Raw genomic sequence first — 229108 nt, forward strand, 5'->3', positions numbered from 1 at the left:
CTGGTCGGTGTGCTCGGCCTCGCGATCGGGTCGTTCCTGAACGTCGTCGTGTACCGGGTGCCCGCGGGCATGTCCGTCGTCGCGCCCGCCAGCTCCTGCCCCGGGTGCGGTCACGAGATTCGAAACCGTGACAACGTGCCCGTGGTCTCCTGGCTCGTCCTGCGGGCCCGGTGCCGCGACTGCGGCGCGCCCATCTCGGCCCGGTACCCGCTCGTCGAAGCCGCAACGGGCCTCCTCTTCGTCGCGGTGACGCTACTTTCGGTACTCGCACCGTGGTCGCCGCTGGTGGCACCGGACGGCGTCCCCGGAACGATCCGCGCTGCGATCCTGCTCGTCGCACTCCTGTACCTGATGGCGATCAGCATCTCGTTGACGCTCATCGACCTCGACACCCACACGTTGCCGAACCGGATCGTGCTGCCGGCCTACATCGTGCTGCCCGTGCTCCTGCTGGCGGCGTCGGCGGTGTCCGGCGACTGGGGTGCCGCGCTCCGGGGGCTCATCGGCCTGGTCGTCCTCGGTGGCACCTACCTCGCGCTCGCGCTGGCCGTGCCCGGCGGGATGGGGCTCGGGGACGTCAAGCTCGCCGGCGTGCTTGGCCTCGTGCTCGCGTACCTCGGATGGGGACCCCTCGCAGTGGGTTCTTTCGCGGCGTTCCTGCTCGGAGGTACCTTCGCAGTCGTCCTCCTGGTCGTGCGCCGGGCGGGCCGTCGCAGCGGGATCCCGTTCGGCCCCTGGATGCTCGCGGGTGCCTGGCTCGGCATCGCCGTCGGTGCCCCCGCCTGGGACGGCTACCTGCGCCTCCTCGGACTCGCCTGACGCCTCGTCGCGCGCTGACCCACCAGACCGACCCGAAGACGGTCACGGAAGGACCACCCATGTCGAAGAGCATCGTGGGCGTCGACATCGGCGCCGCCGCGATCCGTGCTGTCGAGGTCCAGGACGCCGACAAGCCGAGGCCGACGATCCTGCGGTTCGCCGAGGTCCCCGTGCCCCCGGGCGCGACGAAGCAGGGGGAGGTGCTCGAGCCGAACACCGTCGCGGGCGCGCTCCGACAGCTCTGGTCACTCGGGCGCTTCCGTTCGAAGGACGTCGTGCTCGGCATGGGCAACCAGCGGGTGCTGTCGCGCGACCTGACGGTCCCGAAGGCCCCCATCGCGCAGATCCGCGAATCGTTGCCCTTCCAGGTGCAGGACATGCTCCCGGTGCCCGTGGGCGACGCCATCCTCGACTTCTACCCGACGAGCGAGGAGACGGGCGAGAACGGCCCCACAGTGAGCGGTCTCCTCGTCGCCGCGGTGAAGGACGCCGTGCTCGCCAACATCCGCGCGGTGCAGAACGCGGGCCTCAAGCCGGTCGGCGTCGACCTCATCCCGTTCGCCCTGGCACGCGTGCTGGCGCCGGCGAACCGGTCTGGCACGGTCGCCATCGTCGAGTGCGGCGGCAACACGACGACCGTCGTCATCGTCACCGACGGCGTCCCGAAGTTCGTCCGCATCGTGCCGACCGGCGGTGACGACATCACGCGGCTCCTCGCCGGTCGGCTGACGATCGACGAGGGAGCGGCCGAAGCCGTCAAGCGCCACCTCGGCATGGATCCGGAGCGGGCGCGGACGGGCGACGACGCGCTCGCGGTGGCGGCGGTCCGCGAGACGATGGGCGAACTGCTCTCCAGCCTCCGCAACACCGTCAACTACTTCGTCAACACACACCCCGCCGAACCCGTCGGCGAGATCCTGCTCTGCGGTGGTGCAGCTGCGTTGCCCGGCTTCGCCGCAGCGCTCTCGGAGTTCACCCGGACGCCCGTCCGGTTCGGGGCACCGTTCGCCAACGTCGCGCTCGCGAAGTCCATCCGGGTCGAAGACCTGCACGCACACGGGGCATCGATCGCGGTCGCATGGGGACTCGCCGCGGGAGGGAAGGCAGCATGAGCCAGACGACCAGGTCGAAGCCCTCGCGTGCTGGACGGAGTCGCCGCCGAGGAGCGGCGCCCGACCCCGCCCTGCGTGTCGCCGCGGAGACTGCCGAGCGCGTCAAGCGCCAGCGTCGCACCGCCCCCAACGAGATCGTCGTCGGGGGCCGCCCCAGCGTCGACCTCCTGCCCACCGAGGTCCTCGCCGACCGACGCAGTCGCCGTGTCGTCCGTCGGATGTGGGCCGGCGTCGTCCTCGTGGCGATCGTGGTCGGGATCGCGACCGCCGGCGCCAGCCTCCTGTCCAGCCAGGCCCACGACGACCTGACCCACGCGCAGGAGGAGACCCTGTCGCTCCTGCAGCAGCAGGCGAGCTACCGCGAGGTCCGGGACACGGAGGCAGGTACCGCGCTGCGTGAAGCCGCGCAGTCGGTCGGTGGGGCCACGGAGATCGCCTGGCAGCCGTACCTCGCTTCGCTGAAGGCGTCGCTCCCCGCGGGCGTCGAGATCACCGGCGTCGCGATCGACTCCGCCACGCCGCTGGAGACCTACGCGCAGGCCGACACCCCGCTCCAGGGGCAGCGTGTCGCGACCCTGACCATCGACGCGCAGAGTCCGACGCTGCCGTCCGTTCCGTCGTGGCTCGATGCCGTCAAGGGGCTCAAGGGCTTCGTCGACGCGACCGCGAACTCGGTCACGCTCGACCCGACGACCGGTACCTACACCGTGAACATGACGATCCACGTCGACCAGGCCGCCTTCGACGGCAAGTACCAGGACAAGGGCGAGTGAGATGACCCGCAACCGACTCAACATGCTCCTCGCCGTCGTGGCGATGGTCGTGGTGGCGCTCGCGGGGTTCTTCCTCGGTGTGCAGCCACATCTCGCACAGGCCGCGAGCGACCGCACCGACCAGGTGACGGTGGACGCGACGAACCGGACGACGGCGGCGGAGCTCGCACGGCTCAAGGAACGGGCAGAGTCCCTCCCGAAGCTCAAGGCGGAGCTCGCCGCACTCACCGCCTCGGTGCCCTCGAGCGCGAGCATGTCGTCCTTCTACGGCGCGGTCGACAGCGTGGCCGCGAAGGCGGGCGTGAAGGTGTCGGCGATCACGACCTCGGACGCCGTTGCCTACACCGCGCCTGCCGCCGCCACCGACGCGGCGGCCGAAGCCACCGATGGCGCGACCGCCGAACCGACCACCGGTGCGACCGACGGAGCGACGGCACCGCTGACCGATCCCGCGATCTCGGCCGCCAACTTCTCGGCCATCCCCGTCTCGGTGTCGGTCGACGGGTCGTTCGACCAGGCCCTGTCCTTCGTCGGGGGCCTGCAGGACGGCGCTCGACTCTTCCTCGTCACCACGGTGTCCTCCTCCGTCTCGCAGGACTCCACCGACCCAGCCGCGGCGGCTGCGACGACGACGTGGACGTTCGGTGGCTACGTGTACGTCCTGACCGCCGAGTCGGACACCGCCGCGAAGGGCTGACCCCGCCCCCACGGACCGGGGTCGGCCACGCCACGCCGACCCCACTTCCGCGACACCCGTCGTTGTGATTACGATGCACCAGACGCCGTGATCGCGGCTGTTCATCCCCGCTCGAACGGTCGGCTCGAACCGGCCGTTCCTCGTCGTGCCCGGAGTCGCGCGTGTTGGTCGGAATCGTGGAATTCCTCGGTTGGTTCGGTGCCGTAACCGTTCTAGCCGGTTACATCTTGTTCTCGACCGGCAAGATCCCGAACGGCCCGCTCTACCAGCTGTTCAACCTGGTCGGTGGCCTCGCGGTGGCGATCAACGTCGCCGCACACCACGCCGTGCCCTCGACGATCGTCAACGGGATCTGGGCGATCGTCGCCGTCGTCGTCCTGGTGAAGATGGGCCGAGCGCGTCGCGCGGCGAAGCGCGACGGATACGTGCCCACCGAGCCGCCGGTCCTGCACGCTGAACCGGCCGCGACCACCGGGGTCCTGCCGGTCATCGGCCCGGCGCTGCGTGACCACGAGCCGGAGGACACCGCCGAGGCGGACGCCGCCACGGGCCTCCAGTCCGACGACGCGACGGACGCGACGGACGAGAAGACGCCGGATGCTGCGCCCGCCCCCATGACGGAGACCGTCCCGATCATCACGGCGACGATCGCGCTCGCCCTGGTCGCCGCCGCGCAGGAGCAGTCCGACCGGGCGGACCGTCGCGAGCACGCAGACGACACGGGCCACGCCGAACCCGCTCGCTGACCAGCCGGACGGCGATACGATCGGCGCATGTCCCGGTGGTTGATCGCGACGATGACGTCCGTCCTCTTCATCGCGCTCGTGATCGCCGTCACGGGCTTCGAAGCCCTGCTCGCCGACGTCGAGGTCATCTCGCAGCCCGACGCCACCCCGTACCTCGGGCCCGCGATGGTGGTCGGCGCCGCGGTGGTGGTCTTCCTCGCGACCATGGCGGGTGCGCGTGACGGCAACCCCGGCGTGACGGCCCTGGTGGCCGCTGCGACGGTCTACCTGGTCATGCTCGGCGTCGGGGCCGTGGGCTACGCGCTCATCCGCTCGGACGCGACGGAGCTCCTCGTCTTCCCCGCGGGGTACGCCCTCGGGCCGTTCGTGGTCGGGTCCGTTGTGGTAGCGCTCCTGTCGGTGCTCGGCGGGATCACGATGGCCCGACACCAGGCGCGGACCGCCGGCGGCTCGGGCGGTGCAGCGACGCGTCCGGACGGCCCCGACGAGCGCTCCGGGCGCGACCGGACGAACGCGGGCGAGGAACCCGCCGGACGGTAGTGTTCGCAGGGCACGACGCACACGCAACGGGGGAACGATGAGCGACCAGCACGCGCAGGATCCGGACCAGCAGGGCGGCTGGGGCGCCGTCCCGCCGGTGGACTCGATCCGCGGCACCGACGGAACGCCCGCCGCAGGAGCCCCCGGGTTCCCCGGGATGTCCGGGCCGGTGTCGCAGCGTCCTCGCCGGAAGCTCCGCCGCGGTCAGCTCATCGGCATCGTCTCGGGCGGCACGGCGGTCGTCCTGCTGCTCGTCGCCGGGATCGTCGGGTACTCGATCGGTTCCTCCTCGCACTCTGCTGACCGTCCGGTGCGGGCGTTCCTCGACGACCTGACGGCCGGACGCGTGGCCGACGCCCTCGACGACGCGGGCATCGAGCGCGAGAAGACCGACGTGCTGCTCGGCGAAGCCGCCTACGCGAAGGCATCGGACAAGGTCACCGGCTACCGCGTCGCCGCGACGCGGACAGAGGGCGACACCGCGACGGTCCGCGCGTACCTGCGCCAGGGCGGGCAGGACGTCGCCGCGACCTTCACGCTGGACAAGACCGGGACGGACTGGGGCGTGTTCCCGGTCTGGGAGCTGCAGGCCCCGGAGCTCGGATCGGTCGACGTCGCCGTGCGGGGTCCGTCCGGTGCTGGGGTCACGGTCGCCGGCCGGGACGTGAAGACCGCGAAGGACGGCACGGTGAGCCTCCGCGCGCTGCCCGGGACCTACGACGTCGCCTTCGACGGTGACAAGTGGACCACGGCCAGCGGGGGATCGGCGAGCGTCAGCGGGTTCGGACGGTCGACCTCGAGCCCGGTGCAGATGACCACGACCCTGACCACCGCCGGGCAGCAGGCCGCCAAGCGAGCGGTGGACGCCTGGGTGGACGGCTGCATCGCCTCCACCGACGCCGCCCCCGCCGGGTGCAGCTTCTACGCGTACGGGCAGAACCCCGCTTACACGTACTCGAACCAGAAGTGGACACTCGAGACGCGGCCCACCGTCCGGGTCGGCAGCTGGACGACGAACGGCTGGTTGATCACGACGACGACGTTCGGACGGGCGAAGTACACGGCCGACATCTCGGGTGCCGGCGGCACCGGAACGGCGTCCGCGGGGCCGCTCAACGTGAACGCGAGCGGGTACGTCACCGGCTTCTCGAGCGACGGTGCCACGTTCCGCTCGGCGGTGGGCAACGGGTCTTCCGACACCGGCTCATGACGGTGTCGGTTCCCGGGGTGACCCGGATTGATTTCGTCCCGTTACGCGGGTAGTCTCTACCGGGTGTGCGCCCTCGGGCGCGCCCGAAAAGTCCGGCGAGCGGGATCGCCCAGCCGGACCACTCCGTCCCCCACTCGAACACCCGCCGTCCGGCGGTGCTCAGCGTGGGACGAGGAAGCCGGCGGAACGCGCCGGCCAGAGAGCACGAGCGAAGAACCAGGAGAACAGTTGCCTACTATTCAGCAGCTGGTTCGCAAGGGTCGTACGCCGAAGGTCACCAAGACCAAGGCGCCCGCCCTGAAGGCGAACCCCCAGCAGCGTGGTGTGTGCACCCGCGTCTACACCACCACCCCCAAGAAGCCGAACTCGGCACTGCGCAAGGTCGCTCGTGTCAAGCTCTCGAACGGCACCGAGGTCACGGCCTACATCCCCGGTGAGGGCCACAACCTCCAGGAGCACTCGATGGTGCTCGTCCGTGGCGGTCGTGTGAAGGACCTCCCGGGTGTGCGGTACAAGATCATCCGTGGCGCCCTGGACACCCAGGCAGTCAAGAACCGTAAGCAGGCTCGTAGCCGCTACGGCGCGAAGAAGGGTTGAGTTAGATGCCTCGTAAGGGTCCCGCCCCCAAGCGTCCCGTCGTCGCCGACCCGGTCTACGGTGCGCCGATCGTCAGCCAGCTCGTCAACAAGATCCTGCTCGACGGCAAGAAGGGCCTCGCCGAGCGCATCGTCTACGGTGCACTCGAGGGCGTTTCCGCCAAGAACCAGCAGGACGCCGTCGTGACGCTGAAGAAGGCGCTCGACAACGTCCGTCCGACCCTCGAGGTCCGCAGCCGCCGCGTCGGTGGCTCGACCTACCAGGTCCCGGTCGAGGTCAAGCCGCACCGCGCGAACACCCTCGCGCTCCGTTGGCTCACCTCGTACGCCAAGGCCCGTCGCGAGAAGACGATGACCGAGCGTCTCATGAACGAGATCCTCGACGCGTCGAACGGTCTCGGTGCCGCGGTCAAGCGCCGCGAGGACACGCACAAGATGGCCGAGTCGAACAAGGCCTTCGCCCACTACCGCTGGTAGTCCCGGCACCGTCCGGGCGCCGGTGGTCAAGAACCCCGGCGCCCGGACGGCCGCCAACCTCTCCTACAACTCTTCCGGAGGAACCCTGTGGCACAGGACGTGCTCACCGACCTGAACAAGGTCCGCAACATCGGCATCATGGCGCACATCGATGCCGGCAAGACCACGACGACCGAGCGCATCCTGTTCTACACGGGCATCACGCACAAGATCGGTGAGGTCCACGACGGCGCTGCCACGATGGACTGGATGGCGCAGGAGCAGGAGCGCGGCATCACGATCACGTCGGCCGCGACGACCTGCTTCTGGGACAACAACCAGATCAACATCATCGACACCCCCGGTCACGTGGACTTCACGGTCGAGGTGGAGCGCTCGCTCCGCGTCCTCGACGGTGCGGTCGCCGTCTTCGACGGCAAGGAGGGCGTCGAGCCCCAGTCCGAGACCGTCTGGCGTCAGGCCGACAAGTACGACGTCCCGCGCATCTGCTTCGTCAACAAGATGGACAAGCTGGGCGCCGACTTCTACTACACCGTCGACACCATCGTGAACCGCCTCGGCGCGGAACCCCTCGTGCTCCAGCTGCCGATCGGTTCCGAGAGCTCGTTCGAAGGCGTCGTCGACCTCGTCCAGATGCGTGCACTCACCTGGCGCGGCGACGCCAAGGGTGACGTCGCGATGGGCGCGAAGTACGAGATCGAAGAGATCCCGGCCGACCTGCAGGACCGTGCCGCCGAGTACCGCGAGAAGCTCATCGAGCGCGTGGCCGAGGCGGACGACGTCCTCATGGAGCGCTACCTCGAGGGCGACACCGACTTCTCGGTCGCCGAGATCAAGGCAGCCATCCGTGCCCTCACGGTGAGCAGCACGCTCTACCCGGTCCTCTGCGGTTCCGCGTTCAAGAACCGTGGTGTCCAGCCGATGCTCGACGCCGTCATCGACTACCTCCCGTCCCCGCTCGACGTGCCGCCGATGATCGGCCACGACGTCAAGGACGAGGAGAAGGAGATCATCCGCAAGCCCGACGCGTCCGAGCCGTTCTCGGCCCTCGCGTTCAAGGTCGCGGTGCACCCGTTCTTCGGTCGTCTGACCTACGTGCGCGTCTACTCCGGCTCGATCGAGTCCGGTGCCCAGGTCATCAACTCGACCAAGGGCAAGAAGGAGCGCATCGGCAAGATCTTCCAGATGCACTCCAACAAGGAGAACCCGGTCGCCAACGTGACCGCTGGCCACATCTACGCGGTCATCGGCCTCAAGGACACCACCACCGGTGACACCCTGTGCGACCCGACCAACCAGGTCGTCCTCGAGTCGATGACGTTCCCGGAGCCGGTCATCGAGGTCGCCATCGAGCCGAACACGAAGGCTGACCAGGAGAAGCTCTCCACGGCCATCCAGAAGCTCGCCGAAGAGGACCCGACGTTCCGCGTCGAGCTCAACGCCGAGACCGGTCAGACGACGATCAAGGGCATGGGCGAGCTCCACCTCGACATCCTCGTCGACCGCATGAAGCGTGAGTTCCACGTCGAGGCGAGCGTCGGCAAGCCCCAGGTGGCCTACCGCGAGACGCTCACCAAGATCGTCGAGCGCTACGACTACACCCACAAGAAGCAGACCGGTGGTTCCGGCCAGTTCGCGAAGGTGCAGATCGCGCTCGAGCCGATGGAGGTCACGAGCGAGAAGGTCTACGAGTTCGTCAACGCGACCTCCGGTGGCCGTGTCCCGCGCGAGTACATCCCGTCGGTCGACGCCGGTATCCAGGACGCCATGCAGGTCGGCATCCTGGCGGGCTACCCGACGGTCGGCGTGAAGGCCATCCTCAAGGACGGCGCGGCGCACGACGTCGACTCGTCCGAGATGGCGTTCAAGATCGCCGGCTCGATCGCCTACAAGGAAGCGGCTCGCAAGGCCGGTCCGGCGATCCTCGAGCCGATCATGGCCGTCGAGGTCCGTACTCCTGAGGAGTACATGGGCGACGTCATCGGTGACCTGAACTCCCGTCGTGGCCAGATCGCCTCGATGGAGGACGCCTCGGGCGTCAAGGTGGTCCGCGCGAGCGTGCCGCTGTCCGAGATGTTCGGCTACGTCGGCGACCTGCGGTCGAAGACCTCTGGTCGTGCGGTCTACTCGATGACCTTCGAGACCTACAGCCAGGTCCCGGCCAAGGTCGCCGAGGAGATCATCGCGAAGAACGCGGGGGAGTAGCGCTCAGCGCTTCTCCACAGGCGGGGGCGCCCGGCGACGGGCCCCTCGCCACCAAGTAAAGTACAGACACACACCGCGCACCAACGGTTCCGAGCCCATCCAGGGCCGGCCGGGGGTGACGCTCCCGAGTCCTGAGGAGGACCCACAGTGGCCAAGGCCAAGTTCGAGCGCACCAAGCCGCACGTCAACATCGGAACCATCGGTCACGTCGACCACGGCAAGACCACGCTCACGGCGGCGATCACCAAGGTTCTGCACGACCAGTACCCGGACCTCAACGAGGCCCGCGACTTCGCGCAGATCGACAACGCTCCCGAGGAGCGCCAGCGCGGCATCACGATCAACATCTCGCACGTCGAGTACCAGACCGAGAAGCGTCACTACGCGCACGTCGACGCCCCCGGTCACGCCGACTACGTGAAGAACATGATCACGGGTGCGGCACAGATGGACGGCGCGATCCTCGTGGTCGCCGCCACCGACGGCCCGATGCCCCAGACGCGTGAGCACGTGCTGCTCGCCCGCCAGGTCGGCGTCCCCTACATCGTCGTCGCACTGAACAAGTCCGACATGGTGGACGACGAGGAGATCCTGGAGCTCGTCGAGCTCGAGGTCCGCGAGCTCCTCGGCTCGCAGCAGTTCGACGAGGACGCCCCCGTCGTGCAGGTCTCGGCGCTCAAGGCGCTCGAGGGCGACGAGAAGTGGGTCAAGTCGGTCCAGGACCTCATGGCCCAGGTCGACGAGCACGTGCCGGACCCGGTGCGCGCCACCGACCAGCCGTTCCTGATGCCGATCGAGGACGTCTTCACGATCACCGGTCGTGGCACGGTCGTCACCGGTCGCGTCGAGCGTGGCACGCTCAACCTGAACGCCGAGGTCGAGATCGTCGGCATCCGCGCGACGCAGAAGACCACCGTCACGGGCATCGAGATGTTCCGCAAGCTGCTCGACCAGGCGGTCGCCGGTGACAACACCGGTCTGCTGATCCGTGGCCTCAAGCGCGAGGACGTGGAGCGCGGCCAGGTCGTCGTGAAGCCGGGTTCGGTCACGCCGCACACCGAGTTCCAGGCGAACGCGTACATCCTGACCAAGGACGAGGGTGGGCGTCACAACCCGTTCTACGCGAACTACCGCCCGCAGTTCTACTTCCGCACCACGGACGTCACCGGCGTCATCACGCTGCCCGAGGGCACCGAGATGGTCATGCCCGGTGACACCGTCGCCATGACGGTCGAGCTGATCCAGCCGATCGCCATGGAAGAGGGCCTCCGTTTCGCCATCCGTGAGGGTGGTCGTACGGTCGGTGCCGGTACGGTCGAGAAGATCATCAAGTAACTCCGGTTCCTTGCGACAGCGGGGTCGGGCCTTCGGGCCCGGCCCCGCTTCGTCGTGTCCGGCCCCTGGCGCGCGTACGGGGCGCCGGACAGGAGGACCGGGGCGGGGCCCGCCACGGGCCTCCAGTCCGCCCCGTGACCCGTCACAGGCGTCACGGAGTTGGCTCGACGTCGTGACACGCCTCCGCAGATCCGCGACCTCTGGTCGCGGCTACCACCGCGTCCGTTCCGGAAGCGGTTTCTCGTTCCGCGACCCCGACGGCAACACCGTGACGGACCCGGACGAACGCCGTCGGCTCGAGGAGTTCGTGATCCCGCCGGCGTGGGACGACGTCTGGATCTCCCCGTACGAGAACGGCCACATCCTGGCGACGGGCATGGACGGCGCGGGACGCCGCCAGTACATGTACCACCCGTCCTGGCGCGAACGGATGGACCGGATCAAGTACGACCGTGCGCTGGCACTGGCCGAGTCGTTGCCGGTCGCCCGCCGCGGGGTCACGCAGGACCTCCGTCGCCCCGAACCGGACCGCCGCCGTGCGCTGGCAGCAGCGTTCCGGATGCTCGACCAGGGGTCCCTCCGGGTCGGGTCCGAGCGGTACGCCACCGAGCACGGCAGTCGGGGACTGTCCACGCTGCTCTGTGCGCACGCACACGTGTCCGGCGACGACATCGAGCTCGACTTCCCCGGCAAGAGCGGGCAGGAGTGGTCGTCGTCGATCCACGACCACGACCTGGCGCGGGTGATCGCGGGCATGAAGCGTCGCGGGCCCAACGCGCGGTTGCTCTCGTTCCGTGAGCGCCGCGGAGCGGAGTGGGAGCCGCTCTCCGCCGAGGACATCAACGCCTACGTGAAGGAACGTGCGGGCGACGAGTTCACCGCGAAGGACTTCCGGACCCTGCACGGGACGGTCGCAGCCGCCGTCGACCTGGCGAAGACCGGACCGCAGTCGTCCCAGGCGAAGCGGAAGAAGGCCGTCTCGCACGCGGTGAAGGCCGCCAGCGACGAGCTCGGCAACACCCCGACGGTGTGCCGACAGAGCTACATCGACCCCCGGTTGCTCGACGCGTACGACCACGGGGAGACCATCGACCCGAACCGCCTGGCGTCCGCCGAGGCCGAGGTCCGGGCACTGCTCTACCGACAATGACCCGGGGGCCGTCCGGATGACGTAGCGTTGGTCGACGTGCCGGACCACCCCCACACGGCACGGAAGGACCCACAACAGTCGTGACCGACGAGTGCATCCACGGATTCCCCACCGAGCTCTGCGACATCTGCGCACCCCGGCAGCGCGAGGCGTCGGAGATCCCAGCCACCCCGGCCCCCCGCCGGACCCGCATCACCACCAACCTGCGCGTCGACCCGCCGGCCTCCGGCCCCGGGACGTCGCTCCGGTCGCCGACGTCGCTCCGTTCGTCGTCCGCCGACCTGCCCGAGGCACGTGAGTTCGCAGCGCTCCGCGCCCACCACGTGACCCACATCGACAACCTCGACGGCATCGTCGGTGCCGGGGCGATCCTGGCGTCCGACCAGGCCGAGCCGGTCGTGGACGTCAGTTCCGCCGAGACCCGTGCCGCCCGCGCCGAGGCCGAGGCCCCCGACGGCTCCTCGATCGCCGGCCACGTGCCGTTCACGCTGTCGCCCGACGCCACCCGCTGGGACGAGCTCCGCACGGGCGCCGACGGTGAGCGCTGGTCGGACGCCGCCCGCCGTACCAGGGCGATCGACTACGTCGTGCTCGTCGTGCCGGTATCGGCGTTCGGTGCCTCGGTGATCGTCGCCGACCAGGACGCCGACGCCGACGACGTCCGGTTCGCCGTCGGCCCGGACGCCGGCACGAACCTGATCCGCCGCACCGACTTCACCGACCCCGAGATGCACGGCCTCGAGCTGCTCGCCGGTCCGAGTGTGCCGTTCACGTCGGTCGCGGTCATCGGCGTGCCGAACGACAAGGCCCGGCAGACCGTCCGCGCCGTGCTCGCCGACCACGGCGGACACGCTCCGCGAGTGGCCGTCTTCCCGCCGTGGTTCGTGCCCCCGGTGACCGCCGAGTGACGGTCTCCTGACCCGTTTCGACGCACCCTCCGGACCCCGTCCGGAGGGTGCGTCGCGTTGCGGGGCCGAGCCGGGCCTCCAGGCCGTTCGATCCGCGTGGATCCGCGGAAGCGAGCCGGCGGGACACGCCCGGCAATTCGCGACACGCCCGGGTTGCACGTGGGGCGGGGCTATGCGAGACTTGTCCGGTTCCGAATTCCCCGTGGGTGTACGCCCACAGGATCACTGCTCTGGCAGTGCACAACCCCCTTGTTCAGCAGGGCTGGGTTGGGCCGCAGGCAGCAGAACACGACTCCCCGAGATGTGACGGACGCGGTGTACCACTGCTGCGCCCGGAGCGCGAGGCAGTCGATTGCCCACGCTGGACGGCCACGGTCGCCCGCGAGGTTGACAGGTGAACAGCGGTCATCCCCAGTGGATGCGGCCGGTTGGTTCAGGAAAACAGCACGGTCCGCAGGAATGCGGAACCGAGCGGCGTCAGGCGGCCAGAGGGTGCGCGGCGCAGAGAGGACAAGAGACACATGGCGGGACAGAAGATCCGCATCCGGCTCAAGTCGTATGACCACGAGGTCATCGACACGTCGGCCCGGAAGATCGTCGACACGGTGACCCGTGCCGGTGCAACCGTGGTCGGCCCGGTGCCGCTCCCCACCGAGAAGAACGTGATCGCAGTGATCCGTTCCCCTCACAAGTACAAGGACTCGCGCGAGCACTTCGAGAAGCGCACGCACAAGCGGGTCATCGACATCGTCGACCCGACGCCGAAGGCCGTGGACTCGCTCATGCGACTCGACCTGCCGGCAGACGTCAACATCGAGATCAAGCTGTAAGGGGGCTGACCAATGGCGAACTCAACCAAGACCGTCAAGGGCCTCCTCGGCAAGAAGCTCGGCATGACGCAGGTGTGGGACGAGAACAACAAGTTCATCCCCGTCACCGTGATCGAGGTCGGCCCGAACGTGGTCACCCAGATCCGCAACGCTGAGCGCGACGGCTACGAGGCGATCCAGATCGCCGCCGGCGCCATCGACCCGCGCAAGGTCAACAAGCCGGCCGCTGGCCACTTCGAGGCCGCTGGCGTGACCCCGCGTCGCACCCTCACCGAGATCCGTACCAACGACTCCGCTGAGTACACGCTCGGCCAGGAGCTCACCGTGGACGGCACGTTCACGGCGGGCCAGAAGGTCGACGTCGTCGGTACCTCCAAGGGCAAGGGCTTCGCCGGTGTCATGAAGCGTCACGGCTTCCACGGCGTCGGTGCCTCGCACGGTGCGCACCGCAACCACCGCAAGCCCGGCTCGATCGGTGCTTCCTCGACCCCGTCGCGCGTCTTCAAGGGCATGCGCATGGCTGGTCGTATGGGTGGCGACCGCGTGACCGTCCTCAACCTCACGGTGCACGCCGTCGACGCCGAGAAGGGTCTGCTGCTCGTCAAGGGCGCCGTCCCCGGTGCTCGTGGCCGCTCCGTCTTCGTCCGCACCGCCGTGAAGGGTAAGTGATCATGGCCACCACGACCGCAACCACGATCGACGTCCTCGACGCATCGGGTGCCAAGTCCGGCACCGTCGAGCTGCCCGCAGCTCTCTTCGACGTCGAGACCAACGTCCCGCTGATCCACCAGGTCGTCACCGCGCAGCTCGCAGCCGCGCGTCAGGGCACCCACAAGACCAAGAACCGCGGCGAAGTCCGCGGTGCCGGTCGCAAGCCGTTCAAGCAGAAGGGCACCGGCCGCGCCCGTCAGGGTTCCGTCCGTGCTCCGGAGCACACCGGCGGTGGCGTCGTCCACGGACCGACCCCGCGCGACTACTCGCAGCGCACCCCGAAGAAGATGATCGCCGCTGCTCTGCTCGGCTCGCTCTCGGACCGCGCCCGCGGTGGCCGCATCTCCGCTGTGGAGGGCTTCGTCGCGGCTGAACTGCCGTCGACCAAGACCGCCCGCACGCTCCTCGAGAAGGTCGCGCCCGTCAAGAACGTGCTCGTCGTGCTCGAGACGGACGACGAGCTGACGCTCAAGTCGATCCGCAACCTGTCGAACGTCCACGCGCTCTCGTACGGCCAGCTCAACGCCTACGACGTGCTGCGTTCGGACGCCGTCGTCTTCAGCAAGAGCGCCCTCGACGCCTTCATCGCGTCGAAGACCGCGAAGGAGATCACCGCATGAGCGGCTTCAACAAGGACCCGCGCGACGTCATCATCTCGCCGGTCGTCTCGGAGAAGAGCTACGCGCTCATCGACCAGGGCAAGTACACGTTCATCGTGGACCCCCGCTCGAACAAGACCGAGATCAAGCTCGCCATCGAGAAGATCTTCGACGTCAAGGTCGCGAGCATCAACACGCTGAACCGCCCGGGCAAGACCCGTCGCACCAAGTTCGGTCTCGGCAAGCGCAAGGACACCAAGCGCGCCATCGTGACGCTCAAGTCCGGTTCGATCGACATCTTCACGGCTGTCGGCTGAGGACCAGAGGGATAAATCATGGCTATTCGTAACTACAAGCCGACGACCCCCGGTCGTCGCGGCTCGTCGGTCGCAGACTTCGCTGAGATCACCCGTTCGACTCCGGAGAAGTCCCTGCTTCGTCCGCTGCCGAAGACCGGTGGTCGCAACAGCTCCGGCCGTATCACCACGCGTCACATCGGTGGTGGCCACAAGCGCCAGTACCGCGTGATCGACTTCCGTCGCTCCGACAAGGACGGCGTCGACGCCAAGGTCGCTCACATCGAGTACGACCCCAACCGCACTGCGCGCATCGCGCTCCTGCACTACGTGGACGGCACGAAGCGGTACATCATCGCGCCGAACAAGCTGAAGCAGGGCGACGTCATCGAGCAGGGCCCCGGCGCCGACATCAAGCCCGGCAACAACCTGCCGCTGCGCAACATCCCCGTGGGTACCGTCGTGCACGCCATCGAGCTCCGCCCCGGTGGCGGCGCCAAGATGGCCCGCTCCGCCGGCGCCTCGGTGCGTCTCGTCGCCAAGGACGGCCCCTACGCGCAGCTCCGTCTGCCGTCGGGCGAGGTCCGCAACGTCGACGCACGCTGCCGCGCCACCATCGGCGAGGTCGGCAACGCCGAGCAGTCGAACATCAACTGGGGCAAGGCCGGCCGCATGCGCTGGAAGGGCGTCCGCCCGACCGTCCGTGGTGTCGCCATGAACCCGGTCGACCACCCGCACGGTGGTGGTGAGGGCAAGACGTCCGGTGGTCGTCACCCGGTCAGCCCCTGGGGTCAGTCCGAGGGCCGTACGCGCAAGCCGAACAAGCCGAGCGACAAGCTCATCGTCCGTCGCCGTAACGCCGGCAAGAAGCGCAAGTAGGAGTTCAGAAGATGCCACGCAGTCTGAAGAAGGGCCCCTTCGTCGACGAGCACCTGCTCCGCAAGGTCGTCACGCAGAACGAGGCCAACACCAAGAACGTGATCCGTACGTGGTCGCGTCGGTCGATGATCGTCCCGAACATGCTCGGGCACACGATCGCCGTCCACGACGGCCGCAAGCACATCCCGGTGTTCGTCACCGAGTCGATGGTCGGTCACAAGCTCGGCGAGTTCGCGCCGACCCGCACCTTCCGTGGTCACGTGAAGGACGACAAGAAGGGCCGTCGCCGCTGAGGCGGCGACGCAGAGGAGGAACGAAATGGTGGAGTCGATCGCACGCGTGCGACACATCCGCGTCACGCCTCAGAAGGCCCGTCGCGTCATCGAGCTGATCCGCGGCAAGCAGGCCCACGAGGCCCTCGCCATCCTGAAGTTCGCCCCCCAGGGCGCTTCGGAGCCCGTGTACAAGCTGGTCGCCTCGGCGATCGCGAACGCACGGGTCAAGGCGGACTCGACGAACAGCTTCCTCGACGAGCGCGACCTCTACGTGAGCCGCGTCTTCGTCGACGAGGGCACGACCCTGAAGCGGTTCCAGCCGCGCGCCCAGGGCCGCGCCTTCCGCATCAACAAGCGCACCAGCCACATCACGGTCGTCCTCGCGACGCCCGACGAGGCCGAGGTTGCCGCGACGAGCAAGAAGGCGAGCAAGTAATGGGCCAGAAGGTCAACCCGTACGGCTTCCGTCTCGGGATCACGACGGACCACGTCTCGCACTGGTTCACCGACAGCAAGAAGGCCGGTCAGCGCTACGCCGACTACGTGGCCGAGGACATCAAGGTGCGCGAGTACCTGAAGAAGACCCTCGACCGCGCCGGTGTTGCACGCATCGAGCTCGAGCGCACCCGTGACCGTGTCCGCGTGGACATCCACACGGCTCGTCCGGGCATCGTCATCGGCCGCCGCGGCGCCGAGGCGGAGCGCGTTCGCGGTGAGCTCGAGAAGCTCACCAAGAAGCAGATCCAGCTGAACATCCTCGAGGTCAAGAACCCCGAGACCGAGGCCCAGCTCGTCGCGCAGGGCATCGCCGAGCAGCTCTCCGCTCGTGTCGCGTTCCGTCGCGCCATGCGCAAGGGCCTGCAGGGTGCACAGCGCGCCGGCGCCAAGGGTGTCCGCATCCAGGTGTCGGGCCGTCTCGGCGGCGCCGAGATGTCCCGTTCGGAGTTCTACCGCGAAGGCCGTGTGCCGCTGCACACCCTCCGCGCGAACATCGACTACGGCTTCTACGAGGCCCGGACCACGTTCGGCCGCATCGGCGTGAAGGTCTGGATCTACAAGGGCGACATCACGAACAAGGAGCTCGCTCGCGAGCAGGCGAACCAGCGTTCGTCGCGCCCCGAGCGTCGTGGCGGCCCGCGCGGTGAGCGCGGCGACCGTGGCGGCGACCGTCGTGGCGGCGACCGCGGTGACCGTCGCCCGCAGCAGGCCCCGCAGGACGCGCCGGCCGGCGCAGGAGTTGAGGCGTAACCATGCTTATTCCCCGTCGAGTCAAGCACCGCAAGCAGCACCACCCGAAGCGTTCGGGTCAGGCCACCGGTGGTACCAAGGTCAGCTTCGGCGACTACGGCATCCAGGCCCTCACCCCGGCGTACGTGACCAACCGTCAGATCGAGTCCGCTCGTATCGCCATGACGCGTCACATCAAGCGTGGTGGCAAGGTCTGGATCAACATCTACCCGGACCGTCCGCTGACCAAGAAGCCCGCCGAGACCCGCATGGGTTCCGGTAAGGGTTCGCCCGAGTGGTGGGTCGCGAACGTGAAGCCGGGCCGGGTGCTCTTCGAGCTCTCCGGCGTCAGCGAGGAGATCGCCCGTGAGGCGTTGACTCGTGCAATCCACAAGCTGCCCCTCAAGGCACGCATCATCAAGCGCGAGGAGGGCGACGCATAATGGCGATCGGTTCCAAGGAGCTCCGTCCGACGGAGCTCGACACGTTCGAGAACGAGCGTCTCGCTGACGAGCTGAAGAAGGCCAAGGAGGAACTCTTCAACCTCCGCTTCCAGTCGGCCACCGGCCAGCTGGAGAGCCACGGTCGTCTCCGTGCCGTCAAGCGCGACATCGCCCGCATCTACACCGTCCTCCGCGAGCGCGAGCTCGGCATCCGTGCCACTCCCGCGCCCGTCGAGACCGCCCCCAAGGCCAAGAAGACGACGAAGAAGGCTGACAAGCCGGCCGAGTCGACCGAGGCCGAGACCGCCGAGGAGAAGTAATGGCGAACGAAGAGAAGAACTCCGCCGCCCTCACTCGCGGCTACCGCAAGACGCGTCGCGGCTACGTGACGAGCGACAAGATGGACAAGACCATCGTGGTCGAGGTCGAGGACCGCGTGAAGCACGCGCTCTACGGCAAGATCATCCGTCGCACGTCCAAGGTGAAGGCCCACGACGAGCTCGGCACCGCTGGTGTCGGCGACCTCGTCGTGATCAGCGAGACCCGTCCCCTCAGCGCGTCCAAGCGCTGGCGCCTGGTCGAGATCCTCGAGAAGGCCAAGTAGGCCTCGGCCTGCTTCGGAATAGGAGACAGCAGTGATTCAGCAGGAATCCCGCCTGAAGGTCGCCGACAACACGGGTGCCAAGGAGATCTTGACCATCCGCGTGCTCGGTGGCTCGGGTCGTCGCTACGCCGGCCTCGGTGACGTCATCGTCGCCACGGTGAAGGACGCCATCCCCGGCGGCAACGTGAAGAAGGGTGACGTCGTCAAGGCGGTCATCGTTCGCACCAAGAAGGAGACCCGTCGTCAGGACGGCTCCTACATCAAGTTCGACGAGAACGCGGCAGTGATCCTCAAGGCCGACGGCGACCCGCGCGGTACGCGCATCTTCGGTCCGGTCGGTCGCGAGCTCCGTGACAAGAAGTTCATGAAGATCATCTCGCTCGCGCCGGAGGTGCTGTAAGCCATGGCGAACATCAAGAAGGGTGACCTCGTCCAGGTCATCACGGGCGCGACGCAGGAGCGTGGCGGCGACCGTGGCAAGCAGGGCAAGGTCATCGAGGTCCTCAAGGACAAGAACCGCGTCGTCGTCGAGGGCGTGAACTTCGTCACGAAGCACGTCCGCGTCGGTCAGACGCAGCGTGGTTCGAAGACCGGTGGCATCGAGCAGCACGAAGCCTCGATCCACGTCTCGAACGTCGCACTCGTCGACCCGAAGACGAAGAAGCCGACGCGTGTCGGTTTCCGCACCGAAGAGGTGGAGAAGGACGGCGTCAAGAAGACCGTCCGTGTCCGCTACGCGAAGAAGTCTGGTGAGAAGCTCTGATGACTGACACGACTGCTGCGCCCGCTGGCAAGATCCAGCCGCGCCTCAAGCAGAAGTACCTGGCCGAGATCAAGACGGCCCTCACCGAGCAGTTCGGTTACGCGAACGTCAACCAGGTCCCCGGCCTGGTCAAGGTCGTCGTGAACACCGGTGTCGGCGAGGCCGCTCGTGACTCGAAGATCATCGAGGGGGCCATCAAGGACCTCACGGCGATCACGGGTCAGAAGCCCCAGGTCAACATCGCCCGCAAGTCCATCGCACAGTTCAAGCTGCGCGAGGGTCAGGCCATCGGCGCGCACGTCACCCTCCGCGGTGACCGCGCGTGGGAGTTCCTCGACCGCCTGGTGACGCTCGCACTGCCCCGCATCCGCGACTTCCGCGGCCTCAGCGACAAGCAGTTCGACGGCAACGGCAACTACACGTTCGGTCTCACGGAGCAGTCCGTGTTCCACGAGATCGACCAGGACCGCATCGACCGTGTCCGCGGCTTCGACATCACTGTTGTGACCACCGCGAAGACGGACGACGAGGGACGCGCGCTGCTCCGCCAGCTCGGCTTCCCGTTCCGCTCCAACGAGCAGACGGTCTAAACTACTTCGGGCGGTGCGGGCCGGAGGATTCACGTCCTCCGGCCCGCACGCACGAACACACCGATCTCGGGGAACCGCCCCGGGATCACTCGATCGCTCAGGTCGGCATTCGTGGAACGGGTGTCGAAACCAGGTGAGAAATGGACGAACATCATGACGATGACCGATCCGGTCGCAGACATGCTGACCAGATTGCGGAACGCGAACTCCGCGCACCACGACGCAGTCGCGCTCCCGAGCTCCAAGCTCAAGAAGAACATCGCCGACATCCTCAAGCGTGAGGGCTACATCAGCGAGTGGAAGGTGGAGGACGCCCGAGTCGGGCAGACCCTCACCATCGACCTGAAGTACGGCCCCGAGCGCGAGCGTTCGATCGCCGGCATCAAGCGCGTCTCGAAGCCGGGCCTCCGGGTCTACGCGAAGTCGACGGAGATCCCCCAGGTCCTCGGTGGCCTCGGCGTGGCGATCCTCTCGACCTCCTCCGGCCTCCTGACCGACCGCGAAGCCGAGCAGAAGGGCGTGGGTGGGGAAGTCCTCGCCTACGTGTGGTGATCGACAATGTCACGAATCGGACGTCTCCCCATCGACATCCCCGCCGGCGTCACCGTCTCCGTTGACGGTCAGAACGTGGCGGTCAAGGGCCCGAAGGGCGAGCTCGCGCTCGTCATCGCGGAGCCCATCCAGGCCAAGGTCGAGGAGAACCAGGTCCTCGTCACCCGTCCGGACGACGAGCGCGAGTCGCGTTCGCTCCACGGACTGACCCGGACCCTCATCGCCAACAACATCATCGGCGTGACCCAGGGCTACACCAAGGGCCTCGAGGTCGTCGGCACCGGTTACCGTGTCGCGGCCAAGGGCTCGAACCTCGAGTTCGCGCTCGGGTACTCCCACTCGATCACGGTCGAGCCGCCGGCGGGCATCAGCTTCGCGGTGGAGGGCAACAACAAGGTCACCGTCGCCGGTATCGACAAGCAGGCTGTCGGCGAGGTCGCCGCGAACATCCGGAAGCTCCGGAAGCCCGAGCCCTACAAGGGCAAGGGTGTCCGTTACGCCGGCGAGAACGTGCGCCGCAAGGCCGGAAAGTCAGGTAAGTGATCATGGGACTCCTCAAGACACGAGGCAAGAGCAAGGCGGCCGCCAAGGCGCGTCGTCACAACCGTCTCCGCAAGAAGATCACCGGCACCGAGGCTCGTCCCCGTCTCGCCGTCACCCGCTCGTCGCGTCACGTGTTCGTGCAGGTCATCGACGACTCGAAGGGTCACACCCTCGCCAGCGCCTCAACGATGGAGGCAGACCTCCGCTCGTTCGACGGCGACAAGACCGCCAAGGCCCGTCGCGTCGGTGAGCTCCTCGCCGAGCGCGCGAAGTCGGCTGGCGTCGAGGCCGTGGTCTTCGACCGCGGTGGCAGCAAGTACGCCGGTCGCGTCGCCGCGATCGCCGATGGTGCCCGTGAAGGAGGGCTGAACCTGTGAGCGACAACGCGAACACCAACGAAGACGCCAAGACCGAGGCCGTCGAGGCCACGGAGACCGAGGCAGTCGAGACCACGGAGACCACCGAGGCGAGCACGGAGGCCACGGCCCCCGAGGCGACCACGGAGGGCGCCAAGACCGGCAAGGAGGCGGAGGCACCTGCCGTCGCCGAGCGTCCGGTCGAGACCGCCGCGGGCTCCGCGTCCAACAACCGCGACTCCGCTGACAACCGTGGCCGTCGTGGTGGCGGTCGTGACCGTCAGCAGGGCCGCGACCGCAACAACCGCGGTGGCGACAGCCAGTTCCTCGAGCGCGTGGTGACCATCAACCGCGTCTCGAAGGTCGTCAAGGGTGGTCGTCGCTTCAGCTTCACGGCGCTCGTCGTCGTCGGTGACGGCAACGGCCTCGTGGGCGTCGGCTACGGCAAGGCCAAGGAGGTCCCCACGGCGATCTCCAAGGGTGTCGAAGAGGCGAAGAAGAACTTCTTCCGCGTCCCCCGCGTCGGCAACACGATCCCGCACCCGGTGCAGGGTGAAGCCGCCGCTGGCGTCGTCCTCCTGCGTCCGGCCGGCCCCGGTACCGGTGTCATCGCCGGTGGTCCGGTCCGCGCCGTGCTCGAGTGCGCCGGCATCCACGACGTCCTGAGCAAGTCGCTCGGCTCGTCGAACACCATCAACATCGTGCACGCGACCGTCGAGGCTCTGAAGCAGCTCGAGGAGCCCCGCGCCGTCGCGAGCCGTCGTGGCCTCGACGTCGAGCGGGTCGTCCCGGCCCGTCTGCTCCAGGCCGAGGCCGCAGCCCTGCGTGCCGCGACCGAGAAGGCAGGTGCGTGATGGCGATGCTGAAGATCACGCAGATCAAGTCCGTTATCAGCGAGAAGCAGTACCAGCGCGACACCCTGCGCAGCCTGGGCCTCAAGCGCATCGGCCGTTCGGTCGAGCGTGAGGACAACTCCCAGAACCGCGGGTACATCGCGACGGTGGCGCACCTCGTGAAGGTCGAGGAGGTCGACGCATGAGCGACGAGAAGAACGAGCGCGTGCAGGTGCTGAAGCTGCACCACCTCCGTCCCGCAGAGGGCGCCAAGAAGGACCGCACCCGCGTGGGTCGCGGTGAGGGCTCGAAGGGCAAGACCGCTGGGCGTGGTACCAAGGGCACGAAGGCCCGTTACCAGGTCCGGGTCGGCTTCGAGGGTGGGCAGATGCCGCTGCACATGCGCACCCCGAAGCTCCGCGGGTTCAAGAACCCGTTCCGGGTCGAGTACCAGGTCGTGAACCTGGACAAGATCTCGGAGCTCTACCCCGATGGTGGCGACGTCACCGTTGCGGGCCTGGTCGCCAAGGGCGCCGTCCGTAAGAACGAGAAGGTCAAGGTTCTCGGTCAGGGTGACATCACCGTGAAGATCACGGTCACGGTCGACAAGGTCTCGGCGTCCGCCGCCGAGAAGATCGTGGCTGCTGGCGGCACCGTCTCCCAGTAACCCCCGTCGGCGGCCCGTGCGTTTGCGCACGGGCCGCCGTTACGGTTTCCTTGACAGTGGCCGGCATCCGTCGGCCAGGTCGGCCCTGCCGACCGAAACCGGTCCGGCCGCGATCGACGGCCCCGGTCCCACAAGTTCGGAGTCATCGTGTTCAGAGCGGTCGCGCGCATCATGCGCACCCCTGATCTTCGCAAGAAGATCGGCTTCACCCTCGCGATCATCGCGCTGTTCCGTCTCGGGTCGTACATCCCGGCACCGTTCGTCGACTACGCCGCCGTGCAGAGCTGTCTCGCCAGCGCGTCGTCCTCCGGCGGTCTCTACGACCTCATCAACCTCTTCTCCGGCGGCGCGCTGCTGAAGCTCTCGGTCTTCGCGCTCGGCATCATGCCGTACATCACGTCGTCGATCATCGTGCAGCTCCTGCGTGTGGTCATCCCGCACTTCGACACCCTCTACAAGGAGGGCCAGTCGGGCCAGGCGAAGCTGACGCAGTACACGCGCTACCTCACGATCGCACTCGGTGTCCTGCAGTCCACGACGCTGATCACGGTCGCTCGCTCCGGCGCCCTGTTCGGCACCAACGCCTCCGCGTCCTGCACCTCGATCATCTCGAACGACAGCTGGTACGCCATCATGCTGATGGTCGTCACGCTGACCGCCGGCACCGGCCTCATCATGTGGATGGGCGAGCTCGTCACCGAGCGCGGCATCGGCAACGGCATGTCGCTCCTGATCTTCACGTCGATCGCGGCGCAGTTCCCGTCGGCGCTCTGGGCGATCGAGCAGTCGCAGTCGTTCGAGCTCTTCCTGTTCGTGATCCTGGTCGGACTCGTGATCATGATGGCCGTCGTGTTCGTCGAGCAGTCACAGCGGCGGATCCCCGTGCAGTACGCCAAGCGCATGGTCGGGCGGCGGACGTACGGCGGCAACAACACCTACATCCCGATCAAGGTCAACATGGCCGGCGTCGTGCCCGTCATCTTCGCCTCGTCGCTGCTGTACCTGCCGGCCCTGATCGCGCAGTTCAACCAGCCCTCGGACGGCTCCGAGCCGGCCGCGTGGGTGACCTGGATCCAGAACAACCTGACCTCGGGTGACAACTGGTTCTACATGGTCCTGTACTTCCTGCTCATCGTCGGGTTCACGTACTTCTACGTGGCGATCACCTTCAACCCCGAAGAGGTCGCCGACAACATGAAGAAGTACGGCGGGTTCATCCCGGGCATCCGTGCCGGTCGTCCGACCGCCGAGTACCTCGACTACGTCCTCACCCGGGTGACGCTGCCCGGCTCGCTCTACCTCGGTCTCATCGCGCTCATCCCGCTGGCAGCACTGGCGCTGTTCGGCGCGAACCAGAACTTCCCGTTCGGTGGCGCGAGCATCCTCATCATCGTGGGTGTCGGTCTCGAGACCGTGAAGCAGATCGACTCGCAGCTGCAGCAGCGTCACTACGAAGGGCTTCTCCGTTGAGCGCACGTCTCATCATCGTCGGACCTCCCGGAGCCGGGAAGGGCACCCAGGCCGGCCGCATCGCTGACTCCCTCGGGATCCCCGCGATCTCGACCGGGGACATCTTCCGCAAGAACGTGGCAGAGGGCACCCCACTCGGCGTGCAGGCGAAGGCGATCATGGACGCCGGCGACTACGTGCCGGACTCCCTGACGAACGAGCTCGTGAAGTCCCGGCTGCAGGAGCCCGACGCCGAGCACGGGTTCCTGCTGGACGGGTACCCGCGCACGGTCGGTCAGGTCGAGTACCTCGACGCGCTGCTCGCTGAGCAGGGCACCCCGATCGACGCCGTCGTGCAGCTCGTCGCCGACCAGGACGAGCTCGTCGGCCGCCTGCTCAAGCGTGCCGAGGACCAGGGTCGCAGCGACGACAACGAGGAGACGATCCGTCGCCGTCAGCAGGTGTACGCCGAGCAGACGGCGCCCATCGTGGCGGCGTACGGCGAGCGTGGCCTGGTGGTCGACGTCGACGGCCTCGGCGCGATCGACGAGGTCGGCGACCGCATCCAGACGGCACTGGCGGGCCGCGGGCTCTCCGCGACCGTCTGACCAGCGTGGTGCGGTTCAAGAAGCCCTCGATCTACAAGACCCCGGACGAGCTCCGGGCGATGGTCCGGTCGGGCCTGCTGACCGCCGAGGCGCTCGACGCCGTCCGTGCAGCGATCCGCCCGGGCATCACGACCGGCGAACTCGACGCGATCGCCGAGCGCACCATCCGTGAGGGCGGCGGGATCCCGAACTTCCAGCTCGTGCCCGGCTACCGCCACACGCTGTGCGTGTCCGTGAACGACGAGATCGTGCACGGGATCCCCGGTGAGCGCGTGCTCGCGCCCGGCGACATCGTGTCGGTGGACGCCGGCGCCGAGGTCGACGGCTGGAACGGCGACAGCGCGTTCACGACGGTCGTGCCCGGTGGCGACGCCACGGTCACCGCAGCGCGGCAGACGCTCTGCGACACGACCGAGCGGTCGCTCTGGCACGGCATCGCCGCGCTCGCCCACGCGAAGAACCTGCACGAGGTGGGCTCCGCGGTGGAAGACGCGATCGACGAGACCGGCGCGTGGGGCATCGTCGAGGACTACACCGGTCACGGCATCGGCCGGTCGATGCACGAGGACCCGCCGGTCTTCAACTACCGCGTCCGTGGCGTCGGCCCTGCCGTCAAGCCGGGGCTGGTGGTCGCCATCGAACCGATGGTCACGGCCGGCACGATCGACAGCTCGACGGACGACGACGACTGGACCGTCCGCACGCTCGACGGCTCCGACGCCGCCCACTGGGAGCACAGCGTCGCGGTGCACGCGGCTGGGATCTGGGTGCTCACGGCCGCCGACGGCGGCGCTCGGGGCCTGGCCCCGCTGGGTGTGACGCCCGTCCCGATCCCGTAGGACGGGCCTCCAGTCCGGATCCGGTGCCGACGACCGGCGCACCTGCGCGACGCGCGCATCTGCGCGACGCGACGGCCGGGAGGCCCGGCTGACGTCCGACGCGTCGCCCACCTCGCGCGGACCCGCCCGACCAGTGCCGGACGGACCCCGTGGCGACGGGTCAGTTGCCGACGGAGCAGGTCTCCTCGGAGGCGCTCTGCCCGGTGATCGACGAGGGCAGCGGCGTCGCCGACGCGGTCGGCGTCCGAGTGGCGGTCGCGCTCGGCGTCGCTGACGGCGTGCCGGCGGTCGACGGGGTCCCGGACGAACCCGTGGTGCCGGACGACCCGGTGCCGGTCGAGGTCCCGCCGCCCGACGGCGACTCCTCGGACGCGCGACCGGTGCTCGAGTCGCTCAGCGAGGACCGGACGTCGTTCTGCAGCGCCACGTTCAGGGTGTGGGCCGTCTCCTGGTCGACGATCACCCGGGCGCTGTCGTCGGGGTCGTCGGCCACCGGGTACTGCACGAAGAGCATGTTGGCCGTGCTCATCCCCCGCAGCGCCGCGGCGAGCTTGACCAGGGTGCCGGTCTGGGCCAGGCCGTCGGACAGCGTCATGTTGGACAGGGCGGCACCGGCCAGCTTGTAGAGCGTGATCGGGTTCGAGAGCGTGCCGTCCGAGGTGACCTTGCGGAGGAGCGCCGACAGGAACACCTGCTGCGAGCTGATGCGGGCGAGGTCGCTGCCGTCGCCGACCCCGTGGCGGGTGCGCAGGAAGGCGAGGGCGTCCGAGCCCTCGAGGGAGTGCGAGCCCGTCGTGAGGTGCAGGCCGGTGAACGTGTCGTCGATCGGCTCGGCGACGCACACGTCCACGCCGCCGAGGGCGTTCGACATCTCGATCACGCCGTCGAAGGTGATGAGCCCGGCGTAGGGGATGCTCAGGCCGGTCAGGTTCTCGACCGTGTCCACGACGCAGGAGACACCGCCGTTGCCGAGCGCGGTGTTGAACATCGCCGAGGTGGACGCGGGGTAGGTCGTGCCGGTCGCGGGGTTGGTGCAGGCCGGGATCGGGACCATCAGGTCACGGGGGAAGCTGACCGCGGTGAGCTGCTGGTGGTCCGCCGAGATGTGGATGAGCATCGTGACGTCGTTGCGGGCGCCCTCGACGTCCTCGTCGGAGTCGAACTGGCCGACCCGGGTGTCGCTGCCGATGAGCAGGATGTTCGCCCCGCCCTTGATCGCCGAGATGTCCGCGGTCTTGGCGGTGTTCTGGTCGTCGGTGCTCAGTGCGACGGTCTGCGGGGCGGTGGCGAGCTGCGCCCCGGCGATCGCGGCGACGCTGGTGCCGCTGACGAGCAGGACGGCGACGGTGGCCGCGACGACGGTGACGAGCGTGCCCCAACCCCGACGACGGGCCTGCTTGCCGTGGCTGGCGAAGGGGCGTCGGGTGGCGTCGGGCACGTGTTCTCCGTTCGGTGGTCCGGCGCGAACTGCTGGTGCGGCGGACGTGGCTGCGGAGCCAAACTACGGTTCGCGCGCTGGTGCGCGCCCTGAGCGCGCCGTCAAACCACTGTGGAACGCTCAGCCACGGTTCCGGAAGCCCCAGACGTGGGGTGTTCCGCGTCCGCACTTGGCAATTGCGGGTTTACCACATAAGATCGATCTTTGGTGTGTCATGCCCTCTCGGGTGTGGCGACCGACCCGCAGACCGGTTCGGGGATCACACCTGTTCCACAACCAAGCGACAGTGAGGCTATGGCCAAGAAAGACGGCGTCATCGAGATCGAAGGCTCGGTGCTCGAAGCTCTGCCCAACGCGATGTTCCGCGTTGAGCTGACGAACGGACACAAGGTCCTCGCGCACATCTCCGGGAAGATGCGCCAGCACTACATCCGCATCCTCCCCGAGGACCGCGTGATCGTGGAGCTGAGCCCGTACGACCTGACCCGCGGCCGGATCGTCTACCGCTACAAGTGATCCGCGAGCTGGAAAGGAACGGCACGGCAATCCTGCCGAGCACGAAGCCAGCGAGCACGAGGAAAGAACCATGAAGGTCAACCCCAGCGTCAAGCCCATCTGCGAACACTGCCGTGTGATTCGCCGCAAGGGCCGCGTCATGGTGATCTGCAAGAGCAACCCGCGTCACAAGCAGCGCCAGGGCTAGTCCCGGGCGCGTGACCGGCACCGGTGTCCCTCGGACACCAGGCTGCTCGAGCACGACCCACAACTGAAGATCGACAACGCAGTACCAGAACCCGGTCGCACGACGGCTGGGGGACACCTCGGGGCGGAGGCCCGAGCACCGGTACTGCGCCACACCTCCATCGACAACAGGAGCAGCCATCACATGGCACGTCTAGCAGGCGTCGACATCCCGCGCGAGAAGCGCGTGGAGATCGCACTCACGTACATCTACGGCGTCGGCCGTACCCGCGCCGTCCAGGCACTGACGGAGACCGGTATCTCCGGTGACATCCGCGTCAAGGACCTGACCGACGACCAGCTCGTCGCCCTCCGTGACTTCATCGAGGGCAACTTCAAGGTCGAGGGTGACCTCCGCCGTGAGGTCGCCGCCGACATCCGCCGCAAGGTCGAGATCGGCAGCTACGAGGGTCTCCGCCACCGTCGTGGTCTCCCGGTGCGCGGTCAGCGCACCAAGACCAACGCTCGTACCCGCAAGGGCCCGAAGCGCACCGTGGCAGGCAAGAAGAAGGCTCGATAGGAGACCCCGATGGCTACCCCCAAGACTGCCGCGCGCAAGCCGCGCCGCAAGGAGAAGAAGAACGTCGCTGTGGGCCAGGCCCACATCAAGAGCACGTTCAACAACACGATCGTCAGCATCACCGACCCGTCGGGCGCCGTCCTCAGCTGGGCGTCCTCGGGTGCCGTGGGCTTCAAGGGTTCGCGCAAGTCGACGCCGTTCGCGGCGCAGCTCGCCGCCGAGTCCGCTGCACGTCAGGCGCAGGAGCACGGCGTCAAGAAGGTCGACGTCTTCGTGAAGGGCCCGGGTTCGGGTCGCGAGACCGCGATCCGCTCCCTCCAGGCCGCTGGCCTCGAGGTCGGCTCGATCAACGACGTCACGCCGCAGGCGCACAACGGGTGCCGCCCGCCCAAGCGCCGTCGCGTCTGACGCGAGGAGCAACCGGCCGCGCCCTGCTCGTCCCCTGACCGGATCCGTTCCGGCGAGGGCGGGCAGGGCCCGCGGCCATTCCTGGTCGTTCGATCGCGCACGTGTGTGCGCGTGATCACAACTCAACAGACCCGTCGGGGCCCATGCGGCCCCGTCGTACCGCCAAGTGTCATATAGCGGACACTTCGCCGAAAGGAATCCCACAGTGCTCATTGCACAGCGCCCCACCCTGACCGAGGAGCCGATCTCCGAGCACCGCTCGCGCTTCGTCATCGAGCCGCTCGAGCCGGGCTTCGGTTACACCCTCGGCAACTCGCTGCGCCGCACGCTCCTCTCCTCGATCCCCGGCGCGGCTGTCACCAGCATCCGCATCGACGGCGTCCTCCACGAGTTCAGCACCGTTCCCGGTGTCAAGGAAGACGTCACCGAGATCATCCTCAACATCAAGAGCCTGGTCGTCTCCAGCGAGCACGACGAGCCCATCACGGCGTACCTGCGCAAGCAGGGTGCCGGTCAGGTCACCGCAGCGGACATCTCCGCTCCGGCCGGCGTCGAGATCCACAACCCGGAACTCGTCATCGCGACCCTGAACGACACCGCGCGCTTCGAGCTCGAGCTCACGATCGAGCGTGGCCGTGGCTACGTCTCGGCGACGCAGAACCGTTCCGAGTTCAGCGAAGCCGGTCAGATCCCGATCGACTCGATCTACTCGCCGGTCCTCAAGGTCACCTACCGCGTCGAGGCGACGCGTGCCGGTGAGCGCACGGACTTCGACCGTCTGGTCGTCGACGTCGAGGCGAAGCCGGCCATCACGCCGCGCGACGCCATCGCGTCGGCTGGTCGCACGCTGGTCGAGCTGTTCGGGCTCGCTCGCGAGCTCAACACGGCGGCCGAGGGCATCGAGATCGGCCCCGCGCCGGTCGACGCCGTGCTCTCGAACGAACTGCAGACCCCGATCGAGGACCTCGACCTGTCGGTCCGCAGCTACAACTGCCTGAAGCGGGAGGGCATCAACACGGTGTCCGAGCTCGTCGCCCTGTCGGAGACGCAGCTCATGAACATCCGCAACTTCGGTCAGAAGTCGGTGGACGAGGTCAAGGACAAGCTCACCGAGCTCGGCCTGTCCCTCAAGGACACCGTCCCCGGATTCGACGGCGCCCACTTCTACAGCGGGTACGACGAGGACGAGTCCAACAACTGACCTCGCGCTCACGCGCAAGCGCGCTGACACCGCGCGCACCACTTTCACCACTGGAGAACTGACATGCCGAAGCCCACCAAGGGCCCCCGCCTCGGTGGCGGTCCCGCCCACGAGCGCCTGCTCCTGAGCAACCTCGCCAACGCCCTCTTCACGCACGGTCGCATCACGACCACCGAGACGAAGGCCAAGCGCCTCCGTCCGGTCGCCGAGCGTCTCATCACGTTCGCGAAGCGCGGCGACCTGCACGCGCGTCGTCGTGTGATCAGCATCCTGCGCGACAAGTCCGTCGTGCACACGCTGTTCACCGAGATCGCTCCCCAGGTCGAGGACCGCCAGGGCGGTTACACCCGCATCACGAAGCTCGGCTTCCGCAAGGGCGACAACGCCCCGCTGGCGTCGATCGAGCTCGTCCTCGAGCCCGTCTCGAGCACGCCCGCTCCGGTCAAGCGCAACTCGGCTCCGGCCGCTGCTGCCGCCCCGGTCGACGAGCCCGCCGCTGACGAGACCACCGAGGAGGCCCCGGTCGAGGAGACCGAGACCACCGAGGAGTCCGCACCGGTCGAGACCGAGTCCGAGACCGAGGCTGCTGCCGAGGTCGAGGCCGACGCCGCCGAGAAGTCGGACGACGCCGACACCAAGTAGTCCGGTGCCCTCCGGGGCGCTGCACCACCACGAGGAAGCCCCCGCGACCCAGGTCGCGGGGGCTTCCTCGCGTTCGAGGCTGGTCACGGGCACGGACGGCTCGGCGTAACGTCCCCGGCCGGGTGCGAGGGAAGGAAGTCATGGCGTTCCAGCACGTTGCGGGTCTGGGGACGAGGGTCTGGCGGTGGAGCCGGACCTCGGGCACGCAGCCGCGCCTGCTGCACGCCGGCAAGGCCGCCGCCGCTGCGGTGATCGCCTGGTTCGTGGCGCAGCACATCCCGGGCGTCGCGGCCGAGTACCCGTACTACGCACCGCTCGGCGCCGTCGTCGCGATGCAGACCACGGTGTTCGCGGGCATCCGGAGTGGCGTGCAGACCCTGGTCGGGATCGCGCTCGGCATCCTCATCGCCGCGTTCACGATGTGGGTCGGCGACCCCGGCTTCCTCGCGATCGCGCTCGCGGTCGGCGTCGGGGTGCTGGTCGGCGGGTTCCGCGTGCTGGGGGAGGGCAGCTCGTGGGTGTCCACCGCGGCGCTCTTCGTCCTGCTCGTCGGCGGCGCGCACGCCGAGGGCTACTCGCTCGGGTACCTCGTGCAGATGGCCGTGGGGGTCGTCGTCGGCCTGCTGGTCAACTTCCTGGTGTTCCCGCCGCTGCACTTCTGGGACGCCGAACACCGCATCGATGCGGTGAACGGCGTGCTGGCGGACCACCTCGACGGGCTGGCAGCCGTGCTCGAGGAGGGCAAGCGCGACGAGAAGGCGTGGGACCACCAGCAGGACCGCCTCGACCGCGCGATCGCGGACGTGCGGTCGCGGGTGGCGATCGCGCACGAGAGCCGCCGGCTCAACCCCCGTGGTGCACTACGCGGGTCGCGAGCGCGGCTCCAGAAGGACGGCGGACGCTTCCGGGCCCTGGAGCGGGTCGCCTGGTACACGACCGACCTCACCGAGCTCGTGGCACGCTCCGGCCCGGTGTCCGAGGGCGTCGGGCGTCCCGACCCGGCGTTCGCCACCCCGATCGCCGAGGCCCTGCGGAAGATCGCCAGCACGATCCGCGGGGACTCCCCGGAGGACCAGGCCGAAGAAGCCATCGCTCGACTCGTGGCAGCGCTCGACGCCTCGCGTGAGAACCCCTCCCACGTCGCGGTCACCTCGGCCGCGCTCGTCGCCCTGCGCGGGATCGTCGAGTCCGAGCGACGCGCCACCGACGACCTCGACACCCGGACGGGTCCGTCGGCGTTCGGTCGTCCGCGGGGCTGAGCGGGCGCGGGCGGTCGCCGTCCGGCAGATCCAGCGCGGGCCGGGAGGCACGGATCACCCCCGGTACGGTGGTCACGTGGACGAGACGGTCGGCTTCCAGGACCCCGACAGCACGGGCGACGTGCGGCTGCGGTTGGACATCGCCTACGACGGGGCGGCGTTCTCCGGGTGGGCCCGGCAGCCGGGGCTCCGGACCGTGCAGGGCGCGCTCGAGACCGCACTCGCCACCGTCTTCACCCGCTGGGGCGAACCGCCGCTGCTCACCGTCGCCGGACGCACCGACGCCGGGGTGCACGCCACGGGGCAGGTCGCACACCTGGACCTGTCGGCGGAGCAGTGGGCAGCGCTCACCGCCAAGCGCGGGACGGGCCGCTCACCGCTCGACGGGCTGCTCAAGCGGGTCAACGGCATCGCGGCACCCGAGGGGGACGTCGTCGTCACCGGTGCCTCGGTGGCGCCCGCCGGGTTCGACGCGCGGTTCTCCCCGCTCTGGCGCCGGTACGAGTACCGGATCGCGGACGCGGACGCCCCGCGCGATCCACGTCGTCGTGGGCACACGGTCTGGCACGCGGCGCGGCTCGATCCGGCAGCGATGGAGCGCGGTGCGCTGACGTTGCTCGGGCTGCACGACTTCGCGACGTTCTGCAAGCCGCGCGAGGGGGCGACGACCATCCGGACGTTACAGCAGTTCCGCTGGGACCGCGAGCCGGACGGTGTGCTGGTGGCGCGCCTCCAGGCTGACGCCTTCTGCCACTCGATGGTGCGGGCGATGGTCGGCGCGACCATCGCCGTGGGCGAGGGCCGTTTCGGCCCGGACCGCCTCGAGGAACTGCGCGTCGCCGAGGAGCGCACGAGCGCCTTCAAGACGGCGCCGGCGAAGGGACTGACGCTGACCGAGGTGGGGTACCCGGCGGACGCGGAGCTCGCGGAGCGGGCGGAGCAGACCCGGGCCCGACGGTCGGTGGACGGTACCGTCGAGGGATGAGCCCGCGCGAACCCCGTTCCGTCGTGTCCGTCGCCCCCGGAGTCGTCTTCGTCGAGGGCCCGGTGTCCAACTGGGTGGTGCTGGCGGAGGAGGACGGCGTCGCGCTGATCGACGCCGGGTACCCGGCCGACACCGACCTCGTGCTCGACACCGTGCGCGCCGCCGGACACGACCCCGCCGACCTGCGTCGCGTCTACGTGACGCACGGACACGTCGACCACGTCGGCGGCATCCCCGGGATCCTCGAGCGGCACCCCGACGTCGAGGTGCTCGCCCACGCCGACGAGCTCGCCAACGTGCGCGGACCGGAACGGCAGCAGGTCACGCCGGCGGAGATCGGCGGCCGGCTCGCCAGCCCCCGCGTGCTCGCCTGGCTGGCGCGGGCCATCCGATCCGACGCCCTGCGACCCACCACCGTGCCGTCCGCTCGCGCGTTCACCGGTGCGGACTTCGCAGGTCGGGCGATCTCGCCGTTCCCGGCCGTCGGCCACACCGACGGCTCGACCGCGTACCTGCTGCCCGCGGCGGATGCGATCGTCACCGGCGACGCGGTCGTCAGCCGACACGACACCCAGCCGGGGTCGTGGGCCCCGCGCCCGCGGATGATCACACCGTTCTTCACCGCCGACCAGGACCGCGCGCTCGAGTCGGCACGGGCGCTGCCGTTCCCGGCCCTCGTGCTGCCGGGACACGGACCGGCCGTCCGACGGGTGGGCGGGACCTGGATGCCGATCGGCTGATGCCGCGCGATCGGCTGATGTTGCCGAACGCAATCATTTACCTCGACGCAACCTGAATGTCCCCGCAGGTCGGTAGCGTGCGGGCATGGCCAACACCCTCGGGCGCACTCTGCTGTGCGCCACGGCGGCCGCGACGCTCCTCGCGGCCCCACTCGTCACCGTCACCGCAGCGACCGCGAACCCCGAGGGGACCGGCCTCGTCATCGAGGAGGCCTACCTGAAGGCGGGGAGCAGGGGCGCGTTCTACAACGAGAAGTTCGTCGAGATCGGCAACCCGACCGACGCCGCCGTGTCGCTCGACGGGTGGTCGTTGCAGTACCGGTCCGCCACGGGCACCGGCACGTTCTCGGCCAGTGCGCTCCAGGGCACCGTGCCGGCGAAGGGCACCTTCCTGGTGTCGATGGCGGGCAACGGCGGGGCCAGCCCGGCTGGCGAGGACCTGCCCGCAGCCGACGACACCGCGACGCTCAACCCGTCGGGCACCACCGGCACGCTCGTGCTGTCCGACGCCACCGCACCCCTGGCGCTCGCCGCCGGACCCGTCGCCACCGGCGCCGACGGCGTGGTCGACCTGCTCGGCTACGGCGCTTCGAACACGTTCGAGTCGACCGTGCGCACCGTGACCGGAGACAACTCCGTGCCGAACGGCCTGGTCCGCCAGGGCACCACGGACACCGACGTCAACGGTGCGGACTTCTCGGTCACGACCACGCTCACCCCGCGGAACGCCGCGGGCGAGACGACGGCACCGACCGAGCCCACGGAACCGACCGACCCGGGTGACGGCGGGACCCCCACGCCCGGCACCCCCGCCGAGACGGTGACCATCGCCCAGCTGCAGGGCACCACGGACACCTCGCCGTACGCCGGCAAGAACGTCACGACCGACGGCGTCGTCACCGCGGTCTACGGCACCGGCGGCTTCAACGGCTACACGATCCAGACCCCGGGCACCGGCGGCGCGATCGACCTCGGCGCACACACCGCGTCCGACGCCGTGTTCGTCTTCTCGTCCGCCACCGCCGGGCTGGTGCACGAGGGCGACCACGTGCGGGTCACCGGCGCCGTGTCCGAGTACTTCGGCCTGACCGAGCTCACGGTGTCCGGGGCCTCGTCGCTGCAGCAGCTCGACGACAGCGTCGCGGCACCGCAGCCGGCCGCGATCGCGTTCCCGTCGTCCGACGTCCAGCGCGAGTCGCTCGAGAGCATGCTCGTCGCTCCTCAGGGGGCGTACACGGTCGCCGACAACTACACGACGAACCAGTACGGCGAGGTCGTGCTCGCCAGCGGCACGAAGCGTCTGATCCAGCCGACCGAGGTCGGCCGCCCGGGCAGCGCCGCGGCGAAGGCCGTCGAGGCCGACAACGCGGCGCGCAAGGTCACGCTCGACGACGGTGCGAGCACCAACTTCCTGACCCAGGCGAACCAGGGCATCCCGGTGTCGTGGCTCACCCAGGGCCCGGTCACCGTCGGGGCCGCCGCCACCTTCACCGAGCCGGTCGTCCTGGACTACCGCAACAACGGGTGGAAGTTCCAGCCGACCGCGCCGATCACGGGTGCGACCCCGGCCGCCGAGCTGCCTGCGTCGTTCTCGAAGGTGCGCCAGCCGGCACCGCAGGACGTCGGCGGTGACCTGAAGCTCGCCGGCTTCAACGTCCTCAACTACTTCCCGACCACGGGCGACGAGCTCACCGGCTGCAAGTACTACACGGACCGTGCCGGGGACCCCGTCACGGTGAACTCGGGCTGCGACGCCCGCGGTGCCGCCGAGCAGGAGGACTTCCTGCGTCAGCAGGTCAAGATCGTCAAGGCGATCAACGGCCTGGACGCCGACGTCGTCTCGCTCGAGGAGATCGAGAACTCCGTCCGCTTCGGTCAGGACCGTGACGCCGCCGTGGCCACCCTGGTCGATGCGCTCAACGCCGCCACCGGCCAGGACACCTGGGCCTACGCGAAGTCCCCGGCTGTCGTGCCTGCGAGCGAGGACGTCATCCGCCTCGCCCTGATCTACAAGAAGGACCGCGTCGAGCCCGTCGGCGAGTCGACGATCCTGCTCGACGACGCGTTCACGAACGCCCGCCAGCCCGTCGCGGACGCGTTCCGCCCGGTCGGCGGCACCGCGGACGACGACTTCCTGGTGATCGCGAACCACTTCAAGTCCAAGGGCTCCGGCACCGGCGAGAACGCCGACCAGGGCGACGGGCAGGGTGCGTCGAACGCCGACCGCGTCGAGCAGGCGAAGGCCCTGGTGACGTTCTCCACCGACATGCAGGAGCAGTACGGCACCGACAAGGTGTTCATGCTCGGCGACTTCAACGCCTACAGCAAGGAGGACCCGGTGGTGGTCCTCGACGAGGCCGGATACACCGACCTCGGCCCGGCGCTCGACAGCAGCGAGTACTCGTACGTGTTCTCCGGCCTGAGCGGCTCGCTCGACCACGTGTTCGCGTCGGAGGCCGCGCTCGAGACGGTCACCGGCGTGGACATCTGGAACATCAACTCGGTCGAGTCGGTGGGTCTGGAGTACAGCCGTTACAACTACAACGCCACGAACCTGTACAACGACGACGTGTACCGGGCGAGCGACCACGACCCGATCCTGGTCGGGTTCGACCTCGACGCCGCGGGCGCCGACCCGGGCACGGACCCGACGCCGGTGCCGGTGCCGACGCCGACCCCGACCCCGACGCCGGTGCCGACCCCGGTGCCGCCGGTCGACGGGATCACCCCGCCGGTTGCTCCGGTGGCGCCGTCGGAGTCGCTGCTGACGGAGGCGAACCGTGGTGGGGTGTCGGCTCCGGCGTCGGCTCGTGCGGGGGAGACGATCACGGTGACGGTCGGCACGCAGTCCGCGGGGCAGAGCGTCAACGTGTGGTTGTTCTCGGAGCCGACGTTGATCGGGACCGCGGTGGTGGCTGCTGACGGGACGGTTCGGGTGACGATCCCGTCGGACACGGTGGCTGGTGTGCACCGGTTGGCGGTGACGGCTGCGGACGGGTCATTGATCGGGTGGACCCCGATCACGATCACCACGGACGGGCAGCTCGCGTTCACGGGTGCCGCGGGGCTCGGTGCCGGTGCGTTGGTGGCGTTCCTGCTGCTCGCGGCGGGTGCGGGTGTGCTGGTCGTGCGTCGCCGACGTCGGGCGGTGGCTGCGGAGTAGTCCCCACGCCCCACGGGGGCACTTCGTGAGCAGGAGTGGTCGGGTTCGCACAGCGGACCCGACCGTTTCTGCTCACCATGCGCGGTGGGCGCGACCGCGCGACGGACGGGAGGCGCGGTGCGGGGCCGCCCCGCGCCTCCAGGCCGGCAGCGGGACGCGTTTGACCGACGTACCCCGCGTCGGCTAGGCTCTCACCTTGGTCTGTGCGCCCCGCGCGCGGACAGTCAGATGAGCCCTCCAACCGAGGTGTTCCCCGTGCTTCTGCTCGCGGAACTCCCGACCGGAGTGGGATTCACGGACTCCTCACCTCGACACGAAAGCAGCACTCCTGTGACTCGCACGTTTTCACCGAAGCCGGCAGACGTCCAGCACGACTGGATCGTCATCGACGCCACCGACGTCGTCCTCGGCCGTCTCGCCACCCACGCCGCGGCGCTCCTGCGCGGCAAGCACAAGGCCACCTTCGCCCAGCACATGGACATGGGTGACTTCGTCATCATCGTGAACGCCGACAAGGTCGCCCTGACCGGTTCGAAGCTCGCGAAGAAGGTCTACTACCGTCACTCGGGTTACCCGGGCGGCCTGACGGCGACCTCCTACCCGGAGATGCTCGAGAAGCACCCCACCCGCGCCGTCGAGAAGGCGATCCGCGGCATGCTGCCGAAGAACACCCTCGGCCGCGAGCAGCTCAAGAAGCTGAAGGTCTACGCCGGCGCGGAGCACCCGCACGCCGCGCAGCAGCCCAAGCCGTACATCTTCGACCAGGTCGCACAGTAGTTCCGGCCACGACGACTTCAAGGACACAGAAAACTCATGGCTCAGATCGCTGATTCCCTCGACCAGACCCCGGAGAGCTTCACCACGGAGAGCGCACCCGCCGCTGCCGAGGCTGCTCCCCGTCAGATCCTCAACGTCTCCGGCGGTGCCGTCGGGCGCCGCAAGGAGGCCATCGCGCGCGTCCGGCTCGTCCCGGGCTCCGGCACGTTCGTCGTGAACGGCCGCACGCTCGAGGACTACTTCCCGAACAAGCTGCACCAGCAGCTCATCAACGACCCCTTCAAGGTGCTCGAGCTCCTCGGCTCGTACGACGTCGTCGCCCGCATCACCGGTGGCGGCCCCTCGGGTCAGGCCGGCGCGCTCCGCCTCGCCATCGCCCGCACCCTGAACGAGATCGACCGCGAGAACAACCGCGCGACCCTCAAGAAGGCCGGCTTCCTCACCCGTGACGCCCGCGTCATCGAGCGCAAGAAGGCCGGTCTCAAGAAGGCCCGCAAGGCGTCGCAGTTCTCGAAGCGCTAGTCGTCACCGGCTGAAGATCGCCATGCCGCGTCTGTTCGGTACCGACGGGGTTCGTGGTCTCGCCAACGGCGAGCTGACGGCCGCGCTCGCACTGGGTCTTGCCCAGGCGAGCGCGGCCGTCCTCACACACGGACACCATGCCGACGCCCGCCGGGCGTCGGGTCGACCGCGCCCGCGCGCGGTCCTCGCGCGTGACCCGCGCGTCTCCGGCGAGTTCCTCGGTGCCGCCGTCGCGGCCGGGCTCGCCTCGGCCGGCGTCGACGTGCTCGACGCCGGGGTCATCCCCACCCCCGCCGCGGCGTTCCTCGTCGCGGACATCGACGCCGACTTCGGCGTGATGATCTCCGCATCGCACAACCCCGCTCCCGACAACGGGATCAAGTTCTTCGCCACGGGTGGCCGCAAGCTGCCGGACGAGGTCGAGGACCGCATCGAAGCGGCCATGCACGACCACTCCGCACCCACCCCCACCGGCATCGACGTCGGGCGCATCTCGCGGTTCGCCGACGCCGAGGACCGCTACGTGGTGCACCTGCTCGGCACGTTGCCGCACCGGCTCGACGGCATCCACGTGGTGCTCGACTGCGCCAACGGTGCCGCCGCCGGTGTCTCGCCCGAGGTCTTCGTCAACGCGGGGGCCCGTGTGACGCTCATCGGCGCCGATCCCGACGGCTGGAACATCAACGACGGCGTCGGTTCGACGCACATCGACAACCTCGCCCGCGCGGTGCTCGAGCACGGTGCCGACGTCGGCATCGCGCACGACGGTGACGCGGACCGTTGCCTGGCGGTCGACGCCGCGGGCAACGCGATCGACGGTGACCAGATCATGGCGATCCTCGCGCTGTCCCTGCAGGAGCGCGGCCGCCTGAAGGACGACACCCTCGTCGCGACGGTCATGTCGAACCTCGGGCTGAAGCGCGCCATGGCCGACGCGGGCATCACCGTGATCGAGGCCGGAGTGGGCGACCGCTACGTGCTCGAGAAGATGACCGAGGGCGACTACTCCATCGGTGGCGAGCAGTCCGGCCACATCATCTTCAACGAGTTCGCCACCACGGGCGACGGCATCCTGACCGGGCTGCACCTGGTGGCCGAGATGGCGCGGACGGGGAAGTCGCTGCAGGAGCTCGCGTCGTGCATGACCGTGTTCCCGCAGGTGCTGCTCAACGTGCGGGGCGTCGATCGTCACGGGCTCGCCGACCAGGGCGTGCAGGACGCCATCGCCGCCGCGAGCGAGGCGCTCGGGGACAGCGGCCGTGTGCTGCTCCGTCCGTCGGGCACCGAGCCGGTCGTGCGCGTCATGGTCGAGGCTGCCTCGCAGGACGATGCCCAGCGCATCGCCGAGGAGCTCGCCGCCGTCGTGCAGGACCGCCTGGCGCTCGACGCCGCGTAGGGGTTCCCTCCGCAAGACACCGGTGTTCGCCGGTTGAACACGCGCAGACCGCGGTTCAGCTCGGGAACACCGGTGTTTTGCGCTGCCCGCCGCCTGCGCTTAGATCTTGCGGAGCAGGACCGAGTTCACCTTGTGGTTCGCGCCCTTCTTCAACACCAGGGTGGCGCGGGAGCGCGTGGGCAGCACGTTCTCGATCAGGTTCGGCTCGTTGATCGCCCGCCAGACCTCGGTCGCCGTCCGTACCGCGTCCTCACGCGAGAGCGAGGCGAACCGGTGGAAGAACGAGTCGGGGCTCGAGAACGCCTCTTCCTGCAGCGCGAGGAACCGGTCGACGTACCAGGACTCGATGTCCTTCGTCTTCGCGTCCACGTAGATCGTGAAGTCGAACAGGTCGGACAGCGCGAGCCGCCCGTGCACCGGGGGCGCCAGCACGTTGAGGCCCTCGACGATGAGCACGTCGGGCTGCCGGACGACGATCTCGGCATCGGGCACGATGTCGTAGACCAGGTGCGAGTAGTACGGCGCGCGGACCTCGGTCGCCCCGCTCTTCACCTGGCTCACGAAGCGCAGCAGGGAGCGGCGGTCGTACGACTCCGGGAAGCCCTTCCGGTCCATGATCCCGCGTCGCTCCAGCTCGGCGTTCGGGTACAGGAAGCCGTCGGTCGTCACGAGCTCGACCCGAGGGGTGTCCGGCCAGCGCTTCGTCAGCTCCCGCAGCAGACGGGCGACCGTGGACTTGCCGACCGCGACGGAGCCCGCGACGCCGATGACGAACGGCGTGCGTCCGGCGCGCTCCCCGAGGAACCGGCTCGTCTCGGCGTGCAGGTTGCGCGCACCGGCGGCGTAGAGCGTGAGCAGGCGGGACAGGGGCAGGTAGACCTCCTGCACCTCCTGCATGTCCAGCCGGTCGCCGAGACCGCGCAGCTGCACGATCTCGGTCTCGGTGAGCGACAGGTGCTCCTTCGGGGCGAGCTGGGACCACTCGTCACGCGGGATCTCCACGAACGGGGTCGGGTGCGCGACGGCGGTCTCCGAGAACGGCATGGGATCGAGCGTACAGACGGGAGGCCCGGGGCACGTGAGCCGACCGGCTCACGTGCCCCGGGCCTCCCGTCCAGTGCTCGGTGCGCGCCCGCAGGACGCGACGCGTCAGGCGGGCAGGGCCGCCTCGATGGCGGCGACGACCTCGGGGGCGTCCGGCTTCGTGGTGGGACGGAAGCGCGTGACGGTGCCGTCGGGGGCGACGAGGAACTTCTCGAAGTTCCACGCGACCCGGCCGGCCTTGCCGTCGGCGTCCGGGGTCTCCTTGAGGGCCTGGTAGAGCGGGTGCGCGCTCTTGCCGTTGACCTTGACCTTCTCGGACATCGGGAACGTCACACCCCACGTGGTGGAGCAGTACTCGTCGATCGCCTCGGACGAGCCGAGTTCCTGCAGGAACTGGTTGCTCGGGAAGCCCAGCACCGTGAACCCGCGGGGGCCGTACTGCTTCTGCAGGGCCTCGAGCTGCTCGTACTGCGGGGCGAGGCCGCACCGGGAGGCGACGTTCACGACCAGTACGGCCTTGTCGGCGTATGCGCCGAACGTGGTGTCCTCGCCGTGCAGCGTGGTGATGGCGATGTCGTCGAAGCGTCCCATGGCCGAAACGTTATCCCCACCCCCGGGACTTCGCAGGGTGGGCGTCCAGGCAGACCGTAGGATCGGTTCCATGTGTGGAATCGTCGGCTACGTCGGCAGCAACAGCAGCCAGGACGTCCTCCTCGGTGGCCTCCGTCGCCTCGAGTACCGCGGCTACGACTCGGCGGGCATCGCCGTCGTCGACCCAGCCGGAGACCTCGTGTCGGCCAAGAAGGCCGGCAAGCTCCAGGCCCTGGTCGACGAGCTCGAGTCGTCGCCGATCCCGGACGGCGCGACCGGCATCGGGCACACCCGCTGGGCGACCCACGGTGGCCCGACCGACGGCAACGCCCACCCGCACCTGGCCGACGGCGACAAGCTCGCCCTCATCCACAACGGCATCATCGAGAACTTCTCCGAGCTCCGCGCCGAACTGCAGGCCGAGGGCATCGAGTTCCGCAGCGAGACCGACTCCGAGGTCGCCGCGCACCTGGTCGGACGCGCCTTCCGCGAGACCGGTGACCTGACGGCCGCCATGCAGCAGGCCGTGCAGCGACTCGAGGGGGCCTTCACGCTCCTCGTCGTGCACGCCGACCAGCCCGGCGTCGTCGTCGGTGCCCGTCGCAACTCGCCCCTGGTGGTCGGGCTCGGTGACGGCGAGAACTTCATGGGCTCGGACGTCGCCGCGTTCGTCGCCTACACGCAGCGCGCGCTGTCGATCGGGCAGGACGAGATCGCCACGATCCGCCCCGACGGCGTCGACGTCATCCACTTCGACGGCACCCCGGCCACGCCGAGCGAGTTCGAGGTCAACTGGGACGCCTCAGCCGCCGACAAGGGCGGCTGGAGCTCGTTCATGGCGAAGGAGATCAGCGAGGAGCCCGAGGCCGTCGCGAAGACGATCCTCGGTCGCGTCCACGACGGCGCCGTCACCCTGACCGACCTCGACCCGATCGCCGACCGCCTGGCGACCGTCGACCGCGTCATCGTGATCGCCTGCGGCACCGCCGCCTACGCCGGCATCCTCGGCAAGTACGCCATCGAGCAGTGGGCGCGTGTGCCGGTCGAGGTCGAGCTCGCGCACGAGTTCCGGTACCGCGACCCGGTGCTGAACGAGCGCACCCTGGTCGTCTCGATCAGCCAGTCCGGCGAGACCATGGACACGCTGATGGCCGTCAAGTACGCCCGCGAGCAGGGCGCGCAGGTCCTGTCGATCTGCAACACCCAGGGCGCCACGATCCCGCGTGAGTCCGACGCCGTGATCTACACGCACGCCGGACCCGAGGTCGCCGTGGCGTCGACCAAGGCCTTCATCGCCCAGGGCGTCGCGCTCTACCTGCTCGGGCTGCACCTGGCGACGCTGCGCGGCACGCTCACCACCGAGCAGATCGCCGAGCAGGTCGCCGAGCTCGAGGGGCTCGCGCCGAAGCTGCAGCAGACCATCGAGGACGCCGCCGGCATCAAGGACCTGGCCCGCTGGATGGCGGACACCCGGAGCGTGCTGTTCCTCGGTCGCCACGTCGGCTACCCGATCGCACTCGAGGGCGCCCTCAAGCTCAAGGAGCTCGCGTACATCCACGCCGAGGGCTTCGCCGCCGGTGAGCTCAAGCACGGCCCGATCGCGCTGATCGAGCCGGGCCAGATCGTCTTCGTCATCGTGCCGTCGCCGCGCGACCCCCGATCGCTGCACCCGAAGGTCGTCTCGAACATCCAGGAGATCCGCGCCCGCGGCGCCCGGGTGATCGCGATCGCCGAAGAAGGCGACGCCGCGGTGCTGCCCTTCGCCGACGAGGTCCTGCGGATCCCGCTCGCGACCCCGCTGTTCGAGCCGCTGCTCGCCGTGGCACCGCTGCACATGTTCGGCATGGAGCTCGCCGCCGCCAAGGGCCTCGACGTCGACCAGCCACGCAACCTCGCGAAGTCGGTCACCGTCGAGTAGTCGCGACGGTGATCATCGGGATCGGGGTCGACGTGGTCGACCTGGAGCGGTTCGAACGGGTGCTGGAGCGCACACCGGCGATGCGGGCGCGGCTGTTCACGCCGTCCGAGCAGGTCCGTGACGGCGAACCCCGGCCGATCGCGTCCCTCGCCGCACGGTTCGCGGCGAAGGAAGCCCTGATCAAGGCCTTCGGGTCGAGTGCCGGGCTGAGCTGGCAGGACCTCGAAGTCGTGTCCGACGACCAGCGGAACCCGTCGCTCACCCTGCACAAGGGCGCCCGGCAGGTGGCGCACGCGCGTGGCGTGACGAGCGTGCACCTGTCGCTCTCGCATGATGGAGGGATCGCGACCGCGTTCGTGGTCCTGGAAGGAACAGACGTGGTCCTGGAAGGAACGGTCCCGTGAGCGCGTTCACCGGCATCACGGTCGATCGCGGAGCCCTGATCGAGAACTACGCGACCATCGCCGACCGGGTCGCCCCGGCCGGGGTCATCGCGGTGGTCAAGGCGAACGCGTACGGCCACGGGGCCCTCGACGCCGCGCAGGCCTTCGTGGACGCCGGTGCCGAGTGGCTCGGGGTCGCCGACATCGACGAGGCCGTCGCGCTCCGTCAGGGCGGCATCGACGAGGGGGTCCGGATCCTCGCGTGGCTGCACGCCCCCGACGAGGACTTCCGCCGCGCGGCGCAGTTCGACGTCACGCCAGCGGTGTCGAGCGTCGAGCAGCTCTCCGCAGCAGCCGACTCCGACGTCCGCGCCGTGCACCTGTGCGTCGACACCGGCCTGAGCCGCAACGGTGCGGTCGAGTCCGAGTGGGCCGAGCTCTTCGCGACCGCCGGCGCCCTGGCCCGCGGCGGCAACCGCACCCGGGTCGAGGGGCTCATGTCCCACCTGTCGAACGCGTCGCGCACCGACGACCTCGACCAGGACGCCGCGCTGCAGCGGGCGCTGGACGGCCTCGCCGCGAACGGCATCGTGCCGGACGTGGTGCACCTCGCCGCGAGTGCCGCGAGCATCGCCGTGCCGGAGACCCGCCACGACCTGTCCCGCGTCGGACTCGCCCTGTACGGGCTGAGCCCCTTCGACGGTCGTACCTCGGCCGACCTGGGGCTGCGCCCGGCGATGCGGGTCACCGCCGCCGTGCTCCGCACCGTGCCGGTCGCCGCGGGCGACGGCGTCTCCTACGGCTACACCTGGCGCGCCGAGACGGACACCCGTCTCGCCGTGATCGGCCTCGGCTACGCGGACGGCTTCGACCGCGACTTCGGCAACCGGGTCTCGGTGCGGATCGGCGACCGGACGTTCCCGGTGGTCGGACGCGTCGCGATGAACGCCATGCACGTCGACATCGGCGACGCCGACGTGCAGGTCGGCGACGAGGCGGTGCTGTGGGGCGACCCCGCGAACGGCGACCCCGCCGTCGAGGACTGGGCCGACGCCATCGGCACGATCAACTACGAGGTGGTCGCCCGGATCGGCCGCAGCGTGGAACGGAGGACGACGTGAGCTCCGCACCGCTGCGTCAGGCGCGCATCGACCTCGACGCCTACCGTGCCAACCTCGACCGTGTCCGTGAGTGGATGGACCCGGTCGCCGTGATGGCGATCATGAAGGCCGACGCGTACGGGCACGGCCTCGAGCCGATCGCGCTCGCCGCCGTCGACGCCGGCATCCGCTGGATCGGTGTGCTGACGGTGCCCGCGGCCCTGCGCCTGCGCTCGATCGGCGTCGGCGAGGACGTCCACCTGTTCACCTGGCAGCACGACCCCGATCTGGACTTCCGTGACGCCATCGACTCGGCCGTCGACCTCGGCGTCTCGAACGTCGCCGAGCTGCAGCGCATCGTCGACGCCGTCGACCAGCGACCGGCCCGGGTGCACCTCGGCGTCGACTCCGGCCTGCACCGCGACGGCGCGACCCCGGCGGACTGGCCGGCGCTCGTCGAGCTCGCCCGGGACGCCCAGCGGAACGGCCGCATCGAGGTGGTCGCCGCGTACACGCACCTGGCCGAGGCGTCCGACCACGAGGACAGCGCCGCGGTCGCCGTGTTCGACGCCGCGATCGAGATCGCCGAGGACCTGGGGCTCGACGTCCCGATGGAGCACGTCGCCGCGTCGCTCGCGGGGTTGGAGCGCAAGGAGTTCCGCAAGGACATGGTCCGGATGGGCGCGAACCTGTTCGGCATCCCCGGAGCCGACGGCGTCTCGGCGGCCGACCTCGGACTCGAGCCGGTGATGACCCTGACCGCGTCGGTCGCGAAGACGAAGCGCGTCCCCGTCGACACCGGCGTCTCCTACGACTACACGTACCGCACCGCGACCGAGACGACCCTGGCCCTCGTGCCCGTCGGCTACGCCGACGGGGTCCCGCGTCTGGCGCAGGGGCGCATCGAGGTCGCGATCCGCGGCAAGCGCTACCCGATCGCCGGCCGCGTCGCGATGGACCAGTTCCTGGTGGACGTCGGCGAGGACGACGTGCAGACCGGCGACACCGTCGTGCTGTTCGGCACCGGCGAGCACGACGAGATGACCGTGCTCGAGTGGGGCGCGGCGCTCGAGACCATCGGCGAGGAGATCGTCTGCCGGATCGGCAGCCGTGTGCCCCGGTTCTACGAGGGCCACGACATCGAGGGACGGGTCGGGGAGTACCTGCGGGGCGAGCGGCCGTGACCGGGTCGCCGCACGTCCTGCTCGACACCTCCGTCGACGCCACCGAGGCGATGGGGGAGCTCGGGGCCCGGTTGGCCGCGGTGCTGCGCGCCGGGGACCTCGTCGTGCTGACCGGACCACTCGGTGCCGGCAAGACGACCCTGACGCGCGGGCTCGGCGCCGCACTCGGTGCACGCGGCCAGGTGTCCAGCCCGACCTTCGTCCTCGCCCGGACGCACCCGACGACCGCCGGACCCGACCTGGTGCACGTCGACGCCTACCGCCTGTCCGACCCGGTCGAGCTCGACGACCTCGACCTCGACTGGGACGCCGCGATCGTCGTCGTCGAGTGGGGCCGCGGCATGGTCGACGGCATCAGCGACAGCGTGCTCGACGTCGAGATCACGCGTGCCACCGGTGCCGATGACGCGGCCGCTCACGACACGGACCCGGACGACGTCCCCGACGAGCCCCGTCGTGTCGTCGTCACCGCCACCGGCCCGCGCTGGGCCGACGCCGTCCTCTGACCAAGGCACTCCGCGCTTGAGCGGCGCCGAGCCCATCTCGCAGAGATCAGCCGAGCGCGGGTGCTTGAGTGCTCACAGACTCGAAACTCTTCGGCCTGCACTGGTTATGGAGCGCGATCACACAGTTCGACTCTACGTCTCCACTCGGCGCCAGAGCATGGTGCGAACTTGCAGGCGTTGCTCGGCAAATGCGTTAGCCTCGACAGCAGCCGCCAGCGCGCGGCGAGGGGAGATTCTGGGGTGTCAGCGTCATCGAGTGCTAGTGGTTCTCCTGCTGTGCAGGGACCGCCCAGCGATGATCTCCTCTTCTCCGTTCCCGGACTGCAAGTGTTGCCGGCTGCTGCGCGAGAGACGTTTGACGCTGCAATTCAAAGCTATGCGACGCAGCTTTTTGACGAAGCTAGCCGAAATGAAACCCAGTACCGCTCAGCTACATCTGCTGTGCCGCAATACACCAGTATCCACATTTCTGACGCCGAGCGAGTTGTGCGTTCCCGAGGAGCTGCAACTCGCAATCGATCGAAGTGGTGGGTCGTGATCCGGCTATTACAATACGTGGCTGCATTCTTTGTCGGTCAAGAGCTCAGCGCAGCGGCGGCCGGACAGGGCTGGGGTCACTGGGTTGCTTTCGGAGTCCTGCTCACAGCGGGAATATCGCTAACGCTTCTTTCGGAAATCATTGATTACTTGGAGCGCAAAAGGTGACCGTCGAGCCTAACACTGACTCCCGCGAATTGACGCCGTCGGCCGAGAAAGAGCTTAATGCCTACCTGCAGGAAGCACGGGAGGCTATAGTTCGAAGGGCATGGGAGCAAAGCGCTGAGGGTGTGATCGGAGCGCGAGGCATCCGGGATGCGCGCAGATGGCATGAGGCGCAAGTAGCTGACATGGTTGTATTCCAGCCACGTGAACGACGCCCGAGTAGACGCTCGCGCGCGATCAATTGGTTCCGAATCCAAGCGCTCGGATTCGCCATCGCGGTGCTTGGTCTAATTCTTGCGGGATTTGCGCTCTGGTGGGAGCTTTATGGAGGTGGCCGTGGCGAAGCCGGCCGAAGTGTCTTTGTTTCTCTTTCGGCATCCGCTGGCACTCTTTTTGTGTTTGGCTTGAGTGTCGCCCTAATATCTCGCCTGGGTGACTCTGATGTTGAGCGGCGGACCATCTCGATCGCGCGCTTTATCGATGAATGGCAGGCAATTGAGCGGCTAGTTCTCGCATTGGCGATTGATACTTCCCAAGATCCAAATGCTGAGCGGATGACCCTAGGTGCGAATCTGCTGGCACTGCAGAATGATGGTGTGATTGACGCACCCGTGGCCGCCGAACTTCGTGCCCTGATCGGTGTCCGAAACGACGCAGTGCACGGGAGATCTAATTCGGTGAGTACTTTATCGATCAAACGCGCCAAAGCGGCACGTAAGCTCCTCGAGGATCTTGATCAAAAGGCAAGGCGCTGAGGGGGAGCTTGTCCGACTGAATACACCCAGTGCGTGATCAACTCACTTGCATGCGCCTACGATGGACGGGTGCTGCTCGCGATCGACACCTCCGCCGGGACCTCCGTCGCCGTCGTCGACCCGGCCACCGGCCAGGCCCTCGCGACCCGCGACACCGAGGACAGCCGCCGGCATGCCGAGGTGATCGGCCCGTTCCTCGCCGAGACCCTCGCCGAGGCCGGCATCACCGGTGCCGACGTCACCGGCGTCGTCGCCGGCATGGGCCCCGGCCCCTTCACCGGCCTGCGCGTCGGCATTGCCGCCGCCCGCACCTTCGCCGCAGCCCGCGGCGTCCCCGTCCTGCCCCTCGTCAGCCACGACGCCGTCGCCCTCGACCAGCGCGACTCGGGGATCGCCGGGCCGTTCGTCGTCCTCACGGACGCCCGCCGCCGCGAGGTCTACTGGAGCGCCTACGACGCCGACGGCGTCCGCGTGGCCGGCCCCGGACTCGCCAAGCCCGCCGATCTCGACGACGCGATCCGCGCCTCCCGGCCCGAAGCGGTGGGCTGGGACCGCGTGACGGTCGCGTCCATCCCGGCCTGGAGGCTCGGCTCGCTCGCCGCGGACCGGCTCGCGTCCGGTGCGGCGTTCGACCAGGACACGCCCCTGTACCTGCGCGACCCCGACGTCACGGTGCCGGGTGCGCCGAAGCGGGTGAAGCAGTGACCCTGCCGGACGGGCTCCGCCTGCGGCGAGCACACCCGCAGGACCTCGACGACATCATGTGGCTCGAGCACGTCTCGTTCCCGACGGACGCCTGGTCGGCGTCGCAGATGTCCGGCGAGCTGTACTCACCGCACGGGTACTACGTCGTGATCGAGACGGTCGACGACACCTCTGCCCCGCTGGTCGTCGGGTACGCCGGGCTCTCGTCGCTCGCGGGGAACCCGGTGGCCGACGTGCAGACCATCGCCGTCGCCGCGGACCAGCGCGGCAAGGGGCTCGGGAGGGTCCTGTTCACGGAGCTGCTCGACGAGGCGCGGCGCCGCGGTGTGCGCGAGGTGTTCCTCGAGGTGCGCGCGGACAACCCCGTGGCGCAGGCGATGTACACGGCGTTCGGGTTCGAGCACATCGCGACCCGACCGCGCTACTACCAACCGGACGGCGTCGACGCGTGGGTGATGCGGGCAGAGCTGCCCGCCCCGGACGCCGAGCGGTCGTCGGGCGTCGGACCCATCGGACAGGAGGCCCTCGGTGAGCGCGACTGAACCACTGGTGCTCGGCATCGAGACGAGTTGCGACGAGACCGGCATCGGCATCGTGCGGGGGAGCACCCTGCTCGCGAACGTGATCGCCTCGAGCATGGACGAGCACGCGCGCTACGGCGGGGTCGTGCCCGAGGTCGCCGCACGGGCCCACCTGGAGGCGATGACCCCGACGCTGCACGAGGCGCTCGACCGTGCCGGCGTCACCCTCGACGAACTCGACGCCGTCGCGGTGACCGCCGGGCCGGGCCTGGCGGGAGCGCTCATGGTCGGAGTGGGGGCCGCGAAGGCGCTCGCCGTGGCCACCGGCAAGCCCCTGTACGGCGTGAACCACCTGGTCGGGCACGTCGGCGCCGACGTGCTGCGCGAGGACGGCAGCGAGATCGAGCTGCCGACGATCGCGCTGCTGGTCTCCGGCGGTCACACGTCACTGCTGCTGGTCCGGGACCTCGTCGGCGACGTCGAACTGCTCGGCGAGACGATCGACGACGCGGCGGGCGAGGCGTTCGACAAGGTCGCGCGGCTGCTCGGACTGCCCTACCCCGGCGGCCCGCAGATCGACCGAGCCGCGGCCGACGGCGACCCCACTGCCATCCGGTTCCCCCGGGGACTGACGCTGCCGAAGGACATGGCCGCGCACCGGTACGACTTCTCGTTCTCGGGGCTCAAGACCGCCGTCGCACGGTGGGTCGAGCGCTGCCGCGACGAGGGCCGCGAGGTACCGGTGGCCGACGTCGCCGCGAGCTTCCGCGAGGCCGTCGTCGACGTCCTGCTGACCAAGGCCCTGAACGCGTGCCGCGACACCGGGGTCGACCGGCTGCTGCTCGGCGGTGGGGTCGTCGCGAACGCCCGACTGCGACAGGTCGCCGAGGAGCGCTGCGCGGCCGCTGGCGTGCGGCTCCGGATCCCGCCGTTCGACCTGTGCACCGACAACGGCGCGATGATCGCCGCCGTCGGCGCCCGACTCGTGGCCGAGGGGCATGCGCCGAGCGACCTCGGCATCGCTGCGGACTCGACCCTGCCAGTGACGACGGTCCAGGTCTGACCAGCTCTGATCACGTCCGACCTGCCGCAACCGGTCGGTCGTCGGGAGCCTGTGGGAGGATTCACACGGGCGTCGGAGAGACCGGACGCCCGAGAGGGGTGGACGGTGTCCGATCAGAACGAGTGGCCGAAGCCGGGCGAGACGCCGAACGGCCCGGCGAACGGACAGCCCGACGGGTCGCCGGCCCCGGACGCCCCGCAGGCCCCTGACGCCCCGCAGGCGCCGTCGGCCCCGGAAGCGCCCCAGAACCCGTACGGCCAGCAGCAGGACCCGTACGCGGCCCCGCAGCAGCAGAGCCCGTACGGTCATCCGCGGCAGCAGAACCCGTACGGCCAGCCGCAGCAGCCCCAGAACCCCTACGGCCAGCAGCAGCAGTCGAACCCGTACGGCCAGCCGCAGAACCCGTACTCGGCCCCGCAGCCCCAGTCGAACCCGTACGCGCAGCAGCAGGACCCGTACGCGGCCCCGCAGCAGCAGAACGCCTACGGTGCCCCGCAGAACCCGTACGGCCAGCAGCAGAACCCGTACGCGCAGCCGCAGCAGCAGCCCTACGCGTCGAACCCGTACGCGTACCAGCCCTACGCGCAGCGCCCGAAGACGAACGTCCTGTCGATCCTGTCGATCGTCTTCGCCTTCGGCGGCATCATCATCTGGCCGATCATCATCCTGACGAGCCCGGCGGGCGCGATCATGGGCCACATCGCCCTCGGCAAGATCAAGCAGACCGGCGAGGGTGGCCGCGGCCTCGCGCTCGCCGGCATCATCGGTGGCTGGATCCTGACGGGCCTGTTCATCCTGATCGTCGCCCTGGTGTGGATCTCGATCGCGAACGCGTCAGACTACTCGGACTACTCCGACTACAGCTCGAACTCCGGCGCCTTCGTCAGCTGACGCAACCCCCGCGCAACGGGCAGCACGATCGGCCCCCGGCCGTCAGCCGACCGTGTCGGTGAGCCGCTCGCACAGGATCGCCGCGTGGCGTCCCTCCAGGCGGGTCAGCACGAGCGTGACGCGACCCGATCCGCGCAACCGCAGCCGTTTGCGGAACTGCGCCGGGTCGACGTCGACGCCGCGCTTCTTGATCTCGACGGTGCCGATGCCGTCGGCGGCGAGCCGCGCGGCCAGTCGCTTGACGTCGAGCGGCATCGTGTCGAGCACCCGGAAGCCCTGCGCGAAGGGGGTCGAGGCAGCGCGGTCGGACGTGACGTAGGCGATGCCGTCGGACAGCATGTGCCCGTCGAGGCCCCGTGCCAGGTCACCGATCAGCCGTGCGCGGATCACGGCACCGTCGGGCTCGTAGAGGTAGGCGCCGAGCGGTCCGACCTCGGCGTCGTCGGCGTCGGCCGCTCCGGTCATCTCGGCGATGCCGTGTGCGCCGATGACGGTGGCGGCGCGCCGGATCCCTGGGCGGGCGAGGGGGCCGAACCACAGGGCGAGCTCCACGACCTCGCGGTCGACGGAGGTCCACTGCGCCTCGGCGGTGTCCGGGATCAGGTCGCGGTCGATGCCCGGTCCGAGCTTCACGCCGGTCGGCGTCGTCGTCGCCGCAGCGAACACGGTGTCGAGCGAGGGCGACCAGTCGTCGGGGTCGGCGAGCCGGCGGGTGTCCGAGTGGCCGGAGGTGCGTCGTGCGGGGTCCATCCACACGCCGTCCACCGACGACAAGTCGAAGGACGCGGCATCACCGAGCTCCACCCGCGCGTTCGGCCAGACCGCCAGGTTGTGGGTCGCGACGGCCGCGGTCACCTCGTCGCGATCGACGGCGGTGACGTCGAGGTCGAGCGCCGCCATCGCCATCGCGTCCCCGCCGATGCCGCAGCCGAGGTCGGCGACACGGGTCAGCCCGGCCGCGGTGAACCGCCCGGCGTGCTGGGCCGCGACCTGCAGCCGGGTGGCCTGCTCGAGTCCCGCCTCGGTGAAGAGCATGCGGGAGGCGAAGTCGCCGAACTTGCCGCGGGCCTTCAGCCGCAGCTTCGCCTGGGTCAGCACCGCGGCGACCAGTCGGGGATCGTGGCCCTCGGCGCGCAGCCGGGACACCACGCGGACGATCTCGCCGCCGTCGGAGACGCCCGGGGTACGGTCGAGCAGGGCCATCCCGTCGGGGGTCAGCAGTGCGGTGAGTTCGGCGGCGTCCATGCGTCGATCCTCGCAGGTGCTGCGTGTTCTCCGGATGTGCTGGCACTCGGATTGACCGAGTGCCAGAGGCCCCCTAGAGTTGGCGTTGGCACTCTCCTGTGCGAAGTGCCAACCCGGTTTTCATCTGTACCGAGTCCGTACCGAGAAAGAAGAGGTCACCGTGGCCGTCAGCATCAAGCCGCTCGAGGATCGCATCGTCATCCGCCAGGTCGAGGCGGAGCAGACCACCGCTTCCGGTCTGGTCATCCCCGACACCGCGAAGGAGAAGCCCCAGGAGGGCGAGGTCGTCGCCGTGGGTCCGGGTCGCATCGACGACAACGGCAACCGCGTCCCGCTCGACGTCGCCGTGGGTGACAAGGTCATCTACTCCAAGTACGGCGGAACCGAGGTCAAGTACTCGGGCGAGGACCTGCTGGTCCTGTCGGCCCGCGACGTCCTCGCGGTCATCGTTCACTGAGTCGAGTACTCACCTCGGACGCCCCGTCCGGCCTTCGGGCCGACGGGGCGTCCGTGCGTCCGGGGGCGGTCACCCCGGTGCTCCGGTCCTGACCAGCCCGTCATCAGCCCGCCTGGAGGCCCGGTGCGCGTCCCACGGGTCGGCGGTCGTTCCTAGGATGGTTCCGTGAGTGAACCGAGTCCGGCGCGACCCGTCCGCAGCGAGGCATCCGTCGGCGTGGTGCAGGCCATCGTGGCCTACGGGCTCTGGGGGCTGATGCCCCTGCTCTTCGCGGCCATGGCCCCCGCGGCGGCGTTCGAGATCGTGTCGTGGCGGATCGTCTTCGGCCTGGTGTTCTGCGCGGTGGCGATCGCGGTGACCCGGTCGTGGCTCCGCACCCGCACCCTGATGGCCCAGCGCCGTGTGATGCTCGTGATGGGACTCGCCGCCGTCCTGATCCTGGTCAACTGGACCGTCTACGTCCTCGCGACGACCACCGGCCACACCGTCGAGGCGGCGCTCGGCTACTTCATCAACCCGCTCGTCACGATCGCGCTCGGCGTCGTGGTCCTGCGCGAACGCCTGCGTCCGGCGCAGTGGGCAGCCGTCGGGCTGAGCGTCGTGGCGGTCGTCGTCATCGCGATCGGCTACGGGCAGATGCCGTGGATCTCGCTGGCCCTGGCGTTCTCGTTCGGACTGTACGGCCTGGTGAAGAAGCGGGTCGGCGGCACCGTGGACGCCCTGAGCGGCCTGACGATCGAGACCGTGTGGCTGCTGCCGATCGCGGTCGTGGCGCTGGCGGTGCTCGGTGTGACCGGGCTCGGTGGCGGCGTGACGTTCACGAGCGAGGGCTGGGGGCACGCGGTCATCACCGTGCTGACCGGGCCGGCGACGGCGGTGCCGCTGCTGCTCTTCGCGTCGTCGGCACGGCGGGTGAGCCTGTCGACGCTCGGGCTGACCCAGTACCTGGCGCCCGTGATGCAGCTGCTCGTCGGGGTGCTGGTGCAGCACGAGGAGATGTCCGCCGGGCGCTGGTTCGGCTTCGGCATCGTGTGGCTCGCGCTCGTGGTGCTGACGGCGGACTCGTTCGCCGCCGCGCGGGCGTCCCGTCGCCGGGCGCTCGCACCCACCCAGGTCGAGCCGGTCTGACGGACGCACCACGGGCCTCCAGTCCGCCGACGCGAAAGCGACAGTCCCCCACGGAAGTTCCGTGGGGGACTGTCGCTTTCGCGAGCGGTGCTGGGCTGAGCCCTACTTCTTCACCGCACCCTGGATGGCGCTCTGGTAGACGGGCTTGTTGTCGGCGTCGAACTTGTAGATGCCGATGTAGGCGGCCGACGGGTCGTTGTTCTCGTCGAACGGACCGATGCCGGACGGGCCGGTGTAGTGGATGTCCTTGCCGTCGTCCAGGAGCGTCTTGCACTCCTTGAAGGTCGCGCACTCGGTGCCGCCGTCAGCACCCGACACCGCAGCCATGTTGGCCTGGATCGTGCCGGAGTCGGTGCCCTTGCCCTTCACCGCGGCGAGGGCTGCGAGGACGGTGGCGTCGTAGGACTCCGCCGCGTACGAGTAGTCGGCGAGCGTCTTGCCCGACGAGTCCTTGTAGAACGCAGCGAGCTGCTTCTTGAAGTCGTCCTTCGGCGAGGCGCCCGGGATGGTGCCCTGGGCGCCGGTCAGGGTGCCCTTGTCGAAGTCCTTCGAGTAGTCCGCCGTGTTGCCGTCGGACATGTAGATCTTCGCCTCGTTGCCCTGCGAGACGAGCTCCGGGATGATCGACTTCGTCTCGTCGAAGGCGAGGACGACGATCGCGTCGGGCTTCGCGGCCAGCGCCGCGGTCACCTCGGACGAGAACGTGGTCTGGCCGGGCGGGAACTCCTGGCCCTCACCCTTGCCGCCGTAGACGACCTGGCCGCCCGACGCCTCGACCGCAGCCTGCACCGAGTTGCGGAGGCCGGTGCCGTACGTGTCGTTGAAGACCAGGAAGGCGACCTTCGCGTTGCCGTCACCGGTCACGAGCTGGCCGAGCGCGGAACCCTGCACCGAGTCCGGCGGTGCGGTCCGGTAGTAGTACGACGAGTAGCCGGAGAGGTCGGTCGCGGTGTTCGCGGGCGAGATCTCGACGATGCAGTTGCTCGTCAGCTGGTCGATGACGTTCAGCGTGACGGACGAGGACTCGGCGCCGATCGCGACCGGGACCTTCGCGTTGACGAGCTTGGTCGCGGCGGAGCTCGACACGGTCATGTCGTTGCTGTCACCGGAGTCGGTCGCCGGGTCGATCGTGACGTCCTTGTCGAGGACACCGCCCGCGGCGTTGATGTCCTTGACGGCCAGGCCGACACCGGACTCGGCCGGCGGGTTGAGGTAGGCCAGCGAACCGGTCAGGGGCAGGATCGTGCCGATCTTCAGCGCGTCCGTACCGGGGGTGTCCGGGGCCTTGCAGCTGGCGGCGGGATCCTTCTTCGCATCGCTCGACGCCGAGCTCGAGGGGGAAGCACTGCCGGTGGTGGAACACGCGGCGAGGAGGACGGCTGCTGCGCCCGCCAACGCCAGTGCCGCGGTGGCACGGGTGGTTCTGATCATCCGTGGAGCCCTTTCTCTGCGCGGAGGCTGTGCCGCTTCGGGTGAATGCGACGCCTCCACTGGATGTCGAGAAACGTAGGGTCCATGTGTTTCGCCCGTGTGACGGGGCGGTACGCAAAGGTGTTTCGTTACCGAGCCGTGACGTTCCTGTGCGCAGGGACAGGGATCGGCGCAGGAGCGTCGGTGCCGGGTGGTGACCCGACCTGCGCCAGGCGGATGGTCCGGCAGGGCGCCCGGGAGGCCCGGCGTACGTTCCGCCGCATGAGCGACTTCCATCCCACCAAAGCCATCGTCACCGGCTCCGAATCCGGGATCGGCCGTGCGACCGCCGTCGCGCTCGCCGAAGCCGGCATGGACGTCGGCATCACCTACCTGTCCGAACCCGACCGTGCCGAGGAGACCGCGGAGGAGGTCCGGAAGACCGGCCGTCAGGCCTTCGTCGAGCAGATCGACGTCTCCGACCTCGCCGGCGCGGCCGCCGTCGTCGACCGCCTCGTCTCGCAGCTGGGCGGCGTCGACGTCTTCGTGGCCGACGCCGGCACCGGCGACAACGCCCCGTTCCTCGAGATGACCCTCGACCAGTGGCGCCACACGGTGTCGACCGACCTCGACGGTGCCTTCGTCACGATGCAGGCCGCCGCGAAGCACATGGTGCAGGCCGGCACCGGCGGCCGGATCATCGGCATCACGAGCGTGCACGAACACCAGCCCCGCTACGGCTCGAGCGCCTACGACGCTGCCAAGCACGGGCTCGGCGGCCTGCTGAAGACCATGGCGATCGAGCTCGCCGAGCACGGCATCACCGTGAACGCCGTCGCCCCCGGCGAGATCGCCACCCGGATGACCGGCGCCGAGGACGAGGACCCGCAGACCATCGACCGCCCCGGTGTCCCGCTCGGCCGTCCGGGCAACGCGTGGGAGATCGCGGCAGCCGTGGCGTTCCTGGCCTCGCGAGCGTCGTCCTACATCACCGGGGTGTCCCTGCCGGTGGACGGCGGGATGCTGCAGATGGGCCCGCACGGCGGCTCGCACATCACGTCGAACGACTGGCGTTCGGCGTAGGAGCTCGGCCGGCGGTCCGGCGCGCTTGCGGTCCGGCCGGTCCGGCGGTCCGGTCAGCAGGCCGGTCGCCGGGCTGCTCAGCTCGGCTGGCCGGCTTCCTCGTCGAGTTCGGCCTGGGACCGCAGGACGCAGAACTCGTTGCCCTCCGGGTCGGCGAAGACCACCCATCCGCCGTCCGGGTGGCGCAGGTCGGCGAGCTCCACGGCACCGATGCCGCGGAGCCGCTCGACCTCTTCGTCGCGGGTGCGGTCGGTGGGGCGCAGGTCGAAGTGGATCCGGTTCTTCACGCTCTTCGCCTCGGGCACCTGGATGAAGAGCACGGTGTGCGATCGGTCCGGTGCCGTGATCTCGCACTCCTCGTGTCCGGGAGCGTTCGGGTCGTCGGGAAGGTCGACGTACCCGAGCACCTGCTTCCACCACTCCGACTGGGCGTAGGCGTCGCGGGAGTCGATCGTGGTGTGTGAGACGGCGCTGACCATGCGGTGACACTACCGCCGGGCAACGCAGCACGCCCCCGCTCCACAGGGGAACGGAGGCGTGCTGTCGAACGCTGTCTAGCTGCGGTAGTTCGGCGCCTCGACGACCATCTGGACGTCGTGCGGGTGGGACTCCTTGAGCCCCGCCGCCGTGATGCGGACGAACTTGCCACGGGCCTTCAGCTCGGGGATCGTGCGACCGCCGACGTAGAACATCGACTGGCGTAGCCCGCCGGTGAGCTGGTAGACGACGTTGCCGACCGAACCGCGGTAGGGCACCTGCCCCTCGATGCCCTCGGGGATGAGCTTGTCGTCGTTCGGCACGTCCGCCTGGAAGTAACGGTCCTTCGAGTACGAGGTCTTCTTGCCACGGGTCTGCAGGGCCCCGAGGGACCCCATGCCGCGGTAGGCCTTGAACTGCTTGCCGTTCACGAACACCAGGTCACCGGGGGACTCGTCGGTGCCGGCCAGCAGCGAGCCGAGCATGACGGTGTCGGCACCGGCCACCAGGGCCTTCGCGATGTCGCCCGAGTACTGCAGGCCACCGTCGGCGATGATCGGCACACCGGCTTCGCGTGCGGCGAGGGAGGCCTCGTACACGGCGGTCACCTGCGGCACACCCACACCGGCGACGACGCGCGTGGTGCAGATGGAGCCCGGGCCGACACCGACCTTGACGGCGTCCACACCGGCGTCGATGAGCGCCTGGGCGCCCGGGCGGGTGGCGACGTTGCCGCCGATGACGTCGATCGCGTCGAACGTCGGGTCGGCCTTGAGGCGGCGGACCATGTCGAGCACGCCTTCGCTCTCACCGTTGGCGGTGTCGACGACGAGTACGTCGACGCCGGCGTCACGCAGGGCCTCGGCACGCTGCCACGCGTCGCCGAAGAAGCCGATCGCGGCACCGACGCGGAGCCGGCCCTCGTCGTCCTTCGTGGCGTCCGGGTACTGCTCGCTCTTGTCGAAGTCCTTGACGGTGATGAGGCCGCGGAGCTTGCCCTCGGCGTCGACCAGCGGCAGCTTCTCGATCTTGTGCTGCGCGAAGATGGCGATCGCCTCTTCGGGGTCGATGCCCTCCATCGCGGTGATCAGCGGGGCCTTCGTCATGACGTCGCGCACGTACGTGGTGGCCTGCTCGAACGTGGCCACGAAGCGCATGTCGCGGTTCGTGATGATGCCGACGAGGGTGCCGTCCTGCTCGACGACCGGCAGGCCGGAGACGCGGAACTGGCCGCAGAGCGCGTCGACCTCGGCCACGGTTGCGTCCGGGGTGGTGGTCACCGGGTTGGTGATCATGCCCGACTCGGAGCGCTTGACCTTGTCGACGTAGGCAGCCTGGTCCTCGATGGACAGGTTGCGGTGCAGGATCCCGATGCCGCCCTGGCGCGCCATGGCGATGGCCATGCGGGCTTCGGTGACGGTGTCCATCGCGGCGGAGAGCAGCGGGACGTTGACGGAGATCCGCTTGGTGAGCCGGGACGCCGTGGACGCCTCGCTCGGGATGACGTCGGTGTGCCCGGGCAGCAGCATGACGTCGTCGTACGTGAGTCCGATGAATCCGAACGGATCCGGCTGGTCCATGGGTCCCCTTCGTGGGCGAGTGAAGTGTCGAGACACCGGGAACACGACGACGGGTTCCGGATAGGACATGGTAACGCGAGCGGCTGTCGCCGCATTCCGCCTGGAGGCACGGATCGCGCCCGCCTCGGAGCATTCCTCCACAACGTCACAGTTCGGGTACGAATCACACAGGGAACGTGTTGGAAACACGGGTGTCACAAAATCCCCATAGGTTCCTCGTCATCCGAACGAGAGGCTCTTCCGTGGGATCCATCACTCCTCCGGGACGGGCGCAGCCGCGCCTGTTCCGCCTCCGCCACGCACGACGACGACCGGTCCTGGCGGCCGTGCTCGTCGCCGCGTTCCTGGCGACCTTCCTGATCGACTGGGCGGTCACCCTGCCGGCCTTCAGTGCCACCTCGGCACCGGCCACCAGCCAGGCGTGCACCGTCAGCCCCGACAACGGGTGCATCCAGGGCACCATCACCGACTCCGAGCGTGAACCGGCCGAGGGCGTCGACGTCGACGTGACCGGCCCGAGCGGCTTCGACCAGACGGCCACGACCAACGGCGACGGCCGCTGGTCGGTCAGCGTCGACACGGCCGGCGAGTACACGGTGAGCGTCGACCAGGGCACCCTGCCGAAGGGCCAGTACCTGACGAACGCCGCCGACGCCGAGCGCAAGGTGCAGGCCACCCTGAACGCCAACGTCGGGCAGATCTTCCAGCTGTCCGACCAGAAGGGCGCCACGACCTCGACGGACTCGTCGGGTGTGAGCATCCAGCGGGCCTGGCAGCAGTTCGCCTCCGGGCTCCGGCTCGGGCTCCTCATCGCCCTGGCGTCCATCGGGCTCTCGCTCATCTACGGCACGACGGGGCTGTCGAGCTTCTCGCACGGTGAGCAGGTCACCCTCGGCGGTCTGCTGGCGTACGTGTTCGCCAACCAGCTCGGCTGGAACATCTGGGTCACCGGCATCGTCGTCACGCTGTTGTGCGCCGCGACCGGGTACCTGCAGGACGCCGCGATCTGGCGGCCGCTCCGGCGACGGCGCATCAGCCTCACGCAGCTCATGATCGTGACGATCGGTCTGTCGATCGCCGCCCAGTACGCGTTCCAGTACTTCTTCGGAGCCTCGACGGTCCGCATCCAGCAGGGCAACCCGGAGACCGTGCGGTTCGCCGGCGTCACCCTGACGGTGCAGTCCTACGTCGCCATGGGGATCGCCCTCGTGGTCCTGGTCGCGACCGGGCTCTTCCTGGCGAAGACGCGCTTCGGCCGGGCGACCCGCGCCGTGTCCGACAACCCGGCGCTCGCCGCGGCCTCCGGCATCGACGTCGACCGGGTGATCCGCTTCGTGTGGACGCTCGCCGCCGGCCTCGCGGGGCTCTCCGGCGTGATGCTCGGACTCGTCCTGAACGGCGTGAACTGGCAGACCGGGCTCCAGCTGCTCCTGCTCATGTTCGCCTCCGTCACGCTCGGTGGCCTCGGCACCGCGTACGGCGCCCTGGTCGGCTCGATGATCATCGGCGTCGTCGTGGAGCTCACGAACCTGGTGCTCCCCGGTGACTTCAAGTACGCCACCGCCCTCGTCATCCTCATCCTCATCCTGCTGTTCCGGCCGCAGGGCATCTTCGGCCGCGCCGAGCGGATCGGCTAAGGGAGCACGCGCATGGACTACATCCTCAACCTGCTGTCCTCGCTCACCCAGGAGGCACTCGCCCCGACGACGGCCGCGTTCGCCCTGGCCGCGATCGGCCTGAACGTGCACTTCGGGCTCACCGGCCTCGTGAACATGGGCCAGGCGGCGTTCCTGCTGCTCGGCGCCTACGGCTTCGCGATCTCGATCACGAACGGGCTGCCGTTCGTGATGGCGGTCCTCATCGCCCTGCTCGTCGCGATCGTGTTCGCGATCATCCTCGGCATCCCCACCCTGCGGTTGCGCGGCGACTACCTGGCGATCGTCACGATCTCCGGCGCCGAGATCATCCGCATGGTGGGCCGCTCGAGCCTGCTCACCTCGACCACGGGCGGCTCGAACGGCATCACCGGGTCGAGCTACCGCGACCCGTTCACCGCCCTCAGCCCGCTGCCCGACGGCACCACCACGATCCTGTGGTTCACGTACGCGAACAACGGCGTCAACGGCTGGTGGATCCGCATCGCGGCGTGGGCCATGGTCGCCCTGTTCACCCTGGTGCTCTTCCTGCTCATGCGCAGCCCGTGGGGCCGCGTGGTGAAGGCCATCCGCGAGGACGAGGACGCCGTCCGCTCGCTCGGCAAGAACGTCTACTCGTACAAGATGCAGGCGCTCGTGTTCGGTGGGGCGCTCGGTGCGATCGCGGGCATCATCTACGTGCTGCCGAGTTCGGTGCAACCGGACGCCATGGGCCGATCGATGACGTTCTTCATCTGGACGGCGCTCATCCTCGGTGGTGCGGCGACGGTGTTCGGACCGGTGCTCGGAGCCGTGCTCTTCTTCGTCGTCCGGCTCTTCATCCGCACGCTGGCCGGCGACTTCATCCCCGACTCGATCATGAACGCGCAGCAGGCCGAGCAGTTCTCGTACGTGCTCGTCGGCGTCGCGCTCATGCTGCTCATCGTGTTCCGTCCACAGGGGTTGCTCGGCAACAAGAAGGAGCTGACGTTCAGTGTCTGAGACCTACGGCCACCCCAAGGCCGACCCGATCCTCACCGTCGACGACGTCACCCGCCGCTTCGGGGGCATGATCGCCGTGGACGTCGACCACCTCGAGGTCCAGCGCGGTTCCATCACGGCCCTGATCGGCCCGAACGGCGCCGGCAAGACCACGTTCTTCAACCTGCTCACCGGGTTCGACAAGCCGAGCCCGGGTGCGAAGACGCAGTTCAACGGCGCCACGCTGCAGAAGACGAGCGCGACGCACATCGCGAACAAGGGCATGGTCCGCACCTTCCAGCTGACCAAGGCGCTGTCCCGGCTCACCGTGATGCAGAACATGCTGCTCGGTGCGCGCGACCAGCCCGGCGAGAACTTCTTCGCCGCCCTGGTCAAGCCGGTGTGGGCGAAGCGGGAGCGCGAGATCACGGCCAAGGCCGAGGACCTCCTCGCCCGGTTCAAGCTCGACACGAAGGCGGACGACTACGCCGGTTCGCTGTCCGGCGGCCAGCGCAAGCTGCTCGAGATGGCCCGGGCGCTGATGTCCGACCCGACGATGATCATGCTCGACGAGCCGATGGCCGGTGTGAACCCCGCGCTCACCCAGTCGCTCCTCGGGCACATCCAGTCCCTGCGCGACGACGGCATGACCGTGCTCTTCGTCGAGCACGACATGCACATGGTCCGGCACATCTCGGACTGGGTGGTCGTGATGGCCGAGGGCAAGGTCGTCGCCGAGGGCCCGGCGGACACGGTGATGGACGACCAGGCCGTGATCGACGCCTACCTCGGTGCGCACCACGACACCGACCTGGGTGACGACTCGCTCCTCACCGAGGAGACCTTCGAGGAACTGGCGGAGGAAGTCGCCGAAGAGGACGCAGCAGAGGAGACGACCCGATGACGGACGCAACGGACCCCACGAACGCGAGCAGTGCCTCCAGTCCGTCCCCGGCGGCCACGCTGGAACGCGAGCCGGTGCTCAGCGCGAAGAACCTCGTCGCCGGCTACCTGCCGGGCGTGAACATCCTGAACGGCTGCGACCTGGACTGCTACCCGGGCGAGCTCATCGGCATCATCGGGCCGAACGGTGCGGGCAAGTCGACGCTCCTCAAGGCCCTGTTCGGGCTGGTGTCCATCCGCGAGGGTTCGGTGGCCCTGCAGGGGGACGACATCACGAACCTCAAGGCGAACAAGCTCGTGCAGGCCGGTGTCGGCTTCGTGCCGCAGACGAACAACGTGTTCCCCTCGCTGTCGATCGAGGAGAACCTGCAGATGGGGCTGTACCTGCGGCCCCGGAAGTTCGCCGAACGGCTCGAGGTCATCTACGACCTGTTCCCCGTCCTCGCGCAGCGGCGCAACCAGCGGGCCGGATCGCTCTCGGGTGGTGAGCGGCAGTCCGTCGCGATGGCCCGTGCGCTGATGATGGACCCGAAGGTGCTGCTGCTCGACGAGCCGAGCGCCGGACTGTCCCCCGTGCGCCAGGACGAGACGTTCCTGCGGACCCGCCGGATCAACAAGGCCGGTGTGTCGATCATCATGGTGGAGCAGAACGCGCGACGCTGTCTGCAGATCTGCGATCGTGGGTACGTGCTCGACCAGGGGAAGAACGCGTACTCGGGCACCGGGAAGGAACTCGCTGACGACCCCAAGGTCATCGAGCTCTACCTGGGGACGCTCGCCAAGGACGTCGACGCACAGCGCTAGCGCTGTCGTCGACTACGGGTACCGCTGTGGGGGTGGTATCCGTGACGGGTGGGGCCGTGCGTGGTCGCTTCGCGCCGCACGGCCCCGCTCCTGTACCCGGCCCGGAGGCGCGGCTCGCCCCGCGTCGCATGACTGTGGTCGCATGACGCCGTCGTGTTCCGTTGACGCCGCGGTCCCGTCGAGACGCCTCGAAATTCGGCGGCGTCTCGTGGGCGTGGCGGTGTCCTGCGCGGACGACGGCGTCTTCCGTTGACGACGGCGTCGCCCGTCGTACCCGGCCAGGAGGCGCGGCTCGCCCCGCGCGGGTCGGTATCGTTCCGCGGGTGCGCACCTCCGGACCCCTCGTGCTCGACGCCCTCGTCTGGCTCGTGTTCATCGCGCTCTTCGTCGGGGCGGCGTTGCTCGTCAAGGTCGCGGCCGTGCTGCTCGTCGTCCTCGTGGTGCTCGCGCTCCTGCTCGGCTTCGTGCTGCGGGCGCTCCGGAAGCGCCGACGGGCGCCGCGGCGTCCGCGCTGACGGCTGCGTGGTGACGGCTCCGCGCTGTCGGCTGCGGGGTGACGGCTGCGTGGTGCGAGGTTCCGCACGTCGTGCGACCCTCGCGACCTCGCACCGGAAACGGAACCTCGCACCGTACGCGGCAGGCCTCGCACGGTGCGAGGGCGCCCGGCACCGCACCGTCCGGCCCGTGCACGCCGCAGAGCCCGCCCGGTAGGCTGTCCGAGTGAGCGAAGTCGAGATCGGTGCAGGCAAGCGCGGACGTCGGGCGTACGCGTTCGACGACATCGCAGTGGTCCCCTCCAGGCGGACGCGTGACCCGCGCGACGTCAGCGTGCAGTGGTCGATCGACGCGTTCACGTTCGCGTCGCCGATCCTGTCGGCGCCGATGGACTCCGTGTCCTCGCCGGCGACGGTCATCCAGATGGGCAAGCTCGGCATCCTCGGTGTGCTCGACCTCGAGGGCCTGTGGACCCGATACGAGGACCCGACCCCGTACTACGACGAGATCAAGTCGCTCACCGACGGCAACGTCACGAAGCGCATGCAGGAGATCTACTCCGAGCCGATCAAGGCCGAGCTGATCACCGCACGCCTGGCCGAGATCCGCGCAGCCGGGGTGCCGGTCGCCGGTTCGCTCAGCCCGCAGCGCACCCAGGAGTTCTCGAAGACGGTCGTCGACGCCGGTGTCGACCTGTTCGTCATCCGCGGCACCACGGTCTCGGCCGAGCACGTCTCCCAGACCGAGGAACCCCTCAACCTCAAGAAGTTCATCTACGAGCTCGACGTCCCGGTGATCGTGGGCGGTGCCTCGACCTACACGTCGGCGCTGCACCTCATGCGCACCGGTGCCGCTGGCGTGCTCGTCGGCTTCGGTGGCGGCGCTGCGTCGACCACCCGCGCCGCGCTCGGCATCCATGCCCCGATGGCCACTGCCGTCGCGGACGTCGCCGGGGCCCGTCGTGACTACCTCGACGAGTCGGGCGGCCGCTACGTGCACGTCATCGCCGACGGCGGGCTCGACACCGCGGGCGACATCGTCAAGGCCATCGCCGTGGGCGCCGACGCCGTCATGCTCGGCACCGCACTGGCCCGTGCGACCGAGGCTCCGGGTGGTGGCTACCACTGGGGTGCCGAGGCGCACCACCCCGAGCTGCCCCGCGGCCGCCGGGTCGAGGTGGGCACGATCGCCCCGCTCGAGAACGTCCTGAACGGCCCGACGCCGACCCACGACGGCCGCGCGAACCTCGTCGGTGCCCTGCGCCGCTCGATGGCGACGACCGGATACTCCGACGCCAAGGAGTTCCAGCGAGTAGAAGTGGTCGTGGCGCCGTACCACCAGTGACGGTGGCACCCGGGCACTGCTCCGGGTGACGCCACGGCGCCGACCGTGACCCGGAGGCGACGATGGCCAAGTCCAGCACGACGAAGCAGACCAGCACGGCCGGACGTCCGCGTGACGTCGCGCCCGGCGTGGGGTTCGACCCCGCGGCGAAGCTCGGCGCGGACGAACGTGCGGCGGCGATCGAGACGCTGAAGACCAGGGAGCTCGACGTCCTGGTCGTCGGCGGCGGGATCGTCGGTGCGGGCAGTGCGCTCGACGCCGTGACCCGCGGCCTGAGCGTCGGCATCGTCGAGGCCCGCGACTGGGGCTCGGGGACGTCGAGCCGCTCGTCCAAGCTCGTGCACGGCGGCATCCGCTACCTCGAGCAGCTCAACTTCGCGCTCGTCCGCGAGGCCCTCATCGAACGCGGCCTGCTGCTCCAGCGCATCGCCCCGCACCTGGTGAAGCCCGTGCGCTTCCTCTACCCGCTCAACCACCGGGTGTGGGAGCGCTTCTACATCGGCATCGGCATGGCGATGTACGACGTGTTCAGCTGGTCCGGCGGCCGTCCGCCCGGCGTCCCGCACCACCGGCACCTGAGCCGGAAGCAGGTGCTCAGGAACATGCCCGGGCTCAAGAAGGACGCCTTCGTCGGCGGCATGACGTACTACGACGCCCAGGTCGACGACGCCCGCTACGTCGCGTCGCTCGTGCGCACCGCGGCCTCGTACGGTGCCGAGGCAGCGAGCCGCGTCCGCATCGAGGGGTTCATCAAGGTCGGAGAGCGCGTGGTCGGCGCGCAGGCCCACGACATCCAGACCGGCGAACGGTTCGAGATCCGCGCGAAGCAGGTCGTCAACGCCACCGGTGTCTGGACCGACGACACCCAGGCGATGATCGGCACCCGTGGCCAGTTCAAGGTGCGGGCGTCGAAGGGCGTCCACCTCGTGATCCCCCGGGACCGGTTCCAGTCGAACACGGGCATGATCCTGCGCACTGAGAAGAGCGTGCTCTTCGTCATCCCGTGGGGCCGGCACTGGCTCGTCGGCACGACGGACACCGACTGGTACCTCGACAAGGCGCACCCGGCAGCGACCGCGGCGGACATCGACTACATCCTCGAGCACGTCAACAAGGTGCTCGCCGTCCCGCTCACCCGCGAGGACGTCGAGGGCGTCTACGCCGGACTCCGCCCGCTCCTGGCGGGGGAGTCCGACCAGACCTCGCAGCTCAGCCGGGAGCACGTCGTCGCGCACACCGTCCCGGGCCTCGTCGTGGTCGCCGGCGGCAAGTGGACCACCTACCGGGTGATGGGCAAGGACGCCATCGACGAGGCCGTCGCGGCCATGGACGGCAGGATCCCGGAGTCGACGACCGAGGACATCCCGCTCCTCGGCGCCGAGGGGTACCCCGCCGCGTGGAACCGACGCGCCCGCACCGCACGGAGCTTCAACGTGCACAAGGTCCGCATCGAGCACCTGCTCAACCGGTACGGCACCCTCGCGACCGAGGTGCTGCAGCTCGTCGAGCAGGACCCGGCACTCGCCGAGCCGCTGCCGGGGGCCGACGACTACATCGGCGCCGAGGTCGTCTACGCCGCCTCGCACGAGGGTGCCCTGCACCTGGAGGACGTCCTCGCCCGTCGTACCCGCATCTCCATCGAGGCCTGGGACCGCGGCGAGTCAGCAGCGCCCGTCGCGGCGAAGCTCATGGCGGACGTGCTCGGGTGGGACCAGGAGACGACCGAGCACGAGGTCGCGAACTACCTGAAGCGCGTCGCCGCCGAACGGGAGTCGCAGCTGCAGCCCGACGACGAGAGCGCGGACCGCGTGCGGCTCGAGGCCCCGGACATCGCGTTCGGCTTCGACGAGGACGACGTGGTCGTGGGCGGCGGCCGCTCGGACGGCGCCGAGGGCGCGAAGGCGTCCGACGAGCAGGTCGTCGGCGAGAAGACGAGCGAGCCGGAGTAGCGAGGCCAGCAGACGCCGTCGTGTCACCGGAAAGCCGGCGTCTGCGGGTCGGACAAGACGCCGTCGTGTCGTGTTGACGCCGTCTGGTCGTCGAGACGCCGCCGGATCCGGCGGCGTCTCGGTGTCGACGAGGCGTCTCGACAAGACGACGGCGTCTTGCGGAGTCCACCCGCGCCTCCAGACCGGAAGGACGGAAGACCGGACTGGAGGCCCGTGGTGCGTCCGTCAGACGGCGCGCGCCCGCAGGGCGGCGCGGCGCACGTGCACCGACTGGCCGACCACGAGCACCACCGGGATCGCGATGAGCGCGACGAGGCTCGTCACGTACAGCACGCCCGACCAGATCGTGTGGTCACCGCCGCCGACCCCGTAGGCGTCCGCGACGTCCATGCCGAGGGCGATCGCCGCCACGAACGACATCGGCGTCCCCATCACCACGACGGCGAGCAGCACCGCCGCGATGACGTGCGCCGGTGCCCGGGTGATGAGCAGCAGCACCGACAGCCCCGCGGCGAACAGGACGCCGACGACGGCGATCCCGACGACGGTCGCGACGTCCGCCCCGACCGGGAAGCCCTGCTGCGTGAGCTCGGCGTGGATCTCGGCCAGGGTCGCACCGGGGACCGCGGCGAGCGGGTCCAGCACCAGTGCGTCCACCGCCAGCAGCGCTGCGTACAGCGCGACGACCAGCACCCCGACGACGGCCACGACGATCCGTGTTCTCCCCATCCACAGAACAGTAGTGCGCGGAATGCGCGGGACCACCGGGTGGTTAGCATGGGGGTACTCGAAGAGGGAGCCATCATGGTCGACGTCCATCGCGTCAAACTCCCCGGAGTCGGCGTGCTGCACAGCTTCTACACCGACGACGGTGGCAAGTGCGGTGTCATCACGCACCGGTCGGGGCACTCCGACCTCATCTCGTTCGCCGACGTCTCCGACGGCGCGGACAAGTCCGAGAAGGTCTCGCTGCGTCTCAGCGAGGACGAAGCGCACACGCTCGCCGAGCTGCTCGGCGGCACCCGGATCACCGAGGGCCTCGACAAGCTCGACGAGATCCCGGGGCTGTCCATCGACTGGTTCTCCGTCGACTACGACGACGCCATCGCGGGCAAGCCCCTCGGCGACCTGCACGACTCGGGCTTCATCGGCCTGACCGTCGTCGCCGTGGTCCGTGGCGACAGCGCCAACCCGGCGCCCTCGTCGGACTTCGTCGTCTTCCCCGGAGACACGATCGTCGTCGCCGGTTCCCCCGAGAAGGTCGCCAAGGCGTTCTCCTTCTACCGCAGCGGAGAGCTTGCGGCCGCCTCGGCCGAGGCCCCGCGGAAGAGCTAGCGCATGCACCTGGGTGGTGAGCTGCTCACCATCGGTGTGCTCTTCGTCATCGCCTACGTCCTGGGCCGGCTCGGCAAGACCATCGGTCTGCCGGCCATCCCGATCTACATGGTGGTCGGACTCGTCGCGAGTCCGAACACGCCGTGGTTCGGGCTGAGCGTCGAGTCCCACACGATCGAGCTCATCGCGACGTTCGGGCTCATCCTGCTGCTGTTCAACCTCGGGCTCGAGTTCGACCAAGAGGAGTTCTACGGCAACGCCGGCAAGCTCCTGGTGTCGGGCGGCACCTACGTCGTCATCAACATGGGCGTCGGGTTCGCCTTCGGGTTCTCGCTCGGCTGGGGCACCCGAGAAGCCCTGATCATCGCGGGCATGACGGCGACGTCCTCGAGCGCCATCGTGACGAAGCTCCTCATCGAGCTCCGGCGCCTGGCGAACGACGAGACCCCGATGATCCTCGGCGTCACCGTGATCGAGGACGTCTTCATCGCCGTCTACCTGGCGATCGTCTCCGTCGTGCTGTCCGGCGACACCAACGTCTGGGCCGTCGTCGGCAAGCTGGCACTCGCGTTCGGGTTCCTCATCGTGATGTTCACGCTCGCGCGCTTCGCGGGCAAGTGGGTCTCGAAGATCTTCGCCACCCGTGACGACGAACTGTTCACGGTGCTGTTCTTCGGACTCGCGGTCATGTTCGGCGGCATCGGCGACCTGCTCGGCGTGACCGACGCCATCGGTGCCTTCGTCATCGGCTTGCTCTGCGGAGCGACCCGGTACCGCGACCGCATCGAACAGCTCGCCCTGCCGATGCGCGACGTCTTCGCTGCGTTCTTCTTCGTCAACTTCGGGCTCGGCCTCGACCTGTCGACCTTCGGCGAGGTGCTCTGGCCCGTCCTCGGCGCGATCGGCATGACGGTCGTGCTCAACGCGGTCGCCGGCCAGATCGTCGCGCGGATGAACGGCTTCAACGTCCAGCAGGGCATCAACACCGCCGTCATCCTGGTGAACCGTGGCGAGTTCGCACTGATCCTCGCGACGCTGTCGGCTGCCGCCGGGCTGGAGGCGCGGATCACCGCCTTCGCGGGACTCTACGTCCTCTGCATGGCCGTCCTCGGGCCGCTGCTCGCGGTGAACTCGGACCGGATCGGCCGCCTCGTGGTGCGTCCGGGCCGGCTCATTCGCCTGCGCGGACGCCTGGGCGGCCGACGTGCCGTCGCCGCGGCAGCCGCCGCCGAGAGCGCCGAAGCGGCCGAGGCCGAGGCGGACGCCACCGCCGCGGCGCGGAAGGCCGAGCGGGACCGCCAGTTCGCCGAGGAGTTCGCGCTCGTCGAGGCTGCTGGCAGGGACGAGCGAGACAATGAGGGGTCCGAGCCGACGTCCGCACCCGTGACGTCGCCGGTCGAGATCCCCGCCGAGCGCCCCGAGCGCCCGGTCCGACAGCGCGATCCGGAGTACTGATACAGATGTGGGCCGTTGCCCGACGACCGAGGTGGATCGCGCTGCTGTTGCTGGCGCTCGTGCTGGCGGCGGTGTTCGCCGGGCTGGGCAAGTGGCAGCTCGAGCGGTCGATCGCCAACGGCAAGCCCCTGCCGGCGACCACCGAGACCCGCCGCACGCTCGAGGCGGTCACCACCCCCGAGCGCCCCGTCAGCGAGAGTCTCGCCGGGCAGAAGGTCACCGTCACCGGGACCTTCGTCGCCGACGACACCACCGTCCTGACCGGCCGCACCGGGGGTGGGAAGTACCAGACCGTCGGACACCTGGTGGACTCGGACGGTGGGGCGAGCCTCCCGGTCGTCATCGGGTGGTCCGACCAGCGCGGGGCCGCCGTCGCCGGGGGCGAGCGCCTGGCGGACGGGCAGACGCTCACGATCCAGGGTCGCTACTACCCGGCCGAGTCGCCCGACCAGGACGCCTACAAGAAGGGCGAGTACTCCGCGGTCGCCCCCGCCCGGTTCGTGAACACGTGGCAGGCCTTCGACGACCGCATGTACCTCGGGTACGTCGTCGCCGACGGCACCACCGCGAAGGCCGCCGACCTCGGCACCATCGCCGATCGTGCACCGTCGCGCGAGGTCCAGTTCGACTGGCTCAACCTGTTCTACGCGATCGAGTGGGTCGTCTTCGCCGGCTTCGCCGTGTTCCTCTGGTACCGGTTCGTGAAGGACGCCTGGGAGCGCGAGCAGGAAGAGGAGCGCGAGGCAGCGCTCGCCACCGAAGCCGACGCGCTCCGACGGTAGGATTGCCGGCATGGCCCTGACCGTCCGAACCCGTGACATCCCCAAGATCCCGGGGGCGGTGAAGTGGTACCGCGTCTCGGCGTACATCACCGGTGTGCTGCTGCTCGCCCTAGTGGTCGAGGTCATCATCAAGTACACGCCGCTGCAGCTCGAGATGCAGCTCGGCAACGGTCCGTTCTTCGTGCCCAACGGCACGGCGGGCGAGACCCCGGGCACGTTCAACCTGTCGATCGCGATCCTCATCGCCCACGGCTGGCTGTACGTGCTCTACCTCTTCACGGACTTCCGTCTGTGGAGCATCATGCGCTGGAGGCCGTCGCGCTTCCTGCTCATCGCCCTCGGGGGCATCATCCCGTTCATGTCCTTCGTGGTCGAACACCGCATGCAGCAGCAGGCCATGGACACCTACCACGAGCTGATCGCTGCCCAGCAGCGTGAGAAGGAGGCCGCTCGGTGAGCGAGACCGAACAGCGTCCCGTCCTCGTCGTCGACTTCGGGGCCCAGTACGCGCAGCTCATCGCGCGTCGGGTCCGTGAAGCGAACGTCTACAGCGAGATCGTGCCGCACTCCATCACCGCGGACGAGATCCGCGCCAAGGACCCGGCGGCCATCGTGCTGTCCGGTGGTCCGTCGTCCGTGTACGAAGAAGGCGCGCCGTCCCTCGACGGTGACATCCTCGACCTCGGCATCCCCGTGCTCGGCATCTGCTACGGCTTCCAGGCCATGGCGACCGCCCTCGGTGGCGAGGTCGCGAACACCGGTCTGCGCGAGTACGGCGCCACCGACGTGACCCTCGCCCCCGGCACCAGCACCCTGCTCGGCGACCAGCCGGCGGACCAGGTGACGTGGATGTCGCACGGCGACTCCGTGGCCAAGGCACCGGCCGGCTTCGAAGTGCTCGCCTCGAGCGCATCGACGCCCGTCGCGGCGTTCGCGTCCGACGAGCGCAAGCTCTACGGCGTGCAGTGGCACCCCGAGGTCAAGCACTCCGTGTACGGCCAGGCCGTGCTCGAGAACTTCCTGCACCGTGCCGCGGGCCTGCCCGGCGACTGGAACTCCAGCAACGTCATCGAGGAGCAGGTCGCCCGCATCCGCGAGCAGGTCGGTTCCGCACGGGTCATCGCCGGGCTCTCCGGTGGTGTCGACTCCGCCGTCGCCGCAGCCCTGGTGCACAAGGCCGTCGGCGACCAGCTGACCTGCGTCTTCGTCGACCACGGACTCCTCCGGGCCGACGAGCGCAAGCAGGTCGAAGAGGACTACGTCGCTTCCACCGGCGTCCGGCTCATCACGATCGACGCCGAGCAGCAGTTCCTCGACGCCCTCGCCGGCGTGAGCGACCCCGAGCAGAAGCGCAAGATCATCGGGCGCGAGTTCATCCGCACGTTCGAGGGCGCGGCCGAGGCACTCGTGCTCGAGGCGCAGGCTTCCGACTCTGATGCCGAGGTCAAGTTCCTCGTGCAGGGCACGCTCTACCCCGACGTCGTCGAGTCCGGCGGCGGAGCGGGCACCGCGAACATCAAGTCGCACCACAACGTCGGCGGCCTGCCCGAGGACATGACGTTCGAGCTCGTCGAGCCGCTGCGCACCCTGTTCAAGGACGAGGTCCGAGCGGTCGGCCGCGAGCTCGGGCTGCCCGAGGTCATCGTCGGTCGCCAGCCGTTCCCCGGCCCGGGCCTCGGCATCCGCATCGTCGGCGAGGTCACGAAGGAGCGGCTCGAACTGCTCCGCGCGGCCGACAAGATCGCCCGTGAAGAGCTCACCGCGGCCGGCCTCGACCAGGAGATCTGGCAGTGCCCGGTCGTGCTGCTCGCCGACGTCCGCTCCGTGGGCGTGCAGGGAGACGGCCGGACCTACGGGCACCCGATCGTGCTCCGTCCGGTCTCGTCCGAGGACGCCATGACCGCCGACTGGACGCGTCTGCCGTACGACACCCTCGCGAAGATCTCGAACCGCATCACGAACGAGGTGCCCGACGTCAACCGGGTCGTGCTCGACGTCACGTCGAAGCCGCCGGGGACGATCGAGTGGGAGTAGGGCTCCCCTGAGCAACGGAAGGCCCGGTACGCGTCACGCGTGCCGGGCCTTCGTGCGTTCGCGGGTGGCGCTACCGGGGTCGTGAGCGGGGGTTTTGCTGCCGCGGGCGGTGCCGGCGCGGTTCGCGGGCGCTGCCGGGTCCGTCGAGTGGTCACAACACCCCGCGGGCCCGGTGCCGAGTGGTCACGAAGTGTCGGCTGGCCCCGGCCCGGACGACACTTCGTGACCACTCGGCGGGCGACCGGCGGGGTGTTGTGACCGCTGGGACCGACGCCGGGACCGCCACTCGGGCCGCCACCGCCCCGCACCGCCCCGCCCCGCACCGCCCCCACTGCCGCCGACCACCGGCCCGGGAACGACGAAAGGCCCCGGCAGCGCCGGGGCCCTTCGCGTGTGCGGTGGTACTAGTTGCGCGAGCTGCTCGCGATGATGGCGAGGATGCGCAGGATCTCGAGGTACAGCCAGACGAGCGTCACGATGAGGCCGAACGCCGCGGTCCAGGCGTAGATGCGGGGTGCGCCGCGCTCGACACCGGTCTTGATCTGGTCGAAGTCGAGGATCAGCGAGTACGCGGCCATCAGTACGACGAACACGCCGATGAGGACCCCGAGCGGGATGCCGAAGAGCGTCACGCCCATCAGGCCGAACGCGCTCTGGGTGACGCCGGTCCACATCAGGACCAGGTTCACGAGGGAGAACGCCATGTACCCGACCATCGCGATCAAGAAGAAGCGCGTGGCCTTCGGGGTCGCGCGGACCTTGCCCGAGCGGAACAGGAGCAGGGTGACGAAGAACACACCGAGCGTGCCGAACACGGCCTGCGCGACGATGCCGTCGGCCTGGGGGAACGCGGTCTGGAAGTAGTTCGAGATACCGCCGACGAACAGCCCCTCGAAGAACGCGTACGTCAGGATCAGACCCGGCGACGGCTTCTTCTTGAAGGTGTTGACGAGCGCCAGGACGAACCCGACGAGCGCGCCGACGATCCAGACGACCGGCGGCAGGTTCCAACCGGCCACCGCGCCGACGACGAGCACGCCGAAGGCGAGGAGCGTCTTGACGATGGTGTCCTCGTACGACATGCGGTCGGTGTCCACCGGGGACGCAGTCGGGCGGTCGTACATGTACTGCAGCTGCTCGGGGGTCATGCCGCCCTGGGCCTGCTGCGGGGTCTGTCCCCAGCCGGCCTGCTGCTGACCAGCACCGCGCCCGCCCCAGGTGTTTGCCCCCTGTGCGTTGAAGGCGGGGGACTGGTCGAAACCGGGCTTGAAGGCCATGGTGTCCTCTTCCTAGGAGATTCGAGTCCTCTCAGCCTAGGGGCGCTCGGTCGCGGAAGGCTGAGGATTCGCGGCGAGCGGACGCGGGCCCAGCGGGCCCCGACGGGGGAAGCCTAGGGTCGCCCGCTGCACGCGCGCCCCGAGGACGTCGAGAGTCCGCCGTCGAGCCCACCCGTCCGGACGGCAGCGCCGGGTAGAGCCAGGTGACGAGCGCGACCGAGATCGTCATGAGCAGGAACCACGCCACGATCTTCGCCGGTGCCACCGGCTGCCACACCGCGAGCTGCGCCGGGTAGCTCCACGCCCCGGCCCAGGTCGCGACGTTCTCCGCCGCCCAGATGAACACCGCGACGAGTCCCATCGCGACGAGCACGGGCATCCGCAGCGTCGCCCGGTGGATCCGGACGTGCATGGTCGTGCGGGCGAAGAGCAGCAGCACGAGCGCGAGCAGCAGGTACCGGGCGTCGGCGACGAAGTGGTGGCCGAAGAAGTTCAGGTAGATCCCGCCCGCCACGACCGCCAGCAGCCACTGCCGCGGGTACCGGTCGAACCGCAGGTCGAACAGTCGGTAGACCCTGACCATGTACGACCCGACGGCGCCGTACATGAACCCCGAGAACAGCGGCACCCCGGCGAGGACGAACAGCCCTCCGGGTTCGTAGGTCCACGAGCCCATGTGGGTCTTGAACACCTCCATCGCGGTGCCGACGACGTGGAACAGCAGCACGACCCGGAGTTCGCGCACGGTCTCGAGCCCGAACACGAGCATCCCGACCTGCAGCAGCACGGCCGCGATCGTCAGGACGTCGTTCCGCATCGCCGCCGGCACGGCCAGGTGCACCACGGCCATGGTCGTGAGCAGCAGCGCCCCGAACGCGCACGCCCAAGCCTGCTTCGCGCCGAACACCAGGAACTCGCTGACGAACACCCGGACGGGCCGGTGCGGTTGGTGCCCGGCGTCGAGCAGACGGCGTGCGGCCCGGTCGATCCGGGCCTCGACGGCGGTGGAGAGCGAACGGACGGTCATGCGGTGATGCTCGGTGCCGTCCCTGGGAACGACGGCCCCCGGAGCCACGGGTGTGTCCTGCGACACAGGCGCCCCGCTGGTCACCCGCGGCAAGTAGGGTCGCGCCATGACCCTCGTGATCGCCCACCGTGGTGCGTCCGGCTACCGTCCCGAGCACTCGCGGAGCGCGTACGAACTCGCGATCGAGCTCGGTGCCGACGCGATCGAACCGGACCTGGTGCCCACGAGGGACGGCGTGCTGGTGCTCCGGCACGAGAACGAGGTCTCGGGCACCACGGACGTCGTCGACCACCCGGAGTTCCGGCACCTGCGCACGACGAAGACCGTCGACGGCCAGACCCTGACGGGCTGGTTCACCGAGGACTTCACGTGGGCCGAGCTGCAGACGCTCCGTACCCGCGAGCGCCTGCCGGTGCTGCGCCCGGGATCCGCCGAGCACGACGGTGCGCAGCCGATCCTGCGGCTCGTCGACCTGCTCGCGATCCTCGACGCCGCACCCCGCCCGGTCGGGCTCGTCGCCGAGGTCAAGCACGCCGCGTACTTCGACAGCGCCGGGTTCCCGATGGGTGGACTCGTCGACGCCGCGCTCGGCGAGGCCGGGTGGCGGCAGGACGAGCGGCTCACGGTGGAGAGCTTCGAGAAGGGCGTGCTGCGCGACCTGCGCGAGCGGGGGACCGGTGGTCGGCTCGTGTACCTCCAGGAGGCCCGTGGCAGCGCCGCGGACGAGGTCGCGTCCCACGGATCGCTCGCCCCCACCTACGCCGCCGAGCGTTCCGAGGACGCGCTCGCGTCGTTCGCGACCGAGTTCCACGGCATCAGCGTCGACCTCGGCACCCTGATGGCCGGCGTCGACAGCGTCGCGCTCGACGACCCGACGCCGGTGCGCAGCGCGATCGTCGACCGCGCTCACGCCGCCGGGCTCGCGGTGTACACGTGGACGCTCCGGCCGGAGAACCGGTTCCTGCCGTCGCCGCTGCGTCGTGGTGGCGACGTCGCGGCGTTCGGCGACTGGGAGCGGTGGTTCACGTCCGTGATCCGCACCGGACTCGACGGGGTGTTCGCCGACCACCCGGACCTGGCGGTGCTCGCCCGGTCCGCTGTCGGGGGTCCCGCCTAGACTGTCCCGGACATGACGATCGTGCTCGACCCCTTCGAATCGACGCCCGAACCGGGCGCCGGTGCCCGCGCGTACGAAGACCCGTTCACCGCGGGTCTGAACCCCCAGCAGAAGGAAGCCGTCGAGTACCGCGGCGAGTCCCTGCTGATCGTGGCCGGTGCCGGTTCCGGCAAGACGAGCGTGCTCACCCGCCGCATCGCACTGCTGCTCGCCAACCGCGAAGCCTGGCCGTCGCAGATCCTGGCGATCACGTTCACGAACAAGGCCGCGGCCGAGATGCGCGAGCGTGTCCGGGCCCTGGTCGGTGGCGAGGCCGAGGGGATGTGGATCTCCACGTTCCACTCGGCGTGCGTGCGCATCCTGCGGCGCGAAGCCGAGCGGTTCGGGTTCCCGCAGTCGTTCACGATCTACGACTCCGCCGACTCCAAGGCGCTGCTGAAGCGGATCATCAAGGAGCTCGAGGCCGACTCCCTCGGGCTGACCGTCGGTGCCGCGGCGTCGAAGATCTCGAAGCTCAAGAACGAGCTGCAGGACATCGACACCTACGCGCGCAACATCAACGTGAACGACCCGCAAGAGGTCATGTTCACCGAGGTGTTCCGGCGCTACACGAACGAACTCCGCCGGGCGAACGCGTTCGACTTCGACGACCTCATCGGCCAGACGGTGTTCCTGTTCCGGGCCTTCCCGGACGTCGCCGCCCTGTACCAGCGCCGCTTCCGGTACATCCTGGTCGACGAGTACCAGGACACGAACCACGCCCAGTACGCCCTGATCCGTGAGCTCACCCGCCCGGTGCCGGTCGAACAGGTCGACAAGCTCGAGGACTCCGGCCAGCACGTCGCCCGGATGCGGGAGACCGACGGGTCGATCGCCCCCGCGTCCCTGACGGTGGTCGGCGACTCCGACCAGTCGATCTACGCGTTCCGCGGGGCGGACATCCGCAACATCGTCGAGTTCGAGCGGGACTTCCCGAACTCCAAGACGATCCTGCTCGAGCAGAACTACCGCTCGACGCAGAACATCCTCGACGCGGCGAACGCCGTCATCGCGAACAACTTCGACCGCCAGGCGAAGAGCCTGTTCACCGACGTCGGTGCCGGCGAGAAGATCGTCGGCTTCACCGGGTACACCGGCCACGACGAGGCGCAGTTCGTCGCCGACGAGATCCAGCGCCTGCGTGAAGACGGCATGGACTACCGCGACATGGCGGTGTTCTACCGGACCAACTCGCAGACCCGTGCGCTGGAGGAGATCTTCATCCGTGCGGCGATCCCGTACCGGGTGCTCGGCGGCACGAAGTTCTACGAGCGCGCCGAGATCAAGGACGCCATGGCGTACCTGATCACCGTCGCCAACCCGGCCGACCCGATGGCCCTGCGCCGCATCCTCAACGTGCCCAAGCGCGGCATCGGCTCGGTCACCGAGACCACGCTCCAGCGCTACGCCGACGAGCACGAGACCACGATGCGCGACGCCCTGCGGCACGCGGGTGAGCTCGGGTTCGGGCCGAAGGTGCGGAACGCCATCACCGAGTTCGCGGCGCTGCTCGACTCCGTGTCCGAGAAGGCCCCGACGCAGCCGGTGGTCGACACCCTGACGCAGCTGCTCGACGGTTCCGGCCTGCTCGACAACCTGCGGAAGTCGCCCGACGCGCAGGACGCCGCCCGTGCCGACAACATCGACGAGCTCGTGGCCGTGACGCGTGAGTTCCAGAAGAACAACCCCGACGGCACGCTGTCGGACTTCCTGACCGAGGTCTCGCTGGTCGCCGCGGCGGACGAGCTCGACGACTCGTCGGGCACGGTGTCGCTCATGACGCTGCACACCGCGAAGGGCTTGGAGTACGACGCGGTGTTCCTGACCGGCGTCGAGGAAGACCTACTCCCGCACCGGATGTCCGCCAACGAGCCCGGCGGGCCGTCGGAAGAGCGCCGGCTGTTCTACGTGGGCATCACCCGCGCCAAGAAGGTCCTGTTCCTGTCCCTCGCGATGACCCGTGCCCAGTTCGGCGACGTGAACGTGGCGATGCCCTCGCGCTTCCTGCAGGAGATCCCCGAGGGGCTCATTGAGTGGAAGCAGTCCCCGGGCATGGCGAACAGCCGTGGTGGCACGCAGCCCCGCGCCCTGAACGCCAAGCGCGACGGCGGCTTCGGCGGCGGTGGCGGCGGCGGGGGCTACCGCGGTGGTGGTGGCTGGGGCGGCGGCTCGTACGACCGCGCAGCGGCAGCGTCCAAGACCCGCCCGAAGACCGAGTGGGCGAACCGGGTGTCCGGGCAGGTGCGCGACAACGGCGACATGGAACTCGTCGCCGGCGACCGCATCAAGCACGTCGACTTCGGCGAGGGCACGGTGTCCGCGGTGACGGGTCAGGGAGCCAAGCGCATCGCTGAGATCGCGTTCGACTCCGCGGGCCGCAAGAAGCTCCTCATCAAGATCGCCCCGATCGAGAAGCTGTAGGAGCCCTCACCGGTCCACACCGAACCGGCAGCCGCAGCCGGTCTGGAGTTCACGGGACGGACCCGGGGCGTTCCCCCGCGGTCCGTACGGTGCGGTGCTGTGCAGAACAGCCCTGACGATCGCGACGACGCCCACGACCACGCCGGAGACCGCAGCAAGCGCATCCCGGTCTCCCGCCGGGGCTTCCTGGTCGGGTCCGGACTCGCCGGTGCCGCCGGTCTCGTGGCGTCGAACGGCTTCGGCGGCGCCCCGGCCGTCGCCGATGCGCTGACCGCGGCACCCGTTGTCGCCCCGGCGGCGCTCGGCGGATCGGCCGAGGCCGCTCAGGTGGCGGTGGCGCGCGGGCACACCGGACGGTGGCGCCCCGACACGACCTCGCCACGCTTCACCGTCGCCGTGATGCCGGACACGCAGTACATGTTCGACGGCGCCGCGGTCGACCCGGCGCCGATGCGCGCCTCGCTCGAGTACGTCGTCCGCGAGCAGGCCCGGCACAACACGGTGTTCCTCGTCCACCTCGGCGACCTGACGCAGAACGGTGCGGCGTCCGAGATGCGTGCGTCCGGCGCGGTCTTCGACGTGCTCGACCGTGCCGGCGCGCCCTACAGCGTGCTCGCCGGCAACCACGACGTCGACTCCTCGACCGACGACCAGCGTGGCCGAACCCCGTACCTCGACGTGTTCGGCCCGCAGCGGTTCCGGAGGGCCCCGGGCTGGATCGGTTCGAGCCCGGACGGCTACAACACCGCTCACCGGTTCACCGCGGCCGGCCGCGAGTGGGTCGTCCTGGCGCTCGACTGGCGGACGAGCGCGAGCGGGCTCGCCTGGGCCAGCTCCGTGCTCGCGGCCCGGCCGCACGCCCCGGTCATCCTCACGACGCACGCCCTCGTCGACTCGGACGCCAGCGGTGGAGCGGCGTTCGACCCCTACGGCCAGCAGCTCTGGGACTCCTTCATCTCGAAGCACGACCAGGTGTTCCTGACGCTCAACGGGCACTACTGGGGTCCGGGCCGCACGACGGCGAAGAACGCCGTCGGGCACGACGTCGCCCTGCACCTGACCAACTACCAGAACCGTTACTACGGCGGAGCGGCCATGATCCGGCTGTACCACGTCGACCTCGAGCGGAACGTCATCGACGTCGAGACACTGTCGCCGTTCCTGCTCGCCGGTGGGCTCGGCGAGACGAACGAGCTCGCGGCCCAGGAGACCGCCCTCAGCGGTGACGTCGACCGCTTCACCATGGCGGTGGACTTCGACGCACGCTTCGCGGGGTTCGCGCCGGTCGCACCACGGGCCTCCCGGCAGGCGGCACGCATGCTGGTGCCGGGGACGCTGGCGTACTGGCGGTTCGACGGCAACCCGGACGGGGCGGCGCTCGCGCCGACGACGCGGGTGCGCGACCAGAGCGGGCGGGGGAACGACCTGGTGGTCGCTCGCCGGACCGGTGCCGTCGCGGGGGCGCTGCGCTGGACGGCGGCGCACCATCCCGACCAGCCGGGCGCCGGCGGCCTCGCGCTGCAGGGCGGCAAGACCGGTGGGGACCACCTGCAGACCGTCGACGCGGCTCCGCTCAACCGGACCCGGTTCCCCCACGGCTACACGGTCGAGGCGTTCTTCGCGCTGCCGACCACGTTCGACCCGAGCGCGAACGGGTTCAGCGCCCTGCTGTCGCAGTACTCGAGCGCCGGTCAGGTGGGGAAGGCGACCGGAGCCGACGGTGACCCGGACGAACCTGCCGTGACCCTGAGCCTGTCGGGGGACCGCGAACTGCAGTGGTGCGTGTACCCGGCGAGCCAGGACGGATCACTGACGAACTGGGGGCACGAGTTGCCGCTCGGGGCCTGGTGGCACGTGGCCGTGGTGAACGACGGGACGCACACCGTGCTGTACGTCGACGGGTGCCCGGTCGTGCGGAACCCGTCCACCCCGAACCGCGGTCTGAGCACGCTCGGCAAGCCGTGGCTGCTCGGTGGCTACCGCTACGGCGGCAAGCTCGACAACGTCTTCGTCGGGTCGATCGGCGACGTGCGCATCGTCGGCCGGGCGCTGCAGCCGAACGAGTTCATGAACGCCTGACGCCCCGCCGGCAGACGGGCGTCTGACACGCCCGGCCGTTCGGTGCGCCCCTCGTTCGGGTGGCACGATCACACTTTGTGAGGTTAGCCTTACCTAACGTGACACCTCCCATCGAACTCCTGACCACCGCCACCGCCGAGCGCTACCGCTCCGCCGTGACGTCCACGGTGGACCGTCTGGCCGACCGCTTCGCCGCCGCCGACCGTCCGACGACCGACACCGCTCCCGAGGTCCTCCGGGCCCGGGTGCAGGACGTCGACCTCGACGCCGAACCCCTCGGGACGGACCGCGCGCTCGCCGAACTCGACGAGCTGTTCGTCCGTGAGGCCGTCTGGTTCCACGACCCGGCGTACCTCGCGCACCTGAACTGTCCGGTCGCGCTGCCCGCGGTCGCCGCCGAGTCGGTCCTGGCCGCCGTGAACCCGTCGGTCGACACCTGGGACCAGTCCCGGATCGGCACCGAGATCGAGCGGCACGTCGTCGCCTGGCTCGCCGGTCGGATCGGGTTCGCCGCGGGTGACGGCATCTTCACCTCGGGCGGCTCGCAGTCGAACCTGCAGGCCCTGCTGCTGGCGCGCGAAGCCCTGGGCACCAGCGGCACCGTGTTCACGACCGCGGAGACCCATTTCAGCATCGCGAAGTCGGCGCGGCTGCTCGGGCTCGAGGCCGTGGTCGCCGTCGCCACCGACCACGCCGGCCGGATGGTGCCCGCCGCCCTCGCCGAGGCGATCGCCGCCGCCCGCGCATCCGGGCAGACGCCGATGGCCGTCGTCGCCACCGCCGGCACCACCGACCGCGGGGTGATCGACCCGCTCGAGCCGATCGCGGACGTCTGTGATCTCGAGGGAGTCTGGCTGCACGTCGACGCCGCGTACGGCTGCGGGCTGCTCGTGTCCCCGACCCGCCGGCACCTGCTCGACGGCGTCGAACGGGCCCGGAGCGTGACCGCCGACCTGCACAAGTCGTTCTTCCAGCCGGTGTCGTCGAGCGCCCTGCTCGTGCAGTGCCCGGAGGACCTGCGCCGCACCGCCTGGTACGCCGACTACCTGAACCCCGAGGACGCCGCCGAGCCGAACCAGGTCGACAAGTCGCTGCAGACCACCCGCCGGTTCGACGCCCTGAAGCTCTGGGCCACCCTGCGGGCGACGGGTGCCGACGCGATCGGGGCCGCGTTCGACGCCGTCATCGACCTCGCCGTGGTCACCCACCGGATCGTCGAGGAGCACCCCGACCTGGTGCTCGTCGCGCCGACGCAGCTCAGCACGGTGCTGTTCCGCTGGCAGCCCGCCGGCATGACGGACGAGGCCGCCGACGCGCTGGTCGCCCCGATCCGCTCGGCCCTGCTCGCCGAGGGCCGGGTGCTCATCGCCAAGACGGTCATCGACGGCCGGCCGTGCAACAAGCTCACGCTGCTCAACCCCGAGACCACCCCGGAGCAGATGCGCGCGTCGCTGGAGCACGTCGTCGCGACGGCCGCCCGGGTGCGCGCAGCCACCACCGAGACCGAGGGAGCGAACCGATGACCGCCGACCGCACCGCCGCCGACCGCACCGCCGCCGACCCCACCACTGCCGACCGCACCGCTGCCGACCCCACCGTGCACGACGTCGTCGGCATCGGCATCGGCCCGTTCAACCTCGGCCTCGCCTGCCTGACCGACCCGATCGCCGACGTCGACGCGGTGTTCCTCGACGCCGCCGACCGCTTCGCCTGGCACCACGGCATGATGCTCGACGACGCCACGATCCAGGTGCCGTTCCTCGCCGACCTGGTGACGATGGCCGACCCGACCTCGCCGTTCTCGTTCCTCGCCTGGCTCAAGGAGACCGGGCGCCTGTACCCGTTCTACATCCGCGAGGACTTCCACCCCCTGCGCAGCGAGTACGACGCCTACTGCCGCTGGGCCGCCGACCGGCTCGACACCCTGCGGTGGGGCCGCCGGGTGACCGCCGTCGAGCACGACCCGGTCACCGACACGTTCACGGTGCACGCCGAGACCGATCAGGGTCCCGAGACGTACCGCGCACACCACGTCGTCGTGGGCATCGGCACCGAGCCGTCCGTCCCCGCCCCGTTGCACGGGATCGGCGGACCGGCAGTCCACTCCGCCGAGTTCCTGCCGAACCGCGACGCCCTGCGCGACGCCGGGTCCATCGCCGTCGTCGGCAGCGGGCAGTCCGCCGCCGAGGTCTACCGCGAACTGCTCGAGGACATCCGGCAGGACGGCTACCGCCTCGACTGGATCACACGCTCGCCCCGGTTCTTCCCGATGGAGGACACCAAGCTCACCCTCGAGATGACGAGCCCGGAGTACACGGACCACTTCCACGGGCTGCCCGAAGCCGTCCGCGATCGCCTGGGGCGGGAACAGCGTGGCCTGTACAAGGGCATCAGCGCCGACCTGGTCGACGACCTGTACGACCAGCTCTACCGGATCAGTGCGCGCGGCCCCGTCCCGACGACGCTCCGGACCGAGACGAGCGTCGTCGACGCCGCCTGGCTCGCCGACCGCGGCACGTACCGCCTGACGCTCCGCCACGAGCAGCTCGACCAGACGTACGAGCACGAGGTCGAGCAGCTGGTGCTGGCCACCGGGTACACCCCGCGGGTCCCGCGGTTCCTCGACCCGGTCGAGCACCTCGTCGCCCGCGACTCCCGCGGTCGCCTGGCGGTCGCCCGCGATCACCACGTCGACACCCTGGGCGGGCGCATCTGGGTGCAGAACGCCGAGGAGCACACGCACGGCCTGACCGCGCCCGACCTCGGCATGGGTGCGTGGCGGAACGCGTCGATCATCCGGTCCGTCACGGGTCGCCCCGTGTACGGCCTGGAGGCCCGGATCGCCTTCCAGGAGTTCGGCCTGCCCGCCTCGGGGCAGTCAGCAGCAGTGCCGTCCACCGCCCACCCGGGCGCCGCGGAGCGCGCGCCGGCCCGCCCCGCGACCGAGCCCGCGGAGGTCTCCGCATGAGCACGACCGTGACCACCACGGCGCCGGACGCGACCGCGCCCGGGGGAGCCGAGCCGGGCCTCCTGACCGTCGAGCCCGTGGACCCGGAACGCGACGCCGCCGTCGTGCAGTCGTGGCTCGCCGACCCGGCGTCGTCGTGGTGGGAGATGGGCGACCTCGACGTGGACCGGGTGCGCGCCTACCTGGTCGGCGTGCAGGCGGACCCCGCGCAGGCAGCGTGGCTCGGCCGCCGGAACGGTGAGCCGTGCTTCCTGGCGGAGACCTACGACCCCTCCGCCGTCCTGCTCACCGACGTGTGGGCGGCCGAACCCGGCGACGTCGGCATGCACCTGCTCGTCGCGCCGGTGCCCGCCGAGGGTCGTGTCCACGGACTGACCAGCGCGGTGATGCGTGCCGTCGTCGAGCACTGCCGGGACGCCCTCGGCGCGCGCCGGGTCGTCGTCGAACCCGACGTGCGGAACACCGCGGTGCAGGTGAAGAACGCCGAGGTCGGGTTCCGCGCCCTGCGACAGGTGGACGTCGCCGGCAAGCGGGCCCTGCTGTCGGTGCTCGACACCGACCGGATCGGCGTCCCCGACGACGACGGGCCGGCCGCACACCTGCGGCCCGAGCACCTGGAACCCGCCGAACGGCACCTCGTCGCGAAGACGATCGTGGAGTTCACCCACGAACGGCTGATCGCACCCGTGCCGGACGGGGACGGGTGGCGGCTCGACGCGGGGGAGTCGACCTACCGGTTCAGGGCGCGGCAGCACGTGCTCGAGCACTGGTCGATGGACGAGGCCTCGCTGACGCGGACCCGTGCGGGGGTGCCGGCGCCGCTCAGCGCGCAGGAGCTCGTGCTCGAGCTGCGCGCGGTGCTCGGGATCCCCGACGAGTTGCTCGGCACGTACCTGGAGGAGATCGCGTCGACGCTGGCGAGTGCCGCGGCGAAGCACCGGCGGGGCGGACCGTCGGCCGGGCAGCTGGCACGGGGGCGAGGCGGGGCCGGGGCGTTGGGGTCGGCCGGATCGGCCGGATCGGCCGGGTCCGTCGAGGACGTCGTCGCGTCGTTCCAGGACGTCGAGGCGGCGATGACCGAGGGGCACCCGGCGTTCGTCGCCGCCAACGGCCGGATCGGGTTCGGGCTCGACGAGTACCGGGCGTTCGCGCCGGAGTCCGGCGGCCGGTTCCGGTACCGGTGGCTCGCCGCCCGACGCGAGCACACGCACCTGGCGCTCGCCGCCGACCGGACCGAGCAGGCGCACTGGGAGGCAGAGCTGTCGCCGGTGGCCGCGGCCGGGTTCCGTGCCACGCTGGAGCGTCGCGGGCTCGACCCCGACGACTACGTCTGGCTGCCCGTGCACCCGTGGCAGTGGCAGCACCGGATCGCCGTGACCTTCGCGCCCGACCTGGGCCGACAGGACCTGGTCGACCTGGGCGAGGGACCCGACGAGTACCAGCCGCAGCAGTCCATCCGCACCGCGTTCAACCGCACCGAGCCGGCACGCTCGTACGTGAAGACGGCGCTCGCCGTGCAGAACATGGGGTTCCTGCGGGGGATGTCGCCCGCGTACATGCGGAACACCCCGGCCGTGAACGACTGGGTCGAGTCGATCGTCTCCGCCGACCCCACGCTCGCCGCCGCCGGGTTCTCGGTGCTCCGGGAGCACGCCGCCATCGGCTACACGGGGGACGCCTACCACCGGGTCGACGTGTCCTCGCCGCAGCGCAAGATGCTCGCGGCCCTGTGGCGGGAGAGCCCGCTGCCGCGGGTGACGGACGGCGAGCGGCTGCTGACGATGGCGGCGCTGCTGCACCGGGACGCCGCGGGGAACGCCGTGGTCTCGGCGCTGATCGAGGCCTCTGGTCTGCCCGCCGACGTCTGGGTCCGGCGCTGGCTCGACGCCTACCTGCTGCCCGTCGTGCACTGCCTGACCGTGCACGACCTGGTGTTCATGCCGCACGGCGAGAACCTGATGCTCGTCGTGCGCGACGGCGTCGTGGTCCGGGCCGTGATGAAGGACATCGGCGAGGAGGCCGCGGTGCTCGGTCGGCACGACGACCGCCCGGTCCCCGCCGACATCGACCGGATCGTGCACCCGGTGTCCGACGACGAGGCCGCGCTCGCGGTCTTCACCGACGTGTTCGACGGGGTGCTGCGGTTCGTCGCCGCGATCCTCGACGACGACGCGGTGCTGCCGGAGTCCCGCTTCTGGCAGGTCGTGGGGGAGTGCATCGACGCCCACGCCGCCACGCACCCGGACCGCCGTCGTCCCCTGGACCTGCGGGTGCCGACGTTCGAGCACTCGTGTCTGAACCGGTTGCAGCTGCGGAACACCCTGTCGATGGTGGACCTGGCGGACCAGTCGGCGTCGCTCATCCGGGCGGGGGCGATGGCGAACCCGATCGGGCGGTAGAGGGGCGGGGGCTCTCGGTGCGGGAGCCGCGCCGACTACGGCTGCAGGCGGGTGGCCGTCCAGGTCCCCTCGGCGAGTGCGTACTGCAGTCGTCGGTGCATCCGGTCGCGGCTGCCGTGCCAGAACTCCACGATGTCGGGCTCGAGACGCCAGGCAACCCACCGTGCAGGCCGGGGGACGTCGTCGCCGGAGTCGTCGAGCAGGTCGTTCGCGTCGTCGATCAGGTCCTGCAGCGTCCGCGGCTCGAGCACGGCCGACTGGTCCGCGATGGCCGTCGCCGCGCGTGACTTCGGGGAGCGGTCCGCGAACAGGGCGTCGGACTCGGCGTCCGACAGCCGGACGACGTGGCCCTCGAACCGGAGCTGCTGCATCGTCTCGCGCCAGTACGCCTGCAGGGCCGCGTGCGGGTTCTCGGCGAGCTGCCGCCCCTTCGGGCTGTCCTCCGACGTGCCGAAGACCAGTCCGTCCGCCTCGATGCGCTTCACGTCGACGGTGCGAGCGGACACACGGCCGTCGGCCCCGGCCGTGGCGAGGGTCATCGACAACGGCTCGGAGACCTGTCGGTCCTGCGCCGCGGACAGCCAGTCGCGAGCGAGGTCGAGCGGAGACGCCGGCGGGCTGTTGAACTCGGGCAGGTGCAGGGAGTCGTCACCGGATAGCGGGGCAGAGGACATGTACCCACCCAACCGTGCCCGAGGGCTCGGTGTTCGAAAGGGGTCGTCCGCCGGGGTCGACCTCGGCCTCGTCAGGACGTCACGGACGGCAGCGTCCGGGTGATGCGGAGATGTCCGACCGCACTGACGAGGACGCTCCAGACGGATCCGTCCGCCAGGCCCGAGAACGTGACGGTTCGACCCTGGTCGGCGTCGCTGCCGGTCGGGACACGTCCGTGGTCCGGCCAGAACATGACGGACAGCGCCTCGTCCGGGATCAGCGCGAGCCGACGGAGGTGCTGCCAGAGCGCGGCCACCTGGTCCTGACGCGTGGACGTCTCGAGTCCGCTCGGGCGGAACTCCGTCGGTGGCTGGTCGTCCACGCGGGTGTCGTGCACCACCTCGAACGGTGCTCCGGGACGCTCGACGTACCGCCTGTGGAACACCCGGATGCCGATCGTGCCGTTCGGTTCGAACGCGACGTCGATGAGGTCGGCCCACCGGGTGTCCTCGTCGTCCCAACCCACCGCTCGGGTGATCCGGTGCGTGCTCGGTTGGCGCCTGCCGGTCAGTACCGTGCCGGCGAGCACTTCCGCTTCCGCCCACTCGGCCGGAGTCAGGGCGTCACCGAGCGTCGCCCGCACGGCGGTCCACCGTTGCGGTGCCGACCACGAGGCCGGCTGCGCGCGACCGAGGAGGCGATCGATCAGGGAAGGCCGTCCGTCGATGGAGGGGCTCGGAGCAAGCGTCGTCGAGGTGGCGATCGTCTCGGTGTCGTCGACGGCCTCTGGTCGCGCGACCAGCGGCTTCACTCCGACGAACGCCCGCTGTGCCTCCACCGTGCCGAGGCGTCCGTCGGCCGGGGCGAACACGTCGACCAGGTCGTCGAGGCGTGGACGACGACCGCGGCGGTGTCGGTACGCACGCAGGCCACCACCCTGCTGGCGTGCCATCCCGCTCGGCCACACGTCGACGCGAGCCCCCTGCACACCCAGGAGCCAGCCGTCGCGGTCGAGTGCCGCGCGCACCAGGCTCAGCGCCTCGAAGGCGTCGTCGGCCGTGGCCGAGTGCTCGACGCCCAGCAGCGACACGGTCACGGTGGAGTGCGCCTGGCGGTCTGGGTTCGTCAGGTCCATCTCCACCGTGACGGTCGCCGGGGCGCTGGTGCCGTTCCGGTACGCGATCCGGTCGTACGTCGTCATCGCCGCCCGCCGTGTCCACGTGTCACGGCGTCGGGACCTGCACCGACACGAGCTCGGAGAACCGGAGCTGCTGCATCGTCTCGCGCCAGGACGCCTGCAGGGCCGCGTGCGGGTCGTCGAACTCGGGCAGGTGCAGGGAGTCGTCACCGGAGAGCGGGGCAGAGGACATGCACCCACCCAACCGTGCGCCGGCGGTCAGCGCTCGGGGAGTCCGGCGCGACGTACCGAGCTGGGTCACGTGACGTGTCGCCCGGCGGTCCGCCGCATCGCCCGCAGCAGCAACGGACCCGGCAGCCGCAGCAGCGCGCTCGGCACCAGCGCCCGCACCCCGGCCACCACCCGGACGGTGTGCCGGAAACGCCGTTCCTCCCGCGGCCCCCACGCGAAGCCGTACGCCGTGCGCACCCGTTCCGGCAGCATCCCCACGGTCACGATGCGGACGAGGGGCATCGCCGCCCGCACCCACAGCGGCGCGAACCGCGGGTGCAGCAGGTCGCGGACGACCCCGCGGGCGTCGTCGGTGACCTCGAGCCCCTCCAGCGTCCGCTGCCAGTACCGGTCGAACGCCGCTACCGAGGTCGGCCAACGCTCCGGCGGCACCCGCAGCGCGGTCGCGATCGGGGCGTAGGCGGCGAGGACCTGCTCGGCGCGGGCCGCGGAGACGCGTGTGCCGAACAGGTCGTGCGCCCGCCGGGCGGAGTCGAACAGGGTGGCGGCCACCCAGAGCTGCCGGTCGACGTCGTCGGCGCCGACGACGGGCCGGTGCGCACGGTTGACGAAGCCGGCCGCGGTCGCCGAGTCGGTCTCCGTGCCGATGACCACGGCGTAGACGAACATCAGGGTGTGGGCGAGCCGCTGCTGGGGTCGCCGGGCGAAGTCCGAGTGCCGTCGGACACCGGCCGCGACGACCGGGTCGGCGATCTGCAGCAGGATGGCGCGGCCGCCCGCGGCCACGGGGGTGCTGTCGGCGAGGAACCGACGCAGGTGACGGTCGTGGACGCGCCCAGCAGGCGGACGGGAGGCACGGTGCGGGTCGTGTGTCGCGCCTCCAGGCCGTGGGGTGGTCACGCCGCACCCCGTCGGCGTCGCGCCCGCAGGACGGGCCACAGGTCCACGGCGCTCGCCGCCAGGAGCGCCACGGCGCCGACGACCAGGGCGACCAGTGCACACGAGGCATCGACCGGTACGTCACCGGTCAGGGCGAGGAGCGTCGCGACGAGCCAGATCGCGGGGAGCGGCCAGAGACGGGCCGGTGACCCGGTGACGACCGCACCGAGAACGCCGACGACGAGGAGCGGGACCCAGCGGCCACCGGGTTCCGAGCGGGCGGCGAGGTGCGCCGAGGCGGCGACCAGGAGCATCGCCGCGACCGCCAGCAGCCGCGCTGCCGAGGGCATGCTGCGGACGCTGGCACGGAGTCGTCGGAACACGGCCCGATGCTACCGAGCCGTGTTCCGGGGGAGCCTGATCAGCTCAGAGCGGCTTCGTGCCGAGGTCGTTGCCGAGGTCGGCGCGGTCCTCGTCCTGCTCGTTCTCGTGCTCCCACAGGTCGGGCGAGCCCTCGCGTGGGGAGCCACCGGTCGGACCGTCGTCGGAGCCGTCACCGGGCTGCGGCTCGACCGTCTCGCCGGCGACCGCGTCGTTCGTCACCGTCTCGAGGGACTCCTCGGCCTCGTCCACCTCGTACGGGCCGACGTGCTCACGGTCGATGTCGTCGTCGCGACGCTGCTGGGACTCGAAGTCGTCGACGGGGCTGATGCCGGGGTCGCTCATGGTGGTTCCTTTCCGTTGCGGGCTTCCTGCCTACCCGCCGGCGCTTGGCGGCCGTCCGGTTTCGTGTCGTGTTCACCCGGGCGTCACCTGCCGGTCACACCGCCACGGCAGCATCGCCGATGCTCGGGGGAGTGGAGCGCGGTCGCCGACGGGTGGTCGAGCGACCGCGCCTTCCCCGCCCGGGTCGTCCGGGCCGGTGCGCTTCGTGCGTGATCCGTCCTGGTTTCGGTCAGACGCGTTCGAGCAGGTCGCGTTGCTCGACGTCGGCGAGGGCGAGGGTGCGGTAGCCGGCAGACTCGAAGAACACCGTGATGCGGTCCTCTTCCGTGCTCATCACCACGCCCGTTCCCCACTCGGCGTGCTCGACGCGCGCATCCGGCGGCCACGCTTCGTCGTTCGCACCGTCGGCGACGTGGGCGGAGGCCTCGCGAGCCGTGCCGGACGAGCAGGTGTCGCAGTTCCCGCACGGCTCCGGCAGCTCGTCGCCGAAGTAGCCGAGCAGGAACTGCCGGCGGCACCCGGTCGTCTCAGCGAGCTGGCGCATCATCGCGATACGGGACTCCTCGACCCGTTCCCGTTCGGCGGCACGGTCGGCGGTCGCACGTGCCGCACGGTCGGCGTCCTGCGGGCCGTCCGGCACCCGGGAGACACCGTCGACGTCGTCGCGCAGGGCGCTGGCGTCGAGCAGGGCGTTGAGTGCTCGACCGGCGGTACGGGCCGACAGGCCAGCGGCCTCCACCAGTGCGGAGCGGGCGATCGAACCCATCGCCGGGACGGCGTCGAACACGGCCCGGACCGAGGCGGGTCGCGGCGAGCCGGACGCGAAGAACGTGCGCAGGCCGAAGTCCTCGGCGCGGTAGTGCAGGGTGGCGCCGGCCGGTTCGGCGTCCCGCCCGGCCCGCCCGATCTCCTGGTAGTAGGCGTCGATCGACTCGGGGACGTCGGCGTGCACGACGTACCGGACGTCGGGCTTGTCGATGCCCATGCCGAAGGCGCTCGTCGCGACCACCACGTCGACGTCGCCGTCCAGGAACCCGGTGTGCACGGCCTCGCGCTCCGCCACCCGCATGCCGGCGTGGTACGGCTGTGCGCGGCGACCACGGGCGGCGAGGGCGTCGGCGTACTCCGTGGTCGCGGCGCGGGTGGCGACGTAGACGACCGTGGGTCCGTCGAGCTCGGCGACCTGGTCGACCACGGCCTGGCGCTTCTCGGCGTCCTCGGCGTGCCGGACCACCTCGAGCCGGATGCCGGGACGGTCGAACCCCGAGGCGAGCACGAACGGGTCGCGCATGCCGAGCCGCTCGACGATGTCGTCCCGCACCGGAGCGGAACCCGTCGCGGTCAGGGCGAGCACCGGCGGGCGGCCCAGGCGCTCCGCGACCTCGCCGAGCGCCAGGTAGTCCGGTCGGAAGTCGTGACCCCACGACGAGATGCAGTGCGCCTCGTCGACGGCGACCAGCGCGACCCCGGCATCGCGGAGTCGCTCGAGCACGTCGTCCTTCACCAGCTGTTCGGGGGCGAGGAACACGTAGCCGACCTCGCCCGAGGCGACGGCGTCCCACGCATCGGCGACGTCCCGTGCCTTCTTCGTGGCGTTCAGGGCGACGGCTCGGGGTGCGTCGGAGTGGTGCTCGAGCCCGACCACCTGGTCCTCCTGCAGCGCCACGAGCGGGGAGACGATCACGACGAGGCCGTCCAGCCCGAGGCCGGCGACCTGGTAGATCGCGGACTTCCCCGATCCGGTGGGCATGACCGCCAGGGCGTCGCGGCGTTCGAGCACCGCGTCGATGACGGACTCCTGGTCGGGGCGGAGCGTCCAGCCGAAGACCTCGGTGGCGCGGGTACGGAGTTCGGGTTGCACCGATCCACACTGCCGAGCTCGAGCTCGGGCCGGTCCCAGCGGTGCGCGCAGCGGCTCATGCGCTTCCGGTGCGCGGTCCTGATCGGCGGGTACTCGGCTGTGCCCGACGTGCACCGGCCGTCCACCGAGCAGCGCTAGGCTGCGTGGCGGCCGTTGTCTCGACATCGAGCGACCCTCGATGTGGAGAGCGCGACCGGGAAACCGATGCCGATCGCACGAACCGTGCGGGAAGAAGAACAGCGTGGATCTTTTCGAGTATCAGGCCAGGGACCTCTTCGAGTCCTACGGCGTCCCCGTGTTGCAGGGGATCATCGCCGACACCCCCGAGCAGGCGAAGGCGGCGGCCGAGAAGATCGGTGGCGTCGTGGTCGTCAAGGCGCAGGTGAAGGTCGGCGGTCGCGGCAAGGCCGGCGGCGTGAAGGTCGCGAAGACCCCGGACGAGGCGTTCGAGCACGCGCAGGCCATCGTCGGCCTCGACATCAAGGGCCACACCGTCCAGCGCGTCATGGTCGCCCAGGGTGCCGACATCGCCGAGGAGTTCTACTTCTCCGTGCTGCTCGACCGGGCCAACCGCTCCTACCTCTCGCTCACCAGCGTCGAGGGCGGCATGGAGATCGAGCAGCTCGCCGTCGAGAAGCCCGAGGCGCTCGCCCGGGTCGAGGTCGACCCGCTGACGGGCATCGACAAGGCCGCCGCGCTCGAGATCGCCGCGCAGGCGAACTTCCCGGAGTCGCTCCGCGATCAGGTCGCCGACGTCTTCGTGAAGCTCTACGACGTCTACAAGGGCGAGGACGCGACCCTCGTCGAGGTGAACCCCCTCGTCCGCACCGGCGACGGCCAGATCCTGGCACTCGACGGCAAGGTCTCGCTCGACGAGAACGCCGACTTCCGCCACGAGGGCCACAAGGACCTCGAGGACACCGCCAGCGAGGACCCGCTCGAGGCCAAGGCGAAGGCCCACGGGCTGAACTACGTCAAGCTCGACGGCCAGGTCGGCGTCATCGGCAACGGCGCGGGGCTCGTCATGTCGACGCTCGACGTCGTCGCCTACGCCGGTGAGCGCCACGGCGGCGTGAAGCCCGCCAACTTCCTCGACATCGGCGGCGGCGCCTCGGCCGAGGTCATGGCCAACGGCCTCGACGTCATCCTCGGCGACCCGCAGGTGAAGAGCGTGTTCGTGAACGTCTTCGGCGGCATCACCGCCTGCGACGCCGTCGCGAACGGCATCGTCGCCGCGCTCGGCATCCTCGGCGACGCGGCCACCAAGCCGCTCGTCGTGCGCCTCGACGGCAACAACGTGGAAGAGGGTCGTCGGATCCTGGCGGAGGCAGCGCACCCGCTCGTCACCGTCGCCGCGACCATGGACGATGCGGCCGAGAAGGCCGCCGAACTCGCCGCCTCAGCGGCCTGAAGGGACTGACCATGTCGATCTTCCTCAACAAGGACTCCAAGGTCATCGTCCAGGGCATCACCGGTGGCGAGGGCACGAAGCACACCGCCCTGATGCTCAAGGCCGGCACGAACGTCGTCGGCGGCGTGAACGCCCGCAAGGCCGGCACCACCGTCACCCACGGCGACGTGTCGCTGCCGGTCTTCGGTTCGGTGCGCGAGGCCATCGACACCACCGGTGCCGACGTCTCGATCGTCTTCGTCCCGCCGGCCTTCGCGAAGGACGCCGTGACCGAGGCCATCGACGCCGAGATCCCGCTCGTCGTCGTCATCACCGAGGGCATCCCCGTGCAGGACTCGGCCGAGTTCTGGGCGCACGCCAAGGCGAAGGGCGGCACGACCCGGATCATCGGGCCGAACTGCCCCGGCATCATCACCCCGGGGGAGTCCCTCGTCGGCATCACCCCGGCGACGATCACCGGCAAGGGCCCGATCGGGCTCGTCTCGAAGTCCGGCACCCTGACCTACCAGATGATGTACGAGCTCCGGGACCTCGGCTTCTCGACCGCCATCGGCATCGGCGGCGACCCGGTCATCGGCACCACGCACATCGACGCGCTCGCCGCGTTCGAGGCCGACCCCGAGACCGAGGCCATCGTGATGATCGGCGAGATCGGTGGCGACGCGGAGGAGCGTGCCGCCGAGTTCATCAAGGCGCACGTCACCAAGCCGGTCGTCGGCTACGTCGCGGGTTTCACCGCTCCCGAGGGCAAGACGATGGGCCACGCCGGCGCGATCGTGTCCGGTTCGGCCGGTACCGCCGAGGCGAAGAAGCAGGCGCTCGAGGCCGCCGGCGTCAAGGTCGGCAAGACGCCGTCCGAGACCGCCGCGCTGCTGCGTGAGGTCGTCGCCGCTCGCTAGCGGTTCGTTTGTTCCGCACAACACCGGTGTTCGTCGGTTGAACCGCGTCCTGCGCGTGTTCGTCCTGCGAACACCGGTGTTTTGCGTCGGCAGCCGCGCGGCTCCGGGGTGGCCGCGCGAGGGGCACGTATCCTCGCTGCGATGAACCGCCTGGGAACCGCTCTGCTCGCCGCGATCGAGGCGGTCGTGACGGTCGGCGTCGGCATCGGGATCGCCCTCGTGCCCCTGACGCTGCTCTGGGGGTTCGAGTACGGCCTGCAGGTCGACTGGGACGTGTTCTGGAAGGCCACCGGCAGCGTGTGGCTCGTCGGACACGGCGTCGACGTCTCGTTCCTGCTCGGGTCCGCACTCGCCAAGAGCACCGGGGTCAGCGGCGCCGCCGACCCCATCCACGTCACCCTGGCGGCCCTCGGGTTCGCGGTCGTGACGGCGTGGCTCGGCGCCCGCGCCGGACGGCGGTTCGCGGAGACCGAGCACCGCACCACCGGGCTGCTGGTCGGGACCGCCGTCGTCGCGCTCCTCGGTCTGGCCGTCGCGCTGTCGGCGACCTCCGCCGCCACCCGCCCCACGCTCTGGCAGGCCGTGGTGCTGCCGGCGCTCTGGTTCGGGATGCCCGCACTCGCCGCCTCCGAGGTCTGCCGTCGTCGCCGTGACCTGCCCGCCGACGCCGGCACCCGGCGGGTCATCGACCTGGTCGAGCGCATCCCCGCCGTGTGGCGGTCCGTCGCCGGGTTCGGCCTGCGCGCCGGGACCGCGGCGACCGCCGTGGTCGTCGGCGTGGCCGCGGTGCTCGTCGGCCTGCTCCTCTTCACCTCGTTCGCCGAGGTCATCACCCTGTACGAGCAGTCGCACGCCGGGGTCATCGGCGGCGTCGCGCTCACCGTCGGGCAGCTCGCGTTCCTGCCGGACTTCGTCGGGTGGGCGACCTCGTGGCTGATCGGCCCCGGGTTCGCCATCGGCACCGGGTCGAGCGTGTCCCCGATCGCCACGACCCTGGGCCCGATCCCCGGTCTGCCGGTCTTCGGCGCCTTGCCGACCTCCGGTCACACCTTCGGGCTCGTCTGGGTCCTCGTGCCGGTCATCGCCGGGTTCGCGATCGGTGGCTCGATGCGACCACGGTTGGTGCGGGCCCTGGGCGCCGCCGACTCCGCGCTGCACCGTGCGCTCGGCGGCGTCGTCGCAGGACTCGTGGCCGGTGTGCTCACGGGGCTCATCGCCTGGGTGTCGTCCGGCTCGTTCGGCCCCGGGCGCCTGGCCGACGTCGGCCCGAACGCCCTGGCCGTCGGTGGGTTCGCCGCACTCGAGGTCGGCCTGCCGGCGATCATCGCCCTCGCCGCGGGCAGCGACCTGGTCCGGCTGCCGGAGGGCGGATGGACGCGGGAGCGCTGGACCGAGGCCGACGAATCCGACGATGACCACGACACGGCGCGCGCCGGGGTCGACCTCGGTGAGGGTTCCCTGCTCGCCGCACTCGACCAGGCCGGTGCCGGGCGCACCACCGACGTGCACCGCTTCGTGGTCGAGGAGTCCCACGACGGGTCGACCGCTGCGCGGCCCCGCGCGACGACCGAGCACGCGACCGAGCCGGTCAGCAGCGAGCCGATCCGCAGCGAGCCCGCCGATGCGGCACCCGCACGGCCCGCCTCCGCACCCGCGCCCGTCTCACCGCGCGCCGGTGGCACCGACCACGACGTCGAGCTCCCCGACTGGGCGAAGACCGACGCGGTGGCCGCCGACCGCCTGGCCGCCGAGCCCGGACCGGAGCGCCGCAGTGCCGGACGAGCAGCCCTGGGCGGCCTCCGCGACCGCCTGGCCGGCGCGGCCGAGGGTGTCCGCGGACGAGCCGGTGCACTCCGCGACCGCGTGACCGGCTCCGACGCCGAGCCCCAGCGCCCCGGTACCGAGCGGCCCGCAGCGCCCGCCCCGGCAGCTGCACCCACCCCGGTGCCCACCGACGCCCAGCCCGCGTTCCCGTGGAACACCGAGGAGTTCGTCGCCGGACGCGACGACGTGGACGAGACGGCCGAGGCGGACCGCGTGGACGTCGCGCCGGACACCCGTGGGCCCGCCTCGAGGCCGGCGGAGCAGCCCCGCCCGACGAAGTGGGACGTCACCGACCAGATCCCCGAGGACGAACTGCCCTGGTGGAGGCAGCCGAAGGACGACCGGTAACAGCGCCCGTCGAGTGCGTGCCTGCCGGTAGGGTTGGTGCCGTGCTCGAACTGGTCGTCCTGATCTCCGGTACCGGGTCGAACCTCCGAGCCCTGCTCGAAGCGACCTTCGACGCCGAGTACCCCGCCCGTGTCGTCGCCATCGGTGCCGATCGTGACGCCGAGGGCCTCGGCCTGGGGGAGGAGTTCTCGATCCCGACCTTCACGGTGCCGTTCACCCGCTACGACTCGCGCGCCGAGTGGGGCCAGGCCCTGGCGGAGCAGATCCGCCCGTGGTCGCCCGACCTGCTCGTGCTCTCCGGCCTGATGCGCCTGCTGCCCCCGGCCGTGGTGTCCGAGTTCGCCCCGGGGATCATCAACACCCACCCGGCGTACCTGCCCGAGTTCCCCGGCGCCCACGGCGTACGGGATGCCCTGGCCGCCGGGGTCACCGAGACCGGCGCGAGCGTCATCGCGGTCGACGACGGCGTCGACACCGGTCCGATCCTCGCCCAGGAGCGCATCCCGGTGCTGCCGGGCGACACCGAGTCAACGCTGCACGACCGCATCAAGCCGGTCGAGCGCCGCCTGCTCATCCAGACCATCCTCGACATCGCCAACGGCACCACCGACCTGAAGGGCACCCCGAGCGCATGAGCGTGCACGCAGCCGACCCCAGCCTCTACCGCGACCGTGACGTGGTCCCGGTCCGCCGTGCACTGATCTCGGTGAGCGACAAGTCAGGCCTGCTCGAGCTCGCCGGCGCCCTGGCCGACTCCGGGGTCGAGATCGTGTCGACCGGCTCCACCGCGCAGACCATCCGTGACGCCGGTTACGCCGTCACCGACGTCGCGAGCGTCACCGGGTTCCCGGAGTCGCTCGACGGCCGGGTGAAGACCCTGCACCCGTCGGTGCACGCCGGCCTGCTCGCCGACCTGCGGCTCGAGTCGCACGAGCAGCAGCTCGCCGACCTCGACATCGCGCCGTTCGAGCTCGTCGTCGTGAACCTGTACCCGTTCGTCGAGACCGTGGCGTCGGGTGCCGACACCGCGACCGTGGTCGAGAACGTCGACATCGGCGGCCCCGCGATGGTCCGCGCCTCGGCGAAGAACCACCCGAACGTGGCGATCGTCGTGTCCCCGGCGTCCTACCCCGAGGTCGTCGAGGCCGTCCGTGCCGGCGGCACCACGCTCGAGCTCCGGAAGCGCCTCGCAGCCCAGGCCTTCGCGCACACCGCCGCCTACGACACCGCGGTGGCGTCCTACTTCGCGAGCGACGTCGTCACCGCCGCTGCAGCCCCGACGACCGCCGGTGACATCCGGACCCCCGGTGCGTTCGACGAGCACCTGGCGGTCGAGGCCGAGCTGTCGGCGACCCTGCGCTACGGCGAGAACGCCCACCAGGCCGCGGCGCTCTACACGACGTCGGACGGCACCGGCATCGCACAGGCGACGCAGCTGCACGGCAAGGAGATGTCGTACAACAACTACGTCGACGCCGACGCAGCGGTCCGTGCGGCCTTCGACTTCGACGAGCCCGCCGTCGCGATCATCAAGCACGCCAATCCGTGCGGCATCGCGATCGCTCCGGCCGACTCCGCCGACCCGATCGCCTCGGCCCATGCCGCCGCGCACGCCTGCGACCCGCTCTCGGCGTTCGGCGGGGTCATCGCCGCGAACCGCCCGGTCACCGTGGCCATGGCCGAGACCGTGAAGGACATCTTCACCGAGGTCGTCGTCGCCCCCGGGTTCGACCCCGAGGCGCTCGAGATCCTGTCGCGCAAGAAGAACATCCGCCTGCTCACGCTGCCGGCCGACTTCGCGCTCGCCGACCGCGAGGTCAAGCAGATCTCCGGCGGGTTCCTGGTGCAGGACGCCGACCGCTTCACGGGCTTCGACCAGGCCACCTGGACCCTCGTCGCCGGCGAGCCCGCCGACGAGCAGACCCTCTCCGACCTGGCCTTCGCGTGGAAGGCGAGCCGTTCGGTGAAGTCGAACGCCATCCTACTGGCGAACCAGGGCGCGAGCGTCGGCGTCGGCATGGGCCAGGTCAACCGGGTCGACTCCTGCCACCTCGCGGTGAACCGGGCCGGTGACCGCGCGACCGGCAGCGTGGCGGCGTCGGACGCGTTCTTCCCGTTCGCCGACGGCCTGCAGGTGCTGCTCGACGCCGGTGTCCGTGCGGTGGCGCAGCCCGGCGGCAGTGTCCGCGACGACGAGGTCATCGCCGCGGCGAAGGCCGCCGGCGTCACGATGTACTTCACGAGCGAGCGCCACTTCTTCCACTGATGTGAACAATCGGTGGCGAACCATTGCGCGCCGTGAGTCACTGTGAATAGTCTGTAAGGCTCCGCGGCAGGCAGCCGACGATCCCTCGGGATCGGCGGCACCGCGGACACAACGGTGACGAAGACGACGACTGGAGTGACGATGGACAACATGACCGGAACCGTGGCGACGGCCGCCCGTGCAGGTCTCGTGTCCGTCGTGGGGACCACTCCCGCACGGCGATCCCTGATCGCACCGCGGCCCCGCGCCGCGGCCGCCGTCTAGTCGGGCCGTTCCCACGGCCCCGCGGCGCAGCACCACCGGCGTCCGCGAACCACCCGCCTGAACCCGGGGGACGACGCTCCCTCGGTGCCTCCGGCCCGACCGACGTCACGCGAGTGACGGCGGAGACGCGACCACGCGCCCGGCCGATGATCACCACGCAACGCCACACCGAGCCTCCAGGCCGAAGCCGCGCAACGCGAGCAAGCAGCAAGCAAGCAAGCAAGCAGCAAGCAGCAAGCAAGCAAGCAAGCAAGCAAGCAGCAAGCAGCAAGCAAGCACCGCGCAGCGCGACCCGGGGACCCGGCAGACGCATGAGGACGCAACGCATGTCCAAGTCGCCCACCACGGCGCGCCCGTCCACCTTCCGCGCGATCGCGCGGATCTACCCCTACGTGAAGCCCTACCAGGGGCGCCTCATCGGCGGCATGGCCGCAGCGATGGGAGCCTCCCTGGTGGCGCTCGCAATCCCCTACGTGCTGCAGTGGCTCGTCGACGGTCCGCTGTCGTCGCGCGACTCCGCACAGATCTGGCCCGCCGGGCTCGGGGTGCTCGCCCTCGGAGTGCTCGAGGCGTTCTTCATCGCCTCGCGCCGCCGGCTGGTGATGCGCCCCTCGACCCGCATCGAGACCAGCATGCGCAACTCGCTCTACGCGAAGCTGCAGGACCTGCCGGTCGCGTTCCACGACCGCTGGGAGTCCGGGCAGCTGCTGTCCCGTTCCGTGTCGGACCTGTCGCTGATCCGGCGCTGGTTGGCCTTCGGGGTCGTCCTGCTCGTCGTGAACATCGTCACGATCGTCGTCGGCTTCGTCGTGCTGTTCACCTTCGGGTGGATCCTCGGGCTCATCTTCCTGATCGCGTCGATCCCGCTGTGGATCAACGGCCTGCTGTTCGAGCGCCGGTACTCCGCCGTCGCACGCCGCAGCCAGGACCAGGTCGGTGACCTCGCCACGAGCGTCGAGCAGTCGGTGCACGGCATCCGTGTGCTCAAGGCGTTCGGTCGCGGCGGCGCGAAGCTCGAGGAGTTCAGCGAGCAGGCCGAGGCCCTGCGCGGCACCGAGATCAAGAAGGCGAAGGCCATCGCGGGCATCTGGCTGTGGCTGCTGCTCGTGCCCGACGTCGCGTTCGCCCTGTGCCTGCTCGCCGGCATCTGGCTCGCGTCGCAGGGGCAGCTCAGCGTCGGCCAGCTGTTCGCGTTCTTCGCGACGGCGACGGTGCTGCGGTTCCCGATCGAGTCGATCGGCTTCCTGCTCTCGATGACGTTCGACACCCGCACGGCGGTCGACCGCTTCTTCGAGGTCATGGACTCCGAGAACACCATCACGGACCCGGAGCACCCGAAGACGATCGCCGAGCCGCACGGTGCCCTGTCGTTCAACGGCGTGCACTTCCGGTACCAGGACTCCGCGCCGCAGTACCCGGACCTGATCAACGGCGTCGAACTGCAGCTGCAGCCGGGCGAGACCATGGCGCTCGTCGGCCTCACCGGCTGCGGCAAGACGACGCTGCTCTCGCTCGTGCCGCGTCTGTACGACGTGACCGGCGGTTCGGTGACGATCGACGGGGTCGACATCCGCGACCTCACCCGCGAGGAACTGCGCCGGCACGTCGGCGTCGCCTTCGAGGACGCCACCCTGTTCTCGTCGACCGTGCGTGAGAACGTGCTGCTCGGTCGACCGGACGTGCAGGGTGCCGAGGCCGAAGCGCTCATGCGCGAGGCGCTCGACATCGCGCAGGCGTCCTTCGTGGACGACCTGCCCGACGGCGTCGACACCCGGGTCGGTGAAGAGGGGCTGTCGCTGTCCGGTGGCCAGCGCCAGCGCCTGGCACTCGCCCGAGCGATCGCCGCGCGGCCGTCGGTGCTCGTGCTCGACGACCCGCTGTCGGCGCTCGACGTCGACACCGAGGCGCGGGTCGAGGCAGGCCTGCGTCGCGTGCTCGCCGACACCACGTCGCTCATCGTGGCGCACCGTCCGTCGACGGTGACGCTGGCCGACCGGGTCGCCCTGATGGAGAACGGCGTCGTCACGGCCGTCGGGACCCACCACGACCTGATGGCCACCAACGAGCACTACCGCTACGTCATCTCGTCGCTCGACGACGACGACGCGACCGCACGACAGGAGGCGATGGCATGAGCCAGCAGACCGACCAGAACCTGCCGGGAGGCACGGCGTCCGTCCCGCAGGAAGCTCCGGACGAGCAGGCTGCCGCCCCCGTCACCGCCTCGATCACCACCATGGGCGTGCGCGGCGAGGAGCGTGAGGACTTCACGAAGGCCGAGAGCAAGCGCCTTCGGCGCCGGTCCCTCGCCCTGCTCGGGTCCCTCGCCGCACCGCTGAAGCTCCGGCTGGTGCTGCTCGGCATCGTGGTCGTGGTCTCGACCGCCGGCACCGTCGCGGGTCCGGCGCTCATCGCGTGGGGCATCGATAACGCCCTGCCCGCGGTGATGGACCAGAACGACTGGGTGCCGGCGTTCGGCGTCGTCGCGACGTACATCGTCGTGGCCGTCCTCGGTGCGGTGCTCACGGCCTGGTACACGGTGCTCGCGGCACGGATCAGCCAGGCGATCCTGTTCGACCTGCGCAAGCGGGTGTTCCTGCACACGCAGCGGCTCTCGCTCGAGTTCCACGAGACCTACACGTCGGGCCGGATTATCTCGCGCCAGACGAGTGACCTCGACTCGATCCGCGAGCTGCTCGACTCCGGACTGAACCAGCTCATCCAGGGCGTGCTGTACATGGCGTTCACCGCCGTGGCCCTGGTGCTGCTCGACCCGACGTCCGGGCTCGTGCTCGCGGTGTCGCTCGTGCCGCTCTGGTTCCTGATCCGCTGGTTCCAGACGAACTCGCAGACGCTGTTCCGCTCGACCCGTGTCACCTCGGCGCGCGTCATCGTGCACTTCGTCGAGACGATGACGGGCATCCGCGCGGTGCAGGCGTTCCGCAAGGAGTCCCGCAACCGTGACGAGTACGGCGGCTACGTCGAGGACTACCGGGTGGCGAACACGAAGGTGTTCAACCTGTTCGGGACCTTCGACCCGGTGCTCGTGCTCATCGGCAACGCGACGCTCGCAGCGGTCGTCATCGTCGGTGGTTTCCGGATCGTCGGCGGGACGCTCGAGGTCGGTGCGCTGCTCGCGGTCGCGCTGTACGCCAAGCGCTTCTTCGACCCGGCGCAGGAACTCGCGATGTTCTACAACGGGTACCAGTCGGCCTCGGCGGCGATGGAGAAGATCTCCGGTGTCCTCGAGGAACGGCCGAGCGTGCCGGACCCCGTGAAGCCCACCCGTCTGGCGGACGCCACCGGGAAGATGGACTTCGACGAGGTCGTCTTCGCCTACAACAAGGGCAAGGTCGTGCTGCCGGAGTTCGACCTGCACATCCCGTCGGGGCAGACCATCGCCCTCGTCGGGTCCACCGGTGCCGGCAAGTCGACGCTCGCCAAGCTCATGGCGCGCTTCTACGACCCGACCCAGGGCTCGGTGAAACTCGACGGCGTGGACCTGCGCGACCTCGACACGAAGGACATGCGCCGCGCGATCGTCATGGTCACGCAGGAGGCGTACCTGTTCTCCGGCACCGTCGCGGACAACATCGCGCTCGGCAAGCCCGGTGCGTCGCGTGAGGAGATCGAGGCGAGCGCCAAGGCCGTCGGCGCGCACGAGTTCATCATGGCGCTGCCCGACGGGTACGACACCGACGTGAACAAGCGCGGCGGTCGTGTCTCGGCGGGTCAGCGGCAGCTGCTCTCGTTCGCGCGGGCGTTCATCGCGGACCCGAAGGTGCTCATCCTCGACGAGGCCACGGCGTCGCTCGACATCCCCTCGGAGCGACTCGTGCAAGAGGGCCTGGAGACCCTGCTCGCCGACCGCACCGCGGTGATCATCGCGCACCGGCTGTCCACCGTCGCGATCGCCCACCGGGTGCTCGTGATGGAACACGGCCGGATCGTCGAGGACGGCACCCCCGCCGACCTCATCGCCGGCACCGGGCGGTTCGCCCAGCTGCACGCGGCCTGGCGCGACTCGCTCGTGTGACGAGTTGTGATGCCGGCGATGACACTCCGCAGAGTGTCATCGCCGACATCACGAGGGGTCGGCTAACTGGTGGCGGAGAAGTGCCGCGGCTTCCTGCATCTCGTAGCGGCTCTCCAGGACATCGACGATCTGGGTCGGCGACAGCTTCGGGCCGTGCTGTCCAGTCCTGGACGCGAGTTCGAGTACCGCCCGGGCCGCAGCCGCCGGGCGGAGCGAGACCTGATCGTGGACGAACGAGGCCGGGCCGAGGATATCGATTCCGCTCGGGATCTTGTCGTCAGGAAAGTCCTTGAAGTTGAGTGTGACGATGGCGCCCGCTCCGCCAAGCTCTGCAGCGGCGACCACGTGTTCGTCGTCAGGATCCGGGAGGCCGTAGGAACCATCGAGGCGCTCCCATCCTGTGACGACCGCATCGTCGAACTTCAGGCGCATTGTCTCGACCAACCGGTGTGCTCGCTCCTCGGCAGCCGCCTCGTCCGCACCGCGACGCACTAGCTTCTTCGCCTCGTGGTACTCGAGTTCCTCGAGGATCGCCGTGCTCCAGATTGGGCGGTACACGCCTTCGATGGCGAGCGACAGGAGGAGATCCCGCTGAAGGCTGGGCCAGAGCACGCAGGTGTCGAGGAGCGCCGTGAACACTCTAGGAGTATCTCATGTGTCGCGAGTTATTCTCGTTGACCTGCTCGGAGTTGCTTCCGTGTGAGCCGAAGGTCTGCCAGTGTCGTGTCGACGTCATCACCTTCGTCGTACTCGGTGGAGTACAACGCCGACAGTGCTTCGTACTGCTCATCTCGGCGTCGCGTCCGGTATGCAAGAGCATCCGCGAGCTTAATCCGTCGATGCGTGTTGACCTTCTCGAACGGGATGTCTCCCCGGTCGAGCATCTTCACGACCGTTGGTCGACTCACGTTGAGCAGCTCAGCAACTTGCTGGGTCGTCAGCGTGCGGGACTGCGGTGAGATCGTGACGGCCAAGCCGCGCTGCATCGCTTCGATCACCTGTAGGAGAACTCGATGGACCTCGGCCGGTAGTTCGACGTGATCGCCTGCCTCGGCTCCAGCGAGGAAGTAGCGGGCTTCGATCTCATCCCGGCCCGCTTCAGCATGGGCGGCGAGGAAGTCATGAACTTGCGCGACCGCTCCGGCGTCGGAAGCCTCATATGTTTCCTGCTGCAAAGCGTGTACCTGTGCTGGCATCTTTATCTCCTTCGCAACAACCGTAACAGGTTTCGTTTATTTCGACTCAGGATGGGCCAGATGTCATCGATGCACCACGTGGTTGGCTTGCTCCATGAGCAACGACAGCGTGGTGCAGCCCGGCGGCGTCGCCCTGCACGACCCCTTCTACGGTGCCCCCTTCACCGAGGCCGTCCGACGGTTCTGGCGGAAGTACACCGTGTTCACCGGACGGGCATCGCGCGCCGAGTTCTGGTGGTGGTGGCTGACGTCGTTCGCGATCGGGCTCGTGCTGCAGCTCGTGCCGCAGGTGTTCACGCCGGACACCCCGGCGCTCGAGAACCCCGTCGGCTCGTACCTGTTCATGCTGTGGGTGCTCGCGACGCTCATCGGGTCGCTCGCGCTCGGCGCCCGACGGCTGCACGACGCGAACCTGTCCGGCTTCTGGCAGTTCCTGCACGTGCTGCCTGGCCTCGGCTCGCTCATCGTGTACGTGCTGTGCCTGCTGCCCGCGAACCCGAAGGGTGCGCGCTTCGACCGCTGACGGCCGATCCAGGGCGGACCCCGTCGGGCCGACCTGTGCGGACCGGGGATCAGAACGGGTCGTCGGCGTCCGTTGCTGGTGACCAGCGCGCACGACGCATGTCGAGCCTCCAGGTCGACGTCCCCTGCACGAGCGGCGTCCCCTCGACGCGGTAGTGCTCGAGTGCGCGGGCCTCGTGGTGCAGCGGCGGGTGCCCACCTGCGCGCACCACGCGCCACCACGGCAGGTCGGCGCCCTCGTGCGCCATCACCTTGCCGACGGCTCGCGACGCCCGCGACCCGAGGGCTGCGGCGACGTCGCCGTACGTCATGACGTGACCCGGCGGGATCATCCGCACCACCTCGGCGACGGCGGCGCCGAAGTCGCCGGCGGCGTCTTCGAAGGGCACAGTGTCGGACGGCACGGTGTCGGATGCCACGGCGTCGGAGCGTACGTCGTCGGGGCGTGCTAGAGCGTCAGGACCGCGAAGTGGTCGCCGTACTGGGTCTCGCGAACGACCTCGAAGCCCACGGCGCGGAAGAACGCCTCGGGGCTGTCGTCGCCGCCCGGCTCGTACACGACCGTCAGTCGCTCGAACCCACGGCTGCGTGCCTCGTCCGCCAGGCCGTGCACGGCGAAGCGACCGACGCCCCGGCCCTGTGCGCTCGCCGCCACGTTGACGCGCCAGATGCAGCTGCGCAGCTCTTCCTGCGCGTTGTCGGCGTCGAACGAACCGATGATCAGGCCGAGGACCTCGTCGTCGTCGAGGACGACACGGGTCCACGCGGAGCTCGGCTTGACGTCGGACTCGGCGACCCCGTAGGTGGTCGGCTGCACGAACTGTTCCTGGCCCGGCTTGAGCGTCAGGGAGTTGGCCGCGGCAGCGGTCTTCGCGGAGAGTTCTTCCAGGCGCAGGTCGGACATGCGGCCAGGCTAACGGTGCAGACCCTGCGGAAGCCAGAGACCGGGGCAGACCGAGACCGCACCGTTGCCGCGGTATGGTCGCGGCATGGCAGAGCATCGACGCGGAGCGAACCTCCCGTCGATCGGCGGGTTCAACCGCACCGTGGTCCTCGACGCGGTCCGCCGCTCACCCGACGGCCTGAGCCGCGTCGAACTCGCAGCCCGCACCGGACTGAGCGCGCAGACCGTGTCGAACGTCACCCGGTTCCTGATCGAGGCCGGCATGATCGTCGAGTCCGGCACCGTCGTGTCCGGCCGCGGCAAGCCCCGCACCATCCTGCGGCTCGAACCGGGCAGCCGGTACGCGGTCGGCGTGCACGTCGACCCGGCCGTCGTCACCTACGTGCTGCTCGACCTCGCAGGCACCGTCGTCGCCGCGTCCACCACCTCGACCCCCACGGCCGACGACCCGTCCGAGGTGGTGCGCACCATCGCCTCGGCCGTCGACGGGCTCGTCGCCGACGCCGGGGTGGCCGTCGACAGCGTGCTCGGTGTCGGGATCGCGAGCCCCGGACCCATCGACGTCGAGGCGGGCATCGTGGTCGACCCGCCGTTCCTGCCCCGGTGGCGGGACGTGCCGCTGCGCGATGCGCTCGCCGAGGCCACCGGCTACCCGGTCCTGCTCGAGAAGGACGTCACGGCCGCCGCGGTCGGCGAGATGTTCCTGGCGGGGGAGTCCTCGGCCCGGAACTTCGCGTTCGTGTACTTCGGCACCGGGTTCGGCGTCGGGCTCGTCGTCGACCACGAACCCGTGCGCGGGGTGGGGTCCAACGCGGGCGACGCCGGGCACATCATGGTCGACCAGGGGTCCCTCGCGGGCACCCCGGACGGATCGGGCACGCGCGGAGAGGTCGGTGCAGCCGTCGCGCCGGACCGGCTGGTGCGGATCGCGCGATCGCGGGGGCTCGCGCTGTCGGGCGGAGCGGTCACGGAAGCAGGTGCAGACGCCGACGCCGCGGATGCCGACTCGGTCGACGCCGTGAACGCCGCGTGGGACGAGCTCGCCGTGGCGATCGCCGACGGGGACGACACCGCCGTGACGCTCGCGGCCGAGGCCGGCACCGTCATGGGCAACGCGGTCGTCCTCATCGTGAACCTGCTCGACATCGACCGCGTGGTGTTCGGCGGCCCGTTCTGGTCGCGCATCGCGAGTGCTGCCCTGCCGGCTGCGCGGACCGCCATCGTCGGGTCACCGTTGCTCGTGCCGAAGCACGCCGTGCAGGTGGTGGAGAGCGACCGCGGTGCCGACGTCGCCGCCGTGGGTGCCGCCTGCCTGGTGCTCGACGCCGCGCTCTCGCCGCGGGCCAGCACCCTGCTGATCCGGCGCTGACGGCGCGCGCTCACCTTCTGCTCACCGGAGGCGGTGAGCGCGACCGCAGGGCGGACGGGAGGCGCGGTGCGGACCCGACCCGCGCCTCCCGTCCGCACGCGCGCGTCCAGGGCACCGGTCGCGACCCGGGACACCGCCCGTTCACCCGGCGGCCACCGGCCGGTCGCGTGGATGCTGAACAGTCGTGCAGGTCTCCGCCCGCTCTCTCCCCCGAGAAGGACCCTGCATGCGTGCTCCTGCCCTGCGCCCACCCACGATGCGGATCGGCGCAGTCGTCGCGACCGCCCTGGTCGTCGCGGCCGGTGTCGTCACCGCCAGCCCGGCCCTCGCCGCCGTCGGTGACGACGACCCGGCCGTCGGCGCCGTCGCGGCGAACGGCCTCGTCGTCAACGAGGTCGAGTCGAACGCCGACGACACCGACTGGGTCGAGCTCGAGAACACCTCGGGTGCAGCGATCGACCTGACCGGGTACGCGTTCCTCGACTCCGACAGCTCGCACGACGCCTACGTCCTGCCCGCCGGCTCGACGATCGCCGCCGGCGGGTACTTCGTCGTCGACCAGCTGTCCGCGACCGCCCCCGGCTTCGACTTCGGGCTCGGTGGCGCCGACACCGTGCGTCTCTACGACCCCGCCGGCGACCTGGTGCTCCGGTACGCCTGGACGACCCACGCGGGTGTCACCTACGGTCGCTGCGCCGACGGTGTCGGTCCGCTCGTGGACACCACGTCCTCGACCAAGGGTGCCGCGAACGACTGCTCCTCGCCCGTGCGGATCAACGAGGTCGAGTCGCAGGACGGCACCCCCGGCGACTGGGTGGAGCTGACCAACACCGGCAGCACCACCGTCGACCTGGGCGGCTACGTGCTGCGCGACAGCGCGGACGACCACACGTACACGATCCCCGCGGGCACGACCGTCGCGGCCGGGGGCTTCACCGTCCTCGACGAGGCGGCGTTCGGCTTCGGACTCGGCAAGGCGGACTCCGTGCGGCTCTTCGACGCCCGCGGTGCGGTCGTCGACTCGACCTCGTGGACGGCGCACGCGAGCACGACGTACGGCCGCAACCCCGACGGCACCGGGGACTTCGCCGAGACGGCAGTCCCCACGAAGGGCGCGGCGAACCGGTTCGCCGGTGTCGTCACCGCCGAGGCCTGGCCCGGCGGCCCGGACGAGACCGTGCTCGACGACGAGGACACCTTCACCGGTGACCTGAGCGGCCTCGACTGGACGACCTCGGGGACCTCGCGGGACGGGCAGCTCTGGGCCGTGCAGAACGGCGACGGCCTGCTCTACCACCTGACCTCGGACGGCGCGGGTGGCTGGGCACCGTCGAACGCCGCGGGCACCGACCTGCGCTACGCCGACGGCACGGGCACACCGGACGCCGAGGGCGTGACGGTCACGAGTGACGACCCCGGCGCCGTCTACGTGTCGACCGAGCGGAACAACGACGTGTCGAGCACGAGCCGCCCGTCGGTCCTGCGCTACGCCACGACCGACGGCTCCCAGGGCACCCTGCGGGCCACCGACGAGTGGAACCTCGCCGCGGACTTCCCCGGGCTCGGCGCGAACGCCGGCCTCGAGGGCGTCACCTGGATCCCGGACACCTGGCTCACCGAGCACGGCTTCACCGACGAGCGCACCGGCACCGCCTACGCACCCTCGAGCTACGCCGGACACGGCGAGGGCCTGTTCTTCGTCGGGGTCGAGGGCACCGCGAGCGTGTACGCCTACGCCCTGATGGACGACGGGTCGTCGGCGCGGATCGCCACGATCGCGACCTCGCTCGCCGTCGTCGCCGACGTGCAGTTCGACCCGACGCTCGACGCGCTCTGGGTGGTCTGCGACGAGGTGTGCTCGGGTCGGACCGCGCTGTACGAGGTGACCGACGGGGCCTTCGCCGCATCGACGCTGTACGAGGCGCCGTCGGCCGCCGACCGCACGCTCGCCAACGAGGGCTTCGCGATCTCGGGCGTCTGCACCGACGGGGAGCGCGCGACCTTCTACGCCGACGACAACGACACGGACGGGTTCTCGCTCCGCACGGGGACGTACCCGTGCGAGGGCGGCGACACGGACCCGGGCACGACGCCGACGCCGACGCCGACTCCGACCCCGGGCGACGATGGCACGACGCCGACGCCGGCTCCGACCCCGGGTGGGACGCCCACCGCGGGTCCGACACCGGGTCCCTCGGCCGCCCCGGTTGGTCCGGTGGCGCCGTCGGAGTCGCTGTTGACGGAGGCGAGTCGTGGTGGGGTGTCGGCTCCGGCGACCGCTCGTGCGGGGGAGACGATCACGGTGACGGTCGGCACGGCGTCGGCGGGTGACACGGTCAACGTGTGGTTGTTCTCGGAGCCGACGTTGATCGGGACCGCGGTGGTGGCTGCTGATGGGATGGTTCGGGTGACGATCCCGGCGGACACGGTGGCTGGTGTGCACCGGTTGGCGGTGACGGCGGCGGACGGGTCGTTGATCGGGTGGACGCCCATCACGATCACCACGGACGGGCAGCTCGCGTTCACGGGTGCTTCCGGGCTCGGTGCCGGAGCGTTCGTGGCGTTCCTGCTGCTCGCGGCGGGTGCGGGTGTGCTGGTCGTGCGTCGCCGACGTCGGGCTCTGGCTGCGGAGTAGTCCCCACGCGCCACGGGGGCGGATGGTGTGCAGGAATGGTCGGGTCCGCAGTGGGGACCCGACCGTTTCTGCTCACCGTGCGCGGTGGGCGCGACCGCGTGACGGACGGGAGGCGCGGTGCGGGGCCGCCCCGCGCCTCCAGGCCGGTGGGTGCGTGCGTTCAGTGCGCCGCCCCGTGCATGGTCTGGGTGTCGTCCTGACCGGGGATGGCGTCCTTCGTGGTCCAGCCGTACCAGCGGCCGTCGATCTCGGTGACCGCGCGACCGTCGCCGCAAGTGACCAGGCCCTTGGTCGGGAGCTCCTCGGGCAGGAAGTCGGCGGTCATCGCCGTGCCGCCGTACGACTCGTCGAGCGGGGTGCAGTCGTCCACGTCGACGCCGTCCTTCGAGGCGAACCCGATGACGTACCCGGGCTGGGAGACGTGGAGGCGGACGTCGATGTCCTTCGCGTCCTCCGGCACCCACTTCGGCATGAAGAACGCCAGGTCCTCGGACTCCCCGGAGCGCGGGGCGTCGGAGTACGCGTCGAAGTGCTTCTGCGGGGTCTTGTTCGGCAAGATGTCCTGGATCGCGCTGCAGCCGGCGGTCAGCAGCAGGGCGGACACCGCGGCGGTGGAGGCGAGGGCGATCCGGAGGGTGCGGCGGGCGGTGGTGGGGCGCGTGTCGGTGCTCATGGATCCAGTCTCGCGACGGACGCGGCGCTGAAACATCACGTGCGCACCCGGAAGCGGTCGGGGGTTAGCCCCACCTGGGCACCGCAGCACGCCGTGCCACCCGACGGGGAGCGCGACGCCGATCTCCTGACGCACGTTCCTTCCCAGAACGCACGCGATGGGAAGTGAAATCGGGCGTACCTGGTCGCAACTCCCGACCGGGTACGCCCGATTTCACCCGGTACGCCCGATTCCACCGGCGGCCTCCCCCAGAAACTCCTTGACACGGTTAAGTCAATACGGTGGACTAATCCTGCGCGCGGGCGATGGTGCCCGCGGACATCACCCGTGCAAAGGAGCACCGATGAAACGCACCCGCATCATCGCCGGACTCGCAGCTGTGGCCGTGGCCGCAGTCGGTCTGGCTGGCTGCTCGAGCTCGGGGTCCGCCTCGAGCGACACGATCAAGATCGCGTACCAGAAGTTCGGCGCCTTCCAGCAGCTCGACGCCCAGATGAAGGTCGTCAAGAAGCAGTACGAGAAGGACAACCCCGGCAAGAAGGTCACCCTCGTGCCCATCCAGGCGCAGGGCAACGACTACTACACGAAGCTCGCGCTCATGAACAAGGCGCCGGCCACCGCCCCGGACGTCATGTACGAGGACACGTTCCTCGTCAAGGCCGATGCCGAGGCGGGCTACCTGCTGCCACTCGACAAGTACACGGACAAGTGGGACGAGTGGGACCAGTTCTTCGACAACGCCAAGCAGGCCGGGCAGGGTGACGACGGCAAGATCTACGGCGTCCCGATGGGCACCGACACCCGAGCCCTCTGGTACAACAAGGACATCTTCAAGAAGGCCGGGCTCGAGGTCCCGTGGAAGCCGAAGACATGGGACGACGTGCTCGCGGCGGCGAAGACCATCAAGGACAAGCAGCCCGACGTCATCCCGTTCAACATCTACTCGGGCAAGGCGCAGGGCGAGGCCTCGACCATGCAGGGCTTCGAGATGCTCCTGTACGGCGCCGACGGCTCCGGCAACACCCTGTACAAGGACAAGAAGTGGGTCACCGGCTCGAAGCAGTTCGAGGACTCGCTCAAGTTCGTGAAGGACGTCTACCAGGGCGGCCTCGGCCCGACACCGCAGCAGGCGCTCGACACGAACGTCGGCACGACGATCGCCCAGACGTGGCTGCCGAAGGGCAAGCTCGCGATCGACCTGGACGGTTCGTGGCAGTCCGGCACGTGGCTGAAGTCCGGCACCGCGCCGTGGCCCGAGTGGAACGACGTGATGGGCCAGGCGCCCATGCCGACCCAGAACGGGCAGGCTCCCGGCTACAACTCGATGTCCGGCGGCTGGACCCTGGCGGTCGGCGCGAAGTCGAAGAACCCGCAGGCGGCGTTCGACTTCATCACGAGCTTCCTCGACAAGGACGGTTCGCTGAAGTACGACACCGAGAACAGTCAGATCGCCGTCCGCAAGGACGTCGCGGACGACCCGGCCTACACGGCGGCGAACCCGACGTTCAAGTTCTTCTCGGGGCTGGTGGAGAACACCAACTTCCGCCCGGCGACGAGTGACTACTCGCAGGTCTCCAACGCGATCCAGGTCGCGATGGAAGCGGTCATGACGGGTCAGCAGTCGCCGAAGGACGCGGCTGCCGCCTACGACAAGGCCGTCACGCAGGTGGTCGGCAAGGAGAACACCGTCTCCGCTGGTTGACGGACGTCACCCACTGACGGACTGGAGGCGCGGGGCGGTCCCGCACCGCGCCTCCCGTCCGCTCTTCCCCACCTTCGGAACCCCTCCGCACCCGGAAGGCACCCATCGTGTCCAGCACCCCCCTCGCGCCGACGCTGTCGGCGCCCGGTGCGCCGAAGCGCACCGATCCACCCGTGCCGCGCAAGCGGCGACCACTGCGGAACGTCGGACGAGCGGTTCCGCTCGTCCCCGCCCTGGTCCTCCTCGTCATCTTCCTGCTCGGCCCCGTCATCTCGTCGTTCTACGGGTCGTTCACCAACTCGGCGCTGACCGGCGCCAGTGCGGCCGACCAGCAGTTCGTCGGGTTCCAGAACTACGTCGAGCTGTTCCAGGACCCGGACTTCCCGAAGTCCGTCATCCTGACCGTCGTCTTCCTGCTGGCCTCGGCCGTGGTGGGACAGAACGTGCTCGGCCTCGGACTGGCCCTGCTGATGCGCTCGGCGAACAAGGCCGTCCGGGCGATCGTCGGCACCTTCGTGGTCGCCGCGTGGGTCCTGCCGGAGATCGTGGCGTCCTTCGCGGCGTACGCGTTCTTCAACGACGAGGGGACGCTCAACACGTTCCTCGCGTCGATCGGGATCACCGGCGCGAACTGGCTCTACACGTACCCGATGCTCGCCGTGATCCTGGCGAACATCTGGCGCGGCACCGCGTTCTCGATGCTCGTCTACTCGGCCGCCGTGCAGGAGGTCCCCGAGGAGATCACCGAGTCCGCCGAGGTCGACGGAGCCACCGGCTGGCAGCGGCTCGTCTACATCACGCTCCCGGTGATCCGCCGGAGCATCTCGACGAACCTCATGCTCACGACGCTGCAGACCCTGTCGGTCTTCACGCTGATCTTCGTGATGACCGGCGGCGGTCCGGGCACGAACTCGTCGACCCTGCCGATCCTGGCGTACCAGGAGGCGTTCAAGTTCTCGCAGCTCGGCTTCGGGACCGCGATCGCGACCATCCTGCTCGTGGTGGGGGCGGTCTTCTCGATCATCTACATCCGGGCCCTCAAGCCGGAGGTGGACTGATGGCCATGACAGCCCCGTCCCTCGACCAGACCACGACCCGCTCGGTGACCGCACCGGGGTCGATGCACATGACGTCACCGCGCGGCCGCACGATGCGGTGGGTGTCGAACACGGTGTTGCTCGTCATCGCGGTGTGCTTCGCGGTGCCGCTGCTCTGGCTCGTGCTCGCGTCGTTCGACACCCAGGCGTCGCTGTCGGTGAAGCTGCCCTCGCAGTTCACCCTCGACAACTTCGCGAAGGTGCTCACCCCCGAGCTGTCGTTCATCCCGCTCGCGAACAGCCTGCTGCTCTCCGGCGGCACGGCGGTCGTCACCGTGGTGTTCGCCCTGCTCGCCGCGTACCCGCTGTCCCGGTACAAGATGCGGGTCAACAAGCCGTTCCTGTACAGCATCCTGTTCGGCACCGGTCTGCCGATCACCGCGATGATGGTGCCCGTCTACGCGCTGTTCGTGTCGCTCAACCTGATCGACAACGTGTGGGGCTGCATCTTCTTCCTCGCCGCCACGTCGCTGCCGATGGCGATCTGGATGGCGAAGAACTTCATGGACTCGGTGCCGATCTCGCTGGAAGAGGCGGCGTGGACCGACGGCGCCTCGATGCTCACCACCCTGACCCGCATCGTGATCCCGCTCATGCGTCCGGGCATCGCGGTCGTCTTCATCTTCGTGTTCATCCAGGCGTGGGGGAACTTCTTCGTCCCGTTCGTCCTGCTGCTCTCGCCCGAGAAGGTGCCCGCCGCGGTGAGCATCTTCAACTTCTTCGGGCAGAACGGGGCGGTGGCGTACGGCCAGCTCGCCGCCTTCTCGATCGTCTACTCCGTGCCCGTCATCGCCCTCTACGTGATCGTGTCCCGAGGCCTCGGCGGCGGCAACGCCCTCGCCGGCGGCATCAAGGGCTGACGCCGGCCCCCACCCCCGCAAGACACCGGTGTTCGCGCGTCGAACACCCGCGAACCGCGGTTCGATCCGCGAACACCGGTGTTCCGCGAACCAGAAAGGAAGCACATGCACCAGGACGAACCGCTCGTCGAGGCCCGGATCGCCCGCCTCGTGCGCGACCGCGTCGACCCCGCCGTCCTCCGTCGCTCGGCGCCGGTGACGATCGAGGCGTGGGAGGTGCCGGGCGAACCGGTGCCGTTCGACGCCGCCGTGGGCGAGACGTACACACCGTTCACGGTGGGGTCGCACTGGGGCGGACGCCCGTGGGGCACGACGTGGTTCCGGGTGACCGGGACCGTGCCGGCGGACTTCGGCACCGCGCCGGGGACCACCGCCGAGCTCCTCGTCGACCTCGGGTTCACCAAGCGGCAGCCCGGGTTCCAGGCCGAGGGACTCGCGTTCCGCGCCGACGGCTCCACGATCAAGGCGATCGAGCCGCGGAACGACACCGTGCCGCTCGAGGTCGGCCCGGGGGAGTCCTTCGAGCTCTGGATCGAGGCCGGTGCGAACCCGGACATCGGCGGCGACTCGTTCCAGGGTGCGACGCCGCTCGGCTCGCGCTCCACCGCCGGCGACGACCCGATCTACCGCCTGAAGGCCCTCGAGGTCGTCGAGCGCGACGACACCGTGTGGGAACTGCAGCAGGACCTCTGGGTGCTGCGCGGGCTGATGGCCGAGCTCCCCACCGACGGCACCCGCGGCGCCGACATCCTGCGGGCACTCGAACGCGCCGCCGACGCCCTGGACCCGGACGACGTCGCCGGCACCGCCGCGGACGCCCGTCAGGTCCTGGCGCCCGTGCTCGCCGTCCCCGCCAGCCCCGCCGCCCACCGCGCGATCGCCGTCGGGCACGCCCACATCGACTCCGCCTGGCTGTGGCCCGTGCGCGAGACGAAGCGCAAGTGCGCGCGGACGTTCTCGAACGTGCTCGACCTGATGGACCGCGACCCCGACTTCACCTTCGCCTGCTCGTCCGCGCAGCAGTACGCGTGGATCCGTGACGAGTACCCGTCCATCTGGACCCGCATCAAGCAGCGCGTCGCCGAGGGCCGGTGGATCCCGGTCGGCGGCATGTGGGTCGAGTCGGACACCAACCTGCCCGGCGGCGAGGCCCTGGCCCGCCAGTTCGTCGCCGGCAAGCGCTTCTTCCTCGAGGAGTTCGGCATCGACACCCCCGAGGCCTGGCTCCCCGACTCGTTCGGCTACTCGGGCGCCCTGCCGCAGATCGTCCGCGCCGCCGGATCGAAGTGGTTCGTCACCCAGAAGCCGTCGTGGAACGAGACGAACGTCATCCCGCACACCTCGTTCCACTGGGAGGGCATCGACGGCTCGCGCGTCCTGACGCACCTGCCCCCGGCCGACACCTACAACTCCGACGTCTCGCCCGCCGACCTGCGCCGCGGCGAACGGAACAACAAGGAACGCGGCACCGCGAACACCTCGATGCTCCTGTACGGCTTCGGCGACGGCGGCGGCGGTCCCACCCGCGAGATGGTCGGCGCCGCACACCGCCAGCACGACCTCGACGGGTCGCCCCACGTCACACTCGGCACGCCGGCGCAGGTGTTCGAGCAGCTCGAAGCCGAGCTGCCGACGCCGGGGGTCTGGTCGGGGGAGATGTACCTCGAGTTCCACCGCGGCACCTACACGTCGCAGATCCGCACGAAGCAGGGCAACCGCCGCTCCGAGCACCTGCTCCGCGAAGCCGAGCTGTGGGCAGCGACGGCGGCGGTCCGGCTCGGCAGCGAGTACCCGTACGCCGAGCTCGAGGACGCCTGGCACACCGTCCTGCTGCAGCAGTTCCACGACATCCTGCCCGGGTCCTCGATCGCGTGGGTGTACGAGAACGCCGAGGAGCAGTACGCCCGGGTCGCCGAGGTGCTCGAGGGGCTGATCGGCAGCGTGACGACGGCGCTCGCGGGCAGCGCGACGACGGCGCTCGCCGGCGCCGACGACGCCGCGTCGGTCGTGCGCTTCAACGCCTCGCCGGTCGCGGCAGGGGACGTGACCGCCCTGGCAGGTTCGGTCGCCCACGCACCGCGACCCGTGCCTCCCGTCCGGAGCGGCGACCGCTTCGTCTTCGACACCGGCATCGTGACGGCGACCATCGACGCCACCGGCCACGTCGTCTCGTTCGTCGACCACGCCACCGGACGCGACGCGATCGCGCACGGCGCCGCGGCGGCGGAGTACACGGTGTTCCGTGACACCCCGAACCAGTGGGAGGCGTGGGACATCGACCGCGCGTACCAGCGCAACGGCACGGTGCTGTCGGCGTCGTCCGTCTCGGTCGACGGCTCCTCGCTCGTGGTGGAACGGTCCTTCGGATCGTCGACGCTCACCACGCGCTACTCCGCCGTGCAGGGCGAACCGGAGCTGACCGTCGAGACCGAGGTCGACTGGCACGAGCACCAGAAGCTGCTGAAGCTCGCGTTCCCCATCGACGTGCTCGCGTCGTCGGCCTCGAGCGAGATCCAGTTCGGGCACATCGACCGGCCGACGCACCAGAACACCTCGTGGGACCACGCCCGGTTCGAGACCTCGGCACACCGCTGGGTGCACGTCGCGGAGCCCGGGTTCGGCGTCGCCGTGGCGAACGACTCGACCTACGGCCACGACATCACGCGCGAGACCCGGCCGGACGGCGGGATCACCACGCTCGTGCGGGAGTCGCTGCTGCGCGGGCCGACGTTCCCGGACCCGAACGCCGACCAGGGGCACCACGTGTTCCGGACGGTGCTGCGGATCGGGGCCTCGGTGCTCGACGCCGCCGACTCCGGGTACCGGCTGAACCTGCCGGTGCGGAGCGTTCCCGGGTCGGCCGAGGTCGCGCCGCTCGTCACGGTGTCGTCGCCGCAGGTGTTCGTCGAGGCCGTCAAGCTCGCCGAGGACCGCTCCGGAGACGTCGTCGTGCGACTGTACGAGGGACTCGGGGGCCGGGCGTCGGACGTCGAGGTCTCCTTCGGGTTCGACGTCGAGTCGGTGTCGCAGGTCGACCTGCTCGAGCGGCCGCTGGAGCGCTCGTGGTCGGGCGGGGAGCCGGTCGTGCTGACCGTGCGGCCGTTCGAGATCGTGACGCTGCGCGTGCGTCGGGCCTGAGGCAGCGGGCCCGGCGTTCGGTCGGGGAGAGACCGCGGCGCCGGACGGGACACGGGTGCGTTCCGTTCGGCGTCGTGTTGCGTGTGGGTGCGGGCGCGTGCGGGCGGGCGGGGTGGGTGGGGCGGGTGGCCTGGTCGAATCGGGCGTAGCTGGTCGAATCGGGCGTACCTGGTCGGAACTTCCGGCCAGGTACGCCCGGTTCCGCTTGGCATCGCGGCCGTTCTGGGAAGGAACGTCTCCCCTCCACAACCACCCAGGCCTGGAGGCCCGTCCACAGTTCCCGACATCGGCCCTAGGAGCGGGTGGCTGAGCGGGCATCGTCACGTGCATGAACGAGTCGCTGCCCATCCTCCGAGCCTCCGCCATGCACGAGGCCGGCCTCGATGCCACCACCCTGCGCCGCCGAACCCGGACCCAGGGTGTCGGCCGCCTGGTCCGGGTCGGACCGAACGCCTTCGTCGACGGCGCCGCGTGGGACGCCGCCGGGCCTCGTCAGCGGTACGTCACCCGGGTCTTCGCGCGGCTCGGACGGCTCGGCACGCGGGCGACGGCCTCGCACTTGTCCGCGGCGGCCCTGCACGGCCTCCCGGCGCTCGCCGGGTGGGACGTCCCGGTGCACGCGACGGTGCCGGAGTCGATGTACCGGGGCAGGAGCGCCGAGCTGGTCCTGCACACGAGACCCGTCGGCCGGGCCGAACGGATCACGGTCGGTGCGATCGCCGTCACCTCCGTGCCCCGGACCGTCGTCGACATCGCGATGTCCGGAGACCTGCGGGCCGGCGTCGTCATCGCGGACGCCGCGCTGCGACGTGGGTTCGACGACGCCGACCTCCGACGAGCGGTTCCTCCGAAGGCCCGCGCCCGAGCCCTGGCGCAGCAGGTGCTCGACCTGGCCGACGGTCGGTCCGGGTCGCCGGCCGAGTCGCTCGCTCGGGTCGTGTTCCGGGAGCTCGGACTGCCCGCGCCGGTGCTGCAGCAGGAGTTCGTCGTGGACGGCCGTCGGTCCGCGGTCGACTTCTGGTTCCCGGACCACGGGGTCATCGTCGAGATCGACGGACGGGCCAAGTACTCGCAGGAGCGCTACCTCGGCGGCCGGAGCCCGACCGAGGTGTTCCTCGACGAGAAGCGGCGGCACGGTCGGTTGCTCACCGTGCCGGGTGTTCGGACGATCATCCGGCTCGAGTGGCGAGACCTCTTCGACCTCGAAGCGCTGGCACTGCGACTCCGGGCGGCGGGGCTCCCGTGCGCGGTCCGCCCGGTCCGGAGCGCTCGACGCCGCGCGGGGTGACCGTTCGACGCCGCGCGGGTGACCCTCCGGCACCGCACGGGGTGACCGTTCGGCGCCGGTGAACCGGCACAGCGCACTCTGGCTAGCGTGGCGGCATGGCAGTGCAGGAGATCTGGCTCGTCCGTCACGGCGAATCGGTCGCGAACATCGCGGCGGCTCGGGCCGAAGCAGCGGGCGACGACGTCATCGACGTCGAGTTCCGGGACGCCGACGTCCCGCTCAGCCCGCTCGGCACCGATCAGTCCCGGGCCCTCGGGCAGGAGCTCGCCGACCGCGGGATCGACGACGTCCCCGTCGCGCTGTGGGTGTCGCCGTACCTCCGCGCACAACAGACCATCGCGATCGCGCTCGAGGCAGCCGGCCTCGCCGAACCCGAGAAGCGGGTGGACGAGCGGCTGCGCGACCGCGAACTCGGCGTCCTCGACCTGCTGACCCTGCAGGGCGTCCGCAACCGGTACCCGGACGAGGAACGCCGCCGGCAGTGGCTCGGCAAGTACTACCACCGGCCGGCGGGCGGGGAGTCGTGGGCCGATGTGATGCTCCGGCTCCGGTCGCTCCTCGGCGACGTCGAGCGGGTCGACGGCGCCGAGCGCCTGGTGATCGCCGCGCACGACGCCGTGGTGATGCTCGCCGTCGCGGTGTGCCTCGACCTCGACGAGCCGGCGCTCATGGAGTTCGCCCGGACCCACGCCGTTGCCAACGCCTCCCTCACCCGACTCCGTCGCGACGACGCCGGATCGCCGTGGGTGCTCGAGGAGTTCTCCTCCGTCGGACACCTGGACGACGACGAGGTCACCCAGCACACCGGCCGGAAGGACGACGAACATGTCCACTGAACCCGTCACCCCGAACTTCCTGCGGGACTGGCCACTGCCCGAACCCGGCGCCGGCAAGTACGGCCGCGGGCAGGTGCTCATCGTCGGCGGCGCCGCTCGGACCCCGGGCGCAGCGATGCTCTCCGCGCTCGCCGCACTCCGGGTGGGCGCCGGTCGTCTCACCCTGGCGGTCGGCCGGAGCGTGGCGAACGAGGTCGCGGTCGCGGTGCCCGAGTCCGGGGTCGAACCCCTCGACGAGGACCAGGACGGACACATCGCCGTCGGCGCGATCGAGGGCATCGCGGACAGCGCGTCGAGTGCCGACGCCGTGTTGGTCGGGCCGGGGCTCGACGAGCCGGATGGTTCGCGTGACCTCGTGGCCGGACTCGCCGACGTCGTCGGTCCGCACACCACCGTCGTGCTCGACGCCTTCGCCCTCGGGGTGGCCGCCGACGTGCGGGACCGCCTGGAGCCGCTGCGTGGACGGCTCGTGATGACGCCGAACTCCGGCGAGGCCGAACGCCTGCTCGGGCGGGAGTGCAGCGACGACGACGTGGCCGACGCCGTGGCGATCGCGAACCGCTTCGGTGCGGTCGTGGCCCTCGGCGATGCCATCGCCACACCGCAGGGTCGGGCGTGGCTCAAGGGCACCGGCTCCGGCGGTCTCGGCACGAGCGGCAGTGGGGACGTGCTGTCCGGTGCGGTCACGGGCCTGCTCGCCCGCGGCGCCGATCCGGCACAAGCCGTGGCGTGGGCGTCCTACGTGCACGCTGCCGCAGGCGACCGACTCGCGGTGCAGGTCGGGCCGCTCGGGTACCTGGCGAGCGAACTCGTGACCGAGATCCCGCGGGTCCTGGTCGAGCTCGGGGCCTGAGCCCGCCCGTTCTTTCCCAGAACGCCCGCGATACCTGGTGCTTCCGGGCATACCTGGCGAGAACTTCCGACCAGGTACGCCCGAAACGACCAGGTACGCCCGAAACGACCTGGCCGCCCAACCCCGCCGCCCGACCCCGCCCCGCAGCACTACCCCCGCAGGGACTCCACGGCCTTCTCGATCCGCCGGGCCCGGGTCTCCGGGGCCTTCGCCTGCGTGACCGGGTCGGCGAGTGCCCGCTGCCGCGAGTTCGACAGGGCGTCGAATGTCGCACGCACGCCGGCCTCCTGCAGCGCGGCGGCCAGGTCCTCCGGCAGGTCGACGGTCCGGGGCAGGGTGTCGACCTCGAGTGCGACCTCGACGGTGTCCCCTGCGGCGATCCCGGCGGCCTCACGGTGTGCGGCCGACAGCGGCACCAGGAACTGCTCGTCCATGACCCCGACGGTGGAGCGGTAGGTGTAGCCCCGGTTGATCGTGACGACCACCGCGGGGCGCTTGCCGGATCCGAGCGCCTCGATGACGGACTCCGGGACGGGGAGTCCGGTCGCCGTCTTCCGTGCTTGCAGGACCGTCGTCGTGAACCGCATCCGTGCCTCCAGGCCTGATGTGGGCGCGACCATGCGCCCAGATCGAGCAAAGCGTACAGCCGCACCCGCTGTTCCGCCGCCGTTCACCACCGGAGCACGGGCCGGAAACCGGCCGCGTCCACGATCGACCAGAACCCGGACCCCCGGTCACCTCAGCACCTTCCCCCACCCGAAAGGCCCACCCGTGCAGCACAAGCGCACCCTGGCCGGCATCGCCCTGGCCGCCGCAGCGATCGTCACCCTCGCCGGATGCTCGGCGACGAGCTCCGCGAGCGCCGGCTCCGACGGCGACGCCGACTGGAAGACCGCCACCAGCGCCCAGTCCGCCGGCGGCATGGACGCCCTCGTCAAGGCCGCCAAGGCCGAGGGCCAGCTGAACGTCATCGCGCTGCCGCCGTCGTGGGCCAACTACGGCAAGATCATCGACGGCTTCACCAAGAAGTACGGCATCAAGATCAACTCCGCGAACCCGAACGGCTCGAGCGCCGACGAGGTCGCCGCCGTGAAGTCGCAGAAGGGCCAGTCCACCGCGCCCGACGTGCTCGACCTCGGCAACGCGGTGCTGCAGGAGAACCTCGACCTGCTCACCGACTACAAGGTCGCGAACTGGGACGACATCCCCACCGACCTGAAGGAGAAGGACGGCGCGTGGACGCGTGACTACACCGGCCTGATGTCGATCGGGTACGACTCGTCGAAGATCTCCGACGCCCCGAAGGACCTGCAGGACCTGCTCGGCAGCGAGTACAAGGGCAAGGTCTCGATCGCGGGTGACCCGACGCAGGCCAACCAGGCAGCATCGGCCGTCTACCTGGCGGCGCTCGAGAACGGTGGCTCGGCCGACGACATCACGAAGGGCGTCGACTACTTCGGCGACCTGAAGAAGGCCGGCAACTTCCAGAACGTGCTGCCGACGCAGGCCACGGTCGCCTCGGGTGAGACCCCCGTGGTCATCCAGTGGTCGTACAACAACCTGGCGTGGGGACCGGCAGCGGGCGCGAGTGGCAACAAGGACTGGAAGACCGTCGTCCCGAAGGGACAGGCGCTCGGCTCGTACTACTCGCAGGCCATCACCAAGGACGCCCCGCACCCCGCGGCCGCCCGCCTGTGGCAGGAGTACATCGCCAGCCCGGAGGCCCAGAACCTGTACCTGCAGGCCGGTGCGTTCCCCGCCACCCTGTCGGCGATGGAGAAGTCCGGCAAGGTCGACCAGGACGCCCTCGACGCCGCCGGTGGCGCGCCGAAGGACTACGTCGAGCTGACCGACGCGCAGGTCGCCGACGCCGCGACGGTGCTCAAGGCCAAGTGGTCCTCGACGATGGGGTCCTGAGCAGCATGACCACCGCATCGGCAGACGCGCCCGCGACGAGCGCTCCGAGCACCGTGCGCCCGGCGTCCGCGCCCGCCGATGCCGTCCGTCGCGGCGCCGGACCCCGTGTCCGGCGCCGCGTCGGCCTCGCCTGGCTGGGGCTGACCCCCTTCGCCGCCTACGTCCTGCTGTTCCTCGCCGTCCCCGCCGTGATCGCGATCGGCAGCGGCTTCTTCGACGGCTCCGGAGCGTTCACGTTCGCGAACCTCGCGGCCTTCGCCGACCCGTCCGTGCTGCGGGCGTTCGGCGGGTCGTTCGGCCTGTCCGCCGCCTCCGCGGTCATCGGAGCCGTGCTCGGCGCGGTCGTCTGCTGGGCGCTCTCGGCACTGCGGCCGGACGGACTGGTCCGGTCGATGATCGACTCGGCGGCGAGCGTCCTCGCCCAGTTCGGCGGCGTCATGCTCGCGTTCGCGTTCATCGCCACGATCGGCGTGCAGGGACTCGTCACGACGTGGTTGGTCACGGTCTTCCACGTCGACCTCAACGCTGACGGCGCCTTCCTGTACACCGTGCCCGGGCTCGTCATCCCCTACGTCTACTTCCAGGTGCCGCTCATGGTCCTCACGTTCATGCCCGCACTCGAGGGCGTCAAGGCCCAGTGGGGCGAGGCCGCCGCGACCCTCGGCGCCTCGCGCCTGACGTACTGGCGCCGCATCGCGTTGCCGGTCCTGGCGCCGGCGTTCTGGGGGTCGCTCCTGCTGCTCTTCGCGAACGGCTTCTCGTCGTTCGCCACCGCCGCGGCCCTCATCTCGCAGGGCGGCATCGTGCCGCTCACGATCCGCACGCAGCTCACCAGCGAGACGCTCGTCGGCCTGCAGAACGTCGCCGGGGTGCTCGCGTTCGGCATGGTCGTCGTGATGGCGGTCGTGATGGGCGCCTACTCGCTGCTGCAGCGCCGAGCCGCCAGGTGGCAGCGATGAGCGCGGCGGCACCGGTCCGCCCGGTGCGTCCGGCGCAGCCGGTTCGGCTCGGAGGCCCGTCCCGCGTCCGCCGCTTCGGCACGGCCCCGTCCCGTGGTGCGGCAGTGACCGTGCTCACCGTGATCGGGCTGCTGTTCGCCGTCCCGCTGGTCGCCCTGCTGCAGTTCACGTTCCGGCAGGGCACCGACGGCGGCCTGACCTTCGCGCACTGGGCAGCGATCGGCGACCCGGCCAACGCGTTCACCTACCAGCCCGTGTTCGACGGGCTCGGGGCGTCGCTGCTCATCGCCGTGATCACCGTCGGGATCGTGCTGCTCGTGCTGCTGCCCGCCCAGATCATCACCGCGCTCCGCTACCCGAGGCTCCGACGCGTCCTGGAGTTCGTCTGCATCGTGCCGATCACCGTGCCGGTCGTGGTGCTCGTCGTCGGGTTCATCCCCGTGTACCAGGTCGTCTCGCAGGTCTTCGGCTCCGGTGCCTGGACGCTGGCGTTCGCGATCGGCATCGTCACACTGCCGTTCGCGTTCCGCCCGATCGCCGCCGCCATCACCGCGATGGACCTGATCGTCCTGTCCGAGGCCGCCCGCTCACTCGGTGCCTCGTGGTGGACCGTCACCTGGCGCGTGCTCCTGCCGAACCTGCGCCGGGGCATCACCGCCGCGTGCTTCCTCACGATCACCGTGGTCCTCGGCGAGTACACCCTCGCCGCGTTCCTCTCCCGCAGCACGTTCCAGACCGGGCTCGTGCTCGTGCAGGGGACCGACCCGTACGTCGCCGCGATCTTCTCGGTCGCCGCGCTCGTGTTCGGCTTCGTGCTGCTCGTCGTCATCGGCCGCATCGGGACCCGTCGCACGGGCCGGGTCCGCCGCACCCGCACCCGCACCACCCGTCGTCCCCGCACCCAGGAGTCCGCATGACCGTCACCGCTCCGGCAGCCCCGGCGTCCCTCGCCACCACCGGTGCCGTCGTCGAACTCCACGCCGTCGAGAAGCACTACGGCGCACACCGGGCGCTCGCGGGACTGTCGCTCCGTGTCGAGCCGGGGGAGTTCGTGTCGCTGCTCGGCCCGTCCGGTTGCGGCAAGACGACGGCGCTCCGGGCGCTCGCGGGCCTCGAGGCGATCGACGCCGGCTCCATCCGCATCGACGGCCAGGACGTCGCCGACACCCCGGTCAACAAACGCGACATCGGCATGGTGTTCCAGCAGTACTCGCTGTTCCCGCACATGACGGTCCGGCAGAACGTCGCCTTCGGCCTCGAGATGCGCCGGGTCCCCGCCGCCGAACGCAGGAGCCGCGTGGTCGAGGCCCTCGACATGGTCCACCTCGGCGAGTTCGCCGAGCGCTACCCGCACCAGCTCTCCGGCGGGCAGCAGCAGCGCGTCGCCCTGGCCCGTGCCCTGGTCACCCGCCCCCGGGTGCTCCTGCTCGACGAGCCGCTGTCGGCCCTGGACGCGAAGGTCCGGGTCTCGCTGCGCGACGAGATCCGACGGATCCAGAGCGACCTCGGCATCACCACGGTGTTCGTGACGCACGACCAGGAGGAAGCGCTCGCCGTCTCCGACCGGATCGCGGTGATGCAGGCGGGCGACATCGAGCAGATCGGCACGCCCGAGGAGCTCTACCGCACCCCGTCGTCGGCCTTCACGGCGGACTTCGTCGGTCAGTCGAACCGGCTGCAGGGCGACCTGCGCGGGGGCGACGTCTTCGTGTACGGGTTCCGGGTGCCGGCGCTCGACTCCTCGGCTCCGGACGGACCGGTGCTCGCCTACGTCCGGCCGGAGGACATCGCCTTCGCCCCCGAGGGCATCACCGGCACCGTCGTCACCTCGAGCTTCCTCGGGTCGATCCGCCGCACCACCGTCCGCCTGGACGACGACACCGTCGTGACCGTCCAGCACGAGGTCGGCGACCGCCGGGCCACCGGCGACCCCGTCGCCGTGCGCCTGCTCGGCGCACCCGTGGCGGTCGCGCCGCTCGCGTAGTCGCGACGAGGTTTCGCGCTGAGCGACAGTCCACGCGCGAGCAGATGCGCGGACTGTCGCTGCGCCCGAAACGTCGGGGGACGCGGACGGGAGGCCCGTGGCGGCCTGGCACCGCGCCTCCAGGCCGGTGGGGTCAGCGCTGGAAGCGCGCCTCGCGCTCGTCCGCCAGCCCGGCCTCGACGCGTGCCCGCATGTTCTCGGACATGTCGGGCAGGGCGTCGAGCCGAGCCCAGAACGCCTCGGTGTTCTCGCCGTCGGCGGGGTTCGGCGTCCCGGAGACGTACCGGCAGGCGAAGACCAGGTCGAGGTACTGCGACCGGTCGCCGTTCGGGTAGGTCATCTCGGGCAGCACCTGCACCCAGGCCAGGCGTTCGGCGACGGCGACGACGTCGGCTTCCTCGAGGACCTCGCGTTCGGCGGCGACGGCGGGTTCCTCGCCCGGGTCGACGATCCCGGTGACCGGCGTGTACGCGCCCGTGTCGGCCCGTCGCACCACGAGCAGTTCGCGCTCGGCGCCGGAGCCGCGCGTCACGATGGCGCTCACGCCCGACAGCCAGAGCGGCGCCGTGCCGATCTTCTCGCGCAGGGACAGGACGAAGTCGGGGGTCGGCATGCCTCCACGCTACCCACACGACCCCTGTCGCAGACTGGTCATGACCAGTAGGCTTGGTGTGTGGAGATCATCATCCTGCCCACGCCGGACGAGGTCGGTCGCGTCGCCGCGGCCAAGATCGCGTCCGTCGTCGCCAAGAAGCCGTCCGCCGTCATCGGTCTCGCCACCGGATCCAGCCCGCAGGGCATCTACACCGACCTGCAGCGCCGGGTGCAGGCGGGCGAGATCTCGTTCGCCGAGGCCCGTGGGTTCGCCCTCGACGAGTACGTCGGCATCCCGCTCGAGCACCCCGAGTCGTACGCGGCCGTGATCGCCCGCGACGTCGTGGCACCCCTCGGCTTCGACGCGTCGCGCGTGCGGGTGCCGGACGGCCGTGCCGCCGACCTCGAGTTCGCGGCCAAGGAGTACGACGCCGCGATCCGTGCGGCGGGCGGGATCGACGTGCAGATCCTCGGCATCGGGGCCAACGGCCACATCGGGTTCAACGAACCGACGTCGTCGTTCGCCTCGCGCACCCGCATCAAGACCCTCGCGCCGTCGACCCGAGACGCCAACGCGCGCTTCTTCGACTCGCCCGAGCAGGTCCCGACGCACTGCATGACGCAGGGTCTCGGCACCATCCTCGAAGCCCGCGAGCTCGTCCTCGTCGCCCAGGGCCCGTCGAAGGCGGCGGCCGTCGCCGCTGCGGTCGAGGGGCCGCTCAGCTCCTTCGTGCCCGGTTCGGCCCTGCAGCTGCACGAGCACGCGACCGTCGTCGTCGACGAGGAAGCCGCCGCCGGGCTGCAGCTCGCCGACTACTACCGCTACACGTACGCGAACAAGCCGGCCTGGCAGCGGTTCGAGTAGCGCGCCGCTGGCGTCTTGCTGCGGTAGACGCCGGCGGCTTGCTCAGACGCCGCCCGAGCGCCGACACGCCGCCGAATTCGGGGGCGTGTCGACGATTGCGGGGCGTCGCACGCGCACGCCGGCGTCTTCCGGCCCGATCCAGGTCCGGTGTCAGGCGCGCGCGGCTGCGGCGAGGCGGCTCAGCCCCTCGTCGAGGGTCTCCGCCGAGCACCCGAAGTTCAGCCGCGCGAAGCCCCGGCCCTGCCGTCCGAACGCCGGGCCGGAGCCGAGCGCCACCTTCGCCCGGTCGACGAGCTCCGCCGCGGGGTCGTCGCCCCACGGCAGCGCCCGCAGGTCGAGCCACGCCAGGTACGACGCCTGCGGCTGCCGGTACTCGGCGCCGGGCAGCACGTCGCCGATCCGCTCGGCCAGGGTGCGCCGGTTCGCCGCGAGCTCGGTGAGCAGTGATGCCAGCCACGGCTCGCCCTCGCTGAAGGCCGCGACGCTCGCGGTGTAGCCGAGGATGCCGGTGCGCTCGACGACCTCGGTCGGCAGGCCGTCGAACCAGGCGCGGGCCCGCTCCGAGGCGCCGATCATCATCGCGCACTTCGTGCCGGCGAGGTTCCAGGCCTTGCTCGCACTCGTCAGGGCGACACCGAGCGATGCGGCCTCGGGGCAGGACTCCAGGAACGGCGTGAACACCGCGTCGGCGTGCACGAGCGGCGCGTGGATCTCGTCGGACACCACGACGGCGTCCCACTCGGCGGCCAGCTTCGCGAGTGCGACGAGCGACTCGCGGTCGTGCACCAGACCGAGGGGGTTGTGCGGGTTGCAGAGCAGCACCGTGCGGGCTCCGTCGGCGAACGCCTGCGCGATGCCGTCGAGGTCCATCCGCCAGCCGGCCGTCGTGTCGAACGGGTCGGCCGGGCCCGCGGGGGCGAGCAGCGGGACCTCGGTGACGGTGCCGCCCGCCTCGGACACGTACTCCCAGAACGGCGGGTACACGGGCGGCATGATGACCACCTGGTCACCCGGCTCGATGACCCGGCGCAGCACCTCGACCGCCGCGACCGACACGTCCGTGGTGGTGCGGACCAGATCGGGGTCGACCCGCCACGCCCACCGGCTCTCGGCGAAGTCGGCGAACGCCTCGGGCAGGGCCCGCCCGTGCCCGACGTACCCGGTGTCGCCGTTCGTCACCGCCGTGACCAGGGCGTCGCGGATCGGCTCGGCGAGCATGCTGTCCATCTCGGCGACGAACATGGGGAGCACGTCCGGCGGGTAGGCCGTGTACTTCTCGCTCGTGCGGGACCGGTACGCATCGAAGACGGACACCATGACGCTCATGCGCCCATCCTGACAGCGAGGCACGCGGGGCGCGAGGGTGGTGGTCAGGCCGGGCGGAGGCCCGCCAGCAGCACCTCGACGTAGCGCTCGGGGTCGTGCACCCGGGAGCCACCGGCAACGGCGGCCGCCCGCATCCCGCACAGCAGCCGTCGCAGGTCGTCCGCGTCGACGTCGGCACGCGCGAGCCCCTCGGCCCGTGCCCGAGCGAGCAGTGCGTCGACGGACACCACCAGGTCTCCTGCGAGCGCAGCGGTGTCGGCGCACGAGAACCCGCCGTTCGTCAGCAGGTCGCCCAGGGCGGCATCGTCGACCATGCTCCGGAAGGCAGCCGTCACGACCCCGCGGAGCGCGTCCCCTGTGTCGGGCAGCGCGACGGCGACACGGACGAGGTCGAGCATGTCCTCGAGCGCGTCGATCGCGAGCGCCTCGAGCAGGTGCTGCTGCGACGGGAAGTGCCGGTAGGCGGTCCCGACACCCACACCGGCCTCGTGTGCGACGGCGTTCAGGAGCGGCTGCTCGCCGCGCTCGAGGAACGACCGGGCGACGTCGAGCAGCGCGGTCCGGTTGCGCTGCGCATCGGAACGCAGCGCTTCGGGGCGGGCCATGGCGATGGTCATGCGGACACTCTATCCGCTTGTGCTAGCGTTCCGGATGGATCATCCGATTCGAGACGGAGTGCGGACAGGAGACGACGATGGAACCCTTCACGTGGGAGCCCGGACAGATGGCGGACCAGCACGGGCGGACGGTCGTGGTCACCGGTGCGACCGGCGGACTCGGTCTGGTGGTCGCGACCCGACTGGCCGCCGCTGGAGCGCGCGTCATCGCGGCGGTCCGCAACCCGGACAAGGCGGCTCGCGTCCTCCCCGCGGGTCTGGAGGCGCGGGTCGTCGACACCGCGTCGGTCGCCTCGGTCACGGCGTTCGCCCGGCAGCTCGCCGCGGACGGCATCGTCGTGGACGCCCTCGTCAACAACGCCGGCGCGACGCTCGGCGCGTTCGGGCTGACCGACGAGGGCATCGAACGCACCTGGGCCACCAACGTCGTCGGCCCGGCCGTGCTCGCCGACGCGATGCTCCCGGTGCTCGGTGGACCGTCACCCCGGGTCGTGCTCGTCGGGTCGAACCTGTCGCAGCGCACCCGCCGCGTGCCTGCACCGGGCGGGGTCGACGATGCGAGCGGCTACTCCCAGTTCGCCGTGTACACCGACTCGAAGACGGCGGCGACGGCGCTCGCGGTCGACCTCGGTGAGCGGCTCCGCGCTGCCGGCTCGGACGTCCGCTCGGTCATCGCACACCCCGGCATCGCAGCGACGGGGATGAACGACCAGGCCGAGACCCTCACGCAGCGCCTCGGTGGCCTGGTCGCCCGCAGCATGGCCCGGACCGCGGAGGACGGCGCTCGCTCGACGCTCTGGTCGGCCACCGCACCGGACGTCGCCGAGGGGGTGTTCGTCGGGCCGGCGCTGCGTCGGGGTGACCGGCGGCTGCACGTCGTCCCCGTCCGCGGGGCAGCCGCCGACCCGGGGTTCCGGCAGCGGGTCCGCACCTTCGTCGACGAGGTCGCAGCGCGCACGACGGCCTGATCACGTACCGGTCGGCACCGTTCCGTGCGACACTCACCCGATGGTGGGGGTGGACGACGCAGCGACGGACGACCCGGTGGGCGCGGAGTACGCGCGGCTCGAGCGGGAGCGCCGGAAGGGCCGCGGCGTCCGGGTCGAGCGCCGCGTCGCGCTCGCCGCGGTGCTGGTGCTCTGCGTCGTTCCCGTCGCGATGTTCGCCACGATCGTCTCGACACTGCGCCTGTTCGGGGACAACGTCGAGAGTCCCGGTGCGGTCCACACCTACGAGTTCCTGCTCGTCCTGGGACCCGTGGCCTGCTTCGTCGCCGTGCTCCTCGGCGTCCGGACGGGGCGCACCGGCGTCGTGGTGACCGCCGTCGTCATGGTGCCGATCGTGCTCGTGGCCGCCTACGTCCTCGCCGTCCCGCAGGGGCGCTGGAACCAGACGGAGCAGGACACGTGGCGTGATCGCGAGGCGCCGGCCTGTTACAGCGGCACCGACAGCTGCGCGGAGCACGGCGGCTGACCCCGAGCCGGCAGCGGAGGGTGCCGGGGCCCGTCGCCGAACCCGACGTGAACAGCGGGAGAGCGCTCGGTGACGAGAGCGGACGTCCCCCGTCCGAGGGGGCTAGCGTCACGAACGTGAACCGATCTCGCGTGCACCGTCGCCCGCTCGTCCGTCCGCTCCCGCTCGCCGCGGTGGCCACGATCGCCGTACTGCTGGGCACGGGGATCGTCGCCGCGCCGGCGGCGGGCTCGCCGTCGACGCAGGCCGGGCGGACCGTGAGCGATCCGGCCCGGTACGTCGACCCCTTCGTCGGCACGAGCAACAACGGCAACACCTGGCCCGGGGCCACCGCACCGTTCGGCATGGTGCAGTGGAGTCCCACCGGGACCGCGGGCGACCAGACGTCGACCCCGGTGGCGAACGGCTACTCGTACGACGTGAACCGGCTGCGCGGCTTCAGCCTGACGCACCTGAACGGGGCCGGGTGTGCTCCGGGTGCTGCGGGAGACGTGCCGATCATGCCGGTCACGACCCCGGTCACGACCTCGCCGTCGGCCGACTCGAAGGACGCTGTCTACGCCGCCGGGTACTCCCACGACCAGGAGTCCGCGAGCCCCGGACGCTACGGCGTCACGCTCGACAACGGCGTCCGCACCGACCTCGCCGTCACCACGCGCGCCGGCGTCGGCGCGTTCACGTTCCCGGCCGGCAAGGACGCGAACCTGCTGTTCCGCACGTCGAACTCGATCAACGGCAGCGAGGCCGCGATCACCCGCGTCGACCCCCGCACCCGCACGGTCAGCGGCAGCGTCCTGACGGGCGGCTTCTGCAGCCGCCGCGCGAACGGCGGCGGCGCCACCAACCCGGACCGCCGCAGCTACTACCGCCTGTACTTCACCGCGACCTTCGACACGGCGTTCGCGAGCACCGGCACCTGGAAGGACGGCACGGTCCAGCCTGGAGGCACGTCCTCCTCCGGTGGGGAGGGCTACCTGACCGGGGCCGACCGCGCCGGACGCGGTTCCGGCGCGTGGGTCGGGTTCGACGCCCGTCGCGGAGCGACGGTGCAGGCGAAGATCGGCATCTCGTACGTGAGCGCGGCCGGGGCGGTCGCCAACCGTGACGGCGAGGTGACCAAGCGCTCGACCGTAGCCAGCGTGGCGGCCGGCACACGGGCCTCCTGGAACCGTGAACTGTCGCGCCTGCGCGTCGGCGGCGGCACGGCGGACCGGACCACCCAGCTCTACACGTCGGTCTACCACGCACTCATGCAGCCGAACACGCTGAACGACCGCGACGGGCGCTACCTCGGCCCGGACCTGCGGGTGCACCGGATGGACCGCGGACACCGTGCCGTCTACGGCACGTACTCCGGGTGGGACCAGTACCGGGCGCAGATCCAGCTGCTGGCCTTGCTGCGGCCGGACGTCGCCGGGGACATGGCGCAGTCGATGCTGCGGTTCGCCGAGCAGAACGGCGGGGTGTGGGACCGCTGGCTGCACCTCGGCGCGCCGACGCACGTGATGACCGGCGACCCCTCGGCCGCGACGCTCGCCACCTGGTACGCCATGGGCGTCCGGAACTTCGACGTCCGGGCCGCCTACGCCTCGCTGAAACGCCAGGCGACGGTCGAGAACGCGGACGCCGAGAGCGACATCGGGTGCCCGGGGCAGTGCCTGGCGCAGCGGCCCGCACTCGACGAGTACCTGGAGCGGCAGTACGCGGCGAACGACGACTGCTCCTGCTGGGGCGGTGCTGCCGAGACCCTCGAGGACTCGATCTCCGACAGCGCGCTCGGGTACTGGGCGGGTTCCCTCGGACTTCGTTCCGACGCCCGGATGTTCGCCGAGCGGGGGACCTCCTGGAAGAACACCTTCAACGCCGCCGTCGGGTACCAGGCCGCGCGCCAGGCCGACGGCTCGTGGACGCCGGGCTGGTCGCCGTCGACGGGGACCGGGTTCGCGCAGGGCACCAGCGCGCAGTACACCTGGCTCGTGCCGCAGGACGTGCAGGGGCTGTCCAGCGCGCTCGGCGGTGACGACGCCGCGGTCGCACGGCTCGACGACTTCTTCCACGACGCCTCGGGCAACTGGGTGGTCACCGGTGGCGACGCCACGAAGTTCGACCCCACGAACGAGCCCGACATCCACACGCCGTGGATGTACAACGCCCTCGGCAAGCCCTGGAAGACGCAGGAGACCGTGCGGCAGGTCGTGGACGACGCCTACTCGACCGGCCCCGGCGGCCTGCCCGGCAACGACGACCTCGGCACGATGAGCGCCTGGTACGTCTTCGCCTCGATCGGCCTGTTCCCGCAGACGCCCGGGCGAGCGGAGGTGCTCATCGGCAGCCCGACGTTCAGCACGGTCGACATCCGGCGCTCGAGCGGGGAGCGGATCGTCATCCGGTCGACCGGGACCGAGCCGTACGTGCAGGGAGCCCGGTTGAACGGGCGGACGCTGGAGCAGTCGTGGGTGCCGGCGTCGTTCGTCACCCGGGGCGGCACGCTCTCGCTCCGGGTCGGGGAGACGGCGGACACGTCGTGGGCGAGCGGCGAGCGAGGGCGCCCGGTCGACCGCTGAACACGCGCTGCGCGCCTCAGCGCAGCTGGCGCCCGCCGCCCCACACGCGCTGCACCTCGAGCGACGGCGACAGCGCCACGAGGTCCGCGGCGAACCCCGGAGCCAGCCGACCCAGGCGGTCGCCGAGCCCGAGTGCTGCGGCCGGCGCACTCGTCAGCGCCGCCACGGCCTCGGGCAGGGTCCGCCCGGCGAGCGAGACCGCGTTGCGGAGCGCCACGTCCTGCGTCAGCGTCGATCCCGCGATGGTGTCGGTCCCCGCGACGTGCGCGACCCCGTCGGTCACCGTGACGTCGAGCGATCCGAGCCGGTACGAGCCGTCGGCCGCACCCGCAGCGCCCATCGCGTCGGTGATCAGCGCCACACGACCCGGCGTCGCCCGGAAGAGCGTCTCCGCGACGACCGGGTGCACGTGCACGGCGTCCAGGATGAGCTCGAGCGTCACGCGGTCGTCCGCCACGGCAGCGCCGATCGGCCCCGGTGCGCGGTGGTGCAGCCCGGGCATCGCGTTGCAGGCGTGGGTCAGGATCGTCGCCCCGGCGTCGAAGGCGGCACGGGCCTGGTCGTACGTGCCGACCGTGTGGCCGACGGCGACCGTGACGCCGGCCTCGACGAACCGGCGGACGGCGTCGAGGGCTCCGGGCAGCTCGGGCGCGATCGTGACCTGGCGGATGACGCCCTCGCCCGCTCCGAGCAGCGCGTCGACCGCGGCGGGCGTCGGGTCGATCAGGAACGACTCGTTGTGCGCACCCTTGTTGTGCGGGGACAGGAACGGTCCCTCCAGGTGCACCCCGACCACGAGCGGGTCGGTCGCCATCACGGCGCGGACGCGGGCCAGCGACGCCGCGAGGGCGGGGACCGGGTTCGCGACGAGCGACAGGACGGATCGGGTCGTGCCGTGCGAACGGTGCATCGCGAGCGAACGGTCGAACGAGTCGTCCTCGTACGCCTCGGTCGCCCCACCGTGCCCGTGCAGGTCCACGAAACCGGGCGTCAGGACCGCGTCGCCCAGGTCGACGACCCGGTCTGCCGCGGGGGCCTCGGGGCCGGAACCGGTCGCGTGGATCGTGTCGCCGACGACCAGGACCCAGCCGTCGGCCGTGGTGCCGGCCACGTCGACGACGCGGGCTGCGCGGACCAGCGTGCGCTGGGCCTCCTGGCCGGTCTGGAGGCCCGTGGTGCTCATGCGGTCTCCTTGCGGAACGCGATCAGGCCGCTCAGGGCGGCGATCACGATGAAGACGACCCCGACGACCGGGTGGCCGATGGAGATCCAGGTCGCGCCTGCGGCGACGACCAGGGCGACCTCGACGATGGTCTTGCCGACGACGTCGGTCTCGATCGGGGACCGCGGCGACCGGAAGAAGTACCAGACGACCGCGGCGAACAGCGGGGCACCGACCATGAACAGGTAGCCGGGGAGCGGGAGCTGCCACGACCAGTAGCCCCAGAAGGCCAGGGACAGCAGGCCGAACACCATCACGGCGATCCGCAGGACCATCCAGGCCTCGAACCGCCGTCGTGGCTGCCGGACGGCGGCCGGGTCGGGAACCGATTCCCAGTCGACGGGGGACTGCGGGGCGTTGGTCATGGTGCTGCCTACTTGAAGATGATGGTGCGGGCGCCGTCGAGCAGGACGCGGTCCTCCGCGATCCAGCGCACCGCCTGGGTGAGCGTGCGGGACTCCTCGTCCTGCCCGATGGACACCAGCTCGGCCGGTTCCTTGGTGTGGTCGACGCGGACGACGTTCTGCTCGATGATCGGGCCCTCGTCGAGGTCGCTCGTCACGAAGTGCGCGGTCGCACCGATGAGCTTCACCCCGCGGGCGTGCGCTTGCCGGTACGGGTTCGCGCCCTTGAAGCCGGGCAGGAACGAGTGGTGGATGTTCACGGCACGGCCCTCGAGCGCGGCGCAGAGCTCGGGCGACAGGATCTGCATGTAGCGGGCGAGGACGACGAGCTCGATGTCGTGCTCCTCCACCGCCTGCAGCACGCGCCGCTCCATCTGCTCCTTCGAATCGGCGTCGGTGACCGGGCGGTGCTCGAACGGCACGGAGTAGAACGCGGCGAGCTCGGACAGGTCCGCGTGGTTCGACAGCACGAGGGGGACCTCGATCGGCAGCTGTCCGCCGCGCTGCCGGTAGAGCAGGTCGTTCAGGCAGTGGCCCGCCTTCGACACCAGCACGAGGGTGCGCAGCGGACGACCGACGAGGTCGAGCTGGACCCGGGCGTCGTAGCGGGCGGCGACGGGGGCGAGCGCTGCTTCGAAGGCGGCGCGGTCCACCGGCGCCATCACCTGCAGGCGCATGAAGAACGTGTTCGTGTCGGCGCTGGAGAACTGCTGCGACTCGGTGATGTTGCCCTGGGCGGCGACGATCGCTCCGGAGACGGCGTGCACGATCCCGGGCTGGTCGTCGCAGACGAGCGTCAGGGTCCAGTGCGTGGGGGTCGGGTCGGTCACCGGATCAGGGTACCGGCCGCGGGGGATGTGCTTCGTGAGCAGGAACGGTCGAGTGGGCAGCGGTCACTCGACCGTTCCTGCTCACGAAGCGTCAGGCTCAGCGGCGGTGGCGTCGGGCGCGGGCGCGGGCGCACGCGCAGGGGCCGGTGCGTCGGCGTCACGCAGGCGACGGTCGGCCAGGGTCAGCACGGTCAGGAGCACCGCGACGCCGAGGATCACCCACGCCAGCACGTGCAGGTCCGGCGTCGTCGGGGCCTGGCCGAACACGCCGCCGATCAGCGAGGACGCCGCGATCGCCCCGATGTACACCGCGGTGCGGGACAGCCCGGCTGCGGTGCCGATGTACTCCGCGGGGACGAGCCGGTACAGCGCCGCCTGGTTCGACACCGACGCCAGGGCCTGCGGCACCCCGAACAGCGCCGGAGTCAGGGCGAGCAGGACGACGGGCGACCCGGTGTGCAGGAAGAGCAGGAGCACACCGCCGAGGATCGGCACCAGCGCGGCGACGACGAGCGGCCCGCGGATCGCGGTCTTCCGTGCGACGACGAACGAGGCCACCCCGGCGACGATCGCGGCCGGCAGCTGGATGTACCCGGCGACGTCGCTCGGGTAGCCCGCGACGTCCTGCACCCACTGCGAGAACCCGTAGGTCATCGTGTAGGCGAGCAGGTACGTCAGGAACAGGCGGCCGTACGTGCGGGACAACGCGCCGTTCCGGGCGAGCAGCCGCACGTCGCCGAACGGTCGCACGGCCCGGAGCTCCCACGCCACCAGGGCGCCGAGCAACACGACGGCCACCGCGAGCAGCCACCACAGCCCGGCGGACAGGTCGAGCAGGAAGACGAGCAGCGCCGAGACGGTCCCGGTCATCAGCACCATGCCGAGCGGGTCGAGCGCCTGCAGCACCGGCAGGTCGGCGTCGTCGCGCGGACGCAGCCGGTCGGACGGCAGCCAGAGCGTCGCCACGACGATGCCGAACACCGCGAGCGGCACGTTCACCAGGAAGATCGCGTGCCAGCCGAACGCGGCGATGAGCGCCCCGCCGAGCGGTGGGCCGGCGGCGGCGGACACGAGCGACGTGATCGACAGCGCCCCGAGCACGAGCGGCGGCGTCGGCTTCCCGATCCGGGCGGAGTGCTGCCGGAGCGTGGTGAGCGCCGCCGGGTAGGCCGACGACGTCCCGATGCCGATGAGCACCCGGGCGAACACGGCGCCGCCGAACCCGGTCAGGACCTCGGGCACCACCCCGGCGATCCCGACGATGACGAGCCCGGTCAGGAACACCTTCTTCGGGCCGAACCGGTCGGCGAGCTTGCCCATCGTGGGCTGCGCGATCGCACTCGCCAGGTACAGGGCCGCGACGAGCCAGATCGCCTGCGCCGCACCGATGCCCAGGTCGCGGGAGATCGGGGTGAGGGCGACCGACACCATCGTGGTGTTGATCGGGTTGAGCAGGGGCCCGACGAGCACCGGGATGAGGAGCTTCGGGCCGAAGCCGCTGCCCGTGGTCGTGTCGGGGGTCGTGGTGGTGGTGGTGGTGGACGTGAGAGCGCTTCTTCCGGTTGCAGGACTGGGCGAGGGGTGCGGGTCAGGGATCGACGATCGGCCCGAGCAGGTCCATCGCCCGCGCGACGACGCGGCGGTCCGCTTCGGGCAGGGTCGCGAGCCGCTCGGCGAGCTCGTGGTTCCGCGCGGCCCAGGCGGTCTGGCGCGCGTCCCGGCCGGCCGCCGTCGCGCTGACGATCGACCGCCGGCCGTCCGTCGGGTCGGCCTGCCGCTCGGCCAGGCCGAGGTCGACCAGGGCCTGGACGGTCGCGCCCATCGACTGCGGTCGGACACCCTCGGCTCGCGCCAGGTCGGCGATGGTGGCCGGCCCGTGCCGCAGCAGGCGTCCGAGGGCGGCGGTCTGCGACGCCGTGACGTCGTCCGACTTCGAGGCCAGCAACGACCGCCGCAGTCGCCCGTGCATCGTCAGCACGGCGTCGGCCAGGTCGGTCGGGTCGGTCTCCGGTGCGTCGGTCACGCCCCGGAGGCTAGTCCGTCACCAGCCCGCCTTGCAAGTTTGCCTTCCGATACGGGTCAGGGAACGGCGGAGCCGTCATCGCCCGCGTCCGGCTCGAGCAGCGGGAGCAGGGTCGCCGAGATCGGCTCCGCACCGTCGCCGAACCACGCGTTGCTCGCCCGGACGATCGGGTGGGCGCGTGCCAGCAGCGCCTCGCCCTGGTCGGTCAGTCGCATCCGGGAGGCCCGTCCCCGGCCCGGTGCAGCACCCCGCTCCACGAGTCCCCGCGTCGAGAGCCCCCCGACGAGCGTCGTCATGCTCTGCGGTCGGACGCCGACCGCCCGCGCCAGGTCGGCCTGGCTGAGCTCGCCGGCCGCTGCGAGCTGGATGAGCGCCCCGAACTCGACGGGTGTCAACCCGAGCGGCGCCAGCTCGGCCGCGAGTCGGCGGGAGAGCGTCCGTGCGGCCCGGATGACCGTCCACGCCACGATGCCGTCGACGTCGTCACGCGGGGCTGGGAGTTCCTGGGGCACGGGGTGATCGTACCGGCGTACGTTCTGGTATCAGGAAACTGATACCAGAACGGGTCAGTGGGACGGGAGCAGACATGGGCGAGATCGTGGCGGTCACCGGCGTGACCGGGGACGTCGGGGGCAAGACGGCGGAGCTGCTGCGGGCGGCAGGGGTGACGGTGCGAGCCGTGGTCCGACGACCGGAGCAGGTCGACGCGCTCCGGGCGCGGGGCATCGACGGCCGCCTGGCCGACCTGGACGACGAGGACGCGCTCACCGCGGCGCTCGACGGGGTCGACCGGTTCTTCCTCGTGACGCCGGTGAGCCAGCGGCAGCGTGAGCAGGGGACCACCGGGGTCCGTGCGGCGCAGCGGGCCGGGGTCGGCCGGATCGTGCAGCTGTCGGGCGGGGACGCCGCCGAGCACTCCCCGATGTCGTGGGCGAGCGCCGCCTGGCACATCGACCGGCTGGTGCGCGAGAGCGGGCTGGCGTGGACGATCCTGCACCCCTCGTCGTTCATGACGAACGTGCAGCCCTCGGCGCCCGCGATCCGACGGGGGTGGTTCCCGCACACCACGGGCCGCGGGGTGATCGGCTGGATCGACACCGAGGACATCGCCCGGACCGCCGCCCGGGTGCTGACGGAGGACGGCCACGACGGCACCGAACCGGTGCTCACCGGGCCGGACCTGCTCGATGCGCGGGGTGTCGCCGCCGCGCTCACCGCAGGGCTCGGCCGACCCGTGCGCGCCCTGCACCTGGCGAGCCGGGTCTACGCCGGTGTGCTCCGCCTGAGCGGGGTGCCCGCCTGGCAGGCCGAGGGGCTCCGGCAGCAGTTCGGCCGGGTCGTCCGACGCGGCCTCGACGGCGTCGACGTGATGAGCGACGACGTCCGGCGCATCACCGGCACCGCACCCCGGAGCCTGACCGACTGGGCGCGAGCCCACCGCGACGACCTGCTGGGGTGACGCGTCGAGCCGGAGGTGATCCGGGCCTCCAGGCCGTGGGCCGTCAGCGCGACGTGAGCGTGACGACCAGGTGCTCCTGCACGTAGCCGAGCCAGTCGTAGACGTCGCGCAGGCGGACGCCCGCGTCGGCCTCGACGGAGCGCTCCTCGTCGTCGGCGTCCTCGATGCCCAGCCGGTCGGCGATCGTCAGCCGCAGGTCGGTGAGGGTGCGGAGCCACGCCTGCTCGTCCTCGGCGTCGAGCGAACCGTCGCGGGTGCCCGTCAGCCAGTCGTGCACGATCGAGGCGTTCGTCGTCTTCTGCGTGAGCAGGTCGGACTGCGTGTACTTCCGGAACTCCGCGCTCGCCTCGTCGTCACCGGGGTAGGCGTCCGGGAACATCCGCTCGCTGATCGGGTCCGTGGACAGGTCGCCGCCGAGCACCTGCCGCAGCTGTTCGGTGAGCGAGGCGAGCAGGTCGCGCTCGCCGGAGGACAGGCCGAGGTGGACGCCGTCGGCGCGGCGGACGAACGGGATCACGCTTCGGGGGCCTTGTCGACGGTCGCCTGCAGCCCGTAGCCGTGCATGGACTGCACGTGGGCCTCCATCGATTCGCGCGGACCCGACGCCACGATCGCCCGACCGTCGTCGTTCACCTGGTGCATGAGTCGCTCGGCCTGCTCGCGCGAGAACCCGAAGTGCCGCTGGAAGACGTAGGTGACGTACGACATCAGGTTCACCGGGTCGTCCCACACCACCGTGACCCACGGGGTGTCCGCCCGCGCACTGGTCCGTTCGTCCGTGGTGGTCCGTTCGTCCACGTCGGGCGAGAGCAGCGTCATGCATCCAGGGTGACACAGGGCGGGGTCCCTCGGTACGATCGTCAGGTCGCGACTGGCGTTGGATGGGTCACCATCGGGGAGCGACAAAGACACGGTGCGCGGCCGTACGCCTGGGCTGCACCGACCGACCGTCCGAGTGCGACCAGCTGGTCGTCCGCACACCGTAGGAGTCCCGTGTCCATTGCCGATCTGCCCCCGTTCGTCTCCGACTCGGCCGAGGTGGCCGAGCAGGCCGCCGCCCGCGCCGCGTTCAACGCCCCGCTCACCGAGGTCGACCCCGAGATCGCCGCCGTCCTGCAGCAGGAGCTCGGCCGCCAGCGCGACACCCTCGAGATGATCGCGTCCGAGAACTTCGTGCCGCGCGCCGTGCTCGAGTCACAGGGCTCCGTGCTCACCAACAAGTACGCCGAGGGCTACCCGGGCAAGCGCTACTACGGCGGCTGCGAGTACGTCGACGTCGCCGAGCAGCTCGCCATCGACCGTGCCAAGGCGCTCTTCGGTGCTGAGTACGCCAACGTCCAGCCGCACTCCGGTGCCACGGCCAACGCCGCTGTCCTGCACGCCATCGCCTCGGCCGGCGACACCATCCTCGGCCTCGAGCTCGCGCACGGCGGGCACCTGACCCACGGCATGAAGCTCAACTTCTCCGGCCGCATCTACAACGCCGTGGCGTACGGCGTCGACCCCGAGACGTTCGAGGTCGACTACGACGACATCCGCGCGAAGGCCATCGAGCACCAGCCGAAGGTCCTGATCGCCGGTTGGTCCGCGTACCCCCGCCAGCTCGACTTCGCGAAGTTCCGCGAGATCGCGGACGAGGTCGGCGCGAAGCTCTGGGTCGACATGGCGCACTTCGCCGGCCTCGTCGCCGCCGGTCTGCACCCGTCGCCGGTCCCGCACGCCCACGTCGTCTCGTCGACGGTCCACAAGACCCTGGGTGGCCCCCGCTCGGGCATCATCCTGTCGAACGACGAGACCCTGTTCAAGAAGCTGAACTCCGCGGTCTTCCCGGGCCAGCAGGGCGGCCCGCTCATGCACGTGATCGCCGCGAAGGCCACCGCGTTCCTGCTCGCCGGCACCCCGGAGTTCAAGGACCGTCAGGAGCGGACGATCCGTGGCGCCCAGGCCCTCGCCGCCCGCCTGACCGCCGACGACGCCAAGGCCGCGGGCATCGACGTGCTCACCGGCGGCACCGACGTGCACCTGGTGCTCGTCGACCTGCGCGCGTCCGAGGTCGACGGCAAGCAGGCCGAAGACCTGCTGCACGAGGTCGGCATCACCGTGAACCGCAACTCCGTGCCGTTCGACCCGCGCCCGCCGATGGTCACCTCGGGTGTCCGCATCGGCACCTCGGCGCTGGCGACCCGCGGCTTCGGCGACGCCGAGTTCACCGAGGTGGCCGACATCATCGCGCTGACCCTCATGCCGAACCCGGACGTCGCAGCGCTCTCGGCCCGCGTGAAGGTCCTGACCGACGCGTTCCCGCTCTACGCGTGAGCGGTTCGGCCAGCGCGGCGCTCCCGCGCGAGCTCTGGGCCGGTGAGGGCAGTGCCGTCCGCATCGACGGCACGGCCCTCGCCGCCCGGACGCTCGACGAACTCCGGGGCCGGATCGACCGCCTGCACGAGCACGGCATCCGTCCGGGCCTCGGCACGATCATGGTCGGCTCGAACCCCGGCTCGATGTCCTACGTCGCGGGCAAGCACCGCGACTCGGCGTCGATCGGGCTCGACTCACACCGCATCGACCTGCCCGAGACGGCGTCCGCTGCCGACATCCGGGCCGCGATCCTGCAGATGAACGACGACCCCCGGGTCACCGCGTTCATCGTGCAGCTCCCGCTGCCGCAGGGCATCGACCCGACGCCGATGCTCGAGCTGATGGACCCGGCGAAGGACGCCGACGGCCTGCACCCGACGAACCTCGGCGAGCTGGTGCTCGCCGTGCCCGGTGGTGCCGGCACGATCGACGCACCGCTGCCGTGCACCCCTCGCGGCATCGTCGCGATGCTCGACGCGTACGAGATCCCGATCCGTGGTGCGCACGTCACGATCATCGGGCAGGGGCTGACCGTCGGACGGCCGCTCGGTCTGCTGCTCACGCGGCTCGAGGCGACCGCGACCCTGACGCACTCGCTGACCGCCGACGTCGCCGCGGAGTGCCGTCGTGCCGACATCATCGTCGCCGCGGCCGGGGTCGCCGGGCTCGTCAAGCCCGACTGGGTGCAGCCCGGTGCCGCCGTCATCGACGTGGGGATCACCCGCGTGGTCAACGAGGAGACCGGCAAGGCGAAGCTGCACGGCGACGTCGACCCCGCGGTCGCATCGGTCGCGGGCTTCCTGTCGCCGACTCCCGGCGGCGTTGGGCCGATGACCCGCGCGATGCTCATGAAGAACGTCGTCGAGGCCGCCGAGCGCCAGCTGTCGTAGCGCGCGGGGCGTCGCGCGCTGGTCGCGCGTCGATGGTGTGCAGCAATGGTCGGGTGGCGTCATCGCACCCGACCATTGCTGCTCACGAAGTGCACTCCGCCGGTGCTACGGTCGCGGCATGGGGGACGAACGACTGCAGACGGCGCCGGTGATGCGACCCCGGCCCGAGCCATCGCAACTGACCAAGGACGCCCGGTGGCTGATCGTCATCGTGGCGCTCTGCGTGCTGTTCCAGGCTCCGGGGTCGACCTGGTCGATGACACTCGCGCACGCCGGCCAGGAGTACACGTTCACGTCGGGCCCCTGGTTCGGCTGGACGCTCGCGACGGTGGGGTTCGCGGTCGCCGGGTTCGTCGTCGCGATCGCACGCCGTGGTGCAGCCCGCTTCGACGAGCACACCGTGATGGGCCTGACCCTGGCCGCCGTGCTCGGGACGACCGTCGTGGTGTGGCTGCTCATGCCGGCGCAGACCGCGTGGGTGGAGTGGGCCGTGGAGCACGGTCGGACGCACCCGTTCGTGCTCGGGAACGTGGTGGAGCACGTCCGGTACGCGGACTACCTCGGCTGAGCAGGGGGTCGCGCGCGGTCGCGGCGGTCGGGGCTGTCGGGGTGCTGCCGTTCTTTCGCGCTGAGCGACAGTCCACGGGCTGATCGCCGCGTGACCTGTCGCTCAGCGCGAAACGTCGAGCGCGCGCGCCGTCAGTCCCGCCGGGCGCCCTGCGCGGCGTGCACCGTGAACACGTTCGGCTCGCGGTACCCGGCGTCGGCGAAGGCAGCGGTGACGGCGGCGGTGATCGCACCGCGCGACTCCTGGTCGACCAACGCGATCGCCGCGCCGCCGAATCCACCCCCGGTCATGCGGGCACCGACGGCACCGTGCTCGACCGCCGTCGCCACGGCCAGGTCGAGTTCCGGCACGGAGATCTCGAAGTCGTCGCGCATCGACTCGTGCGACGCGACGAGCAGGGCACCGATCGCCCGGGGGCCCTGTTCGCGCAGGGTGCGGACGGTGTCGAGGACGCGCTGGTCCTCGGTCACGATGTGCCGAACGCGGCGGAAGGTCTCGTCGTCCAGGAGCTCCTGGGCACGAGGGAGGTCCTCGACGCTGACGTCACGCAGGGCCTCGACACCGAGCACCCGCGCACCCTTCTCGCACGAGGCCCGACGAGCCGCGTAGCCACCGGTCGCGTGGGCGTGCTCGACGCGGGTGTCGATGACCAGGACCTCGAGCCCGTTCGCCTCGAGCGCCAGGTCGACGACGGCGGTGTCGAGCGTGCGGCAGTCGAGGAACACGACGGCGTCCTGCTCGCCGAGCAGCGAGGCGGACTGGTCCATGATCCCGGTGGGGGCACCGACGGCGTGGTTCTCCGAGTACTGCCCGACGCGCGCCAGGGTCTTCCGGTCGAGGCCGAGTTCCCACAGGTCGTTGAACGCCAGCGCGACACCGCACTCGATCGCCGCACTGGACGACAGGCCCGCACCGACCGGGACGTCGGACTCGATGAAGACGTCGAACCCGGTCTTGTCGCCCAGATCGGCACCGGCCTGCTCGCGCAGGGCCCAGGCGATGCCGAGGACGTAGGCCGACCAGCCGCTCATGGCCTCGGGCGACAGGTCGTCGAGGGACAGCGCCACCGGGTCGCTCGTGGCGTCGAAGGCGGAGGCGACGCGGATCGTCCGGTCGTCGCGCTGCGCGATGGAGGCGGTGGTGCGACGGTCGATCGCGAAGGGCAGCACGTAACCGTCGTTGTAGTCGGTGTGCTCACCGATCAGGTTGACGCGACCCGGGGCGGAGTACCGCACCGTCGGCTCGTACCCGTAGACCTGCTGGAACGTCATGCGCGCTCGACTCCCTGTCGGATGAACTCGGCCGCCTTCTCGGGCACGAGGTCCCCGATCCAGGCGCCCATGGCGGCTTCGCTGCCGGCCAGGAACTTCAACTTGTCCGCCGCGCGTCGCGGCGAGGTGATCTGCAGCATCAGCCGCACGGTGTCGCGAGCGGTGTGCACCGGTGCCTGGTGCCACGCGGCGATGTAGGGCGTCGGGTCGCCGTAGAGCGCGTCGAGCCCACGGGTGAGCCGGAGGTGCATGTGCGCCAGCTCGTCCTTCTCGGCGTCGGTCAGGCCGGCGAAGTCGGGGACGTGACGGTGCGGCAGCATGTGGATCTCGATGGGCCAGCGCGCGGCGAACGGGACGAAGGCGGTGAAGTGCTCGCCGGCGAGGACGACCCGCTCGGAACCCCGCTCGTTCGCCAGGTGCTGCTCGAACAGGTCCGGGCCGAACCGTTCGATGCTCGCGAGCAGTCGCTGGGTGCGCGGGGTGATGTACGGGTACGAGTAGATCTGTCCGTGCGGGTGGTGCAGCGTGACGCCGATCGCCTCGCCCCGGTTCTCGAAGGGGAACACCTGCTGGATGCCCGGCATCGCGGAGAGTGCGGCGGTGCGGTCGGCCCAGGCTTCGACGACGGTGCGGGCACGCGACTCGGAGATGGAGGCGAAGGACCCGGATGTCTCGGGCGAGAAGCACACGACCTCGCACCGGCCGACCGAGCGGAGCTGGCGGTTCAGGCCGACGTCGCTCAGGGACTCGAGCGACTCGGGAGCGTCGTCGGCTTCGAGCAGCGGGCCGAACGACGGCGAGCGGTTCTCGAACACGGCGACGTCGTAGCGGCTCGGGATCTCGGACGGGTTGGCCGCGCTCTGGGGCGCGAGCGGGTCCTGGTCGGCCGGCGGCAGGAACACCCGGTTCTGCCGGGACGCCGCGATCGACACCCACTCGCCCGTCAGGACGTCCTGCCGCATCCGCGCCGTCTCGGGCCGCGGGTCGAGCACGCGCTCGTCGATGCTGCGTTCTGCGGGCAGCGTCGAGTCGGCGTCGTCGAAGTAGAAGAGGTCGCGGCCGTCCGCGAGCTTCGTCACGCGCTTGGTGATCACCGGAACAGCCTAGCGCCGATCCGAAGCGTTGCGAAGGACATCGGAAGCAAGCGAAACTGTCCACATGACGGACGCCGACCTCTCCTTCCTCGCCGGCGCGCTGCCCGCGCCCCTGCGGCAGGACCGCATCGTCGCGATCGTCGACGGCGCCCCGGGCATGGTCCGGACGGCCGCGTTGGCCGCGTCCCTCGGCACCAGCGAGGTGACGGTCCGCCAGGACCTCGCCGTCCTCGACCAGGAGGCCCGGATCCGCCGGGTGCACGGGGGTGCGGTCCGCCTCGGGGCCGGGTCCACCGAGCGCCCCTTCGAGGAGACCGCCGTCGAGCACCAGGTGGCCAAGGCGGCCATCGGCCGTGCGGCGGCGGCGCTGGTGCGCCCGGGGGAGTGCGTCGTCCTCGACGTCGGCACCACGCCCGCCGCCGTCGCCGAGGCGCTCGTGGCGCGCACCGAACTCACCGGCGTCACCGTCGTCACGAACTCCCTCACCACGGCGCTCGCGCTCGAGCGAGCCGTCCCGCGCTTCACCGTGATCGTCACCGGCGGCACCCTCCGACCCCTGCAGCACTCACTCGTCGCGCCCTTCAACGGTGCGGTCCTGCCGATGATCGCCGCCGACCTCGTGTTCCTCGGTGGCACCGGCCTCGACGTCGACCACGGCCTGACGAACGTGAACCTGCCCGAGACCGAGGCCAAGCGGATGCTCGCGGGGACGGCCCGGCGTACCGTCGTGGTCGCGGACGGGTCGAAGTTCGGCCGGGCCCACATCGGGGTCGTCCGCGCGCTCGAGGACATCGACGTCGTCGTCACCGCTGAGGCCGACGCCGCCGCGGTCGCCACGATCCGGGCGGCCGGCGCCCAGGTGATCGTCGCCGACGGCGAGCAGCACACCGAACCAGCCGGAAGGAAGAACACCCCATGACCGCAGCACCCACGGGTGGCCAGTACCGCCTCCACCACGCCGGGCCCGACGGGGTCGTCGAAGCCGTGGTCACCGAGGTCGCCGCGGGCATCCGCGAACTCCGCGTCGCCGGCTTCGACATCACCGAGCCGTTCCCCGTGACCGAGCAGCCGCCGGGGGCGAACGGGATCGTCCTGGCACCCTGGCCGAACCGCGTCGCCGGGGGTGTGTGGGAGCTCGACGGCAAGCGGCAGCAACTCGACGTCTCGGAGCCGAAGTACGGCAACGCGTCGCACGGACTGCTCCGGTTCGCCCCGTACCGGGTGGTCTCGCAGACCGAGACGTCGATCCAGCAAGAGGCGACGATCCACCCGCAGCACGGGTGGCCCTTCACCCTCGAGACGCGCGTGCTGCACGAACTCGTCGACGACGGCATCCGCGTCACGCACGAGGTCACGAACCGTTCGGGCGTCCGTGCACCCTTCGCGGTCGGTGCGCACCCGTACCTGCGCGCCGGTGACACCCCCGCCGACGACCTGGTCGTCACGCTCGACGCCGCGACCGCGTTCACCGTCGACGAGCAGAAGGTGCCGAACGGTTCGGTGCCGGTCGAGGGCACGCCGTACGACCTGCGCCAGGGGCGGCGGGCCGGGGACTCGGACCTCGACACCGCGTACAAGGACGTCACCCCGGACGCCGAGGGGATCCGCTGGACGACGATGCACGGGCCCGAGGGCGACGGGGTCGAGCTCTGGCAGGACGCCTCGTTCCCCTACGTGCAGGTCTTCACGTCGCGCGAGTACCCGCGCGGCGACGGGAAGGGCCTGGCCGTCGCGGTCGAACCGATGACGGCACCCGCCAACGCCCTGAACTCGGGCGAGGGCCTGCGCTGGCTCGAGCCGGACGAGACCTGGACCGGTTCGTGGGGGATCCGCCGCGTCTGGTCCTGAGGACTCCGGTCGGCGCGCACTGCTGACACGACGAAGGCCCCGCCGGGTGTCCGGCGGGGCCTTCGTCGTTCGTGTCGGGAGCCGGGCGTCAGCCGCGGCGCATCCGGAGCGCCTCGACCGCGAGGGACTCGGTCGCGTACCGGCCGACCTCGTGCGCCCATGCCGGGTCGTCGCCGCGGAGCGCGATGAAGTCCTTGCGCTGCCGGCAGACGTAGCCGAGCACGGCGGTGGCCGTGGCGACCTCGATGAAGTCCTTGCGGATGTGGCGGGTCGTGACCTGGGCGTTGCGGCGGAGCGTGTCGAGCAGGAGCTCGTTGCTCATCGTCGTGTTGGTCGCTGCTGCGAGCTCGACGATGCGGCGCGCGTCACCGGTGGTGCTGGTCTGCGTGGCTTCGATGGGCTCGATCACGGTGTACCCCGTTCGTTCGTGGTGGTGCTGTGTTGCAGGATCCGTCGATCGGATCCGGGAACGACACTATCGGCGCTATGCCAACAATCCGCTGAGGGCGGGCTGGGCTGTGCAGGGGATCCGCCATGAGCCAGCTGAGGAGGACTTGTACCCCGGTGCCGCGGCCCCCGGCGCCCGGCCGCGTCGTCAGGAGCAGCGTTCGCTCGGCGCGGCCCTGGTGAGTTCCTCGAGCGCCCCGTCGATCTTGTCGGCCAGGTAGCGGTACCCGTCGTCGTTGAGGTGCTGCCCGTCGCCCGCCGCGTAGCTCGCGCTGTTGGCCGACGTGAACCACTGCCGGTCGATCGCGTCGATGAACGGCACCCGGGCGTCTCGTGCGCCGGCGGCGACCGCCGCCGAGATGGCGACGGTGGTCTTCGCGCGGGGCTGCGGTGCCGAGGGGCCGATCGCCACCACGACCGCGTCCGGCCACTGTCGCTCCGCGGTCCGCAGGGTCTGCTCGACGCGGGACTCGAGCGTCGCGGCGTCGACGAGCCAGTCGTTCTGGCTGCCCTGCACGATGACCAGCTCGGGATCGAGGGACGCGTGCCGTTCGATCCGCGCGATGTAGGTCCGTGCGGAGGAGTGCGACCTTCCGGTGTTCACGTAGCCGCTCCCGGGCACGCCGTCGATGGTGGCGTCCCAGCCGCGTTCCGCGACGAGGTCCTGCGCCCAACCGTGCATGCCGTCGTACGAGCCTCGCCCGGTCGTGTACGAGTCGCCGACGATGAGCACGTCCGAGCCGGCGGCGATCGCCGATGCCGCCTCGCTCGCCGACACGGTCGGCGCTCCCGGATCCGGCTGGCACGCGTCCGACACCGTCGGGAGCAGGACGAGGAGCCCGGCGACGCCGAGGCTCATCGCGCCGAGGGCGACAGCCGGTACCAGGCGTCGCCTCCGGCGTCGTCGTCTGAGCAGCAGCGAACGGGGACCGTCCGGCCATCCGCCGTCGGTTCGTCGGGCCACGGCCGGGATTCTACGCGGCCCGATCCGCACCTCGGCTGACCGGTGAGGAGTGTCCGCGAACACCGCTGGCGGCACGCGGAGCGCTGTCCTGGGCGTGGTTGGCTGGACACCCGCGACCGAAACCGACCCTGGGAGCTCCCGTGGCGACCGTCACCTACGCCGGCGACAGCATCACCAACCCCGAGAACTCGTTCTCCTGGACCCGGTTCCTGACCGGGACCGATCTGCGGCTCGTCAGCGGTGTCGGCATCAGCGGCGCGACGTCGTCGGCGGTGCGGAACGCCGTGGCCCCCGTGGATGCCGACGTCCTCGTCGTCATGGTGGGCACCAACGACATCCGCCTCGGCGTGGGTCGGTCGACCATCCGCGACAACATCGCGGCGATCGTCGAGGTCGTCGGTGCCGGCCACGTCGTCATCGGGCAGGTCGCACCGTCCAACCTGACCGACTACGGCGCCGACCACATCGACCGTGCCGCCGGCGGGTTCGCCCACAACCGCGACCTCGCGCGGTTCACGGCCGATCGAGGGTGGCTGCTCGTCGACCCCTGGTTCCCGGTCCGTCGCCTCGACGGCACCTACGCCTCCGGTGCGGCCGACGTCGACGGCGTCCACCCGACGGTCGCGACCGGCACCACGGCCGGGGCGATCCTGTCCACCGCCATCCGCATCGCCGCCGGTGGGGCGTCTGCCTGACACAGCGGCGTTCGGGGGTGTGGGCCCCGTGGGGCTCGAACCCGCGACCCTCGGATGAAAAGCCGGCGTTCGGGAGGGTGTGGGCCCCGTGGGGCTCGAACCCACGACCCTCGGATGAAAAGCCGGCGTTCGGGAGGGTGTGGGCCCCGTGGGGCTCGAACCCACGACCCTCGGATTAAAAGTCCGGTGCTCTACCAACTGAGCTAGAGGCCCTCACCCGCAAGGCTAGCGGGTGAGGGCCTCCAGGAAGGAACCGTCGGTCCGGGTCAGCCCCGACGTCCGGTGAGCGAGCGCAGCAGCCACGCGATGACCGCGATGACGAGCAGCACGATGCCCACCCAGAGCAGGAACTTCAGGCTCGCGGCGAACCCGCCGACGAACAGCAGGATGACTGCGATCACAGCCAGGATGATGAGCAGGGCGTTCATGGAAGATCCTCTCCTTCACGTGCAGGGAGGAGCGCCTCCCTGCCGCAACACGGTACGCGTGGCGCAGCCGTTGCGTTCTGGGCGAACGGGACGCGGGCGTGTCACCGGCCGCGCCTACACTGCTGCGGTGCCTCGCGATCACCACCGTCCCGTCCACTTCACCGACGCCGAGTTCGCCGCCATCCAGGGCGGTGAGGACCCGGCGCTGGTGAACCGTGTCGCGCACGAGACCGCGAACGCACTGCTGCACCGGGTCCGCGAAGACCCGGACCCCGCCGTGGTCGAGCGGCTCGTCACCTACACCGACGTGCACGGCATCGACGCCATCGCGGAGCTGTGGGCACGGGTCGGGGCACACACCCTGCCGGGGGCGCTCTGGCGGGTGTACCTGGTGCGCATCGTCATCCGGCAGAACCCGGAGGAGATCGCGTACCTGTTCGAGCGGGGTACGGCGCAGATCGGCACGATCGACCAGGCGGTCGCCGGTGCCGAGGAACCGACGGGCCCGGCCGAGATCCTGACGCTCGCCGACCGCATCCTGCACGGCCTGTACACGGGCGACCTCGCGGTGGCGCTCGACCGCGGGGCGTCGTTCTGTCGTCTGACCGCCGCCGGCGCGACGGCCGTGGCGGACGAGTCGGACCTGGTCGCGTCCGAGCGCGCGAGCGAACTCACGACGCGGGCACTCCGCCTGACGGAGCTGGCGGCCGACCTGACCGAGGCGGCGGCGCTCTGGCGCCGCGACAGCCTGGACTGAGCGCGCGGCGGGACGGACCCGCACCGGGCCTCCAGGCCCGCGCAGCAGTCGGAACGCATCCGGGCATGACGGAACGCATCCGGGCATGAAAAGACCGGGCCGCAGAAGCGCCTCTCGGCGCGAGGCCGCTCGAAGCGGCGAATTTTGGAGCCCGGGGCTTGCTGCGGCCCGGCGAGACCAAGTCTACGAGACGCTGGCTGATCACTCGACCCTGTTCACTCATGGTGGACAGAACCGGCCCCGGGCGTGCCCGCGGGAACCCCTTCGAAGGCCCGCCGCGCCCATCCTGCCGAGAAATCCCGACCCCCATCCAATCCACAGCGGGGACCGCGCCGAATCATCTGCGTGACGGTCGGAATGCCCGTCACGAAGCGAGAGGCCCGGTGTGACCCGGACCGGCACCGCCGGTCAATTCCCTGTGGGTCACGCCGGCCCCTCGTCTCGACCGCCCATGCGGAGGCTTCGTGCTACCCGCCTGGTCAACGAAAGCAACCGAGAGGAGGGAAACCTGCAATGCTTGCCCTCGTGGATAGCGACACCGAACGCTGGAGCTCGTCAGAGCCAGCTCAGGCATCGCCGGACGACCTCCTCGCCCGGGTCGCCGCCGGTGACCAAGCCGCCTTCGCGGACCTCTACGACGCACTCTCCGGTCGGGTCCTCGGTCTGATCACGCGCCTCCTCCGGGACCGCGCGCAGTCGGAAGAGGTCACGCAGGAGGTCTTCCTGGAGGTCTGGCAGCAGGCCACCCGCTTCGACCGGAAGCGCGGTACCGCGGCCAGCTGGGTCCTCACCATGGCCCACCGCCGAGCGGTCGACCGGGTCCGTGCCTCGCAGTCGTCGCACGACCGCGACACCAAGATCGGCATCCGCGACCTCGAGGCCGGTTTCGACCAGGTCTCCGAGTCCGTCGAGATCCGCATCGAGCACGAGCGCGTCGGCCGAGCGCTGGCGAAGCTCACCGAGTTCCAGCGGCAGGCCGTGCAACTCGCGTACTACGGCGGCTACTCGCACAGCGAGATGGCCGAACACCTCGGTGTCCCCATCGGCACCGTCAAGACCCGTCTCCGTGACGGGATGATCCGACTCCGAGACGAGATGGGGGTGACCTCATGACCGAACGCCACGACGACCCCGCACTGATGACGGGTTCCCACGCCCTCGACGCGCTGTCCGACGACGAGCGCGCGCTCCTCGAGGACGCCCTCCGGACGTCCCCCGAGCTGCAGGCCGAGAACGACTCGCTGCGCGAGACCGCGCTGCAGCTCGCCTACGCCGTCGCACCGATCGAGCCCCCCGCGTCGCTCAAGGCGTCGCTGCTGGCCCAGATCGCCACGACCCCCCAGGCCGCACCCCTCGCCGACACGGCGGTCGACCGGACCCCGGTCGCCGAGACCACCTCCGTCCAGGAGGCCCGTCCCGAGCCCGCCAGGCACGTCGCCTCGATCGCCGACGGCCCCACCGCCGGTGGCCGGGCTTCCTCCGAGGCTCGCCGCCGCTGGTTCCAGCGTCCGGCGGTCATGCTGACGGCCGCAGCTGCCGTCGCCGCGGTCTTCTTCGGCGGACTCGGCGTCGGATCGATCTTCGACCCGAACGGCTCCGGCACCGGCACCACGCAGGCCTCGAGCGGCCTCGACCGCATCTACGCCGCCTCCGACTTCCAGCGCACCACGACCAAGGTCGCGGGCGGCGGTTCGGCGACGGTCGTGTGGTCGAACGACCTCGGCAAGTCCGCGGTGATCCTCGACGGTGTCGAGCAGGCGCCGAAGGGCAAGACGTACGAGCTCTGGTACATCGGCTCCGAGGAGCAGGGCGGCACCATCAAGTCGGCCGGCCTGGTCGACGGTGCGGCCGACGGCGTGTACTCCGCCGTGCTCAAGGGCGCGATGTCCGAGGGCGACACGATCGGCATGACGGTCGAGCCCGAGGGCGGTTCCGAGCAGCCGACCACCTCGCCGATCATGGCGGTCCCCACCACCACGGCCTGACGCCTCGGGCGGTCCTGCTGGGCCGTCACCGACGCACAACGACGAAGCCGCTGTCACACGACAGCGGCTTCGTCGTTCTGCGTCAGCGTCGTGATCGCACCGCGGCGCCGGGCGCAACCACGAACGCCGTCGCAACCACGAAGGCCCGGTGCGCGTCCGTGGCGGACGTGCACCGGGCCTCCAGGCAGTCCGTCAGCGCGACGGACGGATGCCGATCAACCGAAGCGGCCCGAGACGTAGTCCTCGGTGGCCTGCACGGACGGGTTCGAGAACATCGTCGCGGTGTCGTCGAACTCGATGAGCTTGCCGGGTGCACCGGTGCCGGCGATGTTGAAGAACGCCGTCTTGTCGCTGACGCGCGACGCCTGCTGCATGTTGTGGGTCACGATCACGATCGTGAACTCCTTCTTGAGCTCCTCGATCAGGTCCTCGATGGCGAGGGTCGAGATCGGGTCGAGGGCCGAGCAGGGCTCGTCCATCAGGAGCACGTCCGGCTCGACCGCGATCGCGCGGGCGATGCAGAGACGCTGCTGCTGCCCACCGGACAAGCCCATGCCGGGCTTGTCGAGGCGGTCCTTGACCTCGTTCCACAGGTTCGCGCCCTGCAGCGAGCGCTCGACGATGTCGTCGGCCTCGGAGCGGGAAACGCGCTTGTTGTTGAGCTTCACGCCCGCCAGCACGTTGTCGCGGATCGACATCGTGGGGAACGGGTTCGGACGCTGGAAGACCATGCCGACCTGCCGACGGACGAGCACGGGGTCGACGCCGGCGCCGTACAGGTCGTCGCCGTCGATCTTGACCGAGCCCTCGACCCATGCGCCGGGGATGACCTCGTGCATGCGGTTCAGCGTGCGGAGGAAGGTGGACTTGCCGCAGCCCGACGGGCCGATGAAGGCCGTGACGGTGCGGGGCTCGATGGTGATGTCGACACCCTCGACCGCCTTGAACTTCGAGTAGTAGACGTTGAGGCCGTCGACCTCGATGCGCTTGGACACGTTGATCCTTCTGGGTGGGTGGTGTCGCTGGTTCCGCGGGGGCGGAGGGTCAGCGGCTGAGCTTGGGGGCGAAGAGACGGGTGATGAACCTGGCGAGCAGGTTGAGCAGCATCACGATCAGGATGAGCACGAGGGCCGCGGTCCAGGCCCGGTCGACGAACGGCACCGGGTTGGCGCCCTGCTGCGAGTACTGCGTGTACGCGTACACCGGCAGGGTCATCATCGGGTCACGGAACAGGTTGTAGTTCATGCTCGCGGTGAAGCCGGCCGTGACGAGCAGCGGGGCGGTCTCACCGATGACGCGGGCGATCGAGAGCATGACGCCGGTGGTGATGCCGGCGAGGCTGGTGGGGAGCACGACCTTGAGGATCGTGAGGTACTTCGGCACCCCGAGGGCGTACGAGGCCTCGCGGAGTTCCATCGGGACGATCTTCAGCACCTCTTCGGTGGAGCGCACGACGATCGGGATCATCAGCACCGACAGGGCGACGGAGCCGACCAGGCCGAAGCGGGCACCCGGGCCGAGGAACAGCGCGAAGAGCGCGTAGGCGAACAGGCCGGCGACGATCGACGGGATGCCCGTCATGACGTCGACGAAGAAGGTGATGCCCTTCGCCAGGGCGCCGCGACCGTACTCGACCAAGTAGATCGAGGTGAGCAGGCCGATCGGCACCGAGATGAGCGCCGCGAACAGCGTGATCTCGAGCGTGCCGATGAGGGCGTGGACCGCGCCGCCGCCCTCGGAGATGACCCCGCGCATCGAGTACGAGAAGAAGTTCGCGTCGAAGCGGGCGATGCCCTTGGCGATGACCGTCCAGAGCAGCGACACCAGCGGCAGGACCGCGATGACGAACGCCGTGATGACGAGCGAGGTGACCAGGCGGTCGACCGCCTTGCGGCCGCCCTCGACGATGCGCGAGATGACGACGATGAGGACGTCGAACAGGACCGTGCCGAGGAAGATCGCGGCGACGACGTTGAAGTCCTTGACGGCGCCACCCGCGTTGAGCAGGGCGAAGACCAGGACGAGGGCGACCCAGCTGCCGACCAGCAGCAGCCACGGGACGGAGGCGTGCAGCTTGCCGTTGGCGTAGACGTTGCCGGCGGTGCCGGTCTGACGGAGCGCGAGGGACATCGGGTGCGACCTCTCAGCTGACTCGGCTGCGGACGATGTACCGCGCGAGCATGTTGATGACCAGGGTGATGACGAAGAGGATCAGACCCGACGCGATGAGCGCGTTGAGTGCGGTGCCCGAGGCCTCGGCGAACTGCAGGGCGATGTTCGCGGCGATCGTCGAGGGGTTCTGCGACGTCAGCATCTGGAACGTGACGTTCGTCGAGACCGACAGCACCAGCGCGATCGCCATCGTCTCGCCGAGTGCACGGCCGAGGCCGAGCATGATCGCGGAGACGATGCCGGACTTCGCGAACGGCAGGACCGACAGGCGGATCATCTCCCAGCGGGTCGCGCCGAGGGCCAGGGCCGCTTCCTCGTTGAGGGTCGGGGCCTGCAGGAAGATCTCACGCATGACCGCGGTCATGATCGGGATCGCCATGACGGCGAGGACGATCGACGCCGTCAGGATCGTGCGGCCGGTGCCGGACACCTGGCCGGAGAACAGCGGGAACCAGCCGAGGTACTCGTTCAGGAACACGTAGAACGGCTTCACCAGGGGCGCCAGCACGGCGATGCCCCAGAGGCCGTAGACGACCGACGGCACCGCGGCCAGCAGGTCGATCACGTAGCCGAGGACCGGCGCGAGTCGACGCGGCGCGAAGTGCGAGATAAAGAGGGCGATGCCGAGGGACAGCGGCACGGCGATCACGAGCGCGATGAGCGCGGACCAGACGGTGCCGAAGACCAGGGGGCCGACGAAGTCCCAGAAGTTCGTGGCCTTGCCCGGCAGCTCGCCGACCTTGGCGGAGAAGGCCGGGATGCTCTGCCACACGAGGAACGCGGCGACGAGCACGAGCACGAAGAGGATGAGGCCGCCGGCGATGACCGACGCGGCGGAGAAGACGCGGTCGCCGACACGGACGACGGCCTTCGGCTTGATCGGGGTGACGGTGGCCCCTGGCTGGGCCGGTGCGGTCGTCATGGGGTACTCCTGTCGGAGGAACGCCGGGGGAGGCGACGGGTTCTGGGGTGGTGGTGCGGTGTCCGGGCCGGGGGCCTGGACGGGTGCGCGTCCGGGTGGTGTCCTGGACGGCTGAGTGCCCGGACGCCGGTCGTGTGGGTGGGACCGGCGTCCGGGCGCTCAAGGGGCCTTACTTGATGGACGCGACCGCGTCCTTGGCCTTCGACGCGAGGTCGGAGGAGAGGGCGGCCGACTTGGCCTCCTTGGCAGCGGCGTCCTGAGCGGCGCTCGAGACGACGTAGTCGAGGTAGCCCTTCACGAGCTCGGCCTTGTCGGCGTCCTTGTACTCCTGGCACGCGATGGCGTAGGAGACGAGGACCAGCGGCCAGGCACCGTCAGCGGTGTCCTTGCGGTCGATGTCGATCGCGAGGTCGTTGTCCTCGCGGCCGGTCGCGATCTTCGAGTCGGCGACGACCTGCGCGGCACCGTCGGCCGAGATCTCGGTCGCCTTGTCGCCGACCATCAGCTTCGCGCGGTCGAGGTCGCCCGCACCGGAGTCGTCGATGTAGGTGATGGCGTTGGTGGCGTTGCCCATCGCGGAGGCGACACCGGAGGTGCCCTTCGCGCTGTCACCGACCGAGTACGGGAAGGTCTGGCTGGGCTTTTCGGTCCAGACGTCAGAAGCGTTCGCGGAGACGTACTCCGAGAAGTTCTGCGTGGTGCCCGAGTCGTCCGAGCGGTGCACGACCGTGATGTTCGCGTCCGGAAGCTTCGCGTCCTTGTTCAGGCCGGCGATCTCCGAGTCGTTCCACTTGGTGATCTTGCCCGAGAAGATGCCCGCGATGGCCTTCGCGTCGAGGGTCAGGTCGCTGACGCCGTCGACCTTGTACGCGATCGCGATGGGGGAGATGTAGACGGGGATGTCGATGCCCTTGGTGTCCGCCTTGCAGGACTCGAACTTGCCCGAGAGCTCCTCGTCCTTCAGCGCGGCGTCGGAGCCGGCGAAGTCCGCGGCACCCGACATGAAGTTCTCGCGGCCGGCGCCGGAGCCGTCCGGCGTGTAGTTGACGGTGACGCCCGAGGCTTCGTTCTGGAAACCGGCGGCCCAGGTGGCCTGCGCAGTCTGCTGTGCGGACGAGCCCGAGCCGGTCAGGGTGCCGGAGAGCTTCGAGTAGTCGCTGCCGCTGGTGGAAGAGGAGGACTCGGTGCTGCCCGCGTCCTCGTTTGCCGCGCACGAGGAGAGCACGACTGCGCCGGCGATCGCGATTGCTGCGATCGAACCGATTCGCTTGATGTTCACAGGGGTCCCTTCGGGAATGGAATGCAGTGGGACCACTGCGGTCCCTGGGCCGGTGCCGACCCGGGAGCGACTGTAGGGACGCGAGGTGACCGCAATCACCCCCGCTGGTGAACGGGAGGTGAACGAGGGGTTGTCCACGTCGGGGCGGCGTGCGCCGCACCCGCGCAGGGAGCAGGATCGGGGGCACTGTGCGCTCGTTTGGAAGATGCGCACGCATGATCGCGGACGAGCGGTCGGGAGGCCCGGATCGCGTTCCCGGGCGCGGCGCGGCCCCGTCGTGTGGCCGGGTGCCGGGCGCGTCGGCAGCCGTGCGGCGGCGCTGCGGTCCGCCGACGCTGCCGTCCGCCGGCGCTGCGGTCGGGCGGCGCTGCGGGCAGCCGGACCGCTGCGGTCCGCCGGTGGCGGGCTACGCCGGGATCGTGTTGCGGTGCGTCTCGACCGCGACGAGCGTGTCCCCGGCGATGTGCATGACGGAGAAGTCCCCGACCGACAGCATCGCGGCGCGGCGCAGGTCGAAGCGGCCGGACTCGTCGGCGGTCGCGGTGGCGATCCGGGCGATGATGTCGGGCAGTACCGGGCCGTGCGAGCACAACACGGCGGTCTTGCCCTTGTCGAGCCGGCGTCGGACGACGCCCTTGACGTCGGCGGCTCCGCGGTCGTGGGCGTCCTGGCTGAGGTCCGGGGTGCTCGAGACGCCGAGCTTCGTCGCGGCGGACAGTGGTTCGACGGTCGCGAGGCACCGCGCCGCCGTGCTGCTCACGATCTTCTTCGGGCCGAAGGCTGCGACCGGTGCCGCGGCGGCCTTGGCCTGCGAGCGGCCGACGGGCAGCAGCGGACGGGTGGCGTCGGGGCCGTCCCAGTCCGAGCCGGGCACCGTCTTCGCGTGGCGCAAGGTGATCAGGGCGAACGTGCGGTGCTGTCCCGCGGCGGCGCGTTCGGCGAACCGGTCGAGGATCGCGACGTCCCGCTCGTACGTCAGGCGGTTGCGGGCGTCGTCGATGGTCACCCACTCGAGCGCCGCGACCTCGTGGTTCGGCACGAAGGCGCCCGCGCGGGCGTACTCCTTCGCCGAGACCCGGGCCGCCCAGTAGTGCACGAGCTTGTCGCGGCCGTTCGGCAGCACGTACTCGGCGGTGCCGAGCGGTGCGCCGAGGTGGACGCGGTACCCGGTCTCCTCGTCGATCTCGCGCACGGCGGTCGTCGGGACGGCCTCGCCCGGGTCCACCTTGCCCTTGGGCAGGGAGACGTCCTTGTGGTGGTCGCGGTGGATGAGCAGCACGAGGGGCGTGCCGTCCTGTTCGCGCCAGACGACCGCACCCGCAGCGACGACGGGGCCCGAGGGACCGCCGCTCACCGAGTCGAGCGCTTCCGGGCCGAGATCTTCCGCATGGTCACATTCTGCACGTCCTCGAGCGGACGGCCCGCATCGTCGGTGGAGTGCCGCGTCCACTCGCCGTCGGACTCCAGGTGCCACGAGCTGGCGGTGTCGGCCATCGCCAGGTCGAACATCTCCTGGACCTCGTTGATGTGGTCCGGGGCGACCAGTCGCACGAGCGCCTCGACGCGTCGGTCGAGGTTGCGGTGCATCATGTCGGCACTGCCGATGAACACCGCCGGGTCGCCGTCGTTGTGGAATGCGAACGCGCGGGAGTGCTCGAGGTAGCGCCCGACGATGCTCCGCACGCGGATGGTGTCGCTGACGCCTTCCATGCCCGGCTTGAGCGAGCAGATGCCGCGCACCCACACGTCGATCGGCACCCCGGCCTGGCTCGCCAGGTACAGCGCGTCGATGATCTGCTCGTCGACCATCGAGTTGACCTTGATCCGGATGCCCGAGGGCTTGCCGGCGCGGGCGTTGGCGGCCTCGGTCTGGATGCGCTTGAGCAGGCCCTTCCGCAGGTGCAGCGGTGCGACGAGCAGGCGCTTGAACTTCTTCTCGATGGCGTAGCCGGACAGCTCGTTGAACAGGCGGGTCAGGTCCTTGCCCACCGTGTCGTCCGAGGTGAAGAGCCCCATGTCCTCGTAGATGCGCGAGGTCTTCGGGTTGTAGTTGCCCGTGCCGATGTGGCTGTAGTGCTTGAGCGTCCCGCCCTCTTGCCGGATGACGAGCACCAGCTTCGAGTGCGTCTTCAGCCCCACCAGGCCGTAGACGACGTGCACGCCGGCCTTCTCGAGCTTCCGGGCCCAGGTGATGTTGTTCTGCTCGTCGAAGCGAGCTTTGATCTCGACCAGGGCGAGGACCTGCTTGCCGGCGGCCGCAGCGTCGATCAACGCCTCGACGATGGGGCTGTCGCCGGAGGTGCGGTACAGGGTCTGCTTGATCGCCAGGACGTTCGGGTCGGCCGCGGCCTGCTCGAGGAACGCCTGCACGCTCGTGGCGAAGGACTCGTAGGGGTGGTGGACCAGGACGTCGTTCGCCTTGATCGCGCGGAACAGGTCGGGCTTCGTGTTCGGCTCACCCGGCTGGAACTGCACCGGGGTGGTCGGCACGTGCTTGGGGTAGTGCAGGTCGGGGCGGTTGATCTTCGAGATCTCGAACAGTCCGCCGAGGTCGAGCGGCGACGGCAGCCGGAAGACCTCTTCCTCGGTGATGTCGAGTTCACGCACGAGCAGGTCGAGGGTCACCGGGTCCATGTCCTCGGTGATCTCGAGGCGGATCGGCGGACCGAACCGGCGGCGCAGGAGCTCGCGCTCGAGGGCCTGGATGAGGTTCTCGGCCTCGTCCTCCTCGATCTCGACGTCCTCGTTGCGGGTGACCCGGAACACGTGGTGCTCGAGGACTTCCATCCCTGGGAACAGGTCGTCGAGGTGGTTCGCGATGAGGTCTTCGAGCGGGATGAAGCGCATCCGGCCGGAGTTGTCGTCGGGGAGCTTGATGAAGCGGGAGAAGTTCTGCGGCACCTTGAGGCGCGCGAACTCCTGGCGCTGCGACTTCGGGTTGCGGACCCGCACCGCCAGGTTGAGCGAGAGCCCGGAGATGTAGGGGAACGGGTGCGCCGGGTCGACGGCCAGGGGCATGAGCACCGGGAAGATCTGCTCGTTGAAGTACTCCCGCATGCGCTGCCGGTCGGCTTCGTCGAGGTCGGACCAGTGCTCGATGTGGATGCCCGCGGCGTCGAGGTCGGGCTTGAGCGACCCGATGAAGGCCTGGGCGTGCCGGTCCTGCAGCTCGTGGGCCTTCTTCGCGATGTCCCGCAGGACGTCGCTGGGGGCACGGCCGACGTTGGTCGGGACGGCGATGCCGGTGTCGATGCGGCGCTTCAGGCCGGCGACGCGGACCATGAAGAACTCGTCGAGGTTGGACGCGAAGATCGCCAGGAAGTTCGCCCGCTCCAGCAGGGGCTGCGTGCGGTCTTCACCCAGCTCGAGCACGCGCTGGTTGAACCGGAGCCAGCTGAGCTCGCGGTCGAAGTAGCGGTCCGTCGGCAGTGACTCGTGCTCGATCTCGATGACTTCGTCGAAGTCGTCGAGGTCGGGTGCGACGGATTCGCCGTCGAGCTGCGGTTCGGTGTCCATCCCCACATCCTGCCACCCGGCCCCTGCCACCGGAGGGGCCTCGGTGGACGCTGTGGAAACCGGCGGTGAACCGTTCGGATGTGGAGGAAGGATCACGATATACCGACGGTGACATCTGCCTGGGTTTGTGGGTATGGTGGGCCGTGTCAGAGCCTCCGGGGGGATTCCACTGCGCGGGGGTGCAGCTACGAATGAAAGAGGTTCATCATGTCGCGTGTCCTTTCGACCGAGCAGGCCAAGACCGCCATCCGTCAGGTCCAGTCGATCATCAACGGTGGTTTCACCGACCAGATCTCGCAGCTCGACGCTCAGGGCCGGATCCTTTCCGACTCGAACGTCTGGGACGGCCCGCTCGCGGCGACGTTCCGCGGGTCCACCTGGCCGGAGACCAAGGCTGCTCTGGACAAGGCGAAGACCGAGCTCGAGCAGCTCCGCACGCAGCTCGACAAGATCTCGCAGGACATCTTCACCGCAGGTGGCGGCGCGTAAGCACCGGCCTGTTCCCGCCCGGACCGTCGCACTCGCGGCGGTCCGGGCGTTCGCGGTCGGTGGGGCCGCTTCACCAGCACGATCAGCACGACTTCGGGGGATGAACCATGGTTGACCTGCACGGCAATGAGCCAGTCAAGTTCGACAACGGCACGGCCGATGCACTCAGCACGGCGCTGAACGGCGCGGCCGAGTCGATCGAGGGCCAGGCCGGCTCGCGGCAGTCCTACGTCAACACCGCGTCCCAGGAGTTCCGCGGGCACTTCTCGGAGCTCTTCGCGCAGAACGCCGGTACCGCGAAGAGCGACGCCGAGGACATCGCCACGAACCTGCGCACCGTCGCGGGCTGGGTCGACCAGATGAAGGCGGCCGCCGAGCGCGAGAACGCCCGGCGCAAGAAAGCCCGCGACTGGTACACCGAGTACGGTGACCGGAACTTCTTCGAGTGGATGCACGACAAGGTCGCCGGCGCACCGGAGCCGCCCAAGGTCGAGCACGAAGACCCTCCGACCTTCGCGCCCGCGAGTGCCAAGTCGACCACGCGCCAGACCCCGAACCCGGGCGCGGGTGGGAGTGGTGGTGGCGGGACCTCGTCCGCCAAGCCGGAGGACCTGCGTTCCTTCGCCGCCGGATCGACCTCGCTCAACAGCGACCTCACCGGGAAGCCCGCGGGGCTCCGCGGCAAGCTCGACGACTTCGCGACGAAGTGCTCGTGGGGAACGATCAACGCCGACGGGCTCGTGTCGGCGTTCGACAAGTGGCTTGCTGCCAACGACCAGGACGTCACGTGGGCGAACACGATCGCCGATGCATTCGCGGCCGCTGGCGGCGAGGGCGCCGTGTCCACCGTCTCGGACGCCGCGCTCGCCGCAGCCCTGGCTGCCGCCGGGGTCTCGCAGTCCCGCACCGACCTGCAGTTCGATCCACCATCGGCCTACGGCGCCCAGCCCACCACCGGCTTCTCGATGGACCCGGTGAACACCACGACGGGCAACTTCCTCGAGCCGGAGCTCGACCTGGCGTTCACCGGTGCATCTGCGGCGCTGCAGGTGACCCGCATGTACAACTCCCTCGATCAGCACGTCGGCCTCTTCGGTCCGGGGTGGGCGTCGATCCTCGAGACCCGCCTGCTCCTCGACGACGAAGGCGCGTCGTTCGTCGGCGCCGACGGTCGTCAGGTCCGATTCCCGCGCGACGGCGAGGGGTGGGCGCGCGGTGTCGGCGAGAACCGCTGGCTCGCGGCCGAGGGTGACCGGCTCGTCGTCCGCGACAACCAGGGCGAGCGCATCGACTTCTCGCCGTCCGGGCTGTGGCTCGGGCAGCGCGGTGGAGCCGGCACCGCGGTCCGCGTCGAGCGGGATGCCGACGACGTCGTCGTGCGCCTGCTGCACGAGCGCGGTCGCTCGATCGACATCGACCACGTCGACGGCCGGGTGGCGGTGCTCCGCGCCTCCGACGGTCGTCGGGTCGAGTACGGGTACGACGATCGCGGCCGACTCGTCTCGGTGACCGACGCCGTCGGCACCCGGACCTACGGCTGGAACGACGACGACCTCATCACGACGGTCACGAGTGCGGCCGGTGTCGTCGAGGTCGACAACACCTACGACGACCAGCGCCGCGTGGTCGAACAGATCAGCCCGCACGGCCGCTCCGTGCGCTTCGCGTACCTGCCCGGCCGCGTCACGGTGGTGTCCGACCACGACGGCTCGCGGTCGAACTCCTACATCGCCGACGCCAAGGGACGACTCGTCGGGGTCATCGACTCCGACGACCGACGCCAGTCCATGAGCTACGACCGGCACGGCAACCTGCTGTCGGCGACCGAGCGCGACGGGTCGGTGACCGTCCACGCGTACGACGACCGCGGCCGGAAGACCCGGACCGTCACGCCGTCCGGCGGCGACCTGACCTACGGGTACGACGACCAGGACCGCGTGACGACGGTCGTCACCGAGGCCGGTGCCGTCGTGAGCTACGAGTACGTGGGCGACGACCGCGACCCGTCGGTCATCGTCGACCCGGTCGGCGGCCGGACGGAGCTGACCTGGCAGGACGGCTCCCTCACCCATGTCGTCGACCCGACCGGCGTGGTCCTGACGCTCTCCTACGACGCGTTCGGTGAGCTCGTCTCGACCACCAACGCCGTCGGCGACACCGCTCGGATCGAGCGCGACGCCGCCGGTCACCCGGTCGCCGCGATCAGCCCCTCCGGCGCACGGAGCGAGTACCGCTACGACGCCGCCGGGCTCCTCGTCGAACGGCGTGACGCCGACGGAGCCGTCTGGCGTTTCGAGTACGCCGCCGGAGCACGGATCGCTGCGATCACGGACCCGCTCGGAGCACGGACGACGCTCGACTACGCTCCGAACGGCGAACTCGCGACCACGACCGACCCACTGGGTCGGCGGGTCTCACGGACGTTCGACGACCAGGGGAACCTGGCGGAGCTCGCGTTGCCGGGCGGCGCGGTCTGGACGTTCGCGCACGACGCCTTGTCGCGCCTCCAGGCCGTCACCGACCCCGCCGGCGCGACCTGGCGTCGTGAGTACGACGTCGTCGGCGAGCTGACGGCGACCGTCGACCCGACGGGTGTCCGCCAGGAGTTCACGGACGACGTCGCGACCGGTGTCGCGACGCTGCGCGACGCCTTCGACACCGCGACCGTTCGGTTCGACGAGTACGGCCGACCCGTCGAGTCCACGTCTGACGAGACCGGTTCCGAACTCATCACCTACGACTCCGCCGGTCGCCCCGTCGAACTCGTCGACGGCGAAGGCGGACTGACCCGACTCGAGCGCGACCTCGCCGGCCGCGTCGTCGCGTTGGTCGCCCCCTCGGGCGCGCGGTCCACGTACGAGTACGACGCCTGCGGGCGTCCCGCCGCAGCCACCGACGCCGCGGGGGCGCGGACGACGCTCACCTACGACGCGGACTCCCGTGTCGTGGCCCGGACCCTGCCCACCGGCGAGGTCGAGGAGATCACGTACGACGCAGTCGGGCGCGTGGTCACGCAGACGACTCCGGGTTCCGGCACCGCGCGGTTCCGCTACGACCAGGCCGGGAGGCTCGTCTCCAGCCACGACGCACGCTTCGGCCGTCGTCGGTTCCGCTACGACGCCGCCGGGCAGCTGATCCAGGTCGTCAACGGTCTCGACGGGGTCACCTCGTTCGAGTACGACGAGCGCGGGCGCCTGGTGACGATCACCGACCCTGCCGGCGGGACCACTCGACGAGAGTACGACGCCGCCGACCACGTGGTCGCCGTCACCGATCCGCTCGGACGGACGACCACGGCGGCCTACGACCCGGCCGGGCGCCAGATCCGGCAGACGGATCCCGACGGCCGCACCACCGAGTGGACGTACGACGCAGCCGGCCGCCAGCAGGCCGTGCTCGTCGACGGTGCGGTGCAGTCGGAGATCACCCGCGACGCCGTCCACCGAATTGTCGTCGTGTCGGACCACACCCGTGGTGCAGGCCGGACGATCGAGCACGAGCTCCAGCACGACCGCCGCGGCCTGCTCGTCCGCCGAGCCCGAGGCGACCAGTCCGTCGCGTGGGAGTACGACGCCGACGGCAACCGCACTGCTCGGGTCGACCCGAACGGCACCCGCACCACCTACCGTCGCGATGCCGTCGGCCGTGTCGTCGGGGTGGACCGTGACGGCACCGCTGCCGGCGCGTTCTCCTACGACGCCTCGGGTCGTATCGTCCAGGCGGCCACGGGCGACCTGGTGCAGTCGTGGTCGTACGAGGGAGGCGCCCTCGTCGCGCACACCTCGACCACGCTCGACGGTGCCACCAGCACGCGGATCGAGCGCGATGCCGACGCGCGGATCACCGCGGTCGACGGACCGTCCGGGGCGGTGTCGTACGAGTACGACGCCGCCGGGCAGCTCGTGCGCGCCGGGGACTCGACGTGGGCCTACGACGATGGTGGGCGACTCGTCGCCGAGTCCGTCGGCGGTGTCGAGACGCGTCACGAGTACGACGCTGCCGGACAGCTGGTCGCGACGACCGCCGAGTCCGGCCGCATCGAGTACGTCCACGACGGTCTCGGCCGCCGCATCCGGCGGACCGCCGCCGACGGTTCGACGACCGAGTACGCGTGGTCCGACCTGGGGTACCTCGCTGCCGTCGTCGACCGCGACGCTTCGTACGCCGAGACCGGTCGGCTCGACGTCTGGGTCGACGCGCTCGGTGAGCTCGCCGAGGTGGGTGGGGTCGCCACGTGGTGGGACTCCGCCGCGGTCGTGCCGTCGCTCATCAGCATCGCCGACACGTCGCTGCTCGACCTGCCGGGGGGTGTCACCGCGATCGGCGATGCCGTGACGCCGCCCGCCTGGCGCAGTGCTCGCGCGACCGATGCTGCGGACCCGTGGGCTGCGCTCGCTGCCGTCACCGACGTCGGGCTGCCCGCGGGGGTGTCCCTGACCGGCTCGGGTGGGGTGTCCGTCGCAGGGCTGGAGTGGCTCGGGGCCCGTGTGTACGACCCTGCGGCGCGGGGCTTCCTGTCGGTTGATCCGCTCGCGCCGATCCTGGGTGCCGCGTGGTCGGGGAACCCGTACTCGTACGCGGGCAACGATCCGTTGCAGGCCGTCGACCCGCTCGGGTTGCGGCCGGCGACTGACAAGGACTTGCAGGCGTACCGGGATGCGAATCAGGGTGCAATCGCCAACGTGCGTGACTGGGCTGACGAGCACTCGGAGCTGATCTCGAACATCGCCATCGGCCTCGGCGTCGCAGCGACAGTCCTCGCGATGTGCACACCGATCGGCCCGGTAGTCGCGATTGCCGTGATGGCAGGCGGCGGAGCTGCTTTGGCCGGGGGGCTATCGATCAAGGAAAACAGGGGGGAGAACGGCAAGGTCGATTGGGGAAAGGTCGGCCTGGACACTCTCGTTGGTGGTGTGTCGGGAGCTGCCGGAGGGGGAAGCGCGCTGGGTCTCTCGAAACTCGGGACGGCGGCTGCTCGCGCAGGTGCTCCAGTGCTCCAGCGGATCGGCACGCAGGCCTTGACATCGACTACTCGCTCGGCGATCTCGTCAGGAGTGTCAGGTGCCACGCAGAACGTCGGCGGGTACATGTTCGACGAAGACGTCTCGCACACTGCCGGCGGTTACGCGGCGTCTGCGGCGTCCGGCTTCGGTCTGGGGGCGGGCTTCAGCCTGGGATCCGGGGCGCTCGGAGCTAAGATCGTCAAGAACTTGGACCTCAGTTCTCCATCAGCGACCGCTTTGATCGGTGGTGCGGTGAACCACAGTGCAGGCGGCTTTGGTGCCGTGGCAAATGAGCTGGTCCGCCCGGGCGGGGATCAGAGTCGCGCAAACCTTGTCCAGACCTTTGGAACAGGGTTCCTTGCAGGGGCGCGGGGTCCTACCGTCACTTCACATCGTGCGCCATGAGTGGCGGGCGACGAGAGAAAGAGAGCGTAACCGTGCCGAATACGGAGACCCGGCTTGGGACCGACGTCGCCCGGCGGCGTGTATTTCGGAACCGCACCATCGCCGTGCTCTTGCTCTTCCTCGTCGTTGTCTTCCCGATCTTGGCATTCTTCGTAGCGCCGATCGCTTTGGGCGTGTACGACGATTCTCACCCAATGTCCGTCACTTGCACTGTTGAATCCGCAAAAGCGGGGAGTACTTCGAGTCGTTCCTTGAAGGGCGTCGGGAGTTCGGGCAGTCAAGTTGTCATCGAGACAAAAGGCTGTGGGCGGTTGCTGATCGACTCAGGTATCAACAAGGACAATGTCGATCGGGTGGCCGACGAACTCAAGGCGGGGCAGCGCTACCGATTCATAGTTGGAGAGGGGACCTACCGGTTGCGCTCGGTTCTTCAGCTGGTCAAGGTCGCACCTGATGTGCGCGACTTCAAGGCAACCCAGGAGTAGCGTGCGACGCGGTCTCGACGTTCACGCATGGTCTCTAGGGGTTGGGCCCGCGCACGCGGGTGGCGTCGAGCAGCATCGCGGCGTCCTCATGGCTGCGGCGACGATCGGTGCACTCGGAATCGCCTTGCCCCTCGTGCTCGCTGGTGATCATGCTTTCGCAGCGACGCCGTACTCGGTCCTCGGCGGTCCGTGCCCTCGATGGCGGTGGCCGGACGTGCAAGGCGATGATTTCGGCAGGACCTTACTGAGCGGGGCCATAGGCGGCGCTGAAGAGCCGATGTGCGGGTCCCAGCCGCGCACAGAGGCCAGGGTCGGCTGGTGAAGTCCACCGAAGACGATCGGGTTGCGTCGAAGCTGCTCCGAAAGAGGAAAAGCAGGGCACCCGTCTGGGGGAATCGAGTGATTGCAGTAGCAATCGTGCTAGGCGTCATCGTGATTCCTCTCCTGGCATTAACGGTCGGACCGACCTGGCTCGGGCGATACGATGATTCTCATCGAATCAAAGTAACCTGCAAAGTTGATTCCGCCGAAGCAAACATTGCGTCTTCACGGTCTGCGAAAGGCGCGGGAGGCTCGCGACCGCAGGTGACCTTCCATACAGACTGCGGGAATCTCATCTACGCAGACGGGGTCGATCGATCGAGTATGAAACGAATAGCCGGCTCGGTTGAATCGAACGCGCCGTATCGGTTCGAAGTTGGTGCTGGCTCGTTCAATCTGCGGAAGGGTCTCAAGTTTGTCAAAGTAGCTCCGACGGTTTACGGCTATAGCCAAGTCCGCAAGTAGGGGCGAAAGAGTTCAGTGAAGCACCTAGCTGCTAGCCTCTACGGGATTTCGAACAGGTTTGTGTGGAAGATGAGCTATCGACCGAAGCCAGTAACCTCGCTTTTTCTACTATCCACCTCGACCCCGGACTTCCCAGCGGAGCGGACGCGATGCGGGGATCCATGGCACGTGGAGACACCGAATGTCCGGTTGGCGAAGAAGGCGGCTGGAGGCGATCATTTACTGGTGAGTGCTGCTTCTGATGGCACGTTTCGTCCTGCTCATAAGAGCCCTGCACGTGTCTTTCTTGAGCGGTTGCAGGCCGTCGGACTGTTGTTCTTGATCATCGGGCTCCCGGTGGCCACGTTCGGTTTCGGCCCGTCGATTCTCGGGCGGTACGACGATGGGCACCGCATGAACGTCGTGTGTCGGGTCGATTCGGCAGAGGCGAACATGTCGTCTTCCCGGTCCGCGAAGGGAGCCGGCGGTGCACAACCCCAGGTCACCTTCCACACGAATTGCGGGAATCTCCTCTACCTGGAAGGCGTCGATCGGTCCAGCATGCAGCGGATAGCGTCCGCGGTGGAACCAGGCGAGCGCTACCGATTCACGGTCGGTGCGGGCTCGTTCCGGCTGCGTGCCGGGCTCAAGATCCTGAAGGTAGCGCCGGAGATCTACAGCTACACCGCAGTGGCCGCCCCGGAGGCGCCCCTGCGTGGATCGCGGGACAGCCCAAACGACGAGTGAGCCGGAGCGGTGATGTTGAGACGAAGGAGCACACGGGACGAGGTCGTCGTGCTGTGCAACGAGGTGGCCGGATTCCTCTGCCGGATGGGGGCTCGTGAGGCGGAGGGCTTTTACCTCCGCCAGGCCGAGGCGCTCCGCGTCGAGGAGGCGTGGCTTGCTCGGCGGCGGATCTACCGAAGGATCTACTCCGCGTCGAACACGGGGGCAGGGGGCATGGGCGACATGTTCGTGGTCACGCCTGACGGCGCGGGCGATGTCCCTGCGACCGAAGCTTTCCAGCGGTCACTCTCAGCGCTGCTTCGGGCGACGCGCACATTCCCGTGATGGACTCGCTGTTCCAGCGCTGAAGGGGCACGGCAGAACATGACCTTGTCGGAATTGCTCAAGCAACTCGACGATCACGCCGTCGAGGACGCCGCGTCGGCTGTGCAGATAGCCGCCGTACGATCTGCCCTCATTGCCGCATTCGAGCAGGCGCCCGGTCATCCGGCGTACCGCAGCGGGATACAGGGCGCCGCCCGCCTTGTTGCCGACACCTGGCCCTACGAGAGCGAGCTGGGGGCGCTGGTGCTGGCCTTTTCCGAAGCGGTGCGACGCGACATTGCCCCGCACCGCACGACGGACACTGGGGCTGCAGTCGAGTGATCCAGGACTGAACGACTCGCACCGTCAGCTCCGCGCACAGCACTGCGGGCTCGCTTCACTCCCTGACGGCCATCGGCTCGTCGACGTCGCAGGTCGTGTTCGAGACGTCCGACTGCGGGGCGCTTGTGCTGTCTGGGTTGCGGATCGTGACAAGAGGCTGAGCTGGCCGAGAGGGAGCGCTACCGGTTCGACGTCGGCGAGGGTTCCTTCACGATGCTGGCATTCCTGAACACGATCCGCCAGGCCGTGTACGTGAAGAGCTTCGAGCCCGTGCGAACACGGTAGGTCCGTCGGCCAAGTGCAGCAGCAGCGCGCCGCTCAGCGCCCGAAGGCCCCGACGAACTCACCCCACTGCGCGGGCGCCCGCTGTTCGAGCCACGCACAGAGCTCGGGGTAGGCGGCGTCGATCGACAGGACGCTGATCACGCCGCGCTGGCCGTTCACCTTGATGTCGAGGCCACCGAACCGGTTGGTGGTGGGCCGGATGCGCTTGATCGCCGCCGGGTCGACGGTCCGCGCGGCACGGAACATCGGCGTCACGACCAGCTGCGAGTCGTACGCCTCGACGCGACGGCGCTTCTGCCCGACGCCGAGGTAGACGAACAGGAGCCCGAACAGCACCATGCCGACACCGGCGATGAGCATCCCGATCGCGTCGGGGTCGTCGAGCAGGCTGAGTGTGACAAGGAAGAAGAACCCGCCGACGACGAGGACGACGATCCCGATGATCCGGAGCAGCAGGTAGCTGAACCGGCGAGCACGGACGGTGAAGAGCACGCCGTGCGCCTCGTCGCCCACGACGATGGACGGTGGCCGCTTCCGGTCGTTCTGACGGACGAGCGCGCTGACGGCGGCCGGGATGGCGATCATGGCGATCAGCGCGATGAGCACCGGCGACAGGTTGATGTTCACCGGCCCGCCCCTGTTCGTGCGTTCGTGCGCCGACGTTCAAAGGGTGTGATGCCCTGGTCCCCCTGGATCATGCGGGCAGAGTATCAGTGCCCTGTGGACAGGTCCGAGCACCCTCACGGATGCTCTATGTTGGATTTCAGTAGCGAGCTGTGGCCCGAACGGGGGTGGCTCCGGGGGAGGCCAGCCCGGACCTGACGCCGTTCAGCAACTAGCATCGATGTGCTCGACGATTCTCTTGGGGGGAAGACCGTGATGAACCAGCGTGCCGGGAACACCGGAGCACGACGGACCGGACGACGGATCGCGGGGACGGTCGCCGTCACGGGGATCGCTGCGCTGGTGCTCGCCGGCTGCACCTCCGACGACAAGCCTGTTGCCGACCCTTCGAGGGTCCTGCAGACCGTCGACACGCGCCTCGCCGCGGACGGCTCGATCACGTCGATCTCGGACACCGCGATCTCCGTCGCAGGCAAGGACTCCTCGTCCGCGACGACCGAGCACGACCCCGCGAAGGCGGCGAGTGACCTGCCACTGCGCATCACGACGCAGTACTCGACCAAGAAGAAGACCGGCACGGACCTGGCCGACCTCGACGGGTACTCGGGTCGAGTATCGATCGACCTGACGATCGAGAACCTGACGGTCACGTCGAAGAACCTGACCTACGACGTCGCCGGCACGTCGCGTTCGACCCCGGCACTCGTGGGCGCGCCCTTCAGCATCGCGGCGTCGACCGTGCTGACGGGGACCGCCGCCGACCGCGTCGTCACGGACTCGGCCGACTCCGGCTCGTCGACCGACGGTGTCGTGAGCACCAACGAGGACGGCGACGCGGTCGTCCAGTGGGGCCGGTTGCTCGCTCCGCCGACCTCCGGTGCGAGCAGCACGCTGCACCTCGTCGCCGACGTCGAGGACTTCACCGCGCCGACCATCGACGTCGCCGCGCAGCCCGGGCTGTCCACGGACCTGTCCTCCACGGGCGTCGTCAACGCGGCATTCGGGTCCGACATTGACTCCGAACTCGCGCTCCAGCGCCGCACGATCGACCTGATCTCGCAGGTGAACGAGGTGTTGGCGCGTGCCGGTGGCACCATCACCGAAGTCCGGTCGAACCTCGAGACGACGTCGGAGACCCTCGGCGTCAGCACGGCCGAGCGCCTCAAGGAGAGCAGCTCCTCCCTGGCCAGCACGATGCAGTCCCTCTCCGGACAGCTCGGCTCCCTGAACAGCGACCTCGGCAGCACGGTCAAGGCCACGCAGTCGACGGTGTTGCAGCAGCTCCAGCAGACCACCACGAGCCTCGACAGCCTGCTCGGCGACACGTCCGCGACCGCGCCGGCAACGGTGCTCGACGGCAACGGGTGCGCGGCCACGCCGAAGACCCCGTCCACCGGAGGCAGTGTCTACGGCAACCTCCTCCGCGTCTCGGCGCAGCTCACCGGCTACGCCGATGCGAGCGAGGCGTGCAAGCAGCAGGTGAGTGCGCAGCTCACCGCTGCCGTCGGCCCGAAGGACCCGGACGCGACGACCTGCGCCGCGACGGACGCGCGAGACTCGCTGACCTGCACGCTCTACGAATCGTCCACCGCGATCAACGGTTCGCTGATCGGGCTGGTGAGCACCGGGCAGGCACTCGCCGCGCGGCTGCAGCCCGAGACGGTGGACGCCGCGATCGCGAGCGCTGCCGGCCTCGACGCGCAGCTCACCAGCATCTCCGATGCCCTCGACGAGTACGAGAACGGTGGCGACGGCGGCACCGGTGACGCCCTGCGCGCGCTGTCGGCGAGCGCGGACCAGATCGGCACGCGAATCGACGCACTGGCGACGGCCGTGCAGACCACGCACGACCGTGCCGAGGCGGCACGTGACCTGGTCGACGGCGCAGGGTTCCCGCTCTCGATGCAGCGCCAGAACTCGGCGGTCGCGGACCAGCTCTGCACCCTCGCGACGCTCGGACAACTCGACCAGGCCGACGCCGATCGCCTCCGCGGCTACTTGACGGCCGAGCCCTGCGCCGGTGCGCCCGAGGGCACCGTGCTCCAGCCCGGCCTCGGGTTCACCGACCCGATGGACGAACGACTGGACGACCAGACGGCGCGCTGGCAGGAAGTCGTCGACTCGACCAGTGCCGACGCGACGGCTGAGGGGTCCATCGGCAGCGCGATCGCCGGCCTGCGGACTGACCTGACCGCGCTCGACGACAGCATCCGCGCTGTCCGAGATGCCGTCCGTGGTGGCAGCGACGACGTGGGTTCGACGATCGAACGACTTCGCGCAGCGGTTTCGGACGCCGACAGGTCGCAGACGGTCATCGCGACGCAGCTCGGGACCGTCCGCCAGACGCAGATCGACCTCGCTGCCGAGGTCGAGAAGACGTTCAAGGACGCCTCCGACCAGTCGTCGGAGACCTTCAAGAAGGCCATCGACGCACAGGTGCGGAAGGTCTCGACCACGGCGTCCGCGAGCAACCAGGCCGTCCGCGACGCCTTCGACAAATCGATTGCCGGGCTCCGGTCCACCTCGGGCGAGGTCACGAAGGACTCGAAGGGCACGATCGACGAGCAGAAGGGCACGCTCGAGCAGGAAGGCTCCGAGCTGGCATCCGCCGTCGACCGTCAGACGGCCTCGAGTCTCGAGCAGATCGCCGCGAGCACGAGCGCCTCGACGCGCGACGTGCAGGGAGCCTCCACGCTGCTGACCGGCGACCTCAACCGGGTGATGCTCGACCTGGGCGACCGCAAGGTCAACGGATCCGGCATCCTCGGCGCGATGGCCACGAGCGCGGCGAAGTCCGACTCCGCCGACTACCAGCTCGCCCTGGCATCGCAGAACGCCGCGGGCTACGCGAACGTCCGCGCCGAGGACGTCGCCGGGATCCTGCTCCAGCAGGAGCAGTTCCGAGCCTCCCTCGACGCCGCCACGACGCTGCCCGCCTTCCAGCTCAAGGTGCCGGCCAGCGCGACCTCGACCACGCTGTACACCTTCCGGATCGGGGCGGACCGATGAGCGACCAGACGATCGACGAGTCCGATGGCACCGAGGCGGAACGTCCGCGCAATCGCCGTCCGCTGGTCATCGCCGCCATCGCGGTGCTCCTGGTCGCTGCGGTGGTCGCCGCCGTCCTGACCTTCCGGGCGATCGGCAGCAGCACGCCGGCCGAGGCCGTCTCGGCCACCGTGCCGGTGGAGATCACCGTCAAGCACGTCCCCGACACCACGAAGATCGGCGTCGTCGTCACCCTGGGCGACGGCGAGGGCTCTGAGTGGAACGAGGCGGCACAGGGTGCCCTGGTCGCCGAGCGACGACTGGCACTCGGCGGGACCGACATCACGCTCGTCACGAAGAACGACGGCGGGACGTCCGCGGGGGCGAAGACCGCGGTGGAGTCCCTGGCGAAGAGCGGCGTCGCGGGCATCGTCGTCGCGTCGTCCGGCAAGCACGTCTCCGGAGCGCTGACGACGGCGGCCGAGAAGCACATCCCGGTGGTGGTGCCCTACGCCTCGGCCGAGAAGGACTCGTGGTCGACCGCGCCGACCGCCGAGTCGATCGGCGCCGCGATGACGACGGCGCTCGGCGACGCGAAGTCGCCGCTCCTGGTGGACCTCGGCGGTGGTGCGCCCGCAGACCTCCGAGTGACGCACGTCCTCGACGGGGACGACACCGCCGACACTGCGGAGCTCGCCGCGACCATCGCCTCGCGGACCGGTGCGACCGACGCAGACGAGGGCACCGCCGAGGCCTCGGACGCCGACCCGAAGGCCGCGCCGGACTCGGACGCTGTCGTCGTCAGCGGGTCCGCGCAACGACAGGGTGCCCTGGTGGCAGCACTGCAGGCCGCAGACGTCACCGTGCCGGTCGTCCTCACCCCGGACGCGACGAGTCCGGCCTTCGGCGCCGCACTCATCGATGCCGGCGGCAGCCTGAGCGGCTCCTTCCGCACCGTCGGGGTGGCCACCGACGACGCACGGGCGCTCTCCTCGGACGCCGAAGGTCGGGCGATGTCCGCGTTCCTCGGTGGGGTCCGGGTGCTCGCCGACGATGCCGACGCCCAGAACCTGACGGGTGACCGGCCGTTCTCGGCGGTGGCCGTGGCAGCGGACGCTCGCAGCCACGATGCCGTCGTCGCCCTGGTCCGCGCGGTCGGCAAGGCCGGCAGCACGGAGCCCTCCGACGTGACCGATGCCCTCGCCGCGCTCGACCTCGACTCCGCGGCGGGCATCGCCGGTCCGGCGCTCGACTTCACGCGGCAGCAGGCGCTCGGTGCGTCCGCGACGGTCTTGGCGGCCTCGGCACAGCCACTCGGACTCCGACCCGACAACGCCGCCGCTGCTGGCTCCGAAGACGCATCCGGCGACGACGCGGCTCAGGCCACCTCGCTGGTGTGGTTCGAGGACTCCACCGCACACTGACCCACCCACGCACTACCCGAGAAGGACACCGCGAGCATGCGCCTGCTGATCGAGCTCGACGACCGACGTGAAGCGGTCGAGGTCGACGGGTGGTCCGGCGCGTCCTCGCTGGGGGAGCTCATCTCGGCGGCGATCGGCGTCGAACTCGATGCCGAGACGACCCTCGCGGTCGACGCTCACCGCACCAGTGCGGCGACCCCGCTGCGCGACCTCGTCCTGCTCGAGGGGTCCCGCATCGGCCGCGCACCGCAGGAGCGGCCGCAGGTGATCGACGGGTGGAGCGTCACCCTCGCCGGGGGACTCGACGCGGGTCTCGTCGTACCGGTCCCGAGCAGCCGGAAGCTCGTCGTGGGCCGGGCGCCCCAAGCCGACGTCGTGCTGCCCACCGAGAGCGCTTCGTGGGAGCACTGCACGATCGAGCGCGAGGACGACGGGGTCCGGGTGCGTGACGCCGGGTCGACGAACGGCACCGTGATCGCGGGCGAGCGCATCGATGCCGAGGGAGTCCTGCTCACCGGGACCACGAGCGTCATCGTGGGCGGCGCCGTGCTGCTGGTCCGGCCAGCGCTGGACGAGGTCCCCGTGCCGGCCGCGGGCTCCCTGGCCAACCTGACGCCCGCGGCGACCGCGCCGTTCAACCGCCCGCCCCGAGCCGGGCGGAACACCGAGACCGAGACCGTCGACCCGCCGGCCAAGCGCGAGGTCCCGCAGGCATCGAAGTTCAGCTGGATCACCGTCGCAGCGCCTCTGGTCCTCGCCGGTGCGATGGTCCTCCTGCTCGGCGACGCCCGGTTCGCCCTGTTCGCGCTGCTGTCGCCGGTCACCGCGATCGGCATGTGGTTCGAGCAGAAGCACCGTCGGGCGAAGAACCTGAAGGAGGAGGACACCCGCTTCGCCGAGGCCGTGGAGTCCTTCCGGGGTGAGATCGCCGAGGCCGCAGCGGTCGAGGCGGCCCGTCGGCAGGAACTCGTCCCCGACCCGGCCACCGTCGTCCGCCGGGCCGAGCTCCCCACCACCCTGCTGTGGCAGCGACGCTCCGAGGACGCTGACTTCCTGAGCCTGCACGCCGGCACCGGTGACGCACCGTGGCGCCCCGAACTCGATCAGCGAGCGGCGTCGTCCAAGCTCGAGGACGAGGCGAAAGCCGCCATCGCCGACAGTCGCCTCACCGCTGCGCCGGTCGTGGCGGACCTGTCCGACGCCGGCGTCGTCGGGATCGTCGGCGACCGCGAGGGCGCGCTCGCGCTGGCGCGCAGTCTGCTCACGCAGGCCACCGTGCACTGCGGGCCCGCCGATCTGACGGTGGGCATCTTCTGCGACGCCGGCCGCGCGGACGACTGGGGGTGGGCCTCCTGGCTGCCGCACGCGCGCGTGGCGGGGAGCAGCACCGGTGCCCGCTGGATGTCGGCGCAGCGCGACCAGAGCGCCGCGATGCTCCGGGGGCTGCGGGAGTCGCTCGACGAACTCCCGACCCCGAACCTGCTCGTCGTGGTCGACTCGGAAGTGCTCACCGAGGGCCGCGACGCACCCGCCCGGAACCTGCTCGGCGAAGGGCGCACCGTGCCCGGACAGTCGCTCCGTCCCGGCGAGCAGCCCCGACGGGCGAGCGGGATCGTCATCGCGACCAACGAGCAGCAGCTCCCCGCAGCCTGCACGACGATCATCACGGTCGGGGCCGACGCCGCAGCGACGGTCTACCGGCCGGAGGACCGGACCCGCGTCGAGGACGTCGTGCTCGCCGGCCTCAGCGCCGAGACCGCCGAACGGAGCGCCCGCAGCGTGGCGCACTTCGACGATCCCGAACTGCTGGTGCCGGGTGCGTCGTTGCCGTCGCTCGTCCGCCTGCCGGAGCTGCTCGCGGGTGACGACACGGTCGCGCGAACCCCGACGGGCACGAGCCCAGCCGATGCGATCCGCACGGCCTGGGACGCCCGCACCGGCTTCTCGACCCCGATCGGGTCGTCGGAGAGCGGCGTCCTCGAGATCGACCTCGTCCGCGACGGACCACACGGCCTGGTCGGTGGCACGACGGGATCGGGCAAGAGCGAGTTCCTGCGGTCGCTCGTCGCCGGGCTCGCCGCGCGGAACGACCCCACGCGCCTGAACTTCCTGCTCGTCGACTTCAAGGGCGGAGCCGCGTTCGCCGCCTGCGAGCGGCTGCCGCACACCATCGGCACGATCAGCAACCTCGACGAGCAGCTCGCCGACCGGGCGATCCGTGCGCTCGAGGCCGAGCTCGAGCGACGGCAGCGGGTGTTCGCCGCGGCCGGGGCGGACATCGACAACCTCGACGCCTACCTGGCGACGAAGCCGGACGAGCCGATGCCGCGCCTGCTCCTCGTCGTGGACGAGTTCGCGATGCTGGCGAAGGACTTCCCCGACGTCCTGACCTCGCTCGTCGCCGTCGCGGCGGTCGGGCGCACACTCGGCGTCCACATGATCCTGGCCACCCAGCGGCCGGCCGGCGTGGTGAGCGAGGACATCCTGGCGAACACCAACATGCGTGTCGCGCTGCGGGTGCAGAGCCGCGAGGACTCCACGAACGTGATCGGCGTCCCCGCGGCCGCCGGCATCGGTCGCCAGCAGACCGGTCGTGCCTACGTGAAGCTCGGCCAGGACGACATCACCCCGGTGCAGACAGCCCTCGTCACCGGCCGAGCCCGTGACGAACGTGCCGAACAGCCGGTGTCCGTCCGTCCGACGGACGTCTTCGGCGTTCCGGCGCCGATGCCCGCCCCGGCTCCGACGGCGTCCGACGTGACCGACCTCGACCAGCTCATCGAGTCGATCGGGCAGGCGAACGCCGCCGCCGGCTACGCTCCGCCGCGCCCGATCTGGCCCGAGGCACTCGGCGACCGCGTCGAGCTGGGTGCGCTGGGGGCAGCCGACGCCGCTGACACGTCGCGGACGGTGCCCGTTGCCCTGGCGGACGACCCCGACCACCAGCGCCAGGTCACCACAGGATGGGACCTCGACGAGGGCAACCTCATGCTCATGGGCATCCCCGGCAGCGGGACGAGCACCGCGCTCGCCACCCTCGCCCTGCAGCTCGCCGCCGCGACGAGCCCGGACGACCTCGACCTGCTGGTGCTCGACATGGGTCCAGGCGACCTGGCTCCGCTCGCCCGGCTGCCGCACACCACGGCCTACGTCGGCTCCGGTGCCGGCGCGGGGGAGTTGCAGGCGCGGTTCCTCCGCCACCTGCGCGTCGAGCTCGAGCGCCGTCGTGCCACTCCGGGCGGCCGCCGTGCCGTCGTGCTGATCGACGGTCTCGCGGCACTGCGCGACGAGTACCAGGACTTCGAGGGCCAGCTGCTGCTCGACGCCCTGTACCGCGTCTACGCCGAGGGGCCCGCGCTGGGCATCTCGTTCGCCGTGTCGACGACACGGGCCAAGGCCGTGCCGTCCGCGATGGACGAAGTGACCACCCAGAAGTGGATGTTCCGCCTCGCGGACCCGTACGACTACGCCTCGATCGGCGTCCGCCCCAAGGACGTCCCGCCACCGGTGCCGGGCCGCTTCATCGACTCGGTCCTGCGGTTGCAGTCACACGTGGCGACACCCGACGTCCCGCTCGCGCAGGCGGTCGAGCGCCTCGCGGAGCGCTGGTCCGGCACCGCTCCGAAGGCGAGTGCGGTCGGGCGGCTGCCCGACGCCGTCCTGGTCGACGAGCTCGGTGCCGGTGCGGTCTTTTCCAGCGAGCCGTGGCGGCTGCCGGTCGGGATCGCCGAGGACGACCTCGCTCCGGCCACGCTCGAGGTGTACGACGGCGAACACGTGCTCGTCGCGGGGCCGGCGCGCTCCGGCAAGTCGACCGTCCTGCTGGCGCTGGCGGCACTGGCACGCGCTGCAGAGGGCGTCCGCCCGGCCGTCTGGGCGATCTGTGACCGTCGGTCACCGCTCGCCTCGGGATCGTTCGACCGCATCGCCGTCGGATCCGACGAGGTCCCCGCACTGCTGGCCGGGCTGCGGCTCGAGCGCGGTCCGGTCCTGCTGCTCATCGACGACGCCGAACGCTTCGACGACGGCGACCAGGCGATCGCCACCCTGCTTGCGACGGAGCGTCCCGGTCTGTGCGTGGTCGCCGCCGGTCGGTCCGCCGACCTCCGGTCGCTCTACAGCCACTGGACCCGCGCCGTCCGCAAGTCGCGGTGCGGCGTGCTCCTGCAGCCGGACGTCGACTACGACGGCGAGCTGCTCGGCGTCACGCTCCCGCGCCGTGCACCGGTCGCGCTGACCGTGGGGCGCGGCTACGCGTCGTCCGGCGGCGCCGTCCGCCTGGTACAGACCGCGTCCGCAGGCAGCTGACCCGACCGACTGACGGACTGGAGGCCCGTGCGACGCCGCCACGGGCCTCCAGTCAGTCTGCTGGTCGCGCTCAGTCGTGCGATGGACGCGCGTGGCAGACGCGCTCAGTCGCGCGTCGTGATCCCGAAGGGCGAGCTCTCGAGGTTCGTGAAGTTCCCCACCGTCGCCCGGACGGTGCACGACGGGGCGACGGAGAGTGCGGTGACCACGAGCCCGTCGGACGACACGGCCAACGCGCCCGAGCAGCCGTCGGCGAACCGTACGCCGGACTCCCCGCCGGCCACGTCGACGAGCATCTGCGACGGGCGCCCGCTGCTCGGACTGCGGTACAGCGGGTTGAGCTCGTCGGCACCGTTCGGCCAGACCGGCACCAGGGTCACCGGCAGCGCCGTCTGGCTGACCGTCCGGTCGGGCGTCCGGACCTCGACACCCTGCAGCCGCTGGACGGGGTAGGCCGTCCCGCGCACGGCGTCGTCGGTCACGGCTGCGGTCGTCGCCTCGCCGACGCCGTCGAGCCAGGTCTGCAGGGCTGCACCGTCCTTGACAGTGAGTGGCACCGAGGCCTCTACGGTGACGTCTCCGCCGGCGGGGACCTCGACGCCGGACAGGCTCCACGCGCACGCGGTGTCCACGCCGGTCAGTGACGGCTGGTTGCGCTTCGCGGTGATGCCCTCGCCGGACCAGGTGACCGCGGGGCAGGAGGCTCCCGAGCGGGCACCGGGCAGCACCTCGAGGAACGGTCCGCTGAGGGTGGCCGCCTGCGCCGCGTACGTGACGCGCAGGTCCACAGTGCCCTTCGCCGGGTCGATGGTGGCGCGCCGTGTGGTCGCCAGCCCGGTGGGCAGTGGCCGGTCCTGCTGGTAGGCGTTGGCGGCCTGTGCGGTCGCGGTACCGGCGCCCGGCGTCTTCCGGAGGGCCCCTGGCAGCCACACGACGCCGCCGACGACCAGCGCGGCGACGAGCACGACGCCGATGCCGCCGAACAGGAGTGCACGGTCGGTCAGCCACTCGGGGCGGGCGAACCGACGCGTCGGTTCGGGCTCGGCGGCCGGTGCGGCGGGCAGCGGCTGCCGCGCCATCGGCCGGATGACGGTCTGCGACCCGGCGGGGCCGAGCTCCGGGGCCGGCCCGACGACCGCGGCGTCGTCCCCGGTGGCGGTGGTCCGGGATCCCGTCGCGTCGTCGGGACGGACCCCACGGACGACGGTCGCCGGACGCTCGACCTCGTCGAACGAGTCCGGGTCGCTGGAGGCGACCAGTGCGGGTGCCGAGGCGAGGGACCGTGCAAGCCGACGGAGGGTCCCCGCCGCGTCCGCCGCCGACGGACGGGCGTTCGGGTCCTTCGCGAGCAGGGCGGACACCGCGGCCCACAGGGCGTCGGGCACGTCGAGCGGGGGCGGGTTCGAGGTGACGTGACGGTAGGCCACGGCGAAGTCCGTGCCCGGTCCGGCGAACGGTGTGCGACCGGACAGCAGCTCGTAGAGCATGACCCCGGCACCGTAGACATCGGCGGCCGGACCCGAGCGTCCGTGGCTGATCGACTCGGGTGCCATGTACTGCGGCGTGCCGAGGAGCCCGGTGGTCGTGCGTTCGCGTTCGGCCACGACCGACGCGATCCCGAAGTCGGTGACCCGGACGGCACCGGTGGCACCGGGGACCCACGCGGTCTGGAGCAGGACGTTGTCGGGCTTCACGTCACGGTGGGTGACGTCCTGCTCGTGCGCCGCGGTGAGTGCGTCGAGGGTCTCGGCGGTGATCGTCAGCGCGTCCCGCGGGAGGAGCGGACCGTTCGACGCGAGCAGCTCGCGGGCGGACCCACCCGGCACCAGGTCCATGACGATCGCGAGCCGGTCGCCCTCGACGACCAGGTCGCGGACGCGCACGATGGACGGGTGCTGCAGGGCGAGGAGCACCGAGCGTTCGCGCACGAAGCGCTCGACGATCTGCGGGTCGGCGGCGAGTTCGGCACGCAGGAGCTTGGCCGCGAAAGCCTCGCCGGTCGCGGAGTGCTCGACCCGCCAGACCTCTCCGCTGGCGCCGGTCCCGAGCAGTTCGACCAGTCGGTAGGACGCACCGAGCGGTTCGCCCTGGCCGTACTGCCCTTGACGGTCCTGCGCCACGCGTTCCCCGATCCCCCCGATGGCCGACCCCTCGCCGACCACGCAATGTTACCGGCCGGCGGCCTGCTCCGGCGCCGCGTACTGCACGTCGATCGCGTGCTGCGTGAACCCCGAGCGCCGGTACAGCGCCAGCGCCGGCTCGTTGTCCCCCTCGACGTAGAGTGCGGCGGCGGTCAGGCCACGGCCGCGCAGCCGAGCGGTGCCCGCACGCATGAGCACACCGCCGAGTCGCTGCCCCTGCAGGTCGGGCCGCACGGCGACGGCGTAGAACTCGCCGATGCCGTCCTCGACCTTGAGCCAGCACGAGCCGGCGAGCTGCCCGGAGGCGTCGCGGAGCAGCAGCAGATCCTCGCCTGCGAACCAGTCGTCGGCCTCGCGTGCGTGCAGGTCGTCGAGCGTCATCCGACCCTGCTCGGGGTGGTGGGCGAAGGCGGCGGCGTTCAGCGCGAGCCAGTCGGTCTCGTCGTCGGTGCCGGGGCGGAACGCCGACAGCGAGTAACCGTCGGGCAGCTCGACGTCGGCGGCGACGCCGACATCGGACTCGGCGACGGGTGCCCGGAGCTGCAGCAGCGTGCGGACCGCGCGCCAGCCGAACCGGTCGGCCAGCGCCCGTGCTGCCGGGTGGTCCCCGTGGGCCCACGCGAGCCGGGGAGCGGCCCCGCCGCCCAGCGCGAGTGCCTGCGACACCAGGGCCGTGCCGATGCCCCGGCCACGGGCCTCCTGGGCGACGACGAGTTCCAGCTCGCCGTCACGGACCACCGCGACCCCGCGGTCGACGGTCAGGACGGCCGCGCGCCCCGCGCGGACGTCGACCAGGGTCTGGTCGGAGAACGGGGGAGCCTCGCCGGGGGCGACGAAGGAGCCGAGGTCGGGCAGCACTACTGCCCCATCAGGCGCTCGGCCTCGTCGTCGTAGACGTTGAAGCGGTACCCGACGTTGCGGACGGTGCCGATCAGCGACTCGAGGTCGCCGAGCTTGGCGCGCAGTCGTCGGACGTGCACGTCGACCGTGCGGGTGCCACCGAAGTAGTCGTAGCCCCAGACCTCGCTGAGCAACTGCTCGCGGGTGAAGACGCGTGACGGGTGGGTGGCGAAGAAGCGCAGGAGCTCGAACTCCTTGAACGTCAGGTCGAGCGGCCGGCCGCGCACCTTGGCGGAGTAGCTGGCCTCGTCGATGACGACACCGGACGCCTGGATCTTCGAGCTCGTCTGGCCCTTCGCCGCACGACCGGCCGACAGCCGGATGCGGGCGTCGATCTCGGCCGGGCCGGCGCTCTCGAGCACGACGTCGTCGACGTTCCAGTCGCTGTTCACGGCGGTCAGCCCGCCCTCGGTGACGACGAGCACGATCGGCGTGGTCGATCCCGACGAGGCGAGGATCTTGCACAGGGCCTTCGCGCTGACCAGGTCGGTGCGGGCGTCCACGAACATCAGGTCGCTCTGCGGGGCGTTGACCAGCTGTGCGGCCTCGGCCGGCACGTGGCGGATCCGGTGGCTCAGGAGGCCCAGGCTCGGCAGGACGTCTCCGGGCGCGGTCGAGGTGAGTACCAGGAGCTGTGCCACAGGACCTCCGGAGGTGGATGACGTCGTGGAGACATCCTAGTGATGCTCGGGAAGGACTCATCCGGCCGGACGGATTGCGCGTCGTCCCGCACCGCACGGTGTGAGCACCGCACCCCACGGTGCACGCATCGCATCGCACGGCGCGACCACCGCACCGCACGGTGCGTGCGTTCCGCACGTCCCTGACATGATGGAGCGCGTGACCGAGCCCGTGCACCCCACCGACCAGCGTCGCCTGCGGCTGACGTCCGTCCTGCCGGTCTGGGTGCTGGCGGTCGTCGGGGCCGTGCTCGTGCTGACCGTGGCCGAGCGCGACGCCTTCGCCTGGCTGCTGCTCGTCTTCGTCGCCTGCGTGATGGTCAGCTTCGTGTTGCAGCTCATCACCGCCACGAAGGACGGTCTGGTCGAACGGATCAGCATCGCGTCGTCCGGGGCGTTCGTCGTGGTCCTCGTCACCGCGGTGGTGCTCCTGGCGCGTTGAGCCGAGCCGCGTAGACTCCGAGCATGGATTCGCTGCTTGCGCTCGAGCTCTTCTACGTCGGCCTCCTCGGCCTGGCGTCGCTCGCGATCGCGTTCATCTCGGTGGTCGTCGTCGTGAAGCTGTTCAAGGGCCAGCGTTGATCGAGCTGCCCGAGGGCCTCGCCCCCGAACTGGTCCCGCTGTCGTGGCTGGTCGGCGTGTGGGAGGGCACCGGTGTGGTCGAGTACCCGGTCGGTGACGACGACGAGGTCCGGAACTACGAGTTCGGCCAGCGCGTCAGCTTCAGCCACGACGGCCTGCCGTACCTGAACTACTCGTCGACCACCTGGCTGCTCGACGACGACCACACCCCGCTCGCCGCCGAGATGGGCTACTGGCGGATCGACCGTCCCACCGAGCCCGGCGACCGCGGCCCCGCGATGCTCCTGGGCGACGGGCCCACGCCCTTCAGCACGGTCGAGAGCGTCGAGGCGCTCCGCAACACCACGGACGGCTTCGACGTCGAGGCCGCGATCATCCACCCGACGGGCGTCAACGAGCTCTACGTCGGCCGTGTGCTGAAGGGCCGGATCGACCTGTCGACCGACGCCGTGCTGCGCTCGCCGAACGCGAAGGACTACTCCGCCGCGACCCGCCTGTACGGACTGGTCGAGGGCAAGCTCTTCTGGGCGTGGGACATCGCCGCGCTCGGTCGCGAACTCACCTCGCACGCCTCGGGGCAGCTCGCGAAGGTCGACTGATGTCGGTGTTCGCCGCGCGTGACGGCTTCGTCGCCGCCGACTCCGTGGCCGCACACTTCGGCAACCCGATCGGGGAGCAGCGCCTGCTGACCCGGGGGCGTGCCGTCGTCGAGCTCGGACTCGGTGTCGTCACCGTCACCGGACCGGACCGGCTGTCGTGGCTCAACTCGATCACCTCGCAGCAGCTCACCGGGTTGCCGACCGGCGTCAGCACCGAGACGCTCGTGCTCGACCAGGCCGGACGCGTCGAGCACGCGGCCCGCGTCGTCGACGACGGTGCGACGGCCTGGCTGCTCACCGAGCGCGCTGACGCTGCGCCGCTCGCCGGGTGGCTCGACTCGATGCGCTTCATGCTCCGGGTCGAGGTCGCCGACCGCTCCGCCGACTTCGTCACCCTCGGCTGGTTCGGGGCGGACGCCCCGTTCGCGTCCGTCGAACTGCCGGAACCGCCCGTCACCGAGTGGGTCGACCCGTGGGGCGCCGTCACGCCGGGCGGGTGGGGCTACGCCGATCAGGAGGCCCACCCCGGCTCCGACTGGACCCTCCGCATCGCCGTGGTCACCCCCGGCACCGCGACCGCGATCGCCGCGTCGGACGTGCCCGTCGCGGGGCTGCTCGCGTACGAGGCGCTGCGGATCGCCGCGTGGCGCCCGACCCTGTCCGACGTCGACGAGCGGACGATCCCGCACGAGCTCGACTGGCTGCGCTCCGCCGTGCACCTGTCGAAGGGCTGCTACCGCGGGCAGGAGACCGTCGCCAAGGTCCACAACCTCGGGCACCCGCCGCGACGAGCCGTGCTGCTGCACCTCGACGGGTCCGACGGCGTGCTGCCGGCGCCCGGCACGCCGGTGCTGCTCGACGACAAGCCCGTCGGCCGGCTGTCGGCGTCGGCGATCCACCACGAGCTCGGTCCGATCGGACTCGCCGTGGTGAAGCGCTCGCTCGACCCCACCGCGACCCTGCGGCTCGAGGCCGACGACGTCGTGGTGACCGCGGCGCAGGAGACCATCGTCCCGCCCGAGGCCGGTGCCACGGCGAACGTCCCGCGCCTGCCCCGCCTCGGAGCCGTCAAGCGCTCCTAGCCTGCGCGCTGGCGTCAGGCGGGCTCGACGGCCGACCACGGGACGCTGAGCTCACCGAGCCGCCAGCGCGTCACACCGTGCAGCACCGGCCAGCCGCGGTCACGCATCCCGCGCACGGTGGCGATCCACCGCTGCCGGGGCCCGTACGTGCCGAGCGGTGCGGCGACCGCCCACGACAGGTCGAGGTCCCGCAGGAAGGCGTGCACCCGTTCGCCGGGCACGTTGCGGTGGATCAGCGCCTTCGGCAGGCGCTCGGCGACGATCGAAGGCACGTCGAGCCCGGCGAGCCGGAGCGACACCGTGAACGTCTGCGGCGCGACGTCGTCGAGCGTCACCCACGAGGCCACCCGGCCGACCTCGTTGCAGGTCCCCTCGACGAGCGCACCGCCGGGCTGCAGCCGGTCCTGCATGATCCGCCACGACCCGACCACCGCGGACTCGTCGTACTGCCGCAGCACGTTGAAGGCCCGGATGACGGCGGGCCGGCGCTGCCCGGGCGTCGGCGTCTCGAAGCCCCCCAGGCGGAACGTCACGCCGTCGCGGGTCCCGGCGTTTGCGAGCGCTACCCGCGAGGGCTCGATCTCGATGCCCGTCACCTCGATGTCGGGTCGGACGGCGGCCAGCCGGTCGCGCAGTTCGAGGGTGGTGGTCGGCGATGCCCCGTAGCCGACGTCGGCGACGAGCGGGTCGTCCGTCCGGCGCAGCACCGGGAGGGTCGCGATCCACCGGTCGACGCGGCGGAGCCGGTTGTACCCGGTCGTCCCGCGCGTCACGTTCCCGATGGGCATGCGTCAAGGGTACGGGGCCGGTACCGCTCGGTAGACTCGGAGGCATGACCTCCACGCTCGTCCTGCTCCGTCACGGCAACAGTGACTGGAACCAGAAGAACCTGTTCACCGGTTGGGTCGACGTCCGGCTCAGCGAGCTGGGCGAGAAGGAGGCGAAGCGCGCCGGCGACCTCATCGCCGAGTCCGGCATCGTCCCCGACGTCCTGTACACCTCGCTCCTGACCCGTGCGATCCAGACGGCGGACATCGCGCTGCTGCAGGCCGACCTGGCCTGGCTGCCGGTGAAGCGCGACTGGCGCCTCAACGAGCGCCACTACGGCGACCTGCAGGGCAAGGACAAGGCCCAGACGCTGGCCGAGTACGGCGAGCAGCAGTTCATGGAGTGGCGCCGCTCGTTCGACGTCCCGCCGCCCCCCATCGCCGACGACGCCGAGTGGTCGCAGTTCGGTGACCGCCGCTACGCCGAGCTCGGCGACAAGCTGCCACGCACCGAGTCGCTCAAGCTCGTGATCGACCGTCTGCTGCCGTACTGGGAGTCCGACATCACGAAGGACCTCGCCGCCGGCAAGACCGTGCTGGTGACGGCCCACGGCAACTCGCTGCGTGCGCTCGTGAAGCACCTCGACGGCATCTCCGACGACGACATCGCCGGCCTGAACATCCCGACGGGCATCCCGCTGGTGTACGAGCTCGACGACGACTTCACGCCGACGAAGCCCGCGTACTACCTGGACCCCGAGGCCGCCGCAGCCGGCGCCGCCGCCGTGGCCGCCCAGGGTGCCAAGAAGTAGCACCCACGCGAACGACGAAGGCCGCAGTCCCGACGGGGCTGCGGCCTTCGCTGTGTCCGGGCAGACGACACCCGACCACGCGGAGTGTGACGGTCAGACGAAGTGCGACGCGATCTCCTGCACCAGGGCCCCGACGTCGTAGGGCTTCGTCGTGTCGACCCGGATCACCGGGACGCCGGGCAGCCCGACGGGCCGGGCGTCGTCGCCGTGCTCGTCCCAGAAGGCCAGCACGTCGGCCAGGTCCCCGTGCACCTCGTGCCGCACCGGCACGGTGCCCGGTTCGTACCGGTCGCGCAGCCGCTGCTCGGCGGTGGCGCGGTCCGTGTCGCACCACACCTCGACGGCGCGAGGCGACCCGGCGGACGCGAGTCCGGCCTCCAGGAGGTCCCGGTCACGCGACGGCAGCCAGACGGCGTCGAGGACGACCCCGTTCTCGACGGCCCGCGCCATGGACCACATCGTGTCCATCGCGATGCCGCCGAGCGGCCGCGAGGCGATCATCGGGCCGACGACGTCGGCGAGGGGCTCCTTGATGCGGTCCTTCGACAGGAGGGGCAGCCGAGCACCTCGGCGAGTGCCGTGCCGATGCTGCTCTTGCCGGAACCGGGCATGCCGTTGACGATGATCGCGACCTGGGCCATGCCACGATCCTCGCAGACCGATCGGGCCGGGTCAGACCGATCGAGCCGGGTCAGACCGATCGAGCCGGGTCAGACCGATCGGGCCGGGTCAGACCGCCGCGGTCGAGGTGGAGGCGCCGGTCCAGTCGCCGGTCGCCAGGTACTCGACCTTCTTGGCGATCGAGACCGCGTGGTCGGCGAAGCGCTCGTGGTAGCGGGAGGCCAGGGTGGCGTCGACGGTGTCGATCGGACCGCCCTTCCAGGCCTCGCCGAGCACGAAGTCGAAGACGCTGGCGTGCAGCTCGTCGACGGCGTCGTCCTCGTCGCGGATCTCGGCCGACAGCGCGATGTCCTCGGTGGCGAGCAGCCGCGTGAGCTTCTGCGCCATCGCGACGTCGTGCCGGCCCATCTCCTTGAACGTGCTGCGGAGGCCCTTCGGCACGACCTTCTCGGGGAAGCGCTGGCGGGCGAGCTGCGCGATGTGCTCGGCCATGTCGCCCATGCGCTCGAGCGAGGAGCTGACGCGCAGGGCGGTGACGACGACGCGCAGGTCGCGGGCCACCGGTGCCTGGCGGGCGAGGATGTCGATCGCGATCTCGTCGAGGCTGTTCGCAGCGAGGTCGATCTTCTCGTCGTCGGCGATCACCTCTTCGGCGAGGGCGACGTCGGAGTCGCTGAAGGCCTGGGTGGCTCGGGTGATGGCGGACTCGACGAGCCCGGCGATCTCGGTCAGTCGCTCCTGGACGTCCTGGAGTTCCTGCTGGAAGACTTCGCGCATGGGGGAGTACCTCTCTCTGCGTACCGGACGAGTGTCGTCAGCCCAGGTGAACGAACGGTGACGCGGGGCTGAACGCTTCGCGTTCTGGCCTTCCGCAGACGGTGAACGGTACCGGAACCCCGCATGACCATCCCTACACTGGCGGCATGGACAACGCGTGGCTCGTGCCACTGTCGATGCTCCTCGGCGGGGTCTTCGGCGCGGGCGTCGTGGTGCTGATCATCACCGCCGAGCGGACGGCTCGTGCTGCCGACGTGGCGGAGCGGACCCTGCCGGACGGCGTCGCAGCGGTCATCGCGACGATGCACAACCCGGCGGTCGTCATCGACCCGTCGAACACCGTCGTCGCGGCATCCCCCCAGGCCCTCACGGCGGGGCTCGTCGTGCGCCGACGCCTGGTGCACCACGAACTGCTCGAGCTCATCGACCGGGTGCGCAAGAGCGGGGAGATGGGGTCGGAGGACCTCGAGCTGCCGCGCGGCCGCCACGGGGAGCTCATCGGCTACCTCAGCTTCCGTGCCGCCCAGCTCGGCAACCGGTACGTCCTGCTCACGGCGGACGACCTGACCGAGAGCCGGCGCATCGACGAGGTCCGCCGCGACTTCGTCGCCAACATCTCGCACGAGCTGAAGACGCCGATCGGCGCGATCGGCCTGCTGTCCGAGACCCTCGTCCTCGCCGCCGACGACCCCGCGCACGTGAAGAAGTTCGCCGCGCAGCTGATCACCGAGTCCGAGCGGCTCGGGGCGCTGACGAAGGACATCATCGAGTTGTCCCGGTTGCAGTCCGTCGACGCGCTCGAGAACAGCGAGGAGACCGGCATCGACAAGATCGTGCAGGCCGCGATCGACGCGAACGAGGTCGTCGCCCGCGCCCGCTCGATCGAGATCATCCGCGCCAAGAAGTCGAAGCTGCGGGTGATGGGCGACCGCGGGCTGCTGCAGGTCGCGGTGTCGAACCTCATCGCCAACGCGGTGAAGTACTCGCCGGACAACACCCGCGTCGGTGTGGGCGTCCGGTCGTCGAAGGGCTTCGTCGAGATCGCGATCACCGACCAGGGCGTCGGCATCCCCGAGGCCGACCTCGACCGCGTCTTCGAACGGTTCTACCGTGTCGATCCCGCACGGTCGCGTGCCACCGGGGGCACCGGCCTCGGGCTCGCGATCGTCAAGCACGTCGTCAGCAACCACGGTGGTGACGTGCGCGTCTGGTCGCAGCCCGGCAAGGGTTCGACCTTCACCATCCGTCTGCCCGAGGCAGATCCCGAACTGACCACAGCACTCGAAGAGCAACTGGAAGAGCAGCCATCGTGACCAAGATCCTCATCGTCGACGACGAGCCGGCCCTGAGCGAGCCCCTGGAGTTCCTGCTGCAGCGTGAGGGGTACGAGACCTCCGTCGCTGCGGACGGCGTGACCGCGCTGTCGAAGTTCGACGCGGAGAACCCCGACCTGGTGCTCCTCGACCTCATGCTGCCGGGCCTGAGCGGCACGGAGGTGTGCCGGCAGATCCGGACCCGGTCGAACGCGCCGATCATCATGCTGACCGCGAAGGACTCGGAGGTGGACATCGTCGTCGGGCTCGAGCTCGGCGCCGACGACTACGTGACGAAGCCGTACTCGACCCGGGAGCTCCTGGCCCGGATCCGTGCCGTGCTCCGTCGCCGGACCGAGGACGACCCGGCGGACAGCGGGATCCTGCAGGTCGGCGGCATCCGGATGGACGTCGAGCGGCACACGGTGTCGGTCGACGGGTCCGAGACCCCGATGCCGCTCAAGGAGTTCGAGCTCCTCGAACTGCTGCTCCGGAACGCCGGCCGTGTGCTGACCCGCGGGCAGCTCATCGACCGGGTGTGGGGTTCCGACTACTTCGGCGACACCAAGACCCTCGACGTGCACATCAAGCGCATCCGCTCGAAGATCGAGCGGGTTCCGTCGACCCCCGAGATCCTGGTGACGGTCCGCGGCCTCGGCTACCGCATCGAGGCCTGAGGCGGACGGACAGGAGGCCCGGTGCGAGTCCTCGGGACTCGCACCGGGCCTCCTGTGCGAACGATCCGGGCGCGGTCTCAGCCGCGCCCGTCGGCGTCAGTTGGTGCCGTTGTCGCCCTCGGACGAATCCGTCTGCGAGTCGGTCGGCTGCGTGCCGGGGACGGCCTCGCCGGTCGACTGCGCGCCGCTCTCGGACGGCGACGTCGAGGTGGGCGTCGGGGTCGGGCTCGGCGCGAGGGTCTGGTACTCCTCCTGCGAGCTCGTCAGCACCGGCACGTTCGCCGAGACACCCTCGGCGTCGGGGTAGCTGAAGTAGACCTTGACGAGCGAACCCGGCTTCGCGTCCGCCTTGTCGAACACGATCGGCTCGGCGTCACCGGCGGTGGTGCCCTGCGTGGTGTCGCCCTCTTGCACGCTCGACTCGTCGTCGCTGCCCGCACCCGCGGCCATGGCGAGGTCGACGTGGGTGTTCGCCGGCACGTCGACGGTCTGGGTGGCGCCGCCGATCTCGATCGAGACGGTGTAGTCGTCCTGGTCGTCGTTGTTCACGAGCGTGCCGATGAAGCGGGCGCTCTCACCGTCGTCCGAGATCAGGAGGGCGTTCCGCACGTCGACCTTGCCGGTCGAGACGTCCACGCCGTCGGTGATCTGCTTGATGTCGACGGTGTGGGCCGGCGACATGAACTCGCACCCGGTGGCGCCGAGCGCGATGGTTGCCGCAACGGCGACGGACACGAGTACCCGAGGTCGCAAGAGATTCCTCCGTAAGTCACGATGAGGACCGGGCGGTCCCCGCGCCCATCCTAGCGATCACCGGGAGGGGTGAGCGTTGAGGGTCCCCTTACCGGAACGGCCCCTGTGGTAAACTGGATGTCTGGGAACGGAGCCTGATACATGCAATTCGAGGTCGGCGAGACCGTCGTCTACCCCCATCACGGGGCGGCAACCATCTCTGAAGTCAAGACTCGCGTCATCAAGGGCGAGGAAAAGGTCTACCTGAAACTGCGGGTGACGCAGGGTGACCTGACGATCGAGGTCCCGGCGGACAACGTCGACCTGGTCGGCGTCCGCGACGTGATCGGCAAGGAAGGGCTCGACAAGGTGTTCGAGGTCCTCCGGGCGCCGTTCACGGAAGAGCCCACCAACTGGTCACGCCGCTACAAGGCGAACCTCGAGAAGCTCGCTTCCGGTGACGTCATCAAGGTGTCCGAGGTCGTCCGCGACCTCTGGCGGCGCGATCAGGACCGCGGGCTCTCCGCGGGTGAGAAGCGGATGCTGGCCAAGGCCCGGCAGATCCTGATCTCCGAGCTCGCGCTGGCCGAGAAGACCGACGAGGACAAGGCATCGACCGTCCTCGACGAGGTCCTGGCTTCCTGAGCCTGACGACAGCGCACTGAACACGACAGCACGAACGACGACCGCACGGTTCCCCGAAGGGGTGGACCGGGCGGTCGTCGTCGTTGCGGCCGGCTCCGGCACCCGGCTCGGCATCGGGACCGCGAAGGCGTTCGTGCCCGTGGCCGGTTCGCTCATGCTCGCGCGGGCGCTCGAACCCCTGTTCGCCTTGCCGTCACCGACGCTCGTCGTCGTCGTCGCACCGGCGTCGCACCTGGACGAGTGCCGGCAGGTGGTCGGTTCGGTCGCGGGTGCTGCGGTCGCGTACACGGCCGTCGTCGCCGGAGGCGCGGATCGCCACGGTTCGGTCGAGGCCGGCCTGGCCGTCCTACCGGACTCCGTCTCCACGGTGCTCGTGCACGACGCGGCGCGATGCCTCACGCCCGCGGCACAGTTCTCGCGGGTGTTCGACGCCGTCGCCGCCGGTGACGGTGCGGGCGTCGTGCCGGCGCTCCCCGTCACGGACACGGTGAAGCGGGTCGACGGTGACGTCGTCGTCGAGACCGTCGACCGTGCGGCGCTCGTCGGGGTGCAGACGCCGCAGGGCTTCCCGCTCGCGGCACTGCGGCGGGCCTACACGGTGTCGTCGCAGTCCGAGACGGACGACGCCGGGGTGTTCCAGGCCGTCGGCGGCACCGTCCGGTTCGTGCCGGGTGACGCCGACGCCTTCAAGATCACGACGCCGTGGGACCTCGGCCGGGCCGAGTCGATCGTGCGGGCGCGGACCGAGGCGAATGGTGGTGCCGGTGCGGGGACGGCCGACGCCGTCGTCGCGGTCCGGCTCGGGCTCGGGGTCGACGTGCACGCCTTCGACGACGCCTCGCCCTGCCGCGTCGGCCTGCTCGACTTCCCCGGCGAACCCGGCCTCTCCGGGCACAGCGACGGCGACGCGGTGGCGCACGCGGTGTGCGACGCCCTGCTCTCCGCCGGGGGCCTCGGCGACATCGGCGGACGCTTCGGCACCGCTGACCCGCGGTACGCCGGTGCCACGGGCGACGTCTTCGTCCGGGGTGCGGTCGCGCTGCTCGCCGACGCCGGACTCGAGCCGGTGTCCGTCACCGTGCAGGTCATCGGCAACCGGCCGCGCATCGGACGTCGCCGCGACGAGATGCAGGACGCCCTGTCCGCGGTCGTCGGTGCGCCCGTCGCCGTGTCCGGCACGACGACCGACGGCCTCGGCTTCACCGGCCGTGGCGAGGGGCTCGCGGCGATCGCCACGGCACTCGTGCGTCCCTCCTGAAACCGCGGCCCCGCGCCGATTAGGGTTGAGGCGTGACCGTTCGCCTCTACGACTCCCGCGCCGCAGCCGTCGTCGACCTCGTGCCCCTGGTCGACGGACACGTGAGCGTCTACGTCTGTGGTCCGACGGTGCAGTCGTCGCCGCACATCGGGCACCTGCGGTCCGCGCTCGTGTACGACATCTGGCGTCGGTGGCTCACCCACCGCGGGTACCGGGTGACCCTGGTGCGCAACGTCACCGACATCGACGACAAGGTCCTCGACCTGGCTGCCGGCACGGACGAGGAGTGGTTCGCCCGCGCCTACCGGGTCGAGCTCGAGTTCACGGCCGCGTACAACGCCCTCGGCATCCTGCCCCCGACGTACGAGCCGCGGGCCACGGCGAGCGTGCCGCAGATGCACGAGATCATCCAGCGCCTGATCGACCGCGGGCACGCCTACGCCGCCGACGACGGCTCCGGTGACGTCTACTTCGACACCGGCAGCTGGTCCGACTACGGGGTGCTCACCCGGCAGCGGCGCGAGGACATGGTCGAGGCCGCCGACGCCGATCCGCGTGGCAAGCGCGACGCTCGTGACTTCGCGCTCTGGAAGGGTGCGAAGCCCGGCGAGCCGTCGACGGCCAACTGGGACTCCCCGTGGGGCGCCGGCCGCCCGGGCTGGCACATCGAGTGCTCGGCGATGTCCCGTCGGTACCTCGGCCCGGCGTTCGACATCCACGGCGGCGGGCTCGACCTGCGCTTCCCGCACCACGAGAACGAGCTGGCGCAGTCCACGGCCGCCGGGGACCCGTTCGCGTCGTACTGGCTGCACAACGGCCTGGTGACGGTCGAGGGTCAGAAGATGTCGAAGTCGCTCGGCAACTCGATCTTCGCTGCGGACTTCCTCGGGTCCGCTCGTCCCGCCGTCGTGCGCTACTTCCTCGGTGCAGCCCACTACCGCTCGTCGATCGACCACCACGAGGGGTCCCTGGCCGAGGCCGAGGCGGCGTACGACCGCATCGCCGGGTTCCTCGAGCGCGCCGAGACCCGGCTCGAGGGCGTCCACCTCGCCGACGCCCCGGCCGTGCCCGAGGCCTTCGCCGCGGCCATGGACGACGACCTGTCCGTGCCCCAGGCCCTGGCCGTGCTGCACGAGACCGTGCGCACCGGCAACGCCGCCCTGGACGCCGACGATGCGGAAACGCTCGGGACCGCGTACCATCAGGTGGCTGCGATGGTGGAGGTGCTCGGCATCGACCCGCGAGCCGCCCACTGGTCGGGCGGCGGCCACGACACCTCGGCAGGCCCGCTCGCCGCCCTCGTCGAACGCCTCGTGCAGGAGCGCGCGGACGCCAGGGCAGCACGGGACTTCACCGCGGCCGACCGCGTGCGCGACGACCTCGCCGCCGCGGGCATCACGATCGAGGACACGCCGTCCGGAACACGCTGGAGCATCGCCTGAATACGGCAGTGCCGAACAGGAGCTACGCATGAAGAACGTCTCGGGAAGCAAGAAGGGTCGGCCCGGCGCCGTCCGCACCGGTCGCAAGGGCAACAAGCAGGTCGGTTCCGGCGGACAGGGCGCCCAGGCGCTCGAGGGTCGCAAGCCGACCCCGAAGGCCGAGGACCGCCCGTACCACCCCGCCGGCAAGCGCAAGGCCGCGAAGGACCGCTTCGAGGCGGCCAAGGGTCGGCACGGTTCCTCGAGCACCCCGCAGGGTCGCACGGGCCGTCCGCCGGCACGCAAGACCGACGACTCCGAGCTGGTGACCGGGCGCAACTCCGTGCTCGAGGCCCTGCGGACGAAGACCCCGTCGTCGACGCTCTACATCGCGTCGCGCATCGAGGTCGACGACCGCGTGAAGGAGATCCTCGCGCTCGCCAACCACCGTGGCGTGCCGATCATCGAGCTCATGCGTCCCGAGCTCGACCGCATCACCGGACACGACAGCGTGCACCAGGGCGTCGCCCTCAAGGTGCCGGCGTACCAGTACGCCGTGTCCGAGGACATCGTCGAGCAGGCGTTCTCGCGCGACCAGGTCCCGCTGCTCGTCGCGCTCGACGGCATCACGGACCCCCGCAACCTCGGCGCGATCATCCGCTCGACCGCGGCCTTCGGCGGACACGGCGTCATCGTGCCGCAGCGTCGTTCGGTCGGCGTGACGGCGTCGGCGTGGAAGACCTCGGCCGGTGCCGCGGCACGCACGCCCGTCGCGATGGCCCCGAACCTCACGCAGACCCTGAAGTCGCTGAAGTCGATGGGCCTGTTCGTCCTCGGCCTGGACGGCGACGGTGACGTGGAGCTCGACGGCCTCGAGCTCGCCGACCGCCCGCTCGTGATCGTCGTCGGCTCCGAGGGCAAGGGCCTGTCGCGCCTGGTCACCGAGACCTGTGACGCGATCGTGTCGATCCCGATCTCGAGCGCCACCGAGTCCCTGAACGCCGGCATCGCCGCGAGCGTCACCCTGTGGGAGGTCGCGCGGCGCCGTCGCACCGCGTAGCCACAGCACTTCGTGTGCAGGAATGGTCGCCTCCCCGAGCGGGAGGCGGCCATTCCTGCTCACGGTGCTGCCTGGGGCGGGCTCGAAGGGTCAGGACACGTGTCGGCTGGTGCCTGCCGTGCGGTCACGCGTCGTCGCTGCCCGACGCCGCAGGTGACGGTCCGTGACCGGTCGACGTTCGCCCGGCGGGGTGTCGTGACCGCTCGACGTCCAACGTCACCACCGGCGGGGCTGGGCGTGACGGTCTGGAGGGCCGGCGCCGGTCCCCGGGACCCGGGACGGGCCTCCAGGCGGTCGCGTTGCCGACCCCCCGAACGGTCAGGACACGTCGGCTGGTGCCCGCCGTGTGGTCACGAATCGTCGCTGCGCGACGCCGCAGGCGACGGTCCGTGACCGCTCGACGTCCGCCCGGCGGGGTGCCGTGACCGAGCGGGGACCGCGTCAGACCGTGGCGCGCCAGTCGTCGACGTCGTCGGACTCGGCGGACTCGTCGGCGTCGTCGTCCAGCACCGGGATCGGCACGGTGATCGACGAGGTCGGCGGGTTGATGAGCAGGCGCTCGTCGCGACGGTGTCGGAGCACGTCGTTGATGTAGGCGGTCGTGGCCTCGGGCAGGGAGACGGAACGCTCCTCTTGCTGGGACATGAACCAGCGGTGCTCGAGCAGCTCGTGGAACACCTCGGCGGGTTCGAGCCGGCCGCGCAGGTCACGGGGGATCGAGCGGACGACGGGCTCGAAGACCCGTGATACCCACTCGTGCGCCACCATCTCCTCGTCGAGTTCGTCACGGCCGTTGCGGGCACGGTACGAGTCGAGGTCGTTGAGCAGGCGCCGGGCCTGGTTCTCGCCGGCGTCGAGCCCGGTGAGCCGCAGCAGTCGGCGCTGGTGGTGCCCGGCGTCGACGACCTTCGGCTGGATCCGGACCTGCGAGCCGCCCTCGGTCGTGTGGATCGAGAGCTCCTCGATGTCGAAGCCGAGCTCGTTCAGGCGCTCGACGCGGTCGTTGATGCGCCAGCGTTCCTTGATGTCGAACTGCTCGGTGCCGGTGAGCTCGGTCCAGAGCGTCCGGTACTGGGCGACGATGCGGTTCGAGACGTCGACGGGGTCGGCGTTCTCGTCGAGTCGTCCGCCGGCCTCGAGGTCGAGCAGCTCGCCGGCGATGTTCACGCGGGCGACCTCGAGGTCGTTCTCGCGCTGACCGTTCGACAGCCCGCCGGGGTAGAGCTTGCCGGTCTCGGCGTCGACCAGGTACGCGGCGAAGGCTCCGGCGTCGCGACGGAACAGCGTGTTCGACAGGGACACGTCGCCCCAGTAGAAGCCGATGACGTGCAGGCGGACGAGCAGCAGCGCGAGGGCGTCGACCAGACGGGTGGCGGTCTCGGGGCGCAGCGTCTGTGAGTAGAGCGCGCGGTACGGCAGGGAGAACCGCAGGTGGCGGGTCACGAGCACGGGGTGCAGTGGTTCACCGTCGGCGTCGACGCGGTTCGTGATGACCGCGACCGGGTCCACGCACGGCACGTCCATGCGCTGCAGGGTCCGGAGCATCTCGTACTCGGACCGGGCGACCTCTTCGCCGGTCTCCTTCACCGCGGCGACGTACCCGCTCAGGTGCACGAACCGCACGAGGTGCCGCGAGATGCCCTTCGGCAGCGCGACGATCGTGTCGTCGGGCCAGTCGGCGAGCGGCAGGTCCCACGGCAGGTCGAGCAGGCCGGGGTCGACGGTGGCGGCGGTGATGGACATCGAGTCGGGCACGGTGGTTCCTCTGGTGTCGGGGACAGCCGAGAGCCCGCGTCCGCCCTTGTGAGGCGGGCGCGGGCTCTCGGGGGAGTGCGCTGGTTACGCGCTGACGACGGCCTTGTCGTCGAGGCGGTCGCCCGACTCGGTGTCGAAGGCGTGGACGTGGCCCTGCTTCGGCGTGATGACGATCGTGTCACCGATCGACGGGTGCGCACGACCGTCGACACGGGCGACGATGTCGGCGCGCTGGCCGTTCACGTCCGCGTGACCGTAGAGGTAGCCGTCGGCGCCGAGCTCCTCGACGACGTCGACCGTGACGGGCAGGCCCTCGCCGGACTGCGACACGATGACGTCCTCGGGGCGGATGCCGACCGTGATCTGTGCGGCACGGGCGTTCGACAGGGTGTCGCGGTCGATCGCGTGGTTGAGCGTGCCGAACTTGATGCCGCCCTCGATGACGTCGGCGGGCAGCAGGTTCATGGCCGGCGAACCGATGAAGCCGGCGACGAACACGTTGTTCGGCTTCTCGTACAGGTCGCGCGGGGTGCCGACCTGCTGCAGGATGCCGTCCTTGAGCACCGCGATGCGGTCACCCATGGTGAGGGCCTCGGTCTGGTCGTGCGTGACGTAGACCGTGGTGACGCCGAGACGACGCTGCAGCGACGCGATCTGCGTGCGGGTCTGGACGCGGAGCTTGGCGTCGAGGTTCGACAGCGGCTCGTCCATGAGGAACACCTGCGGCTGACGGACGATCGCACGGCCCATCGCGACGCGCTGACGCTGACCACCGGAGAGCGCCTTCGGCTTGCGGCCGAGGTAGTCCTCGAGGTCGAGGAGCTTGGCGGCTTCCTGCACGCGGGTGGCGCGCTCTTCCTTGCCGACGCCGGCGATCTTGAGCGCGAAGCCCATGTTCTCGGCGACGGTCATGTGCGGGTACAGCGCGTAGTTCTGGAACACCATCGCGATGTCGCGGTCCTTCGGCGGGACGTCCGTGACGTCGCGGTCGCCGATGCGGATCTGACCGGAGTTGACCTCTTCGAGGCCGGCCAGCATGCGGAGCGAGGTGGACTTGCCGCAGCCCGAGGGGCCGACGAGGACGAGGAACTCGCCGTCGGCGACGTCCAGGTCGAGGGAGTCGACCGCGGGACGGTTGCCTCCGGGGTAGAGACGGGTTGCCTTGTCATAGGTGACGGACGCCATGAGCGTTCGGTCCTTCCTTCACCGGCAGGTACGTGCCGGACGATCCGAGTGAAGCGGTGTGCCCGTACGGGCCCCGGACAGTCGCCGTCGACTGTCGAGGTTCATACAACACGAGTTCACCCGGGTGCGCCAGTGTTTTCCCCCTTGGTCGGCGGCTTCCCAGAGCGCCCCACTACAATCGCCGGGTCCGTCCGCCGAGCAGGGGAACGCCGAGCGGACACCGATCAGGAGGACGACGCACCGATGAACAACCGCCCCGAGGGTGCCGCCCGCGCCGCGCGGAACGAGCGCCGTGAAGCCGCCCGCCAGCGAGCCCAGCGTGCCCGGACCCAGCAGAAGCGACGCCAGCGTGGTGTCCGGCTCGGCCTGCAGATCGGGCTCGGGGTCGTGCTCCTCGCCGCCGCGACGATCGTCACGCTCGTGCTGGTCGACTCCGTGAAGCCCGCCGGCCCCGGCCCGTCGACCATGTCGCAGGGCGGCATCACCATCGGGCAGGGGCTGAAGCCCGTCGCGGCGTCCGCGTCCGGATCGGCCTCCGCGTCGCCGAGCAGCGCCGCGACCGAGGGGGCCGGCACCGTCCGGATCACCCTGTACGTCGACTACCTCTGCCCGGGCTGCGGCCAGTTCGAGCGGGCGAACGGCGACTACATCAAGGACCTCGTCGACTCCGGTGCGGCCACGGTCGACATCCACCCCGTCGCGATCCTGTCGAACCGCTCGCAGGGCACGAAGTACTCCCTCCGCGCCGCGAACGCCGCCGCCTGCGTGGCCGAGCACTCCCCGAACCAGTTCTACGCGGTGAACCAGGCGCTCTTCGCGAAGCAGCCGGACGAGGGCACCGCGGGCCTGACGGACGCCGAGCTCACCGACGTCGTCACGGGCGTGCAGGGGCTGCAGGAACGCAGCGCCGTCCGGAGCTGCATCGCCGACCAGGACTACGCCAAGTGGGTGGACGAGCAGACGACGGCGGTGTCCGGGGGCACGATCCCCGGCTCGACGCTCAAGGAGTTCCCCGGCACCCCGCTCGTGCTCGTGAACGGGCAGCGCTACGAGCTGACCTCCCCGGTCACGAACGACGACTTCCGCACCTTCGTGGTGACGGCCGCCGGGGCGACCGACGCGACCCCGACGCCCACGCCCAGCGCGACCCCGTCTGCCACGCCGACCAAGCGCTGACCGCCGGACGAGCGCTGACGTCTGCACGGGCGCTGACGCGCTGACCACGGACGGGAGGCCCGGTGCCAGCTGGCACCGGGCCTCCAGTCCGTGTCGGTGCGGCTACAGGGCCGAACCCGGGATGCTCAGGGTGTCGCAGCTCGTCGCGCCCTGCTGGTAGCCCCGCAGGAACCAGCGCTGTCGCTGCTCGCTCGACCCGTGCGTGAACGAGTCCGGGTCGACGCGGCCGGTCGCGCGCTCCTGGATGCTGTCGTCGCCCACTGCGCTCGCCGCCGACAGGGCGTCGGTGATCTGGGAGCGGGTGATCGGTTCGAAGAACGTCTCGCCGTTCGCGTCCTTCGTCGTGGCGGCGTCGCCGACCCAGGCCCCGGCGTAGCAGTCCGCCTGCAGCTCGACGCGGACGCTGCCCGACGACGCACCCGTGCCGGAGCGGTCGGTGTTCGCGAACGACCCCTGCAGCTGCTGCACGTGGTGGCCCCACTCGTGTGCGACGACGTACATCTGCGCGAGCGGACCGCCGGACGAGCCGTACTGCGACTGCAGGTCGTCGTAGAACGCGGTGTCCAGGAAGACCGCACGGTCCGGCGGGCAGTAGAACGGGCCGGTCGCGGCCGAAGCCTGCCCGCACGAGGTGTCGGTGGAGTCCTGGAACAGGAAGAACTCCGGTGACGTGTACGAGATGCCGAGCGACCGCGCCTCGGACGTCCAGTAGGCGTCGAGCGACTCGGCCGCGCCCTCCATCCGGCACTCGACGCGCAGGTTGGCGTCGCGCCCGGTCCGGCACTCGGGGGCGGCGTCGGCGGACTCGCCCTCCTGCTGGATCGTCGTCAGGCCGTTGCCGCCGCCGACGATCCCGCTCAGGTCGAAGCCGGTGAACTGCGCGATCAGGAACACCACGATGGCGCCGACACCCACGGCGCCGCCGCCGATCGCCGTGGTGCGACCCCGCCGCTTGACCTTGCCGCCCCGGAGTTGCGAGTCGTCGTTGAACGTCATGATCCCGAACCTACCGATCAGCACCTCCCGATCAGTGGCCCCGCGTACCGTCGGCGGCGTCGGCCACCCCGACACCTGTCGTACACCTGTCGTACAACCGGAAGGAACCGCACAATGGCCACTCCCATCAGCACCGTGATGAGCCCCGCCCGCTACGTCCAGGGCAAGGACGCGATCACCCGCGTCGGCGAGTTCATCGCCCCGATCGGCAAGCGGCCCCTGATCGTCGCCGACGACGTGGTCTGGGGCATCGTCGAGACCGCCGTCACCGAGAGCTTCCGATCCGCCGACCTGGCCGTGGAGCGTGTCGGGTTCGGCCGCTTCGCCACCCCCGAGGCCGTCGACGAGCTCGTCGAGCAGATCCGCGCGAAGGACGCCGACGTCATCGTGGGGCTCGGCGGTGGCTCCGCGATCGACGCCGCGAAGGCCGCTGGGCACCTCGCCGGCATCCGGTGGGCCAGCGTGCCGACCGCTGCGTCCACCGACGCCCCGACCTCGGCGCTCGCCGTCATCTACACCGCCGAGGGCGAGTTCATCGAGTACCGCTTCTTCCCGCACAACCCGGACCTGGTGCTCATCGACACCAGGCTCGTCGCCAACGCGCCGGTGCAGTTCCTGGTCGCGGGCATCGGCGACGCGCTGGCGACGTGGGTCGAGGCCCGTGCCGCGAAGCGCGCCAACGCCGACACCATGGCCGGCGGCCTGCAGACCCAGACCGGCGTCGCGCTCGCCGAGCTGTCGTGGAAGCTCCTGCACGAGAACGCCCTGCAGGCCATCGAGGCCGTCAAGGCCAAGGTCGTCACCCCGGCGCTCGAGAAGGTCGTCGAGGCGAACACGCTGCTGTCCGGCCTGGGCTTCGAGTCCGGCGGGCTCGCCGCCGCCCACGCGATCCACAACGGACTGACCGCGGCTCCGCAGGCGCACGGCCTGGCGCACGGGCAGAAGGTGAACATCGGGACGATCGCCCAGCTGGTGCTCGAGGGTGCCCCGGCCGAGGAGATCGAGGACTTCGTCGTCTTCACCACGAAGGTCGGCCTGCCGAACACCCTGACCGAGATCGGCCTGACGGTGGACGACCGTGACGTGCTGCGCGCCGTGGCCGAGGCGGCGACGGTGGAGGGCGAGACCATCCACAACATGCCGTTCCCGGTGACGCCGGAGCTCGTGGTCGACGCCCTGGTCGCCATCGAGGGCATCGCACGCAGCATCCGCGCCGAGCACGGTCTGCCGGAGCCCGTGCTGTACGAACACCACTGACGGTCGAGGGGTCAGGTGCGGATCAGCGGCTCCGTCGTCGCCAGGTCCGCACCGATCCCGACGTCGACGAGTTCGATCCGCCCGGCGAGGGTGGCAGCGGGTCCGGTCAGCAGGCCCGCCTTCACACCGCCGAAGGTGACGGTGACGTCGGCGTGCAGGACGTGGTCGTCCGCGACCCCGCCGGTGTCCACGTCGATGCCGCTCGGCACGTCCACCGCGACGACGAACGGCGCACGCTGGTCGCGGGCGAGCTCACGGATGGCGTCCACGACCTCGCGTGCGGGGGACCGCAGCGCGTTCGCGCCGTGCACCCCGATGCCGAGGATGCCGTCGAGCACCAGGTCGGCCTCGAGCGCCGCCTCGGTCGCGACGTCCGCCAGGCGCTCGCCGTCGCTCCGGCCGGCGGCCCGCAGGATGTCGGCCGCTCCGCCCGCGTTCGGTCCCGAGGCGCCGGACGGGCCGTCGAGCAGACGGGCGCCGGCGTCCAGCGCCGCTGCCAAGCCGGCCTCGTGGACACGGGAGCCGACGCGCAGGACCGCCACGTGCCTCCCGGCCGCTGCCAGGCGAGCGCCCGCGAACAGGGCGTCACCGCCGTTGTCGCCGCTGCCGGCGAGCACGAGGACGGATCCAGGCCCGTCGACCGGCCGCACGGCCGGGTCGTCCAGCAGGTCGCCGACGATGTGCGCGAGCCCGTCGGCGGCGCGCTGCATCAGGGGTTCCCCCGCGTCGAGGTGGGGGCGTTCCGCCGCCCGGATCTGATCGCCGCCGTAGCCGTCCATGGCCACCACACTGCCCCGATACGCTTGAGAGGACATGTCACTCGTCCCCGAAGCGCCCCGCCCCCGGTTCGTGATGTCGCCCGACGGGCTGCGACTCGCGACCTACGACTTCGGCGACCCCGACGCCCCGGCTGTCATCGCGGTGCACGGCTTCGCGTCCGGTGCGGTGCTCAACTGGCACGCCTCGGGCTGGACGCGGCACCTGGTCCGTGCCGGGTACCGGGTCCTGGCGCTCGACCAGCGCGGGCACGGCGCGAGCGCGAAGCCGCACGACCCGGGTGCCTACTCGATGGACCTGCTCGTCGCCGACGTCACCACGGTCATCGACACGTACCTGCTCGACGACGTCGCGTTCCTCGGCTACTCGCTCGGCGCACGGGTCGGCTGGCACACCGCCGAGCGGCTGCCGGGCCGGATCTCGCGCGCGGTGTTCGGCGGGATCCCGGACGCCGACCCGATGCGTCGGGTCCGCGTCGACCAGGCGAAGGCGTACATCGCCGACGGCACCCCGATCGAGGACCGCGTCACCAACGGCTACCTCACGATGGCGGGCAACGTCGAGGGCAACGACCTCGGCGCGCTCGTGGCCATGGTCGAGGGGATGCGGAACAGCATCGAGCCGACCCCGGAGAACGCCCCGGCGCAGCCGCTCCTGATCGCCGCGGGCAGCGAGGACGGCATCCGCGACAGCGCGGTCCGGCTCGCCGAGGCCGCGCCGGACGCCACCTTCTTCGAGATCCCGGGGCGCAACCACTTCAACGCCCCGACCTCGCGGCCGTTCCGCGAAGCGGCGCTGCGCTTCCTGTCCGCCCCGCGCTGAGGGGTACTCGTGGGTCCCCTCGGTCGGACGGCACCGGGCGTACCGTCCCCGCCATGGACTACAGACTCCTCGGCAACAGCGGGACATCGGTGTCGACGCTGACCCTCGGCACCATGACGTTCGGCAGCGAAGCCGACGAACCCACCTCACACGCCATCCTCGACGCCTTCGTGGCCGCCGGTGGCACGCTCGTCGACACGGCGGACGTCTACTCCGGCAACGAGTCCGAGCGGATCATCGGCCGCTGGCTCGCAGCACACCCCACCGAGGCCGCGCAGGTCGTCCTCGCCACCAAGGGCCGGTTCCCGCAGGGCGACGGCCCGAACGACCTCGGCCTGTCCCGACGACACCTGCGCGTGGCCCTCGACGCCTCGCTCGAGCGGCTCGGCGTCGACCACATCGACCTGTACCAGATGCACGCGTGGGACGCCCTGACCCCCATCGACGAGACCCTGCGGTTCCTCGACGACGCCGTGTCCGCCGGCAAGATCGGCTCCTACGGGTTCTCGAACTACCTCGGCTACCAGGTCACCAAGGCCGTCTACGAGGCGAAGTCGCACGGCTGGGCACCGCCCGTCACCCTGCAGCCGCAGTACAACCTGCTCGTCCGCGACATCGAGCACGAGGTCGTGCCCGCCTGCCTCGACGCCGGCATCGGTCTGCTGCCCTGGTCGCCGCTGGCCGGCGGCTGGCTCTCCGGCAAGTACCAGCGCGACGAGGCCCCGACCGGCGCCACCCGCCTGGGCGAGAACCCGCGGCGCGGCATGGAGGCGTGGGAAGCCCGCAACGGCGACGAGCGCACGTGGGAGGTGCTCGACGCCGTCTCCGAGGTGGCCGACGCCCACGACGCGTCGAAGTCGCAGGTCGCACTCGCCTGGCTGCTGGCCCGGCCCGCGGTCACGAGCGTGATCCTGGGCGTCCGCACCCTGTCGCAGCTCGAGGACAACCTCGGTGCCGCGGACCTGGTGCTCACGGACGGCGAGCTCGACCGGCTGACCGACGCCAGCGCTCCCCGCATCGACGACTACCCCTACGGCACGGCCGGCGTCGCGCAGCGGGAGCGGAAGATCACCGGCGGGCGCTGAGCCGGCTGGTGCCGAGCTGGCGGACGCTGAGCGGACAGGACCGCTGCGCGTTCGTGCACATCGTGCGGATTTCCGCGGATGTGGGGTCCGGGTGTGGACGTGCGGGTCGGTGAGGTGTCATCCTCGTCGCACGACCGGCTGGTTACCGCGTCCAGCGCCCGGAACGCCCCCTGATCCGCGTTCCGTGTGCCGATGCCCCGGGCGAGACTTCGCCCGGGGCATCGCTTCGTCTGGGGCCGGCAGCGGGACTTGAACCCGCAACCCCCGTATTACCTGACGGAGCATTCCAGCTTCTTCCCCTAGATGGCGGCTTGTGTGCTCAACGGGGCTTCTCCCGCTCGTAGGGTTCCGGCAACTTCCACCCTGTGGCAGCCAATCTGCGGGGTAAGTGCGGGTACGTCACTCCGTCGGGTGCGGTGGTTTCGGCGACGGCCACTGACCTCGGTACCCCGCCGCTTGCGCTCGTCCGACCCGCTTCCGACCTCGTGACTGAGGTGACTGCTTCCACGGGTCGCGCGGCTCCGACAGGTACGCCCGCACTTCTGATGGCCAGAAGCGGTGCGCCCTGCCGACTCGGAACGATGGGAACAGCAGGTCGTTGCCGAGCTCGCGGGCCTTCCACTCGGAGATGTTGAGCCACTTCGCGAGCTCCGGTACGTCGAGGGCGTGGCTGTCGTCCGGTGCGTCCTTCACGCGTGCAACGTACTTGCGCGGCTGCCAGCGCGCGGGACGTTCAAGAGTCCGCGCATGTCTTCGACGCACCTCCTCAGATCTGTCGATTGCCTGTCAACGTTGAGGGGGCGACGATCGACGTGTGGAAGACCAGCGGCAACTCGCGTACTCGATCGATCACTTCGCTGCAGTCTGCGACCTGTCCGACTGGACGGTCCGCCAGGCGATCCGGCGAGGTGAGCTGGTGCCGAAGTACCCGGGGAAGAAGAAGGCGCTCATCCTGCGCGAGGAGGGAGAGCGCTGGCTGCAGTCGCTCCCGGATGAGCCACGGCGGCTGTAGTCCTCCCTGTCAGAGGTCCCCCGCTACCGTCACCGGGTGGCGAGGCGACGTCGGGACAGGTGGCCCCGGTCGCCGGTCGACGGGCGTTCCAGGCGTCGACACCCCCTGAGGGGGGTGAGCGCTCAAACTGAGAGACTGAGTAGCATCAACGCCGTGGGCAGCCAGGGGGACACGACGAGGCCTCCAGAGCGCGTCTGGAGCATCCGGCAGATGAAGCGCATGAGCAGCAGGCTGCGCCATGGCCAACCGGCGGACCCAGCGGACCCGTCATACGAAGATGTGATGGTCTACTACAACGACCTGGCCACCTGGGTGCAGGCTGAAATCAAGGCCATTGACTGGTCACCGCTCCTCGGCGATATAGCACCCAGCGTGGTGTCGAGACCGAAGACGATCGATACCCTCCTGCAGAAGCTCGAGCGGACCCCCGGCATGCACATCGGAACGGTTCAGGACATCGCCGGGATCCGCTTCGAGGCCGAGATGACCCTCGACCAACAGGACGCCGTCGCTGAGGCGATCGCGCAGCACTTTGACCATGGTCTCGAAGCCCTCCGCGATCTTCGGAAAGAGCCGCACAGCGGCTACAGAGCTGTGCACATCTGGCTGCGCTTCGAAGGCGCTGGTCGTGCCGAGGTGCAGATCCGCACCCACTTGCAGGGCCAGTGGGCGAACCTCTTCGAGCGAGCCGCGGATGTGTACGGTCGTGAGATTCGTTATGACCAGATGCCGGATGATCCTCGGAGGCGGGAGATCATCGAACGCCTGATCGACATGTCCATCACCGGGGTCTACAACATCGAGGACACTCGGAATTGGATCGCTCAGCAAGACCTTCTCGTGGATGACGCCAAGCGAGGAGTCGTGCCGAGCCAGACCATGCCTGTGGACCTGCGCGCCCGGTTCGAAGGTGTGAGGATCAACCTGTCGAAGACCGAGAGGTCTTACATGAAGTCAATGCAGACTTTGACGCAGACGTTCGATAGTCTCCAGCAAGGACGGAAGGACACGTGATGCCAGGCTTCGTCATCGAGTACAACAGGCGTGTGGGAACGCGACGTGTGGAGTCTTTCACCGGACCGAACGGAGCGCGAGCAGCTCTGCTACGTCGTCTCGAACTTGAGCGGGCGCGTATCGACCAGGACGTAGAGATCGTGTCCCTGAACGGCGTCTCGCTCGAGCAGGTCCAGGAGACGCATTCCCGCTACTTCCAGGGGTCGGAGCTTTCCGAAGCTAGCTGACCGTCAAGACCCCCTCGAGCTCCCGAAGGAGCCCGAGGGGGTCTTGTCGTTCCGCTACACGACGCCGAGCGCCGTGAGGTCGTAGAGCGCGACCTGCGCGATCTTCATCGTGCCGGCCATGCCGGAGTTGATCTGGAACATGACCTGCTGCGCTGTCGCGCCGTCCGGGCAGACGTACTCGGTGAAGAACACCCCGTCCGGGATCACCACGGGGATGTTGTTCATCGGCATCATGTCGACTGCGCCGGACGCGGTCGTGATTCGGTTCCGGACGAGGAACCCGCTGGTGCCACTGGTGAGGGTTGTCTGCACGCGGCCGACCAGCATGTAGCGGTGTCCCGGCACCGGGGCGGTCGGGACGTTCTGGTAGATCGTCCCCGACGCGGAGCCGTCGGCGGTCAGGTTCATCCAGTTGCCGACCGCGGGTGTGGCGGCCGCGGACACACTCTGCGGCGAGCCCGTCCACGGCGACCCCACACCAGGAAACAGCCCGTTGCCCAGCAGGTTGTTCGACTGCGCGTTCGTCGTCGGGAGGGAGGGCGAGAAGGGCGGCAGCAGCGGGCCCGCCGTGGCGGCGAACGCCTGAGCCATCGCGCCGAATCCCGCGCTCGACGGGTGGGTGCCGTCGCCGAGGTACGCGGGCAGGAAGCTCCCGGTAGCCGGATCCACGAGCGGCGTGTGGTAGTCGACCAGCGCGACGCCCTGCGCGAGCGCGTACCGGCGGATCGCCATGTTCCACTGCGTCACCTTCGCGGGGCTCGCTGCAGACGGCGGCAGGAGGCCGAGAATCGGCACCGCACCGATGCGGCGGATCTTCGCGACGAGCTTCGCGATGTTGTCGATCGAGGTGGCGAGCGGAACGCTGTTACCGATGTCGTTGGTGCCCGCGAGGAGGTGCACGACGTTGGGCGCGTAGGGCGTGACGTCGCTGTCGAACCGGGCGAGCATCTGCGCGGTGGTGTTCCCGCCGATGCCGGCGTTGTTGACGTACAGGGCCCGCTGGCCGGTCATGATCGACGCGAGGTTTCCGAGGCTGACTCGCTGCGAGTGGGAGGCTGACGAGGTCGCGGTGTTCGCCGGTGTCGCAGCGTCCTGCCACTGGGTCAGGGAGTCACCGAGCCAGACCATTCGGTTGCCCGGACGTGCGGCGGCGACTGGACCGAATCTGGCGGCGACCTCCGCGCCTTCGGGTGTCGCGACGTCGCCGAGGTTCGCGGTGATTCGAGCCCTGACCTCGTCAGGGAGCTGCAGGGTGTCCGAGTCGACGGACGGGAGGAGATTCGTGCCCATGATGAGCCCTTTCAGTCGTGGGCCGGCACGGCCGCCGGCTGGTCGATGTAGTGGTCTTCGGTGAGGGTGCCGTCGGCGTGCAGCAGGTACCGCACGCCGCGACGGGCGGCCGCTCCGGTGCCGAGCAGGTCGACGTAGGTGACGAGGACGGTCTCGCCGGCGTCGAGCTTGGCGAGGAGCCTCGGGTACGGGCAGCCGGGCATGAGACCCCAGCGGTCGGCGCGATGCTGCCACTTGGCTCGCAGCGCATCCCGGACGCCGACACGGGCTGCATCGACGACGTTCTTCTTCCTGGGCATCAGTTGCCCTCTCTCCGCGCCTGTACGCGGTCCCAGCGGCGTCGAGACGCGCGCTGCTTGACGGGGTTCTTCTTCGGCTGCCCGAACTCGTCGGGCAGTGGGATCTGGGCGAGCATCCGGGTGAGCGTCAGCCGCTGCAGTCGCAGCTCGGCGACCGCTGGGTGCAGCCGGGTCTGCCCGGCCGAGCCGCGGACGGTCATCCCGTCGGCGGCGAGGACTTCCTCGAGCGCCTGGATGTCGTTCGCCTGTCGCTGGGCGAGCTCGAGGATGACCAGGTCCTTCTCGTCCCACTCGGTGTCGTCGCCGAGGGCTGCGTCGTACTTCTGGCGCAGCTCGTCGCCGGCCAGCTCCTGGGCCTTCTTGCGGGCCATGCGCGCCTCCTCGGCGTCCCGGAATTCGGATGATGTGGAATGCAGGCGGCCAGGCACACAGCACCTCTACGACCAGGACGGACCCGGGGGGAGGGGGTGGTGGGCACCTGTCCAGCGGTGGGGTCGCGTTCGGGCCCGCGACCCCACCTGTGCGGTCAGTAGCTGCGGCGTGGTGCTGCCTCGAGCAGCTGCTCGCGCGCTTCCTTGTCGGCCTGCATTCGTCGCCATGCGTCGGCTCGGCTGAACGTGCCGCTCGACGTGTCGGTCGATCCGAGCTCGTCGACCTCATCGATGGTGAGTAGTTCTGGTTCACACGTGAGGATCTGACGGACCGTGCGCAGTGGCTCGACGCCGTAGGTGGCGACCGCCTGCTCGTACTGGGTGAAGACGAACATCGACGCGGTGTAACGGTCGAGGTTCCGCTCGCCCGTGTCGAAGACGCCAGCGCTGTACCACTGCTCGAGCAGCGACACGATGGTGTCCCAGTCCTTGACGAGCTCCTCGATCTTGAGCCACTGCGCCTCGACGCCCACGCGCGCGGCTGAGTCGAGGTCCGTGACGCCGTCGGGCAGGGCTGCGCCGGCCTCTGCGATGCCGTCCCTGACCTTCTTGAAGCGGGGGGTGAGGGCCTTGTACAGACCGGCTCCCCGGCTTCGGAAGGCCCGGTAGGCGGCTGCTGATGCGATACCCCCAGCCCGGCCGACGATGTCCCTGACGCGTTCATGGACGGCGGGGTCTGCGGCGAGCGCGCCGGCGACGATGGTGTCGACGAACGCGATGTAGTCGTCGGGGTCCGCGGCTGCCTTCTTCGCAGCACCGTTGAGGCTGTCGGGCTTGTCCTCGAGGTAGCGCTGCCAGTGGACGTTGATCTGGAGGCTCTTGCGGATCAGCTCGTGCTCGTTGGCGAAGACCTTCCGGGTGTCGACGCCGACGCTGTCGAGCAGGTCGAGCCAGTCGCTGAGCGATGCCTGCTGTTCCCACGGCTCGGTGGGGCGGTTCCTGGTGTCCATGCGGTGCCTCCTCAGGCGTTCTTGTCGCGGCCTCGTGCGAGGTTCACGATCTGGTCGGGGGTGAAGTCGTCGGGGTTGTCGTCGGCGGCGTCGAGCATGCGCTGGATCTCGTCGTCGTCTGCGGGCTGGGGCATCAGGGCTCCTGTCGGTTGAGGCGGGTGGTGAGGTTGTCGAGCTGGTCAGCGATCGCGTCGAGCTGGTCGACGAGCGAGCTGATGGTGTTGCGGGCGTCGGCGAGCTTGCGTTCCTTCGCCTTCGCTCGCTGCTCCCACCGGCGGGCGTGCCGGCGGTAGCGCTGCAGGCGCACGTCGTACGGGGTGACGTCGAGTTCGTGATCGTCCCGGGAGGTCATGCCGCCCATCCGTTCTGTGTCCGGAACTTCGTGTGTTCGTCGTCCTGGGAGGCGCACACCTTCATCGAGTCCGGGTAACCGACCATTGATGTTCCGCAGACGGTGCAGCTCCGACCAATCGGTGCCACATCCCAAGTGGTCACCAAGGGCGCAGGGACAGAAGGTGCAGGGTCAGTGATCTCGCCAATTTCGTCGTTCACGAACCACTTCTCTTGATCCCTGCCTGTCCTTTCCTGTCCTGTCCTGTCCTCGGGGACACGTCCCCGGGACGTCCCCGGGTACGGTCCCCCGGTACTGTCCCCGGGTACATCCGAGAAAGAAGGGGAGTCGGTTGAGCCGACAGCCTTCGCGGCCCGCTGACGCTGCTTCTTCTCCCGCTGAGCTCGACGCATGTTGTCGAGCACCTCGAGGTCGTGCCGGCTGGTCTGCGTGTCCGGGAAGTCCGCGATCGACCATCCGTCCCCGTTGGCGACCCACAGTCCACACGCTTCGAGCTTCTTCGCCGTCTCGACCTTCATGAACGGGACCAGCAGCAGCTCGTCACTGAGAATGACCCCGTCCGTCCGGTTGGACACGGACCAGATGGTCGCGAACGCCCACCCGCGGAATTCGTCCGCTGAGAGACGCAGCACCTTGCGGTCGCTGAGGTAGCGTTCCGGGAATCTCGCGTCGGTCACCTGGTCACCTCCTTCGTCTTCAGTTGTGTGGTGTGCCCGGTCAGCTGACTCGCCGCACGCGGTTCGCCATCGCGTTCAGCTCAGCCGCGAGGTGCTCGGCTTCTGAAGGGGTTCCGTGCCACGCGAGCTCGTGCGTGCCGGCGGCGTTGAGCGTCAGGAGCACGACGTCGAGGTGACGGGTCCGGGGCTTGCCCTCACCCTGCGACCACCCGTTCGTCACCTCGACCGCGGACGCGTTCTCGAGCGCTGGCGGGAGAGTCGCCGTGACCTGCGCCATCAGGCAGCCACCTGCAGCGTCGGGGCGAGCCGTGGAGCAGCGGTCCGGAGGTCGGAGACTCGGGCGATGAGCGCGTGCGCCAGCCGGAGTGCTTCCGAGGGCGTGAGTACGAGCGAGTACCCGTCGCTGAACTGGCTCGGCTGTGCGTCGATGAAGATCTCCGATCGGCCGGTGACGGTGCTCTCGACTTCGACGAGCTTGGTGACGTCGTCCATCACTGGGACTCCCCGTTCAGCTCGGCCGCGAGCGCCACGGCGCTGTTGTAGTGGGCGGTGAAGAACGCGACGCGCTCGGGGGTGAGGCGGATGTCGTCGTCGCAGAGGAAGCCCGACACGTACCAGTGCGACTCAGCCTCTGGAACTTCGTCGGATGCGGCGAACTTGGCGACCTCGACGCGGACGTCGGTCGCGCTCGCAACGAAGGCCTTGTGCTGGAGGAGGTCACCCCACTTGAGGAGGTGCGGGGTGCCGTAGATGTAGCACCCGGGCTCGTCGCACGGGACGAGGACGACGGTGTCGCTCTCGATGTCGTGCCAGTGGATGTCGTGGGCGTCTGCTACGGTCAGAACTGACTTGTTCATGGTGTCTCCTGCGGGGATGTTGTGGATGGTGCCCTCGAAGCCCTGGCCGGCTTCGGGGGCGATTTTCGTTGTGGGCTGCAGCATCAGGACGCCTCGCTGAGCGAATCGAGCCAGCTGAGGACATCGGACTTGCGGTAGCGGACTGCCTGCCCGATCTTCGTGACGCGGGGGCCGCGACCTTCGACCTTCCATCTGGCCAGGGTCTGAACCGAGACCTCGATGAACTGGGAGAGCTGCACGCGGGTGGACCACTCGGGCAGGTCTTCTACCTGCCGGATCGCCTGCATCGTCATATCAGTCTTTCTTTGACAGTTCGGCAGTTGATGGTGTCAACGTTTGAAGCCGTTGCCTGGATGGTACGCACAAATTCCACTGAGTGTCAACGCGACACAGGAGAACCTGCTGTACGGTCTTTCTATGACATCTCCCACTGGACGAGGGGCGCGCTCGCAGCAGCCAGAGGACATCGCCGCGCGCGAACAGCTCGCAGCATGGGCGAAGGCCTACAGCGACGCCGTCGTCGACGGGGTGCTCCACTATCGAGACAAGCGCGGCATCAAGAACGCAGACCTGATCGCGCGACTCGAACGGCTTGGGTGGCCTGTGACCTCCAACACGCTGGCAGGCATCCTCGGCAAGAAGCGCTCGTCGATGCCCGCCACGGACGTGATGCTGTTCGCAGCAGCCCTGAACGTGCCGCCCGCAGCGCTCCTGTTCGCGACCCACACGAACGAAGAGCAGCGGATAGCTCCTAGCGCCGGCCGCACCTGGAAGCCGTACGAGTTGGTGAGGTGGTTCGCCGGAGCGTTGGATCTGCCGGTCGTCGAGTTCGAGGATCAGTACGTCGACCTGGCGGACGATTACTACGAGGTCGGCGACATCGTCTCTCGCGCTGAGGAGATCGAGCAGGCCGTCACGGCTTTCGACTTCGAGCACGCTCGGCTCGTTCTAGCGGTTCAGGGTGGTGGCGATGCGACCCTGCCATTGGAGAGGGCGCAGGCGGCGCTGGAGGCATTGGCCCAGCTTCGGCGGTACCTCCGGCTGTTCCACCCAGATGCCGCCCTGCCTGAAGTGCGTTCGGCACTAGCTTTCGTCGATCAGCCGAAGCGTCAGTGGCCGGAGTTGCCGCTCAATGGCTACAGCACGGAGAGGGAGCTTGAGGAGGCGCGAGACGCACAGCGTGTGCGACCCAGCTCCCCCGATGACGTGCGCCAGCGGATTGAGGCAGACCTCGATGCGATGCTGGAAAAGGGGACTGACGGTGGCGAGGCCTAGGACACCCATCGGCGCGCACGGAGCGATCTCCGTCGTACTGCTGGACGACGGGTCCTGGCGAGCGCGGACTCGCTTCCGCTTCGAAGACGGCCGGCTACGCCAGGTCGAGCGATTCGACACCAGCGGTCCCAAGGCTCGGCGGAAGCTGCTCGCCGCCCTCACCACGATCAAGGCGACGACGAGCGGGACCATCAATCAGCACACCCCGCTCAACCGGCTGGCCGACCGCTACATCGAGAACAAGCGGACCGGCGGGGTCGCCCCGACGACGCTGGCTGCCTACGAACGGACCTTGGGCAAGATCGTTCTGCCGGCGCTGGGCGAGCTGGCCGTGCTCGAGGCAACCCCCGAGCGACTGCAGCGCTTCATGGATCAGGTGATCGCGAAGCACGGGCCCGCGTCGGCAAAGATGTGTCGCGCGGTCCTCAGTGGAATGCTCGGTCTGGCGGTCCGCAACGACGCCGCACGCACGAACGCGGTACGCGAGCTCGAGCGCGTTTCGCAGCGCCGTGATGGTGCGACAGCGCTCAACGCGGAACAGCTGCAGGATCTGCTGACGAGGGCGGACCTCGACGAGCGGGTGCAGGCCCTCGACCTCGCCGACCTCCTCCGGTTCATGGCCGGCACCGGCTGTCGCATCGGCGAGGCCTGCGCGATGATCTGGGAAGACGTCTACCCCGGTGCAGTCCACGTCCACTCGACCGTTGTCCGGCTCCGGGGACAGGGGCTACTCCGCCAGGAGCACGGCAAGACGCAAGGATCCGATCGCCGGATCGCCATCCCCGAGCACGTCGACGAGATGCTCAAGCGCCGGGCCTCCGAGCGCGGGGTCGGGTCGCTGGTCTTCCCGTCCGTCCTCGGCAACCTCCGCGACCCGAACAACACCCAGGCCGACTGGCGTGGCGTTCGCGAGTCCCTCGGGTTCCCGGGCGTGAAGCTGCACGCCTTCCGGAAGACCGTCGCGACGCTCCTCGACGGTGCCGGTCTCTCGGCGCGCGACGTCGCGGAATACCTCGGGCACAAGAACCCGTCCATGACGCAGGACCGCTACATGGGGCGCAACACAGGCAGCGCGGCCGCGGCGCGAGCCCTGTCGGCGCTCACGCGTGGATCGCAACCTGCGGGGTAACTGCGGGGTGAACAAAGAAGCCCCGACCGGATTCCGAACTAAGCGGCTTCTGATCGGGGCTTTCGGGCCGGCAGCGGGACTTGAACCCGCAACCCCCGTATTACAAGTACGGTGCGCTACCAATTGCGCCATGCCGGCTGACGCCGCTCATCCTACCGGTGAGGGCGTCCGGGGCTCACTCGCCCGACTTCTCCGAGAAGTTCAGCGAGATCGAGTTCATGCAGTATCGGTCACCCGTGGGGGTGCCGAACCCGTCCGGGAACACGTGGCCCAGGTGCGAACCGCAGTTCGCGCACCGGACCTCGGTGCGGGCCATGCCGAGGGAGTTGTCCTCGATGAGCTGCACGGCGTCCGGGTTCACCGACTCGTAGAACGACGGCCAGCCGCAGCCGGAGTCGAACTTCGTGCCGCTCTTGAACAGCTCCGCGTTGCAGGCCGCACAGGTGTAGACGCCGGCGCGCTCCTCGTCGAGGAGTTCACCGGTCCACGGTCGTTCGGTCCCCGCCTGGCGGAGGACGGCGTACTGGTCCGGGGAGAGCTCCTCGCGCCACTGGGCGTCGGACTTGTCGACGTTGTATGCCATTGGTTCCTCCTGCTTCCGGCCGGGCTCTTCCGGGCACTCCCGACCACTTCACTAAACTCGCCACAATGTCCGAGCATTCCGTGCACCACGCCCGCTGGACCCGTCTGACGACGGACGAACTGTACGGCATCGTCGTCGTGCGCAACCGCGTGTTCGCGCTCGAGCAGCGGGTCACCGCCGAGGACTTCGACGGCCGTGACCGCGAGTCCGACACCGAGCATTGGTGGTTCGGCACGGACACCGATGCGGTTGGGTACCTGCGGCTCATCCGTCCGGCGGCCGACGAGGTCCACCCCGACGGCGCGGAGCCACCGGCGTGGGTGATCGGCCGGGTCGCGACCGACCCCGGACACCGCGGGCAGGGGATCGCCGGCCGGCTCGTCGCCGCCGTCCTCGACGAACACGTGCACGACCCGTTCGTCCTGCACGCCCAGGAGTACGTCGCCGCCCTGTACGAGCGGTACGGCTTTGTGCGGTTCGGGGAGCCGTACGACGAGGCCGGCATCCGCCACGTCGGCATGCACCGGCCCGGGCGCTGATGGACACCCGCGCCCGGTACGACTCGTACGCCGACCGCGTCCAGGCCGTCTCGCCGGCGTACGCCGCCTGGGCACGGTCGCTCGACGACTCCCTCGTCGCGCTCCTCGCCGAGGTCCCCGAGCAGCAGCGGCAGCCGGAACTGTTCTTCGCGGTCGCGCGGCGGCTGGGCGCGGACCCGTCGGACCCTGGTGCGCTGCGCGCGCTCGGCCTGGAGGCCCGCCCCGCGCTGATCACGGCCCTCGCCTCCGCCACGGTGCAGGCTAACGACCCGCAACGGCTCGCACCGGTCATCCCGCTGTTCGCGGCGCTCGCCGAAGGGTCCGCGCGTCCGCTCGGCCTGGTCGACGCCGGTGCCGCCGCCGGGCTGTGCTCGATCCCGGACCGGGTGACCCTGGACTACCGGGTCGGTTCCGGGGCCGCGGTCCTCCGGATGCACACGGCGGTCGCCGATCCCTCGGTCCGGCTGGTGGCGGACGCCTCCGGGGCCGTTCCCACACCCGCGACCGTCCCGATCAGGGTCGGCGCCCGGGTGGCGCTCGACCCGAACCCGATCGACCTGTCGGTCCCCGGTGCGTTCGACCGGCTGGTCGAGGCCGTCCCGCCCGAGGCGTCGGACCGGACCGCCCTGATGCGTCAGGCTGCGCGCGCAACGCTCGCCGTGCCTCCAGACCGGCTCGTCGGCGCCGTGCCCGGCGACCTCGACCGCGCACTGGACGCCCTGCCGGACGACGTCGAACCGGTCGTCCTGACCACCGGGACCCTGGTCTACGTGCCGGGCGCGGACCGGCAGCGGTTCGTGGACCGGATCCGTGCGCGGGGCGTGCACTGGATCACCCTCGAACGCACCGGGATCCTGCGCGGGGTGGCGGCGACGCTGCCCGACGACGTCGACGCGGCCGACCCGGACGCCTTCGCGACGGTCTCGCTCGACGGCGTCGCGGTCGCCGTCTCCGACCCGTTCGGCACGCGTGTGCGCTGGTTCCGTGCGCCGAACCTGTGACCGGTGTTCGCGACAGTCCAGCGCCGTACCAGGGTCCGGATCGACTCCACCCCTACGATGTGCGAGACCCGTTACCCGATACGTGATCGGAACCGCCGTGACCAGCCCCACCGACGAACGCAGCGTCGACCAGCGCAGCGCTGATCAGCTCGGTGCCGACCAGCTCGGTGCCGACCAGCTCAGTGAGCTCGCGAAGCACGTGCTGTCGTTCGAGCAGGACCGGGCACGGCACGACCGCACGAAGGAAGCGGAGATCCGGGTGGAGTTCGAGATGTCGGCGGCGCGCTACTACCAGGTGCTGAACCGCGTGATCGACTCACCCGCGGCACTCGCGTACGACCCGCAGCTCGTGACCCGGCTGCAGCGGCTCCGTCACGCGCGCACCAGCGCCCGGGCGACGCGCAGCTTCGTCGCGCCCGGTGCAGCTCCCGAAGGACGTGAAGAGGAACGATGAGCACGAGATTCCCCCGAGACCGGTTCGACGACGTCGCCGACGGCCCGCGGGTCGGTGCGCACCGCGGGGCACAGCGTCGCGGGCGTGGCTGGATCGTCTTCGCCTGGGCGGCGCTCGCCACCGGCGTGCTCGTCGGCGTCGCGGTGCTCGCCCTCGCGGTGCTGAACGGCAGCTACTCCTTCAACGGATCCGATTCGCCCTCCACGTCCACGTCGACGTCCGCGACGGCGAAGCCCTCGGCGACGTCGAAGCCGTCCGCGTCCTCGTCCGCCGGATCCGGTTCGGCCGGGGCGGGCAGCGCCGCGGCCGCGACGCCGGCACAGCAGGGCACCACCACCGTCGTCGTGCTGAACGGCACGACCACCACGGGCCTCGCCAGCCGGGCGAGTGCGGCGCTGACCGGCGCCGGCTGGCAGGTCGCCTCCACCGGAGACGCCGGTACGACGGGCTCCACGTCGACGATCGTCTACTACCAGCAGGCGTCGCAGGCGGCGGTCGCGCAGGGCATCGCGAAGCAGCTCGGCGTCACGGCCGTGCAGCAGTCTGCGGCGTTCCCGAACGCCGACGTGAGCGTCGTCCTCGGCGCCGACTACACCGGCTGATCCCGGTTCCACCGCGTTATTCGCGCATTGTGTGACGGCTGTGTTTCGGGCACGTTGATTTCTGACGGAATCGACGTGAAACAACGTCACACCTCTTGCCTGATCGGACCGGTTCGGTCAGAGTCCCATGCAGACGACGATCACGTCGTTCCGCACTGCAGTACCAGGGAGCAAGAGATCATGGCCAACGGAACCGTGAAGTGGTTCAACGCTGAAAAGGGCTTCGGCTTCATCACCGTGGATGGAGGGGGCCAGGACGTGTTCGTGCACTACTCGGCCATCGACATGTCGGGTTACAAGGTCCTCGAGGAGGGCCAGGCCGTCGTGTTCGACGTCGGCACCGGGTCGAAGGGCCCGCAGGCAGAGTCCGTCCGCCCCGCCTGAGCACGACCACTTCCAGAACGCGCCGTCCCGTCAGGGGCGGCGCGTTCGTCGTGTGCGTGGACGGTGACCTGTGCCGGGAGCGTGACCGCGGCGGTGGTGCGGGGTCCGCCGGACGCGACGTGTCCTGGGAAGTCGTCACGAGCCTCCCGACTGTGTTGCACTCACACCCGGCGAGTGCCAGAATCGGCGTTGGCACTCGCTCACGCTGAGTGCCAGCACGACCCCCAAGACGACGTCCGGGAGGGACGAAAAACCACATGGCTAAGATCATTGCTTTCGACGAGGAGGCCCGCCGTGGCCTCGAGCGCGGCCTGAACCAGCTGGCCGACGCCGTGAAGGTGACGCTCGGCCCGCGCGGCCGCAACGTCGTCCTCGAGAAGAAGTGGGGCGCCCCCACGATCACGAACGACGGTGTCTCCATCGCCAAGGAGATCGAGCTCGACGACCCGTACGAGAAGATCGGTGCGGAGCTCGTCAAGGAGGTCGCCAAGAAGACCGACGACGTCGCCGGTGACGGAACGACCACCGCGACCGTCCTCGCCCAGGCGCTCGTCCGCGAAGGCCTCCGCAACGTCGCCGCCGGTGCCGACCCCGTGTCGCTCAAGCGCGGCATCGAGAAGGCCGTCGCCGCCGTCTCCGACCAGCTCCTCGCCAACGCGAAGGACATCGAGACCAAGGACCAGATCGCCGCGACCGCGTCGATCTCGGCCGCTGACCCGACCATCGGCGCGCTCATCGCCGAGGCCATCGACAAGGTCGGCAAGGAAGGCGTCGTCACCGTCGAGGAGTCGAACACCTTCGGCACCGAGCTCGAGCTCACCGAGGGCATGCGCTTCGACAAGGGCTACCTGTCGCAGTACTTCGTCACCGACCCCGAGCGTCAGGAAGCCGTCTTCGAGGACGCCTACATCCTGATCGTCAACTCGAAGATCTCGAACATCAAGGACCTCCTGCCGGTCGTCGACAAGGTGATCCAGGCGGGCAAGCAGCTCCTGATCATCGCCGAGGACGTCGACGGCGAGGCCCTGGCCACGCTCGTCGTGAACAAGATCCGCGGCATCTTCAAGTCCGTCGCCGTCAAGGCCCCGGGCTTCGGCGACCGCCGCAAGGCCATGCTGCAGGACATCGCGATCCTCACCGGCGGCCAGGTCATCTCGGAAGAGGTCGGCCTCAAGCTCGAGAACGCGACGCTCGACCTCCTCGGTCGTGCCCGCAAGGTCGTCATCACCAAGGACGAGACCACGATCGTCGAGGGTGCCGGCGACGCCGAGCAGATCGCCGGCCGTGTCCGCCAGATCCGTGCCGAGATCGAGGCGACCGACTCCGACTACGACCGCGAGAAGCTCCAGGAGCGCCTCGCGAAGCTCGCCGGTGGCGTCGCCGTCATCAAGGCGGGTGCCGCGACCGAGGTCGAGCTCAAGGAGCGCAAGCACCGCATCGAGGACGCCGTCCGCAACGCGAAGGCTGCCGTCGAAGAGGGCATCGTCGCCGGTGGTGGCGTCGCACTCATCCAGGCCGGTGCCGTTGCACTCGAGGCCCTCGAGCTCGAGGGTGACGAGGCGACCGGTGCGAACATCGTCCGCGTGGCCATCGACGCGCCGCTCAAGCAGATCGCGCTGAACGCCGGTCTCGAGCCGGGTGTCGTCGCCGCCAAGGTCCGCGAGCTCGAGTCGGGTTGGGGCCTCAACGCCGCGACCGGCGAGTACGTCGACCTGATCGCCGCCGGCATCATCGACCCCGCCAAGGTCACGCGTTCGGCGCTGCAGAACGCTGCGTCGATCGCCGGTCTGTTCCTGACCACCGAGGTCGTCGTCGCCGAGAAGCCCGAGCGCACCCCCGCTGCTCCGGCTGGTGACCCGACGGGTGGCATGGACTTCTAAGTCCGTCTGACGGAAGGGCCCCGCACGCTGCGCGTGTGGGGCCCTTCTGTGTGTGTGTGTGGGCGGGGGTGCGGGGGCTGGTCGGGAGGTCACAACACCCCGCTCACGTTCGCCGAGCGGTCACGAATCGTCGGCTCGGCCCGTTCCAGTCGACACATCGTGACCGTCCGGCGGCGCAGGAGCGGGGAGTCGTGACCGGCTCGTGCGTGCGGCTTGCGCGTGTCCGGGGGTCGGCTCTCCCACACAGGAGGCCCGGCTCACCTCGTTCTCCACAGGTTGCGAGTGCGCGTGGTCGGTTCACGTGCCCCGCGACGACCATGACGGCATGTCAGCTCCCCGTCGCCTCCCTGCTCCGTTCGACCGCACCACCTTCCGCGTGGCCGATGCGGTCGGTCACGGCATCGATCCGGAACGACTCCGGCGCACCGACCTGGCAGCCCCGGTCCACGGTGTGCGTGCTCCGATCGACTCGGTGGACTTCATCGGCGCCGTCACCCTGGTCATGCGTCCCGACCAGTTCTTCAGCCACACGACGGCCGCCGCGATCTGGGGTGCGCCACTGCCGCAGTCGGTGCGCTCGGTCGGCCCGGTGCACGTCTCGACCGCGAGGGACGGGTGCCGGATGCGTCGGCCCGGCGTGGTCGCGCACCGGCTGGACCGGTCGAGGACCGTCGAACACCGCGGATTCCCGGTCAGTGTCCCCGCGCAGATGTGGTTCGAGTGCGCCGGCGTGGTCGATCGGGACGCGCTGGTCGCGATCGGGGACCACCTCGTCGGACCAGCCGGGCTGGCGACGGCGGACGACCTCCGTGCGTCGATCCGCCCCGGCACACGCTTCGCGCTCGCTGCTCGGCGCGCGCTGGACCTCGTCCGGGCCGGGGCGGAGTCGCCGCAGGAGACCTGGCTCCGTCTGGCAGTGGTCGAAGCGGGGTTCCCCGAGCCGGAGCTGAACGTCGACGTGCACGATGGTGCGGGTCGGTTCCTCGGCCGCGTCGACATGGCGTGGTCGGAGTTCGGCATCGCGTTGGAGTACGACGGCGATCACCACCGCGAGCGCGACACCTTCCGACACGATCAACGACGGGACAACGGGTTCGTGGTGAACGACTGGCTCGTGATCCACGCGACGGCGTCGGACGCACACCGACCCGCGGTGTTGTTCGAGCGACTCCGACAGGCGTTCGAGGTCCGAGCGGTCGGAAGTCGTCGGCTGTCGGCGTGACGGCCGTGATCGCCACGCTGAAGATCTCGTCGCCGGGCGGTCACGACATGTCGACGGCCGCTCGCCGGCCGGTCACGAACTGTCGGTCAGCGGGCGCGCAGACAACAGATCGTGACCACTCGGCTGCGTCGGACGGGGTGTTGTGACCACCCGAGACGCCGCGGGACGCGAGCGGCCGGGCCGCACGGCCTGCGCGGGTCAGGCGGAGAAGTCGCGGGGGAGCAGGGGGAGCCAGACGCGGAAGGTGGCGCCGCCGCCCTCGGTGTCGAAGACCTCGACCGAGCCGTTGTGCGCCGCGACGATGCCCGACACGATGGCGAGCCCGAGGCCCGAGCCGCCGGTGTCCCGGGCGCGGGAGGTGTCCGCACGCCAGAAGCGCTGGAAGATCTTCTCGCGCAGCTGCGGCGGGATGCCCTCACCATGGTCGATCACGTCGAGGTGTGCCATGCCGCGCTCGTCGTCCACGCCGATGCCGATCTCGATCGGGTCGTCGTTCGCCGTGAACCGCATGGCGTTGCCCATCAGGTTCGTGACGATCTGGCGGATCTTGTTCTCTTCCGCCAGGACGATCGGCGGGCGCTTCGGCAGCACGACCGTGGGCAGCGGCGTGGTCTCGTCGGTCGGCGCGGCACCGGCGTCGATGTTCATGGCGCGGGTGCGACGGGCCCGGAGTCGGGCGATGGTCTGGCGCGAGAACGCGATCGGCCCGGTGGTGTTCGCCGAGGTGGGCGACACGGGCGGTGCTTCGCCGGAGTCCGGAGAGCCGATGGACGACGACGCCGACGGACGGACGGCCTGGGGCACGCTCTCGCCGGTCAGGGAGTCCTCGACGAGGACCTGGATCTCGCGGTCAGGGTTGGAGGCCATTGTGTCGAGCGCCGAGTCACGGGCGATGGCGACGAGGTCGACCGGGCCGAGCTCGAGCGGCTTCGACTCGTCGATGCGGGCGAGCTGCAGCAGGTCCTGCACGAGCAGGCCCATCCGCTGCGCTTCCTTCTCGATGCGCTCCATCGCCTGCGCGACGTCCTCTTCCTTGCGCAAGGCGCCCATCCGGTACAGCTCGGCGTACCCGCGCAGGGACACCAGCGGCGTGCGGAGCTCGTGCGAGGCATCCCCGACGAACCGGCGCATCTGGGCGATGGTGCGCTCGCGGTCCTCGAACGCGGAGTCGATCCGCTCGAGCATGACGTTGAGGGAGCGGTTGAGGCGGCCGACCTCGGTGTTCGGGGTGTCGGCCTCGAGGCGCTGGTTGAAGTCACCCGCGGCGAACCGTGCCGCGGTGTCCTCGACGTCGCGCAGCGGGTCGAAGGTCGCGGTGACGAGCAGGCGGGTGAGCATGGCGCCGAGCAGGATGACCGAGGCGCCGAACCCGAGGAAGATCGCGGTGAACTTGCCGATGGTCTCGTCGGTGCCGGCACTGGAGACGGCGATGAGCACGTAGCCCGTCTCGGTGGTGCCGTCGGACTGGTTCTGCAGCGACGCCGGGATGATCTGGGCGCGCCACTCGTGGTTGTGCTGGCTGTCGTACAGCGAGATGCGCTGGTTCGACTGCGAGGCCTCGACCAGGGTGGCTTCACGGACGTCGGGTCGACTCGACGCCTTCGTCTGGCAGATCCGGTCACCGTCGGCGTCGTACGCGGCGACGTAGGCGCTCTGCGACACCACGACGGACAGCTTGCAGTACTGCTCGCCGTCACTGATGTTCTGACCCTCGAGCTGCTCGGTCGTCTGCTTGACCGTGTTGTCGAGCTGCTGCATGAGGTAGGTGGACAGCACCGTCATCGTGCCGAGTCCGGCGACGAGCAATCCGAGCGCGACGAGCAGCACCGTGATCCCGGTGATCTTGGTGCGCAGGGAAATCCCGTCCCACCAGTGGTTCATTCGCGTGTGCATGCTGCCCCAACGATAGACAGCGGTCGCCCGGTGAAACCGGACGACCGCCGTGAAGAGGTGATGGTGCTACGAGGCCTTGGACGCCTTCAGCATGTACCCGAAGCCGCGCTTGGTCTGGATGATCGGCTCGGCGGAGTACTGGTCGAGCTTGCGGCGCAGGTACGAGATGTAGCTCTCGACGATGCCCGCGTCACCGTTGAAGTCGTACTCCCACACGTGGTCGAGGATCTGCGCCTTCGACAGCACGCGGTTCGGGTTGAGCATCAGGTAGCGGAGCAGCTTGAACTCGGTGGGCGAGAGCTCGATCTGCGCGTCGCCGATCGTGACCTCGTGCGTGTCCTGGTCCATCGTGAGCTCACCGGCGCGGATGATCGCGTCTTCCTCGTCGTTCATGGTGCGACGGAGGATGGCCTTGATGCGGGCGACGATCTCGTCGAGCGAGAACGGCTTGGTGACGTAGTCGTCGCCGCCGACGGTGAGGCCGGTGATCTTGTCCTCGGTGTCGTCCTTCGCCGTGAGGAACAGGATCGGCGACGTGTAGCCCGAGGAACGCAGGCGCTTGGTCACGCCGAAGCCGTTCATGTCGGGCAGCATCACGTCGAGGATGATGAGGTCCGGCTCTTCTTCCAGCACGGCGGAGATCGCCTGTGCTCCGTTGCCCACCGCACGCACGGCGAAGCCGGCGAAGCGCAACGAGGTCGTCAGGAGGTCGCGGATGTTCGGCTCGTCGTCGACGATCAGGATCTTGGGGCCATCGCTCATGGTCTTATCTTCTGACTGTTCCCTCGGGGTTTCCTGAGAGCGGTTCGTACGTCAGCCCACGGGCGTCTGGACCTGGTCGGCATCCAGGATCGTGTACGAGTAGCCCTGCTCCGCCAGGAAGCGCTGCCGGTTCTGCGCGAAGTCCTGGTCGACGGTGTCCCGGGCCACGAGCGTGTAGAACGACGCGGGCAGGCCGTCCTTGTTCGGGCGGAGGAGCCGGCCGAGCCGCTGCGCCTCCTCCTGCCGTGACCCGAACGAGCCGGAGACCTGGATGGCGACGGTCGCGTCGGGCAGGTCGATCGAGAAGTTCGCGACCTTCGAGACCACGAGCACGTCGACCTCGCCGGACCGGAACGCGTCGTACAGCCGCTCCCGTTCGTCGACCGGGGTCGCCCCCGTGATCTCCGCGGCGTCGAGCGACGCAGCCAGTTCGTCGAGCTGGTCGATGTACTGCCCGATCACCAGGATCTGCTCACCGCGGTGCTTCTCGATGAGTTCCCGCACGACCGGGGTCTTGGCCGGGGACGTCGCGGCGAGCCGGTAGCGCTCGTCGTCGCTCGACGCCGCGTACTCCAGACGGTCCTGGTGCGGCAGGTCGATGCGGACCTCGTAGCAGGAGGCCGGCGAGATGTAGCCCTGCGCCTCGATCTCCTTCCACGGGGCGTCGTACCGCTTCGGCCCGATGAGCGAGAAGACGTCGCCCTCGCGGCCGTCCTCGCGCACGAGCGTCGCGGTGAGGCCCAGGCGACGGCGGGCCTGCAGGTCGGCGGTCAGCTTGAACACCGGCGCGGGCAGCAGGTGCACCTCGTCGTAGACGATGAGGCCCCAGTCGAGGGCGTCGAGGAGCGACAGGTGCGTGTACTCGCCCTTCCGGCGGGCGGTGAGGATCTGGTAGGTCGCGATCGTGACCGGCCGGATCTCCTTGACACTGCCCGAGTACTCGCCGATGTCCTCCGGCGTCAGGGTCGTGCGCTTGAGGAGCTCGGTGCGCCACTGCCGCGCCGAGACGGTGTTCGTCACGAGGATGAGCGTGGTCGCCTTGACGGTCGCCATCGCGCCCGCGCCGACGAGCGTCTTGCCCGCACCACAGGGCAGCACGACGACGCCGGAGCCCTGGGCGAAGAACGTGTCGACGGCCTGCTCCTGGTACGGCCGCATGTGCCACTCGGCCGTGTCCAGGTCGATCGGGTGGGGTTGGCCAGGGGTGTAGCCCGCCAGGTCCTCCGCCGGCCAGCCGAGCTTCACGAGCTCCTGCTTGATCTGTCCCCGCGCCCACGGCTGCAGCTCGACCTCGGTCGAGGACCGCATGTCACCGAGCAGCGGCTTGATGCGCTTCGACCGGATGACCTCGGCCAGCACCGACGGGTCCTCGGCGGTGAGGAGCAGGAGCGGTAGCCGCTCGAGTTCCTCGGTGGGGGAGTTCGCGATCACGGGTGCATCGGGTCGTTCCTCGCGACGGATCACGAGCCGTCCGTAGCGCGAGACCGTGTCGCGGATGTCGACCGTGACGCTCTGCGGCACGGGGAACTTCGCGAAGCGTTCCAGGGTGTCGATCATCGCCTCGGCGTCGTGGCCTGCGGCGCGCGCGTTCCAGAGTCCGAGGCGGGTGATCCGGTAGGTGTGCACGTGCTCGGGAGCGCGTTCGAGCTCGGCGAAGGCCGCGAGCTCGTGGCGTGCGTCCTCGGCATCGGGGTGCGCGACCTCGAGGAGCACGGTGCGGTCGCTCTGCACGATCAGCGGTCCGTTCATGACCTGCCAGCCTAGCCGTCGGCACCTGCGTGCGGGTGACCGCGCGGCTCAGGCGTCGCTCTCGACCGACACGACGAGCGACAGTGGCAGGGTCCGCTCGACGTCGACGGCCGTGTCCCGCCCGCGGACGCGTCCGGCCGCGACCGAGGTCGGCACGATCGAGAACGGCCGCTCCGAGCCGTCCGGCATCCGGACGGTCACACGGATCGGCGTGCGTCCGCGCACGGCCAGGTCGATCTGCCGACCGAGCCACTCCTGCTCCGGCTCCGCGTCGCCGCGCTGCGTCGTCAGGCGGAGCCGTTCGACGAGTGCGTGCGCCGACTGTTCCGGCGAGCGTCCGGTGGGGCTGCGCCGGCCGGGAGGACCGTGGTGCGCCTCGGGGCGGGCTGCGGTCGTCAGGACGGCCGGGTAGCGCTGGTCCTCGAGCGCGGTGTGCACGACGTGCGGCGGGTAGCGCGTGGTCAGCGTCGTCAGGTCAGGCCGCTCCCACGCGAGCTGCCGGAGCTCGGCGTCCACCCCGACGAGGTCGAGCTGATCGGCGGTGCCGCGGACCTCGGTCCCGACGCCACCCGGCCCCCGGTCGACGACGATGCTGCCGTCGCGTCCGGCCACCTGATCGATCAGGTAGGCGAGGGGCTGCGGGATCCCGGTCGCCGACAGTCGTCCGAGCAGGGACAGCAGGTCGTCGCGGGAGTGTCCGGCCCGGAACGCCGCGCGCAGGGTGTCCTCGGAGATGCGGTAGCGCGCCGCGAGGCCCGGCGCCTCGAGCACGGCGACGGTGCGCAGGGCGTCGTCGTCCACCGGCGCGAGCGGCCCCGGTGCGATGACGGTGAGGTCGTGCTGCAGGTAGACCCGCTCGACGGTGCCCGGCAGGTCGTCGGCGGCCTGCTCGGCGTCGCCGTCGAGGAGCGCCCGACCGGTGCTCGTCACGATGCCGTCGACCGCCAGGCCGAGCGACGCCGCGGTGCCGGCGACGTCGAGCAGCAGGGCATCGAGCCAGCGGGACCCCGCCGGGTACGCCCAGCGCCCGAGCGGCACGAGGTCGCGCAGGTCCCCGTCGGCCAGGTCGAGCACCTGGTGCACGGCGGGCGGGAGCGTGTCCGACCACGCGGCCACCAGCGACACCCAGCGCTCCGGCCACCCGGCGAGCAACCAGGCGTGCCCGGCGTCGGTGACGATCCAGCGTCCGGTGTCGGGGTCGGCGAACCCGATGCCGTCGAGCAGCGCCAGGCGACCCGCGACGAGTTCGGCGTCGGTGCCGATGCGCTCGGCGAGGGTGCGGGCGAGCGGCATGCCGATCCCGCCCTTGACGAGTTCGCGGACCGCGCCGGCGTCGACCGCCCGCAGCAGTTCGGCGAGCACGGTCATCGTCGCGAACGCCTGCTCCGCACCGGTGGTGCGCGCACGCTCGAGCGCCGCGGCGTCGAGGGCGGGAGCAGCGGGGCGGACCTGCTCTGGGCCTCCAGGCTGCTCGTCGAGCGAGGTGAGGTCGGGGTGGGCGGCCACGCGAGCGGCGACCGCGTCGTCGACTGCGCCGTCCTCGTCGGCGAGGCCGAGCTCGATCGCGGGGCCGAGCGCGTCGACGGCGCCGCCGTCACGCAGTGCGAGGATCGTCGCGCGCGGAAGGTGCTCGACGGCGGCGTCCACGGCGTCGTCGCTGCGGAGTGCCTCGGCGAGGTCGAAGAAGTCGGTGATGCGCTGCGGGCCGGTCTCGGCGAGTGCAGCGGTGGGGAGTCGCCTCGCCGCGACGAGGCGCTCGAGCGCATCGTCCGGCATCGCCCGGAGTCGGGCGGCGAGGTCGGCGGTGGTCGTCATCGTCCGGTGCCAGCGTCCGGGGCGGACGTCAGCGAGCCGTCCGGTTCGCTCGTGCGCGACGTGTCCAGGTGATGCCGAGGAGCGTGAAGACCAGCACCATGGCGATCGGGAAGCCGAAGAGCGGGATCGCCATGACCACCGGCCACGGCATCGCACCCCGGGCAGCAGGTGCGGTGAGCCACATGATGATCATCGCGACGAAGCAGAGCAAGCCGAGGATGATGATCCCACCGATCATGAACGCCAGAGCGCGTTCGGTACGATTGAACGTCACCGGGGGTTCTGCGGAGTCCTGCGGGTTCCCGGTTGATCGGGTCGGCTTGGCCATCGACCCAGGATATCCGACGCACCACGGCCGTACCACGACCTCGAGGAGTCCACGCATGCCCACCGGCAAGGTCAAGTTCTACGACGACGACAAGGGCTTCGGCTTCATCACCGGAGACGACGGCGACCAGGTGTTCCTGCACGCGTCCTCGCTGCCCGACGGCGTCGTGACCGTCAAGGCCGGCACGCGGCTGGAGTACGGCGTCGTCCAGGGCAAGAAGGGGTCGCAGGCGTTGTCCGTGCGGCTGCTCGAGCCCCAGCCGTCGCTGTCGCGGATGACCCGTCGCTCCGCGGACGACATGGCCGTGATCGTCGAGGACCTGGTGAAGGAACTCGACCGGATCAGCGGAGACCTCCGCCACGGCCGCTACCCGAAGAACGGCGATCGCATCGCCGCCATCCTGCGGCACGTCGCAGACCAGTTGGAGGCGTGACCCCATGACCGAGTCCGAGACAGCAGGGGCCGAGACGGCTCCCGACGCAGCGTCCACCGACGCAGCGCCCATCGACGCAGCGCCCATCGACGCAGCGCCCATCGACGCAGCGCCCATCGACGCAGCGCCCATCGACTACACCGACCTGGCGCGCGAGGCGTTGCTCGAGGTCACCCCGGAGTCGACCGTCGGTGCACCCGTCGGCACCGTGGACGAAGGGGACGGCGTCGTGTCCGTCCTGTTCGCCAACCGGCTGCCCGGCTACCCCGGGTGGCGGTGGACCGTCAGCGTCGCCAAGGTCGGCGACGACGAACCGACCGTGCTCGAGGTCGAGCTGATGCCCGGGGACGGCTCGCTCGTCGCGCCCGAGTGGGTACCGTGGTCCGAGCGACTGGCCGAGTACCGGGCCGCGCAGGAGCACGAGGGCGAGGACGGCGCCGAGGACGCGTCGGACGAGGACTCCGACGAGGACTCCGACGACGAGGACTACGACGACGAGTCCGATGACGACGAAGACGACGACGAGTCGGACGACGAGGACTCGGACGAGGACGACGACTACGACGACTCGGATGACGACGAGGACGACGACGAGTCGGACGACGACGATGACGATGACGACGAGTTCGACGCCGACGAGGACGACCTCGACGAGTCGGACGACGACGACATCGAGGGCGTGGACGTCGATGCGCTCGCCGATGTGAGCGACACCGACACCGACACCGACACCGACACCGAGGACGAGGCCCCGCAACCGCCCCGTCGCCGCCGTGCCCGCCGCGTGCAGCCGTTCGAGCCCGACGCCGATCTCGAGGTCGACCAGCTCGACGCCGGCGAGGCCGACCCGGGCTTCCACCGCGCCTGACCCACCCGGACCGACGAACGGGCCCGGCACCACCGATCCGGTGGTGCCGGGCCCGTCCTCGTTCCGGCGGGTGTCCCCGAGGTCAGCGCAGGGCGTCGATCGTGAAGTCGATCGCGCGCACGAGCTTCGCGACGTCGTCCGGGTCGATCGCGGTGAACGTCGCGACGCGCAGCTGGTTGCGACCGAGCTTCCGGTACGGCTCGGTGTCGACGATGCCGTTCGCGCGCAGGGTCGCGGCCACGGCCTTGGCGTCGATCGAGTCGTCGAGGTCGATCGTGGCGACGACCTGGGAGCGAGCGGCGGGGTCGGTGACGAACGGGGTCGCCCAGTCGCTGGCCTCGGCCCAGTCGTAGATCGTCGACGACGAGGTCTTCGTGCGGAGGTCCGCCCACGCCAGGCCACCGGACTCGTTCATCCACCGCACCTGCTCGTCGAGGAGCAGCAGCGTGGAGATCGCCGGGGTGTTCAGGGTCTGGTTCAGGCGCGAGTTGTCGACGGCGTTCTTGAGCGACAGGAACTCCGGGATGTACCGGTCGGAGGCGGCGATCCGCTCGATCCGCTCGATCGCGGCGGGGGAGAGCAGCGCGAGCCACAGGCCGCCGTCCGAGGCGAAGTTCTTCTGCGGGGCGAAGTAGTAGACGTCGGTGGCGCTGACGTCGAACAGGGCGCCACCAGCGGCGCTGGTCGCGTCGACGACGGTGAGGGCGCCGGCGTCACCGGTCGCGCGGACGACCGGGGCCATGACACCAGTCGAGGTCTCGTTGTGCGGGTAGGCGTAGACGTCCACGCCCTCCACCGGTTCGAGTGCGGCGAGGGAGCCACCCGGTGCCTCGACGACGTGCGGAGCCTCGAGCCACGGGGCGGCTGCGGCCTTGGCGAACTTCGACCCGAACTCGCCGAAGGACAGGTTCTCGGCCCGGCGCTCGATGAGGCCGAACGCGGCGGCGTCCCAGAACGCGGTCGAGCCGCCGTTGCCGAGGACGACCTCGTAGCCCTCGGGGATCTGGAACAGGTCGGCGAGGCCGGAGCGGACGCTGCCGACCAGGTCCTTCACGGGCTTCTGGCGGTGCGAGGTGCCGAGGATCGTGGCACCGCGCGTCACGAGGGACTCGAGCTGGGCGCCGCGGATCTTCGACGGACCGCAGCCGAAGCGACCGTCGGTGGGGAGGAGTTCGGCCGGGATGACGATGTCTGCCATGCACCGATCCTACCGACGACGATCCGCCTGCCCGAGCCCGTGTACCGGCCGGACGGGGAGGGTTCGACCCGCTCGTCCACCGCGTCGGATGACCCTTTCTCACGTGCACCCGGGCGCCGGTCGGTGTTCGTCGGTGCGAACAAGTAGTGTGGTCGGCGCTGGGCCCAGACATGAGAGGCGGACCGTGACCGATCTCGTCGACACCACGGAGATGTACCTTCGCACCATCCTCGACCTCGAGGAAGAGGCGATCGTGCCGCTGCGCGCGCGCATCTCCGAGCGCCTCGGACACTCGGGCCCGACGGTCTCGCAGACCATCGCCCGCATGGAGCGCGACGGCCTGGTCGTCGTCTCCGGTGACCGCCACCTGGAGCTCACCGACGAAGGTCGTTCCCGTGCCACCCACGTGATGCGCAAGCACCGTCTGGCCGAACGCCTGCTGGCCGACGTCATCGGACTCGACTGGGCCTTCGTGCACGACGAGGCCTGCCGGTGGGAGCACGTCATGAGCGAGCAGGTCGAGGTCCGCCTGCTCGAGATGCTCGGCAACCCGACGGAATCGCCGTACGGCAACCCGATCCCCGGACTGGCCGAGATCGGTGGCCCCGCGGCCGCCGGGTTCCTCGACGGTGTCCAGAACATCGTCGCCGCGACCGAGGGCACCGACGCCGTCACGACCGGGGTCGTCCGACGCCTGGGCGAGCCCGTGCAGTTCGAACCGGAGCTCCTGCACCAGCTCCGCACCGCCGGGGTCATGCCCGGGCGCATGGCGAGCGTGCAGCGTGCGGGCGCCTACGTCGCGGTCCGCGTCGAGGGCGAGGACTCGGGCATCGAGCTGCCCATCGAGGTCGCGCAGCACGTCTACATCGAGCGGGACTGACCGTTCCTGGTCCTCCCTGAGAGTCTTTACCGTTTCGTTACCCACGGGGCGTTTGGTCTCGACACGGTAACGACGCCTCCGTACACTCGTCCGAGTCGCCGCGCTGCCCCTGAGCCGGAGACCCGTGGCAGGACGTCTCGAACCCGTCTCCTGCCTCGATCGGAAACGATGACGAACGGATGGGGTTGCACACCGCCGGACACCCACGGCGGCGTGATGACGAGACGTTGGAGACCCACCTCTTGACGCAGACCGGTACCGCCGCGGACGACCAGACGCCCGCGAACCCGACGAACACCGAGAACGCCACCACCGCCCCGCTCACCCGGCGGGCCGTGCGCGAGACCGAGGGCCGCCCGGTCCGCAAGGTCGTGCCGGTGCGCTCCGCCCCGCTGCCCGGTGGTCGTCGTGCCGCGCAGGCCGCCGCAGCCGCGAGCACCGCGAAGGCCAGCTCGTCGTCGCGCAAGCGCAAGTTCCTCGCGCCGGTCGTCCTCACCGTGGCCGCCGGCATGTTCGGCACGGTCGCGGTTGCCCCGGCCTTCGCAGCGACGACCTCCAGCAACTCGACCGCCGTCGCCGACGCCCAGCGTCAGGTCCGTGCCACGCAGAGCCAGGAGCTGTCGGTCTCCGACGCCGTTGCACTCGCGGACACGAGCCGTGACGGCTTCGGCGCGACCTCCACCGCGACGCTCGACGCCGAGAAGGCCGCCAAGCAGGCCGCCGCAGACCAGGCCGCCGCAGCGAAGGAAGCCGCCGAGCAGGCCGAGCAGACCCAGTCCGCCCGTGCCGCGACGGCGAAGCAGTACTCCTCGTACACCGGACCGACGGCCGCCGAGTACGCGGCCAGCTCGTCCGCCGCCGACACCCCGTTCTCGCTGCCGGCCGTGGTCGCCACGGGCAAGCAGTACATCGGCACCCCCTACGTCTTCGGTGGCGCGGACCCGTCGGGCTTCGACTGCTCGGGCTTCATCATGTTCGTGTACGCCCAGTACGGCATCAACCTCGCGCACTCGGTGCCGCTGCAGGACCAGGCCGGCACCACGATCCCCGAGTCCGAGGCGCAGCCCGGTGACGTCGTCATCTTCAACAACGAGGCGCACGACGGCTTCTACATGGGGAACGGCATGATCATGGACGCCCCGAAGCCCGGTGGCACCGTGCAGATCCGCCCGATCTGGACCAGCGACTACCACATCGTCCGTTTCGGCATCTAGCGACCACTGCCCCTCCGGCGTGTGAACTTCACCGGAACCGGCCCGCGCACCCTCGTGCCGGGCCGGTTTCTGGGTTAACCTGACGCTGCACCGGTCCGCACCGGCGCGAACAGGAGACCCTCATGTCGATGTTCCGCACGACCCGCACCATGGGTCGGCGCGCGCGCGTCGACATATGGTCGAGCACAGCCTGCGTGCACGAGCACGCCCCTGCATGACGAGAGCACTGCCCATCCGGGTGGTGCTCTTCG

The 229108-nt window shown here is 70.2% G+C and carries 229 protein-coding genes, 2 tRNA genes and 1 riboswitch (1 of these 232 cut by a window edge); of the genes, 153 read left to right on the forward strand and 78 right to left on the reverse strand.

Translation table 11 applies throughout. The features are described from left to right. The 36 genes from HQQ79_RS04935 to map form a co-directional block, all read left to right on the forward strand. A protein-coding gene (locus tag HQQ79_RS04935) for an A24 family peptidase (protein ID WP_367948060.1) crosses the window boundary here: on the forward strand, positions 1-819 show its 3' portion. 45 nt of this gene lie to the left of the window's left edge; the window shows 819 of its 864 coding nt (coding positions 46-864); the start codon falls outside the window, past its left edge; the stop codon is at positions 817-819. 59 nt (positions 820-878) lie between these two features. Then, positions 879-1931, forward strand: coding sequence for a type IV pilus assembly protein PilM (gene pilM, locus HQQ79_RS04940; protein WP_111123209.1), 1053 nt, complete (start codon positions 879-881; stop codon positions 1929-1931). Further along, positions 1928-2704 (forward strand): hypothetical protein, encoded by a 777-nt coding sequence (locus tag HQQ79_RS04945; RefSeq protein WP_173032745.1) that lies wholly within the window; start codon positions 1928-1930, stop codon positions 2702-2704. Before pilM ends, HQQ79_RS04945 begins: the two co-directional genes overlap by 4 nt. A gap of 1 nt (position 2705) precedes the next feature. After that, positions 2706-3401 (forward strand): hypothetical protein, encoded by a 696-nt coding sequence (locus HQQ79_RS04950; RefSeq protein ID WP_173032747.1) that lies wholly within the window; start codon positions 2706-2708, stop codon positions 3399-3401. A gap of 227 nt (positions 3402-3628) precedes the next feature. After that, complete coding sequence (locus HQQ79_RS04955) at positions 3629-4147, forward strand: hypothetical protein (RefSeq protein WP_173032749.1); 519 nt, start codon at positions 3629-3631, stop codon at positions 4145-4147. A gap of 27 nt (positions 4148-4174) precedes the next feature. Continuing rightward, positions 4175-4687, forward strand: a complete 513-nt coding sequence (locus HQQ79_RS04960) for a DUF6121 family protein (RefSeq protein ID WP_173032751.1) — start codon at positions 4175-4177, stop codon at positions 4685-4687. 37 nt (positions 4688-4724) lie between these two features. Next, positions 4725-5897, forward strand: a complete 1173-nt coding sequence (locus tag HQQ79_RS04965; RefSeq protein ID WP_173032753.1) for a hypothetical protein — start codon at positions 4725-4727, stop codon at positions 5895-5897. Positions 5898-6125: 228 nt separating this feature from the next. Continuing rightward, positions 6126-6494, forward strand: a complete 369-nt coding sequence (gene rpsL, locus HQQ79_RS04970; RefSeq protein WP_017885540.1) for a 30S ribosomal protein S12 — start codon at positions 6126-6128, stop codon at positions 6492-6494. Between the two features lie 5 nt (positions 6495-6499). Further along, the gene (gene rpsG, locus HQQ79_RS04975; protein WP_017885539.1) at positions 6500-6970 is read left to right on the forward strand and encodes a 30S ribosomal protein S7; all 471 of its coding nucleotides are present in this window, start codon (positions 6500-6502) and stop codon (positions 6968-6970) included. An 87-nt stretch (positions 6971-7057) separates the two neighbouring features. Continuing rightward, entirely contained in the window at positions 7058-9175 is a 2118-nt protein-coding gene (fusA, locus tag HQQ79_RS04980; protein ID WP_027466735.1) for an elongation factor G, read from the forward strand. 147 nt (positions 9176-9322) lie between these two features. After that, positions 9323-10510, forward strand: coding sequence for an elongation factor Tu (gene tuf, locus HQQ79_RS04985; RefSeq protein ID WP_027466734.1), 1188 nt, complete (start codon positions 9323-9325; stop codon positions 10508-10510). Between the two features lie 172 nt (positions 10511-10682). Then, complete coding sequence (locus tag HQQ79_RS04990; protein WP_173032755.1) at positions 10683-11660, forward strand: DNA topoisomerase IB; 978 nt, start codon at positions 10683-10685, stop codon at positions 11658-11660. An 80-nt stretch (positions 11661-11740) separates the two neighbouring features. Then, a complete protein-coding gene (locus HQQ79_RS18580) occupies positions 11741-12568 on the forward strand; it encodes a DarT ssDNA thymidine ADP-ribosyltransferase family protein (protein ID WP_051596996.1) in 828 nt (275 codons plus the stop codon). Between the two features lie 521 nt (positions 12569-13089). Then, positions 13090-13398 carry a 30S ribosomal protein S10 gene (gene rpsJ, locus HQQ79_RS05000; protein ID WP_017885534.1) on the forward strand — a complete coding sequence of 103 codons (309 nt, stop codon included), beginning with the start codon at positions 13090-13092 and terminating at the stop codon, positions 13396-13398. 12 nt (positions 13399-13410) lie between these two features. Next, the gene (rplC, locus tag HQQ79_RS05005; protein ID WP_027466731.1) at positions 13411-14067 is read left to right on the forward strand and encodes a 50S ribosomal protein L3; all 657 of its coding nucleotides are present in this window, start codon (positions 13411-13413) and stop codon (positions 14065-14067) included. Positions 14068-14069: 2 nt separating this feature from the next. Further along, a complete protein-coding gene (rplD, locus tag HQQ79_RS05010; RefSeq protein WP_027466730.1) occupies positions 14070-14729 on the forward strand; it encodes a 50S ribosomal protein L4 in 660 nt (219 codons plus the stop codon). Next, positions 14726-15025, forward strand: coding sequence for a 50S ribosomal protein L23 (gene rplW / locus HQQ79_RS05015; protein WP_027466729.1), 300 nt, complete (start codon positions 14726-14728; stop codon positions 15023-15025). Before rplD ends, rplW begins: the two co-directional genes overlap by 4 nt. 18 nt (positions 15026-15043) lie before the next feature. After that, positions 15044-15883 carry a 50S ribosomal protein L2 gene (gene rplB, locus HQQ79_RS05020; protein WP_027466728.1) on the forward strand — a complete coding sequence of 280 codons (840 nt, stop codon included), beginning with the start codon at positions 15044-15046 and terminating at the stop codon, positions 15881-15883. A gap of 11 nt (positions 15884-15894) precedes the next feature. After that, positions 15895-16176, forward strand: a complete 282-nt coding sequence (gene rpsS, locus HQQ79_RS05025) for a 30S ribosomal protein S19 (protein WP_017885529.1) — start codon at positions 15895-15897, stop codon at positions 16174-16176. Between the two features lie 25 nt (positions 16177-16201). Continuing rightward, positions 16202-16594 (forward strand): 50S ribosomal protein L22, encoded by a 393-nt coding sequence (gene rplV, locus HQQ79_RS05030; protein ID WP_035809257.1) that lies wholly within the window; start codon positions 16202-16204, stop codon positions 16592-16594. After that, a complete protein-coding gene (gene rpsC, locus HQQ79_RS05035) occupies positions 16594-17406 on the forward strand; it encodes a 30S ribosomal protein S3 (RefSeq protein WP_017885527.1) in 813 nt (270 codons plus the stop codon). The genes rplV and rpsC overlap by 1 nt, the downstream gene beginning before the upstream one ends. A 2-nt stretch (positions 17407-17408) precedes the next feature. Beyond that, positions 17409-17828 carry a 50S ribosomal protein L16 gene (rplP, locus tag HQQ79_RS05040; RefSeq protein WP_017885526.1) on the forward strand — a complete coding sequence of 140 codons (420 nt, stop codon included), beginning with the start codon at positions 17409-17411 and terminating at the stop codon, positions 17826-17828. Next, on the forward strand, positions 17828-18148 hold the full coding sequence (gene rpmC / locus HQQ79_RS18885; protein WP_017885525.1) for a 50S ribosomal protein L29: 321 nt from the start codon (positions 17828-17830) through the stop codon (positions 18146-18148). The genes rplP and rpmC overlap by 1 nt, the downstream gene beginning before the upstream one ends. After that, a complete protein-coding gene (rpsQ, locus tag HQQ79_RS05050; protein WP_017885524.1) occupies positions 18148-18432 on the forward strand; it encodes a 30S ribosomal protein S17 in 285 nt (94 codons plus the stop codon). The genes rpmC and rpsQ overlap by 1 nt, the downstream gene beginning before the upstream one ends. A gap of 31 nt (positions 18433-18463) precedes the next feature. Further along, on the forward strand, positions 18464-18832 hold the full coding sequence (rplN, locus tag HQQ79_RS05055; protein ID WP_017885523.1) for a 50S ribosomal protein L14: 369 nt from the start codon (positions 18464-18466) through the stop codon (positions 18830-18832). A 3-nt stretch (positions 18833-18835) separates the two neighbouring features. Next, the gene (gene rplX, locus HQQ79_RS05060) at positions 18836-19195 is read left to right on the forward strand and encodes a 50S ribosomal protein L24 (protein ID WP_017885522.1); all 360 of its coding nucleotides are present in this window, start codon (positions 18836-18838) and stop codon (positions 19193-19195) included. Beyond that, positions 19195-19785, forward strand: a complete 591-nt coding sequence (rplE, locus tag HQQ79_RS05065; RefSeq protein ID WP_042537502.1) for a 50S ribosomal protein L5 — start codon at positions 19195-19197, stop codon at positions 19783-19785. The genes rplX and rplE overlap by 1 nt, the downstream gene beginning before the upstream one ends. Positions 19786-19938: 153 nt before the next feature. Then, a complete protein-coding gene (rpsH, locus tag HQQ79_RS05070) occupies positions 19939-20337 on the forward strand; it encodes a 30S ribosomal protein S8 (protein ID WP_017885519.1) in 399 nt (132 codons plus the stop codon). A gap of 6 nt (positions 20338-20343) precedes the next feature. Further along, positions 20344-20880 carry a 50S ribosomal protein L6 gene (rplF, locus tag HQQ79_RS05075; RefSeq protein WP_017885518.1) on the forward strand — a complete coding sequence of 179 codons (537 nt, stop codon included), beginning with the start codon at positions 20344-20346 and terminating at the stop codon, positions 20878-20880. A gap of 2 nt (positions 20881-20882) precedes the next feature. Continuing rightward, the gene (rplR, locus tag HQQ79_RS05080; RefSeq protein ID WP_027466725.1) at positions 20883-21257 is read left to right on the forward strand and encodes a 50S ribosomal protein L18; all 375 of its coding nucleotides are present in this window, start codon (positions 20883-20885) and stop codon (positions 21255-21257) included. After that, the gene (rpsE, locus tag HQQ79_RS18375; protein ID WP_173032757.1) at positions 21254-22090 is read left to right on the forward strand and encodes a 30S ribosomal protein S5; all 837 of its coding nucleotides are present in this window, start codon (positions 21254-21256) and stop codon (positions 22088-22090) included. The genes rplR and rpsE overlap by 4 nt, the downstream gene beginning before the upstream one ends. Further along, a complete protein-coding gene (gene rpmD / locus HQQ79_RS05090) occupies positions 22090-22275 on the forward strand; it encodes a 50S ribosomal protein L30 (protein WP_017885515.1) in 186 nt (61 codons plus the stop codon). The genes rpsE and rpmD overlap by 1 nt, the downstream gene beginning before the upstream one ends. After that, the gene (gene rplO, locus HQQ79_RS05095) at positions 22272-22736 is read left to right on the forward strand and encodes a 50S ribosomal protein L15 (RefSeq protein ID WP_027466723.1); all 465 of its coding nucleotides are present in this window, start codon (positions 22272-22274) and stop codon (positions 22734-22736) included. The genes rpmD and rplO overlap by 4 nt, the downstream gene beginning before the upstream one ends. A 147-nt stretch (positions 22737-22883) precedes the next feature. Next, on the forward strand, positions 22884-24206 hold the full coding sequence (gene secY, locus HQQ79_RS05100) for a preprotein translocase subunit SecY (RefSeq protein ID WP_027466722.1): 1323 nt from the start codon (positions 22884-22886) through the stop codon (positions 24204-24206). Continuing rightward, complete coding sequence (locus tag HQQ79_RS05105; RefSeq protein WP_173032759.1) at positions 24203-24793, forward strand: adenylate kinase; 591 nt, start codon at positions 24203-24205, stop codon at positions 24791-24793. Before secY ends, HQQ79_RS05105 begins: the two co-directional genes overlap by 4 nt. Positions 24794-24801: 8 nt before the next feature. Beyond that, entirely contained in the window at positions 24802-25632 is an 831-nt protein-coding gene (gene map, locus HQQ79_RS05110; protein ID WP_173033125.1) for a type I methionyl aminopeptidase, read from the forward strand. A 160-nt stretch (positions 25633-25792) separates the two neighbouring features. Here the strand turns inward: map and HQQ79_RS05115 are convergent, their stop codons facing one another. Beyond that, a complete protein-coding gene (locus HQQ79_RS05115; protein ID WP_083404231.1) occupies positions 25793-27070 on the reverse strand; it encodes an LCP family protein in 1278 nt (425 codons plus the stop codon). Positions 27071-27364: 294 nt separating this feature from the next. On the opposite strand from HQQ79_RS05115, the gene infA reads away from it, so the two are divergent. The 13 genes from infA (at position 27365) to glmM (ending at position 39424) form a co-directional block, all read left to right on the forward strand. Beyond that, complete coding sequence (gene infA, locus HQQ79_RS05120) at positions 27365-27586, forward strand: translation initiation factor IF-1 (RefSeq protein ID WP_017885509.1); 222 nt, start codon at positions 27365-27367, stop codon at positions 27584-27586. 70 nt (positions 27587-27656) lie between these two features. Next, positions 27657-27773 carry a 50S ribosomal protein L36 gene (gene rpmJ / locus HQQ79_RS05125; protein WP_022903266.1) on the forward strand — a complete coding sequence of 39 codons (117 nt, stop codon included), beginning with the start codon at positions 27657-27659 and terminating at the stop codon, positions 27771-27773. A 183-nt stretch (positions 27774-27956) separates the two neighbouring features. Continuing rightward, on the forward strand, positions 27957-28331 hold the full coding sequence (gene rpsM / locus HQQ79_RS05130) for a 30S ribosomal protein S13 (protein WP_017885508.1): 375 nt from the start codon (positions 27957-27959) through the stop codon (positions 28329-28331). Between the two features lie 9 nt (positions 28332-28340). Continuing rightward, a complete protein-coding gene (rpsK, locus tag HQQ79_RS05135) occupies positions 28341-28739 on the forward strand; it encodes a 30S ribosomal protein S11 (RefSeq protein WP_017885507.1) in 399 nt (132 codons plus the stop codon). A 205-nt stretch (positions 28740-28944) separates the two neighbouring features. Continuing rightward, complete coding sequence (locus tag HQQ79_RS05140; RefSeq protein WP_017885506.1) at positions 28945-29940, forward strand: DNA-directed RNA polymerase subunit alpha; 996 nt, start codon at positions 28945-28947, stop codon at positions 29938-29940. 63 nt (positions 29941-30003) lie between these two features. Further along, positions 30004-30582: a 50S ribosomal protein L17 gene (gene rplQ, locus HQQ79_RS05145; protein WP_071245471.1), complete on the forward strand. Its 579-nt coding sequence runs from the start codon at positions 30004-30006 to the stop codon at positions 30580-30582. A gap of 140 nt (positions 30583-30722) precedes the next feature. Next, on the forward strand, positions 30723-31841 hold the full coding sequence (locus HQQ79_RS05150; RefSeq protein WP_173032760.1) for an FUSC family protein: 1119 nt from the start codon (positions 30723-30725) through the stop codon (positions 31839-31841). A 76-nt stretch (positions 31842-31917) separates the two neighbouring features. After that, entirely contained in the window at positions 31918-32826 is a 909-nt protein-coding gene (truA, locus tag HQQ79_RS05155; RefSeq protein ID WP_081827412.1) for a tRNA pseudouridine(38-40) synthase TruA, read from the forward strand. Continuing rightward, positions 32823-33566 (forward strand): MBL fold metallo-hydrolase, encoded by a 744-nt coding sequence (locus tag HQQ79_RS05160; RefSeq protein ID WP_035809251.1) that lies wholly within the window; start codon positions 32823-32825, stop codon positions 33564-33566. Before truA ends, HQQ79_RS05160 begins: the two co-directional genes overlap by 4 nt. An 85-nt stretch (positions 33567-33651) precedes the next feature. Then, positions 33652-36729 (forward strand): ExeM/NucH family extracellular endonuclease, encoded by a 3078-nt coding sequence (locus HQQ79_RS05165; protein ID WP_216852169.1) that lies wholly within the window; start codon positions 33652-33654, stop codon positions 36727-36729. Between the two features lie 330 nt (positions 36730-37059). Further along, on the forward strand, positions 37060-37506 hold the full coding sequence (rplM, locus tag HQQ79_RS05170; RefSeq protein ID WP_027466717.1) for a 50S ribosomal protein L13: 447 nt from the start codon (positions 37060-37062) through the stop codon (positions 37504-37506). Between the two features lie 36 nt (positions 37507-37542). Beyond that, positions 37543-38028, forward strand: a complete 486-nt coding sequence (gene rpsI / locus HQQ79_RS05175) for a 30S ribosomal protein S9 (protein ID WP_027466716.1) — start codon at positions 37543-37545, stop codon at positions 38026-38028. 22 nt (positions 38029-38050) lie between these two features. Then, the gene (glmM, locus tag HQQ79_RS05180) at positions 38051-39424 is read left to right on the forward strand and encodes a phosphoglucosamine mutase (protein ID WP_071245465.1); all 1374 of its coding nucleotides are present in this window, start codon (positions 38051-38053) and stop codon (positions 39422-39424) included. Between the two features lie 99 nt (positions 39425-39523). Here the strand turns inward: glmM and coaA are convergent, their stop codons facing one another. Both coaA and HQQ79_RS05190 read right to left on the reverse strand, forming a co-directional pair. Then, positions 39524-40468: a type I pantothenate kinase gene (gene coaA, locus HQQ79_RS05185; RefSeq protein ID WP_027466714.1), complete on the reverse strand. Its 945-nt coding sequence runs from the start codon at positions 40466-40468 to the stop codon at positions 39524-39526. 105 nt (positions 40469-40573) lie between these two features. Further along, a complete protein-coding gene (locus HQQ79_RS05190; RefSeq protein WP_071245463.1) occupies positions 40574-41059 on the reverse strand; it encodes a glutathione peroxidase in 486 nt (161 codons plus the stop codon). Positions 41060-41129: 70 nt separating this feature from the next. Between HQQ79_RS05190 and glmS the strand changes: the two genes are divergently transcribed. From glmS to HQQ79_RS19105, 10 genes are all read left to right on the forward strand, one after another. Then, positions 41130-42977, forward strand: coding sequence for a glutamine--fructose-6-phosphate transaminase (isomerizing) (gene glmS / locus HQQ79_RS05195; protein WP_071245461.1), 1848 nt, complete (start codon positions 41130-41132; stop codon positions 42975-42977). Positions 42978-42985: 8 nt separating this feature from the next. Beyond that, entirely contained in the window at positions 42986-43381 is a 396-nt protein-coding gene (locus tag HQQ79_RS05200) for a holo-ACP synthase (protein ID WP_027466711.1), read from the forward strand. After that, entirely contained in the window at positions 43378-44481 is a 1104-nt protein-coding gene (alr, locus tag HQQ79_RS05205) for an alanine racemase (protein ID WP_071406148.1), read from the forward strand. The genes HQQ79_RS05200 and alr (HQQ79_RS05205) overlap by 4 nt, the downstream gene beginning before the upstream one ends. After that, on the forward strand, positions 44478-45644 hold the full coding sequence (gene alr / locus HQQ79_RS05210; protein WP_173032762.1) for an alanine racemase: 1167 nt from the start codon (positions 44478-44480) through the stop codon (positions 45642-45644). Before alr (HQQ79_RS05205) ends, alr (HQQ79_RS05210) begins: the two co-directional genes overlap by 4 nt. Further along, a complete protein-coding gene (tsaE, locus tag HQQ79_RS05215) occupies positions 45641-46150 on the forward strand; it encodes a tRNA (adenosine(37)-N6)-threonylcarbamoyltransferase complex ATPase subunit type 1 TsaE (protein ID WP_367948061.1) in 510 nt (169 codons plus the stop codon). The genes alr (HQQ79_RS05210) and tsaE overlap by 4 nt, the downstream gene beginning before the upstream one ends. Before the next feature lie 701 nt (positions 46151-46851). Further along, a complete protein-coding gene (locus tag HQQ79_RS05220) occupies positions 46852-47607 on the forward strand; it encodes a hypothetical protein (RefSeq protein ID WP_173032764.1) in 756 nt (251 codons plus the stop codon). Positions 47608-47676: 69 nt separating this feature from the next. Next, a complete protein-coding gene (gene tsaB / locus HQQ79_RS05225) occupies positions 47677-48312 on the forward strand; it encodes a tRNA (adenosine(37)-N6)-threonylcarbamoyltransferase complex dimerization subunit type 1 TsaB (RefSeq protein ID WP_111056667.1) in 636 nt (211 codons plus the stop codon). Beyond that, positions 48309-48854, forward strand: a complete 546-nt coding sequence (gene rimI, locus HQQ79_RS05230; protein WP_173032766.1) for a ribosomal protein S18-alanine N-acetyltransferase — start codon at positions 48309-48311, stop codon at positions 48852-48854. The genes tsaB and rimI overlap by 4 nt, the downstream gene beginning before the upstream one ends. Continuing rightward, positions 48841-49896 (forward strand): tRNA (adenosine(37)-N6)-threonylcarbamoyltransferase complex transferase subunit TsaD, encoded by a 1056-nt coding sequence (gene tsaD / locus HQQ79_RS05235; RefSeq protein WP_111056587.1) that lies wholly within the window; start codon positions 48841-48843, stop codon positions 49894-49896. Before rimI ends, tsaD begins: the two co-directional genes overlap by 14 nt. Positions 49897-50001: 105 nt before the next feature. Continuing rightward, complete coding sequence (locus HQQ79_RS19105; protein WP_173032768.1) at positions 50002-50787, forward strand: DUF4190 domain-containing protein; 786 nt, start codon at positions 50002-50004, stop codon at positions 50785-50787. Between the two features lie 42 nt (positions 50788-50829). Here the strand turns inward: HQQ79_RS19105 and HQQ79_RS05245 are convergent, their stop codons facing one another. Continuing rightward, the gene (locus HQQ79_RS05245) at positions 50830-52032 is read right to left on the reverse strand and encodes a class I SAM-dependent methyltransferase (RefSeq protein ID WP_173032770.1); all 1203 of its coding nucleotides are present in this window, start codon (positions 52030-52032) and stop codon (positions 50830-50832) included. A 160-nt stretch (positions 52033-52192) separates the two neighbouring features. Here HQQ79_RS05245 and groES point away from each other — a divergent pair, with 160 nt between their 5' ends. Together groES and rarD are read left to right on the forward strand one after the other, a co-directional pair. Beyond that, positions 52193-52489, forward strand: coding sequence for a co-chaperone GroES (gene groES, locus HQQ79_RS05250; protein WP_017885484.1), 297 nt, complete (start codon positions 52193-52195; stop codon positions 52487-52489). 165 nt (positions 52490-52654) lie between these two features. Further along, positions 52655-53617 (forward strand): EamA family transporter RarD, encoded by a 963-nt coding sequence (gene rarD, locus HQQ79_RS05255; protein WP_173032772.1) that lies wholly within the window; start codon positions 52655-52657, stop codon positions 53615-53617. Positions 53618-53719: 102 nt separating this feature from the next. Here rarD and HQQ79_RS05260 read toward each other — a convergent pair whose 3' ends face one another. Then, positions 53720-55048: an ABC transporter substrate-binding protein gene (locus HQQ79_RS05260; RefSeq protein WP_071245441.1), complete on the reverse strand. Its 1329-nt coding sequence runs from the start codon at positions 55046-55048 to the stop codon at positions 53720-53722. A 261-nt stretch (positions 55049-55309) separates the two neighbouring features. Between HQQ79_RS05260 and HQQ79_RS05265 the strand changes: the two genes are divergently transcribed. Then, complete coding sequence (locus tag HQQ79_RS05265; protein ID WP_173032774.1) at positions 55310-56110, forward strand: SDR family oxidoreductase; 801 nt, start codon at positions 55310-55312, stop codon at positions 56108-56110. 77 nt (positions 56111-56187) lie between these two features. Here HQQ79_RS05265 and HQQ79_RS05270 read toward each other — a convergent pair whose 3' ends face one another. Together HQQ79_RS05270 and guaB are read right to left on the reverse strand one after the other, a co-directional pair. After that, positions 56188-56589 carry a VOC family protein gene (locus tag HQQ79_RS05270; RefSeq protein WP_173032777.1) on the reverse strand — a complete coding sequence of 134 codons (402 nt, stop codon included), beginning with the start codon at positions 56587-56589 and terminating at the stop codon, positions 56188-56190. Positions 56590-56664: 75 nt separating this feature from the next. Then, the gene (gene guaB / locus HQQ79_RS05275; protein ID WP_173032779.1) at positions 56665-58167 is read right to left on the reverse strand and encodes an IMP dehydrogenase; all 1503 of its coding nucleotides are present in this window, start codon (positions 58165-58167) and stop codon (positions 56665-56667) included. Positions 58168-58409: 242 nt separating this feature from the next. Between guaB and HQQ79_RS05280 the strand changes: the two genes are divergently transcribed. From HQQ79_RS05280 to HQQ79_RS05310, 7 genes are all read left to right on the forward strand, one after another. Continuing rightward, a complete protein-coding gene (locus HQQ79_RS05280) occupies positions 58410-59804 on the forward strand; it encodes a branched-chain amino acid ABC transporter permease (RefSeq protein ID WP_231495713.1) in 1395 nt (464 codons plus the stop codon). A gap of 12 nt (positions 59805-59816) precedes the next feature. Further along, positions 59817-60803, forward strand: coding sequence for a branched-chain amino acid ABC transporter permease (locus tag HQQ79_RS05285; protein ID WP_027466698.1), 987 nt, complete (start codon positions 59817-59819; stop codon positions 60801-60803). After that, positions 60796-61686: an ABC transporter ATP-binding protein gene (locus tag HQQ79_RS05290; protein WP_173032781.1), complete on the forward strand. Its 891-nt coding sequence runs from the start codon at positions 60796-60798 to the stop codon at positions 61684-61686. The genes HQQ79_RS05285 and HQQ79_RS05290 overlap by 8 nt, the downstream gene beginning before the upstream one ends. Continuing rightward, positions 61683-62489: an ABC transporter ATP-binding protein gene (locus HQQ79_RS05295; RefSeq protein WP_254066064.1), complete on the forward strand. Its 807-nt coding sequence runs from the start codon at positions 61683-61685 to the stop codon at positions 62487-62489. Before HQQ79_RS05290 ends, HQQ79_RS05295 begins: the two co-directional genes overlap by 4 nt. Positions 62490-62812: 323 nt before the next feature. Then, entirely contained in the window at positions 62813-63004 is a 192-nt protein-coding gene (locus HQQ79_RS05300) for a hypothetical protein (protein ID WP_027466695.1), read from the forward strand. 205 nt (positions 63005-63209) lie between these two features. Then, entirely contained in the window at positions 63210-64328 is a 1119-nt protein-coding gene (locus tag HQQ79_RS05305) for a GuaB3 family IMP dehydrogenase-related protein (RefSeq protein ID WP_027466694.1), read from the forward strand. A 62-nt stretch (positions 64329-64390) separates the two neighbouring features. Beyond that, a complete protein-coding gene (locus HQQ79_RS05310) occupies positions 64391-66277 on the forward strand; it encodes a glycerol-3-phosphate dehydrogenase/oxidase (protein WP_173032783.1) in 1887 nt (628 codons plus the stop codon). 225 nt (positions 66278-66502) lie between these two features. Here the strand turns inward: HQQ79_RS05310 and HQQ79_RS05315 are convergent, their stop codons facing one another. Next, on the reverse strand, positions 66503-67006 hold the full coding sequence (locus tag HQQ79_RS05315) for a hypothetical protein (RefSeq protein WP_173032785.1): 504 nt from the start codon (positions 67004-67006) through the stop codon (positions 66503-66505). Positions 67007-67081: 75 nt separating this feature from the next. On the opposite strand from HQQ79_RS05315, the gene HQQ79_RS05320 reads away from it, so the two are divergent. Genes HQQ79_RS05320 through guaA form a run of 5 tightly spaced genes read left to right on the forward strand, consistent with a single transcriptional unit; the run spans position 67082 to position 71883 of the window. Continuing rightward, entirely contained in the window at positions 67082-67612 is a 531-nt protein-coding gene (locus HQQ79_RS05320; RefSeq protein WP_017885470.1) for a cation:proton antiporter regulatory subunit, read from the forward strand. A gap of 3 nt (positions 67613-67615) precedes the next feature. After that, complete coding sequence (locus tag HQQ79_RS05325) at positions 67616-69067, forward strand: cation:proton antiporter (protein WP_027466692.1); 1452 nt, start codon at positions 67616-67618, stop codon at positions 69065-69067. A gap of 47 nt (positions 69068-69114) precedes the next feature. Then, entirely contained in the window at positions 69115-69849 is a 735-nt protein-coding gene (locus HQQ79_RS05330) for an SURF1 family cytochrome oxidase biogenesis protein (protein ID WP_173032787.1), read from the forward strand. Between the two features lie 10 nt (positions 69850-69859). Continuing rightward, the gene (locus tag HQQ79_RS05335; protein WP_027466691.1) at positions 69860-70306 is read left to right on the forward strand and encodes a DUF3817 domain-containing protein; all 447 of its coding nucleotides are present in this window, start codon (positions 69860-69862) and stop codon (positions 70304-70306) included. Next, positions 70303-71883, forward strand: a complete 1581-nt coding sequence (gene guaA / locus HQQ79_RS05340) for a glutamine-hydrolyzing GMP synthase (protein WP_173032789.1) — start codon at positions 70303-70305, stop codon at positions 71881-71883. Before HQQ79_RS05335 ends, guaA begins: the two co-directional genes overlap by 4 nt. A gap of 404 nt (positions 71884-72287) precedes the next feature. Here guaA and HQQ79_RS05345 read toward each other — a convergent pair whose 3' ends face one another. Both HQQ79_RS05345 and HQQ79_RS05350 read right to left on the reverse strand, forming a co-directional pair. Continuing rightward, positions 72288-73160 carry a Bax inhibitor-1/YccA family protein gene (locus HQQ79_RS05345; RefSeq protein WP_027466689.1) on the reverse strand — a complete coding sequence of 291 codons (873 nt, stop codon included), beginning with the start codon at positions 73158-73160 and terminating at the stop codon, positions 72288-72290. A gap of 31 nt (positions 73161-73191) precedes the next feature. Then, positions 73192-74187, reverse strand: coding sequence for a DUF817 domain-containing protein (locus HQQ79_RS05350; protein ID WP_173032791.1), 996 nt, complete (start codon positions 74185-74187; stop codon positions 73192-73194). A gap of 106 nt (positions 74188-74293) precedes the next feature. On the opposite strand from HQQ79_RS05350, the gene HQQ79_RS05355 reads away from it, so the two are divergent. From HQQ79_RS05355 to HQQ79_RS05380, 6 genes are all read left to right on the forward strand, one after another. Beyond that, the gene (locus HQQ79_RS05355) at positions 74294-75304 is read left to right on the forward strand and encodes a glycerophosphodiester phosphodiesterase family protein (RefSeq protein ID WP_173032793.1); all 1011 of its coding nucleotides are present in this window, start codon (positions 74294-74296) and stop codon (positions 75302-75304) included. Between the two features lie 12 nt (positions 75305-75316). Then, positions 75317-77764 carry an ATP-dependent helicase gene (locus tag HQQ79_RS05360; RefSeq protein WP_173032795.1) on the forward strand — a complete coding sequence of 816 codons (2448 nt, stop codon included), beginning with the start codon at positions 75317-75319 and terminating at the stop codon, positions 77762-77764. 99 nt (positions 77765-77863) lie between these two features. Next, a complete protein-coding gene (locus HQQ79_RS05365; RefSeq protein WP_173032797.1) occupies positions 77864-79843 on the forward strand; it encodes a LamG-like jellyroll fold domain-containing protein in 1980 nt (659 codons plus the stop codon). Between the two features lie 98 nt (positions 79844-79941). After that, positions 79942-81366 carry a pyridoxal-dependent decarboxylase gene (locus tag HQQ79_RS05370; RefSeq protein ID WP_173032799.1) on the forward strand — a complete coding sequence of 475 codons (1425 nt, stop codon included), beginning with the start codon at positions 79942-79944 and terminating at the stop codon, positions 81364-81366. After that, positions 81363-82811, forward strand: a complete 1449-nt coding sequence (locus tag HQQ79_RS05375) for a lysine N(6)-hydroxylase/L-ornithine N(5)-oxygenase family protein (RefSeq protein ID WP_173032800.1) — start codon at positions 81363-81365, stop codon at positions 82809-82811. The genes HQQ79_RS05370 and HQQ79_RS05375 overlap by 4 nt, the downstream gene beginning before the upstream one ends. Beyond that, positions 82808-85210, forward strand: a complete 2403-nt coding sequence (locus HQQ79_RS05380; RefSeq protein ID WP_173032802.1) for a GNAT family N-acetyltransferase — start codon at positions 82808-82810, stop codon at positions 85208-85210. The genes HQQ79_RS05375 and HQQ79_RS05380 overlap by 4 nt, the downstream gene beginning before the upstream one ends. 35 nt (positions 85211-85245) lie before the next feature. Here the strand turns inward: HQQ79_RS05380 and HQQ79_RS05385 are convergent, their stop codons facing one another. The 7 genes from HQQ79_RS05385 to HQQ79_RS05415 form a co-directional block, all read right to left on the reverse strand. Next, positions 85246-85884: a pyridoxal 5'-phosphate synthase gene (locus tag HQQ79_RS05385; RefSeq protein WP_173032804.1), complete on the reverse strand. Its 639-nt coding sequence runs from the start codon at positions 85882-85884 to the stop codon at positions 85246-85248. A 71-nt stretch (positions 85885-85955) separates the two neighbouring features. Further along, on the reverse strand, positions 85956-87065 hold the full coding sequence (locus tag HQQ79_RS05390; RefSeq protein WP_173032806.1) for a hypothetical protein: 1110 nt from the start codon (positions 87063-87065) through the stop codon (positions 85956-85958). Between the two features lie 22 nt (positions 87066-87087). After that, positions 87088-87234, reverse strand: a complete 147-nt coding sequence (locus HQQ79_RS05395; protein ID WP_173032808.1) for a hypothetical protein — start codon at positions 87232-87234, stop codon at positions 87088-87090. Between the two features lie 65 nt (positions 87235-87299). Continuing rightward, complete coding sequence (locus tag HQQ79_RS05400; protein ID WP_173032810.1) at positions 87300-88133, reverse strand: oxygenase MpaB family protein; 834 nt, start codon at positions 88131-88133, stop codon at positions 87300-87302. Further along, positions 88130-88495 carry a hypothetical protein gene (locus HQQ79_RS05405; RefSeq protein ID WP_173032813.1) on the reverse strand — a complete coding sequence of 122 codons (366 nt, stop codon included), beginning with the start codon at positions 88493-88495 and terminating at the stop codon, positions 88130-88132. Before HQQ79_RS05405 ends, HQQ79_RS05400 begins: the two co-directional genes overlap by 4 nt. Positions 88496-88538: 43 nt before the next feature. Continuing rightward, positions 88539-88838 (reverse strand): hypothetical protein, encoded by a 300-nt coding sequence (locus tag HQQ79_RS05410; protein ID WP_035809242.1) that lies wholly within the window; start codon positions 88836-88838, stop codon positions 88539-88541. A gap of 229 nt (positions 88839-89067) precedes the next feature. Next, positions 89068-90699, reverse strand: coding sequence for a RecQ family ATP-dependent DNA helicase (locus HQQ79_RS05415; protein WP_173032815.1), 1632 nt, complete (start codon positions 90697-90699; stop codon positions 89068-89070). 241 nt (positions 90700-90940) lie between these two features. Between HQQ79_RS05415 and sucC the strand changes: the two genes are divergently transcribed. From sucC to HQQ79_RS05450, 7 genes are all read left to right on the forward strand, one after another. Beyond that, the gene (gene sucC, locus HQQ79_RS05420; protein WP_173032817.1) at positions 90941-92110 is read left to right on the forward strand and encodes an ADP-forming succinate--CoA ligase subunit beta; all 1170 of its coding nucleotides are present in this window, start codon (positions 90941-90943) and stop codon (positions 92108-92110) included. An 11-nt stretch (positions 92111-92121) separates the two neighbouring features. Then, positions 92122-93009 (forward strand): succinate--CoA ligase subunit alpha, encoded by an 888-nt coding sequence (gene sucD, locus HQQ79_RS05425; protein WP_071250213.1) that lies wholly within the window; start codon positions 92122-92124, stop codon positions 93007-93009. Between the two features lie 141 nt (positions 93010-93150). Beyond that, a complete protein-coding gene (locus tag HQQ79_RS18380; protein ID WP_216852171.1) occupies positions 93151-95181 on the forward strand; it encodes a DUF6350 family protein in 2031 nt (676 codons plus the stop codon). Positions 95182-95222: 41 nt separating this feature from the next. Continuing rightward, positions 95223-95816, forward strand: coding sequence for a phosphoribosylglycinamide formyltransferase (gene purN, locus HQQ79_RS05435; RefSeq protein WP_071404669.1), 594 nt, complete (start codon positions 95223-95225; stop codon positions 95814-95816). Further along, positions 95813-97447, forward strand: a complete 1635-nt coding sequence (gene purH, locus HQQ79_RS05440) for a bifunctional phosphoribosylaminoimidazolecarboxamide formyltransferase/IMP cyclohydrolase (RefSeq protein ID WP_173032819.1) — start codon at positions 95813-95815, stop codon at positions 97445-97447. Before purN ends, purH begins: the two co-directional genes overlap by 4 nt. 590 nt (positions 97448-98037) lie before the next feature. Continuing rightward, positions 98038-99846, forward strand: a complete 1809-nt coding sequence (locus HQQ79_RS05445) for an ABC transporter ATP-binding protein (RefSeq protein WP_027466673.1) — start codon at positions 98038-98040, stop codon at positions 99844-99846. A gap of 101 nt (positions 99847-99947) precedes the next feature. Next, positions 99948-101747, forward strand: coding sequence for an ABC transporter ATP-binding protein (locus HQQ79_RS05450; RefSeq protein WP_139178874.1), 1800 nt, complete (start codon positions 99948-99950; stop codon positions 101745-101747). A 48-nt stretch (positions 101748-101795) separates the two neighbouring features. Here HQQ79_RS05450 and HQQ79_RS05455 read toward each other — a convergent pair whose 3' ends face one another. Together HQQ79_RS05455 and HQQ79_RS05460 are read right to left on the reverse strand one after the other, a co-directional pair. Continuing rightward, positions 101796-102386, reverse strand: a complete 591-nt coding sequence (locus HQQ79_RS05455) for a PIN domain-containing protein (RefSeq protein WP_173032821.1) — start codon at positions 102384-102386, stop codon at positions 101796-101798. Positions 102387-102412: 26 nt separating this feature from the next. Then, entirely contained in the window at positions 102413-102943 is a 531-nt protein-coding gene (locus HQQ79_RS05460) for a helix-turn-helix domain-containing protein (RefSeq protein WP_173032823.1), read from the reverse strand. A gap of 94 nt (positions 102944-103037) precedes the next feature. Between HQQ79_RS05460 and HQQ79_RS05465 the strand changes: the two genes are divergently transcribed. Continuing rightward, entirely contained in the window at positions 103038-103466 is a 429-nt protein-coding gene (locus HQQ79_RS05465) for a DUF805 domain-containing protein (RefSeq protein WP_027466671.1), read from the forward strand. Positions 103467-103515: 49 nt separating this feature from the next. On the opposite strand, the gene HQQ79_RS05470 is transcribed toward HQQ79_RS05465, so the two are convergent. Next, positions 103516-103884, reverse strand: coding sequence for an MGMT family protein (locus tag HQQ79_RS05470; protein ID WP_258373547.1), 369 nt, complete (start codon positions 103882-103884; stop codon positions 103516-103518). A gap of 29 nt (positions 103885-103913) precedes the next feature. Next, positions 103914-104369 (reverse strand): GNAT family N-acetyltransferase, encoded by a 456-nt coding sequence (locus HQQ79_RS05475; protein WP_027466669.1) that lies wholly within the window; start codon positions 104367-104369, stop codon positions 103914-103916. A gap of 85 nt (positions 104370-104454) precedes the next feature. Between HQQ79_RS05475 and HQQ79_RS05480 the strand changes: the two genes are divergently transcribed. Continuing rightward, positions 104455-105738 carry an ROK family transcriptional regulator gene (locus tag HQQ79_RS05480; RefSeq protein ID WP_173032825.1) on the forward strand — a complete coding sequence of 428 codons (1284 nt, stop codon included), beginning with the start codon at positions 104455-104457 and terminating at the stop codon, positions 105736-105738. 226 nt (positions 105739-105964) lie between these two features. Then, entirely contained in the window at positions 105965-108373 is a 2409-nt protein-coding gene (locus HQQ79_RS05485; RefSeq protein WP_173032827.1) for a lamin tail domain-containing protein, read from the forward strand. A gap of 160 nt (positions 108374-108533) precedes the next feature. Here the strand turns inward: HQQ79_RS05485 and HQQ79_RS05490 are convergent, their stop codons facing one another. Next, the gene (locus tag HQQ79_RS05490; RefSeq protein ID WP_173032829.1) at positions 108534-109046 is read right to left on the reverse strand and encodes a hypothetical protein; all 513 of its coding nucleotides are present in this window, start codon (positions 109044-109046) and stop codon (positions 108534-108536) included. Between the two features lie 343 nt (positions 109047-109389). Between HQQ79_RS05490 and HQQ79_RS05495 the strand changes: the two genes are divergently transcribed. From HQQ79_RS05495 to HQQ79_RS05525, 7 genes are all read left to right on the forward strand, one after another. Next, entirely contained in the window at positions 109390-110748 is a 1359-nt protein-coding gene (locus HQQ79_RS05495) for an extracellular solute-binding protein (protein ID WP_027466665.1), read from the forward strand. Between the two features lie 173 nt (positions 110749-110921). Next, positions 110922-111806 carry a carbohydrate ABC transporter permease gene (locus tag HQQ79_RS05500; RefSeq protein ID WP_232536669.1) on the forward strand — a complete coding sequence of 295 codons (885 nt, stop codon included), beginning with the start codon at positions 110922-110924 and terminating at the stop codon, positions 111804-111806. Positions 111807-111868: 62 nt separating this feature from the next. Beyond that, on the forward strand, positions 111869-112705 hold the full coding sequence (locus HQQ79_RS05505; RefSeq protein WP_035809430.1) for a carbohydrate ABC transporter permease: 837 nt from the start codon (positions 111869-111871) through the stop codon (positions 112703-112705). 105 nt (positions 112706-112810) lie between these two features. Further along, the gene (locus tag HQQ79_RS05510) at positions 112811-115843 is read left to right on the forward strand and encodes a glycoside hydrolase family 38 C-terminal domain-containing protein (RefSeq protein WP_173032831.1); all 3033 of its coding nucleotides are present in this window, start codon (positions 112811-112813) and stop codon (positions 115841-115843) included. Positions 115844-116171: 328 nt separating this feature from the next. Next, entirely contained in the window at positions 116172-117131 is a 960-nt protein-coding gene (locus HQQ79_RS05515) for a hypothetical protein (protein ID WP_173032833.1), read from the forward strand. A gap of 95 nt (positions 117132-117226) precedes the next feature. Further along, entirely contained in the window at positions 117227-117967 is a 741-nt protein-coding gene (locus HQQ79_RS05520; protein WP_173032835.1) for a histidine phosphatase family protein, read from the forward strand. Next, a complete protein-coding gene (locus HQQ79_RS05525) occupies positions 117957-118820 on the forward strand; it encodes an NAD(P)H-hydrate dehydratase (protein ID WP_071245375.1) in 864 nt (287 codons plus the stop codon). Before HQQ79_RS05520 ends, HQQ79_RS05525 begins: the two co-directional genes overlap by 11 nt. A gap of 149 nt (positions 118821-118969) precedes the next feature. Here HQQ79_RS05525 and HQQ79_RS05530 read toward each other — a convergent pair whose 3' ends face one another. Then, positions 118970-119407: a YdeI/OmpD-associated family protein gene (locus HQQ79_RS05530; RefSeq protein WP_111056613.1), complete on the reverse strand. Its 438-nt coding sequence runs from the start codon at positions 119405-119407 to the stop codon at positions 118970-118972. 184 nt (positions 119408-119591) lie between these two features. Here HQQ79_RS05530 and HQQ79_RS05535 point away from each other — a divergent pair, with 184 nt between their 5' ends. From HQQ79_RS05535 to HQQ79_RS05550, 4 genes are read left to right on the forward strand one after another with little or no spacing between them, the layout of a single operon-like run. After that, positions 119592-120737 (forward strand): ABC transporter substrate-binding protein, encoded by a 1146-nt coding sequence (locus HQQ79_RS05535; RefSeq protein ID WP_071245371.1) that lies wholly within the window; start codon positions 119592-119594, stop codon positions 120735-120737. 5 nt (positions 120738-120742) lie between these two features. Then, the gene (locus tag HQQ79_RS05540) at positions 120743-121696 is read left to right on the forward strand and encodes an ABC transporter permease subunit (RefSeq protein WP_027466657.1); all 954 of its coding nucleotides are present in this window, start codon (positions 120743-120745) and stop codon (positions 121694-121696) included. Continuing rightward, positions 121693-122613, forward strand: a complete 921-nt coding sequence (locus HQQ79_RS05545) for an ABC transporter permease (protein WP_173032837.1) — start codon at positions 121693-121695, stop codon at positions 122611-122613. Before HQQ79_RS05540 ends, HQQ79_RS05545 begins: the two co-directional genes overlap by 4 nt. After that, positions 122610-123680 carry an ABC transporter ATP-binding protein gene (locus tag HQQ79_RS05550; protein WP_071245369.1) on the forward strand — a complete coding sequence of 357 codons (1071 nt, stop codon included), beginning with the start codon at positions 122610-122612 and terminating at the stop codon, positions 123678-123680. Before HQQ79_RS05545 ends, HQQ79_RS05550 begins: the two co-directional genes overlap by 4 nt. A 133-nt stretch (positions 123681-123813) precedes the next feature. Here the strand turns inward: HQQ79_RS05550 and HQQ79_RS05555 are convergent, their stop codons facing one another. Beyond that, positions 123814-124293, reverse strand: coding sequence for an NUDIX domain-containing protein (locus tag HQQ79_RS05555; RefSeq protein ID WP_027466654.1), 480 nt, complete (start codon positions 124291-124293; stop codon positions 123814-123816). A gap of 60 nt (positions 124294-124353) precedes the next feature. Here HQQ79_RS05555 and nagB point away from each other — a divergent pair, with 60 nt between their 5' ends. Then, positions 124354-125139 carry a glucosamine-6-phosphate deaminase gene (nagB, locus tag HQQ79_RS05560; protein WP_173032839.1) on the forward strand — a complete coding sequence of 262 codons (786 nt, stop codon included), beginning with the start codon at positions 124354-124356 and terminating at the stop codon, positions 125137-125139. Positions 125140-125289: 150 nt separating this feature from the next. Here the strand turns inward: nagB and HQQ79_RS05565 are convergent, their stop codons facing one another. Together HQQ79_RS05565 and HQQ79_RS05570 are read right to left on the reverse strand one after the other, a co-directional pair. Continuing rightward, positions 125290-126465, reverse strand: coding sequence for a MalY/PatB family protein (locus tag HQQ79_RS05565; RefSeq protein ID WP_173032841.1), 1176 nt, complete (start codon positions 126463-126465; stop codon positions 125290-125292). A gap of 44 nt (positions 126466-126509) precedes the next feature. Further along, positions 126510-127082 (reverse strand): TetR/AcrR family transcriptional regulator, encoded by a 573-nt coding sequence (locus tag HQQ79_RS05570; RefSeq protein WP_173032843.1) that lies wholly within the window; start codon positions 127080-127082, stop codon positions 126510-126512. 77 nt (positions 127083-127159) lie between these two features. Here HQQ79_RS05570 and HQQ79_RS05575 point away from each other — a divergent pair, with 77 nt between their 5' ends. From HQQ79_RS05575 to HQQ79_RS05585, 3 genes are all read left to right on the forward strand, one after another. Then, positions 127160-128050, forward strand: a complete 891-nt coding sequence (locus HQQ79_RS05575) for an SDR family NAD(P)-dependent oxidoreductase (protein WP_173032845.1) — start codon at positions 127160-127162, stop codon at positions 128048-128050. 40 nt (positions 128051-128090) lie between these two features. Further along, positions 128091-128555: a hypothetical protein gene (locus HQQ79_RS05580; protein WP_173032847.1), complete on the forward strand. Its 465-nt coding sequence runs from the start codon at positions 128091-128093 to the stop codon at positions 128553-128555. A 116-nt stretch (positions 128556-128671) separates the two neighbouring features. Then, positions 128672-131119 (forward strand): GH92 family glycosyl hydrolase, encoded by a 2448-nt coding sequence (locus HQQ79_RS05585; protein WP_367948062.1) that lies wholly within the window; start codon positions 128672-128674, stop codon positions 131117-131119. A gap of 16 nt (positions 131120-131135) precedes the next feature. Here the strand turns inward: HQQ79_RS05585 and nagA are convergent, their stop codons facing one another. The 6 genes from nagA to HQQ79_RS05615 form a co-directional block, all read right to left on the reverse strand. Then, complete coding sequence (nagA, locus tag HQQ79_RS05590; protein ID WP_173032849.1) at positions 131136-132302, reverse strand: N-acetylglucosamine-6-phosphate deacetylase; 1167 nt, start codon at positions 132300-132302, stop codon at positions 131136-131138. Then, a complete protein-coding gene (locus HQQ79_RS05595) occupies positions 132299-132706 on the reverse strand; it encodes a YrdB family protein (protein ID WP_173032851.1) in 408 nt (135 codons plus the stop codon). Before HQQ79_RS05595 ends, nagA begins: the two co-directional genes overlap by 4 nt. Before the next feature lie 8 nt (positions 132707-132714). After that, a complete protein-coding gene (purU, locus tag HQQ79_RS05600) occupies positions 132715-133575 on the reverse strand; it encodes a formyltetrahydrofolate deformylase (protein WP_173032853.1) in 861 nt (286 codons plus the stop codon). Between the two features lie 81 nt (positions 133576-133656). Then, entirely contained in the window at positions 133657-135045 is a 1389-nt protein-coding gene (locus HQQ79_RS05605) for an MFS transporter (protein ID WP_216852172.1), read from the reverse strand. Between the two features lie 118 nt (positions 135046-135163). After that, on the reverse strand, positions 135164-135598 hold the full coding sequence (locus tag HQQ79_RS05610) for a MarR family winged helix-turn-helix transcriptional regulator (protein WP_027466646.1): 435 nt from the start codon (positions 135596-135598) through the stop codon (positions 135164-135166). A 56-nt stretch (positions 135599-135654) separates the two neighbouring features. Beyond that, complete coding sequence (locus HQQ79_RS05615; protein WP_111032312.1) at positions 135655-136110, reverse strand: MarR family winged helix-turn-helix transcriptional regulator; 456 nt, start codon at positions 136108-136110, stop codon at positions 135655-135657. A gap of 74 nt (positions 136111-136184) precedes the next feature. On the opposite strand from HQQ79_RS05615, the gene HQQ79_RS05620 reads away from it, so the two are divergent. Continuing rightward, positions 136185-137057 carry an NAD(P)H-binding protein gene (locus tag HQQ79_RS05620; protein ID WP_173032855.1) on the forward strand — a complete coding sequence of 291 codons (873 nt, stop codon included), beginning with the start codon at positions 136185-136187 and terminating at the stop codon, positions 137055-137057. A 43-nt stretch (positions 137058-137100) separates the two neighbouring features. Here HQQ79_RS05620 and HQQ79_RS05625 read toward each other — a convergent pair whose 3' ends face one another. Together HQQ79_RS05625 and clpS are read right to left on the reverse strand one after the other, a co-directional pair. After that, the gene (locus tag HQQ79_RS05625; protein ID WP_173032857.1) at positions 137101-137574 is read right to left on the reverse strand and encodes a DUF2017 family protein; all 474 of its coding nucleotides are present in this window, start codon (positions 137572-137574) and stop codon (positions 137101-137103) included. Then, entirely contained in the window at positions 137571-137876 is a 306-nt protein-coding gene (gene clpS, locus HQQ79_RS05630) for an ATP-dependent Clp protease adapter ClpS (RefSeq protein ID WP_071245350.1), read from the reverse strand. The genes HQQ79_RS05625 and clpS overlap by 4 nt, the downstream gene beginning before the upstream one ends. Before the next feature lie 38 nt (positions 137877-137914). Then, positions 137915-137999, forward strand: a riboswitch (ZMP/ZTP riboswitch). 96 nt (positions 138000-138095) lie between these two features. Between clpS and glyA the strand changes: the two genes are divergently transcribed. The 3 genes from glyA (at position 138096) to HQQ79_RS05645 (ending at position 140873) form a co-directional block, all read left to right on the forward strand. Next, a complete protein-coding gene (glyA, locus tag HQQ79_RS05635) occupies positions 138096-139373 on the forward strand; it encodes a serine hydroxymethyltransferase (protein ID WP_017888107.1) in 1278 nt (425 codons plus the stop codon). Then, complete coding sequence (locus tag HQQ79_RS05640) at positions 139370-140305, forward strand: tetrahydrofolate dehydrogenase/cyclohydrolase catalytic domain-containing protein (protein WP_173032859.1); 936 nt, start codon at positions 139370-139372, stop codon at positions 140303-140305. The genes glyA and HQQ79_RS05640 overlap by 4 nt, the downstream gene beginning before the upstream one ends. A 118-nt stretch (positions 140306-140423) precedes the next feature. Beyond that, positions 140424-140873, forward strand: coding sequence for a hypothetical protein (locus HQQ79_RS05645; RefSeq protein WP_173032860.1), 450 nt, complete (start codon positions 140424-140426; stop codon positions 140871-140873). A gap of 131 nt (positions 140874-141004) precedes the next feature. Here the strand turns inward: HQQ79_RS05645 and galK are convergent, their stop codons facing one another. Both galK and galT read right to left on the reverse strand, forming a co-directional pair. Further along, positions 141005-142144, reverse strand: coding sequence for a galactokinase (gene galK / locus HQQ79_RS05650; RefSeq protein ID WP_173032862.1), 1140 nt, complete (start codon positions 142142-142144; stop codon positions 141005-141007). Continuing rightward, on the reverse strand, positions 142141-143238 hold the full coding sequence (gene galT / locus HQQ79_RS05655) for a galactose-1-phosphate uridylyltransferase (RefSeq protein ID WP_071245343.1): 1098 nt from the start codon (positions 143236-143238) through the stop codon (positions 142141-142143). Before galT ends, galK begins: the two co-directional genes overlap by 4 nt. 64 nt (positions 143239-143302) lie before the next feature. Here galT and HQQ79_RS05660 point away from each other — a divergent pair, with 64 nt between their 5' ends. Beyond that, positions 143303-144157, forward strand: coding sequence for a DeoR/GlpR family DNA-binding transcription regulator (locus HQQ79_RS05660; protein ID WP_027466638.1), 855 nt, complete (start codon positions 143303-143305; stop codon positions 144155-144157). Beyond that, on the forward strand, positions 144154-145086 hold the full coding sequence (locus tag HQQ79_RS05665; RefSeq protein WP_173032864.1) for an aldose 1-epimerase family protein: 933 nt from the start codon (positions 144154-144156) through the stop codon (positions 145084-145086). Before HQQ79_RS05660 ends, HQQ79_RS05665 begins: the two co-directional genes overlap by 4 nt. Before the next feature lie 88 nt (positions 145087-145174). On the opposite strand, the gene HQQ79_RS05670 is transcribed toward HQQ79_RS05665, so the two are convergent. Together HQQ79_RS05670 and HQQ79_RS05675 are read right to left on the reverse strand one after the other, a co-directional pair. Then, positions 145175-145495, reverse strand: coding sequence for a hypothetical protein (locus tag HQQ79_RS05670; protein WP_027466636.1), 321 nt, complete (start codon positions 145493-145495; stop codon positions 145175-145177). A gap of 186 nt (positions 145496-145681) precedes the next feature. Next, positions 145682-146497, reverse strand: coding sequence for an SGNH/GDSL hydrolase family protein (locus HQQ79_RS05675; protein ID WP_139178854.1), 816 nt, complete (start codon positions 146495-146497; stop codon positions 145682-145684). A gap of 140 nt (positions 146498-146637) precedes the next feature. On the opposite strand from HQQ79_RS05675, the gene HQQ79_RS05680 reads away from it, so the two are divergent. Next, entirely contained in the window at positions 146638-147192 is a 555-nt protein-coding gene (locus tag HQQ79_RS05680) for an SGNH/GDSL hydrolase family protein (protein WP_173032866.1), read from the forward strand. 140 nt (positions 147193-147332) lie between these two features. On the opposite strand, the gene HQQ79_RS05685 is transcribed toward HQQ79_RS05680, so the two are convergent. Together HQQ79_RS05685 and HQQ79_RS05690 are read right to left on the reverse strand one after the other, a co-directional pair. Next, positions 147333-147405: transfer RNA gene (locus tag HQQ79_RS05685), tRNA-Lys, on the reverse strand. Between the two features lie 53 nt (positions 147406-147458). Then, positions 147459-147620: a DUF2207 domain-containing protein gene (locus tag HQQ79_RS05690; protein WP_138801981.1), complete on the reverse strand. Its 162-nt coding sequence runs from the start codon at positions 147618-147620 to the stop codon at positions 147459-147461. A gap of 127 nt (positions 147621-147747) precedes the next feature. Here HQQ79_RS05690 and HQQ79_RS05695 point away from each other — a divergent pair, with 127 nt between their 5' ends. The 3 genes from HQQ79_RS05695 to HQQ79_RS05705 all read left to right on the forward strand — a co-directional run bounded on the left by HQQ79_RS05695 (position 147748) and on the right by HQQ79_RS05705 (position 150362). Next, positions 147748-148377, forward strand: a complete 630-nt coding sequence (locus HQQ79_RS05695; protein ID WP_027466634.1) for a hypothetical protein — start codon at positions 147748-147750, stop codon at positions 148375-148377. Positions 148378-148890: 513 nt separating this feature from the next. After that, complete coding sequence (gene sigK, locus HQQ79_RS05700) at positions 148891-149490, forward strand: ECF RNA polymerase sigma factor SigK (RefSeq protein WP_027466633.1); 600 nt, start codon at positions 148891-148893, stop codon at positions 149488-149490. Further along, positions 149487-150362 (forward strand): anti-sigma factor, encoded by an 876-nt coding sequence (locus tag HQQ79_RS05705; RefSeq protein ID WP_173032867.1) that lies wholly within the window; start codon positions 149487-149489, stop codon positions 150360-150362. The genes sigK and HQQ79_RS05705 overlap by 4 nt, the downstream gene beginning before the upstream one ends. Positions 150363-150577: 215 nt before the next feature. Here the strand turns inward: HQQ79_RS05705 and pstB are convergent, their stop codons facing one another. The 6 genes from pstB to HQQ79_RS05735 form a co-directional block, all read right to left on the reverse strand. After that, complete coding sequence (gene pstB, locus HQQ79_RS05710) at positions 150578-151357, reverse strand: phosphate ABC transporter ATP-binding protein PstB (protein WP_027466631.1); 780 nt, start codon at positions 151355-151357, stop codon at positions 150578-150580. Between the two features lie 49 nt (positions 151358-151406). Then, on the reverse strand, positions 151407-152492 hold the full coding sequence (pstA, locus tag HQQ79_RS05715) for a phosphate ABC transporter permease PstA (RefSeq protein ID WP_027466630.1): 1086 nt from the start codon (positions 152490-152492) through the stop codon (positions 151407-151409). Positions 152493-152505: 13 nt separating this feature from the next. Further along, a complete protein-coding gene (gene pstC / locus HQQ79_RS05720; RefSeq protein WP_110861811.1) occupies positions 152506-153456 on the reverse strand; it encodes a phosphate ABC transporter permease subunit PstC in 951 nt (316 codons plus the stop codon). Positions 153457-153625: 169 nt separating this feature from the next. Then, positions 153626-154735 carry a phosphate ABC transporter substrate-binding protein PstS gene (locus HQQ79_RS05725; RefSeq protein WP_173032869.1) on the reverse strand — a complete coding sequence of 370 codons (1110 nt, stop codon included), beginning with the start codon at positions 154733-154735 and terminating at the stop codon, positions 153626-153628. Between the two features lie 406 nt (positions 154736-155141). Beyond that, entirely contained in the window at positions 155142-156089 is a 948-nt protein-coding gene (locus HQQ79_RS18890) for an NUDIX domain-containing protein (protein WP_173032871.1), read from the reverse strand. Then, positions 156086-158251, reverse strand: a complete 2166-nt coding sequence (locus tag HQQ79_RS05735; RefSeq protein ID WP_027466626.1) for an RNA degradosome polyphosphate kinase — start codon at positions 158249-158251, stop codon at positions 156086-156088. Before HQQ79_RS05735 ends, HQQ79_RS18890 begins: the two co-directional genes overlap by 4 nt. Before the next feature lie 207 nt (positions 158252-158458). Here HQQ79_RS05735 and HQQ79_RS05740 point away from each other — a divergent pair, with 207 nt between their 5' ends. From HQQ79_RS05740 to HQQ79_RS05760, 6 genes are all read left to right on the forward strand, one after another. Further along, positions 158459-158740 carry a hypothetical protein gene (locus HQQ79_RS05740; RefSeq protein WP_027466625.1) on the forward strand — a complete coding sequence of 94 codons (282 nt, stop codon included), beginning with the start codon at positions 158459-158461 and terminating at the stop codon, positions 158738-158740. Positions 158741-158847: 107 nt separating this feature from the next. Further along, a complete protein-coding gene (locus HQQ79_RS05745; RefSeq protein ID WP_173032873.1) occupies positions 158848-164148 on the forward strand; it encodes a DUF6531 domain-containing protein in 5301 nt (1766 codons plus the stop codon). 104 nt (positions 164149-164252) lie between these two features. Further along, entirely contained in the window at positions 164253-164633 is a 381-nt protein-coding gene (locus tag HQQ79_RS05750; RefSeq protein WP_139179603.1) for a hypothetical protein, read from the forward strand. A 954-nt stretch (positions 164634-165587) separates the two neighbouring features. Continuing rightward, complete coding sequence (locus HQQ79_RS05755; protein ID WP_173032881.1) at positions 165588-166145, forward strand: hypothetical protein; 558 nt, start codon at positions 165588-165590, stop codon at positions 166143-166145. Positions 166146-166193: 48 nt separating this feature from the next. Beyond that, entirely contained in the window at positions 166194-166469 is a 276-nt protein-coding gene (locus HQQ79_RS18385; RefSeq protein ID WP_216852174.1) for a hypothetical protein, read from the forward strand. Between the two features lie 39 nt (positions 166470-166508). After that, on the forward strand, positions 166509-166790 hold the full coding sequence (locus HQQ79_RS05760; protein WP_138801974.1) for a hypothetical protein: 282 nt from the start codon (positions 166509-166511) through the stop codon (positions 166788-166790). A gap of 318 nt (positions 166791-167108) precedes the next feature. Here HQQ79_RS05760 and HQQ79_RS05765 read toward each other — a convergent pair whose 3' ends face one another. After that, positions 167109-167702 carry a hypothetical protein gene (locus tag HQQ79_RS05765; RefSeq protein ID WP_173032883.1) on the reverse strand — a complete coding sequence of 198 codons (594 nt, stop codon included), beginning with the start codon at positions 167700-167702 and terminating at the stop codon, positions 167109-167111. 252 nt (positions 167703-167954) lie between these two features. On the opposite strand from HQQ79_RS05765, the gene HQQ79_RS05770 reads away from it, so the two are divergent. The 3 genes from HQQ79_RS05770 to HQQ79_RS05780 are packed head-to-tail and all read left to right on the forward strand — an operon-like array spanning position 167955 to position 176419. Further along, a complete protein-coding gene (locus HQQ79_RS05770) occupies positions 167955-170708 on the forward strand; it encodes a hypothetical protein (protein WP_173032885.1) in 2754 nt (917 codons plus the stop codon). Beyond that, the gene (locus tag HQQ79_RS05775) at positions 170705-172111 is read left to right on the forward strand and encodes a hypothetical protein (protein WP_173032887.1); all 1407 of its coding nucleotides are present in this window, start codon (positions 170705-170707) and stop codon (positions 172109-172111) included. The genes HQQ79_RS05770 and HQQ79_RS05775 overlap by 4 nt, the downstream gene beginning before the upstream one ends. Positions 172112-172147: 36 nt before the next feature. Further along, positions 172148-176419 carry an FtsK/SpoIIIE domain-containing protein gene (locus HQQ79_RS05780; RefSeq protein ID WP_173032889.1) on the forward strand — a complete coding sequence of 1424 codons (4272 nt, stop codon included), beginning with the start codon at positions 172148-172150 and terminating at the stop codon, positions 176417-176419. 104 nt (positions 176420-176523) lie between these two features. On the opposite strand, the gene HQQ79_RS05785 is transcribed toward HQQ79_RS05780, so the two are convergent. The 3 genes from HQQ79_RS05785 to HQQ79_RS05795 are packed head-to-tail and all read right to left on the reverse strand — an operon-like array spanning position 176524 to position 180101. Next, positions 176524-178539, reverse strand: coding sequence for a serine/threonine-protein kinase (locus tag HQQ79_RS05785; RefSeq protein WP_173032891.1), 2016 nt, complete (start codon positions 178537-178539; stop codon positions 176524-176526). 48 nt (positions 178540-178587) lie between these two features. Further along, the gene (mshD, locus tag HQQ79_RS05790; protein WP_173032893.1) at positions 178588-179418 is read right to left on the reverse strand and encodes a mycothiol synthase; all 831 of its coding nucleotides are present in this window, start codon (positions 179416-179418) and stop codon (positions 178588-178590) included. After that, positions 179418-180101 carry a response regulator transcription factor gene (locus tag HQQ79_RS05795; protein WP_017888078.1) on the reverse strand — a complete coding sequence of 228 codons (684 nt, stop codon included), beginning with the start codon at positions 180099-180101 and terminating at the stop codon, positions 179418-179420. Before HQQ79_RS05795 ends, mshD begins: the two co-directional genes overlap by 1 nt. A 199-nt stretch (positions 180102-180300) precedes the next feature. On the opposite strand from HQQ79_RS05795, the gene HQQ79_RS05800 reads away from it, so the two are divergent. From HQQ79_RS05800 to HQQ79_RS05810, 3 genes are all read left to right on the forward strand, one after another. Beyond that, positions 180301-180582 carry a hypothetical protein gene (locus HQQ79_RS05800; RefSeq protein ID WP_128780538.1) on the forward strand — a complete coding sequence of 94 codons (282 nt, stop codon included), beginning with the start codon at positions 180301-180303 and terminating at the stop codon, positions 180580-180582. A gap of 136 nt (positions 180583-180718) precedes the next feature. After that, entirely contained in the window at positions 180719-181321 is a 603-nt protein-coding gene (locus HQQ79_RS05805; protein ID WP_027466617.1) for an FABP family protein, read from the forward strand. Further along, positions 181321-182403, forward strand: a complete 1083-nt coding sequence (locus HQQ79_RS05810; protein ID WP_173032895.1) for a folate-binding protein YgfZ — start codon at positions 181321-181323, stop codon at positions 182401-182403. Before HQQ79_RS05805 ends, HQQ79_RS05810 begins: the two co-directional genes overlap by 1 nt. Before the next feature lie 14 nt (positions 182404-182417). Here the strand turns inward: HQQ79_RS05810 and HQQ79_RS05815 are convergent, their stop codons facing one another. Then, the gene (locus tag HQQ79_RS05815) at positions 182418-183191 is read right to left on the reverse strand and encodes a class I SAM-dependent methyltransferase (protein WP_173032897.1); all 774 of its coding nucleotides are present in this window, start codon (positions 183189-183191) and stop codon (positions 182418-182420) included. Between the two features lie 44 nt (positions 183192-183235). On the opposite strand from HQQ79_RS05815, the gene HQQ79_RS05820 reads away from it, so the two are divergent. Next, complete coding sequence (locus HQQ79_RS05820) at positions 183236-183982, forward strand: phosphoglyceromutase (protein WP_173032899.1); 747 nt, start codon at positions 183236-183238, stop codon at positions 183980-183982. A gap of 93 nt (positions 183983-184075) precedes the next feature. Here the strand turns inward: HQQ79_RS05820 and HQQ79_RS05825 are convergent, their stop codons facing one another. From HQQ79_RS05825 to phoU, 3 genes are all read right to left on the reverse strand, one after another. Further along, on the reverse strand, positions 184076-184483 hold the full coding sequence (locus HQQ79_RS05825; RefSeq protein WP_152376904.1) for a hypothetical protein: 408 nt from the start codon (positions 184481-184483) through the stop codon (positions 184076-184078). Continuing rightward, positions 184480-184623: a hypothetical protein gene (locus HQQ79_RS05830; protein ID WP_173032901.1), complete on the reverse strand. Its 144-nt coding sequence runs from the start codon at positions 184621-184623 to the stop codon at positions 184480-184482. Before HQQ79_RS05830 ends, HQQ79_RS05825 begins: the two co-directional genes overlap by 4 nt. Positions 184624-184711: 88 nt before the next feature. Continuing rightward, positions 184712-185380 carry a phosphate signaling complex protein PhoU gene (gene phoU, locus HQQ79_RS05835; RefSeq protein ID WP_027466613.1) on the reverse strand — a complete coding sequence of 223 codons (669 nt, stop codon included), beginning with the start codon at positions 185378-185380 and terminating at the stop codon, positions 184712-184714. A gap of 146 nt (positions 185381-185526) precedes the next feature. Here phoU and HQQ79_RS05840 point away from each other — a divergent pair, with 146 nt between their 5' ends. Then, positions 185527-186693, forward strand: a complete 1167-nt coding sequence (locus tag HQQ79_RS05840) for a cell wall metabolism sensor histidine kinase WalK (protein WP_027466612.1) — start codon at positions 185527-185529, stop codon at positions 186691-186693. Then, positions 186690-187370, forward strand: coding sequence for a response regulator transcription factor (locus tag HQQ79_RS05845; RefSeq protein ID WP_027466611.1), 681 nt, complete (start codon positions 186690-186692; stop codon positions 187368-187370). Before HQQ79_RS05840 ends, HQQ79_RS05845 begins: the two co-directional genes overlap by 4 nt. Before the next feature lie 96 nt (positions 187371-187466). Here the strand turns inward: HQQ79_RS05845 and HQQ79_RS05850 are convergent, their stop codons facing one another. Continuing rightward, positions 187467-188123, reverse strand: coding sequence for a hypothetical protein (locus HQQ79_RS05850; protein WP_173032903.1), 657 nt, complete (start codon positions 188121-188123; stop codon positions 187467-187469). A 141-nt stretch (positions 188124-188264) separates the two neighbouring features. On the opposite strand from HQQ79_RS05850, the gene HQQ79_RS05855 reads away from it, so the two are divergent. The 4 genes from HQQ79_RS05855 to rlmB all read left to right on the forward strand — a co-directional run bounded on the left by HQQ79_RS05855 (position 188265) and on the right by rlmB (position 192486). Beyond that, positions 188265-188747, forward strand: a complete 483-nt coding sequence (locus HQQ79_RS05855; protein ID WP_017888066.1) for a CarD family transcriptional regulator — start codon at positions 188265-188267, stop codon at positions 188745-188747. 61 nt (positions 188748-188808) lie between these two features. Continuing rightward, entirely contained in the window at positions 188809-190005 is a 1197-nt protein-coding gene (gene ispD / locus HQQ79_RS05860) for a 2-C-methyl-D-erythritol 4-phosphate cytidylyltransferase (protein ID WP_173032905.1), read from the forward strand. A gap of 32 nt (positions 190006-190037) precedes the next feature. Next, entirely contained in the window at positions 190038-191447 is a 1410-nt protein-coding gene (gene cysS / locus HQQ79_RS05865) for a cysteine--tRNA ligase (protein WP_173032907.1), read from the forward strand. Between the two features lie 28 nt (positions 191448-191475). Further along, positions 191476-192486, forward strand: a complete 1011-nt coding sequence (gene rlmB / locus HQQ79_RS05870) for a 23S rRNA (guanosine(2251)-2'-O)-methyltransferase RlmB (RefSeq protein ID WP_173032909.1) — start codon at positions 191476-191478, stop codon at positions 192484-192486. Positions 192487-192927: 441 nt separating this feature from the next. Here rlmB and HQQ79_RS05875 read toward each other — a convergent pair whose 3' ends face one another. Together HQQ79_RS05875 and HQQ79_RS05880 are read right to left on the reverse strand one after the other, a co-directional pair. Then, complete coding sequence (locus HQQ79_RS05875) at positions 192928-194241, reverse strand: DUF4032 domain-containing protein (RefSeq protein WP_173032911.1); 1314 nt, start codon at positions 194239-194241, stop codon at positions 192928-192930. A gap of 84 nt (positions 194242-194325) precedes the next feature. Beyond that, positions 194326-195426 carry an ABC transporter ATP-binding protein gene (locus tag HQQ79_RS05880; RefSeq protein WP_071244017.1) on the reverse strand — a complete coding sequence of 367 codons (1101 nt, stop codon included), beginning with the start codon at positions 195424-195426 and terminating at the stop codon, positions 194326-194328. Positions 195427-195669: 243 nt separating this feature from the next. Here HQQ79_RS05880 and HQQ79_RS05885 point away from each other — a divergent pair, with 243 nt between their 5' ends. Beyond that, complete coding sequence (locus HQQ79_RS05885) at positions 195670-196602, forward strand: thioredoxin domain-containing protein (protein WP_138801962.1); 933 nt, start codon at positions 195670-195672, stop codon at positions 196600-196602. Positions 196603-196704: 102 nt separating this feature from the next. On the opposite strand, the gene HQQ79_RS05890 is transcribed toward HQQ79_RS05885, so the two are convergent. Next, a complete protein-coding gene (locus HQQ79_RS05890) occupies positions 196705-197598 on the reverse strand; it encodes a neutral zinc metallopeptidase (protein WP_173032913.1) in 894 nt (297 codons plus the stop codon). A gap of 114 nt (positions 197599-197712) precedes the next feature. Between HQQ79_RS05890 and HQQ79_RS05895 the strand changes: the two genes are divergently transcribed. After that, positions 197713-198855: a glycerol dehydrogenase gene (locus tag HQQ79_RS05895; protein WP_071244021.1), complete on the forward strand. Its 1143-nt coding sequence runs from the start codon at positions 197713-197715 to the stop codon at positions 198853-198855. An 11-nt stretch (positions 198856-198866) separates the two neighbouring features. On the opposite strand, the gene HQQ79_RS05900 is transcribed toward HQQ79_RS05895, so the two are convergent. Further along, positions 198867-199634, reverse strand: coding sequence for an NAD(P)H-hydrate epimerase (locus HQQ79_RS05900; RefSeq protein WP_173032915.1), 768 nt, complete (start codon positions 199632-199634; stop codon positions 198867-198869). 34 nt (positions 199635-199668) lie between these two features. On the opposite strand from HQQ79_RS05900, the gene HQQ79_RS05905 reads away from it, so the two are divergent. The 4 genes from HQQ79_RS05905 to HQQ79_RS05920 all read left to right on the forward strand — a co-directional run bounded on the left by HQQ79_RS05905 (position 199669) and on the right by HQQ79_RS05920 (position 203565). Beyond that, on the forward strand, positions 199669-200454 hold the full coding sequence (locus tag HQQ79_RS05905; protein ID WP_071244025.1) for an alpha/beta fold hydrolase: 786 nt from the start codon (positions 199669-199671) through the stop codon (positions 200452-200454). Between the two features lie 53 nt (positions 200455-200507). Further along, entirely contained in the window at positions 200508-201539 is a 1032-nt protein-coding gene (locus tag HQQ79_RS05910; protein WP_173032917.1) for an aldo/keto reductase, read from the forward strand. Between the two features lie 814 nt (positions 201540-202353). Next, positions 202354-202551 carry a hypothetical protein gene (locus HQQ79_RS05915; RefSeq protein WP_173032919.1) on the forward strand — a complete coding sequence of 66 codons (198 nt, stop codon included), beginning with the start codon at positions 202354-202356 and terminating at the stop codon, positions 202549-202551. A gap of 210 nt (positions 202552-202761) precedes the next feature. Next, positions 202762-203565, forward strand: coding sequence for a hypothetical protein (locus HQQ79_RS05920; protein WP_173032921.1), 804 nt, complete (start codon positions 202762-202764; stop codon positions 203563-203565). Positions 203566-203846: 281 nt separating this feature from the next. Here HQQ79_RS05920 and HQQ79_RS05925 read toward each other — a convergent pair whose 3' ends face one another. The 11 genes from HQQ79_RS05925 to HQQ79_RS05970 form a co-directional block, all read right to left on the reverse strand. After that, positions 203847-205082, reverse strand: a complete 1236-nt coding sequence (locus HQQ79_RS05925) for a GDSL-type esterase/lipase family protein (RefSeq protein WP_173032923.1) — start codon at positions 205080-205082, stop codon at positions 203847-203849. A gap of 11 nt (positions 205083-205093) precedes the next feature. Next, a complete protein-coding gene (locus HQQ79_RS05930; RefSeq protein ID WP_173032925.1) occupies positions 205094-205381 on the reverse strand; it encodes a hypothetical protein in 288 nt (95 codons plus the stop codon). Continuing rightward, on the reverse strand, positions 205381-205752 hold the full coding sequence (locus HQQ79_RS05935; protein WP_173032927.1) for a hypothetical protein: 372 nt from the start codon (positions 205750-205752) through the stop codon (positions 205381-205383). The genes HQQ79_RS05930 and HQQ79_RS05935 overlap by 1 nt, the downstream gene beginning before the upstream one ends. A gap of 155 nt (positions 205753-205907) precedes the next feature. After that, complete coding sequence (locus tag HQQ79_RS05940) at positions 205908-206762, reverse strand: hypothetical protein (RefSeq protein WP_173032929.1); 855 nt, start codon at positions 206760-206762, stop codon at positions 205908-205910. A gap of 11 nt (positions 206763-206773) precedes the next feature. Beyond that, positions 206774-206896 (reverse strand): hypothetical protein, encoded by a 123-nt coding sequence (locus HQQ79_RS18895; RefSeq protein WP_301952533.1) that lies wholly within the window; start codon positions 206894-206896, stop codon positions 206774-206776. Continuing rightward, the gene (locus HQQ79_RS05945; protein WP_173032931.1) at positions 206896-207114 is read right to left on the reverse strand and encodes a hypothetical protein; all 219 of its coding nucleotides are present in this window, start codon (positions 207112-207114) and stop codon (positions 206896-206898) included. The genes HQQ79_RS18895 and HQQ79_RS05945 overlap by 1 nt, the downstream gene beginning before the upstream one ends. Next, the gene (locus tag HQQ79_RS05950) at positions 207111-207791 is read right to left on the reverse strand and encodes a hypothetical protein (RefSeq protein ID WP_173032933.1); all 681 of its coding nucleotides are present in this window, start codon (positions 207789-207791) and stop codon (positions 207111-207113) included. The genes HQQ79_RS05945 and HQQ79_RS05950 overlap by 4 nt, the downstream gene beginning before the upstream one ends. A gap of 40 nt (positions 207792-207831) precedes the next feature. Continuing rightward, positions 207832-208068 (reverse strand): hypothetical protein, encoded by a 237-nt coding sequence (locus HQQ79_RS05955; protein WP_173032935.1) that lies wholly within the window; start codon positions 208066-208068, stop codon positions 207832-207834. Further along, entirely contained in the window at positions 208068-208283 is a 216-nt protein-coding gene (locus HQQ79_RS05960; RefSeq protein WP_173032937.1) for a hypothetical protein, read from the reverse strand. Before HQQ79_RS05960 ends, HQQ79_RS05955 begins: the two co-directional genes overlap by 1 nt. Then, positions 208283-208732: a hypothetical protein gene (locus tag HQQ79_RS05965; protein ID WP_173032939.1), complete on the reverse strand. Its 450-nt coding sequence runs from the start codon at positions 208730-208732 to the stop codon at positions 208283-208285. The genes HQQ79_RS05960 and HQQ79_RS05965 overlap by 1 nt, the downstream gene beginning before the upstream one ends. Beyond that, positions 208732-208941 (reverse strand): AlpA family transcriptional regulator, encoded by a 210-nt coding sequence (locus tag HQQ79_RS05970; RefSeq protein ID WP_254066067.1) that lies wholly within the window; start codon positions 208939-208941, stop codon positions 208732-208734. The genes HQQ79_RS05965 and HQQ79_RS05970 overlap by 1 nt, the downstream gene beginning before the upstream one ends. Before the next feature lie 124 nt (positions 208942-209065). On the opposite strand from HQQ79_RS05970, the gene HQQ79_RS05975 reads away from it, so the two are divergent. Together HQQ79_RS05975 and HQQ79_RS05980 are read left to right on the forward strand one after the other, a co-directional pair. Continuing rightward, on the forward strand, positions 209066-209923 hold the full coding sequence (locus tag HQQ79_RS05975; RefSeq protein ID WP_173032941.1) for a hypothetical protein: 858 nt from the start codon (positions 209066-209068) through the stop codon (positions 209921-209923). Next, positions 209850-211052 (forward strand): tyrosine recombinase XerC, encoded by a 1203-nt coding sequence (locus HQQ79_RS05980; RefSeq protein WP_173032943.1) that lies wholly within the window; start codon positions 209850-209852, stop codon positions 211050-211052. The genes HQQ79_RS05975 and HQQ79_RS05980 overlap by 74 nt, the downstream gene beginning before the upstream one ends. A 65-nt stretch (positions 211053-211117) precedes the next feature. Here the strand turns inward: HQQ79_RS05980 and HQQ79_RS05985 are convergent. Continuing rightward, positions 211118-211190 (reverse strand) — tRNA-Thr (locus HQQ79_RS05985). 37 nt (positions 211191-211227) lie between these two features. Then, positions 211228-211635 (reverse strand): peptide-methionine (R)-S-oxide reductase MsrB, encoded by a 408-nt coding sequence (gene msrB, locus HQQ79_RS05990; RefSeq protein ID WP_027466599.1) that lies wholly within the window; start codon positions 211633-211635, stop codon positions 211228-211230. Positions 211636-211700: 65 nt separating this feature from the next. Between msrB and HQQ79_RS05995 the strand changes: the two genes are divergently transcribed. From HQQ79_RS05995 to HQQ79_RS06025, 7 genes are all read left to right on the forward strand, one after another. Beyond that, positions 211701-212174, forward strand: coding sequence for a GNAT family N-acetyltransferase (locus tag HQQ79_RS05995; RefSeq protein WP_173032945.1), 474 nt, complete (start codon positions 211701-211703; stop codon positions 212172-212174). After that, entirely contained in the window at positions 212174-213175 is a 1002-nt protein-coding gene (locus HQQ79_RS06000; RefSeq protein WP_173032946.1) for a DUF2332 family protein, read from the forward strand. The genes HQQ79_RS05995 and HQQ79_RS06000 overlap by 1 nt, the downstream gene beginning before the upstream one ends. Before the next feature lie 97 nt (positions 213176-213272). Further along, positions 213273-213629, forward strand: coding sequence for a DUF3263 domain-containing protein (locus tag HQQ79_RS06005; protein ID WP_051597083.1), 357 nt, complete (start codon positions 213273-213275; stop codon positions 213627-213629). Then, on the forward strand, positions 213626-214231 hold the full coding sequence (locus HQQ79_RS06010) for a LytR C-terminal domain-containing protein (RefSeq protein ID WP_027466596.1): 606 nt from the start codon (positions 213626-213628) through the stop codon (positions 214229-214231). Before HQQ79_RS06005 ends, HQQ79_RS06010 begins: the two co-directional genes overlap by 4 nt. Positions 214232-214411: 180 nt before the next feature. Beyond that, entirely contained in the window at positions 214412-214615 is a 204-nt protein-coding gene (locus HQQ79_RS06015; RefSeq protein ID WP_017888049.1) for a cold-shock protein, read from the forward strand. A gap of 257 nt (positions 214616-214872) precedes the next feature. Beyond that, positions 214873-216495, forward strand: coding sequence for a chaperonin GroEL (groL, locus tag HQQ79_RS06020; protein ID WP_017888048.1), 1623 nt, complete (start codon positions 214873-214875; stop codon positions 216493-216495). A 325-nt stretch (positions 216496-216820) separates the two neighbouring features. Then, positions 216821-217717 carry a hypothetical protein gene (locus HQQ79_RS06025; protein WP_173032947.1) on the forward strand — a complete coding sequence of 299 codons (897 nt, stop codon included), beginning with the start codon at positions 216821-216823 and terminating at the stop codon, positions 217715-217717. Between the two features lie 198 nt (positions 217718-217915). Here the strand turns inward: HQQ79_RS06025 and HQQ79_RS06030 are convergent, their stop codons facing one another. The 5 genes from HQQ79_RS06030 to HQQ79_RS06050 all read right to left on the reverse strand — a co-directional run bounded on the left by HQQ79_RS06030 (position 217916) and on the right by HQQ79_RS06050 (position 224264). After that, positions 217916-219610 carry a cell wall metabolism sensor histidine kinase WalK gene (locus HQQ79_RS06030; RefSeq protein WP_138801951.1) on the reverse strand — a complete coding sequence of 565 codons (1695 nt, stop codon included), beginning with the start codon at positions 219608-219610 and terminating at the stop codon, positions 217916-217918. Positions 219611-219676: 66 nt separating this feature from the next. Then, on the reverse strand, positions 219677-220372 hold the full coding sequence (locus HQQ79_RS06035; RefSeq protein ID WP_017888045.1) for a response regulator transcription factor: 696 nt from the start codon (positions 220370-220372) through the stop codon (positions 219677-219679). A gap of 51 nt (positions 220373-220423) precedes the next feature. After that, positions 220424-222121 carry a DNA repair helicase XPB gene (locus tag HQQ79_RS06040; protein ID WP_027466594.1) on the reverse strand — a complete coding sequence of 566 codons (1698 nt, stop codon included), beginning with the start codon at positions 222119-222121 and terminating at the stop codon, positions 220424-220426. A gap of 48 nt (positions 222122-222169) precedes the next feature. After that, positions 222170-223936 (reverse strand): helicase-associated domain-containing protein, encoded by a 1767-nt coding sequence (locus HQQ79_RS06045; protein WP_071244037.1) that lies wholly within the window; start codon positions 223934-223936, stop codon positions 222170-222172. A 28-nt stretch (positions 223937-223964) separates the two neighbouring features. Then, positions 223965-224264 (reverse strand): multidrug ABC transporter ATPase, encoded by a 300-nt coding sequence (locus HQQ79_RS06050; protein ID WP_173032948.1) that lies wholly within the window; start codon positions 224262-224264, stop codon positions 223965-223967. A 55-nt stretch (positions 224265-224319) separates the two neighbouring features. On the opposite strand from HQQ79_RS06050, the gene HQQ79_RS06055 reads away from it, so the two are divergent. Both HQQ79_RS06055 and HQQ79_RS06060 read left to right on the forward strand, forming a co-directional pair. After that, positions 224320-224697: a cold-shock protein gene (locus HQQ79_RS06055; RefSeq protein WP_017888041.1), complete on the forward strand. Its 378-nt coding sequence runs from the start codon at positions 224320-224322 to the stop codon at positions 224695-224697. A gap of 4 nt (positions 224698-224701) precedes the next feature. Beyond that, positions 224702-225565, forward strand: a complete 864-nt coding sequence (locus tag HQQ79_RS06060; RefSeq protein WP_173032953.1) for a DUF3027 domain-containing protein — start codon at positions 224702-224704, stop codon at positions 225563-225565. An 82-nt stretch (positions 225566-225647) separates the two neighbouring features. On the opposite strand, the gene serC is transcribed toward HQQ79_RS06060, so the two are convergent. Next, complete coding sequence (serC, locus tag HQQ79_RS06065) at positions 225648-226763, reverse strand: phosphoserine transaminase (RefSeq protein WP_110862897.1); 1116 nt, start codon at positions 226761-226763, stop codon at positions 225648-225650. Between the two features lie 184 nt (positions 226764-226947). Between serC and HQQ79_RS06070 the strand changes: the two genes are divergently transcribed. Continuing rightward, positions 226948-227643 (forward strand): metal-dependent transcriptional regulator, encoded by a 696-nt coding sequence (locus HQQ79_RS06070; protein WP_027466592.1) that lies wholly within the window; start codon positions 226948-226950, stop codon positions 227641-227643. A gap of 242 nt (positions 227644-227885) precedes the next feature. Beyond that, entirely contained in the window at positions 227886-228857 is a 972-nt protein-coding gene (locus tag HQQ79_RS18900) for a C40 family peptidase (protein WP_173032955.1), read from the forward strand. Positions 228858-229108 lie beyond the last annotated feature (251 nt).

The organism is Curtobacterium sp. VKM Ac-2852 (assembly GCF_013205045.1).
Lineage (GTDB): Bacteria > Actinomycetota > Actinomycetes > Actinomycetales > Microbacteriaceae > Curtobacterium > Curtobacterium flaccumfaciens.

Coding starts and splice junctions, on each gene's coding strand:
- HQQ79_RS05385 (WP_173032804.1), bottom strand. CDS start 85,884: ATGTCCTCTGCCCCGCTATCCGGTGACGACTCCCTGCACCTGCCCGAG.
- HQQ79_RS05690 (WP_138801981.1), bottom strand. CDS start 147,620: ATGAACGCCCTGCTCATCATCCTGGCTGTGATCGCAGTCATCCTGCTG.
- HQQ79_RS05495 (WP_027466665.1), top strand. CDS start 109,390: ATGAAACGCACCCGCATCATCGCCGGACTCGCAGCTGTGGCCGTGGCC.
- rplC (WP_027466731.1), top strand. CDS start 13,411: ATGGCGAACTCAACCAAGACCGTCAAGGGCCTCCTCGGCAAGAAGCTC.
- HQQ79_RS05995 (WP_173032945.1), top strand. CDS start 211,701: ATGTCCGAGCATTCCGTGCACCACGCCCGCTGGACCCGTCTGACGACG.
- rplP (WP_017885526.1), top strand. CDS start 17,409: ATGCTTATTCCCCGTCGAGTCAAGCACCGCAAGCAGCACCACCCGAAG.
- HQQ79_RS06060 (WP_173032953.1), top strand. CDS start 224,702: ATGACCGAGTCCGAGACAGCAGGGGCCGAGACGGCTCCCGACGCAGCG.
- HQQ79_RS05760 (WP_138801974.1), top strand. CDS start 166,509: ATGACCTTGTCGGAATTGCTCAAGCAACTCGACGATCACGCCGTCGAG.
- HQQ79_RS05260 (WP_071245441.1), bottom strand. CDS start 55,048: ATGATCAGAACCACCCGTGCCACCGCGGCACTGGCGTTGGCGGGCGCA.
- rlmB (WP_173032909.1), top strand. CDS start 191,476: ATGAAGAACGTCTCGGGAAGCAAGAAGGGTCGGCCCGGCGCCGTCCGC.
- HQQ79_RS05375 (WP_173032800.1), top strand. CDS start 81,363: ATGACCGCCGACCGCACCGCCGCCGACCGCACCGCCGCCGACCCCACC.
- HQQ79_RS05920 (WP_173032921.1), top strand. CDS start 202,762: ATGAAGCGCATGAGCAGCAGGCTGCGCCATGGCCAACCGGCGGACCCA.
- serC (WP_110862897.1), bottom strand. CDS start 226,763: ATGGCAGACATCGTCATCCCGGCCGAACTCCTCCCCACCGACGGTCGC.
- HQQ79_RS05345 (WP_027466689.1), bottom strand. CDS start 73,160: ATGGCCTTCAAGCCCGGTTTCGACCAGTCCCCCGCCTTCAACGCACAG.
- HQQ79_RS05445 (WP_027466673.1), top strand. CDS start 98,038: ATGTCCAAGTCGCCCACCACGGCGCGCCCGTCCACCTTCCGCGCGATC.
- HQQ79_RS05515 (WP_173032833.1), top strand. CDS start 116,172: ATGAACGAGTCGCTGCCCATCCTCCGAGCCTCCGCCATGCACGAGGCC.
- msrB (WP_027466599.1), bottom strand. CDS start 211,635: ATGGCATACAACGTCGACAAGTCCGACGCCCAGTGGCGCGAGGAGCTC.
- infA (WP_017885509.1), top strand. CDS start 27,365: ATGGCCAAGAAAGACGGCGTCATCGAGATCGAAGGCTCGGTGCTCGAA.
- HQQ79_RS06000 (WP_173032946.1), top strand. CDS start 212,174: ATGGACACCCGCGCCCGGTACGACTCGTACGCCGACCGCGTCCAGGCC.
- HQQ79_RS05770 (WP_173032885.1), top strand. CDS start 167,955: ATGAACCAGCGTGCCGGGAACACCGGAGCACGACGGACCGGACGACGG.
- HQQ79_RS05525 (WP_071245375.1), top strand. CDS start 117,957: ATGTCCACTGAACCCGTCACCCCGAACTTCCTGCGGGACTGGCCACTG.
- HQQ79_RS05595 (WP_173032851.1), bottom strand. CDS start 132,706: ATGACCAACGCCCCGCAGTCCCCCGTCGACTGGGAATCGGTTCCCGAC.
- rpsH (WP_017885519.1), top strand. CDS start 19,939: ATGACGATGACCGATCCGGTCGCAGACATGCTGACCAGATTGCGGAAC.
- nagA (WP_173032849.1), bottom strand. CDS start 132,302: ATGAGCACCACGGGCCTCCAGACCGGCCAGGAGGCCCAGCGCACGCTG.
- rplO (WP_027466723.1), top strand. CDS start 22,272: ATGAGCGACGAGAAGAACGAGCGCGTGCAGGTGCTGAAGCTGCACCAC.
- HQQ79_RS05705 (WP_173032867.1), top strand. CDS start 149,487: ATGACCGAACGCCACGACGACCCCGCACTGATGACGGGTTCCCACGCC.
- HQQ79_RS05885 (WP_138801962.1), top strand. CDS start 195,670: ATGAACAACCGCCCCGAGGGTGCCGCCCGCGCCGCGCGGAACGAGCGC.
- HQQ79_RS06030 (WP_138801951.1), bottom strand. CDS start 219,610: ATGCACACGCGAATGAACCACTGGTGGGACGGGATTTCCCTGCGCACC.
- HQQ79_RS05855 (WP_017888066.1), top strand. CDS start 188,265: ATGCAATTCGAGGTCGGCGAGACCGTCGTCTACCCCCATCACGGGGCG.
- phoU (WP_027466613.1), bottom strand. CDS start 185,380: ATGCGCGAAGTCTTCCAGCAGGAACTCCAGGACGTCCAGGAGCGACTG.
- HQQ79_RS05895 (WP_071244021.1), top strand. CDS start 197,713: ATGGCCACTCCCATCAGCACCGTGATGAGCCCCGCCCGCTACGTCCAG.
- HQQ79_RS05325 (WP_027466692.1), top strand. CDS start 67,616: ATGCACCTGGGTGGTGAGCTGCTCACCATCGGTGTGCTCTTCGTCATC.
- rpsJ (WP_017885534.1), top strand. CDS start 13,090: ATGGCGGGACAGAAGATCCGCATCCGGCTCAAGTCGTATGACCACGAG.
- HQQ79_RS05485 (WP_173032827.1), top strand. CDS start 105,965: ATGCGTGCTCCTGCCCTGCGCCCACCCACGATGCGGATCGGCGCAGTC.
- rpsS (WP_017885529.1), top strand. CDS start 15,895: ATGCCACGCAGTCTGAAGAAGGGCCCCTTCGTCGACGAGCACCTGCTC.
- HQQ79_RS05735 (WP_027466626.1), bottom strand. CDS start 158,251: ATGGACACCGAACCGCAGCTCGACGGCGAATCCGTCGCACCCGACCTC.
- HQQ79_RS05665 (WP_173032864.1), top strand. CDS start 144,154: ATGACCGCAGCACCCACGGGTGGCCAGTACCGCCTCCACCACGCCGGG.
- HQQ79_RS05910 (WP_173032917.1), top strand. CDS start 200,508: ATGGACTACAGACTCCTCGGCAACAGCGGGACATCGGTGTCGACGCTG.
- HQQ79_RS05900 (WP_173032915.1), bottom strand. CDS start 199,634: ATGGACGGCTACGGCGGCGATCAGATCCGGGCGGCGGAACGCCCCCAC.
- HQQ79_RS05150 (WP_173032760.1), top strand. CDS start 30,723: ATGGCGTTCCAGCACGTTGCGGGTCTGGGGACGAGGGTCTGGCGGTGG.
- HQQ79_RS05740 (WP_027466625.1), top strand. CDS start 158,459: ATGTCGCGTGTCCTTTCGACCGAGCAGGCCAAGACCGCCATCCGTCAG.
- HQQ79_RS05190 (WP_071245463.1), bottom strand. CDS start 41,059: ATGGGACGCTTCGACGACATCGCCATCACCACGCTGCACGGCGAGGAC.
- HQQ79_RS05840 (WP_027466612.1), top strand. CDS start 185,527: ATGGACAACGCGTGGCTCGTGCCACTGTCGATGCTCCTCGGCGGGGTC.
- HQQ79_RS05450 (WP_139178874.1), top strand. CDS start 99,948: ATGGGCGTGCGCGGCGAGGAGCGTGAGGACTTCACGAAGGCCGAGAGC.
- HQQ79_RS05380 (WP_173032802.1), top strand. CDS start 82,808: ATGAGCACGACCGTGACCACCACGGCGCCGGACGCGACCGCGCCCGGG.
- purH (WP_173032819.1), top strand. CDS start 95,813: ATGAGCGTGCACGCAGCCGACCCCAGCCTCTACCGCGACCGTGACGTG.
- galK (WP_173032862.1), bottom strand. CDS start 142,144: ATGACGTTCCAGCAGGTCTACGGGTACGAGCCGACGGTGCGGTACTCC.
- HQQ79_RS05395 (WP_173032808.1), bottom strand. CDS start 87,234: ATGTCCTCTGCCCCGCTCTCCGGTGACGACTCCCTGCACCTGCCCGAG.
- HQQ79_RS04965 (WP_173032753.1), top strand. CDS start 4,725: ATGAGCGACCAGCACGCGCAGGATCCGGACCAGCAGGGCGGCTGGGGC.
- HQQ79_RS05820 (WP_173032899.1), top strand. CDS start 183,236: ATGACCTCCACGCTCGTCCTGCTCCGTCACGGCAACAGTGACTGGAAC.
- rpsK (WP_017885507.1), top strand. CDS start 28,341: ATGGCTACCCCCAAGACTGCCGCGCGCAAGCCGCGCCGCAAGGAGAAG.
- pstC (WP_110861811.1), bottom strand. CDS start 153,456: ATGACGACCGCACCGGCCCAGCCAGGGGCCACCGTCACCCCGATCAAG.
- HQQ79_RS05935 (WP_173032927.1), bottom strand. CDS start 205,752: ATGGCCCGCAAGAAGGCCCAGGAGCTGGCCGGCGACGAGCTGCGCCAG.
- glmM (WP_071245465.1), top strand. CDS start 38,051: ATGCCGCGTCTGTTCGGTACCGACGGGGTTCGTGGTCTCGCCAACGGC.
- HQQ79_RS06015 (WP_017888049.1), top strand. CDS start 214,412: ATGGCCAACGGAACCGTGAAGTGGTTCAACGCTGAAAAGGGCTTCGGC.
- HQQ79_RS05540 (WP_027466657.1), top strand. CDS start 120,743: ATGACCACCGCATCGGCAGACGCGCCCGCGACGAGCGCTCCGAGCACC.
- rpsM (WP_017885508.1), top strand. CDS start 27,957: ATGGCACGTCTAGCAGGCGTCGACATCCCGCGCGAGAAGCGCGTGGAG.
- HQQ79_RS05530 (WP_111056613.1), bottom strand. CDS start 119,407: ATGCGGTTCACGACGACGGTCCTGCAAGCACGGAAGACGGCGACCGGA.
- HQQ79_RS05575 (WP_173032845.1), top strand. CDS start 127,160: ATGGAACCCTTCACGTGGGAGCCCGGACAGATGGCGGACCAGCACGGG.
- HQQ79_RS05970 (WP_254066067.1), bottom strand. CDS start 208,941: ATGACGATGCAGGCGATCCGGCAGGTAGAAGACCTGCCCGAGTGGTCC.
- HQQ79_RS05645 (WP_173032860.1), top strand. CDS start 140,424: ATGGGGGACGAACGACTGCAGACGGCGCCGGTGATGCGACCCCGGCCC.
- HQQ79_RS06045 (WP_071244037.1), bottom strand. CDS start 223,936: ATGACGACCACCGCCGACCTCGCCGCCCGACTCCGGGCGATGCCGGAC.
- HQQ79_RS05505 (WP_035809430.1), top strand. CDS start 111,869: ATGCACATGACGTCACCGCGCGGCCGCACGATGCGGTGGGTGTCGAAC.
- HQQ79_RS05310 (WP_173032783.1), top strand. CDS start 64,391: ATGGCCAAGTCCAGCACGACGAAGCAGACCAGCACGGCCGGACGTCCG.
- HQQ79_RS05350 (WP_173032791.1), bottom strand. CDS start 74,187: ATGACCGTCCGTTCGCTCTCCACCGCCGTCGAGGCCCGGATCGACCGG.
- HQQ79_RS05965 (WP_173032939.1), bottom strand. CDS start 208,732: ATGCTGCAGCCCACAACGAAAATCGCCCCCGAAGCCGGCCAGGGCTTC.
- rpsI (WP_027466716.1), top strand. CDS start 37,543: ATGGCTCAGATCGCTGATTCCCTCGACCAGACCCCGGAGAGCTTCACC.
- HQQ79_RS18380 (WP_216852171.1), top strand. CDS start 93,151: ATGAACCGCCTGGGAACCGCTCTGCTCGCCGCGATCGAGGCGGTCGTG.
- rplX (WP_017885522.1), top strand. CDS start 18,836: ATGGCGAACATCAAGAAGGGTGACCTCGTCCAGGTCATCACGGGCGCG.
- HQQ79_RS05975 (WP_173032941.1), top strand. CDS start 209,066: ATGACATCTCCCACTGGACGAGGGGCGCGCTCGCAGCAGCCAGAGGAC.
- HQQ79_RS05620 (WP_173032855.1), top strand. CDS start 136,185: ATGGGCGAGATCGTGGCGGTCACCGGCGTGACCGGGGACGTCGGGGGC.
- guaB (WP_173032779.1), bottom strand. CDS start 58,167: ATGGACCAGCCGGATCCGTTCGGATTCATCGGACTCACGTACGACGAC.
- HQQ79_RS04950 (WP_173032747.1), top strand. CDS start 2,706: ATGACCCGCAACCGACTCAACATGCTCCTCGCCGTCGTGGCGATGGTC.
- HQQ79_RS05570 (WP_173032843.1), bottom strand. CDS start 127,082: ATGACCATCGCCATGGCCCGCCCCGAAGCGCTGCGTTCCGATGCGCAG.
- HQQ79_RS05565 (WP_173032841.1), bottom strand. CDS start 126,465: ATGAGCGTCATGGTGTCCGTCTTCGATGCGTACCGGTCCCGCACGAGC.
- rpsG (WP_017885539.1), top strand. CDS start 6,500: ATGCCTCGTAAGGGTCCCGCCCCCAAGCGTCCCGTCGTCGCCGACCCG.
- HQQ79_RS05480 (WP_173032825.1), top strand. CDS start 104,455: ATGGCAGAGCATCGACGCGGAGCGAACCTCCCGTCGATCGGCGGGTTC.
- rplW (WP_027466729.1), top strand. CDS start 14,726: ATGAGCGGCTTCAACAAGGACCCGCGCGACGTCATCATCTCGCCGGTC.
- HQQ79_RS05775 (WP_173032887.1), top strand. CDS start 170,705: ATGAGCGACCAGACGATCGACGAGTCCGATGGCACCGAGGCGGAACGT.
- HQQ79_RS05360 (WP_173032795.1), top strand. CDS start 75,317: ATGACGATCGTGCTCGACCCCTTCGAATCGACGCCCGAACCGGGCGCC.
- HQQ79_RS05390 (WP_173032806.1), bottom strand. CDS start 87,065: ATGACGACGTACGACCGGATCGCGTACCGGAACGGCACCAGCGCCCCG.
- HQQ79_RS05270 (WP_173032777.1), bottom strand. CDS start 56,589: ATGGTCAGCGCCGTCTCACACACCACGATCGACTCCCGCGACGCCTAC.
- HQQ79_RS05320 (WP_017885470.1), top strand. CDS start 67,082: ATGGTCGACGTCCATCGCGTCAAACTCCCCGGAGTCGGCGTGCTGCAC.
- HQQ79_RS05905 (WP_071244025.1), top strand. CDS start 199,669: ATGTCACTCGTCCCCGAAGCGCCCCGCCCCCGGTTCGTGATGTCGCCC.
- HQQ79_RS05825 (WP_152376904.1), bottom strand. CDS start 184,483: ATGATCGCCTCGCGGCCGCTCGGCGGCATCGCGATGGACACGATGTGG.
- HQQ79_RS05930 (WP_173032925.1), bottom strand. CDS start 205,381: ATGCCCAGGAAGAAGAACGTCGTCGATGCAGCCCGTGTCGGCGTCCGG.
- HQQ79_RS05265 (WP_173032774.1), top strand. CDS start 55,310: ATGAGCGACTTCCATCCCACCAAAGCCATCGTCACCGGCTCCGAATCC.
- HQQ79_RS05490 (WP_173032829.1), bottom strand. CDS start 109,046: ATGAGCACCGACACGCGCCCCACCACCGCCCGCCGCACCCTCCGGATC.
- HQQ79_RS05410 (WP_035809242.1), bottom strand. CDS start 88,838: ATGAGCGACCCCGGCATCAGCCCCGTCGACGACTTCGAGTCCCAGCAG.
- HQQ79_RS06025 (WP_173032947.1), top strand. CDS start 216,821: ATGTCAGCTCCCCGTCGCCTCCCTGCTCCGTTCGACCGCACCACCTTC.
- HQQ79_RS05830 (WP_173032901.1), bottom strand. CDS start 184,623: ATGGCCCAGGTCGCGATCATCGTCAACGGCATGCCCGGTTCCGGCAAG.
- HQQ79_RS05245 (WP_173032770.1), bottom strand. CDS start 52,032: ATGGACGCCGCCGAACTCACCGCACTGCTGACCCCCGACGGGATGGCC.
- HQQ79_RS05460 (WP_173032823.1), bottom strand. CDS start 102,943: ATGCCAGCACAGGTACACGCTTTGCAGCAGGAAACATATGAGGCTTCC.
- HQQ79_RS05295 (WP_254066064.1), top strand. CDS start 61,683: ATGACGGACGCAACGGACCCCACGAACGCGAGCAGTGCCTCCAGTCCG.
- rplQ (WP_071245471.1), top strand. CDS start 30,004: ATGCCGAAGCCCACCAAGGGCCCCCGCCTCGGTGGCGGTCCCGCCCAC.
- HQQ79_RS05335 (WP_027466691.1), top strand. CDS start 69,860: ATGGCCCTGACCGTCCGAACCCGTGACATCCCCAAGATCCCGGGGGCG.
- HQQ79_RS05945 (WP_173032931.1), bottom strand. CDS start 207,114: ATGACCTCCCGGGACGATCACGAACTCGACGTCACCCCGTACGACGTG.
- HQQ79_RS05315 (WP_173032785.1), bottom strand. CDS start 67,006: ATGGGGAGAACACGGATCGTCGTGGCCGTCGTCGGGGTGCTGGTCGTC.
- HQQ79_RS06040 (WP_027466594.1), bottom strand. CDS start 222,121: ATGAACGGACCGCTGATCGTGCAGAGCGACCGCACCGTGCTCCTCGAG.
- HQQ79_RS05550 (WP_071245369.1), top strand. CDS start 122,610: ATGACCGTCACCGCTCCGGCAGCCCCGGCGTCCCTCGCCACCACCGGT.
- rplR (WP_027466725.1), top strand. CDS start 20,883: ATGGGACTCCTCAAGACACGAGGCAAGAGCAAGGCGGCCGCCAAGGCG.
- HQQ79_RS05510 (WP_173032831.1), top strand. CDS start 112,811: ATGCACCAGGACGAACCGCTCGTCGAGGCCCGGATCGCCCGCCTCGTG.
- HQQ79_RS05355 (WP_173032793.1), top strand. CDS start 74,294: ATGACCCTCGTGATCGCCCACCGTGGTGCGTCCGGCTACCGTCCCGAG.
- HQQ79_RS06035 (WP_017888045.1), bottom strand. CDS start 220,372: ATGAGCGATGGCCCCAAGATCCTGATCGTCGACGACGAGCCGAACATC.
- HQQ79_RS18895 (WP_301952533.1), bottom strand. CDS start 206,896: ATGCCCCAGCCCGCAGACGACGACGAGATCCAGCGCATGCTCGACGCC.
- glmS (WP_071245461.1), top strand. CDS start 41,130: ATGTGTGGAATCGTCGGCTACGTCGGCAGCAACAGCAGCCAGGACGTC.
- HQQ79_RS05780 (WP_173032889.1), top strand. CDS start 172,148: ATGCGCCTGCTGATCGAGCTCGACGACCGACGTGAAGCGGTCGAGGTC.
- HQQ79_RS06010 (WP_027466596.1), top strand. CDS start 213,626: ATGAGCACGAGATTCCCCCGAGACCGGTTCGACGACGTCGCCGACGGC.
- rpmJ (WP_022903266.1), top strand. CDS start 27,657: ATGAAGGTCAACCCCAGCGTCAAGCCCATCTGCGAACACTGCCGTGTG.
- HQQ79_RS05745 (WP_173032873.1), top strand. CDS start 158,848: ATGGTTGACCTGCACGGCAATGAGCCAGTCAAGTTCGACAACGGCACG.
- HQQ79_RS05580 (WP_173032847.1), top strand. CDS start 128,091: ATGGTGGGGGTGGACGACGCAGCGACGGACGACCCGGTGGGCGCGGAG.
- HQQ79_RS05555 (WP_027466654.1), bottom strand. CDS start 124,293: ATGCCGACCCCCGACTTCGTCCTGTCCCTGCGCGAGAAGATCGGCACG.
- HQQ79_RS05465 (WP_027466671.1), top strand. CDS start 103,038: ATGAGCAACGACAGCGTGGTGCAGCCCGGCGGCGTCGCCCTGCACGAC.
- coaA (WP_027466714.1), bottom strand. CDS start 40,468: ATGCCGTTCTCGGAGACCGCCGTCGCGCACCCGACCCCGTTCGTGGAG.
- rplD (WP_027466730.1), top strand. CDS start 14,070: ATGGCCACCACGACCGCAACCACGATCGACGTCCTCGACGCATCGGGT.
- HQQ79_RS05165 (WP_216852169.1), top strand. CDS start 33,652: ATGGCCAACACCCTCGGGCGCACTCTGCTGTGCGCCACGGCGGCCGCG.
- rpsC (WP_017885527.1), top strand. CDS start 16,594: ATGGGCCAGAAGGTCAACCCGTACGGCTTCCGTCTCGGGATCACGACG.
- HQQ79_RS05890 (WP_173032913.1), bottom strand. CDS start 197,598: ATGACGTTCAACGACGACTCGCAACTCCGGGGCGGCAAGGTCAAGCGG.
- rplV (WP_035809257.1), top strand. CDS start 16,202: ATGGTGGAGTCGATCGCACGCGTGCGACACATCCGCGTCACGCCTCAG.
- rplF (WP_017885518.1), top strand. CDS start 20,344: ATGTCACGAATCGGACGTCTCCCCATCGACATCCCCGCCGGCGTCACC.
- pilM (WP_111123209.1), top strand. CDS start 879: ATGTCGAAGAGCATCGTGGGCGTCGACATCGGCGCCGCCGCGATCCGT.
- sigK (WP_027466633.1), top strand. CDS start 148,891: ATGCTTGCCCTCGTGGATAGCGACACCGAACGCTGGAGCTCGTCAGAG.
- HQQ79_RS05880 (WP_071244017.1), bottom strand. CDS start 195,426: ATGGCGTCCGTCACCTATGACAAGGCAACCCGTCTCTACCCCGGAGGC.
- HQQ79_RS05925 (WP_173032923.1), bottom strand. CDS start 205,082: ATGGGCACGAATCTCCTCCCGTCCGTCGACTCGGACACCCTGCAGCTC.
- HQQ79_RS05160 (WP_035809251.1), top strand. CDS start 32,823: ATGAGCCCGCGCGAACCCCGTTCCGTCGTGTCCGTCGCCCCCGGAGTC.
- sucD (WP_071250213.1), top strand. CDS start 92,122: ATGTCGATCTTCCTCAACAAGGACTCCAAGGTCATCGTCCAGGGCATC.
- HQQ79_RS04960 (WP_173032751.1), top strand. CDS start 4,175: ATGTCCCGGTGGTTGATCGCGACGATGACGTCCGTCCTCTTCATCGCG.
- HQQ79_RS05545 (WP_173032837.1), top strand. CDS start 121,693: ATGAGCGCGGCGGCACCGGTCCGCCCGGTGCGTCCGGCGCAGCCGGTT.
- HQQ79_RS05660 (WP_027466638.1), top strand. CDS start 143,303: ATGACGGACGCCGACCTCTCCTTCCTCGCCGGCGCGCTGCCCGCGCCC.
- HQQ79_RS05980 (WP_173032943.1), top strand. CDS start 209,850: ATGACGTGCGCCAGCGGATTGAGGCAGACCTCGATGCGATGCTGGAAA.
- HQQ79_RS05475 (WP_027466669.1), bottom strand. CDS start 104,369: ATGTCCGACCTGCGCCTGGAAGAACTCTCCGCGAAGACCGCTGCCGCG.
- HQQ79_RS05810 (WP_173032895.1), top strand. CDS start 181,321: ATGTCGGTGTTCGCCGCGCGTGACGGCTTCGTCGCCGCCGACTCCGTG.
- rpmD (WP_017885515.1), top strand. CDS start 22,090: ATGGCGATGCTGAAGATCACGCAGATCAAGTCCGTTATCAGCGAGAAG.
- groL (WP_017888048.1), top strand. CDS start 214,873: ATGGCTAAGATCATTGCTTTCGACGAGGAGGCCCGCCGTGGCCTCGAG.
- HQQ79_RS06050 (WP_173032948.1), bottom strand. CDS start 224,264: ATGGCCAAGCCGACCCGATCAACCGGGAACCCGCAGGACTCCGCAGAA.
- rpsQ (WP_017885524.1), top strand. CDS start 18,148: ATGGCGAACGAAGAGAAGAACTCCGCCGCCCTCACTCGCGGCTACCGC.
- rplE (WP_042537502.1), top strand. CDS start 19,195: ATGACTGACACGACTGCTGCGCCCGCTGGCAAGATCCAGCCGCGCCTC.
- HQQ79_RS05285 (WP_027466698.1), top strand. CDS start 59,817: ATGGACTACATCCTCAACCTGCTGTCCTCGCTCACCCAGGAGGCACTC.
- clpS (WP_071245350.1), bottom strand. CDS start 137,876: ATGACGCTGCTCTCGCCCGACGTGGACGAACGGACCACCACGGACGAA.
- HQQ79_RS05960 (WP_173032937.1), bottom strand. CDS start 208,283: ATGGACGACGTCACCAAGCTCGTCGAAGTCGAGAGCACCGTCACCGGC.
- HQQ79_RS06055 (WP_017888041.1), top strand. CDS start 224,320: ATGCCCACCGGCAAGGTCAAGTTCTACGACGACGACAAGGGCTTCGGC.
- HQQ79_RS04945 (WP_173032745.1), top strand. CDS start 1,928: ATGAGCCAGACGACCAGGTCGAAGCCCTCGCGTGCTGGACGGAGTCGC.
- HQQ79_RS05520 (WP_173032835.1), top strand. CDS start 117,227: ATGGCAGTGCAGGAGATCTGGCTCGTCCGTCACGGCGAATCGGTCGCG.
- HQQ79_RS05940 (WP_173032929.1), bottom strand. CDS start 206,762: ATGGACACCAGGAACCGCCCCACCGAGCCGTGGGAACAGCAGGCATCG.
- rplB (WP_027466728.1), top strand. CDS start 15,044: ATGGCTATTCGTAACTACAAGCCGACGACCCCCGGTCGTCGCGGCTCG.
- rpmC (WP_017885525.1), top strand. CDS start 17,828: ATGGCGATCGGTTCCAAGGAGCTCCGTCCGACGGAGCTCGACACGTTC.
- HQQ79_RS05955 (WP_173032935.1), bottom strand. CDS start 208,068: ATGGCGCAGGTCACGGCGACTCTCCCGCCAGCGCTCGAGAACGCGTCC.
- HQQ79_RS05815 (WP_173032897.1), bottom strand. CDS start 183,191: ATGCCCATCGGGAACGTGACGCGCGGGACGACCGGGTACAACCGGCTC.
- pstA (WP_027466630.1), bottom strand. CDS start 152,492: ATGTCCCTCGCGCTCCGTCAGACCGGCACCGCCGGCAACGTCTACGCC.